202 protein-coding genes, 2 tRNA genes, 1 pseudogene and 2 riboswitches (1 of these 207 only partly in view) are annotated in these 230,686 nt (G+C 66.3%); of the genes and pseudogenes, 95 read left to right on the forward strand and 110 right to left on the reverse strand.

The features are described from left to right. Positions 1–709, reverse strand: a pseudogene (locus tag GV027_RS21660) (hypothetical protein); the annotation flags it as partial. A 126-nt stretch (positions 710–835) separates the two neighbouring features. Continuing rightward, on the reverse strand, positions 836–2,113 hold the full coding sequence (locus tag GV027_RS05135) for an EAL domain-containing protein (protein WP_159511174.1): 1,278 nt from the start codon (positions 2,111–2,113) through the stop codon (positions 836–838). Positions 2,114–2,665: 552 nt separating this feature from the next. Between GV027_RS05135 and rpoB the strand changes: the two genes are divergently transcribed. Both rpoB and rpoC read left to right on the forward strand, forming a co-directional pair. Next, positions 2,666–6,847: a DNA-directed RNA polymerase subunit beta gene (gene rpoB / locus GV027_RS05140; RefSeq protein WP_031393738.1), complete on the forward strand. Its 4,182-nt coding sequence runs from the start codon at positions 2,666–2,668 to the stop codon at positions 6,845–6,847. Positions 6,848–7,016: 169 nt separating this feature from the next. After that, the gene (gene rpoC / locus GV027_RS05145; RefSeq protein ID WP_031393739.1) at positions 7,017–11,303 is read left to right on the forward strand and encodes a DNA-directed RNA polymerase subunit beta'; all 4,287 of its coding nucleotides are present in this window, start codon (positions 7,017–7,019) and stop codon (positions 11,301–11,303) included. 112 nt (positions 11,304–11,415) lie between these two features. Here rpoC and GV027_RS05150 read toward each other — a convergent pair whose 3' ends face one another. Further along, on the reverse strand, positions 11,416–12,180 hold the full coding sequence (locus tag GV027_RS05150) for a metallophosphoesterase family protein (RefSeq protein WP_159511175.1): 765 nt from the start codon (positions 12,178–12,180) through the stop codon (positions 11,416–11,418). 1 nt (position 12,181) lies between these two features. Continuing rightward, entirely contained in the window at positions 12,182–13,273 is a 1,092-nt protein-coding gene (locus GV027_RS05155) for a catalase family protein (RefSeq protein ID WP_159511176.1), read from the reverse strand. A gap of 141 nt (positions 13,274–13,414) precedes the next feature. Between GV027_RS05155 and GV027_RS05160 the strand changes: the two genes are divergently transcribed. Beyond that, entirely contained in the window at positions 13,415–14,089 is a 675-nt protein-coding gene (locus tag GV027_RS05160) for a fumarylacetoacetate hydrolase family protein (protein WP_159511177.1), read from the forward strand. Between the two features lie 111 nt (positions 14,090–14,200). Then, positions 14,201–15,823 carry an OFA family MFS transporter gene (locus GV027_RS05165; protein ID WP_201302574.1) on the forward strand — a complete coding sequence of 541 codons (1,623 nt, stop codon included), beginning with the start codon at positions 14,201–14,203 and terminating at the stop codon, positions 15,821–15,823. Between the two features lie 95 nt (positions 15,824–15,918). Here GV027_RS05165 and GV027_RS05170 read toward each other — a convergent pair. Next, positions 15,919–15,992 (reverse strand) — tRNA-Gly (locus tag GV027_RS05170). A 278-nt stretch (positions 15,993–16,270) separates the two neighbouring features. Here GV027_RS05170 and GV027_RS05175 point away from each other — a divergent pair. The 5 genes from GV027_RS05175 (at position 16,271) to GV027_RS05195 (ending at position 21,630) form a co-directional block, all read left to right on the forward strand. After that, on the forward strand, positions 16,271–19,327 hold the full coding sequence (locus GV027_RS05175) for a TonB-dependent receptor (RefSeq protein WP_159511178.1): 3,057 nt from the start codon (positions 16,271–16,273) through the stop codon (positions 19,325–19,327). Further along, positions 19,327–20,346, forward strand: a complete 1,020-nt coding sequence (locus GV027_RS05180; RefSeq protein ID WP_201302575.1) for a phytase — start codon at positions 19,327–19,329, stop codon at positions 20,344–20,346. Before GV027_RS05175 ends, GV027_RS05180 begins: the two co-directional genes overlap by 1 nt. Positions 20,347–20,440: 94 nt before the next feature. Beyond that, positions 20,441–20,689 carry a glutaredoxin domain-containing protein gene (locus GV027_RS05185; RefSeq protein ID WP_159512743.1) on the forward strand — a complete coding sequence of 83 codons (249 nt, stop codon included), beginning with the start codon at positions 20,441–20,443 and terminating at the stop codon, positions 20,687–20,689. Between the two features lie 3 nt (positions 20,690–20,692). Then, complete coding sequence (locus GV027_RS05190) at positions 20,693–21,262, forward strand: TspO/MBR family protein (protein ID WP_159511179.1); 570 nt, start codon at positions 20,693–20,695, stop codon at positions 21,260–21,262. Next, positions 21,259–21,630 carry a thiol-disulfide oxidoreductase DCC family protein gene (locus GV027_RS05195; protein ID WP_159511180.1) on the forward strand — a complete coding sequence of 124 codons (372 nt, stop codon included), beginning with the start codon at positions 21,259–21,261 and terminating at the stop codon, positions 21,628–21,630. The genes GV027_RS05190 and GV027_RS05195 overlap by 4 nt, the downstream gene beginning before the upstream one ends. Here the strand turns inward: GV027_RS05195 and GV027_RS05200 are convergent. Then, a complete protein-coding gene (locus tag GV027_RS05200) occupies positions 21,627–22,490 on the reverse strand; it encodes an NAD(P)-dependent oxidoreductase (protein ID WP_159511181.1) in 864 nt (287 codons plus the stop codon). The genes GV027_RS05195 and GV027_RS05200 overlap by 4 nt on opposite strands. A 160-nt stretch (positions 22,491–22,650) precedes the next feature. On the opposite strand from GV027_RS05200, the gene GV027_RS05205 reads away from it, so the two are divergent. Then, positions 22,651–23,265, forward strand: coding sequence for a TetR/AcrR family transcriptional regulator (locus GV027_RS05205; RefSeq protein ID WP_031441750.1), 615 nt, complete (start codon positions 22,651–22,653; stop codon positions 23,263–23,265). A 66-nt stretch (positions 23,266–23,331) separates the two neighbouring features. On the opposite strand, the gene GV027_RS05210 is transcribed toward GV027_RS05205, so the two are convergent. Both GV027_RS05210 and GV027_RS05215 read right to left on the reverse strand, forming a co-directional pair. Then, positions 23,332–26,088 (reverse strand): response regulator, encoded by a 2,757-nt coding sequence (locus GV027_RS05210; protein WP_159511182.1) that lies wholly within the window; start codon positions 26,086–26,088, stop codon positions 23,332–23,334. Between the two features lie 325 nt (positions 26,089–26,413). Next, positions 26,414–27,172, reverse strand: coding sequence for a competence/damage-inducible protein A (locus GV027_RS05215; RefSeq protein ID WP_159511183.1), 759 nt, complete (start codon positions 27,170–27,172; stop codon positions 26,414–26,416). Positions 27,173–27,224: 52 nt separating this feature from the next. Between GV027_RS05215 and map the strand changes: the two genes are divergently transcribed. Continuing rightward, the gene (gene map, locus GV027_RS05220; RefSeq protein ID WP_159511184.1) at positions 27,225–28,052 is read left to right on the forward strand and encodes a type I methionyl aminopeptidase; all 828 of its coding nucleotides are present in this window, start codon (positions 27,225–27,227) and stop codon (positions 28,050–28,052) included. Between the two features lie 133 nt (positions 28,053–28,185). On the opposite strand, the gene GV027_RS05225 is transcribed toward map, so the two are convergent. Next, positions 28,186–28,608: a hypothetical protein gene (locus tag GV027_RS05225; RefSeq protein ID WP_159511185.1), complete on the reverse strand. Its 423-nt coding sequence runs from the start codon at positions 28,606–28,608 to the stop codon at positions 28,186–28,188. Positions 28,609–28,769: 161 nt separating this feature from the next. On the opposite strand from GV027_RS05225, the gene purL reads away from it, so the two are divergent. From purL to bfr, 3 genes are all read left to right on the forward strand, one after another. Then, on the forward strand, positions 28,770–30,989 hold the full coding sequence (purL, locus tag GV027_RS05230) for a phosphoribosylformylglycinamidine synthase subunit PurL (protein ID WP_159511186.1): 2,220 nt from the start codon (positions 28,770–28,772) through the stop codon (positions 30,987–30,989). Between the two features lie 93 nt (positions 30,990–31,082). After that, positions 31,083–31,253: a (2Fe-2S)-binding protein gene (locus GV027_RS21385; RefSeq protein WP_037527780.1), complete on the forward strand. Its 171-nt coding sequence runs from the start codon at positions 31,083–31,085 to the stop codon at positions 31,251–31,253. A 93-nt stretch (positions 31,254–31,346) separates the two neighbouring features. After that, the gene (gene bfr, locus GV027_RS05240) at positions 31,347–31,862 is read left to right on the forward strand and encodes a bacterioferritin (RefSeq protein WP_042467738.1); all 516 of its coding nucleotides are present in this window, start codon (positions 31,347–31,349) and stop codon (positions 31,860–31,862) included. Between the two features lie 54 nt (positions 31,863–31,916). Here bfr and GV027_RS05245 read toward each other — a convergent pair whose 3' ends face one another. The 8 genes from GV027_RS05245 to GV027_RS05280 form a co-directional block, all read right to left on the reverse strand. Further along, positions 31,917–32,354 carry an Hpt domain-containing protein gene (locus GV027_RS05245; RefSeq protein WP_031395627.1) on the reverse strand — a complete coding sequence of 146 codons (438 nt, stop codon included), beginning with the start codon at positions 32,352–32,354 and terminating at the stop codon, positions 31,917–31,919. A 55-nt stretch (positions 32,355–32,409) separates the two neighbouring features. Further along, on the reverse strand, positions 32,410–32,691 hold the full coding sequence (locus GV027_RS05250) for a sulfurtransferase TusA family protein (protein WP_159511187.1): 282 nt from the start codon (positions 32,689–32,691) through the stop codon (positions 32,410–32,412). 3 nt (positions 32,692–32,694) lie between these two features. Further along, on the reverse strand, positions 32,695–34,083 hold the full coding sequence (der, locus tag GV027_RS05255; protein ID WP_031395626.1) for a ribosome biogenesis GTPase Der: 1,389 nt from the start codon (positions 34,081–34,083) through the stop codon (positions 32,695–32,697). Positions 34,084–34,154: 71 nt separating this feature from the next. After that, the gene (locus tag GV027_RS05260; protein ID WP_159511188.1) at positions 34,155–35,477 is read right to left on the reverse strand and encodes a PQQ-binding-like beta-propeller repeat protein; all 1,323 of its coding nucleotides are present in this window, start codon (positions 35,475–35,477) and stop codon (positions 34,155–34,157) included. After that, positions 35,474–36,211, reverse strand: coding sequence for a tetratricopeptide repeat protein (locus GV027_RS05265; protein ID WP_159511189.1), 738 nt, complete (start codon positions 36,209–36,211; stop codon positions 35,474–35,476). Before GV027_RS05265 ends, GV027_RS05260 begins: the two co-directional genes overlap by 4 nt. A gap of 92 nt (positions 36,212–36,303) precedes the next feature. Beyond that, positions 36,304–37,176 carry a 3-methyl-2-oxobutanoate hydroxymethyltransferase gene (gene panB / locus GV027_RS05270; RefSeq protein ID WP_159511190.1) on the reverse strand — a complete coding sequence of 291 codons (873 nt, stop codon included), beginning with the start codon at positions 37,174–37,176 and terminating at the stop codon, positions 36,304–36,306. 80 nt (positions 37,177–37,256) lie between these two features. Continuing rightward, positions 37,257–37,538 (reverse strand): DUF427 domain-containing protein, encoded by a 282-nt coding sequence (locus GV027_RS05275; RefSeq protein WP_031441739.1) that lies wholly within the window; start codon positions 37,536–37,538, stop codon positions 37,257–37,259. 11 nt (positions 37,539–37,549) lie between these two features. Beyond that, positions 37,550–37,906, reverse strand: coding sequence for an ArsC family reductase (locus GV027_RS05280; RefSeq protein WP_159511191.1), 357 nt, complete (start codon positions 37,904–37,906; stop codon positions 37,550–37,552). A 254-nt stretch (positions 37,907–38,160) separates the two neighbouring features. Between GV027_RS05280 and GV027_RS05285 the strand changes: the two genes are divergently transcribed. From GV027_RS05285 to GV027_RS05305, 5 genes are all read left to right on the forward strand, one after another. Next, positions 38,161–38,391 (forward strand): hypothetical protein, encoded by a 231-nt coding sequence (locus tag GV027_RS05285; RefSeq protein WP_156363278.1) that lies wholly within the window; start codon positions 38,161–38,163, stop codon positions 38,389–38,391. Between the two features lie 70 nt (positions 38,392–38,461). Further along, on the forward strand, positions 38,462–40,537 hold the full coding sequence (locus GV027_RS05290) for an NAD(+) synthase (protein WP_159511192.1): 2,076 nt from the start codon (positions 38,462–38,464) through the stop codon (positions 40,535–40,537). Between the two features lie 120 nt (positions 40,538–40,657). Beyond that, positions 40,658–41,428, forward strand: coding sequence for a CDP-alcohol phosphatidyltransferase family protein (locus GV027_RS05295; protein WP_236559052.1), 771 nt, complete (start codon positions 40,658–40,660; stop codon positions 41,426–41,428). A 15-nt stretch (positions 41,429–41,443) separates the two neighbouring features. Continuing rightward, positions 41,444–42,535 carry an inositol-3-phosphate synthase gene (locus GV027_RS05300; protein ID WP_159511194.1) on the forward strand — a complete coding sequence of 364 codons (1,092 nt, stop codon included), beginning with the start codon at positions 41,444–41,446 and terminating at the stop codon, positions 42,533–42,535. A gap of 1 nt (position 42,536) precedes the next feature. Then, a complete protein-coding gene (locus GV027_RS05305; RefSeq protein ID WP_159511195.1) occupies positions 42,537–43,238 on the forward strand; it encodes a phosphocholine cytidylyltransferase family protein in 702 nt (233 codons plus the stop codon). Positions 43,239–43,253: 15 nt separating this feature from the next. On the opposite strand, the gene GV027_RS05310 is transcribed toward GV027_RS05305, so the two are convergent. After that, positions 43,254–44,522 (reverse strand): M24 family metallopeptidase, encoded by a 1,269-nt coding sequence (locus GV027_RS05310; RefSeq protein WP_159511196.1) that lies wholly within the window; start codon positions 44,520–44,522, stop codon positions 43,254–43,256. Positions 44,523–44,594: 72 nt separating this feature from the next. Between GV027_RS05310 and GV027_RS05315 the strand changes: the two genes are divergently transcribed. Further along, entirely contained in the window at positions 44,595–45,932 is a 1,338-nt protein-coding gene (locus tag GV027_RS05315) for a dicarboxylate/amino acid:cation symporter (RefSeq protein ID WP_031441733.1), read from the forward strand. 56 nt (positions 45,933–45,988) lie between these two features. Here the strand turns inward: GV027_RS05315 and GV027_RS05320 are convergent, their stop codons facing one another. From GV027_RS05320 to GV027_RS05345, 6 genes are all read right to left on the reverse strand, one after another. Beyond that, positions 45,989–46,624: a glutathione S-transferase family protein gene (locus GV027_RS05320; RefSeq protein ID WP_159511197.1), complete on the reverse strand. Its 636-nt coding sequence runs from the start codon at positions 46,622–46,624 to the stop codon at positions 45,989–45,991. Continuing rightward, positions 46,621–47,478: a class I SAM-dependent methyltransferase gene (locus tag GV027_RS05325; RefSeq protein ID WP_159511198.1), complete on the reverse strand. Its 858-nt coding sequence runs from the start codon at positions 47,476–47,478 to the stop codon at positions 46,621–46,623. Before GV027_RS05325 ends, GV027_RS05320 begins: the two co-directional genes overlap by 4 nt. Positions 47,479–47,737: 259 nt before the next feature. Further along, on the reverse strand, positions 47,738–48,811 hold the full coding sequence (gene recA, locus GV027_RS05330) for a recombinase RecA (RefSeq protein ID WP_031396669.1): 1,074 nt from the start codon (positions 48,809–48,811) through the stop codon (positions 47,738–47,740). Between the two features lie 313 nt (positions 48,812–49,124). Beyond that, on the reverse strand, positions 49,125–49,982 hold the full coding sequence (locus tag GV027_RS05335) for a 4-(cytidine 5'-diphospho)-2-C-methyl-D-erythritol kinase (protein ID WP_159511199.1): 858 nt from the start codon (positions 49,980–49,982) through the stop codon (positions 49,125–49,127). Positions 49,983–50,002: 20 nt separating this feature from the next. Beyond that, positions 50,003–51,460, reverse strand: a complete 1,458-nt coding sequence (locus tag GV027_RS05340; protein WP_236559053.1) for a tetratricopeptide repeat protein — start codon at positions 51,458–51,460, stop codon at positions 50,003–50,005. Then, entirely contained in the window at positions 51,432–53,093 is a 1,662-nt protein-coding gene (locus GV027_RS05345) for an electron transfer flavoprotein-ubiquinone oxidoreductase (protein ID WP_159511200.1), read from the reverse strand. Before GV027_RS05345 ends, GV027_RS05340 begins: the two co-directional genes overlap by 29 nt. A gap of 150 nt (positions 53,094–53,243) precedes the next feature. On the opposite strand from GV027_RS05345, the gene GV027_RS05350 reads away from it, so the two are divergent. From GV027_RS05350 to GV027_RS05365, 4 genes are all read left to right on the forward strand, one after another. Continuing rightward, positions 53,244–54,011, forward strand: coding sequence for a uracil-DNA glycosylase (locus GV027_RS05350; protein WP_159511201.1), 768 nt, complete (start codon positions 53,244–53,246; stop codon positions 54,009–54,011). Beyond that, positions 54,008–55,879, forward strand: a complete 1,872-nt coding sequence (locus GV027_RS05355; RefSeq protein ID WP_159511202.1) for a lytic transglycosylase domain-containing protein — start codon at positions 54,008–54,010, stop codon at positions 55,877–55,879. Before GV027_RS05350 ends, GV027_RS05355 begins: the two co-directional genes overlap by 4 nt. Before the next feature lie 6 nt (positions 55,880–55,885). After that, positions 55,886–56,413: a molybdenum cofactor biosynthesis protein B gene (gene moaB / locus GV027_RS05360; protein WP_031394583.1), complete on the forward strand. Its 528-nt coding sequence runs from the start codon at positions 55,886–55,888 to the stop codon at positions 56,411–56,413. Positions 56,414–56,635: 222 nt separating this feature from the next. Beyond that, a complete protein-coding gene (locus GV027_RS05365) occupies positions 56,636–56,920 on the forward strand; it encodes a hypothetical protein (RefSeq protein ID WP_159511203.1) in 285 nt (94 codons plus the stop codon). A 9-nt stretch (positions 56,921–56,929) separates the two neighbouring features. Here GV027_RS05365 and GV027_RS05370 read toward each other — a convergent pair whose 3' ends face one another. Then, positions 56,930–57,112 (reverse strand): hypothetical protein, encoded by a 183-nt coding sequence (locus GV027_RS05370; RefSeq protein WP_031394581.1) that lies wholly within the window; start codon positions 57,110–57,112, stop codon positions 56,930–56,932. 151 nt (positions 57,113–57,263) lie between these two features. Between GV027_RS05370 and GV027_RS05375 the strand changes: the two genes are divergently transcribed. After that, positions 57,264–57,986, forward strand: a complete 723-nt coding sequence (locus GV027_RS05375; RefSeq protein ID WP_159511204.1) for an outer membrane protein — start codon at positions 57,264–57,266, stop codon at positions 57,984–57,986. A gap of 82 nt (positions 57,987–58,068) precedes the next feature. Then, the gene (locus GV027_RS05380) at positions 58,069–59,139 is read left to right on the forward strand and encodes a PA0069 family radical SAM protein (RefSeq protein ID WP_159511205.1); all 1,071 of its coding nucleotides are present in this window, start codon (positions 58,069–58,071) and stop codon (positions 59,137–59,139) included. Between the two features lie 31 nt (positions 59,140–59,170). On the opposite strand, the gene GV027_RS05385 is transcribed toward GV027_RS05380, so the two are convergent. The 4 genes from GV027_RS05385 to thiS form a co-directional block, all read right to left on the reverse strand. Then, positions 59,171–59,326: a hypothetical protein gene (locus tag GV027_RS05385; protein WP_156360324.1), complete on the reverse strand. Its 156-nt coding sequence runs from the start codon at positions 59,324–59,326 to the stop codon at positions 59,171–59,173. 115 nt (positions 59,327–59,441) lie between these two features. Beyond that, positions 59,442–60,104: an HAD-IA family hydrolase gene (locus GV027_RS05390; RefSeq protein ID WP_159511206.1), complete on the reverse strand. Its 663-nt coding sequence runs from the start codon at positions 60,102–60,104 to the stop codon at positions 59,442–59,444. 141 nt (positions 60,105–60,245) lie between these two features. Beyond that, a complete protein-coding gene (locus tag GV027_RS05395; RefSeq protein WP_031394577.1) occupies positions 60,246–60,428 on the reverse strand; it encodes a CsbD family protein in 183 nt (60 codons plus the stop codon). A 105-nt stretch (positions 60,429–60,533) separates the two neighbouring features. After that, positions 60,534–61,541, reverse strand: a complete 1,008-nt coding sequence (gene thiS / locus GV027_RS05400; protein WP_159511207.1) for a sulfur carrier protein ThiS — start codon at positions 61,539–61,541, stop codon at positions 60,534–60,536. A gap of 142 nt (positions 61,542–61,683) precedes the next feature. Here thiS and aroQ point away from each other — a divergent pair, with 142 nt between their 5' ends. From aroQ to glnA, 6 genes are all read left to right on the forward strand, one after another. Continuing rightward, on the forward strand, positions 61,684–62,142 hold the full coding sequence (gene aroQ / locus GV027_RS05405) for a type II 3-dehydroquinate dehydratase (protein WP_159511208.1): 459 nt from the start codon (positions 61,684–61,686) through the stop codon (positions 62,140–62,142). A gap of 14 nt (positions 62,143–62,156) precedes the next feature. Then, positions 62,157–62,645: an acetyl-CoA carboxylase biotin carboxyl carrier protein gene (gene accB / locus GV027_RS05410; RefSeq protein ID WP_107929902.1), complete on the forward strand. Its 489-nt coding sequence runs from the start codon at positions 62,157–62,159 to the stop codon at positions 62,643–62,645. After that, complete coding sequence (gene accC, locus GV027_RS05415; RefSeq protein WP_159511209.1) at positions 62,645–63,997, forward strand: acetyl-CoA carboxylase biotin carboxylase subunit; 1,353 nt, start codon at positions 62,645–62,647, stop codon at positions 63,995–63,997. Before accB ends, accC begins: the two co-directional genes overlap by 1 nt. A gap of 76 nt (positions 63,998–64,073) precedes the next feature. Next, positions 64,074–64,409 carry an arsenate reductase family protein gene (locus GV027_RS05420; RefSeq protein WP_159512745.1) on the forward strand — a complete coding sequence of 112 codons (336 nt, stop codon included), beginning with the start codon at positions 64,074–64,076 and terminating at the stop codon, positions 64,407–64,409. A gap of 156 nt (positions 64,410–64,565) precedes the next feature. Then, positions 64,566–64,904 carry a P-II family nitrogen regulator gene (locus tag GV027_RS05425; RefSeq protein ID WP_031394505.1) on the forward strand — a complete coding sequence of 113 codons (339 nt, stop codon included), beginning with the start codon at positions 64,566–64,568 and terminating at the stop codon, positions 64,902–64,904. Positions 64,905–65,024: 120 nt separating this feature from the next. Next, positions 65,025–66,437, forward strand: a complete 1,413-nt coding sequence (gene glnA, locus GV027_RS05430) for a type I glutamate--ammonia ligase (RefSeq protein ID WP_056674602.1) — start codon at positions 65,025–65,027, stop codon at positions 66,435–66,437. Positions 66,438–66,692: 255 nt separating this feature from the next. On the opposite strand, the gene GV027_RS05435 is transcribed toward glnA, so the two are convergent. After that, positions 66,693–67,658 (reverse strand): quinone oxidoreductase family protein, encoded by a 966-nt coding sequence (locus GV027_RS05435; protein WP_159511210.1) that lies wholly within the window; start codon positions 67,656–67,658, stop codon positions 66,693–66,695. Positions 67,659–67,762: 104 nt separating this feature from the next. On the opposite strand from GV027_RS05435, the gene GV027_RS05440 reads away from it, so the two are divergent. Beyond that, on the forward strand, positions 67,763–69,187 hold the full coding sequence (locus GV027_RS05440; protein WP_159512746.1) for an aldehyde dehydrogenase family protein: 1,425 nt from the start codon (positions 67,763–67,765) through the stop codon (positions 69,185–69,187). 34 nt (positions 69,188–69,221) lie between these two features. Here the strand turns inward: GV027_RS05440 and GV027_RS05445 are convergent, their stop codons facing one another. The 3 genes from GV027_RS05445 to GV027_RS05455 all read right to left on the reverse strand — a co-directional run bounded on the left by GV027_RS05445 (position 69,222) and on the right by GV027_RS05455 (position 77,225). Further along, positions 69,222–70,997, reverse strand: a complete 1,776-nt coding sequence (locus GV027_RS05445) for an SLC13 family permease (RefSeq protein WP_159511211.1) — start codon at positions 70,995–70,997, stop codon at positions 69,222–69,224. 85 nt (positions 70,998–71,082) lie between these two features. Then, entirely contained in the window at positions 71,083–75,246 is a 4,164-nt protein-coding gene (locus GV027_RS05450) for a translocation/assembly module TamB domain-containing protein (RefSeq protein ID WP_201302576.1), read from the reverse strand. Continuing rightward, a complete protein-coding gene (locus GV027_RS05455) occupies positions 75,243–77,225 on the reverse strand; it encodes an autotransporter assembly complex protein TamA (protein ID WP_031438887.1) in 1,983 nt (660 codons plus the stop codon). The genes GV027_RS05450 and GV027_RS05455 overlap by 4 nt, the downstream gene beginning before the upstream one ends. A 173-nt stretch (positions 77,226–77,398) precedes the next feature. Here GV027_RS05455 and GV027_RS21180 point away from each other — a divergent pair, with 173 nt between their 5' ends. Beyond that, the gene (locus GV027_RS21180; RefSeq protein ID WP_167396669.1) at positions 77,399–77,566 is read left to right on the forward strand and encodes a hypothetical protein; all 168 of its coding nucleotides are present in this window, start codon (positions 77,399–77,401) and stop codon (positions 77,564–77,566) included. Here the strand turns inward: GV027_RS21180 and GV027_RS05460 are convergent. Beyond that, on the reverse strand, positions 77,563–78,195 hold the full coding sequence (locus GV027_RS05460; protein ID WP_159511212.1) for a S24 family peptidase: 633 nt from the start codon (positions 78,193–78,195) through the stop codon (positions 77,563–77,565). The two genes, GV027_RS21180 and GV027_RS05460, sit on opposite strands and share 4 nt — an antisense overlap. Before the next feature lie 90 nt (positions 78,196–78,285). Here GV027_RS05460 and GV027_RS05465 point away from each other — a divergent pair, with 90 nt between their 5' ends. From GV027_RS05465 to GV027_RS05480, 4 genes are all read left to right on the forward strand, one after another. Then, positions 78,286–78,474, forward strand: a complete 189-nt coding sequence (locus GV027_RS05465) for a hypothetical protein (protein ID WP_031438885.1) — start codon at positions 78,286–78,288, stop codon at positions 78,472–78,474. Continuing rightward, the gene (locus GV027_RS05470; RefSeq protein ID WP_146163614.1) at positions 78,471–78,797 is read left to right on the forward strand and encodes a hypothetical protein; all 327 of its coding nucleotides are present in this window, start codon (positions 78,471–78,473) and stop codon (positions 78,795–78,797) included. Before GV027_RS05465 ends, GV027_RS05470 begins: the two co-directional genes overlap by 4 nt. 66 nt (positions 78,798–78,863) lie before the next feature. Further along, positions 78,864–80,060 (forward strand): acyl-CoA dehydrogenase, encoded by a 1,197-nt coding sequence (locus GV027_RS05475; protein ID WP_236559054.1) that lies wholly within the window; start codon positions 78,864–78,866, stop codon positions 80,058–80,060. Between the two features lie 50 nt (positions 80,061–80,110). After that, positions 80,111–81,316: a CaiB/BaiF CoA transferase family protein gene (locus tag GV027_RS05480; protein ID WP_159511213.1), complete on the forward strand. Its 1,206-nt coding sequence runs from the start codon at positions 80,111–80,113 to the stop codon at positions 81,314–81,316. A gap of 79 nt (positions 81,317–81,395) precedes the next feature. Here the strand turns inward: GV027_RS05480 and GV027_RS05485 are convergent, their stop codons facing one another. Further along, entirely contained in the window at positions 81,396–82,703 is a 1,308-nt protein-coding gene (locus GV027_RS05485) for a sugar MFS transporter (RefSeq protein WP_056406129.1), read from the reverse strand. Between the two features lie 171 nt (positions 82,704–82,874). Here GV027_RS05485 and GV027_RS05490 point away from each other — a divergent pair, with 171 nt between their 5' ends. From GV027_RS05490 to GV027_RS05520, 7 genes are all read left to right on the forward strand, one after another. Further along, positions 82,875–83,636 carry a class II aldolase/adducin family protein gene (locus tag GV027_RS05490; RefSeq protein ID WP_159511214.1) on the forward strand — a complete coding sequence of 254 codons (762 nt, stop codon included), beginning with the start codon at positions 82,875–82,877 and terminating at the stop codon, positions 83,634–83,636. Positions 83,637–83,676: 40 nt separating this feature from the next. Continuing rightward, positions 83,677–84,222, forward strand: coding sequence for a (2Fe-2S)-binding protein (locus GV027_RS05495; RefSeq protein ID WP_159511215.1), 546 nt, complete (start codon positions 83,677–83,679; stop codon positions 84,220–84,222). 140 nt (positions 84,223–84,362) lie between these two features. Then, positions 84,363–85,250: an RcnB family protein gene (locus tag GV027_RS05500; protein ID WP_159511216.1), complete on the forward strand. Its 888-nt coding sequence runs from the start codon at positions 84,363–84,365 to the stop codon at positions 85,248–85,250. A 92-nt stretch (positions 85,251–85,342) separates the two neighbouring features. Further along, positions 85,343–86,026 carry a prolyl hydroxylase family protein gene (locus GV027_RS05505; RefSeq protein WP_159511217.1) on the forward strand — a complete coding sequence of 228 codons (684 nt, stop codon included), beginning with the start codon at positions 85,343–85,345 and terminating at the stop codon, positions 86,024–86,026. A gap of 84 nt (positions 86,027–86,110) precedes the next feature. Next, complete coding sequence (gene recJ, locus GV027_RS05510; RefSeq protein ID WP_159511218.1) at positions 86,111–87,862, forward strand: single-stranded-DNA-specific exonuclease RecJ; 1,752 nt, start codon at positions 86,111–86,113, stop codon at positions 87,860–87,862. A 47-nt stretch (positions 87,863–87,909) separates the two neighbouring features. Then, a tRNA-Glu gene (locus GV027_RS05515) sits at positions 87,910–87,984 on the forward strand. A 243-nt stretch (positions 87,985–88,227) separates the two neighbouring features. Further along, on the forward strand, positions 88,228–88,680 hold the full coding sequence (locus GV027_RS05520) for a hypothetical protein (protein WP_236559055.1): 453 nt from the start codon (positions 88,228–88,230) through the stop codon (positions 88,678–88,680). 230 nt (positions 88,681–88,910) lie between these two features. Here GV027_RS05520 and GV027_RS05525 read toward each other — a convergent pair whose 3' ends face one another. The 9 genes from GV027_RS05525 to xrtV form a co-directional block, all read right to left on the reverse strand. Beyond that, positions 88,911–90,899 carry a BCCT family transporter gene (locus GV027_RS05525; RefSeq protein ID WP_159511219.1) on the reverse strand — a complete coding sequence of 663 codons (1,989 nt, stop codon included), beginning with the start codon at positions 90,897–90,899 and terminating at the stop codon, positions 88,911–88,913. A 372-nt stretch (positions 90,900–91,271) separates the two neighbouring features. Continuing rightward, on the reverse strand, positions 91,272–91,595 hold the full coding sequence (locus GV027_RS05530; protein WP_031393058.1) for a glycoside hydrolase family 97 N-terminal domain-containing protein: 324 nt from the start codon (positions 91,593–91,595) through the stop codon (positions 91,272–91,274). A 171-nt stretch (positions 91,596–91,766) separates the two neighbouring features. Then, positions 91,767–92,789 (reverse strand): potassium channel family protein, encoded by a 1,023-nt coding sequence (locus GV027_RS05540; RefSeq protein ID WP_159512749.1) that lies wholly within the window; start codon positions 92,787–92,789, stop codon positions 91,767–91,769. Positions 92,790–93,001: 212 nt separating this feature from the next. Beyond that, positions 93,002–94,309, reverse strand: coding sequence for a mechanosensitive ion channel family protein (locus GV027_RS05545; RefSeq protein WP_159511221.1), 1,308 nt, complete (start codon positions 94,307–94,309; stop codon positions 93,002–93,004). An 88-nt stretch (positions 94,310–94,397) separates the two neighbouring features. Further along, positions 94,398–94,688, reverse strand: coding sequence for a hypothetical protein (locus GV027_RS21865; protein WP_443029520.1), 291 nt, complete (start codon positions 94,686–94,688; stop codon positions 94,398–94,400). A 119-nt stretch (positions 94,689–94,807) separates the two neighbouring features. Further along, on the reverse strand, positions 94,808–95,824 hold the full coding sequence (locus GV027_RS05555; protein ID WP_159511222.1) for an endonuclease/exonuclease/phosphatase family protein: 1,017 nt from the start codon (positions 95,822–95,824) through the stop codon (positions 94,808–94,810). A 1,402-nt stretch (positions 95,825–97,226) separates the two neighbouring features. Continuing rightward, on the reverse strand, positions 97,227–98,087 hold the full coding sequence (locus GV027_RS05560) for a hypothetical protein (protein ID WP_159511223.1): 861 nt from the start codon (positions 98,085–98,087) through the stop codon (positions 97,227–97,229). A gap of 257 nt (positions 98,088–98,344) precedes the next feature. Next, positions 98,345–99,034: an exosortase-associated protein EpsI, V-type gene (gene epsI / locus GV027_RS05565; protein WP_159511224.1), complete on the reverse strand. Its 690-nt coding sequence runs from the start codon at positions 99,032–99,034 to the stop codon at positions 98,345–98,347. Positions 99,035–99,038: 4 nt separating this feature from the next. After that, a complete protein-coding gene (gene xrtV, locus GV027_RS05570; protein WP_236559056.1) occupies positions 99,039–99,932 on the reverse strand; it encodes an exosortase V in 894 nt (297 codons plus the stop codon). 400 nt (positions 99,933–100,332) lie between these two features. Between xrtV and GV027_RS05575 the strand changes: the two genes are divergently transcribed. Both GV027_RS05575 and GV027_RS05580 read left to right on the forward strand, forming a co-directional pair. Continuing rightward, a complete protein-coding gene (locus GV027_RS05575) occupies positions 100,333–100,884 on the forward strand; it encodes an FxDxF family PEP-CTERM protein (RefSeq protein WP_159511226.1) in 552 nt (183 codons plus the stop codon). Positions 100,885–101,250: 366 nt separating this feature from the next. Then, on the forward strand, positions 101,251–101,676 hold the full coding sequence (locus GV027_RS05580) for a hypothetical protein (protein ID WP_128082073.1): 426 nt from the start codon (positions 101,251–101,253) through the stop codon (positions 101,674–101,676). A gap of 490 nt (positions 101,677–102,166) precedes the next feature. Here the strand turns inward: GV027_RS05580 and GV027_RS05585 are convergent, their stop codons facing one another. Together GV027_RS05585 and GV027_RS05590 are read right to left on the reverse strand one after the other, a co-directional pair. Next, the gene (locus GV027_RS05585) at positions 102,167–103,045 is read right to left on the reverse strand and encodes a hypothetical protein (protein ID WP_159511227.1); all 879 of its coding nucleotides are present in this window, start codon (positions 103,043–103,045) and stop codon (positions 102,167–102,169) included. Continuing rightward, a complete protein-coding gene (locus tag GV027_RS05590; RefSeq protein WP_159511228.1) occupies positions 103,042–104,313 on the reverse strand; it encodes a PQQ-dependent sugar dehydrogenase in 1,272 nt (423 codons plus the stop codon). The genes GV027_RS05585 and GV027_RS05590 overlap by 4 nt, the downstream gene beginning before the upstream one ends. A 247-nt stretch (positions 104,314–104,560) precedes the next feature. On the opposite strand from GV027_RS05590, the gene GV027_RS05595 reads away from it, so the two are divergent. The 3 genes from GV027_RS05595 (at position 104,561) to GV027_RS05605 (ending at position 108,080) form a co-directional block, all read left to right on the forward strand. Next, entirely contained in the window at positions 104,561–106,054 is a 1,494-nt protein-coding gene (locus GV027_RS05595; RefSeq protein WP_159511229.1) for an FAD/NAD(P)-binding protein, read from the forward strand. Beyond that, positions 106,051–106,980 (forward strand): AEC family transporter, encoded by a 930-nt coding sequence (locus tag GV027_RS05600; RefSeq protein ID WP_159511230.1) that lies wholly within the window; start codon positions 106,051–106,053, stop codon positions 106,978–106,980. Before GV027_RS05595 ends, GV027_RS05600 begins: the two co-directional genes overlap by 4 nt. A 107-nt stretch (positions 106,981–107,087) precedes the next feature. Next, positions 107,088–108,080 carry an SDR family oxidoreductase gene (locus GV027_RS05605; protein ID WP_159511231.1) on the forward strand — a complete coding sequence of 331 codons (993 nt, stop codon included), beginning with the start codon at positions 107,088–107,090 and terminating at the stop codon, positions 108,078–108,080. Positions 108,081–108,138: 58 nt separating this feature from the next. Here the strand turns inward: GV027_RS05605 and GV027_RS05610 are convergent, their stop codons facing one another. From GV027_RS05610 to GV027_RS05685, 16 genes are all read right to left on the reverse strand, one after another. After that, the gene (locus GV027_RS05610) at positions 108,139–110,187 is read right to left on the reverse strand and encodes a beta-galactosidase (protein ID WP_236559057.1); all 2,049 of its coding nucleotides are present in this window, start codon (positions 110,185–110,187) and stop codon (positions 108,139–108,141) included. A gap of 133 nt (positions 110,188–110,320) precedes the next feature. Beyond that, positions 110,321–111,877: an alpha-L-fucosidase gene (locus GV027_RS05615; RefSeq protein ID WP_159511233.1), complete on the reverse strand. Its 1,557-nt coding sequence runs from the start codon at positions 111,875–111,877 to the stop codon at positions 110,321–110,323. A 21-nt stretch (positions 111,878–111,898) separates the two neighbouring features. Next, on the reverse strand, positions 111,899–113,449 hold the full coding sequence (locus GV027_RS05620) for a GH39 family glycosyl hydrolase (RefSeq protein WP_328799385.1): 1,551 nt from the start codon (positions 113,447–113,449) through the stop codon (positions 111,899–111,901). 159 nt (positions 113,450–113,608) lie between these two features. Next, on the reverse strand, positions 113,609–115,144 hold the full coding sequence (locus GV027_RS05625; protein WP_236559058.1) for a tryptophan halogenase family protein: 1,536 nt from the start codon (positions 115,142–115,144) through the stop codon (positions 113,609–113,611). Further along, positions 115,141–116,691, reverse strand: a complete 1,551-nt coding sequence (locus GV027_RS05630) for a tryptophan halogenase family protein (protein ID WP_159511235.1) — start codon at positions 116,689–116,691, stop codon at positions 115,141–115,143. Before GV027_RS05630 ends, GV027_RS05625 begins: the two co-directional genes overlap by 4 nt. Positions 116,692–116,746: 55 nt before the next feature. Beyond that, positions 116,747–117,364 (reverse strand): TonB-dependent receptor domain-containing protein, encoded by a 618-nt coding sequence (locus GV027_RS21780; RefSeq protein WP_159511236.1) that lies wholly within the window; start codon positions 117,362–117,364, stop codon positions 116,747–116,749. A 54-nt stretch (positions 117,365–117,418) separates the two neighbouring features. Next, positions 117,419–119,905 carry a TonB-dependent receptor gene (locus GV027_RS05640; protein WP_159511237.1) on the reverse strand — a complete coding sequence of 829 codons (2,487 nt, stop codon included), beginning with the start codon at positions 119,903–119,905 and terminating at the stop codon, positions 117,419–117,421. Between the two features lie 406 nt (positions 119,906–120,311). Next, positions 120,312–122,357: a M13 family metallopeptidase gene (locus tag GV027_RS05645; RefSeq protein ID WP_201302578.1), complete on the reverse strand. Its 2,046-nt coding sequence runs from the start codon at positions 122,355–122,357 to the stop codon at positions 120,312–120,314. Between the two features lie 60 nt (positions 122,358–122,417). Continuing rightward, positions 122,418–123,917, reverse strand: a complete 1,500-nt coding sequence (locus GV027_RS05650) for an ABC transporter permease (protein ID WP_159511238.1) — start codon at positions 123,915–123,917, stop codon at positions 122,418–122,420. Further along, complete coding sequence (locus tag GV027_RS05655) at positions 123,914–124,861, reverse strand: ABC transporter ATP-binding protein (protein WP_159511239.1); 948 nt, start codon at positions 124,859–124,861, stop codon at positions 123,914–123,916. Before GV027_RS05655 ends, GV027_RS05650 begins: the two co-directional genes overlap by 4 nt. Before the next feature lie 17 nt (positions 124,862–124,878). Then, positions 124,879–125,109: a helix-turn-helix domain-containing protein gene (locus tag GV027_RS05660; RefSeq protein WP_159511240.1), complete on the reverse strand. Its 231-nt coding sequence runs from the start codon at positions 125,107–125,109 to the stop codon at positions 124,879–124,881. Continuing rightward, positions 125,109–125,582, reverse strand: a complete 474-nt coding sequence (locus tag GV027_RS05665; RefSeq protein WP_236559059.1) for a DUF2975 domain-containing protein — start codon at positions 125,580–125,582, stop codon at positions 125,109–125,111. Before GV027_RS05665 ends, GV027_RS05660 begins: the two co-directional genes overlap by 1 nt. A gap of 249 nt (positions 125,583–125,831) precedes the next feature. Beyond that, positions 125,832–127,226, reverse strand: a complete 1,395-nt coding sequence (gene lpdA / locus GV027_RS05670) for a dihydrolipoyl dehydrogenase (RefSeq protein ID WP_159511242.1) — start codon at positions 127,224–127,226, stop codon at positions 125,832–125,834. Positions 127,227–127,247: 21 nt separating this feature from the next. Then, the gene (locus GV027_RS05675; protein WP_042466532.1) at positions 127,248–127,589 is read right to left on the reverse strand and encodes an acyl-CoA thioesterase; all 342 of its coding nucleotides are present in this window, start codon (positions 127,587–127,589) and stop codon (positions 127,248–127,250) included. Positions 127,590–127,633: 44 nt separating this feature from the next. Continuing rightward, positions 127,634–127,846 carry a hypothetical protein gene (locus tag GV027_RS05680; RefSeq protein ID WP_159511243.1) on the reverse strand — a complete coding sequence of 71 codons (213 nt, stop codon included), beginning with the start codon at positions 127,844–127,846 and terminating at the stop codon, positions 127,634–127,636. 111 nt (positions 127,847–127,957) lie between these two features. Continuing rightward, positions 127,958–129,337: a pyruvate dehydrogenase complex dihydrolipoamide acetyltransferase gene (locus GV027_RS05685; RefSeq protein WP_159511244.1), complete on the reverse strand. Its 1,380-nt coding sequence runs from the start codon at positions 129,335–129,337 to the stop codon at positions 127,958–127,960. Positions 129,338–129,471: 134 nt separating this feature from the next. On the opposite strand from GV027_RS05685, the gene GV027_RS05690 reads away from it, so the two are divergent. Continuing rightward, on the forward strand, positions 129,472–129,927 hold the full coding sequence (locus GV027_RS05690; RefSeq protein ID WP_159512752.1) for a universal stress protein: 456 nt from the start codon (positions 129,472–129,474) through the stop codon (positions 129,925–129,927). A 202-nt stretch (positions 129,928–130,129) separates the two neighbouring features. Next, positions 130,130–131,413, forward strand: coding sequence for a M20/M25/M40 family metallo-hydrolase (locus GV027_RS05695; RefSeq protein WP_159512753.1), 1,284 nt, complete (start codon positions 130,130–130,132; stop codon positions 131,411–131,413). Positions 131,414–131,416: 3 nt separating this feature from the next. Here the strand turns inward: GV027_RS05695 and GV027_RS05700 are convergent, their stop codons facing one another. The 4 genes from GV027_RS05700 to GV027_RS05715 form a co-directional block, all read right to left on the reverse strand. Next, positions 131,417–132,274 (reverse strand): RcnB family protein, encoded by an 858-nt coding sequence (locus tag GV027_RS05700; protein ID WP_056406104.1) that lies wholly within the window; start codon positions 132,272–132,274, stop codon positions 131,417–131,419. Between the two features lie 130 nt (positions 132,275–132,404). Further along, on the reverse strand, positions 132,405–132,887 hold the full coding sequence (locus GV027_RS05705) for a GAF domain-containing protein (protein ID WP_159511245.1): 483 nt from the start codon (positions 132,885–132,887) through the stop codon (positions 132,405–132,407). Positions 132,888–132,906: 19 nt separating this feature from the next. Then, positions 132,907–133,320: an alternative ribosome rescue aminoacyl-tRNA hydrolase ArfB gene (gene arfB, locus GV027_RS05710; RefSeq protein ID WP_031394492.1), complete on the reverse strand. Its 414-nt coding sequence runs from the start codon at positions 133,318–133,320 to the stop codon at positions 132,907–132,909. After that, positions 133,313–134,038: an RluA family pseudouridine synthase gene (locus tag GV027_RS05715; protein ID WP_159511246.1), complete on the reverse strand. Its 726-nt coding sequence runs from the start codon at positions 134,036–134,038 to the stop codon at positions 133,313–133,315. Before GV027_RS05715 ends, arfB begins: the two co-directional genes overlap by 8 nt. A 46-nt stretch (positions 134,039–134,084) precedes the next feature. Here GV027_RS05715 and GV027_RS05720 point away from each other — a divergent pair, with 46 nt between their 5' ends. Beyond that, a complete protein-coding gene (locus GV027_RS05720; RefSeq protein WP_159511247.1) occupies positions 134,085–134,840 on the forward strand; it encodes a M15 family metallopeptidase in 756 nt (251 codons plus the stop codon). Between the two features lie 32 nt (positions 134,841–134,872). On the opposite strand, the gene wrbA is transcribed toward GV027_RS05720, so the two are convergent. Beyond that, positions 134,873–135,472: an NAD(P)H:quinone oxidoreductase gene (gene wrbA / locus GV027_RS05725; protein WP_107929982.1), complete on the reverse strand. Its 600-nt coding sequence runs from the start codon at positions 135,470–135,472 to the stop codon at positions 134,873–134,875. Positions 135,473–135,537: 65 nt separating this feature from the next. Continuing rightward, on the reverse strand, positions 135,538–136,257 hold the full coding sequence (locus GV027_RS05730) for a pirin family protein (RefSeq protein ID WP_159511248.1): 720 nt from the start codon (positions 136,255–136,257) through the stop codon (positions 135,538–135,540). A gap of 115 nt (positions 136,258–136,372) precedes the next feature. On the opposite strand from GV027_RS05730, the gene GV027_RS05735 reads away from it, so the two are divergent. The 4 genes from GV027_RS05735 (at position 136,373) to GV027_RS05750 (ending at position 140,252) form a co-directional block, all read left to right on the forward strand. Continuing rightward, on the forward strand, positions 136,373–137,266 hold the full coding sequence (locus GV027_RS05735; RefSeq protein WP_159512754.1) for a LysR family transcriptional regulator: 894 nt from the start codon (positions 136,373–136,375) through the stop codon (positions 137,264–137,266). A 148-nt stretch (positions 137,267–137,414) separates the two neighbouring features. After that, complete coding sequence (zwf, locus tag GV027_RS05740; RefSeq protein ID WP_159511249.1) at positions 137,415–138,908, forward strand: glucose-6-phosphate dehydrogenase; 1,494 nt, start codon at positions 137,415–137,417, stop codon at positions 138,906–138,908. Positions 138,909–139,093: 185 nt separating this feature from the next. Further along, positions 139,094–139,795 (forward strand): response regulator transcription factor CtrA, encoded by a 702-nt coding sequence (gene ctrA / locus GV027_RS05745; protein WP_159511250.1) that lies wholly within the window; start codon positions 139,094–139,096, stop codon positions 139,793–139,795. Positions 139,796–139,988: 193 nt separating this feature from the next. Next, positions 139,989–140,252 carry a hypothetical protein gene (locus GV027_RS05750; RefSeq protein WP_056406098.1) on the forward strand — a complete coding sequence of 88 codons (264 nt, stop codon included), beginning with the start codon at positions 139,989–139,991 and terminating at the stop codon, positions 140,250–140,252. A gap of 13 nt (positions 140,253–140,265) precedes the next feature. On the opposite strand, the gene GV027_RS05755 is transcribed toward GV027_RS05750, so the two are convergent. Next, positions 140,266–141,951, reverse strand: a complete 1,686-nt coding sequence (locus GV027_RS05755; RefSeq protein WP_159511251.1) for an amidohydrolase — start codon at positions 141,949–141,951, stop codon at positions 140,266–140,268. After that, positions 141,948–142,802, reverse strand: coding sequence for an NAD(P)-dependent oxidoreductase (locus tag GV027_RS05760; RefSeq protein ID WP_159511252.1), 855 nt, complete (start codon positions 142,800–142,802; stop codon positions 141,948–141,950). The genes GV027_RS05755 and GV027_RS05760 overlap by 4 nt, the downstream gene beginning before the upstream one ends. Positions 142,803–142,859: 57 nt before the next feature. Here GV027_RS05760 and GV027_RS05765 point away from each other — a divergent pair, with 57 nt between their 5' ends. Beyond that, on the forward strand, positions 142,860–144,116 hold the full coding sequence (locus GV027_RS05765) for a threonine ammonia-lyase (protein ID WP_056406096.1): 1,257 nt from the start codon (positions 142,860–142,862) through the stop codon (positions 144,114–144,116). 128 nt (positions 144,117–144,244) lie between these two features. Then, positions 144,245–145,030 (forward strand): arginyltransferase, encoded by a 786-nt coding sequence (locus tag GV027_RS05770; RefSeq protein WP_159511253.1) that lies wholly within the window; start codon positions 144,245–144,247, stop codon positions 145,028–145,030. Between the two features lie 10 nt (positions 145,031–145,040). Here GV027_RS05770 and GV027_RS05775 read toward each other — a convergent pair whose 3' ends face one another. The 4 genes from GV027_RS05775 to GV027_RS05790 all read right to left on the reverse strand — a co-directional run bounded on the left by GV027_RS05775 (position 145,041) and on the right by GV027_RS05790 (position 150,416). Continuing rightward, positions 145,041–145,853 (reverse strand): transglutaminase family protein, encoded by an 813-nt coding sequence (locus GV027_RS05775; protein WP_159511254.1) that lies wholly within the window; start codon positions 145,851–145,853, stop codon positions 145,041–145,043. After that, entirely contained in the window at positions 145,853–146,788 is a 936-nt protein-coding gene (locus GV027_RS05780; protein WP_031439469.1) for an alpha-E domain-containing protein, read from the reverse strand. The genes GV027_RS05775 and GV027_RS05780 overlap by 1 nt, the downstream gene beginning before the upstream one ends. Continuing rightward, on the reverse strand, positions 146,788–148,311 hold the full coding sequence (locus tag GV027_RS05785) for a circularly permuted type 2 ATP-grasp protein (protein ID WP_056406093.1): 1,524 nt from the start codon (positions 148,309–148,311) through the stop codon (positions 146,788–146,790). Before GV027_RS05785 ends, GV027_RS05780 begins: the two co-directional genes overlap by 1 nt. Positions 148,312–148,382: 71 nt before the next feature. Further along, a complete protein-coding gene (locus GV027_RS05790; protein WP_201302579.1) occupies positions 148,383–150,416 on the reverse strand; it encodes a protein-disulfide reductase DsbD family protein in 2,034 nt (677 codons plus the stop codon). A gap of 70 nt (positions 150,417–150,486) precedes the next feature. On the opposite strand from GV027_RS05790, the gene GV027_RS05795 reads away from it, so the two are divergent. After that, on the forward strand, positions 150,487–152,181 hold the full coding sequence (locus tag GV027_RS05795) for an alkaline phosphatase family protein (RefSeq protein WP_201302661.1): 1,695 nt from the start codon (positions 150,487–150,489) through the stop codon (positions 152,179–152,181). Positions 152,182–152,287: 106 nt separating this feature from the next. Here GV027_RS05795 and GV027_RS05800 read toward each other — a convergent pair whose 3' ends face one another. Beyond that, the gene (locus GV027_RS05800) at positions 152,288–153,220 is read right to left on the reverse strand and encodes a right-handed parallel beta-helix repeat-containing protein (protein WP_159511257.1); all 933 of its coding nucleotides are present in this window, start codon (positions 153,218–153,220) and stop codon (positions 152,288–152,290) included. Between the two features lie 237 nt (positions 153,221–153,457). Between GV027_RS05800 and GV027_RS05805 the strand changes: the two genes are divergently transcribed. Next, on the forward strand, positions 153,458–154,666 hold the full coding sequence (locus GV027_RS05805; protein ID WP_159511258.1) for a cation:proton antiporter: 1,209 nt from the start codon (positions 153,458–153,460) through the stop codon (positions 154,664–154,666). Between the two features lie 57 nt (positions 154,667–154,723). On the opposite strand, the gene metH is transcribed toward GV027_RS05805, so the two are convergent. From metH to GV027_RS05825, 4 genes are all read right to left on the reverse strand, one after another. Further along, a complete protein-coding gene (gene metH / locus GV027_RS05810; RefSeq protein WP_159511259.1) occupies positions 154,724–157,351 on the reverse strand; it encodes a methionine synthase in 2,628 nt (875 codons plus the stop codon). A gap of 134 nt (positions 157,352–157,485) precedes the next feature. Continuing rightward, positions 157,486–158,544, reverse strand: coding sequence for a homocysteine S-methyltransferase family protein (locus tag GV027_RS05815; RefSeq protein ID WP_031396518.1), 1,059 nt, complete (start codon positions 158,542–158,544; stop codon positions 157,486–157,488). Positions 158,545–158,673: 129 nt separating this feature from the next. Beyond that, entirely contained in the window at positions 158,674–159,618 is a 945-nt protein-coding gene (metF, locus tag GV027_RS05820; protein WP_056406088.1) for a methylenetetrahydrofolate reductase [NAD(P)H], read from the reverse strand. After that, entirely contained in the window at positions 159,615–160,568 is a 954-nt protein-coding gene (locus tag GV027_RS05825) for an ArsR/SmtB family transcription factor (RefSeq protein WP_031441608.1), read from the reverse strand. Before GV027_RS05825 ends, metF begins: the two co-directional genes overlap by 4 nt. A gap of 207 nt (positions 160,569–160,775) precedes the next feature. Between GV027_RS05825 and GV027_RS05830 the strand changes: the two genes are divergently transcribed. Both GV027_RS05830 and GV027_RS05835 read left to right on the forward strand, forming a co-directional pair. Continuing rightward, a complete protein-coding gene (locus GV027_RS05830) occupies positions 160,776–161,147 on the forward strand; it encodes a hypothetical protein (RefSeq protein WP_159511260.1) in 372 nt (123 codons plus the stop codon). Positions 161,148–161,481: 334 nt separating this feature from the next. Next, positions 161,482–162,429 (forward strand): aldo/keto reductase, encoded by a 948-nt coding sequence (locus GV027_RS05835; protein WP_159511261.1) that lies wholly within the window; start codon positions 161,482–161,484, stop codon positions 162,427–162,429. 38 nt (positions 162,430–162,467) lie between these two features. Here the strand turns inward: GV027_RS05835 and GV027_RS05840 are convergent, their stop codons facing one another. Together GV027_RS05840 and GV027_RS05845 are read right to left on the reverse strand one after the other, a co-directional pair. Beyond that, positions 162,468–162,854 (reverse strand): response regulator, encoded by a 387-nt coding sequence (locus tag GV027_RS05840; protein WP_159511262.1) that lies wholly within the window; start codon positions 162,852–162,854, stop codon positions 162,468–162,470. 172 nt (positions 162,855–163,026) lie between these two features. Further along, positions 163,027–164,412: a helix-turn-helix domain-containing protein gene (locus tag GV027_RS05845; protein WP_159511263.1), complete on the reverse strand. Its 1,386-nt coding sequence runs from the start codon at positions 164,410–164,412 to the stop codon at positions 163,027–163,029. 191 nt (positions 164,413–164,603) lie between these two features. On the opposite strand from GV027_RS05845, the gene GV027_RS21185 reads away from it, so the two are divergent. Both GV027_RS21185 and GV027_RS05850 read left to right on the forward strand, forming a co-directional pair. After that, a complete protein-coding gene (locus GV027_RS21185) occupies positions 164,604–164,762 on the forward strand; it encodes a hypothetical protein (RefSeq protein WP_166746134.1) in 159 nt (52 codons plus the stop codon). 146 nt (positions 164,763–164,908) lie between these two features. Beyond that, positions 164,909–165,871, forward strand: coding sequence for a cation diffusion facilitator family transporter (locus tag GV027_RS05850; protein WP_159511264.1), 963 nt, complete (start codon positions 164,909–164,911; stop codon positions 165,869–165,871). Here the strand turns inward: GV027_RS05850 and GV027_RS05855 are convergent. Next, positions 165,865–167,400: an aminoacyl--tRNA ligase-related protein gene (locus GV027_RS05855; RefSeq protein ID WP_056675348.1), complete on the reverse strand. Its 1,536-nt coding sequence runs from the start codon at positions 167,398–167,400 to the stop codon at positions 165,865–165,867. The two genes, GV027_RS05850 and GV027_RS05855, sit on opposite strands and share 7 nt — an antisense overlap. A gap of 185 nt (positions 167,401–167,585) precedes the next feature. On the opposite strand from GV027_RS05855, the gene GV027_RS05860 reads away from it, so the two are divergent. Next, positions 167,586–168,482, forward strand: coding sequence for a DMT family transporter (locus GV027_RS05860; RefSeq protein WP_159511265.1), 897 nt, complete (start codon positions 167,586–167,588; stop codon positions 168,480–168,482). Positions 168,483–168,661: 179 nt separating this feature from the next. On the opposite strand, the gene gcvPB is transcribed toward GV027_RS05860, so the two are convergent. The 5 genes from gcvPB to GV027_RS05885 all read right to left on the reverse strand — a co-directional run bounded on the left by gcvPB (position 168,662) and on the right by GV027_RS05885 (position 174,536). Continuing rightward, positions 168,662–170,242, reverse strand: coding sequence for an aminomethyl-transferring glycine dehydrogenase subunit GcvPB (gene gcvPB / locus GV027_RS05865; RefSeq protein WP_159511266.1), 1,581 nt, complete (start codon positions 170,240–170,242; stop codon positions 168,662–168,664). Then, positions 170,239–171,597, reverse strand: a complete 1,359-nt coding sequence (gene gcvPA / locus GV027_RS05870) for an aminomethyl-transferring glycine dehydrogenase subunit GcvPA (RefSeq protein ID WP_159511267.1) — start codon at positions 171,595–171,597, stop codon at positions 170,239–170,241. Before gcvPA ends, gcvPB begins: the two co-directional genes overlap by 4 nt. Positions 171,598–171,718: 121 nt before the next feature. Further along, complete coding sequence (gene gcvH / locus GV027_RS05875) at positions 171,719–172,090, reverse strand: glycine cleavage system protein GcvH (RefSeq protein ID WP_031395016.1); 372 nt, start codon at positions 172,088–172,090, stop codon at positions 171,719–171,721. Between the two features lies 1 nt (position 172,091). After that, a complete protein-coding gene (gene gcvT / locus GV027_RS05880) occupies positions 172,092–173,339 on the reverse strand; it encodes a glycine cleavage system aminomethyltransferase GcvT (RefSeq protein WP_084215198.1) in 1,248 nt (415 codons plus the stop codon). 46 nt (positions 173,340–173,385) lie between these two features. Further along, positions 173,386–173,490: riboswitch (glycine riboswitch) on the reverse strand. 1 nt (position 173,491) lies between these two features. After that, positions 173,492–173,610, reverse strand: a riboswitch (glycine riboswitch). Between the two features lie 287 nt (positions 173,611–173,897). After that, a complete protein-coding gene (locus GV027_RS05885; protein ID WP_236559060.1) occupies positions 173,898–174,536 on the reverse strand; it encodes a hypothetical protein in 639 nt (212 codons plus the stop codon). Positions 174,537–174,655: 119 nt separating this feature from the next. On the opposite strand from GV027_RS05885, the gene ispH reads away from it, so the two are divergent. The 3 genes from ispH to rnhA are packed head-to-tail and all read left to right on the forward strand — an operon-like array spanning position 174,656 to position 177,091. Next, on the forward strand, positions 174,656–175,666 hold the full coding sequence (ispH, locus tag GV027_RS05890; protein ID WP_056674472.1) for a 4-hydroxy-3-methylbut-2-enyl diphosphate reductase: 1,011 nt from the start codon (positions 174,656–174,658) through the stop codon (positions 175,664–175,666). A 1-nt stretch (position 175,667) separates the two neighbouring features. Beyond that, the gene (thrB, locus tag GV027_RS05895) at positions 175,668–176,618 is read left to right on the forward strand and encodes a homoserine kinase (RefSeq protein ID WP_159511268.1); all 951 of its coding nucleotides are present in this window, start codon (positions 175,668–175,670) and stop codon (positions 176,616–176,618) included. Then, positions 176,615–177,091: a ribonuclease HI gene (gene rnhA / locus GV027_RS05900; RefSeq protein WP_414711881.1), complete on the forward strand. Its 477-nt coding sequence runs from the start codon at positions 176,615–176,617 to the stop codon at positions 177,089–177,091. Before thrB ends, rnhA begins: the two co-directional genes overlap by 4 nt. On the opposite strand, the gene GV027_RS05905 is transcribed toward rnhA, so the two are convergent. Next, positions 177,088–178,179 (reverse strand): NAD(P)/FAD-dependent oxidoreductase, encoded by a 1,092-nt coding sequence (locus GV027_RS05905; RefSeq protein ID WP_159511269.1) that lies wholly within the window; start codon positions 178,177–178,179, stop codon positions 177,088–177,090. The two genes, rnhA and GV027_RS05905, sit on opposite strands and share 4 nt — an antisense overlap. Beyond that, positions 178,176–179,114, reverse strand: a complete 939-nt coding sequence (locus tag GV027_RS05910; protein WP_236559061.1) for an alpha/beta fold hydrolase — start codon at positions 179,112–179,114, stop codon at positions 178,176–178,178. The genes GV027_RS05905 and GV027_RS05910 overlap by 4 nt, the downstream gene beginning before the upstream one ends. A gap of 126 nt (positions 179,115–179,240) precedes the next feature. On the opposite strand from GV027_RS05910, the gene GV027_RS05915 reads away from it, so the two are divergent. From GV027_RS05915 to GV027_RS05950, 8 genes are read left to right on the forward strand one after another with little or no spacing between them, the layout of a single operon-like run. Continuing rightward, a complete protein-coding gene (locus GV027_RS05915; RefSeq protein ID WP_159511271.1) occupies positions 179,241–179,735 on the forward strand; it encodes an A24 family peptidase in 495 nt (164 codons plus the stop codon). Between the two features lie 49 nt (positions 179,736–179,784). After that, the gene (gene cpaB, locus GV027_RS05920; RefSeq protein WP_159511272.1) at positions 179,785–180,840 is read left to right on the forward strand and encodes a Flp pilus assembly protein CpaB; all 1,056 of its coding nucleotides are present in this window, start codon (positions 179,785–179,787) and stop codon (positions 180,838–180,840) included. A gap of 1 nt (position 180,841) precedes the next feature. Continuing rightward, positions 180,842–182,440: a type II and III secretion system protein family protein gene (locus GV027_RS05925; RefSeq protein WP_236559062.1), complete on the forward strand. Its 1,599-nt coding sequence runs from the start codon at positions 180,842–180,844 to the stop codon at positions 182,438–182,440. Between the two features lie 35 nt (positions 182,441–182,475). Then, entirely contained in the window at positions 182,476–183,111 is a 636-nt protein-coding gene (locus GV027_RS05930; RefSeq protein ID WP_236559063.1) for a CpaD family pilus assembly protein, read from the forward strand. Then, positions 183,111–184,403, forward strand: a complete 1,293-nt coding sequence (locus tag GV027_RS05935; RefSeq protein ID WP_107045336.1) for an AAA family ATPase — start codon at positions 183,111–183,113, stop codon at positions 184,401–184,403. The genes GV027_RS05930 and GV027_RS05935 overlap by 1 nt, the downstream gene beginning before the upstream one ends. 54 nt (positions 184,404–184,457) lie before the next feature. Next, positions 184,458–185,429: a type II secretion system F family protein gene (locus tag GV027_RS05940; protein WP_159511274.1), complete on the forward strand. Its 972-nt coding sequence runs from the start codon at positions 184,458–184,460 to the stop codon at positions 185,427–185,429. A gap of 7 nt (positions 185,430–185,436) precedes the next feature. Next, entirely contained in the window at positions 185,437–186,432 is a 996-nt protein-coding gene (locus tag GV027_RS05945; RefSeq protein WP_201302581.1) for a type II secretion system F family protein, read from the forward strand. A gap of 54 nt (positions 186,433–186,486) precedes the next feature. Continuing rightward, positions 186,487–186,888 carry a hypothetical protein gene (locus GV027_RS05950; RefSeq protein ID WP_201302582.1) on the forward strand — a complete coding sequence of 134 codons (402 nt, stop codon included), beginning with the start codon at positions 186,487–186,489 and terminating at the stop codon, positions 186,886–186,888. Positions 186,889–187,107: 219 nt separating this feature from the next. On the opposite strand, the gene ppdK is transcribed toward GV027_RS05950, so the two are convergent. The 3 genes from ppdK to GV027_RS05965 all read right to left on the reverse strand — a co-directional run bounded on the left by ppdK (position 187,108) and on the right by GV027_RS05965 (position 193,066). Next, a complete protein-coding gene (ppdK, locus tag GV027_RS05955) occupies positions 187,108–189,771 on the reverse strand; it encodes a pyruvate, phosphate dikinase (RefSeq protein WP_159511275.1) in 2,664 nt (887 codons plus the stop codon). A 63-nt stretch (positions 189,772–189,834) separates the two neighbouring features. Continuing rightward, entirely contained in the window at positions 189,835–192,000 is a 2,166-nt protein-coding gene (gene glyS, locus GV027_RS05960) for a glycine--tRNA ligase subunit beta (protein WP_159511276.1), read from the reverse strand. Positions 192,001–192,226: 226 nt separating this feature from the next. Further along, positions 192,227–193,066 (reverse strand): glycine--tRNA ligase subunit alpha, encoded by an 840-nt coding sequence (locus GV027_RS05965; protein WP_056406361.1) that lies wholly within the window; start codon positions 193,064–193,066, stop codon positions 192,227–192,229. Positions 193,067–193,254: 188 nt separating this feature from the next. On the opposite strand from GV027_RS05965, the gene GV027_RS05970 reads away from it, so the two are divergent. The 4 genes from GV027_RS05970 (at position 193,255) to GV027_RS05985 (ending at position 196,473) form a co-directional block, all read left to right on the forward strand. After that, positions 193,255–194,121 carry a TraB/GumN family protein gene (locus GV027_RS05970; RefSeq protein WP_159512758.1) on the forward strand — a complete coding sequence of 289 codons (867 nt, stop codon included), beginning with the start codon at positions 193,255–193,257 and terminating at the stop codon, positions 194,119–194,121. A gap of 256 nt (positions 194,122–194,377) precedes the next feature. Beyond that, positions 194,378–195,076: a 50S ribosomal protein L25/general stress protein Ctc gene (locus GV027_RS05975; protein WP_107930056.1), complete on the forward strand. Its 699-nt coding sequence runs from the start codon at positions 194,378–194,380 to the stop codon at positions 195,074–195,076. A gap of 225 nt (positions 195,077–195,301) precedes the next feature. Next, on the forward strand, positions 195,302–195,871 hold the full coding sequence (pth, locus tag GV027_RS05980; RefSeq protein WP_031441582.1) for an aminoacyl-tRNA hydrolase: 570 nt from the start codon (positions 195,302–195,304) through the stop codon (positions 195,869–195,871). Next, on the forward strand, positions 195,868–196,473 hold the full coding sequence (locus GV027_RS05985; RefSeq protein ID WP_159511277.1) for a TIGR02466 family protein: 606 nt from the start codon (positions 195,868–195,870) through the stop codon (positions 196,471–196,473). The genes pth and GV027_RS05985 overlap by 4 nt, the downstream gene beginning before the upstream one ends. A gap of 180 nt (positions 196,474–196,653) precedes the next feature. Here GV027_RS05985 and GV027_RS05990 read toward each other — a convergent pair whose 3' ends face one another. Further along, a complete protein-coding gene (locus GV027_RS05990) occupies positions 196,654–197,721 on the reverse strand; it encodes an NAD(P)-dependent alcohol dehydrogenase (RefSeq protein ID WP_159511278.1) in 1,068 nt (355 codons plus the stop codon). Between the two features lie 339 nt (positions 197,722–198,060). On the opposite strand from GV027_RS05990, the gene ychF reads away from it, so the two are divergent. From ychF to GV027_RS06005, 3 genes are all read left to right on the forward strand, one after another. Beyond that, positions 198,061–199,158 (forward strand): redox-regulated ATPase YchF, encoded by a 1,098-nt coding sequence (gene ychF, locus GV027_RS05995; RefSeq protein ID WP_056406069.1) that lies wholly within the window; start codon positions 198,061–198,063, stop codon positions 199,156–199,158. A 72-nt stretch (positions 199,159–199,230) separates the two neighbouring features. After that, on the forward strand, positions 199,231–200,535 hold the full coding sequence (locus GV027_RS06000) for an alkaline phosphatase family protein (RefSeq protein WP_159511279.1): 1,305 nt from the start codon (positions 199,231–199,233) through the stop codon (positions 200,533–200,535). A 14-nt stretch (positions 200,536–200,549) separates the two neighbouring features. Next, the gene (locus tag GV027_RS06005) at positions 200,550–201,011 is read left to right on the forward strand and encodes a MaoC family dehydratase (protein ID WP_159511280.1); all 462 of its coding nucleotides are present in this window, start codon (positions 200,550–200,552) and stop codon (positions 201,009–201,011) included. A 4-nt stretch (positions 201,012–201,015) separates the two neighbouring features. Here the strand turns inward: GV027_RS06005 and GV027_RS06010 are convergent, their stop codons facing one another. The 4 genes from GV027_RS06010 to petA all read right to left on the reverse strand — a co-directional run bounded on the left by GV027_RS06010 (position 201,016) and on the right by petA (position 204,653). Further along, the gene (locus GV027_RS06010; RefSeq protein WP_159511281.1) at positions 201,016–201,663 is read right to left on the reverse strand and encodes a hypothetical protein; all 648 of its coding nucleotides are present in this window, start codon (positions 201,661–201,663) and stop codon (positions 201,016–201,018) included. Positions 201,664–201,913: 250 nt separating this feature from the next. Then, on the reverse strand, positions 201,914–202,756 hold the full coding sequence (locus GV027_RS06015) for a cytochrome c1 (protein WP_031441575.1): 843 nt from the start codon (positions 202,754–202,756) through the stop codon (positions 201,914–201,916). A gap of 21 nt (positions 202,757–202,777) precedes the next feature. After that, positions 202,778–204,076, reverse strand: a complete 1,299-nt coding sequence (locus GV027_RS06020; protein ID WP_031393565.1) for a cytochrome b — start codon at positions 204,074–204,076, stop codon at positions 202,778–202,780. Positions 204,077–204,086: 10 nt separating this feature from the next. Continuing rightward, positions 204,087–204,653, reverse strand: a complete 567-nt coding sequence (gene petA, locus GV027_RS06025; protein WP_236559311.1) for a ubiquinol-cytochrome c reductase iron-sulfur subunit — start codon at positions 204,651–204,653, stop codon at positions 204,087–204,089. A gap of 195 nt (positions 204,654–204,848) precedes the next feature. Here petA and GV027_RS06030 point away from each other — a divergent pair, with 195 nt between their 5' ends. The 3 genes from GV027_RS06030 (at position 204,849) to GV027_RS06040 (ending at position 206,813) form a co-directional block, all read left to right on the forward strand. Then, the gene (locus GV027_RS06030) at positions 204,849–205,298 is read left to right on the forward strand and encodes a tRNA (cytidine(34)-2'-O)-methyltransferase (protein ID WP_159511283.1); all 450 of its coding nucleotides are present in this window, start codon (positions 204,849–204,851) and stop codon (positions 205,296–205,298) included. Between the two features lie 68 nt (positions 205,299–205,366). Further along, positions 205,367–206,209 (forward strand): oxygen-dependent coproporphyrinogen oxidase, encoded by an 843-nt coding sequence (gene hemF / locus GV027_RS06035; protein WP_159511284.1) that lies wholly within the window; start codon positions 205,367–205,369, stop codon positions 206,207–206,209. A 10-nt stretch (positions 206,210–206,219) separates the two neighbouring features. After that, a complete protein-coding gene (locus tag GV027_RS06040; protein WP_159511285.1) occupies positions 206,220–206,813 on the forward strand; it encodes a GNAT family N-acetyltransferase in 594 nt (197 codons plus the stop codon). A 33-nt stretch (positions 206,814–206,846) separates the two neighbouring features. On the opposite strand, the gene GV027_RS06045 is transcribed toward GV027_RS06040, so the two are convergent. After that, a complete protein-coding gene (locus GV027_RS06045; RefSeq protein WP_037529614.1) occupies positions 206,847–207,587 on the reverse strand; it encodes a hypothetical protein in 741 nt (246 codons plus the stop codon). Beyond that, the gene (locus tag GV027_RS06050) at positions 207,584–208,405 is read right to left on the reverse strand and encodes a hypothetical protein (RefSeq protein ID WP_159511286.1); all 822 of its coding nucleotides are present in this window, start codon (positions 208,403–208,405) and stop codon (positions 207,584–207,586) included. The genes GV027_RS06045 and GV027_RS06050 overlap by 4 nt, the downstream gene beginning before the upstream one ends. A 169-nt stretch (positions 208,406–208,574) precedes the next feature. On the opposite strand from GV027_RS06050, the gene lipB reads away from it, so the two are divergent. The 3 genes from lipB (at position 208,575) to GV027_RS06065 (ending at position 210,624) form a co-directional block, all read left to right on the forward strand. Beyond that, the gene (lipB, locus tag GV027_RS06055; RefSeq protein ID WP_268893544.1) at positions 208,575–209,297 is read left to right on the forward strand and encodes a lipoyl(octanoyl) transferase LipB; all 723 of its coding nucleotides are present in this window, start codon (positions 208,575–208,577) and stop codon (positions 209,295–209,297) included. Positions 209,298–209,388: 91 nt separating this feature from the next. Next, the gene (locus tag GV027_RS06060) at positions 209,389–209,637 is read left to right on the forward strand and encodes a hypothetical protein (RefSeq protein WP_031396007.1); all 249 of its coding nucleotides are present in this window, start codon (positions 209,389–209,391) and stop codon (positions 209,635–209,637) included. A 279-nt stretch (positions 209,638–209,916) separates the two neighbouring features. Continuing rightward, positions 209,917–210,624 carry a hypothetical protein gene (locus tag GV027_RS06065; protein ID WP_159511287.1) on the forward strand — a complete coding sequence of 236 codons (708 nt, stop codon included), beginning with the start codon at positions 209,917–209,919 and terminating at the stop codon, positions 210,622–210,624. Between the two features lie 57 nt (positions 210,625–210,681). On the opposite strand, the gene queE is transcribed toward GV027_RS06065, so the two are convergent. The 7 genes from queE to parE form a co-directional block, all read right to left on the reverse strand. After that, complete coding sequence (gene queE / locus GV027_RS06070; protein WP_159511288.1) at positions 210,682–211,314, reverse strand: 7-carboxy-7-deazaguanine synthase; 633 nt, start codon at positions 211,312–211,314, stop codon at positions 210,682–210,684. Between the two features lies 1 nt (position 211,315). Continuing rightward, positions 211,316–212,020 (reverse strand): 7-cyano-7-deazaguanine synthase QueC, encoded by a 705-nt coding sequence (queC, locus tag GV027_RS06075; protein ID WP_056406059.1) that lies wholly within the window; start codon positions 212,018–212,020, stop codon positions 211,316–211,318. Positions 212,021–212,216: 196 nt separating this feature from the next. Next, entirely contained in the window at positions 212,217–213,122 is a 906-nt protein-coding gene (gene hslO, locus GV027_RS06080; protein ID WP_201302662.1) for an Hsp33 family molecular chaperone HslO, read from the reverse strand. Positions 213,123–213,286: 164 nt separating this feature from the next. Continuing rightward, a complete protein-coding gene (gene argF, locus GV027_RS06085) occupies positions 213,287–214,210 on the reverse strand; it encodes an ornithine carbamoyltransferase (RefSeq protein ID WP_159511289.1) in 924 nt (307 codons plus the stop codon). 82 nt (positions 214,211–214,292) lie between these two features. Next, positions 214,293–215,483: an aspartate aminotransferase family protein gene (locus GV027_RS06090; RefSeq protein ID WP_159511290.1), complete on the reverse strand. Its 1,191-nt coding sequence runs from the start codon at positions 215,481–215,483 to the stop codon at positions 214,293–214,295. Between the two features lie 83 nt (positions 215,484–215,566). Next, a complete protein-coding gene (locus GV027_RS06095; RefSeq protein WP_159511291.1) occupies positions 215,567–216,733 on the reverse strand; it encodes a hypothetical protein in 1,167 nt (388 codons plus the stop codon). A 96-nt stretch (positions 216,734–216,829) separates the two neighbouring features. Continuing rightward, positions 216,830–218,833, reverse strand: coding sequence for a DNA topoisomerase IV subunit B (parE, locus tag GV027_RS06100; protein WP_043157211.1), 2,004 nt, complete (start codon positions 218,831–218,833; stop codon positions 216,830–216,832). 151 nt (positions 218,834–218,984) lie between these two features. On the opposite strand from parE, the gene GV027_RS06105 reads away from it, so the two are divergent. After that, positions 218,985–219,836 carry an outer membrane protein gene (locus GV027_RS06105; protein WP_031441557.1) on the forward strand — a complete coding sequence of 284 codons (852 nt, stop codon included), beginning with the start codon at positions 218,985–218,987 and terminating at the stop codon, positions 219,834–219,836. A gap of 483 nt (positions 219,837–220,319) precedes the next feature. Here the strand turns inward: GV027_RS06105 and GV027_RS06110 are convergent, their stop codons facing one another. Further along, the gene (locus tag GV027_RS06110; protein ID WP_159511292.1) at positions 220,320–221,102 is read right to left on the reverse strand and encodes a GcrA family cell cycle regulator; all 783 of its coding nucleotides are present in this window, start codon (positions 221,100–221,102) and stop codon (positions 220,320–220,322) included. 86 nt (positions 221,103–221,188) lie between these two features. On the opposite strand from GV027_RS06110, the gene GV027_RS06115 reads away from it, so the two are divergent. Together GV027_RS06115 and GV027_RS06120 are read left to right on the forward strand one after the other, a co-directional pair. Continuing rightward, the gene (locus GV027_RS06115) at positions 221,189–222,043 is read left to right on the forward strand and encodes an ABC transporter permease (RefSeq protein WP_159511293.1); all 855 of its coding nucleotides are present in this window, start codon (positions 221,189–221,191) and stop codon (positions 222,041–222,043) included. 4 nt (positions 222,044–222,047) lie between these two features. After that, on the forward strand, positions 222,048–223,727 hold the full coding sequence (locus GV027_RS06120) for a formate--tetrahydrofolate ligase (protein WP_159511294.1): 1,680 nt from the start codon (positions 222,048–222,050) through the stop codon (positions 223,725–223,727). Positions 223,728–223,758: 31 nt separating this feature from the next. Here the strand turns inward: GV027_RS06120 and GV027_RS06125 are convergent, their stop codons facing one another. Continuing rightward, positions 223,759–225,153, reverse strand: coding sequence for a phospholipase D-like domain-containing protein (locus tag GV027_RS06125; RefSeq protein WP_159512761.1), 1,395 nt, complete (start codon positions 225,151–225,153; stop codon positions 223,759–223,761). 147 nt (positions 225,154–225,300) lie between these two features. Between GV027_RS06125 and dinB the strand changes: the two genes are divergently transcribed. Further along, the gene (gene dinB / locus GV027_RS06130; protein WP_159511295.1) at positions 225,301–226,389 is read left to right on the forward strand and encodes a DNA polymerase IV; all 1,089 of its coding nucleotides are present in this window, start codon (positions 225,301–225,303) and stop codon (positions 226,387–226,389) included. A 27-nt stretch (positions 226,390–226,416) separates the two neighbouring features. Here the strand turns inward: dinB and GV027_RS06135 are convergent, their stop codons facing one another. Both GV027_RS06135 and GV027_RS06140 read right to left on the reverse strand, forming a co-directional pair. After that, the gene (locus GV027_RS06135; protein ID WP_159511296.1) at positions 226,417–228,252 is read right to left on the reverse strand and encodes a putative bifunctional diguanylate cyclase/phosphodiesterase; all 1,836 of its coding nucleotides are present in this window, start codon (positions 228,250–228,252) and stop codon (positions 226,417–226,419) included. Positions 228,253–228,340: 88 nt separating this feature from the next. Next, positions 228,341–229,267, reverse strand: coding sequence for an ROK family protein (locus GV027_RS06140; RefSeq protein ID WP_107045328.1), 927 nt, complete (start codon positions 229,265–229,267; stop codon positions 228,341–228,343). 147 nt (positions 229,268–229,414) lie between these two features. Between GV027_RS06140 and GV027_RS06145 the strand changes: the two genes are divergently transcribed. Beyond that, positions 229,415–230,686, forward strand: the 5' portion of a protein-coding gene (locus GV027_RS06145; protein ID WP_268893546.1) for an EAL domain-containing protein. Its footprint extends 402 nt past the window's final position; only the first 1,272 of its 1,674 coding nucleotides appear in the window; the start codon lies at positions 229,415–229,417; its stop codon lies beyond the right edge, outside the window.

Genomic DNA, 230,686 nt, shown 5'->3' on the forward strand with positions numbered 1-230,686 from the left:
GCGGGGGAAGCGGTCTTGCCGGCGGTGCCTCGGCGTCAATCAGCGGTTCGGGCTCGTGATAGTCCAGCCGATCATGCCGTTTACGCGGCCCCCTGCGCAGCAACCACAGCGCGATGACGACGATCGGAATGACCGCCAGCCACAGCCAGAACGGCATCGCCCTGCCCTGCTCGGGCGCAGCGATCGTGCGCTCGACGGGGGCGGAGGACGGCGCGACGGCGGGGGCGACTTCGGGGCTCGCGGTGGTTGCCGAAGGGGCTGGTGCCGGAGTCGTCGGCGCCGTGGTGGCGGTCGATGCGGGCGCCGGATCCGTCCGAACGTCCGCCGCGTCGCGCGGTGCGGCGGCCGGCAGGGACTCCGCTGCGCGCCTGGACGTCGTCGCGGCATCGACCCGCCCGGCTCGCGGCGTATCCGGCTCTGCACTGCGTGTCGCCGGCGCCCGCGCGGGGGTGCGGCTGCGCGGCGGTGCGTCCGCGGTCGTCGGAGCCGGCAGAACCAGTCGCGGCGTATCAGGTACGGGAACCGCTGCCGTCCCCGTGTCGCGGGCCTGTAGCGGCTCGAGCCCGCGAACCGTTCCGGCGGGCGCCGGTGGGGTCGACTGCTGCGACGCGGCGTCCGACGTCTGGCCCGCCTCCTGCGCGACCGCGGGCGGCGCAAGCGCCAGGCCGGCCGGCACGATCAGAAGCGCGCGGCGCCATTGTATGCTCATCGTCGAAAATTCCCTCCTGCAACGCTAGCGCGGGGAGGCCGAACGGGTCGCGGCGGCAAGCCGCCATGCGATGAGCCGCGCCGCGAGGGCGACCAGATGATCGTCCGCATCGCGAACTGCTGGCCTTCAGATCACGCGGACGTGCGCGAAGCTCCCCGCCGCCATCGGCCGGCCCCAGTAGAAGCCCTGTGCACAGCGAGCGCCCAGGTCACGGGCGATCGCGAGATGCTCTTCGGTCTCGACCCCCTCGACGACCGTGCTCAGCCCCCGCGCGTGGCAGGACCGGACGACCTCGCGCAGGATGCCGAGTTCGTGCACGTGCCGTGCGCAATGGCCGAAAAAGTCCTTGTCGATCTTCAGCTCGGCGATCGGCAACGTGAAGACGCGATCGAAATTCGTCGCCCCCTTGCCGAAATCGTCGAGCGAGAACACCACGCCCAGATCGCGCAACCCGTTCATGTCGCGGACCAGCCGCTGGGTATCGACCGGCCGGGCATCCTCGGTGATCTCGATGATCAGGACGCCCCGTCCCGGCCCGTTCGACGCGACGCCGCGTCGGCGCAGTTCATCGCCCAGCGCCGCCTGGAACAGCGGATCGGCCAGCACCGCCTGGCTGCAATTGATCGCAACCGGCGCGGACCGTTGCTCGACGCTCAGCGCAAGCCAGAGGTCGAGCGCGGCGGTGACCGCCTTCATCGTCGCTGCCGCCTCGATCCCCGCGTCGGTCATCGCGGCGAACAGCCATTCGGGGTTCACACCCGGGATGTTGCGCAGCCGGGCGAGCGCTTCATAGCCGGCAACCTGGTCGGTGGTCAGGTCGATCTTGGGCAGGAACTCGTAATGCAGGTTAGGCAGCAGCCGCGATTCCACAAGCAGCGCCGCGATCATGCGCCGGTCGCCCGCAGCGTCTTCCGACCGGCCCGTTCCGGTCGCGAGCGACGCGAGGATCGCGGTGAGTGCGCCGATCTTGTAGGTCCGCTCGAGCGACCCGACGAGCGGATGCTCGCCGATCATCGCCTCGCCGAGGACGGCGGACGGATATTCGCCCGGCGGCCGCAACTCGATCACCGGGCAGATCCGGCCGTCGTGCCCGATCTGATCGAGCACGGTGATCAGATCGTCGCCCCGCGATTGCGCGTCGGCAATCACGACGTCAGGCGCGAACGCCGTTCCCGCCGCGATCTCCGCCGCATGGCCGATCCAGGCGACGGAGTAGCCCCGCGACCGAAGTTCGGCATGCGCCTGGCACGATGCCGCGTCGGCGGCATGGACGAACAGCAGTCGCGGCAGAACCGCGCGCCCCTCCCCCGCCACAGGCAGACAGGCGGAGGCCGGGCTTCCCAGCCCCGGGGCGAAACCGGCCGTCGCACCCGTTGGGGGCGCCAGACTGGGATCGGCGCTCACGCGGACGGGTCCGACCGGGCGGCTATCGACATGGGCGTGAACTCGGCAATGAGGGTGGACGCTGACGAATGACGGCTGAACGACACCGACAAGGCCCCGCCGTGCGGCGGATTCAATCCCGGTAGCCAATTGGTATCTACTAATCCTGATCAGGACTGTCATCCCCGCGAACCGCGCCGCATCCGCACCAGGTCGCTCGTCGCCCAATAAGCCGTTGCGTGGCATTGTGATTTTATTACAAATATTTTTCCACGGGCCACTGCGCCGCGCTCGCCTGGCCGCGCGGGCATCCCGTCTTCGACATTTACCGCGCGAGACCGGACCGCTTTGACAAGCGCCGACCACCGTCCTATATGAGCCACTCACCACAGCATCCGGGAAATGACAGGCCGTCGCGCAGCATGTCGATCGTATTGGATGTCGGGGTTTCATTCGCCGAAAGCCGCCGCATGTGATTGCGCGCGGCCTTTTTGCGTTACTGCACGCCCCGTCCGGGGGTTCCCGGGCACGAAATTACGGCTGACCCGTCAGTTTATTGAGGGCAAATAACCTATGGCTTCCAAGGCGATCAACGAGGGCGCTGCCAAGCAGCGTCGCGACGGCGGCACCGCAAAGCGCCGCATCCGCAAGGTCTTCGGCAACATCCACGAAGTCGTGCAGATGCCGAACCTGATCGAGGTCCAGCGCGAGAGCTACGAGCAGTTCCTGCGCTCCGACAAGTCGATCGGCCATGTCTCGGGTCTCGAGAAGACGCTGCGCAGCGTATTCCCGATCCAGGATTTCGCCGGCACGGCCTATCTCGATTTCGACGATTACGTCCTTGAGCCGCCGAAGTTCGACGTCGAGGAATGCCGCCAGCGCGGGATCACCTATGCCGCGCCGATGCGCGTCACGCTGCGTCTGACCGCGTTCGAGGTCGATCCCGATACCGAGGCCAAGTCGGTCATCGATATCAAGGAGCAGGACGTGTACATGGGCGACATGCCGCTCATGACCGAGAACGGCACGTTCTTCATCAACGGCACCGAGCGCGTCATCGTCAGCCAGATGCACCGCTCGCCGGGCGTCCTGTTCGACCATGATCGCGGCAAGACGCACGCATCGGGCAAGTATCTGTTCGCTGCCCGCGTGATCCCGTATCGCGGCTCGTGGCTTGATTTCGAGTTCGACGCCAAGGACATCGTCAACGTCCGCATCGATCGCAAGCGCAAGCTGCCCGTCACGGCGCTGCTCTACGCGCTCGGCATGACGTCGGAAGAGATCCTCAACTACTTCTACAACCGCGTGACGTTCGTCCGCGGCCAAGGTGGCTGGATCGTTCCGTTCCAGGTCGAGAACTGGCGTGGCCAGAAGCCGATGTTCGACATCGTCGATGCGAAGACCGGCGAAGTCGTGTTCCCGAACGGCCAGAAGATCTCCCCGCGCGCCGCGAACAAGGCGTTCAAGGACGGTCTGACCGACCTGCTGATCCCGACCGAGGAAATCTTCGGCCGCTATTCGGCATACGACCTGATCGACGAGTCGACCGGCCGCATCTACATCGAAGCCGGTGACGAAGTGACCGCCGAGAACCTCGAACTGCTCGACCAGGCAGGCATCGAGCGTCTCGACCTGCTCGACATCGATCACGTCGCAACGGGTCCGTGGATCCGCAACACGCTCAAGGTCGACAAGGCCGAAGAGCGCGAGCAGGCGCTGTCCGACATCTACCGCGTGATGCGCCCCGGCGAGCCGCCGACGCTCGAGACGGCCGAGGCGCTGTTCTCGGGTCTGTTCTTCGATCCGGATCGCTACGACCTGTCGGCCGTCGGCCGCGTGAAGCTGAACATGCGTCTCGACCTCGACGTCGAGGACACGGTCACGACGCTGCGCACCGAGGACATTCTCGAGGTCATCAAGACGCTCGTGAACCTCAAGGACGGCAAGGGCGAGATCGACGATATCGACAACCTCGGTAACCGTCGTGTCCGTTCGGTCGGCGAGCTGCTCGAGAACCAGTATCGCGTCGGCCTGCTCCGCATGGAGCGCGCCGTGAAGGAGCGCATGTCGTCGGTCGACGTCTCGACCGTCATGCCGAACGACCTGATCAACGCGAAGCCTGCGGTTGCCGCGGTTCGCGAATTCTTCGGCTCGTCGCAGCTGTCGCAGTTCATGGATCAGACCAACCCGCTGTCGGAAGTCACCCACAAGCGTCGCGTGTCGGCACTTGGACCAGGTGGTCTGACGCGTGAGCGCGCCGGCTTCGAAGTCCGCGACGTTCACCCGACGCATTACGGCCGCATCTGCCCGATCGAGACGCCGGAAGGCCCGAACATCGGCCTGATCAACAGCCTCGCGTCGTTCAGCCGCGTCAACAAGTACGGCTTCATCGAGACCCCGTACCGCAAGGTCGTCGACCACAAGGTGACCGACGACGTCGTGTACCTGTCGGCGATGGAAGAGGCCAAGCACACGATCGCGCAGGCCAACGCCGATCTGACCGGCGACGGCGGCTTTACCGAGGAGCTCGTCTCGTCGCGTCAGGCGGGCGAATTCCTGATGGCGCTGCCCGACAACATCACGCTGATGGACGTCAGCCCCAAGCAGCTCGTCTCGGTCGCCGCATCGCTCATTCCGTTCCTGGAAAACGATGACGCCAACCGCGCACTGATGGGCTCGAACATGCAGCGTCAGGCCGTGCCGCTCGTCCAGGCCGAGGCGCCGTTCGTCGGCACCGGCATGGAAGAGACGGTCGCGCGTGACTCGGGCGCCGCCATCTCGGCAAAGCGTGCGGGCATCGTCGACCAGGTTGACGCGGCGCGTATCGTGATCCGTGCAACCGGCGAGATCGATGCCGGCAAGTCGGGCGTCGACATCTACACGCTGATGAAGTTCCAGCGTTCGAACCAGTCGACCTGCATCAACCAGCGTCCGCTGGTAAAGGTGGGCGACGTGGTCCGTGCCGGCGACGTGCTCGCCGACGGTCCGTCGACCGAGTTCGGCGAGCTGGCGCTGGGTCGCAACAGCCTCGTCGCGTTCATGCCGTGGAACGGCTACAACTACGAGGATTCGATCCTGATCTCCGAGCGGATCGTGAAGGACGACGTGTTCACGTCGATCCATATCGACGAGTTCGAGGTGATGGCCCGCGACACGAAGCTCGGGCCTGAGGACATCACGCGCGACATCCCGAACGTCGGCGAGGAAGCGCTTCGCAACCTCGACGAAGCGGGCATCGTGTACATTGGTGCAGAGGTCGAGCCGGGTGATATCCTCGCCGGCAAGATCACGCCGAAGGGTGAATCGCCGATGACGCCGGAGGAGAAGCTTCTCCGCGCGATCTTCGGCGAGAAGGCCAGCGACGTGCGCGACACCTCGCTTCGCCTGCCGCCAGGCGTGTCGGGTACGGTCGTCGACGTTCGCGTCTTCAACCGCCACGGCATCGACAAGGACGAGCGCGCGATGGCGATCGAGCGCGAGGAGATCGAGCGTCTGAAGAAGGATTCGGACGACGAGCGTTCGATCCTGAACCGTGCGACCTGGTCGCGTCTTCGCGAGATGCTGCTCGACCAGACGGCCACTTCGGCGCCCAAGGGCGTCAAGAAGGGCGTCGTGATCGACATGGATCTGCTCGACAGCGTCGACCGCCACGAGTGGTGGAAGTTCGCGGTCGCCGACGACAAGATCCAGAGCGATCTGGAAGCGGTCAAGATCCAGTATGACGATGCCGCCAAGCTGATCACGGACAAGTTCCACGATCGTCGCGAGAAGCTGGAGCGTGGTGACGAGCTGTCGCCGGGCGTGCTGAAGATGGTCAAGGTGTTCGTCGCGGTGAAGCGCAAGCTGCAGCCGGGCGACAAGATGGCTGGCCGTCACGGGAACAAGGGTGTCATCAGCCGCATCCTGCCGGCGGAGGACATGCCGTTCCTCGCCGACGGGACGCCGGTCGATATCGTGCTCAACCCGCTGGGCGTGCCGTCGCGCATGAACGTCGGGCAGATCTTCGAGACGCATCTGGGCTGGGCCGCACGCGGTCTGGGTCAGCAGATCACCCACGCGCTCGAAACCTGGCGCGAGGAGAATCCGGAGGCCAAGGCCGGTGCGATGCCGGAGGCGGTCCGCGATCGTCTCAAGACGGTCTATGGCGAGCAGTATCACGAAGAGATCGACGCCCGTTCGGGTGACGAGATCATCGAGCTGGCCAAGAACCTGAAGGGCGGCGTGCCGATGGCGACGCCGGTGTTCGATGGTGCGCGCGAGGCGGACGTGTCGGCGATGCTGGAACTGGCGGGTCTCGACCCGTCGGGCCAGTCGGACCTGTTCGACGGACGTACCGGCGACAAGTTCGATCGTAAGGTCACCGTCGGGTACATCTACATGCTCAAGCTTCACCATCTGGTCGACGACAAGATCCACGCACGGTCGATCGGGCCATACTCGCTCGTCACGCAGCAGCCGCTGGGTGGTAAGGCGCAGTTCGGTGGTCAGCGCTTCGGCGAGATGGAGGTCTGGGCGCTCCAGGCCTACGGGGCGGCGTACACCTTGCAGGAAATGCTCACGGTGAAGTCGGACGACGTGGTCGGCCGCACCAAGGTCTACGAGGCGATCGTCAAGGGTGACGACACGTTCGAGGCGGGCATTCCGGAGAGCTTCAACGTGCTCGTCAAGGAAATGCGCTCGCTGGGCCTGAATGTGGACCTGAAGCAGTCGGAGCCCGGCTTCGACAGCGACGGCATCCAGATCGCGGCGGAGTAACTCCTGTGCCCTCCCCTCCCGCTCGTGGGAGGGGACCGAGGGGTGGGCTCCCGGCCGGCAGCGAAACGCGATGCCGATGCCGGGCGCCCACCCCCTCCCAGCCTGAAGAGGCTGGGCCCCTCCCCCTCCCGCAAGCGGTAGGGGGGAAGATTTTTCCTAAGGACAGCTCATGAACGAGATGACCCCCTTCGCCAATCCGGTCGCCAAGGCCGAGACGTTCGACCAGATCCAGATCGGCATCGCATCGCCGGACAAGATCCGCAGCTGGTCGTTCGGCGAGATCAAGAAGCCCGAGACCATCAACTATCGCACGTTCAAGCCCGAGCGTGACGGCCTGTTCTGCGCGCGCATCTTCGGTCCGATCAAGGATTACGAGTGCCTGTGCGGCAAGTACAAGCGCATGAAGTACAAGGGCATCGTCTGCGAGAAGTGCGGCGTCGAGGTTACCGTCTCGAAGGTCCGCCGCGAGCGCATGGGCCATATCGAGCTCGCCGCCCCGGTCGCGCATATCTGGTTCCTGAAGTCGCTGCCGTCGCGCATCGGCCTGCTGCTCGACATGCAGCTCAAGCAGCTCGAGCGCGTGCTGTACTTCGAGGCGTACATCGTCATCGAGCCGGGCCTGACCCCGCTCGAGAAGTACCAGCTGATGACCGAGGACGAGCTCCTCGACGCGCAGGACCAGTATGGCGAGGACGCGTTCTCGGCCGGCATCGGTGCCGAGGCGGTCCGCATCATGCTGGAGTCGCTCGATCTCGAGGGTGAGCGTACCACGCTGCTCGAAGAGCTCGCGGTCACCAAGTCCGAGCTGAAGCCCAAGAAGATCATCAAGCGCCTGAAGGTCGTCGAGAGCTTCATCGATTCGGGCAACCGCCCCGAATGGATGATCCTCGAGGTCGTGCCGGTCATCCCGCCCGAGCTGCGCCCGCTGGTGCCGCTGGACGGTGGTCGTTTCGCGACGTCGGATCTGAACGATCTGTATCGCCGCGTGATCAACCGCAACAACCGCCTGAAGCGCCTGATGGAGCTTCGCGCGCCGGACATCATCGTCCGCAACGAGAAGCGCATGCTGCAGGAGGCCGTCGACGCATTGTTCGACAATGGTCGCCGCGGTCGCACGATCACGGGCGCCAACAAGCGTCCGCTCAAGTCGCTGTCCGACATGCTCAAGGGCAAGCAGGGCCGCTTCCGCCAGAACCTTCTCGGCAAGCGCGTCGACTATTCGGGTCGTTCGGTCATCGTGACCGGGCCTGAGCTCAAGCTGCACCAGTGCGGCCTGCCGAAGAAGATGGCGCTCGAGCTGTTCAAGCCGTTCATCTACGCGCGTCTCGATGCGAAGGGTCTGTCGATGACCCTGAAGCAGGCGAAGAAGTGGGTCGAGAAGGAGCGCAAGGAAGTCTGGGACATCCTGGACGAGGTGATCCGCGAGCATCCGGTCATGCTGAACCGTGCGCCGACGCTTCACCGTCTCGGCATCCAGGCGTTCGAGCCAGTGCTGATCGAGGGCAAGGCGATCCAGCTTCACCCGCTGGTCTGCTCCGCGTTCAACGCCGATTTCGACGGCGATCAGATGGCCGTCCACGTCCCGCTGTCGCTCGAAGCGCAGCTCGAAGCGCGCGTCCTGATGATGTCGACGAACAACATCCTGTCGCCCGCCAACGGCAAGCCGATCATCGTGCCGTCGCAGGACATGGTGCTGGGTCTCTATTATCTGTCGATGATGAAGGAGAACGAGCCGGGCCAGGGCATGCTGCTCGGCGACATGGCCGAAGTGCATCAGGCACTGAACGCCCAGGCCGTGACGCTGCACAGCAAGATCATCAGCCGCGTTCCGCAGACCGATGAGAACGGCAAGCAGTATCTCAAGCGCTACGAGACGACGCCGGGCCGCATGCTGCTCGGAGAGTGCCTGCCGCACAGCCACAAGGTGCCGTTCGACACCGTCAACCGCCTGCTCACCAAGAAGGACGTGGGCGACGTGATCGACGAGGTCTATCGTCACACCGGCCAGAAGGAGACCGTGCTGTTCGCCGATGCGATCATGACGCTCGGCTTCCGTCACGCGTTCCGCGCCGGCATTTCGTTCGGCAAGGACGACATGATCATTCCGGACGCCAAGGTCGGTCTGGTCGACGACACCAAGGCACTCGTGAAGGATTTCGAGCAGCAGTATCAGGACGGTCTGATCACGCAGCAGGAGAAGTACAACAAGGTGATCGACGCCTGGAGCCGTTGCGGTGACCAGGTCGCGAACGCCATGATGGACGAGATCCGTGCGGTGAAGGTCGATACGGAGACCGGCCGTGAAAAGCCGATCAACTCGATCTACATGATGGCCCATTCGGGTGCTCGTGGTTCGCAGGCGCAGATCAAGCAGCTTGCCGGTATGCGTGGCCTGATGGCCAAGCCGTCGGGCGAGATCATCGAGACGCCGATCATCTCGAACTTCAAGGAAGGTCTGACCGTCCTTGAGTACTTCAACTCGACCCACGGCGCTCGTAAGGGCCTCGCGGATACGGCGTTGAAGACGGCGAACTCGGGGTACCTCACGCGTCGTCTGGTCGACGTGTCGCAGGATTGCGTCATCATCGAACCCGATTGCGGCACGACGCGCGCACTCGAAATGAAGGCGATCCTTCAGGGCGGTTCGACGATCGCAAGCCTCGGCGAGCGCATCCTCGGTCGTACGACCGCGGAGGACATCACCGATCCGAAGACCGGCAAGGTCATCATCCCGTCGGGCACGCTGCTCGACGAGCCGATGATCACGACGATCGAAGGCCTCGGCACGCAGTCGTGCAAGATCCGCAGCCCGCTGGTCTGCGAATCCAAGATCGGCGTCTGCGGCAAGTGCTACGGGCGCGATCTCGCCCGCGGTACGCCGGTGAACATCGGTGAAGCTGTCGGCGTCATCGCCGCGCAGTCGATCGGTGAGCCGGGCACGCAGCTGACGATGCGTACGTTCCACATCGGTGGTGCAGCGCAGCTCAACGAGACGTCGAACCTCGAGGCGCATGCCGACGGTACGGTGCAGTTCCGCGATCTGCGTATCATCGTCGACCAGCGTGGCCGTCGCGTGGTGCTCAGCCGCTCTGGTGAAATCGCGATCGTCGACATGGACGGCCGCGAGCTCTCGGTCGATCGTATCCCCTACGGTGCGTATGTGCTGTTCGACGATGGCCACATCGTGTCGCGCGGCGACCGGATGGCCGAGTGGGATCCGTTCACCATGCCGGTGATCACGGAGAACCCGGGCACGATCAAGTATGTCGACCTGATCGAGGGCAAGACGCTCACCGAGCAGACCGACGAAGCCACAGGCATCGCCCAGCGCGTCGTGATCGAATATCGTGCGGCGACCAAGTCGAAGGAGGATCTGCGTCCGCGCATGACCCTGCTCGACGAGACGTCGGGCGAGACCGGCCGCTACATGCTGGCGATCGGTGCGACCCTGTCGGTCGAGGATGGCGCACAGGTGTTCGGCGGCGACGTCGTGGCCCGCGTCAGCCGCGAGAGCGCCAAGACGCGCGACATCACCGGTGGTCTGCCGCGCGTTGCCGAGCTGTTCGAGGCGCGTATCCCCAAGGACTCGGCGATCATCGCCAAGATCTCGGGCCGCGTCGTGTTCGGCAAGGATTACAAGGCGAAGCGCAAGATCGGCATCCAGCCCGAGGATGGCGGCGACGTCGTCGAGTATCTGGTGCCGAAGTCGAAGGTCATCGACGTGCAGGAAGGCGATTACGTCAAGCGCGGCGACAACCTGATCGGCGGCTCGCCCGATCCGCACGACATCCTCGAGACGATGGGTATCGAGCCCCTCGCCGAGTATCTCGTGTCGGAAATCCAGGAGGTCTATCGACTCCAGGGCGTGAAGATCAACGACAAGCACATCGAGACGATCGTTCGTCAGATGCTGCAGAAGGTCGAGATCACCGATGGCGGCGACACCACGCTGCTGAAGGGCGAGCAGGTCGATCGCGAGGAAATGGACGCGACGAACGAGAAGCTCGACAAGAAGCAGACCCGTGCACAGGGCAAGCCTATCCTGCTCGGTATCACCAAGGCGTCGCTGCAGACCCGCAGCTTCATCTCGGCGGCATCGTTCCAGGAGACCACCCGCGTTCTCACCGAGGCCGCGGTCCAGGGTAAGCAGGACATGCTGATGGGTCTGAAGGAGAACGTGATCGTCGGCCGGCTCATCCCGGCAGGCACCGGTGCAGGTCTCAACCGCCTGCGGGTCGTGGCGAACAGCCGCGACGCCTCGATGCGCGTTGCCCAGCGCAAGATGGCCGAAGCCTCGATCATCGCGCCGAAGTCGGCGAAGGAAGAGCATGACGCCGAACTCGCCCGCTCGCCGCGCGATTCCGGCGGCACGGGGGACGACGCGCTTGGCGAAGTCGTGACCTCGGGCACCGGCACCGATGCGGATGCCGGCGAGTATCTGAACAAGCCCGAGTAATCGGGCGCATCAGACGCCAATGAAAAGGCCGCCGTCCGGATATCCGGGCGGCGGCCTTTGTCGTTTCTGGCGACTGGCGGGGCGAACGGGTCGAACCGCGCGCCTTGGTGGGTCAGCCGGTGCCTTCGCCCATCGTTCGCGGGATCGTCCGGAGCTGCTGGCCGGTGACGCGCAGCTCGTTGAACGCGGGCGGACTGCCGCGCGTCCGCTTGGACAGGGTGCCGGCACCGATCATGCGGATCTCCCGGCCGCTGCGTTCGACGGGAATGTCGAAGGGATCGTGGACATGACCTGACAGCACGGCATGCGCTCCCGCATCGGCCAGTGCGGTCAATGCGCTGTCGCCATGGCGGGTCTTTGCTGTCCCGGTCGTGCCGCCTTCGATCAGCGGATGATGCGCCGCGACGAAGACCAGGTGATCCTTCGGTACATCCTCGATCATCGCCAGCGCGCGCGTCAGCGACCCCGGGCTGACCCTCCCCTTCGACCAGTTCCAGCGCCACTGCGCGCGGGCCGTCGTCTTGAGCGGGACGATCGTGATCCCGGGCAGTTCCAGGGGTTTCTCGATCATCGACTCGACCGCGGCATAACGCTGATAGGGCGAGAAGAACCGGCGGAACGGGTCCCAGTAATAGGGGATGTCGTGATTGCCGACCTCGAGCGTGACGGGCACGCCGAGGCTGCGCAGCCAGTCGCCGCCACGCTGGAACTCCTCCTTCGTGGCACGCATCGTCAGATCGCCGGTCATGATCACCGCGTCGGGCCGCTCCGCGTCGACACAGGCGGAGAACCAGGCGAGCGCCGCCGGATCCTCCGCGCCGAAATGAACGTCGCTGACGTGAAACAGCGTGTGCGAGCGTCCTAAAACATCTGCCATGTCAGGCAAGTTCGGCCAGCGTCTTGGGCTGGTGCATCGGACACCCGTTGAACGTCCCGCGGAATCCCGCCGAGAGCTCATAGGTCTCCTTGCGGACGCGATTGACGCCGCCCAGCGGCTGATGGTCGACCACGCCGTGCCACACGCTGTACGCCAGCGCATCGTCGGTATGATCGGTCACGCCATGTTCCCAGGAGATTTGCGGCGCCACCTCGAGCGTGGCGACCGTGACGAACGGGCTTGCCTGCTGATCCCATTCCACCGTCGCGTCTTCGATCGGCATCGCGTCGAGATCGGTGTTCAACTGGACGCGCAGCTCCCAGACGCCGCCATGCTCGATCAGCTCCTCGCGCACGACCTCGCGCAGCGCATCGGGGCGTGCGGTGATGTCTACCGTGTCGCCGGTCAGGCGCGTCAGCGCGGGTGATACCGGGAACAGCGCGACCTTGGCGATATAATCCCCGTAGCGCAGCGGCGTCTGCGAGAAATAGGTCTCGCCGAGCGGGTGGACGGGTTTTGCGCCGCCGAGTGTCTTCAGCGTCGCAGACTCCGCCCCGACCGCCTCCAGCGCGGATTCGACGACGCGGAAGGTCGCCGACATCGCCTTCTTCACACCGTCGAACCGGTCGGTCGTCTTCGCGAGCAGCTTGAGGTTCTTCGAAAAGGCCTTGGGATCGGGTGCCGCAAAGACCGGCGCGTTGACCATGATGAAGTCCTGCGTCGTCTCGCCTTCAGAGCCCGGCAGGCGATCGCCCTGCACGTCGAGGATCTTCAGCGCGACGCCCCGCGGCAGGCTGACGCTGTCATCGAGAATGTCGCCCGCGTTCGTCGAGATGCGCAGCACCGCCTCATGACGCCCCGGCTGTGCGAAAATGCCCTGCGCGAGTGTTTCAGGCAGGCCGTCAGCGATCGTGAGTGTGCCGCGCGCGATGCCATGTGCCTTGGCATGAACCGCGCGCACGGCATGCGCATAGTCCTGCGACGTGGTCTCTAGGATCTCGCGAAAGCTGTCCTTGAGCGACGCCAGCGTCTCGGCCTCGTCGTCGGCGATGGTTTCGACCGAGGGGGCGAATCGTACGGGCTGGGTGGACATGCGGATCTCCTGTCGTTTCCGATCCAAACCCGCCGAACTCCGCGACGTTCCCGCTGCACGGGCGATCGGTACGATCCCGCACGCTGTTGCAAAGCACCGCGCCCCGGTCCACGCGGTCGGCGCCCATCGAAGGAGAAACCGATGCAGATTCCCGTCGTCACCGCCCCCACGATCGCGATCGTCGGATCCGCGGCACGGTTTCCGGTCCGCAGGATCTTCTGCGTCGGGCAGAATTACGCCGACCACGCGCGCGAAATGGGGTCGGATCCCGATCGGCAGCAGCCCTTCTTCTTCACCAAGCCCGCCGATGCCGTCGTGCCCGGTGGCGGCACCCTGCCCTATCCGAGCATGACGCAGGATCTGCATCACGAGGTCGAGCTGGTCGTCGCGCTGGGCGCAGGCGGGCGGGACATCGATGCGGCGGAGGCGACGGCGAAGATCTTCGGTCATGCGGTCGGTATCGACCTGACGCGGCGCGACCTGCAGGCGGTGGCCAAGGCGGCCGGGCGGCCATGGGACATGGCCAAGGGGTTCGACCGGTCCGCCCCGATCGGCGCGCTCACGCCGGGCGCGCCGCCTGCGACAGGTGCGATCGGGCTGACGATCGACGGCGAACCGCGCCAGTCGGGCGACCTGTCGATGATGATCTGGTCCGTCGCCGAAGTGATCGCTGCGCTGTCGCGTCAGGTCGAACTCGCCCCCGGCGATCTGATCTTCACCGGCACCCCCGCGGGCGTCGGGCCGATCCTGCCCGGGGTACCGGTCCGCGCGACGATCACCGATCTCGAGCCGCTCGAGGTCCTGTTCGACGCCTGACCGGCGTGCAGGGGTGATGTTTTTGTATAAAACTCAGCGTCTGCGACCTTAGTCGGCTTCCCTTTGTCTCCATCCGCCCGCATGCATCCCCTTCATAAAAAGGGGATGATGATGGCGGATGGATCAACCGGCGGGCTGCTCGACCGGGCACGGACGGTAGCAGGGCCGGGCTTTGATCGTTGGCTGGTGCCGCCCTGCGCGCTCGCCATCCATCTGTGCATCGGCATGGCCTATGGCTTCAGCGTGTTCTGGCTGCCGCTGTCGCGCGCGATCGGGATCACCGATCCGGTGGTCTGCGAAAGCATGACGCTGGCCCAGGCGCTGACGACCACCAGCTGCGACTGGCGGGTCAGCGACCTCGTCTGGACCTACACCCTCTTCTTCGTCGTGCTCGGCGCCGCGGCCGCGATCTGGGGCGGCTGGCTCGAACGCGCCGGTCCGCGCAAGGCCGGCGTCGTCGCCGCCTTCTGCTGGTGCGGCGGGATGGGGATCGGCGCGATCGGCGTGTCGATGCACCAGTTGTGGCTGATCTGGCTCGGTTCGGGCGTGATCGGCGGCATCGGTCTGGGTCTCGGCTATATCTCGCCCGTCTCGACGCTGATCAAATGGTTTCCCGACCGGCGCGGCATGGCGACGGGCATGGCGATCATGGGCTTTGGCGGCGGCGCGATGATTGGCAGCCCCCTCGCCAACTCCTTGATGAAGCATTTCTCCGGCCCGACCGGCGTCGGCGTCTGGCAGACGTTCCTCGTCCTCGCAGTCATCTATTTCGTGTTCATGATGGCCGGCGCGCTCGGCTACCGCGTGCCTGCCGAGGGCTGGAAGCCCGCCGGCTGGACCCCGCCGACCGATGCCAAGGCAACGATCAGCCGGTTCAACGTCGATCTGAAGGATGCGCACAAGACGCCGCAATTCTGGCTCATCTGGATCGTCCTGCTGCTCAACGTGTCCGCGTCGATCGGCATCATCGGCGTCGCCTCGCCGATGCTCCAGGAGATTTTCGGCGGTCGCCTGATCGATGCGCCGGGCGTCCTCTTCACCGCGTTCAGCGACAGCCAGAAGGTCGCCGCGGCCGCGGTCGGCGCCGGGTTCGTCGGCGCGATCAGCCTGTTCAACATCGGTGGCCGCTTCTTCTGGGCGTGGTTCTCCGACCGGCTGGGGCGCAAGCCGCTCTACGCGGTGATCCTGGCGATCAGCGCCGTGCTCTATGGTATCGCCGCCCCCGCGCTTGCCGGCACCAGCCTCGGTCTCTTCATCCTCGTCTTCTGCATCCTCGCCTCGACCTATGGCGGCGGCTTCGCGACCGTGCCGGCCTATCTGGCGGACATATTCGGAACAAAGTTCGTCGGCGCGATCCACGGCCGGCTGCTGACCGCCTGGTCGACCGCGGGCGTCGTCGGGCCGCTGCTCGTCGCCAACATGCGCGACGGGCGGATCGCCGCGGGGATCCCGCGCGATCAGGTCTATCAGCCGATCTTCCTGATGCTCGCGGCGATGCTCGTGGTCGGCTTCGTCGCCAACCTGTTCGTGAAGCCGGTGGCAAGCCGCTTCCACATGCCGGTTACCCAAGGCGTGGCTTCGACGACTGCCGTCGACGCCGCGACGGCCACCACCAGCGCACAGCATGGCGGTGGATCGCGGTCGACCGTCGTACTCGCCTGGCTGGCGGTGGGCGTGCCGATCCTCTGGGGGATCTACATGACGCTGTCGAAGGCGGTCATCCTGATCAAGTGACCGAACGCGACACCGCGGTCGCATCGCCGGACAGGCGATCGCGACCCGGTGGTCGGCGTGGAAAAGAATTTGCGTTGGCACCGACGGTGTCGGCGTGGAGCGGGTGAAGGGAATCGAACCCTCGTCACTTGCTTGGGAAGCAAAAGCTCTACCATTGAGCTACACCCGCATATCGACTGAACGTCCGTGCGGCGAATGAGCGCCGGCGGTCGCGATGCGATGGCGAGCGTCTATCGGCTCGGCGTTGGCGACGCAAGATGCTTCTCGACGCGGAATGGCGCGCCGTGTCGAGGGACGTGGGGCACGACGTAACGAAACTGTCACCCCCGTGTCACCACGCTGCCATTGGTCTGCAATAGGCACCCCGGCAAGCCAGCCCATAGCTGGACCAATCGGGGGACCATCATGATCATCGGCCTGTCACACCGCGCACGCGGTCCAGCTGTCTTGCGCGCGCTTCTCATCGGCAGTGCGATGATCCCGCTCGCGATCGGGATCGCCCGTGCCGAACCGGTCGATGGCCCTGCCGCAGCCGCAGCCCCCGCCCCGCGTGGCAATGCCAGCATCACCGGGACGATCTCGCAGGCCGGCAGCGGCGACTATCTCGACGGCGCGTCGGTTTCGATTCCCGCTCTCGGCCTCGCCACCGCAGCGGATCGCGCGGGCCGGTTCACGCTGGCCGGGATCCCCGCCGGGACGCATGACGTCGTCGTCCGCTATGTCGGCTTTCCCGATGCCCGGCGCAGCGTCACGGTCACCGACGCGGCGGTCGTGCTCGATGTCGCGATGACGATCGAGACCAGTGCCGACGGCGACGAGATCGTCGTTTCGGGGTCGCGCCCGATCGCCGAGTCCGAAGCGGCAGCGCTGCAGATCCAGCGGACCAGCCCCTCGCTTGTCTCGGTGATCGCGTCGGATTCGATCGGGCGCCTGCCCGACCAGAATGTTGCGCAGGCGGTCAGCCGCCTGCCCGGCGTCGGCGTCCAGCGCGACCAGGGCCAGGCCCGCTACATCACGCTGCGCGGCAGCCCGATCAACTGGACGACGCTGTCGTTCGACGGGATCAACGTGGTCAGCCCGGAAGGTCGCGACGCACGGTTCGATTCGATCCCCTCGGCGATCGCATCGCAGATCATCGTGCGGAAAGCGGTGACCCCCGACATGACCGGCGAGACGATCGCGGGCAATGTCGACATCATCACCCGCTCGGCGTTCGACTATCCGGGACTGAAGGTTCAGGCCAAGGGCGGCCTCGGCCATGTCGAGCTCGGCAAAAAGACCGAATATGAAGGCTCACTCGTCGTGTCCGACCGGTTCGACACGGGGATCGGCGAATTCGGCATCGTCTCGTCCGCCAGCCTCTATCGCCGCGGCATGGTCACCGACAATTTCGAGACCGATTTCGAAGCGGTCGACCGCGACCTGCGCCCCGGGTACGAGACACGCAACTGGGCGCGCGAGACCGAAAACAAGCTCTACCGGCTGACGCGCAAGAACTATTCGCTGTCGAGCCGGCTCGACTGGCGCCCCGCCCCCGGCCACAAGCTGTTCGCCGAGACGATCTACTCCGCGTTCGAGGATGACGAGCAGCGCAACAATTACATCTTCGATCTCGACGACCAGCAGTCGCGCACCCCGAACGGCACCGCGGCCTGCGCGGTCAATGCGCGACCCGCCTCGGGCACCACGGGCTATGCCGATGTCTGCACCGGCAACACCCCCCTGCTCGGCACGGTGTACGGGATCGATCTCAATTCGAACTTCACGGTGCGCAAGTACAAGCAGTCGGTGTTCACCAACACGCTGGGCGGCGATCACGAACTCGGCGACTGGAAGGTCGCGTGGCGCGGCAACTACACCCGCTCGATCGACGACCGGTCGCAGCCTGCACAGCTCAACTATGACAGCCCCTCGTTCGGCACCAACGGCGCGAATGCCGCCAACCGCCTGACCGTCGGCTATGACCTGACCGACCCGCAGCTCGCCAAGGTGCAGCTGTACCGGACGATCCGCAACGCCGATGGCAGCTTTTCGCGCGGCGACCGGGTCACGGCGATCGAGGATTTCCCGCGCACCCTGTCGCGCCTGCGCTCGCTCAAGGCGCAGGACGTGACCGAGGCCTATACCGCCAAGCTCGACATCAGCCGCGAGGCGTCGGTGTTCGGCGCCTCGACGATCCTCGCCGCCGGCGTGCGCTATGACGACCGCACCAAGACGTCGAACGAATATCTGCTCGACCTGTCGACGCCCGCGCAGTTTGCCGCGGCGGGCATCGCGACGAACTATTCGGCGATCGCCAAGCCCGGCGGGTTCCAGGGCGAGATCCCGCTCGGCTACACCTTCCAGTATTTCGACCGCGACAAGGTTCTCGGACTGGTCGATCAGGCCAAGGCGGTCGGCAGCTATGTGCGCAGCGACGCCAATTTCTACGATGTCGGCGAGAAGGTCTATTCGGCCTATGCGATGGCGACGGCGACGACCGGCTGGGGCAGCATCATCGGCGGCGCCCGCGTCGAGCATATCCGCAACGACGCACGCGCCTTCTCGATCGGCACGGTCGGCACCGGCAGCGCGGCGACGACGGTCACAACACCGATCGACGTGAAGTCGAGCCAGACGCTGGTCTACCCCAGCCTCCACCTCAACTGGGACGTCGATGACCGGATGAAGGCACGGCTGTCGTTCAACACCGGCGCCGCGCGTCCGGATTATGATCAGCTGCGCCCCAATCTCAGCTATAACGATGCGAACGCCACCATCTCCGGCGGCAATCCCGATGCGAAGCCCGAAAAGGCGAAGGGCGTCGATCTCTACGTCGAATATTACACGATGCCGCGCGGCTTCCTGTCGATCGGTGCCTATTACAAGGACGTCACCGACGTCCTGTTCGATTCGACGCAGACGTTCGGGCGGACGACGCTGAACACCGGCGGCGTCGATCGCTCGGGCTATCTCTATTCGACGATCGTCAACGGCGGCAGCGGTTATATCATGGGCATCGAGGGTGCGATCCAGCAGCAGCTCGAGCCCTTCACTGCCGATCTCGGACTGCCCGAATGGATGGGTGGCTTCGGCGTCCAGCTCAACGCGACGATCAACAAGAGCCGCGCCGAGACGCCGGGGACGGCTGCCCTGCCCTCGCGCAAGGTGCCGCTGCCCGGTGCATCGGACGCGATCTACAATCTGATCGCCTATTACGAGAAATACGGTTTTTCGGCGCGGGTATCCTACCAGAACCGGTCGGCATGGCTCGATGCGATCGGCGGCACCGACACGATCGGCGGCGTCGTCCGCGGGATCGACGGCGGCGACTTCTACTGGGCGAAGGACAATGAGCTTGACGCCAGCGTGCGGTACGCGATCAACAATAATGTCGAGATTTATGGCGATTTCGCCAATCTGCTGAACGGCCCGGGCCGCCGCTATGCCGGCTCGTCCGCCTATACGATCGAGCATGAGACGTTCGGGCGGCGCTATACCGGCGGCGTGCGGGTGACCTTCTGATGCGCGGACTGCCGCTCGTCGCGCTGATCCTCGCCGGGTGCGCGACCACGAGCGTGCCCCAGACGGCCACCGCGCCGCTGGTCGCGGCGACCGCGGAAACCGATCCGGTCGATACCGCGGCGGATGCGGCGGACGATCCCGCGATCTGGCGCAACCCCGCCGACCCGGCGAAGAGCCTGGTCATCGGGACGGACAAGAAGGCGGGCATCCACGTCTACAGCCTGGCAGGCAAGCGGCTGAGCTTCACGCCCGCCGACCGGCTGAACAATGTCGACCTGCGCACGGTCGGCACGCGCGTGATCGCGGCGGCGAGCGACCGCGCCAATGTCGACGCCGCACACGTCTCGCTGTTCACGCTAGACACCGCGGCGGCGAGGCTCGCGCCGCTCGGCCGATTCCCGGTCGGCCCGGGCGAGGCTTACGGCATGTGCCTGTGGACGCGCGCGCGCGATCACGCGCTGTTCGGCTTTGTCGTGCTGAAGGACGGGCGGATCGATCAGGTCGCGATCGACGTCTCGGGCACGGTCCCCAAGGTTACGACCGTCCGATCGATGAAGCTGGCGAGCCAGGCCGAGGGCTGCGTCGTCGACGACCGGACCGGGCTGCTCTACGTCGCAGAAGAAGATGTCGGGCTCTGGCGGTTCGACGCGGATCCGGCGGCACCGGCGACCGCGACGCCGATCGCGCAGGTCGACGGCAAGACGCTCGTCGCCGATGCGGAAGGCCTCGCGCTCGCGCCCTCGGGTCGCCGCGGCGGCTATCTGGTCGTCTCGAGCCAGGGCGACAACGCCTACACGCTCTACCGCCTGCCCGGCGTCACCTATGCGGGACGGTTCCGGATCGGCGGCGGGGCGATCGACGGGACCAGCGATACCGACGGCATCGACCTGATGCTCGGCGATTTCGGCCCGGCCTATCCGGGCGGCCTGTTCGTCGCGCAGGACGGCGACAACGCCCCCGACACGCAGAACTTCAAGTTCGTCAGCTGGACCGCCGTGCGCCGCGCCCTGCGCCGCTAGCCCGCAACGTCCGCAGGGAACGTCTGGGGCCATCCCGCGCTATAGGATCTGGCATCGATCGGCGTATCGAGAGGCCGCAGATCCGAGGACGATGATGACCCAGACCCGTACCGCGACGCTGCACCGGATGGTGCTGCCCGATCACACCTGCCCGTTCGGCGTCCGCGCCAAGCAACTGCTTCAGGCCGAAGGCTATGACGTCGACGACCAGATCCTCCGCGATCGGGACACGGTCGAGGCGTTCAAGACCGAGCACGGCATCGCGACGACCCCGTTGATCGTCATCAACGGCGAGACGATCGGTGGCTGTGACGATCTCGAACGCTATCTGGCGGAGCGCTGACCGATGGCCCATCCTGATCACCATCCCGTCGCATTGCCCGTTCCGCCGCTTGCGCCACCGCCAGCACTGTCGCGGACCGCTGCCGCGCTGATCGTCGTGTCGGTCCTCGGCGTCAGCGCCGCGATCGGTCGCCGCAATGCGCCCGACCCCTCCCACCCGCGGACCCGCCGCTGGTACAAGCGGCTCGACAAGCCCAGCTATACCCCGCCCGATGCCGTGTTCGGCGCGGTGTGGCCGGTGCTCGAGACCGGGCTCGCCGTCGGTGGATATCGTCTGCTCCGCCAGCCCGCGGGGCCACGTCGCACGAGTGCGGTCGGGCTGTGGCTGCTCAACACGGCGATGGTCGGCGGCTGGACCGAGATCTTCTTCCGCAAGCGGGCGCTTCGATCCGGTGCAGTCGTCGCAGGCACGATGGTCGCAACCGGCGGCGCCTATGTCGCGGCGGCGGCGAAGGTCGATCGTCCCGCGGCGCTGCTTGGCGTGCCGTTCGTGGGCTGGCTCGGCTTTGCGACATTGCTCGCCACGCGCATCAGCGCACGCAATCCCGACTCCGACGCGGCGGACGCCCGGTGACCGATCTGGTCGTCTGGCATGACGGCGACTGCCCGTTATGCCGGCGCGAGATCGCGCTCATGCGGCGGCTCGACCGGCGCGGCGCGATCACGTTCGTCGATGCCACCGATCCCGATGCGAGTTGCCCGATCGACCGCCGAGACCTGCTCGCGCGGTTTCATGCGCGTGAAGACGGGACTATGCTGTCGGGCGCCGCGGCGTTCGCCGCGATGTGGCGCGCAATCCCGGTCCTGCGGCCACTCGGCCTGCTCGCGCGTAACGGCACGGCGCTCCGCCTGCTCGAGCGTGCCTATCTCGGCTTTCTCGTGGTGCGACCCCGCCTGCAGGCCGCACTGCGCGGCCGACAGGCGGGCGAACGGGGGCGTTAAAGCCCGGCGTTGCGCCGGACGGCGGCGCCCACCGCCGACCAGTCGACGTCCTCCCCCTCCTGCGCGATCGCGGCGCGCAGATGATCGCGCACCACGCCGAGCAGCGGCATCGGCGTACGCAGTCGTCCCGCTACGGCGTCGACGAGGTTCATGTCCTTCAGCCCCAGCGGCGCGGCAAAGCCCGCAGGCGTGAACCGCTGTTCGACCAGCATCTCGCCGTACGTCTTGTAGACCGGCGCATTGAACAGCGTGCCCGTCAGCACCTCGAGCAGCAGCGCCGGTTCGACCCCGCCCTTTTCCGCCAGCGTCATCGCCTCGGCCATCGCCTCGACCGCCGCCATGATCATGAAATTGCCGCTGAGCTTCACCAGATTGGCGGCGGACGGCGTCTCGCCGACACGGAACACCCGCTGGCTGATCGCGTCCAGTGCGGGCTCGCACCGGGCGATCAGATCGGCGCGTCCCGCCGCAACGACGAACAGCATCGCCGCCGCCGCCGCGGGCGGACGACCGAAGACGGGTGCCGCGACATAGCCACCGCCCCCGTCCTGGTCCGCCGTCAGCCGCTCCGCCAGCGCAACGCTGATCGTGCTGTGCGATACATGGACCGCCGGCGCACCGAGGATCCCGTCATCGCCATAGACCACCGCCTCCAGCGCGGCATCGTCCGCCAGCATCGTCAGCACCACGTCGCCCTGCGCCGCCTCGGCGGGCGTCGCGGCCCGAGCCGCGCCACGTTCGACCAGCGCATCGGCCTTGTCCGGCGAGCGGTTCCACACCGTCACCTCATGACCCCCTTCGACGAGATTGGCAGCCATGGCATGCCCCATCTGGCCCAGACCGATAAACCCGATTTTCATGGTCATAATTCCTTGTCCGACCGTAGCAGGATCCCCTGCCGGTCCTGCCCCGCCCAACGCGCGGACGGCGCGGATGTTCGACGTGCGCGATCCGGTCGCTCGGTCCCGGAACGTCCGGGATACTGGACGTTTTTCCACTTGTGCCTATATACCGACTGGTATGAATAGCTTGTGCACGCTCACCGCCCCCAAGGGCCGCCCCCGCGAGTTCGATCTCGAGGAGGCGCTTGCGGCCGCGCTGCGCGTTTTCTGGCGAAACGGGTATGAGGCGGCGTCGATGGCCGAGCTCACAGCCGAGATGAAGATCACCAAGCCGAGCCTCTATGCCGCGTTCGGCAACAAGGAAGCGTTGTTTCACAAGGCGCTCGACCTCTACGAACGCGAAAAGCTCGCTTATATGACGTCCGCGCTCGATGCGCCGACCGCCAAGGCGGTGGCCGAGCGGCTGCTGCGCGGGGCGCTCCAGATGCAGACGAGCACCTGCGATCCCAAGGGGTGCCTGAGCATCATCAGCAGCGTTGCCTGCGGCGTCGAGGCCGAACCGATCAAGGCCGAGGTCGCCAAACGCCGCGAGTCGTCACAGGCTGCGCTGATCCGCCGGTTCGACGAGGCCAAGGCTGCGGGCGAGTTCCCCGACGGTCTCGAGTCGCCTGCCCTCGCGCGCTATCTGTTCGCGGTCATGCAGGGGCTGGCGATCCAGGGCGGATCGGGCGCCACCTGTGGCGAGCTCAATCAGCTTGTCGACACCTGCATGATGGTCTGGCCGACGCGCTAGGCGCCGGGGCACGCACGCCTCGGTCGCGCGCTCCTCTCCCCCCGGCACGGTCGCTGCCGGTCAGGATTACCCTCTGGTCTGTCCGTCTGACGCGATCTGCATCAGCACAGGTCCTTCGGCCGCAGTATCAGCCGGCGCTGGCCTGTCGATCGCCGCCTTCGACGCCGCCCTGACGACAGCCGAGCGCAGTGCCTCGACGCCATAGGGCTTCGGCAGCAGGATCGCCTGGGGATCCCACGGCACGAGCGCGACCTCGCTATCGCCGGTTGCGAACACGACCCCGATTCCCGGCCGACGCATGCGGACCGCTTCGGCAAGCTCCGGGCCGGACAGCCCGGGCAGATTGACGTCGCTGACCAGCACATCGACCGGGCTCGCCTGCAGCGTCGTGAGCGCCGCTTCGGCGCTGGCCGCCTCGATCACCGCCATGCCCAGATCGCGCAGCATCTCGGCGGCACCCGCACGGATCGCCGCGTCATCCTCGACGAGCAGGACGCGGATCGGGACGTCTCCGTCCGACCGCGGCGCATCCTCGTGACCCTCCGCCGCACGCCGCCGCGCGCGCTGGCCGGCGAGAACCTGTTCGAACTTCCGCGCGAGCGCCTCGCGTGTATAGGGCTTGGACAACAGCTCGACGCCGACGTCGAGCCGGCCGCCATGCACGATCGAGTTCTCCGTATAGCCCGACGTGAACAGCACCGCGAGATCGGGGATCCGCTCGCGCGCACGACGGGCGAGTTCGGGGCTCTTCAGCGTCCCCGGCATCACCACGTCGGTGAACAGCATGTCGATCGGCACGCCGCTTTCGATGACGTTCAGCGCACTGCCCGCGTCGACCGCTTTCAGCACGCCATAGCCAAGGTCGCCGAGCATCTCGACGACGGTCGCACGGACCTCGTCATCATCCTCGACCACCAGCACGGTCTCGGTCCCGCCGATGATCGGCCCACCGCTGGTCGCGACCTCGACGTCTTCGGGGCCCATCGCGCGCGGCAGATAGAGCTTGATCGTCGTGCCTTCGCCGACCTCGCTGTAGATCTTCACATGGCCGCCCGATTGCTTGACGAAGCCATAGACCATCGACAGCCCGAGCCCGGATCCCTTGCCCTCGCTCTTGGTCGAGAAGAACGGCTCGAACACCTTGTCGATGATGTCGGGCGCCATGCCGCTGCCCGTGTCGGTGACCGCCAGCATGACATATTGCCCCGCCGCGACCTCCAAATGGCCGCGTGCATAGGCGTCGTCGAGGCTGGCATTGCCGAGCTCGATCGTCAGCTTGCCGCGCCCCTCCATCGCGTCGCGTGCATTGATCGCGAGGTTGAGCAACGCATTCTCGATCTGCGTCGGGTCGATGAACGTGTTCCACAGCCCGCCGCCGACGACCGTCTCGACCTCGATCGCCTCGCCGATCGCACGCCGCAGCATGTCGTCCATCCCGCGCACGAACCGCGTGACGTTGACCACCTTTGGTTCGAGCGCCTGGCGTCGGCCGAAGGCGAGCAGCTGTGCGGCGAGCTTGGCGCCGCGTTCGATCCCCGCCATCGCGTTGCTGACCCGACGCTCGGCACGCGCATTCCCTGCAATGTCCTTGCCGAGCAGCTGCAGATTGCCCGAGACGACCTGGAGCAGGTTGTTGAAGTCGTGCGCGACACCGCCGGTCAGCTTGCCGATCGTCTCCATCTTCTGCGCCTGGGCGAGCCCCGCTTCGGCAAGCCGACGCTCCTCGATCTCGCGGATGACGCGCGCCTCGAGCGTCTCGTTGAGAACGCGCAGCTGGCGTTCGGCGCGTTCGCGGTGGCTGATCTGTCGTTCGAGCTGCAGGGTACGATTGACGCGCTCCTCGACGTCGAAGACCAGCACGTAGAAGCCGTTGATCGCCCCATCGGGCTCGATCCGCGGGATGTAACGCAGCTCGGACGCGCGGTCGCCGCCGTCGCGGTGCGGCAGCCGCGCATCGGCGGTCACCGTCTCGCCGGCCAGGGCACGGTCCATCATCGGCTGGCGTACGGCAAAGGCGGGCTGACCGATGACGTCGCGGACATGCCGTCCGACGACCTGGGCGGGTGTCAGCCCGACCCAGTCCTCGTAAAAGCTGTTGGCGAAACGATAGACATAGTCACGATCGATATAGGAAATCAGCACGGGCAGCGCGTCGGTGACGATCCGCAGCTCCGATTCGCTCCGCGCCAGCTGCCGTTCCGCCGCCACCCGCTCGCTATTGTCGATCACCGTGCCCAGCACGCCGCCGACGCTGCCGTCGAAATCATGCACCGGGGTGTAGAAGAGGTCGAGCGTCACCGCGTGCGCTGCGCCGTCATGGTGGAGCGTCATCGGCTGGTCGCGAAAGAGCATGACCTCGCCGCGCATCACCTCGCCCAGCACGTGGCGGTTGAAGTCCGCGTGCTCGGGCCAGACGTCGACGGCGCGCGCACCGATCGCGGCCGGATGCTTGCCGCCCGCGATCCTGGCATAGCCGTCATTATATAGCATCAGGCCGTCAGCGCCCCACATCAGCACCTTGGCGACGGGCGAGTTGACCACCGTATTGACGGTCGAGCGAAGCTGCGGGGACCAGGTGTCGATCGCGCCGAGCGGCGTCGCGCTCCAGTCATGCGCTCGTATCGCTGCGCCACACGCCCCGCCGGCGATCGGCCAGGCCACCGGGGTGGCGGCGACGGATCGCCCCAGCCGGTCGCGCAGCAGCGTCAGGGTCTCAGCGGCAACCGCATCGGCGCTGGTGCCGGTGCCGGTACTTACCTGGGCATCGATGAAGCGGTCGAGTTCGGACGCGAGCACCGGGTTGCGGGTCTGTCGGGTAACCATGCCACCGGGGTAGCTTTCCGACCGCGGCTGTCAATCGCGCTTGGCATCGGCACCGGACTTGGCAGACGGAGCGAGCCGCGCGCACGACCGACGTGCACGCGGCGCAACGCCCCTCAGTCGAGGGGCTTGGTCACCGGCCGCCACATCACGAAGGCGAGTGCCACTAGTGGCAACACCGCCATACAGCCCACGATCATCAGCATCAGATTGCTTGCAGTCATCCAGCCTCTCCTTCGTATTTTTACGAAGGCTGACGGGTATTGCCGTGCTTTGCAAGCGGCTTGGCCCAGCGGGCCGTCCACCAACCTGGAGTACGCCCGCGGCGTCAGATGCCTTCGGGTGTCACCACGCGCCCGGTCGCCTCGAGCGCGCTGACCAGATCGGCGATGCAGCGATCGACCAGCGCGGCATCCGCACTGCGCACGACGAAATTCGCGCCCGTCCGGCCGTCGCGGAAAAACGGGTAGCTGCCGACCGCGACGCCTTCATGCGCCTTCTCGGCATCGCGCAGCAGGTCGGCGACTTCGCTCTCCGCCACCCAGCAGCCGATCGTCTTCGACACGACCGGGCGTCCGCCTTCCAGCGTGCCGGTGAGCGCGTCGAGCATGCCGGCGGTGATGTGCGGCACCCCCGCCATGATGAAGATGTTGCCGATCCGGATCCCCGGCGCGCCCGATACCTTGTTGTCGATCAGGTCGGCACCGACTGGCACGCGCGCCATCCGCGCACGCGCTTCGGTCAGCCCGCCGCGGGTCGCATAATAGGCCTCGAGCACCGCCATCGCCCGCGGATGATGCTCGACCGCGACACCCAGCGCCTCGGCGATCGAATCGACGGTGATGTCGTCATGCGTCGGGCCGATCCCGCCCGTGGTGAACAGATAGTCGTTGCGTGCGCGCAGGATGTTCACCGCCTCGACGATCGCCTCGGTCCGGTCGGCGACGACGCGCACTTCGGCCAGCCGGATGCCCTGCACATTGAGCCAGGCCGCGATCTGCGCGACGTTCTTGTCCTGTGTCCGGCCCGACAGGATCTCGTCGCCGATGATTGTCAGTGCGGCCGTCCAGATGCGTTCCTGTGTCATGGCCCTTCGCATAGCCTCGCAAAAGTTGCGCCGCCACGCTATATCGCTCGCCATGACCGAATATGTAACCGTCACGTCCGACGCGCCGGACGCGCGCACCGGCGCCATCAAGCTCCACGGCCCCGCCGCCTTTGAAGGCATGATGAAGGCCGGGCGGCTCGCTGCCGAAACGCTCGACATGATCGTGCCCCACATGGTGCCGGGCGTGACCACCGCCGAGATCGACCGGCTGATCTACGACTTCATCACCGCGGCGGGCGCAGTGCCGGCGACGCTCGGGTATCGTGGCTATACGCACAGCGTCTGCATCTCGATCAACCATGTCGTCTGCCACGGCATCCCGAGCGAGAAGGCGCTGAAGTCGGGCGATATCGTCAATGTCGACGTCACGCCCTTGCTCGACGGCTGGCACGGCGACACGAGCCGGATGTACCTGATCGGCGACGTGCCGATCAAGGCGCGGCGCCTCGTCGAGGTGACCTATGAATGCCTGATGCTCGGCATCGAACAGGCGAAGCCCGGCAACCGCATGGGCGACGTCGCGCATGCGATCCAGCGTCATGCCGAGAAGCATCGCTACGGCGTGGTCCGCGATTTCTGCGGGCACGGCGTCGGCCGCCTGTTCCATGACGCCCCCGAAGTCGTCCATGTCGGCAAGCCCGGCACCGGCCCCGAACTGCGCCCCGGCATGATCTTCACGATCGAACCGATGATCAACATCGGCCGTCCCGACGTTAAGCTGCTCGACGATGGCTGGACGGCGGTGACGCGCGACCGTTCGCTGTCGGCGCAGTTCGAGCACTCGATCGGCATCACCGAGACAGGCTGTGACATCTTCACGCTCAGCCCCAAGGGCTACACGCAGCCGCCGTACGGCTGATTAGACCGGGGGCGCGGGCAATCGCCCCCTCCCGTCATCCTGACGAAAGTCAGGATCCAGAGCCGCAAGGCGCGTACCTCGTTACCCTAGATCCTGACGTCCGTCAGGATGACGACGCAAAGTGGGATGACGACTACAGGTCGCGGCAGAGGATCGCAGCCTTCCGCAACTCCACCTCGGCGCTTTCACCGGCGGCCGCATCGCCCTTCGCTTCGCCACCCTTGGTCTGCACCGTCAGCTCGGCCGGCCCCTCAATCCGGCACAGGATACCCTTGGGCGACTGGCTGCAGGCCTTCGTCGCCTTGTCATAGGCCGCTTGGGTCTGCTCGCCCGACGGCCGGACTATGAACGACACCATCGACGACCCGCCGAACAGATGCGATCCGAGACCCATTGTATTGACGCGCCATTCGGTGGCCCGCGCGGGCTTCGATCCGGCCTGCTTCATGTTGAGTTTGGGAGCAAGCCGCTCACAGAAACTCGTCGGAGCCTGCGCGGGCAGTTGCGTCGCCGTGCTCCCCAGCGCCGCAATCGCCAGTATCGACGCGATCTTCATTTACACCCCCCCGAATGACGACCGCCCTCCCATATACCGGGCGGTATCGACGGGAAGTCTGACGCCGTTTCATGACATGGCAATTGCAAGTCGCCAATCCCTCGCGCTTCGAGCAGGATCGACGCTGGCAAGTCGCCCCCCACCCCGCTAAAGCCCGCCCCATGACCGAGATCACACCGCAGATCGTCGCCGACCACGGCCTGTCCCCCGAAGAATATGAGCGCGTGCTCCACGCGATCGGCCGCGAGCCCAATCTCGTCGAGCTCGGCATCTTCTCGGTGATGTGGTCCGAGCATTGCAGCTACAAGTCGAGCAAGATCCACCTGATGAAGCTGCCCACCAAGGGCGAACGCGTCATCTGCGGCCCGGGCGAGAATGCCGGCGTCGTCGATATCGGCGACAACCAGGCGGCGATCTTCAAGATGGAGAGCCACAACCACCCGTCCTACATCGAACCCTATCAGGGCGCGGCGACCGGCGTCGGCGGCATCCTGCGCGACGTCTTCACGATGGGCGCGCGACCGATCGCCAACATGAACGCGCTGCGCTTCGGCCGGCCCGATCACCCCAAGATGCGCCACCTGATCTCGGGCGTGGTTCACGGCATCGGCGGCTACGGCAATTGCGTCGGCGTGCCGACGGTCGGCGGCGAGGTGAACTTCCACGCGGCCTATGACGGCAACATCCTGGTCAACGCGATGACCGTCGGGATCGCCGATCAGGACAAGATCTTCTATTCGGCCGCCAGCGGCATCGGCAATCCGATCGTCTATGTCGGCTCCAAGACCGGTCGCGACGGCATCCACGGCGCAACGATGGCGAGCGCGGACTTCGGCGAGGACTCGGACGCCAAGCGCCCGACCGTCCAGGTCGGCGATCCCTTCACCGAAAAGCTGCTGATCGAGGCCTGCCTCGAACTGATGGCGACCGACGTCATCGTCGCGATCCAGGACATGGGCGCCGCCGGCCTCACCTCCTCGTCGGTCGAGATGGCGTCGAAGGGCGGGGTCGGTATCGAACTCGTCATGGACGACGTGCCGCAGCGCGAAACGGGCATGACGCCGTACGAGATGATGCTGAGCGAAAGCCAGGAGCGGATGCTCATGGTGCTGAAGCCCGGCCGCGAGGCCGAGGCCGAGGCGATCTTCAAGAAGTGGGAGCTCGATTTCGCGGTGATCGGCCGCGTCACCGACACCGGCCGCATGGTGCTGACGTTCAAGGGCGAGACGGTTTGCGACATTCCGCTCGGGCCGCTGGCCGACGAGGCACCGCTCTACGATCGCCCACACGTGCCGACACCCAAGCCCGCGCCGCTCGAAAACGTGCCGCACAGCAACGACATCGCCGCCGATCTGGTGACGCTAATGGGCTCGCCCGACATCGCCTCGCGCCGCTGGATCTGGGAGCAATATGACCACATGGTAGGCGCCGACACCGTCCAGCGCCCCGGTGGCGACGCGGCGGTCGTCCGCGTCCACGGCACGCAGAAGGCGCTGGCGATGACCACCGACTGCACGCCGCGCTATTGCTTTGCGGATCCTGTCGAGGGCGGCAAGCAGGCGGTCGCCGAGGCATGGCGCAACCTCACCGCGGTCGGCGCGCTGCCCCTCGCGGTGACGAACTGCCTCAACTTCGCCAACCCGCAGCGGCCCGAGATCATGGGCCAGATCGTCGGCTGCCTCGAGGGGATGAGCGACGCGTGCATCGCGCTCGACTTCCCGATCGTGTCGGGCAACGTCTCGCTCTACAATGAATCCAAGGCCACCGGCGGCGGCTCGGCGATCCTGCCGACGCCGGCGATCGGTGCGATCGGCCTGCTTGCCGACTGGCAGAAGAATGCGACGATCGCGTTCAAGGGCTCAGGCGACATCATCCTCGCGGTGGGCACGCGGCATGGCCATCTCGGCCAGTCGCTGTGGCTGCGCGAATGCCATGGCCGCGAGGAAGGCCCCCCGCCCGCGGTCGACCTGGCGGCGGAGCGTCGCGTCGGCGACCTCATCCGCAACGCGATCGCCGAGGGCCAGCTGTCGGCGGTCCACGACGTCTCGGACGGCGGCATCGCCGTGACCCTGGCCGAAATGGCGCTCGCAGGCGGCATCGGTGCAATGATCGACCGCAAGCAGCCCTTCGACTGTGCACGCGCATTCTTCGCGGAGGACCAGGGCGTCTATATCGTCACCGTCGAGGACCACGCGCTGCTCGACTTCCTCGGCGCCGCACATGCCGCCGATGTCGAGGCCGAACCGCTCGGCCGTACCGGCGGCAAGCGCCTGATCTTCGAACGCCCCGACCGCGACGACGTGATCGCGCTCGACACGCTGCGCGCCGCGCATGAGGGCTTCTTCCCGAATTTGATGGGGGAAGACGCCGCGCTGGCCTGAACGCCAACGCGGCATTAGTTGCGAATCAGACGCAAAAGCGCTTGCGACTGGTTCGCATTATCGCTAATTGGAAGCTCTCACGAGGGAGCTTCCATGGTCGTCTGCGTCTGCAATGCCATTCGAGAATCCGACGTCCGCAGCTGTGCGCGGGGCGGGTGCACGACGCCCTGCCAGGCGTTCCGTTCGCTGGGCCGTCAGCCGAAATGCGGTCAGTGCACGTCGGTCGCCCGGGCGATCATCAACGAGGAACGCGCCGCAGCCTGACCTGGCGCGGCGCCACATGGCGCGATCCCGTCGCCCTTGCCGCCACGAACGTAAAACCGCTACATGCCGCTCAGAGGTGACGGAGTTATGGCAATGCGCGGCGATCCCACGGTAATCGATTTCCTGAATGAGGCGCTCAAGAACGAGTTGACCGCGGTCAACCAATATTGGCTCCATTATCGGATGCTCGAGCATTGGGGCGTCTACAAGCTCGCCCAGTATGAGCGCATGGAGTCGATCGACGAGATGAAGCATGCTGACTGGTTGTCGGAGCGCATCCTGTTTCTCGATGGCCTGCCCAATTTCCAGCTGCTCGGCCGCCTGCGCATCGGCGAGACCGTCGAAGAGGTTCTGAAGTCGGATCTCGCGCTCGAGGTCGAGGCGACGATCCAGCTGAAGAGCGCGATCGCCTATTGCGAAGAAGTGAAGGACTATATCAGCCGCGACCTGTTCGCGCGCATCCTCGCCAGCGAGGAAGAGCATGTCGACACGATCGAACGCCAGTTCGAGATGATCGCCCGGATGGGCATCCACAACTACATCCAGCTCAACTCGATCTCCGAGCATGATTCGCCCAAGGCCGGTGCGGCACCCTATCTGAAGGGCTGAGCTCGTCTGCCGGTCGTCGTCCGCGGCGACCGGCAGCGCGCGCCGGCGGTGTGCTTATTCGGCGCCAAACCCCGATGGGACGGCACGCCGTCCGAACCCGCCCGCCGCGGGACGGCGAGGGACCAGCGGATTGGCCTCGCGCTCGAGAAGCGTCAGCGTCTCGCCGAACAGCGGCCGCAACCGCGCAACATGCTCGAGCGCGGCATCCGGGGTATCATGAAGCTCGACACAGTCGCGTGCGATCGTCTCGATCGTTTCCGCGAGATCGGCCAGCGGCTCGGCGCCGAACTGGCGCGCCTCGCCCTTTAGGGTATGGGCTGGAATGATCAGCGCCGCCGCGCTGCCGGCGCGCATCGCCGCTTCGATCGTGGCGACCGATTTCACGCCGTCTTCGCGGAAATAGCCGAGGATGCGGATGAACCCGCCGCCAAGCTCGCTGCGGGCCTGTTGAAACGCCGGCCAGTCGACCAGGGTGTTTCCTTCGAATGACACTGACGCCTACTCCCGTTTGGCCGGCCCGCCATGAACGTCGACGGTCAGCCTATCGCTATTCCGTAAAGACATTGTTGCTGTCGGACCCGCGTGTCACGACAAATATTGGCGCGACTGGATCGGAAATGATCGCCATGTCCGCGCCCGCCGCCGTGGCGACCGCCGCCAGCTCGGCAGGCGCACGCGGATCATCGGCGCGGACCTCGATCCGAACAGCGGCCGGCATCCCGTCCGAGCCTGATCCCTCGCCCGCCTGACGCAGCGTTCTGGCCAGCCGCATCGCGGGCCAAGGGCACCGCATGCCCCGCGCGTCGATCCGGACCACCCCGGACGCCACCGTCTAGTAGCCGCCGCCGCCGCCGCGATTATCGTCGTACGGGTTCTTCGGCGCGCGGAACATCAGCCGGACCGGCACCGCGCCGAAGCCCAGATCCTTGCGCATCGAATTGACCAGATAGCGCTCATAGCTCGCCGGCAGCTGGTCGACGCGCGTGCCGAAGATCACGAAGCTCGGCGGACGTGTCTTGACCTGGGTGACATAGCGCATCTTGATCCGCTTGCCGCCCGGGGCCGGTGGCGGCGTCGCCTCGATCGCGCGTTCGAACCAGCGGTTGAGCTCGCCGGTGCCGACGCGCTTCGACCAGGCGTCGCGCGTGTCGAAACACGCCTGGAGCAGCTGGTCGATACCCTTGCCGGTCGCGCCCGACACGGTCATCACGGTCACGCCCTTGACCTGGCTGAGGCCGTCCTCGAGCGCGCGCTTGACGCCATTGAACAGCGACGACGCGCTTTCCGCGATATCCCATTTGTTCAGCGCGATGACGAGCGCACGGCCCTCCTGCAGCACCTTGTCGGCAATCCGCAGATCCTGCGCCTCGAGCCCCAGCGTAGCGTCGAGCAGCAGCACGACGACCTCGGCGAAGTCGACCGCGTGGAGCGCGTCCTCGACCGACATCTTCTCGAGCTTGTCCTGGACCTTGGCACGCTTGCGCATGCCCGCCGTATCGATCAGCCGGACCTTGCGCGATTCGCCGCCGGTCGGATGCCAGTCGTAATCGACGCTGATCGAATCGCGCGTGATGCCGGCCTCGGGACCGGTGATCATCCGGTCCTCGCCGAGGATGCGGTTGACCAGCGTCGACTTGCCCGCATTCGGACGTCCGACGATCGCGAGCTTCAGCGGCCCCTCATATTCATTGTCGGGCTGTTCCTCAGGAACCTCGTCCTTGCCTTCGAGCAGCGGGAGCAACGCCTCGAACAGGTCGCCCATGCCCTCGCCATGCTCGGCGGACAGTTCGACCGGATCGCCGAAGCCGAGCGCCAGCGACTCAAGCACGCCGTCATTGCCCGCGCGGCCCTCGGCCTTGTTGGCGACGAGCACGACCGGCACGTCGGCGGTGCGAAGCCAGCGGGCGATCTCCTCGTCGAGCGGCACGATGCCGGCGCGTGCGTCGAACAGGAACAATGCGACATCGGCCTGGCCGACCGCAGCCTCGGTCTGCTGACGCATCCGCCCGGGCAGCGTCTGCGCGTCATGATCCTCGTATCCGGCGGTATCGATGATGCGGAAATCGAGCCCGATCAACGACGCATCGCCCTCGCGGCGATCGCGCGTGACGCCGGGCCGGTCGTCGACCAGCGCAAGCTTCTTGCCGACGAGGCGGTTGAACAGGGTCGACTTGCCGACATTGGGGCGGCCGACGATTGCGACCACAGGGAGTTTGGACATGCCGTGCCCTTAGCGCGGGAACGCTCCGTCGTCACCTGTTACCCCTCTCCCACCGGGAGAGGGGTGATGGCTCACCGATAGGCGGTGATCTTGCCCTTCTGGTCGAGCGTGTAGAGCGTCGAGTTCGCGACGATCGGCGGCAGGGTGAAGGGCGTCTTGGTCTCGATCGTGCTGCCGACCGCGCCATCGCCCGGATTAACCGAAACGATCTCACCGCGCGAATTGGTCAGGATCAGGCGACCGCCCGCCAGGATCGGGCCATACCAGGTCACCGGCCCCTTCTTCTTCTTCTCGTTATCGAACCGCTGCAGCTGCGCGATCCAGCGCGCCTTGCCGTTCGACCGCGAAAGGCAGACCAGCCGCGCATCGTCGGTCACCACGAACAGCCATTCGCCCGCAATCCAGGGGGTCGAGATGCCCGCGAAATTCTGTTCCCACAGACGCTGGCCGGTCGAGAGCTCGAGCGCGACCATGCGCCCGCCCTGCCCGACCGCATAGACACGGCCGCCATCGATGACCGGGGCGGCGTCGATATCCGACAGGCTCGACACCGATGTCGTGATCGACGTGCGCGACAGCGCGTCCTGCCACAGGATACGACCATTCTCGTAGCGATAGGCGCTGAGTTCGCCGCTCGAGAAGCCCGAGACGACGGTGCCCTGGCTGACCGCGGGTGCCGCGACGCCGAACACGCCTTGCGTCTCCAGCGTCCCCGACTGCACCCACTGGACCTTGCCGTCACCCTGGTTGAGCGAGAAGATCTGGTTGTCCTGCGTCAGGACATAGACCGCACCGTTCGACACGGTCGGTGAACCACGCAGCGGGCCGCCGGGCTTGGCGCGCCACAGGATCGCGCCATCCGACGCGTTCATCGCGACCACGTCGCCGACGCCGTCGGTCGCATAGACCTTGCCGTCGTCATAGCTCACGCCACCGCCGAAACGCGCGGACTGGTTGATCTTGCCCTCGGTGATCGGCGTGGTCCACAACGCCCCGCCGGTGTCAGACTTGAACGCATGCGCGACGCCGTGGACGTCCATCACGAACAGCTTGTTCTCACCGACGACGGGCGGCGCGGCCATGCGTTCGCGGTTGGAGCCACCGTCGATCGAGGCCTGCCATGCCCTGTTGGGCTGCGCGGCGAGCGCCAGCTGGCCCATCGACTTGGCAGGATTGCCGCCCGGCTGTGCCCAGGCGTCATTGACCGTGGGGGCCGGCAGGAGGACCTGGACATCGGCGATCGTCGCGTCGGTCTCGACCCCGTTTTCGGAGGTCAGGATCGATACCCGGTTTCCGACCGTCGGGGTCTTCTTGACGCTACCCTTGAAAATGCCGCAGCCGCTCAAGGCCATGAGCGCAGCCACCGCGACCGTCACCCGATAAGACTTCGTCATTGCGCGTTGGTATCCTCGTTTGATGCAGCAGCAGCGGCGGTCCCGGCCGTCCCGGTGCTGGCAACGGCGTCGACGCCCAGTACACCGGCCATCTGAACAGCGCGTTGACGAATCGTCTCGGGCACGCCGGGATCAGCCGCGATCTGGCCGAAAAGCGTCCCCGCCTGCTTGGTCTGGTTCATCCGGACATAGGCGACCGCGACCATCTCGCCTGCGCTGCCGAGCCAGGGATTGCCCGTGACCGCAAGCGGACGCAGCCGCTCGACCACGACCTGCGGCTTGAGCGTGTCATATTCCGCCGACGTCTGCCGGACCAGCGCAAGGTCGCGGAACGGCTTGGCGACCGACGTGTCGGCAGCGATCGCCGCCAGCTTGGCCGCGGCACCCTTCATATCCTCTTTCTGGAGAAGGATATCCGCCTCGGTGAACCGTGCGAGCGCGCTGTACCCGGCACGGTCGGACGCGGCGAGCTTGCTCAGCGTCGTGTTCGCCTCGGCGACCTTGTCCGCGGCGAGCGCGTCATAGGCGGCCTGGAGCTGCTCGCCCTCGACACCCGCCTGGGTTTCGGTGCGGTGCTGATAATAGAGAAATCCGGCCAGCGCGACGAGTGCTGCGACCACCCCGAGCGCTATCCATTTGCCCCAGGTCGTCCAGAAACCCGCGAGCTGATCGCGGCGCAGTTCTTCGTCGACCTCGCGGAGGAACGCTTCATCGGTTTTCGGCGGCAGGGCCAAGGGTGACTCCGGAGACAAAGGGAGGAAAGGATATCGGGGGATGGTGGAATGGCGCGGACCTTAGCCGCCACGCGTCCGAAACAAAAGCCGGATCAATCCACCGTGCCGGCGCGCGGCGCATAGCTCTGGTCGGGTCCCGGAAAGGCACGACTGCGAACCTCGTCGGCATAGGTCTCCGCAGCGCCCGAGATCTTGGCGGCGAGATCCTCGAACCGCTTCACGAACTTGGCGGTACGGTCGAACAGGCCGAGCATGTCCTCGGCAACAAGCACCTGGCCGTCGCACTCGACCGATGCGCCAATGCCGATCGTCGGACAGGCGACCGCGCGCGTGATCTCGATCGCGATCGGCTCGACCACGCCCTCGATCACCAGCGCGAATGCGCCCGCCTCGGCGACCGCCTTGGCATCCGCGACGATCTTCGCTGCCTCCTCGGGCGTACGGCCACGCGCGCCATAGCCGCCCAGCACGTTGACCGCCTGCGGGGTGAGGCCGACATGCCCCATCACCGGAATGCCGCGTTCGACGAGGAACCGTACGGTCGGCGCCATCGCGGTGCCACCCTCGAGCTTCACCGCCGCCGCGCCGGTCTGCTTCAGCAGCCACGCGGCGCTCTCGAACGCCTTTTCGGGTGACGCTTCATAGCTGCCGAACGGCATGTCGATGACGACCACCGCGTGATAGCTGCCGCGCACCACCGCCGCGCCGTGCGCCGCCATCATCTCGAGCGTGACGGGCACGGTCGAGGGCAGGCCGTAGATCACCTGCCCCAGGCTGTCGCCGACCAGCAGCATGTCGCAGTGTGGATCGAGCAGCTGCGCACTGCGCACCGTATAGGCGGTGAGCATGACGAGCGGCACCTGCCCCTTTTGCCGGCGGATCGCGGGGATCGTGAGGCGCTTGAGCGGGGCGGGCGTCGGGTTGGCGCGACTCGTCGCGGTGTCGAGCGTGTAGGTCGTGGACATGGGCGCGCGTTCTAGCGAAGCCGATGCCGCTCGCCCAGCCCGTCCCGTCGCGCCCGCCCGACACCGGCGACGGCCGCGGCTCAGCCGACCGTCACGCCCTTCCAGAAGGCATAGCGATCCTTGATCTCGGCCGCGGCGGATTTGGGATCGGGATAGTACCAGACCGCATCGACGTTGCGCTTGCCGTCGACGACCAGCGTCTTGTAGCGCGCGGTGCCCTTCCACGGACAGTTCGACTGCGTCGCGCTGTCTTCGAGCAGCGCGGGATCGACGCTGTCCGCGGGGAAATAGTGATTGCCCTCGACGACGACGGTATCGTCGGACCGGGCGATCTCTTGGCCGTTCCATGTAGCGACAGGCATGCTCGTCTCCTTCAGGCGTTCCCCAGCCCCGCCGCCTCATACCGCTCGGGCTTGAACCCGACCAGCAGTGTCGCGCCGGTATCGAGCACCGGGCGCTTGATCATCGACGGCTGCGCGAGCATCAGCGCGACCGCCTTGTCCGCGTCCAGGTCGACGCGGTCAAACTCGGGCAGTTTCCGGAACGTGGTGCCGGCGCGGTTGAGCAATGGCTCCCACCCGACCCGGTCGATCCAGTCGCGCAGCCGTGCGTCCTCGATCCCGGCGGTCTTGTAGTCATGAAACACATAGGCGACGTCATGCGCATCAAGCCACGCACGCGCCTTCTTCATCGTGTCGCAGTTCCTGATCCCGAACAGCGTGATCGTCAAAATCGCTTCCCCATAAAACACCCTGCCACGCACCCCGCGCGCGATCGCCTGTCAGTCCCGATAGCAGATCTGCCTGCCGATCGCGCAACAGCCGCAGTGCGGATTTTTGCCATGGACGGTGGAACCTCGGCGCCGCGAAATGGCTATACGATGTACGGAATGATCAAGACAAGTTGCGGACATAAAAGGTTTTTCGGCGGGATGCCGTGAAAGACCTGTCGGGTCCGATGACGCCAGGCGATGGGAGCGGGATGATGACGGACAAGGCTGCAGAAGCGCGACAACTGAACCTCATTACCCTCTTATTCGCGATCCTCGCATTTGGCGGTATACTCGCGCTGGGCAGTGTCGACGCGAAGACGAAGCAGCAGCGGTACCGGATTGCGAAGACCTACCAGATCTCCGAACGGCAGAAGCTCGAACGCCGGCGCGCCCGTGCCGTGCAGGGGGTCATTGCCTCCACCTCTGCGCAGAGCGCCCCCTGACAGCAGCCTGCACCTATCGGGCCGGTGAAGCCGGTAGCATGAACTGCCCCGCGCGTTTAACGATGGGGGCATGACGCATCCATTCTACGCGATCCACACGCACGGCCTGATCCGGGTTGCAGCAGCGACCCCGCGGGCATCGGTCGGGGATACCGCCGCCAATGCCGCGGCGACGATCGCGCTGGCGACACAGGCGGATGCGCAGCATGTCGACCTCGTCGTCTTTCCCGAATTCAACCTCACCTCCTATGCGCTCGACGACCTGCATCTGCAGACCGCGCAGCAGCGTGCGACGCTGGCGGCGATCGATAGCGTCGTCGCGGCGAGTGCGACGCTGCGGCCGGTGCTGCTGGTCGGCGCGGCGCTGGTGCGCGCGGGGCGGCTGTATAATTGCGCGGTGGCGATCGCGCGCGGTCGCGTGCTCGGGGTCGTGCCCAAGACCTTTTTGCCCAATTACCGCGAATTCTACGAAAAGCGCTGGTTCGCGAGCGGAGCGGGACTGACGGGGCTGTCGATCGAACTCGGCGGCGAGTCCGTGCCGTTCGGCACCGACCTGATCTTTGCGGCGCGCGACCTGCCCGGCTTCGTGGTCCATGCGGAGATCTGCGAGGATTACTGGGCCCCCACCCCGCCATCGACCGCGGGTGCGCTGGCCGGTGCTCTGATCTGCTGCAACCTGTCCGCGTCGAACATCGTCATCGGCAAGGCGCGCGAGCGCGAGATGCTGGCGGCGGCGCAGTCCGCGCGCGCGGTATGCGCCTATGTCTATTCCGCGGCGGGCCCGGGCGAGAGCACGACCGAGGTCGCATGGGACGGCCAGGGGCTGATCCACGAGCTCGGCGAACAGCTTGCCCAATCACGCCGCTTTGCGACCGAGCCGGATCTGGTCGTCGCGGACGTCGATTGCGAGCGGATCGCGCAGGAACGGCTGCGGACCGGCACGTTCAACGACGCGGCGGCGTTCGCGGGGCATCCCGAGACGCGCATCCGGCGGATCGCGTTCGATCACCTGGGCGATCCTGCCGTCGCGGACGTCGGGCTCGAACGCATCGTCCCCCGCTTCCCGTTCGTCCCCAATGATCCCGCCCGCCGCGACGAGGATTGTTACGAGGCGTTCAACATCCAGGTGGAAGCGCTGGCGAAGCGGCTCGAGGCCGCGCACGCCCGCACGCTGGTGATCGGCGTGTCGGGCGGGCTCGATTCGACGCATGCGCTGATCGTCGCGGCCAAGGCGATGGACCGGCTCGGCCGCCCGCGTGCCGACATTCTCGGCTTCACCATGCCCGGCTTCGCGACGGGCGAGGGCACGAAGGCGAATGCCTGGGCGCTGATGCGCGCGCTGGGCATCACCGCGGAGGAAATCGACATCCGCCCCGCGGCGCGGCGGATGCTCGAGGACATGCGGCATCCCTTTGCCGATGGCGCCCCGGCATATGACATCACCTTCGAGAACGTCCAGGCGGGGTTGCGGACCGATTATCTGTTCCGCCTCGCCAACCAGCGCGGCGGGATCGTGGTCGGCACGGGCGACCTGAGCGAGATGGCGCTGGGCTGGTGCACCTACGGCGTCGGCGACCAGATGAGCCATTATGCGGTCAACGCGGGCGTGCCCAAGACGCTGATCCAGTTCCTGATCCGCTGGTGCATCCGGACCGGCCAGTATGACGCGGCAACCGATGCGATCCTGTCGACGATCGTCGCGCAGGAAATTTCCCCCGAACTCGTTCCCGCGGGGGCGGACGGCGCGCTGCAGAGCACCGAATCGATGATCGGGCCCTATGCGCTGAACGATTTCTTCGCGCATTACGTGATCCGCTACGGCCTCGCGCCGTCGAAGATCGCGTTTCTCGCCTGGCATGCCTGGCGCGATGCGGAGCGCGGGGCATGGCCCGCGGACCTGCCGGCGACTGCGCGCGTCGCCTATGACCTCCCGACGATAACCGCGTGGCTCGAAAGGTTTCTTCAGCGCTTTTTCGCGACGAGCCAGTTCAAGCGATCGGCATTGCCGAACGGACCGAAGGTCTCGGCGGGCGGCGCATTGTCGCCGCGCGGTGACTGGCGCGCGCCCTCGGATGGAACCGCGCGGGTCTGGATCGACGAATTGCGCTCAGCCGTTCCGCGGGCCGAGCCGGGCGACCTTGCATAAATTGCGTGCCGCGCGCATTATGAAAATCCTATGACAGTGGCTCCACCGGATGGATCGCGCGATCGCCGGATCGAGATCCCATCTAACCTTTGGCTGATTCACCCGGCAGGCCGCGCGCTTTTGCCCCTCGCACTCGCGCGTCGCATCTCGGCGAACACGGTGTCGGTGGCGGGACTGGTCCTGGGGGGCGCTGCTGCGCTGGCCTATACGCATTGGGGCAATCCCGCTTTGGCACTGGTCGGCCTGGCCCTGTCGATCGGGTGGCTGATCGCCGATGGTCTGGACGGCATGGTCGCCCGCGCGACCAAGACCGCGAGCCCGCTCGGGCGGATGCTCGACGGTCTATGCGATCACGGCGTGTTCGCGCTGATCTATATCTCGCTGGCCCTCACCATCGACACGCCAGAGGCCTGGATCCTCGCGGTTGCGGCCGGTGGCGCGCACGCGGTGCAGTCGAACATGTACGAGGGTGAGCGCTCGCGCTTCCATCGCCGGATCCGCGGCGTCGCGCTCGATGCCCCACCCGTGCCGACCGGCAACGCGCTTGTCCGCTTCTATGACGGGGTGGCCAGCAGCATCGACCGGATCGCGATGCCGTTCGAACGCACGCTCGGTCAGGCCAGCGATCCTGTCGCGCTTGGCCAGAGCTATGCCGCGCGCGCCGTCGCGCCATTGCGCTTCATGGCCTTGCTAACCGCGAATGTCAGAGTATGGGCGATCTTCGTCGCCTGCTTTGCGGGCAACCCGCGCATCTTCTGGTGGTTCGAGATCGTCCCTCTGACGCTCGTCGCCATCGTCGGGCTCGTCTGGCACCGTCGTGTCGAACGGGCTTTCGTCCGTAATACCACACCGCCGCGATCGAAGACCGCGTCGCGCATGCATCTTTCGTAAGGAACAGGGTCAGTAATGAATAGCATTCGGATCGCCGTGGTCGGCATCGGCAACTGCGCGAGCTCGCTCGTCCAGGGCCTCGAGCATTATCGCGAGGGGGCAAACGACCAGGTCGGCCTGATGCATTTCGACATGGGTGGCTACAAGCCGAGCGACATCAAGGTCGTCGCGGCGTGGGACGTCGATCGGCGCAAGGTCGGCAAGGACGTCGCCGAGGCGATCTTCGCCAAGCCCAACTGCACCGCGGTGTTCGCCCCCAATGTCGGCAACACCGGCACCATCGTGAAGATGGGCAAGACGCTCGACGGCGTCGCCGATCACATGTCCGACTTCAAGGACGACCGCACCTTCCTCCTCGCCGACGCCGCAGAGCCGACGCGTGAGCAGGTCATCGCGGATCTGAAGGCGTCGGGCGCCGACGTGCTGATGAACTACCTGCCGGTCGGTTCGCAGGAAGCGACCGAATTCTATGCCGACTGCGCGATCGAAGCGGGCGTGGCGTTCGTCAACAACATCCCCGTCTTCATCGCATCGAACCCCGTCTGGGCGAAGAAGTTCGAAGACGCCGGCGTCGCGATCATCGGCGACGACATCAAGGCACAGCTCGGCGCGACGATCGTCCACCGCGTGCTGACCGACCTGTTCGCCAAGCGCGGCGTGAAGCTGGATCGCACTTACCAGCTCAACACCGGCGGCAACACCGACTTCCTCAACATGTCGAACCATCGCCGTCTCGAGTCGAAGAAGATCTCGAAGACCGAAGCCGTCCAGTCGGTCGCGGCCGAGCGGATGGACGACGACAACGTCCATATCGGTCCGTCGGACTATGTCCCCTGGCAGAACGACAACAAGGTCTGCTTCCTGCGCATGGAAGGCCAGCTGTTCGGCGGCGTGCCGATGAACCTCGAGCTGCGCCTTTCGGTCGAGGATTCGCCCAACTCGGCGGGTGTCGCGATCGACATGATCCGCTGCGCCATGATCGCCAAGGATCGCGGCATCGCCGGCGTGATCGACCCTGCATCGGCCTATTTCTGCAAGCACCCGCGCACGCAGATGACCGACGATCTCGCGCAGATCGAGGTCGAGCGGTTCATCAAGGCCGCCTGACATGATCGAGACGGCTGTCATCCTCGCCGCCGGGGAGGGCAGCCGTCTTCGCGCCTCGGCGCCCTATAAACCCCTCTGCCCGGTCGCCGGCCGCCCCCTCATCGCGCATGCGCTCGAGGGTCTTGCGGAGGCCGGCCTCAAGCGTGCGATCGTCACGCTGAGCTACGGCCGTGACGCGATCGAGGCCTATCTCGCCAGCCGCGCCTGGCCGCTTCATGTCGAAACCGTCCTTGCCGACCACCGCGAGCCCAATGGCGTATCGGTGCTTGCTGCTACCGAGGCGCTCGCCGGGCAGGACGCGGTTCTGGCGATGTGCGATCACCTCGTTCTCCCCGCGCTGTATCGCCGCATGGCCGCCGCCGGATCGGGCAACGGGCTTCGGCTCGGCATCGACCGCCGGCTCGGCCACCCTTGGGTCGACCCCGAGGACGTCACGTGTGTCGCGACCAGCGGGTCGGCGATCGTCGCGATCGGCAAGGGCCTCGAACCGTATGACGCCTATGACACCGGCGTTTTCGCAATCTCGCCGCGCCTCGGCGCCGCGCTCGCCACGCTGGCCAGTCCCTCGCTGACCGAAGGCGTCCGCATGCTCGCCGCGGAGAACCGTGCCGAGACCGTCGACTGCAGCGATATCGACTGGATCGACGTCGACGACGCAGCCGCCCTCGCGCATGCCGAACGCTGGATGAGCCGGGCCGCCTGAGCAGTCCCGGACTCGTCAGCCCAGCGGGCGGTCGAGCGACATGGGGGGCACGCTGAACCAGCTTGGCCCCGCTTCGGTCATGTGGAAGCAATCCTCGACCCGGATGCCATAGCGCCCGGGGATGTAGATGCCGGGCTCGTCGCTGAAACACATGCCCGCCGCGAGTTTCGTCGCCTCGCCCCGCACCAGATTGACCGGCTCGTGCCCGTCCATGCCGATCCCGTGCCCCGTCCGGTGCGACAGCCCGGGCAGCTTATAGCCCGGACCATAGCCCAGCGCCTGATAATGCTGGCGCACCGCATCGTCGACGCTGCCCGCGGTCGCGCCGATCCGCGCGGCGGCAAAGGCGATCTGCTGACCGCGTATCGCCTGGTCCCAGGTCTTGCGCTGGTCGGCGGTGGCGGATCCGTGAACCCAGGTGCGCGAGACGTCCGACTGATAGCCCTGCACGGTGCACCCGCAATCCATCAGCACGACCTGCCCGTCCGCGACGCGGTGGATCTCCCGGCTGCCATGCGGATAGGCCGAGGCTTCGCCGACCAGCGCCATCGAGAATTCGGGCGCCCCGCCGAGCTTGCGGGTCGCGGCCGTCATCAGCGCGCCGATCTCGGGACCGGTCATGCCCGTCTCGACCCGCGCATGTGTCCATCGATAGGCGGCGAGCGTGACGTCCGTCGCCGTCTGCATCAGTGCGATCTCGGCAGGCGTCTTGATCATCCGACAGCCGCGCACCACCGGATTGGCCGACACGATCAGCGCCTCCGGTACCAGCCGACGCAGCGCGTCGACGGCGAAGAAGCGCATCGTCTCCTCGATCGCGATCGGCCGCGCGATCAGCCGGCGATCGCGCAGGAAGCCCGCCACCACCGCGAGCGGGTTCTGATCCTCCTGCCAGACGCGGACCTCCGCCGGCACCGCAAGCGTCTCGCGCACCGACGGCTCCTCGAAAAACGGCGTGACGATACAGGGCTGCCCCTCGACCGGCAGGATCGCGGCGGTCAGCCGCTCGCTCCGGCTCCAGCGGACACCGGTGAAATAGAGCATCGACGATCCCGGCTCGATCAGGACCGCGCCGATCCCTGCCGCCTTCATCAGCGCCTGGGCGCGCACCAGTCGAGCGGCGCGCTCGTCCGCATCGATCGGCTTGGCACCCCCCGTGAGATCGGACAGCGCCGACAGGTCGGGCTCGGCCGCGCGCAGCACCGCGCCGATCGACAGCAGCGGGAGCGCGGCGGCGGCACCGAGGAGCGTGCGCCTGGTGGGTAATTCGGGAGAGATTGCCATGCCGGGACGATAGGGTCCTTGACCCGGGCGCCGCAATCCCCTTCCCTCCTGCGCGAGTTTCGGGAGCGTTTAATGGCCAAGCGGCTAACCTATTATATCCTGTTCGGGCTGGTCGCCGGCATGGCCGTCGGCTGGATCCTCAACGCGTCGATCGACGACGGCAGCGCGCAATCCGCCGCGCAGCTGAAGGACATTGCCGGCTATTTCTCGATCGTCACGTCGCTGTTCCTGCGGCTGATCAAGATGATCATCGCGCCATTGGTCTTCTCGACGCTGGTCGTCGGCATCGCGCATATGGGCGATACCGGCGCGCTCGGCCGCGTCGGCCTGCGCAGCCTCGGCTGGTTCATCTGTGCGAGCCTGTTGTCGCTGACGCTCGGCATGATCCTGGTGAACGTGCTGCAGCCCGGGGTCGGCCTCGCGCTCGCCATCCCGCCGGCGACCGCGTCGAGCGGCGTCGACCGAGCCGCCTTCGATCTCGCCAAGTTCATCACCCATATCGTTCCCGACTCGATGATCTCGGCGATGGCGAGCAACGAGATTCTTCAGATCGTCGTCTTCTCGGTGTTCGTCGGCGTCGCGATCACCGCGGTCGGCGAAAAGGCCGCCCCGCTCGTCAAGGCGATCGAGGCGCTCGTCGCGGTCATGCTGCAGATCACGAATTACGTGATGCGGTTCGCGCCGTTCGCGGTGTTCGCCGCGGTGACCGCGACGCTCGCCGAACGGGGCCCCAGCATCCTCGGCGATCTCGGCTATTTCATGCTGACCTTCTATCTCGGGCTGGCGCTGCTCTGGCTGATGCTGATCGGCATCGCCTTCCTGCTCATCGGCCCGCGGACGCGGCTGCTGGTGCGCTATATCCGCGACCCGCTGATCCTCGCCTTCTCGGCCGCGTCGTCGGAGGCGGCCTATCCGCGTACGCTCGAGGCGCTCGACCGGTTCGGCGTGCCGCCGCGGATCGCCAGCTTCGTCCTGCCGCTCGGCTATTCGTTCAATCTCGACGGCTCGATGATGTACATGACGTTCGCGTCGCTGTTCATCGCACAGGCCTACGGCATCGACATGCCGATCGGGCAGCAGATCGCCATGCTGCTGGTGCTGATGGTCACGTCGAAGGGCATTGCCGGTGTGCCGCGTGCGTCGCTCGTGGTGATCGCCGGGACGCTGTCGATGTTCAAGATCCCGGAAGCGGGCATCCTGCTGATCCTCGCCGTCGATCACTTCCTCGACATGGGTCGGTCGGCGACCAACGTCATCGGCAATGCGGTCGCCGCGACCGTGGTCGCGAAATGGGAAGGCGGGCTCGACGAGCGTGAACCCGCCGACCGCGACCCGCCGCACGCACCGACCGGCCATGGCCCGAAGGTGAATGTCGACAGCTATGAGAAGATCAAGCCCGGCCAGGCCTGAGCGGCACGGGACGTCAGGAGGCGGTCGGCCCGCCCGCCTCTTGGCGTGTGCTCGGGTCAGGCATAGGCATAGGGGCCGCCCTTTTGCAGGCCCGCCTGATAGGCCGGTCGCGCATGAACCTTGCCGAGCCAGGCGATCGTCGCGGGGCGTGATTCGTCGAGCCCTGCACGGCTGCGCGCTGCTTCGAGCGGAAAGCTCATCATGATGTCCGCCGCGGTCATCTGATCGCCGGCAAACCAGGGGCGTTGCGAGAGCTCTGCCTCGACGTAATCGAGATGGACATCGATCATCGGCTGGATGCGCTTCAGCGCGATCTTCCCCATCACCGGAATCTTCGCGAGCACCAGCTTGAGCAGCAGCGGCGGCATCATCGAGCCTTCGGCATAATGCAGCCAGAACCGATAGCGCAGCGCATCCGCGCGCTTGGCGGGGGCCCCGAGCCGCCCGTCCGCCTTGTCGACGAGATACTCGACGATAGCGCCGGTCTCCGCCACGACCCGGCCTCCCTCGACGTCGCGGTCCTCGATCACCGGCGACTTGCCGAGCGGATGGACCGCCTTCAGTTCCGGGGGTGCGAGCATCGTCTTTGGATCGCGCGCATAGCGCTTGATCTCATAGGACAACCCAAGTTCCTCGAGCATCCACAGGATCCGCTGCGACCGCGAGTTTTCGAGATGGTGGACGGTGATCATGGCAGGCTCCCTTGGCTGTCGCGCGCTGCGTGCGCCGTCCATATCCAGGCAGCGGCCGGAAATTCGACCGCATCCCCGGCCAGACGATCGACACAGGCGCTGGTCAGACGCGCCAGCGCCTGTTCGCGTTCCGCCCCGTGCGTGTCGCGGATCCGCGACGCTGCGGGGCCGATCCGGCTGAGATAGTCGACCGCGTCCGCCACCGGATCCGCGCCGCCCCCCGCGCGATAAGCGAATTCGACACGCTGTGGTGTCGTCGCGCGCCACCCGGCCTGCTTCAGCATCACCGCGACATAAGCCGGATCGGCAAAGGCAAAGGGCCCCGGCGCGGTCATGGCCCCCGTTGGTCCGGATGCGTCATCCGCACCCGCGACGGTTTCCACCGCCCAGCGATTGGCGGCACGCTCGGCAAAGCACGAGAAGACGAGCGCGGCGCCGGGCGCGGCGGCCGCAGCGAGCCGGGCAAAGGCGGCCACCGGATCGGCAAAAAACATGACCCCATGCCGCGAGACATAGAGATCGATCGGCGCATGCGTCTCGACGCCCGCCGCGACGTCGGCGCAGCGGAACGCGACATTCGTCAGGTGCCCCACGCGGTGGTTCGCCACTGCGATCAGCGTCGGGGAGAGGTCGATGCCCATCACCTGCCCGTCCGGCAGCGCCTCCGCGCTGGCCAGCGACGTGGCGCCGGCGCCGCAACCGATATCGACGATCGTGCGAGTCTGCGGTCCTGCCGCCGCAAGAATCGCGGCGTTCAGTACGGGTGCGAGCCCCTCGAAGCTGCGGTCGGTACGGCGCCATTCGGTGGCCCAGATGTCGCCGACGCGTCCGGTCCAGTCTCGATCACTGGTCATGATCCGCCGTATCGCATGGTCGAACTCCCGTCTGAGCGCACAAGATCAGCTCTTGTGGCGCGTTTGACGCAAGTCGTGAAGCATATGCCCGCTAGGGCTCACTGGATTTCCGGACGATCGCCCAACACGCGTCCCGCTGCGGCCCATCAGCTCAACCAGGCGAGACGAAACTCGCCCGACCCATCAGCCCTGGACGCTGCCTCGCCCTGTCACAGGACGCGGAGCCCTTCCCTGCGAGGAAAAGGGCTCCGCCCCTTACTCAGGCGTCGTCTTCGGCGTCGGGACCGACCATCATTTCCTCGGCAACCTTGTCGGTGCGCGCGCGGATCTGCTTTTCGAGACGATCGGCGGTCTCGGGATTGTCCTTGAGGAAGGTCTTCGAATTCTCGCGACCCTGACCGAGCCGTACGCTGTCATAGCTGAACCACGCACCCGATTTCTCGACGAGCCCGGCCTTCACGCCGAGATCGAGGATCTCGCCGAGCTTGGAGACGCCCTGCCCGTACATGATGTCGAATTCGACCTGCTTGAACGGCGGCGCAACCTTGTTCTTGACGACCTTCACGCGCGTCTGGTTGCCGGTGACCTCGTCGCCCGCCTTGACCGCACCGATGCGGCGAATGTCGAGACGGACCGAAGCGTAGAACTTCAGCGCGTTGCCACCCGTCGTCGTCTCCGGGTTGCCGTACATGACGCCGATCTTCATGCGGAGCTGGTTGATGAAGATCACCATGCAACGCGACCGGCTGATCGAACCGGTCAGCTTGCGAAGGCTCTGCGACATCAGGCGCGCCTGAAGCCCGACATGGCTGTCGCCCATCTCGCCCTCGATTTCAGCGCGCGGCACGAGGGCTGCGACCGAATCGACAACGAGCACGTCGATCGCGTTCGAGCGGACCAGCGTGTCGACGATCTCGAGCGCCTGCTCACCAGTGTCGGGCTGCGACACGATCAGCTCGTCGATGTTGACGCCGAGCTTCTTGGCATAGACCGGGTCGAGTGCGTGCTCGGCGTCGACGAATGCCGCGGTGCCGCCATTCTTCTGCGCTTCGGCAATGACGTGGAGCGCGAGTGTGGTCTTGCCCGAGCTTTCCGGGCCGTAGATCTCGATCACGCGGCCGCGCGGCAGGCCACCGACGCCGAGCGCGATGTCGAGCCCGAGCGAGCCGGTCGAGATTACCTCGACCTGCATCGTCTCCTTCGAGCCCAGACGCATCGCCGAGCCCTTGCCGAACGCGCGATCGATCTGCGCGAGTGCGGCATCGAGCGCCTTTTGCCGGTCGTTGGTTGCTGTTGCCATGCCGGTGTCGATCACTTTCAGATTAGCGGCCATCGAGAAGCTCCCATCGCTAAAGCAAGCGCGCGTGCCATTCAACGCGTCAAACGCCATGTATTGCTTTTGTTCTCACGGAACAAGTGCGGAACATCGGGGAATGTGAAAAAGGGCGGCCGCCTTTCGGTGACCGCCCTCCCATCATTGGTCCGCTTCGGCGTCTTGGGAGAAACCTTGGGCCGGTCGGCGAACCATGGCGCCGATCCGGTAGTGGACAGCCCGATTTGACGCCTCCGACCGGTGTGATGCAATCGATTTTACAGCGTCCGGCGTCCCAAAGCCGAACAGTTTCAACGTGGCATTGAACCCGCGTTCAGCGCAGCCTGCATGCCAGCGTCCACCAGCCTCGCGCAGCCGCATCCGCCGCCGCGGAATCGCGGGCCGCGATGCTGTCGAACAGCGCAAAGCAGGTCGCTCCCGATCCCGACATGCGCGCGAGCAGCACGCCCGGCGCCGCATCCAGCAACGCGCGGACGCGGGCAATCTCCGGCGCGATCGCGCAGGCCGGCGCCTCGAGGTCGTTCCGCCCGGCGATCGCGCGTTCGAGCAGCGGCCCCTCGCCGATCGGCCCGTGGTCGATCCCATCCCACGCGCCGAATACCGCCGCGGTCGACACCGCCACCCCCGGGTTGACGCACAGCAACGGCGTTCCCGCCAGCCCGTCGACCGCGACGAGCATGTCGCCGCGCCCGGTCCCGAACGTCGTCCGGTTGACGAGGCAGGCAGGCACGTCCGCACCCAGTCGGGCGGCAATGCCGTGGAGAGCCGGATCCTGCACCGCGACGCCGTGCAACCGCGCCAGCGCGCGCAGCGTCGCCGCGGCATCGGCGGAGCCGCCACCGATCCCCGATGCGATCGGCAGTCGCTTGTCGAGCGTGATCGCGTGGTGCGCGGCGATCCCGAACGTCGCGACGAACGCGTCCGCCGCGGCCGTCACGAGGTTCCCATCCCATGGCGCAGCGTCGGTGCCCCCCGCCGCCGGGCGCAATGCCGCGGCGAACGGCCCGATGATGGCAAAGCTGTCCACGTCCGCCGTGCGCACCGTGACGACGTCGCCATGCTCGGCAAAGGCAAACAGCGTCTCAAGCTCGTGATAGCCGTCCGCGCGGCGGTGACGCACATGCAGCGCGAGATTGATCTTGGCTGGTGCGGTTTCGGTCGTCGTCGGCATCGGGGTCTCGGGATCAGGGGTCAACGGCGCGCAGCGATCGGCAGGCCGGTGTCGATCTTCGCGGCGATGCGCGCGCGCTCCTCGGCATCGCCGGTGACGATCGCGGCCTGCCACGCATAGCGCGCCTCGTAGCGTCGGCCCATGCTCCAATAGGCATCACCGAGATGATCGCCGATTTCGGCATTGGTCGGCTCCGCCTGCGCGGCACGCTCGAGCAGTGGCAGCGCGCGCCGCGTATCGCCGGCGCGGTGATAGGCCCAACCAAGCGAGTCGGTGACGGACGGATTGGCGGGATCGAGCCGGCTTGCCCGCTCGAGCAGGCGGATCGAGCCCGCGATGTCGTCGCCATGCTCGACCTGCGCGAATCCCAGATAATTCAGCGCGAGCGGTTGCGTCGGGGCGAGGGCAACCGCCTTGCGGAGCGCGATGCGCGCCTCGGGCCAGCGCCCCGCCTGATCGAGCGCCCCGCCATATTGCAGCCACGCCCCCCATCTGCCGCGCGCGGCCCCTGGTGTACCATGATCCGCCGCCAGAACCCGTCCATACCACTGCGCCGCCGCCGCCGCATCGCCGGTCGTCAGCAACAGGTCGGCGTAACGCTGCCAGTCGCCGGCGATCGCCTCCTGCCGCTCGGCGCGCGTCCTCGCGATGGCCAGCGCCGCCTCGCCACGGCCGGCAACCGACAGGATTTCAAGACGCTTGGCGATCGCCGCCTCTGCGGACGGCGACGTGCCATCGACCCTGTCGAGCACCGCCAGCGCGCGGTCGACCCGGTCGTTATGCGCAAGCGCGTCGGCAAGGACGATTCGCGCGGGGGTATAATCGGGATCGGCCTCCACCGCAGCCTGGGCGAGCGCGATTGCCAGCGGCGACGGCGCCCCTGCGATAAGGCCCCCCGCCAAACCCGCGAGTGTCTGTGCGACGGCAAGGCCGAGTGGCTGGCGCGCGGGGGCGGCGGCGATGCGCTTACGCGTCTCGGCAGCGAAGCGGCGCGCGACCGGATCCTCGCCCGCGGTCGCCAGCGCCGCGCCCGGGTCACGATGCTCGGCACGCGCCACCCACGCGTTCAGCGATGGTGCGAGCACCACCAGCGGGCCCTTGCCGAGCGTGGCGATCGCCGTCCGGGTCGCCCGGGTGTCGCCCTTGCGCGCGGCGGCGGCGAGCGGGAACAGTGCGGCGTCCGCGGGCGCGACTCCGGCTCTCGCCAGCACCCCCGCCGCGCGCGCGACCAGCGGCATGTCACCCGCCTCGATTCCCTCCCGGTAGGCGCGGATCGCGATCACCGGATCGTCGGGCGCCGCCGCCAGTGCCAGGGCATACTGGTCCGCGGCAATCGTCACCCGCCCGTCCGCATCCGCGGCGCGCGCCTTGAGATAGGCAGAGAGACCGCCGGTGTCGGCCAGCGCCGCCGTCGGGGCGGTCAGCAGGCCGATCGCCAGCAGGACAGACTTACATGTTGGGATAGTTGGGGCCTCCACCGCCCTCGGGCACGACCCAGTTGATGTTCTGCGTCGGGTCCTTGATGTCGCAGGTCTTGCAGTGGACGCAGTTCTGCGCGTTGATCACGAACTTCGGATCGCCCGTCTCTTCGCCCACCACCTCGTAAACGCCGGCCGGGCAATAGCGTTGCGCGGGCTCGTCGTACATCGGCAGGTTGTAGGCGATCGGCACCGCCGGGTCCTTCAGCGTCAGGTGGACCGGCTGGTCCTCCTCGTGATTGGTGTTCGAGATGAACACCGACGACAGCCGGTCAAACGTCAGCACGCCGTCCGCCTTGGGATAGACGATCGGCTTGACCAGATCCTTGCGCCACAGGCTTTCGTGATCGGGATGATGGTGCAGCGTGAACGGCACCTTCAGACCCCAATGTTCGAGCCACATCGTCACACCGGCAAGCCCGGACCCGAGCATGTCGCCGAACTTCTTGACCAGCGGCACGACGTTGCGGACGACCGACAGTTCCTTCTTCACCCAGCTGCGCTCGAACGCCTCCGGATAGGCGGCGAGTTCGTCATGCCCGCGCTGCGACACGATCGCCTCGACCGCAGCCTCGGCCGCCATCATGCCCGACTTCATCGCGGTGTGCGTGCCCTTGATCCGCGGCACGTTCAGGAAGCCGGCGCTGTCGCCGATCAGCGCTGCGCCGGGCATGACCAGCTTTGGGATCGACTGGAGCCCGCCGTCGCTGATCGCGCGCGCGCCATAGCTGACACGCTTGGCGCCCTTCAGCAGCGCCGCGATCTCGGGATGCGTCTTCCAGCGCTGCATCTCGTGGAACGGCGAAAGATGCGGATTGGTGTAGTTCAGCCAGGTGACGAAGCCGATCGAGACCTGGCCATTGGCCTGGTGATAGATCCAGCCGCCGCCGTTCGACCCGTCGGTTTCGCTGAGCGGCCAGCCCTGCGTATGGATGACGCGGCCGGGCGAATGGAGCGCGGGATCGATGTCCCACAATTCCTTGATGCCGAGCCCATAGACCTGCGGGTCGCTGTCCTTGGCGAGATCGAACTTCGCGATCAGCTGCTTGGTCAGGTGACCGCGGCAGCCTTCGGAAAAGAAGGTGTATTTGGCGTGGAGTTCGAGCCCCGGGGTATAATCGCCCTTGTGCGTGCCGTCGCGCGCGACGCCCATGTCGCCGGTCGCGACGCCCTTCACCGATCCGTCGTCATTGAACAGGATCTCGGCGGCCGCGAAGCCGGGGAAGATCTCGACGCCGAGCTCCTCCGCTTTGCCCGCCATCCAGCGGCAGAGATTGCCGAGGCTGCCGGTATAGGTGCCCTTGTTGTGCATGAACGACGGCGTGACGAAGTGCGGCATCTCGCTCTTCTTCGTCTTGCTGAGGATCCAGTGATGATTCTCCGTCACCGGCACCTCGGCCAGCGGACAGCCATCCTCGCGCCAGTCGGGCAGCAGCTCGTCGAGGCTCTTGGGATCGATGACCGCGCCCGACAGGATGTGCGCGCCGACCTCGGATCCCTTTTCGAGCACGCAGACCGAGATGTCCGCGTCCTTCTCGGCCGCCAGCTGTTTCAGCCGGATCGCTGCCGAAAGCCCCGCCGGACCTGCGCCGACGATCACTACGTCGTAGGGCATCGATTCACGTGTCGTCATCATCGTCTCCCGGGGGATGGTCCCTGTCTGCCCGGCTTCCCGCCCCTCCCGTTCGTTCGGGCTCGGGCCGGCACCGTCTTGTCCGTGTTGCGTCTATTTAGGCGATTGCGCGAGTTGACCGCCACGTCAACCACGCAGCATAGGAGACATATGGGGGCGGATCAGACCATCGACTGGCGCAACGCCGCGGTCAGCGTGCTCGACTGGTGGCACGATGCCGGTGTCGACATGCTCGTCGACGACGCCCCGCGCGACTGGTTCGCGGCATCCGAACCGCTGGTTATCGCGCCGCCGGCGCCCACTGGCGTGCCCGTCGCACCGCCGGTGGCGGTCGCCACGATGCCGCTGTCGCTGACCGAATTCCTGGCCTGGCGCACCGGCGCGGATGTGCCCGAAGCGGGGTGGAACGGCATTTCGCTGGCGGCTGAAGGGCCTGCTGACGCTACGGTCATGGTGCTTGCCGACTGCCCCGATCGCGACGACGGCACGGACAATGGCGGCGCTGGACAATTACTGAGCGGCGCGTCGGGTCGCCTGCTCGACCGCATGCTCGCGGCGATCGGGCTGACCCGGTCGGCGGTCCATGTCGCCGCGGTCTGCGCCAAGCGCCCGACCGCGGGTCGCATCCAGCGCGAGGTCGAGGACCGGCTGGCGGAGATCGCCAAGCATCACATCGAACTTGTTGCGCCCAAGCGCTTGCTTCTGCTCGGCAATGCGGCGAGCCGTGCCATCCTCGGGATGGAATTGCAGGCCGCGCGGGGACGTTTACATGGAATTAGCCATAAGGTCGGAGAAGCAGGTGTGGTCGCCAGCTTTCACCCGCGCTTTCTGATCGAGAAGCCGGCGGCCAAGGCAGAAGCCTGGAAGGATTTGCAGATGTTGATGGGGGGCCAGATGTCTCAGGAGACGCGGGCATGACCCGCACGCTCGCAATCCTGCTCGGTTGTGCGGCATTGCCGCTGCCCGCTCTGGCGGCACCGATCGCCGATAGCGGTACGGGCGATGCCCGACTCGTCGCCGGTGCACCGACCGCCGAACAGATTCCCGATCAGCTCGATCCGGCGCAGCGTGACGCCTATCGCGCGGTCTTCGGGGCGATCCGCGACGGCAAATGGACCGATGCGCAGATCCAGCTTGATACCATGAAGCCCGGCCCGCTCCATGCGATCGCGCGCGCCGAGATGTACGTCGCCAAGGGATCGCCGAGGATCGAGATGGCGCCGCTCGTCGCGCTGCTGAACGAGGCCCCCGAGCTCCCCGAGGCGGAACAGATTGCACGCCTCGCCACGGTCCGCGGCGCGGTCGATCTGCCTCCCCTGCCCGTCGCGCAGCGTTTGATCTGGCAGGACGGCGCACCGCGTAGGGTGCGCGCGAAGAGCCTCAAAGGTGATATGATCGCCGCCGAACTCGCACTCAAGATGCAGCCTTACGTCAAGGCGGACATGGGCCGCGAGGCACAGTCGCTGCTCGACAGCACGCCCGGTCTCACGCCCGAGACGCTGACCGAATGGCAGCAGAAGATCGCGTGGATCTATTTCCTCCAGGGTGACGACGCCAATGCGCGCGTGATGGCCGCCAAGGGCCAGGACGGCGTCGGCGAATGGGCGGTGCAGGCGCGCTGGGTCGGCGCGCTGGCCGCCTGGCGGCAGAATGACTGTGCCAACGCCGGCACGGGGTTCGAAGGCGTCGCGGCACGCGCGGGCGATGTCGACCTGCGCGCGGCGGCGCTCTACTGGGCGTCGCGCGCCGACATGGTCTGCGCACGTCCCGACAAGATCCAGGGCCGGCTGAAGGCCGCGGCGCAGTTCGGCGAAAGCTTCTACGGCCAGCTCGCACGCCAGCAGCTCGCAATGGCCGATCCCGCGCGGGTCGGCGGCAGCGGTCCCGGCGGCGTGGTCGCGCGCGACTGGAAGGTCGTCGAGAAGCGCCCCAATGTCCGCGTCGCAGCCGCGCTCGTCGAGGTCGGCGAGACCGAACTGGCCGATACCGTCATCCGCCAGCAGGCGAAGATCGGCGATCCCCGCGAATTCCGCAATCTCGTCCGGGTCGCAGAGGCGCTCAGCCTGCCCGCGACGACCGTCTGGCTCGCGCACAACTGTCCGCAAGGGATCACGACCGCGGCCGAGGCGCGCTATCCGACGCCGAACTGGACGCCCGACAGCGGCTGGCACATCGACAAGGCGCTGGTCTACGCGCACACGCTCGAGGAATCGCGCTTCCGCAACACGGTGCGCAGCCCCGCGGGCGCTTACGGCCTGATGCAGATCATGCCCGCGGCGGCGACCGACTTTGCGCGCGAACGCGGCACGTCGATCGACCTCAAGGCGCTGACCAAGCCGTCGACAAACATGGACATCGGCCAGCGGCATCTCGAACGGCTGCGCGACATGGCCGGCGTCACCGGCGGGCTGCTGCCCAAGGTGATCGCAGCCTACAATGCGGGCCCGCGCCCGGTCGGCGACTGGAACGCGATCGTCCACGATAATGGCGATCCGCTGCTGTATATCGAGAGCATTCCCTATTGGGAGACGCGCGGCTACGTCACCACCGTGCTGCGCAACTACTGGATGTACGAGGCGCAGGGTGGCCGGAAGGCCTCGACCAGCCGCAACGCACTGGCGCAGGGCATGTGGCCGCGTTTCCCCGGCCTGCCCGGCGCGACCGCGATCCGCATGAACGCCCGGCCGAATGCGCGCGCGAGCGCGAGCCTCACCGCGCATCAGCCGATGATCGCGGTCAATGCGAGCGTCGGCGCGCAATCCTCCACCGTCACACGCGCGGACTGATCTTTTATGCCAATCGACGAAAGCCGGACCTTCCTGCCGGTCCGGATCGCCGTGCTGACGGTGTCCGATACGCGCGGGCTGGCCGAGGATCGCTCGGGCGATACGCTCGTCGCGCGGCTGGCAGAGGCAGGGCATGTGCTCGCCGATCGCCGGATCGAGAAGGATGACGTCGAGACGATCGTCGCCCGCCTCCACGCCTGGATCGATGATCCGGAAGTCGACTGCGTCATCACCACGGGCGGCACCGGCGTCACCGGCCGCGACGTGACGCCCGAGGCGGTCGAGCGCGTCGCCGAAAAGATGATCCCCGGGTTCGGCGAGCTGTTCCGTATGCTCAGCTACAAGACGATCGGCACGTCGACGGTGCAGTCGCGGGCCTGTGCCTGTGTCGCGCACGGCACCTATATCTTCGCGCTGCCGGGTTCGACCGGCGCGGTGAAGGACGGGTGGGACGGGATCCTGCGGGACCAGCTCGACAGCCGTCACCGGCCCTGCAACTTCGTCGAACTGATGCCGCGCCTGCTCGAGCGCTGACCGCGCACGTCGACGGGCCATGTTTCGGCATCGATTCCCAACTGATGGCGCGATTTCCGCTGGGCGTAGTTCGCGCTGATCGCCGCTGCGAACAAAAAAGACGAGGTTTTAGAGCACCGAAGCGAAGTGTCTTAGTGTAGTAGGTAACTGGCACGCCAGATGCATTGGTCTTCACGCTGCCCCCGGGCGGCTCGACCTCATCTTCTGGAAGGACACACCATCATGCCCGCTCTGCCAACCACGCGTACGCTCAACCGCACCGCCACCCTCATCACGATCGCTATTGCCACGGCCGTCAGCCCGACGATCGCGAACGCCGCTCCGCGGGGAAGCGCGACACAGGCCCAGATGACGACGCTGAAATATGATGCGAAGTCGCGCAAATATTGCCTGACCGAACCCGCGGTCACCGGCACTCGCATCGACCGGATCACCTGCCGCACCGCATCCGCCTGGGCCGCGTCGGGCCTCGACATGCCGAAGGAGGTGATCCTCGCCCAGAAATGATCGTGGCGTTCAGCCTCTCGCGGCGTGGATCAGATCGACGAGCTGCTTGTTGATCGCCGCGCCGTGGAGGTGGAGATGCACCGCGTCATACCCCTCGCGGCGCAGTCGCTGGCGCAGGCCGTTGACCGAATCGCACTCGCCGGACCGCGCAAGTTCGAAGGCCCGCTCCACCGTCGTCAGATTCTCTGCCATGCCCCGTTCTACGCGCAAAACCGCCGCGCGACCATCCGCGGCGCCTTACCCGGCCTGCCGCGCTTCCGGTTAACGTCCTGTCAGCATTCCCGCGCGATACCAGGCCCGTACCGCCCGTCGACGACGACGGCGGCAAGGGGGAAGTATCAGTATGCGTAACATCTACCTGCTCGCGCTCGTCGCAGCCGGGACCGCCGCCACGCCGGTCGTGGCGCAGTCCTCCGACGGCCGGACCTATGACGGTCGCGCCTATGACCGATTCGATCGCGATTCGCGCGGCAATCCGGCGAGCCAGGTGTCGGGCCTGCGGGTCGAACCCCGGATCGGCTATGAACGCGTCATTTCCGAGCTGAACATCGACACGGCGACCGACTCGGCAAGCGTCCGCGTCGGCAAGAGCGGCGTCACCTATGGCGGCGAGGTCGGCTATGACGCGCAGGTCAATGTCAGCGCGGTGCTCGGCGTCTATGCCGGTCTCGAAGGGTCGAGCGCAAAGGAGTGCGAGAACGACATCGTGAGCGTGGGCGATCGCACCTGCATCGCCGCGAACCGCAACATCACCGTCGGCGCCCGCGGCGGCTATCTCCTGTCCCCGGCGACGCTTCTGTATGTGAAGGGTGGCTTTTCGAGCGGCCGGTTGCGCCTGAGCAACCGCAACGCGACGGTTGAGGAAAACAACGTCGCAGGGTCCGACTCGCTCAGCGGCTTCCACGCGGGGGCCGGTATCCAGACCGCGTTCTCATCGCGCTTCTATGGCAAGCTCGAGTACGTCTACACCGATTATAACGGCTATGAGGTGAACGACGGCACGACCAAGACCAGCCTCGATTTCAGCCGCCACCAGGCGATCGCGGGGTTCGGCGTCAGGTTCTGAACGCGCATGACGACACCGGGCGGCGTCGGGGATGCCGCCCGTTTGTTCTTTATTCGTTCCTCGCCCGATGTTAGTATCGGGCATGACCAGACCCCGCCCGGTACGCGGCGCGACGCTGAACGGCGAAAGCACGCGCTTCAACCTTCCGCAGACCGAAGCGGACGGCGACTGGCTTGATGCGCGCGATGCGATTGACGGCGCGGCACCCCAGCTGCGGACGACCGTCACGGTCGAGCGGGCCAGGACGATCATCAGTCGCAATGCGTCACCCGACATCCCCTTCGACCGCTCGATCAATCCCTATCGCGGTTGCGAGCATGGCTGCATCTACTGCTTTGCCCGACCGAGCCACGCGTTTCACGATCTGTCGCCCGGCCTCGATTTCGAAAGCCGGCTGTTCGCCAAACCCGACGCCGCCGCGCTGCTCCGGGCCGAACTGGCGAAACCGGGGTACAGCGCGCGGCCGATGGCGCTGGGAACCAACACCGATCCCTATCAGCCGATCGAAGCCGACTGGCGGATCACTCGCGGCATCATCGAGGTGCTGGCCGAGACCAACCACCCGCTGACGATCACGACCAAGTCGGATCGCGTCATCCGCGATCTGGACCTGCTCGCCCCGATGGCGGCAAAGGGTCTGGCCGCGGTCGCGTTGTCGATCACGTCGCTCGATCCGAAGATCGCGGCAACGCTCGAACCCCGCGCACCACACCCCGAGCGACGCCTCGCGGCGGTCAGCGCGCTCGCGGCGGCGGGCGTGCCGGTCTATGTCTCGATCGCGCCGGTGATCCCCGCGATTACCGATCACGAGATCGAGCATCTGATTGCGCGCGCCGCACAGGCCGGTGCGCGTTTTGCGTTCTTCATCCCGGTCCGCTTGCCCTGGGAAGTCGCGCCGCTGTTCCGTGCGTGGCTGGACGCGCATTTTCCCGATCGCGCTGGCAAGGTCATGGCGGCGATCCAGTCGATCCGCGGCGGACGCGACAATGATCCGGGGTTCGGCAGCCGGATGAAGGGGCAAGGGCCCTGGGCGGACTTGCTGAAGACGAGGTTCGACATTGCCGTGCGCAAGCACGGACTGAACGCGGAACGGGTCGGACTGCGCTGCGACCTGTTCCGCGCACCACAGGGCCCGCAGGGTGAATTATTCTGATCCAGGCCGCGACTGGTTGCGGCCCCCGTGATCAGATCAGGCGCAGCGCCTGATCCAGCTGCTCGCGATAATATCGTTCAAGGTCGCGGTGCATTTGCGCGACCGCGGGGTTGGGTGCGATGCGCGCGAGTACGGCCTGGTCGTCCATGAAGCGTTCGAGCTTGGCTGGTCGCACCGGAAATTCCATCCGCCGATCCTGCGCTCAACTCATTACCAGTGTATATCCATAATGCGTCGAAAACAGATCAATCTCGGATAGTTACCCGTCATGCGGCCGGACCGACGATGTCATGATCCAGCCCTTATTCGCGGCCAAGCCGCCAGCGACCAAGACCGTCGGCCGTAAGCTCAACACCGTCATAATCCACAATCGCATGCCGCGCTGCGTCCACGCAGTGGTCGCGGCCATGCGTTGCCGTGATGACGACGACATCGGATCCCGCGGCATCGGCTGCCGCAATACCTGCCGGTGCATCCTCGAAGACAAGACAGTCGGATGCTGGTACACCCAGACGCTCGGCGGCCAGCAGGAAACAGTCGGGCGCGGGCTTGCCGTTCGCGACGTCCTCGGCCGCGATGAACTGCGCCGGGATCGCCAGACCCGCGGCAGCAAGACGCCGCTCGGCCAGCGCGCGCGGTGCCGAGGTCACGATCGTCCAGCGCCCAGCCGGCAGTGTCGCGAGGAAATCAGCCGCACCACGGATCGGGGTAATGTCCCCGACATCCTCCATCTCGGCGGCAGTGATCGCAGCCGCTTCGACGACCGGGTCGACGCCGGGCAGACCCAGCCGCCGAACCGTCTCGACCGATTGAACGCCGTGAATCGTCGGCAGGAAGGTCGCGACATCCAGGCCGTGCGCGATCGCCCATGCCGTCCAGGTCCGCTCGGCAGATGCGATCGACGTCAGGATCGTTCCGTCCATGTCGAACAGGAAGGCGGCGTAGCTGCGGGTCGGCAGGGTCATGGAGTATCTCGCTTGATCATTTGGCTGTCCTGATGTGCAGCGACACCATTACCAGGTCCCGCGCGGCGCGCGACGGCGACGCCAAAGAAAAGGCCGCCTCGGTTTCCCGAAGCGGCCATATTTCTGTCATCAAGCTTAAGCTTAGATGTCGTCGCCGAGTGCGCCCTTGACGCTGCCCTTGACGTTCTGCGCAGTACCCTTGGCCTGCTGTGCTTCGCCTTCTGCAACCATACGGTCGTTATCGGTTGCCTTGCCCACGGCTTCCTTGACGTTGCCTGCGACCTTGTTGCCTGCGGCTGCGACCTTATCGGTGAATTCGCCCATGAGAGCCTCCACTATGTTGTGCGATACGCCAATCGTACCGCTCTGAACTTGTGAGACTATAACGGCCGTCTTTATCGAGGGTTCCGTGACGTTTGCGTCATGCGCTCAGATCAGGCCGGCAAGCGGGCTCGAGGGATCGGCATAACGCCGCTGCCCCATCCGCCCTGCGCGATAGGCGAGACGCCCCGATTCGACCGCGGCCTTCATCGCCGCCGCCATCATCAGTGGATTCTTCGCCTCGGCGATCGCGGTGTTCATCAGCACGCCGTCGCAGCCAAGCTCCATCGCCACCGCCGCATCCGACGCCGTGCCGACGCCCGCATCGACGAGCACGGGCACCCCTGCCCCCTCGACGATCAGCCTGATCGTCACGCGGTTCTGGATACCCAGACCCGAGCCGATCGGCGCGCCCAGCGGCATGATTGCGACCGCGCCCGCATTCTCCAACCGCTTGGTGGCGATCGGATCGTCGACGCAATAGACCATCGGCTTGAAGCCCTCGTTCGCCAGGATCTCGGTCGCGCGCAGCGTTTCGACCATGTCGGGATAAAGCGTCTTCGCCTCGCCGAGCACCTCGAGCTTCACCAGGTCCCAGCCGCCCGCCTCGCGTGCCAGCCGCAGCGTCCGGATCGCCGATTCGGCATCGAAGCAGCCCGCGGTGTTGGGGAGGTAGGTGATCTTCTTCGGGTCGATGAAGTCGGTCAGCATCGGCGCATTGCGATCCGACACGTTGACGCGGCGCACGGCGACGGTGACGATCTCCGCCCCCGACGCCTCGACCGCGGCGGCGTTCTGCGCGAAATCCTTGTACTTGCCGGTGCCGACGATCAGCCGCGAGCGGAAGGTGCGGCCGGCGACCGTCCAGCTGTCGGTGTTGATCGCCGCGGCATGATCGCCGCCGCCGACGAAGTGCACGATCTCGAGGTCGTCGCCATCCTCGACCATCACGTCCGCCAGCGTCGAACGCGGCACCACCTCCATATTGCGTTCGACCGCGATCTTTTCGGGGATGAGGCCCAGCTCGGTCGCGAGCCCCGCAAGGCTGAGGCCGGTGGAGACACGCTTGTGCTCGCCGTTCACGGTGATCGAGACGGTGCCGTCGGAGTGGGGCATGCAGAGTTTTCCGTTCGTTTCGACCGAAGTCAGGAAACCACCCGTCCGCTGCCGGTCTCATGTCTCGACTTCGCTCGACACGAACGGGTAAGGGGGGTGCATATAGAGGGTGGTTTGCCGCCCCTGCAACCAGGAGCAGCCTTTGCCCGCGACAGTCCCTGCCACCGTCCCTGCGACAATCTTCGTCCTGAACGGCCCCAACCTCAACCTTCTGGGGACGCGAGAGCCGGAGATTTACGGCGACGAGACGCTCGACGACATCGCCGGCCAGCTTGAGGATCGCGCGCGCGAACTCGACCTGACGATCGACATGCGCCAGTCGAATCACGAAGGGCACCTCGTCGACTGGATCCAGGAGGCGCAGGCGCGCGGCGCGAAGGCGGTGATCCTCAACGCCGGCGCATTCACGCATACCTCGGTCGCGGTCCATGACGCGATCAAGGGCGTGAAGACACCGGTGATCGAGGTCCATCTTTCCAATCCCCACGCCCGCGAAACGTTCAGGCACGTCAGCCTGATCGGACAGGCGGCGAAGGGCACGATCGCGGGTTTCGGCGCGCTTTCGTATCTGCTCGCGCTTGAAGCCGTCGCACGGTTCTGACAGGAGGCCCCGCCATGACCGATACACCAGAAACAACAGGCGCAATGCAGGTCGATGTGACCCTGGTGCGCCAGCTCGCCGAACTGCTCGACACCACGCAGCTGACCGAGATCGAAGTCGAGGACGGCTCGCGCCGCATCCGCGTCGCACGCAAGGCGGCGCAGGCCGCGCCCGTCGCGCACTATGCCCCCGCCCCTGCGGCACCACCCGTCTCCGCACCGCTGGCGATCCCGCAGGCCGAGGTCGGCGCGTCCGCCCCGGCGATCAGCGCGAGCGCGGTCAAGTCGCCGATGGTCGGCACGGTTTATCTGGCCGCCAACCCCGAGGCGAAGCCGTTCTCGACCGTCGGCCAGAAGGTCAATGCGGGCGACACGCTGCTGATCATCGAGGCGATGAAGGTGATGAACACGATCGTCGCGCCCTCGGCCGGCACAGTCACTGCGATCCTCGTCGAGAACGGCCAGCCGGTCGAATTCGACCAGCCGCTGGTCGTGGTCGAATAATGAAGCAAATCAAGAAGCTGCTCATTGCGAACCGCGGCGAGATCGCGCTGCGGATCCACCGTGCCTGCCATGAGATGGGCATCAAGACGGTGGCGGTCCATTCGACCGCCGACGCCGATGCGATGCACGTACGGCTCGCTGACGAGGCGATCTGCATCGGACCGCCGTCGGCGACCGACAGCTATCTGAACATCCCCAACATCATCTCCGCCGCCGAGATCAGCGGCGCGGATGCGATCCATCCGGGCTACGGCTTTCTGAGCGAGAATGCGCAGTTCGCCGAGATCGTCGAGCTGCACAACATCCTGTTCGTCGGTCCGAAGCCCGAGCACATCCGCACGATGGGCGACAAGGTCCAGGCCAAGCGCACCGCAGGCGCGCTCGGGCTGCCGCTCGTCCCCGGCTCGGACGGCGCGATCAGCGACATCGCGGAGGCCAAGCGGATCGCCGACGAGATCGGCTATCCGGTGATCATCAAGGCGGCATCCGGCGGCGGCGGTCGCGGCATGAAGGTCGTCACCGACGCCGAAGACCTCGAAACGCAGATGCAGCAGGCCGGCAGCGAGGCGAAGGCCGCGTTCGGTGATGCCACCGTCTACATGGAAAAATACCTCGGCAATCCGCGGCATATCGAATTCCAGATCTTCGGTGACGGCGAGGGCAACGCGATCCATCTCGGCGAGCGCGACTGTTCGCTCCAGCGCCGCCACCAGAAGGTGCTCGAGGAAGCACCCTCACCGATCATCACCGCGGAAGAGCGTGAGCGGATGGGCGGCATCGTCGCCAAGGCGATGGCCGACATGGCCTATCGCGGCGCGGGGACGATCGAGTTCCTGTGGGAAGCGGGTGAATTCTACTTCATCGAGATGAACACCCGGCTTCAGGTCGAGCATCCGGTGACCGAGATGATCACCGGCCTTGACCTGGTGCGCGAACAGATCCGTATCGCCGAGGGGCATCCGCTGACGCTGCGCCAGGAAGATGTGCAGTTCCGCGGCCATGCGATCGAATGTCGCATCAATGCCGAGGATCCGCGCACCTTCGCGCCGTCGCCGGGGCTGGTGAAGCTCTATCATGCGCCCGGCGGGATGCATGTCCGTGTCGATAGCGGACTCTATGCCGGCTACCGTGTGCCGCCTTATTACGACTCGATGGTCGCCAAGCTGATCGTCTACGGCGCGACGCGTCAGGGCGCGCTGCGACGGTTGCGGCGTGCGCTCGAGGAGATGGTGATCGAGGGCGTCACGACGACGATTCCCCTGCACCGTGCATTGCTCGACGATCCTGAATTCCAGGAAGGCGCGTACACGATCAAGTGGCTGGAAGAGTGGCTCGCCAAGCAGGGGGCGTAAGCGCTCCTGCCCCCACCCACCCGTCATCCCTGCGAAAGCTGGGATGACGAGGGTCAACAATGACGACGGAGCATTCGTGAAGGCGACGATCTACCACAACCCGAAATGCTCCAAGTCGCGCGAGGCACTCGCGCTGTTGCAAGAGGCCGGTGCGGATGTCACGATCGTCGAATATCTGAAGACTCCCCCGTCGCGCGCCGAACTCGTCGGTCTCTACGACCGCGCGGGCATGACGCCGCGCCAGGGCCTGCGCATGGCGGAGGACGGCGCGAAGGCGGTCAAGCATGGCGACGCCGAAGCGATCCTCGACGCGATGATGATCGATCCGCTGCTGATCGAGCGTCCTCTAGTCGAGACCGACAAGGGCGTCCGCCTCGGACGGCCCATCGCGCGGCTGCACGAAATTCTGTGATCGCTGCCCCCGCATCGTGCACATCCGTTCCGGATGCTGTATTTTCGGGCAGGGTTTACGGGTGAATCGGCCGTTGCCCGAAGTGGCGACAACTGGCACGTTTGGTGCAAGGCGCCCTGTAGGGCGTTGGTTTCAACGACAATCGGGGGCGTACCTGTGAAAAAGATCGAAGCCATCATCAAGCCGTTCAAGCTTGATGAGGTGAAGGAAGCGCTGCACGAGATCGGCGTAAGCGGCATCACCGTGACCGAGGCCAAAGGCTTCGGCCGGCAGAAGGGCCATACCGAGCTGTATCGTGGCGCCGAATATGTCGTCGACTTCCTGCCCAAGGTGAAACTCGAGGTCGTCGTCGCGGATGGTCTGGCACAACGCGTCGTCGAGGCGATCGCCGCGGCCGCGCAGACCGGCCGGATCGGCGACGGCAAGATCTTCGTCATTCCCGTTGAAAGCGCGCTGCGTATCCGTACCGGCGAGCGCGACGACGACGCGATTTAACGGCTTTACTGACACCGACTTCATTTGACGCGGCGCAACAATCTGTGGAATTAGCGCGCTGCGCCGCACTATCATTTCCGGCATATCTGCCGACCTATCGAGCAAAGAGGGCTTAGCATCATGGCAAATTCGGCCAACGACGTCCTGAAGATGATCAAGGACCAGGAGATCGAGTGGGTCGATCTGCGCTTCACCGATCCCAAGGGCAAGTGGCAGCATCTCACGATGGTTGCCAGCCTGATCGGCGAAGACGAGCTGACCGACGGCCTGATGTTCGACGGCTCGTCGATCGAGGGCTGGAAGGCGATCAACGAGAGCGACATGACGCTCAAGCCCGATCTCGACGCGGTCTATGTCGATCCGTTCTCGGCGACGCCGATGATGATCCTGATCTGTGACATCGCTGATCCGTCGACCGGAGAGCTCTACGCCCGCGATCCGCGCTCGACCGCCAAGCGCGCCGAGGCGTATCTGCTGACGACCGGCGTCGGCGACACCGTCTATGTCGGCCCCGAGGCCGAATTCTTCATGTTCGACGACGTCCGGTTCGAGAACAGCTATTCGACCAGCTATTACAAGATCGACGACATCGAGTTGCCGGGCAATTCGGGCCGCGAATATGAGGGCGGCAATCTCGGCCACCGTCCGCGCGCCAAGGGTGGCTATTTCCCGGTCGCGCCGGTCGACAGCGCCGTCGACATCCGCGGCGAGATGGTCTCGACGATGATCGAGATGGGCCTGCCCTGCGACAAGCATCACCACGAGGTCGCGGCCGCACAGCACGAGTTGGGCCTGACCTTCGGCACGCTGACGCAGACCGCGGATCGCATGCAGATCTACAAGTACGTCGTCCACCAGGTCGCGCACGCATACGGCAAGACAGCGACGTTCATGCCCAAGCCGATCAAGGAGGACAACGGCTCGGGGATGCACACGCATTTCTCGATCTGGGAAGGCAAGACCCCGCTGTTCGCCGGTAACGGCTATGCGGGCCTGTCTGACATGTGCCTGTATTTCATCGGCGGCATCATCAAGCATGCCAAGGCGGTCAATGCGTTCACCAACCCGACGACCAACAGCTACAAGCGCCTCGTCCCCGGCTACGAAGCGCCCGTGCTGCTCGCCTATTCGGCGCGCAACCGCTCGGCCTCGTGCCGCATTCCGTACGGCACCGGCCCCAAGGCGAAGCGCGTCGAAGTGCGCTTCCCCGATGCGCTCGCCAACCCGTATCTCGCTTATGCGGCGCTGATGATGGCGGGCATGGACGGCATCCTGAACAAGATCCATCCGGGCGAAGCGATGGACAAGAACCTGTACGACCTGCCGCCCGCAGAACTCGCCCAGGTTCCGACCGTCGCGGGGTCTCTCCGCGAGGCGCTCGATTGCCTGCTCGCGGATCACGACTTCCTGCTCAAGGGTGACGTGTTCTCGAAGGATCAGATCGAGAGCTATGTCGAGATCAAGCGTGCCGAAGTTGCGCGTTGGGAGATGACGCCGAGCCCGGTCGAGTATGACATGTACTACAGCGGCTAATCTGCCGAGCCGGCAGCTTAGCCGCTGTCGGCCGGCGTCGCCCATGGCGACGACCGACGACGTGGCTTCGCCACGGCGCTGACGAAAAAAAAGGGCGCCCGGAGCAATCCGGGCGCCCTTTTTCTGTTGAGGTGCTCTGCAAGCTCCCCCGACTAGGGATACTCAGACTGCACGATACAACCAGACTGGGTCGCCACGCAGACGGGGACCCAGTCTGTTCTCCCGCCTTCGCGGGATAACAGGATTACAGCGCGCTCAGGCCACCAGCACGCTACTCCCGAACGTCTCCCCTGCCTCGAGCGCCCGGTGCGCATCTGCCGCATCCTCCAGCGCGAAGGTCTGGCCGATCTCCGGCTTGAACGCGCCCTGCTTGAGCATCGCGAACACCCGGTCGACCATCGCCTGCCGGTGCTCGGCATAATCGAACAGCGTCGGGCGCGTCACGAACAGCGACCCCTTGGCCGCCAGCACGCCGAGATTGACGCCATCGACCACGCCGCCTGCATTGCCGAAGCTCACGATAAGACCCCGCTTCGCCGCACTGTCGAGTGACGCCTGCCATGTCGCGCCACCGACGCCGTCGAGCACCACGGGCACGCCCTTCCCGCCGGTGATCTCGCGCACCCGCGCCGCGATGTCCTCGGACCGGTGGAGAATGACGTGATCGGCCCCCGCCTTGCGCGTCCGCTCGGCCTTCGCCTCGCTGCCGACGCTGGCGATCACGGTCGCGCCGATCGCCTTTAGCCAGCCGACCAGGATATGCCCGACCCCGCCCGCGGCGGCATGGACAAGCACCGTCTGCCCCGCCTCGACCCGTGCGCAGCGTTCGATCAGGAACTCCGCGGTGCAGCCCTTCAGCAGGATCGCCGCCGCAGTGCGGTCGTCGAGCGTGTCGGGCAAATGGAAGAGCTCAGCCGCGGGCACGTTGCGCTCGGTGGCATAGGCGCCGCGCGTCGGGCCGAAGGTGCCGACGCGGTCACCCGGGGCAAAGCCCGTGACCCCCTCGCCCACCGCCATCACCACGCCGACCGCCTCGCTGCCGAGCCCCGAGGGCAATGCTACCGGATAGACACCGCTGCGGTGATAGGTGTCGATATAATTCAGCCCGATCGCGGTGTTGCGCATCCACACCTCGCCCTTGCCCGGCGCGGGCAGGTCGACGTCGTCCCACTGGATCACCTCGGGGCCACCGGTCGTCCTGATTGTCGCTACGCGTGCCATGCCCGTCTCCTGTTGGTCATGACCCTAACTAGGCTCCGCGTTTCGGGTTGCAACCGATCCGCTCGACGCCCATTCCTCTGCAAAACACGATGCGGAGAGGCATGATGAAGAGCTATCTGAAGCAGTATATCGACGGCGCCTGGGTCGACAGCGACGGCGGCCGGATCCACCAGGTCATCGATCCCTCGACCGAACAGCCCTGCACCGAGATCACGCTCGGCACCGCGGCCGATGTCGACAAGGCGGTCGCCGCCGCCCGCGCCGCGTTCGAAAGCTGGAGCCAGACGAGCGTTCAGGAGCGGCTCGACGTGCTCGGCCGGATCATGACCGAGTACAAGGCGCGCATGCCCGATCTGGCCAAGGCGATGTCGCAGGAAATGGGCGCACCGATGGCGCTCGCATCGATGGCACAGGCGCCGACCGGCCTCGCGCATTTCTCCGCGACCGCCAAGGCGCTGGCGGCGTTCCAATTCTCCGAAGTCATCGGCAAGGCGACCGTCGTGCACGAACCGCTCGGCGTCGTCGCGATGATCACGCCCTGGAACTGGCCGCTCAACCAGATCTGCGCGAAGGTCGCGCCAGCGCTGGCGGCAGGCGACACGATGATCCTGAAGCCGTCCGAGGAGGCGCCCTCCTGCGCGATCATCCTCGCCGAGATCATGGACGCCGCGGGCGTCCCGGCGGGGGTGTTCAACCTCGTCAACGGCGATGGCCCCGGCGTCGGTGTCGCCCTGTCGAGCCACCGCGACATCGACATGGTCAGCTTCACCGGGTCGACCCGCGCGGGCATCGCGGTGGCGCAGGCAGCCGCTCCGACCGTCAAGCGCGTCCATCAGGAACTGGGCGGCAAGGCGGCCAACCTCGTGCTTGAAGGCGCGGACCTTTCCAAAGTCCTGCCGCCGACGGTGGCGGGCGTGCTCGCCAACTCGGGACAGAGCTGCATCGCGCCGACACGGCTGCTGGTCCACACCAGCCAGGTTGCTGAGGCTACCGCCATCGTGAAGTCGATGATGGAACAGACCAAGGTCGGCGACCCTGCCGAAATGGGCCAGCATATCGGCCCCGTCGTCAACAAGGCGCAGTTCGACAAGATCCAGGGGCTGATCCAGTCGGCGATCGACGAGGGTGCGACGCTGGTGACCGGCGGCCACGGCCGTCCCGACGGGCGCAACGCGGGCTATTACATCCAGCCGACCTTGTTCACCGATGTCCGCCCCGACATGCGGATCGCGCAGGAGGAGACGTTCGGCCCGGTCGCGACGATCACCGCCTATGCCGATCAGGAGGAGGGCATCCGCATCGCCAACGCGACCGAATACGGCCTGTCCGCAACGATCTCGGGCGACCCCGCCGCGGCCGCGAAGGTCGCGCCAAAGCTGCGTGCGGGGTTGGTCACGATCAATTCCTGGAGCCCCGACATCGCCGCGCCGTTCGGCGGCTACAAGCAATCGGGCAATGGCCGCGAGAATGGCCGTTACGGGCTGACGGACTTCATGGAGGTGAAGACCGTGGTAGGCCTGCCCGGCTGACGCCGCCGACGCCCCCTTCCCTGCGGGAGGGGGCTCAGTGCATCGGCCAGACCGCGACGATCAGCGGCGTGCCGACCAGCAGCACCAGCAGCGACAGCGGCGCGCCGAGCCGGGCATAATCGCTGAACTTGTAGCCGCCCGGCCCCATCACCAGTGTGTTGCACTGATGGCCGATCGGCGTGAGGAAGTCGCACCCCGCCCCGACCGCGGTCGCCATCAGAAACGCCTCGGGCCGATAGCCCAGGTCGCCTGCAAACGTCGCCGCGATCGGCGCCATCACCAGCACGGTCGCGGCATTGTTCAGGAACGGCGTGACCGCCATCGCCGCCGCCAGGATCAGCGCGACCGCCCCCCAGGGCGGCAGCGTCGATGCGGTCGCGGACAGCCAGGTCGCGATGACGTCCGACGCGCCGGTGGTGCGAAGCGAATCGCTGACCGGGATCAACGCGCCGAGCATGATCAGGATTGGCCATTCGACATGGTCATAGGCCTCGCGCACCGGCAGCACGCCGGTCGCCATGATCAGCCCCGCCGCCGCGAAGAACGCCACCGCCACGGGCACGAAGCCCATCGCCGTCGCGCCCATCGCGACGCCGAGGATCCCGATCGGCAGCCAGCTGCGCTTCGACACGCCGAGTCGCATCTCGCGCTGTGCCAGCGGCAGGCAGCCCAAGTCGCGCAGCTTGCCGGGTAGCTGTTCGAGCGGCCCCTGCAGCACCAGCACGTCGCCCGCGCGTAGCTCGATATTCGCCAGCCTGCGCGACAGATGCTCGCCCTGCCGCGAGATCGCGATCAGATTGACCCCGAACCGCGCCTGCAGCGCAAGCCGCGCCGCGGTCCGGCCCGCCAGCGGCGAACCGACATTGACGACCGCCTCGATCACGCCGACTTCATCGTCGTCCGCCTGATCCGCCTTTTCGCGGTCCTCGCCTTCAAGCTTCAGCCGGTCGCGCGCGATCACGCGTTCGAGCGCATCGGGTTCGCCGCCGAGGATCAGTACGTCGCCCGCCCTCAGGTGCGTATGCTCGTTCGGCGCGCTGCGCATGCCCGCACGCAGGATCCGGGTGATCGACACCTCGCCGTCGTGCCGTGCGAGAAAATCCTCGACCGACTCGTCGACCGCGGGGGACGTCTCGGGGATCGCGGCTTCGGTGATATACCCCTTGATGTCGAGCGCCTCGCCCATCGTCGGCGCAGCCCGCCGGTCGCGCGGCAGCAGGCGATAGGCGAAGCGCAGATAGATCAGCCCCATCACCGTCAGCCCGAGCCCGACCGGGGTATAATCGAACATCCCGAACGGCTGCCCGGTCATCTGCTCGCGGACGCGGCTGACGATGATGTTGGGCGAGGTACCGACAAGCGTGATGAGACCGCCGAGCAGCGACGCGGTCGCCATCGGCATCAGGAACACCGATGGCGAGGTGTTGTTCTTCTTCGCCATCTGGAACGCGGCGGGCATCAGCATCGCCAGCGCGCCGATATTCTTGACCAGCGCGGACGAGAACCCCACCGACGCCGTCAGCACGACGAGCTGCGATCGTACCCGCGTGACCCGCTTTGCAAGCTTCGCCAGCGCGAGTTCGATCACCCCCGAGCGCTGGACCGCCGCCGAGATGACGAGCGCCGAACCGACGATGATGACGATGTCGTCGGAAAAGCCCTTGAAGGCGTCCTTCGGACTGACGATCCCGAGCGCGATACTCGCTAACAGCGCCAGAATCGCTGTGACGTCGTAGCGAAACCGTCCCCAGATGAAGAGTATCATCATGCCGATGAGCGTGGCGATCGAAAGAGATTGGGGAAGGGTCATCTGGCCTCGATATGTGACTGCCGATCAACCATGGCCGAAAGCGCTGGTTCCCACGACAAGGGGTCCTCCGGCGTTTGCCGCCGGTTCAATAGTCCTTCGAAATGCGGACGTTCGCACTCTGCCTGCCAAGCGTGGAGATACTCGACAGCAGCGACAGCCAGCGGGTGACCTGGAACTCGACCTGCGTCGCGCTATAGCCCTGGCCGTCGGTGACGATTTCCGCATAGAGCCGCCGCGTCACATATTTGCCCGCGGCGATCGACGTGCCCTGCCCCGTCTGCGGATCGGCAGGCAGGATGCGCAACCGGTCGAGACCCGCTGCACGCCGCACTGCGTTGATTGGGTTGATCCCGTTGCCGCCGTCCTGCAACGCCGCCACCGCCGCCGCGAGCTGCAGGGCCTCGGGCGCGGACAGGTTGGTAATCGACGTCCCGAACAGCAGGCGCGACAGCAGTTCGTCCTGCGGCAGCGCGGGCGTGCTGGTGAACCCGATCTCGGGCTTGAGCGCATAGCCCGTGACGCGGATCGACGCGTTGAGCCCGGTCGAATCGGCGTTCGCTTCGATGTCGAGCGCGGGGTTCGCAGGCACGCCGCCGTCGAACCGGATGACGCCGCGCGCCAATTCGAATTCGCGCCCGGCAAATTCGTAATCGCCGCGGATCAGCGTCGCACGGCCCGTGATCGCGGGGTTCTGCGGCTCACCGGCGATCTGGAGATTGGCGGACCATTCGCTCGTCAGCCCCAGCCCGCTGACCATGACCTGGTTCGGCGCGCGGGCCTTGATCGCCAGCGTCCAGGGGCGTGTCGGCGCGGCCTTTTCCTCGCCGCCCTCGGGCAGGTTGATTTCCCGGATGTTGAGTTGGGGCACCGCACTCGCCGCGGTCGCCTGGCCAAGCCGGTAGCGGCTCTTGTTCATCACCACGTCGCCCGCGATCACGCCGCCTATCCCGTCCGACGTGAACGTCAGCGGCCCCGTCACGGTCGCGCCGATATCGTCGCGGTTGATCATCACCGCGTTTGCAGCCTGCAACCGCAGGTCGATGCCGAGCCCGTTCTTGCCTGCGAAATCAAACTGGCCGACCCCCGTCACCCGGCCGCCCTTGCCCGCGTCCGCGGCGAAACGGTCGATCACCAGGCGCGAGCCGCCGAAGCGGCCGCTGGCCTGGACGTTCGACAGGATCGTCCCCGTCGTGCCGCTTTCGATGCGGGCGTTGGTCGCACGGACGACGCCGCGGATTACCGGCGCTTCGAGCGTACCGACGACGTCCGCCCCGATCGCCACCGGTCCCGACAGGTCGAACAGCTCGACCCCCGTCAGCCGCCACAGCGTGTCCGCGGGCCCGCTGTAGCGCAGCTGTCCGAACAGCCGCGCGCGCGCGATCCGCGTGGCGAGGTCGCCTGCACCAAGCGGTGCGAGCTGCGCCTGTGCGCGCCCGATCGTCTTGCCGCCCGAGGCGATCACCGCACGCAGGCCGAGCTTGTCAGGCGACAGAAGCGCCGCGACCCCGACGTCGATCGGCCGCGACGACAGCACGAGCCCCGCACGACTGAGGCCACGGATCGTCACGTCCGCCTTGCCCGTCGGCGGGTTCCCGCCGCTCGTCGCGACGCTGAACGTACCCGATGCCAGACCGCCAAGACCGAGTCCCGGATAGCCGATATCGAGGATGGCCAGCGGCATCCGCGTCATGCTCGCGTCGATCGCGCTGGTCGATCCGGTGAAGCGTCCGCCGATCTGCGCCTCGCCCCCCGAAAAGCTCAGCCGCGTCGGTGCGAGGCGCCAGCCATCGCCATCGCGGGTCACGATCGCAGGGCTCAACAGCCGGAGCGGTCGCCGGTCGAGCGTGCCCTGCGCAGCGATGCGATAGCTGTCCGCGGTCACGTCGGTCACGCTCTCGATATCAAATGCGCGTCCGCGCGACCCGGCAATCGACGCCTTGATCTGCCCCACCCCGCCGCGCAGCGACGCGCTACCCGCCAGCCGCCCGATGCTGAGCGCACCGCGTTGCAAGCCTGCGCCGGTCGCGGTCGCCTCGATCGAGGTGCCAGCGGGGTCGAGAATCGTGACGAGGTCCATATGGCCACGCCGCAACGTCCAGCCGGCAAGCGTCCCCGCGCGCGCATCGAGGTGCGCCTCGACGCGCTGATTCTCGCCGACCGGCCGGAAAAGCAGTTCGCCCGCCAGACCGCCGCCCGCCACCGCGAGCCGCCCGTTGAAGCCGCCATCGACGATCGCGAGCGTCCCCGTCGCGCGGGTCCCGCTGACATCCAGCGCGGCGATCGCGATCGTGGCACCCGCGCCGCGCGGCAGGAGAAGCGTCCCGCCCGCGGTAAAGGGGCCAAGCCGCGAGCCACCCGCAGCGGCAAAGGCATAGCCCTGCGCGGTCGGATCGAGATGCGCCCGCACGTTGGTCAGCCCCAGGGCCGGACTGGGGCTGGCGAGGACGAGGTCGAGCGTCGGCCGCTCGATCCTGCCGTCCAGCGTCAGCGTGACCGGGCCGTAGTTTTGCTGACGGCCACCGCCCTCGAACCGGAAGCTGCCGTCGCGCCGTCGGTAGCCGTTACCGCTCAACCTGATCTGCGGCGCGACGAGGACGAGGTTGTTGAAATGCAGGAGTCCGTCTGTCGTCCGTTCGAGATTGGCGGTGAGCCGCGGCAGACCGCCTGCGAGACCACGGAAGAAGGCGTTGTCGAGCCGCAGCACCTGTGCCGCGCCCTGCCCGATCACCCGCGTCCCCTTGCCGTTCGGCCCCGGAACGACGCGCAGCGTCGACGTGACGTCGACGATTCCCAGCCCCGGGATCAGATAGCGACCGAGCCGGCCATTCACCCCGACGTCGAACCGCCCGGTGCGCAGGTCGACCCGGATGCCGATCCGCCCGTTGAGCTTGTCCGAACGCAGTACGAGGTCGTCACCGGTCAGCAGCTCAGGCGTGATCCGCAGCCGGCCATCGATCGACAGGTTGCGCAGGATCCCCCCGGCGACATCGCCGACCCCGGTCACGCGGGCGGCGGTGACGCGGATCGGGACGGTCACCGGCGCCGCCGACAGACGCCCCTTGCCGGCGATCCGCACTGAATCGAAGCCGGTCTTGTCGAAGGTCAGTCGTGCCGCATCGAGGCGGTAGTCGAGACTGGCGGTCGCGAAGGCACCGTCGAGGATGGCGCGCAGTTCGATGCCGCTGCCCCCCATCGTCCCGATCAGCGCCGTCGGCCGCAGCAGCCGCGCCTTCACGCGGAAATCGCGAAACGCGTTCACGCCCAGATCGACGATACCCGTCATGTCGAGCGACAGCGCCGGCGACCGCAGCGACAGCCGCCCATCGAGCCTGCGTTCGACGAACGTCGCGGCGCCATTGATCAGAACCCGCGGCGTGGTGAGCCGCGCGAGCCGTCCGCTGAGCAGCCCCGAGGGGGCGAGCGTTCCCGACAGTGTATAGCGTCCGCTTGCCTGTGAGAGCGCGAGATCGACCGCGCGCGACGCGCCGACATTTCCCTGCGCGCGGCCCGTCCAGCGTGCCCAGCGGCCGTCACCGGTGACGACGAGCGCGACGTCACTTCGGGCGCCGATCATCCGCGCGAGCACCCCGTTCGCCGCCCCGCGCGCCGCGACGTCCAGATCGAACCGGTCGCGTGCGGGCTCCGCGTCGATCCGCAGCTTGAGCCGGTCGCTGCCCGCGACCAGCGCGTTCACATCAACGAGCGCGCGCCCCGAGCGGATGTCGGCTCGACCATCGAGCCGCGCGACGCGCGCGGTGCCGAGTACGCGGGTGTCGAGCAGCAGACGTCCGACCGTGAGCCGCCCAATCCGGATGTCGAAATCCGGCAGGATCGGCGTGCGCCTCTTCGACGGTCGCGTGCGCGGGACGTGGAACAGCGTCGCGCGATCGATCGCGAGCCGGCGGATTTCGAGGCGGTTCGAAAACCAGCGGATGGGCGACCAGTCGAGCGCGACACGCGGTGCCTGGAACACGAGCCCGTCAAGATCATAGACGCGCAGATCGGTCAGCCGCGTGTCGCCATAGAGCGACCCGTCGATCCGCCCGATCGTGAAACGCAGCCCGTTGGCCGCGCGGATCGCGCCGACCCGATTGGCGACATAGCGGTGGCCGATATCGGTATCGACGATGAGCAGTGCAGCACCGAGGATCGCCACCAGGGCCAAGAATGCCGCCGCAAGCCAGCGCCACCAGCGGCGCCGTGGCACAGGCCGGCCCGGCTCCGTCGTCTCGGTCGCGGCGTCGGTCAAAACGCCTGTCCCAGCGATACATAGACCGCGATCCGGCTGTCGCCCGGTTGCGGGTTGATCGGCGTCCCGACATCAAATCGGATCGGGCCGAAGTTCGAATAATAGCGCACCCCGATCCCCGTGCCATATTGCAGGCCGGTGAATTTGGGCAGCGGCGACGTGTAGATGTTGCCCGCATCGAGGAACGGCACGACCCCGAAATTGCCGAACGCCTTGATCCGCGCCTCGATCGAGAATTCGGTCAAGCTGCGGCCGCCGATCGGATCGTTGTTCGGATCGCGCGGACCGATCGACTGATAGCCATAGCCGCGTATCGACGCGCCGCCGCCGGCATAGAAACGCCGCGACGGTGCCACCTGATCGCGCGGCGCGCCGACGATCGTGCCGAGCCGGGTCCGCCCCGCCAGCACGATTCCGTCGCTGACCGTCCTGTACACACTCGCGTCGATCTGCGTCCGGGCGTAGCCGAACACCGATCCCTGGAACGACGCCTCCGGGCTCAGCCGCCCGCCGAGCCGGAACCCGCGCGTCGGGTTGAGCAGATCGTCCGATCCGTCGTAATTCAGCGTGGTCGGCAGCGCGCCGATGAAGAAGGTGCGGCGTCGCGGGTCGCCGGTCGACACGATCACGTCGCGTTCGTCCGATGCGATCAGCTCCGCGCCGAGCGACCAGGTCCAGGTCTTCTGGAAGAAGATGTTCGTCTGGCGTTCGATGCTGCCGGCCAGCGTGAAGGTCTTGGCCTCATAGGCATCGCGGTTGATATGCACCGCGGAGACCTGCGCGGTCAGCACGCGGTCCCGCGCATGAAAGTTGTTCCGCCGATAGACGATCGCGCCAAGCTGCTCCTGCGTCCCGATGACGCTGCGCAGCGTGAGCGCGCCTTCGGGCGGGAACAGGTTGCGATGCGTCCAGCTGACCTCGGCGCGTGCGCCCTCGCCCGTGCCATACCCAAGCTCGCCCGCGACGGTGCGCGGCGGCGCGCGGTCGAGCTTTACGCCGATATCGACGCTGTCGGCGGTGCTGCCGGGGATCGGCCTGACCTCGACCGACGACACCAGGCTGGTCTGGACGAGCGCCCGGCGCAGATCGTCCAGCTCGCCCGCATCATAGGGCTGACCGGGCGTGAACCGCGCGATCTCCTGCACATGCTCCGCATCGAACACGCGGTTGCCGGGCAGCGCGACGATCCGGCCAAAGCGCTTCTGGCCGCCCGGGACGATCGAGAGGTCGAGCGTCGCGGTGCGCGTCGCATGGTCCACCACGATCGCCGGATCGCCGACCTTGGCGAACGGAAAGCCCTCGCGCCCGATCTGCGTCGTCAGCTTCGCCTCGCCCGCGACGATCGCGTCCGAATTGACCGGGTCGGCAGGCTTGATGCCGAAGGCCTGGGCCAGCGCGGGCGCCTTGTCCCCCGCCGCCGCCAGACCGTCGATCGTCACGCCCGTGAAGGTATAGCGCGTGCCCGGATCGGCCGAGACGATCACCAGCGGCTTCTGCCCGGGCTCGACCCGGGTGGTGACGCGCGCGTCGTAATAGCCCTCGGCGCGCAACAGGCTGTTGAGCAGGTCGCCGTCCTCGCGCGCACGACGATCGAGCTGCGCTGCGTTGGCGACCTCGCCGTCGTTCGCGTTGAGCGTCGAAAGCTGGTCGAACCGCTGTTTCAGCAGCGCGTTTCCAACCGAGTCGATCCCTTCCAGCCGCCACGAATAGCGCGTCTCGGTCGTCGCATCGGTGTTGGTCGCGACGGTGACCGGATCATCGGTGGCGGCGGCAAGATCGGGCCAGGCGACGCCGATATCGGGCAGCGGCGCGAGCGGCGACATGGGATCGAGCGACACCGGCGCGTCTGCGGCCGCAGCGCCCTCCTGCGGCGTGGACACGCGTGTCTGGGCGGCGGCGCGCGGGGGCGCCGTCAGCATCGGCACGACAAGGACGGCGGTGGCCGTACCGATCCCGACCCACCCGAAGCGGTACACCATGCTCGCCTCCTAGCCGGGCTTGGCCCCCCGCGACAGTCGTTCGTGACGCATTTTCGCCACGTTTCGTCATGACATCGAAATATCCTGCCGGACAATCAGCGCGTTGCACGGTGCATCGTCCGCGTCGACGTCCGGCACTGGCGTCCGCGCGCGCGACGTGGCAGGTGCGGGACATGGCTGACAAACGTCCGACCGCTGCTGGCGGCTTCCTGATCGCACTCGGCATCCTTGGCGGCGCGGGGGTCGGATTTGCGATCGGCCAGGCCACGCCCGGTCTCCTCATCGGCACCGCAATCGGCGTCGCCGCCGCGCTGCTCGTCTGGATCCGCGACCGCCGCTAGGCGGGTTCGCGCATCTGCCAGACGACGCGGCCGACAATGTCGACCGGGCCGTCGGGTACAGGCGGCGCGGCAGGATTGTCGCTCGACACGCTGAGCGTCCCGTCCCGCAGCGCGACACGCTTGACCATCGTCAGGCCGTCGACCCGGATGACGTGAAGCCGTCCGCGCGCGCCCGGCACCGTGGTCGCCATATCGACGATGATGTGATCGCCATCCTGCAGGCCGGGCTCCATCGATGTTCCCCGGACCCGGATGATCGCCGCCTGCCCGTCGCGCAGCCCGAGCCGCCGCGCCAGCGCCGGGTCGATCACGTCGGTGCCCAGCAACACCTCGCCATCGACCAGCGCGCCCGGCCCGGCCGACGCCTGGACCGCCAGGCGGGCGATCCGAAACCCGGTTCGCCTTTCGCTGCCCTTCGTTCCGCTCCCGCCGAGCACATGATCCTCGACGCCGAGATACTGCGCGAGCAGCCGGCGATCGTCCTCCGCCAACCGTCGTGGCGACCCGCGCTTCAGATACTGCTGCAGATAGGCCGCGTTGCGTCCCAGCATCGCCGACAGGGCCGCCATACTGTCCCCGCGCGCAGCCGCAAGCCGTGCCAGCGCTGCTCGGGGATCGGGATCGGACATGGCGAGACCATAGCGCAGGAAAAATCCTAGACAAGTTGGATTTCAAGGAACAGATCGTGAACGTACGCAGGGAATCACGAGGAGCAAGCGATGTCCGTACTGGTCAAGATCAACCGATATTTGCGGCAGACCGACATGGGGGCGGCGACCTTCGGACGGCGTGCAGTGAATGATTCCCGGCTTGTCGCGGATCTTAGACGCGGTCGCCAGCCACGCGCGGGACTGGTCGCGCGAATCGAGGCGTTCATCGCGAACACGTCCGGGCGCGGCCGGTCGTGAGGATGGACCCCCTGCGCGGCCCCGATGTCGCGACGCGGTTGCTCCGCGCACTTCACGCCGGTGCCGCCGCATCGGGCACGGCATTCGAGGTGACCGAGACGGTTTCGCGCCCATGGGCAAGCGCGACCTTCTCGGGCGAGCAACATCATCTGGTCATCCAGGCGGATCCCATACCCGGTTTTCGATCGTGGCTTGCCGCCCTGCCGGATGCCGAGCTGCCGCTGCGGGGGCACATCCTCGCCGATCTCGCGATCGACATGGTGGAGCAGGTCGGGTCGCGGCTGCGTGTCACCATCGCGGCGTTGACGCTGATCGACGCATAGCCGTGCCTTGGGGCTGGACTTTCGGCCCTGGAAACACGAAGTCGGCGGCCAATGAAGGAGATGACGATGGCAGGCACCGGCGCCGGAATGGGCAAGTTCGAATGGGCGGATCCGTTCCTGCTCGACGACCAGCTGAGCGAAGACGAACGCATGATCCGCGATACCGCGCGCGCCTATGCCGAGGACAAGCTCGCGCCGCGGATCATCGACGCGTTCCAGCACGAACATACCGATCCCGCGATTTTTCGCGAGATGGGTGATCTCGGCCTGCTCGGGCCGACTATCCCAGAGGAATATGGCGGCGTCGGCGCCTCCTATGTCGCGTACGGCCTGGTCGCGCGCGAGGTCGAGCGGATCGACTCGGGCTATCGCTCGATGATGTCGGTCCAGTCGAGCCTGGTGATGTACCCGATCAACGCGTTCGGCTCCGAAGCACAGAAGCGCAAGTTTCTGCCAAAGCTCGCGACGGGCGAGTTCATCGGCTGTTTCGGGCTGACCGAGCCCGATGCGGGATCGGATCCCGGCGGCATGACGACACGCGCGAAGAAGACCGCGAACGGCTATGTCATCTCGGGCGCCAAGACCTGGATCTCCAACTCGCCGATCGCCGACGTGTTCGTGGTCTGGGCCAAGTCCGACGAGCATGGCGGCGGCATCCGCGGCTTCATCCTGGAACGCGGGATGAAGGGGCTCGAGACGCCCAAGATCGAGGGCAAGCTGTCGCTGCGGGCGTCGATCACCGGCATGATCCTGATGGACGAGGTCGAGGTCGGCGAGGACGCGTTGCTCCCCGACGTCCAGGGGCTGAAGGGGCCGTTCGGCTGCCTCAACCGCGCGCGCTACGGGATTTCGTGGGGAGCACTCGGTGCGGCGGAGTTCTGCTTCCACGCCGCGCGGCAATATGGCCTCGATCGCAGCCAGTTCGGCACCCCGCTCGCCGGGCGGCAGCTCTATCAGAAGAAGCTCGCCGACATGGAGACCGAGATCGCGCTCGGGCTCCAGGCGTCACTCCGCGTCGGGCGGCTGATGGACGAGGGGCGGTTCGCGCCCGAGATGGTCTCGATCGTCAAGCGCAACAATGTCGGCAAGGCGCTCGACATCGCGCGGATGAGCCGGGACATGCACGGCGGCAACGGCATTTCGGGGGAATATCAGGTGATGCGTCACATGATGAACCTCGAGACGGTCAACACCTATGAGGGCGCACACGACGTCCACGCGCTGATCCTCGGCCGCGCGATCACGGGTATCGCGGCGTTTTGAGAGCGACAAGCCCCTCCCCTTCAGGGGAGGGGTTGGGGTGGGGGTTTTCCATGAACGCAGCCGAGGATTTTGGGGCGCTGCCCCACCCCGACCCCTCCCCTGAAGGGGAGGGGCTGAGAAGACCGCCGCCCCTTTCCGGCCTCAAGGTCGTCGAACTCGCCCGCATCCTCGCCGGCCCCTGGGCTGGCCAGGTGCTCGCCGATCTCGGCGCCGACGTGACCAAGGTCGAGAGCCCGGCGGGCGACGACACCCGGACATGGGGCCCGCCGTTCATCGACAACCCCGACGGCACCCGCGACGCGGCCTATTTCCACGCCGCCAACCGCGGCAAGCGCTCGGTCGTCGCGGACTTCACGACGCCCGAGGGGCAGGCCGCGGTTCGTGCGCTGATCGCCGACGCCGATGTCGTGATCGAGAATTTCAAGGTCGGCGGGCTCGCCAGATACGGGCTCGACTATCCGACGCTCGCCGCGATCAATCCGCGGCTCGTCTATTGCTCGATCACCGGCTTCGGACAGGACGGGCCCTACGCACCACGCGCGGGCTATGACTTCATCGTCCAGGGCATGAGCGGGATCATGGATCTTACCGGCGAGCCTGATGGCGCGCCGCAGAAGATCGGGGTCGCGTTCGCCGACATCATGACCGGGCTCTATGCGGTGATTGCGATCCAGGCGGCGCTGTCCATGCGCGAGCGCACCGGCCGGGGGCAGCAGATCGACATGGCGCTGCTCGACACGATGACCGGGGTGCTCGCGAACCAGGCGATGAACTGGTTCGCGAGCGGCGTCTCGCCGGCGCGGGTCGGTAACGCGCACATGAACGTGTGCCCCTATGCCGTCTTCCCGACCAGCGACGGGTGGTTCATCCTCGCGGTCGGCAATGACGGCCAGTTCCGACGGTTCTGCGAGGCAATGGGCTTGCCCGAAATGCGCGACGATCCGCGGTTCGCGACCAATGCCGGGCGGCTTGCCTTCAAGGATATCCTGTTCGCGGGGATCGAGGCGGCGACCTCGCTGGTGCCGAAGCTCGATCTGCTCGCGCGGCTGGAGGCGGTCAGCGTCCCCGCCGGGCCGATCAACACCGTCGCGCAGGCATTCGACGATCCGCAGGTGATCGCGCGCGGCATGGCGATCGACGTCGTGCGTCCGGATGGATCGAGCGTGCCGGGTTTGCGCACGCCGATCCGCTTCTCAGATGCCGATCTTGCGACCGGCCGGGCGGCACCGATGCTGCCAAGACACCCGTCATCCTGACGAAAGTCAGGATCCAGAGCCAGTTGCGCTAGCGTTCCTAGCTCTGGATCCTGGGTCGAGCCCAGGATGACGAAAGGGGTCAGGCGGCCGTCACCGCCGGCTTGCGTGCATAAAGTCCATAAGCGAGAATCAGCGCGTAGCAGATCGCCGGCAGCAGCAGCGCGAAGTGCAGGCTGCCCGAGGAATCCGCGAGCACGCCCGTGAAATAGGGTATGATCGCGCCGCCGACGATCGCCGTGGCGATCACGCCCGACCCCTCGGCCGCACGCTTGCCAAGGCCTTCGGATGCCAAGGCGAAGATCGTCGGGAACATCACCGAATTCATCAGCCCGATCGACAGCAAGGCCCAACCCGACACGGCACCCTCGGTATTCGCCGAGATCAGGATCAGCGCCAGCGTTCCGGTCGCGACACCGGCCAGGACCTTGCCCGGCGACACCTTGTTGAGGACATAGGCCCCGATGAACCGCCCGATCAGCGCGCCGCCCCAGTAGAAGGGCACATGCTGACCGGCAGCGACATCGCTCAGGCCCATCACGCTCGGCTGCATCAGGTAATTGACGATCAGCGAGCCGACCGCGACCTCGGCGCCGACATAGAGAAAGATGCACGCCGTCCCCATCGCGAAGCGCGGGCGCTTGAGCAGCGTGAAGGCGTGGAGGATGCTGCCCGTCTGCTCCTGCTCCTCATTCAGCCGGTTCCGCCGCGTCCAGACGACGGCGGCGACGATCAGCAGCGCGATGGCAAGGCCGATATAGGTGTGCACGACGGTCCGCGACGATTCGGTCCGGTAGGCGTCAAGCGCGGCGCCGGTCAGCGTCGAGGAATCCACCGTCGCGAGACCACCAAGGATGACCGCGGAACCGACATAAGGGAAGATCGTCGTGCCGAGCGAGTTGAACGCCTGCGCGAAGGTCAGCCGGCTCGATGCCGATTTCGGCGCGCCGAGCGCCGAGATCAGCGGGTTGGCGACGACCTGAACGACCGTGATGCCCGCGCCCAGCACGAACAGCGCGAACAGGAACATCTCGAAGCTGGCCTTGCCCGCCGCCGGGATGAACAACAGGCACCCGACGGTCATCGTCACCAGCCCGATCGAGGCGGTGCGCATATAACCGGCCTTGCGCACGATCGCCGCGGCGGGGATCGAGAACAGCGCATAGGCGAGGAAGAAGGCCGACTGGACCAGCATCGCGGTCGCATGGTCGAGCGTGAACAGCTCCTTCATCTTGGGGATGATGATGTCGTTCAGCGAGGTGATGCCGCCGAAGATGAAGAACAGGGCGAAGACGAAGACGCGCAGGTCGGGGGCGTCGTAACCGTGATTGGCATCGCCCTCTGCGGCGGCGCCTCCCGCGGCGGCGGTGTGATGGGTGTCGACATGCATGATAAATTGCGCCCTCTCGCGGTCTTGTTGGGCGGCGGCATAAGCCGGGGCGACCGCGCGTGGCAATGGTTAGAGGCGCGTTCGCGCCCGGCCGCGGCGTGCCACCCGTCGATTGCCGCGCTTTCGGGCTTCGGGTATGCCGTTTGCAAACGCGACAAGGGAGAGCATGAGATGGCGACCGCAGCGCTGCGCAATTCGACGGTTTCACCCGCGGAATGGGAGGCGCGCCAGCAGCTTGCCGCCTGCTACCGGGTCTTCGACATGCTCGGCTGGTCCGAGATGATCTACAACCACATCACGTTGAAGATCCCCGGCGAGGACGGCGCGTTCCTGATCAACCCGTTCGGGCTGCATTTCAGCGAGGTGACCGCGTCGAGCCTCGTCAAGATCGACATCGACGGCAACAAGCTCGACCAGAACCCCTATCCGGTCAATCTCGCGGGCTTCACGCAGCACGCGCTGTTCCACAAGCACCTGGCCGACGCGCACTGCATCATGCACACGCACACCACCGCGGGCATGGCGGTCAGCGCGGTCGAGGGCGGGCTGCAGCCGACCAATTTCTATGCGTGCAACTTCATCGGCCAGATCGCCTATCATGATTTCGAGGGCGTCACCGTCCGGTCGGAAGAGGGCGAACGGCTGATCGAGCATCTCGGCGACAAGCGCGTGATGCTGCTGCGCAATCACGGCATCCTGGTCATGGGCCGGACGCTGCCCGAGGCGTTCATCAAGCACTGGTCGCTGCAGCGCGCCTGCGAGATCCAGGTCGCGACCGCATCGATGGGCACGCCGATCCTGATCCCCGACGATGTGGTCAAGGTGCACCAGCGCGATCTCGGCAAGGTCTCGCTGCCCGGTGGCGCGGGCAAGGCGGATTTCGAGGCGATGGTCCGGCTGGTCGACAAGCGCGACACAAGCTGGCGGCAATAGCCCCCTCCCCTCCGCCCGGGGGATCGGCTAGCGCGCGGGGATGACCCGCTTCACCGTCAACAACCAGGCGATCGAATATCGGCTCGATCCCGCGACGCCGCTGCTCTGGGCGCTGCGCGACGCGTCGAACCTGACGGGGACCAAATATGGCTGCGGCACCGGCCATTGCGGCGCCTGCACGGTCGATATCGACGGTCGTGCGGTGCGCAGCTGCCGTGTGCCGATCGGGTCGATCGAGGGGCGCTATGTCACCACGATCGAGGGACTGTCGCACGAACGCAACCACCCGCTGCAGCTCGCCTTCATCGCTGAAGCGGTGCCGCAATGCGGCTTCTGCATCCCCGGCATGATCATGGCCGCCGCCGCACTGCTGAAACGCGATGCAGACCCGAGCGAGGCGCTGATCCGCGAACAGATCACTAATCTGTGCCGCTGCGGCGTCTATCCCCGCGTCGTCGAGGCGATCCAGCGTGCGGGCCGCGCGACCCGGGGCGAGGAGGTCCTGCCCGCTGGCCCGCGCCCCGGGATCGACCCGGCGGATTCCGCACGGCTCGTCCCCGCGCTCGTCCCGCCGCCCGCGCGCTAGACCGCCCGCGCGCTAGGGCGCCCGCGCACGAATCCTGTCGGATCGCTGACCAAGCCATTCAGCGTCGCCTCACGCCCGTAAGGCTAGACGGGGTGCACCATAGGAGCCGGCTCGTGCGCCGGCAGTCGAGGACGACGGCAATGACGCGGAGTTTCCTGAAGATCTTGCTCGTGGCATCCGCACTGGTGCCGGTTGCCGCACAGGCGCAGCGGTTCGGTGCCGAGGCGCCGGGGAATAGCGAGATGCGCGGTGATTGGAGCGATCGCGGCGATCGGCCGCAGCGTCCCGACCGGTGGGCGATCGTGCAGGGCACGGCACGCGGCGATACGCCCGATGCGCGCAACGGCCGACCGGACGGCCCCCGCCAGGACTGGAATGCGCGCGTGGCGTCGGACCGACAGGCCGACCAGGTTCGCGAGAACTGGGTCCGCGGCAATGCGCAGCGCGAAGCCGCCCGTCAGGACGTCCGAAACGACCGCCGCGGTCAGCCCGACCGCGCCCGCTTCGACGGCCGCCCCGGCGAGGACCGCGGCTATCGCGACGATCCACGCGGGCGCGCCGACTGGCGCGGCCGCCCGGACCCCCGCGGCCGCGACGACTGGCGCGGGCGCGACGGCGATCGGGATCGGGATCGGGGCGGCTATCGCAACGGCCAGCATTTCGGCGGCTACGGCACCGTCCAGGGCTATGGCCGCGGCGGATATGGCCAGCGCGGCGCATGGAACCGCGGCTGGCGCAGCGACACTCGCTATGGCTGGAGCGACTATCGCGCGAGCAACCGCGGCGCTTACCGCCTGCCGCGCTACTATGCGCCGAACGGATGGGGATCGGGCTATCGCCGCTTCGGCATCGGCTTTTCGCTGAACAGCATTCTGTACAACCAGAATTATTGGATCCAGGATCCCTACACCTATCGCCTGCCCGAGGCCTATGGGCCGTATCGCTGGGTCCGCTATTACAACGACGCGTTGCTCGTCGATCTCGACAGCGGGCGGGTGGTCGACACGGTCTACGATATCTTCTGGTAGGCGCATCGCGGCACGACGAGCGACCCCGCCCGTCGTGCCGTCCCAGTTGCGCGCCCCTTGCGTTTCGCGGACGGCTGCGCAAATTCGGATCCATGGGTTTATTCACCAAAGCCAAGCCGCAGGATCCGATGGCGCCGACACGGCAGGCGGCGGGCACCAGCGTCGCCGCGCGGCTCGACGCCAATCCGAAGGTCCAGCGGGTCGCCATCGACGGCGTGCAATTCTATCACCACGCCAACTTCCTCGACGCCGCGACCTGTCGTGCGCTCATCGCGCTGATCGATTCGAAGCGGCGGCCGTCGACGCTGCTGTCCGACCGCCCGAACAGCAGTTTCCGCACGTCGGAAAGCTGCGACATGGATCGCTGGTCCCCCGATGTGCAACCCACCGACGAGGCGATCGCCGCGCTGCTCGGCATCGACCTGCCGCATGGCGAGACGATGCAGGGTCAGCGTTACGCCCCCGGCCAGCAATTTCGCGCGCATCACGATTATTTCCATGCGAGCGAAAGCTATTGGGACAAGATGCAGGAACAGGGCGGCCAGCGCACCTGGACCGCGATGGTCTATCTGAACGACGTGCCCGAGGGTGGCGCCACGTGGTTCCCGCAGGCGGGCGTCAAGGTCGCGCCCAAGCGCGGGCTGCTGCTCGCGTGGAACAATATGAGCCCCGACGGCAGCCCCAATGGCCTGACGCTCCACGAAGGCATGCCGGTGGTCGAGGGCGTCAAATATATCGTCACGAAATGGTTTCGCGAACGCCCCTGGATCAAGTGACGCCCCTCCCCCGTCGGGGGAGGATCGCCTGCCCGCGTCGGTGAAGCCGCTCGACAATCCCCCCGCAGCCACTACCTCCGGCGCATGACAGTTCTCGGCGTAACCTCCTCGATCCTCGGCCAGCCCTGGCGCTGGCGCTCGCTCGCCGCCGACGCGCGCGACGGGTTCGGCGGCGACGATCTGGTGACCCAACTCCTTCTCGCACGCGGCTGCCCGCGCGAGGCGCTCGACGCGCACCGCACGCCGTCGATCCGCGCGTTCATGCCCGACCCGTCGATCTTCCGCGACATGGACCGCGCCGCCGACCGGCTCGCCGATGCGGTGCAGGCGGGCGAACAGGTCGCGATCTTCGGCGATTACGACGTCGACGGCGCGACCTCCGCCGCGCTGATGATCCTCGTGCTCCGCGATCTGGGGATCGAGGCGCGCGCCTATATCCCCGACCGCCTGCTCGAAGGCTATGGCCCGTCGGGCGAGGCCATGGTCCGGCTCGCAGGCGAAGGCGCCTCGCTGATCGTCACCGTCGACTGCGGCGCGCAGGCGTTCGACGCGCTCGATGCCGCGCGCGATGCGAAGGTCGATGTGATCGTGATCGATCACCACAAATGCGCGACTGCGCTCCCGCACGCGCTGGCGCTCGTCAATCCCAACCGGCTCGACGAGGATGAGGGCGCCGCGCACGGCCATCTCGCCGCGGTCGGCATGTGCTTCCTCGCTGCTGCCGCGCTCGTCCGCACCCTGCGCACGCGCGGCTTCTTTGAGAACCGCGCCGAGCCCAAGCTCATCGACCTGCTCGACATCGTCGCGCTGGGCACCGTCGCCGACGTCGCGCAGTTGCGCGGGCTCAACCGTGCGTTCGTCGCGCAGGGGCTGAAGGTCATGGGCGCGCGCCGCAACATCGGCGTCGCGGCGCTGATCGCGGCGTCGCGGCTGACGCGCAACCCGACCTGCACCGATCTCGGCTTCGCGCTCGGCCCGCGGATCAACGCCGGCGGGCGCGTCGGTCGCGCCGATCTCGGCGTCCGCCTGCTGACGACGCAGGACCCCGACGAGGCGCGCGGGATCGCCGAGGAGCTCGACCGTCTCAACGAGGAACGCCGCGCGATCGAGACCGCGGTGCAGGAGGCCGCCGACCTGCTCGCCAGTCGCGACCGCAGCGTCTCGGTCGTCGCCGGACAGGGCTGGCATCCCGGCGTCATCGGCATCGTCGCGGGCCGCCTGAAGGAAAAGCTTGGTCGGCCCGCGATCGTCATCGCGATCGACGAACACGGCATCGGGAAAGGATCGGGCCGGTCGATCCCGGGCGTCGACTTGGGCGCCGCGGTCATGGCGGCGCGCGAGCAGGGCCTGCTCGTGTCTGGGGGCGGCCACGCGATGGCGGCCGGGCTGACGATCGCCGAAGCGGCGATCCCGGCCTTTGCCGATTTCCTCGAGAACCGGCTCGCCGCGGCGGTGGCGCAGTCGAATGACGGCCGCGCGCTGCTGCTCGATGCGGTCCTTGCCGCGGGCGGGGTCAATCCGGCGCTCGTCGAATCGATGGACGCAGGCGGACCCTATGGCATGGGTTGGCCCGCACCGCGCGTCGCGATGGGGCCGGTCCGCGTGATCAAGGCGGATGTGGTGGGTAATGGCCATGTCCGCACGATCGTCGCGGGCGACGACGGCCGCAGCGTCAAGGCGATGGCGTTCCGCGCCGCCGAGACGCCGCTCGGCCAGGCGCTGCTCGGTGCGGCCCCGCACCGCAAGCTCTGGCTCGCCGGTCGCGCCAAGATCGACGACTGGGCATCGCGCCCCGCAGCAGAATTGCACGTCGAAGATGCCGCCTGGGCCGATTGAAGGGTTGACGGGCCAGCCACTTGGCCTTAGGCGCCTCCAACCACGCAGGCCCCTTCGTCTAGCGGTTAGGACGCGGCCCTTTCACGGCTGAAGCACGGGTTCGATTCCCGTAGGGGTCACCATCTCATCGCCAAGCGGTTGAGATTGGCGAAATTCAATAGAATCAACGCCTCGCGAGGCGCCCAGTGCTACAGATGGCGTCGCATACCCCATTCCATCGAGCGCGGCAGATCGCGTTTCTCGCAGTTTCGAATGATCGTTGCGGAGGGTGTCCGAGGGGTCATCGGCAATCCGGCGTGGACAGGGTGTCTGAGAACAACCGACCCGTTCCTGGCGCGTAGGAAGCGCGCCGTGCTGATTATCGCATGCTTGCCGAGATCAGGCAGCGCGAGACGGGATCACCGACTGACAAATGGTCGCTGAGCGCACCAAGGCCGTATTGCATTGAGACGGCTGTTCCGCGACTGCGGCGCATGCCTCACGCCAGCAACATCGTCTATTGCGACGGTCCAGACAGCCCCCACGCCTTTGACATCGTTCCGATCCAGCCCCGTAAGGGGAGCTTGGATGCACTGTGCCCATTCTGCAAAGGCCGGGGCCAATGGAATACCGAGATTGATCTCGTAAGCTTCCGCTGCAAGCGCACTGCCTGCGATCGGTGCCATGGCGCTGGATGGGTAGAAACCGGCTCGGACCCGGTCGGCCTGCCCGACATCGAGATTTCACCGGAAGGCTACCCCCGGTGGACGCTACGCTTCGAACCTGCGGACGAAGTCACGCCGATCGACCCGGAAAAACCAGGCCTATCGCAGACCTAGGAAGTTATTGGTTGGGTCAGGCGCACCGCGCTTGGCCGCGACCCACGCAACGTCCTCCTCACTTGACGCCTCCGGCAGGTCCTCGCCAGGCGAGAGCGCGTCATCGGGGAGGCCTGGCGCAGTAACGGCAATCGACTCGTCGATGGCGCGCTCGTTGGCACTGTCCGTGATCTTCTCTCTGTTCGGCATGTCATTCTCGGCGGCGGCTCCTGGTCGGCGAACAGTCCCGCTCAGGTCATCCGCCGGGCGTGGCGGAACCGCGCATACCGGTTGAGGAGATCGTTGATCAGCTGTTCGTCGCTCAGGCCGGTCACATCATGCGCCGGCTCTCCCTCCGAGGAATGCGCCACCGCCCGGTAGTGGAGACGCTCCTGCTCGTTCGCCTTGCGCGACGCCGCCCAGGCGAAGCTTGCCTGGCGGAAGCCGCGTGCCCGAACCCCGTAGCGGAACTCCCCACGCTCGCCGTGCGGGATGCGCAGCTCGACCTGGTTTTCATCCTGAACGAGGGTTGGGGAGAGGCCGCTGTCGCGCATCTGTGCCGCTACCGCGTCGAGCGCCGGGCTTGCCGTATCGGTGAGGAACGCCGCAACCTCACGCTTGTCGTGGAAGCGCGTGATGGTCGCGAGGCGCTGCTGCCAGCTCAACGGCCTTTCGGCGATCGGATCGGAACCCGCGGCGGACAGATCCAACGCTTCCTGGCCCTCGGTCTGCAAGGCGCGCAGCAGCCCATAGCAGATGAACACCATCACCACCGCGAATGGCAATGCACTGGCGATCGCGGCAGTCTGAAGGGCCTGGAGCCCACCGGCGACCAGCAGCACCGCACCGACGCCGCCCGCGGATACCGCCCAGAACACACGCTGCCACACCGGCGGGTTCTCCGCCGCGCCCGACGTGATCATGTCGATGACCAATGCCCCGGAATCCGCCGACGTGACGAAGAAGGTGATGATCAAGAGTGTCGCGATACCTGAGACAATCGTGGCAAGAGGCAGTTGCTCCAGTGTCTCGAACAACGCCACCGGCAGATTGTTGGCGACGGTGTCGGCGATGGCGGCCGTACCAGCCATGTCCAGCGCGATCGCGGTGTTGCCGAACACCGTCATCCAGAGGAAGGTGAATAGGGTCGGCACCAGCAGCACGCCGCCGATGAATTCGCGGATCGTGCGCCCACGCGAGATGCGGGCGATGAACATGCCGACGAAGGGCGACCAGGCGATCCACCAACCCCAATAGAACAAGGTCCAATTGCCCAGCCACGGGTTGGGTTCATAGGCGTAGAGGCGGAAGGTGCGCGGCACGACTTCGCCGAGATAGGTGCCGATGTTCTGCACAAAGGCCTGGAGCAGGAACACCGTCGACCCGGTGACGAGGACGAAGGCGAGCAGCAGTCCGGCCAGGATGATATTGAGTTCGGACAGGCGCTTCACGCCCTTGTCCAGTCCGGCGACGACCGAAAGCGTGGCCATGCCGGTGATGGCGGCGATCAAGACGAGCTGAACGGGGATGCTCGTCGGCAGGCCGAACAGGTGATTGAACCCGGCATTCACCTGCAGCACGCCGAGACCAAGCGACGTCGCAACACCGAACATCGTGCCCAGCACCGCGAAAATGTCGACGGCGTGGCCGATCGGGCCATAGATCCGCTTGCCGATCAGCGGGTAGAGTGCCGAGCGGATGGTGAGCGGTAGTCCGCGGCGAAACGCGAAATAGGCAAGCGCCAGTCCGACCACGATGTAGATCGCCCAGGCGTGCAGGCCCCAGTGGAAGAAGGTGAGGACCATCGCTTCGCGCGCGGCCGCGATCGTCTTGCCCTCGCCCACGGGCGGCGATGCGTAATGCTGGATCGGCTCGGCCACGCCGAAGAAGATCAGGCCGATCCCCATCCCCGCACTGAACAGCATCGCGAACCAGGACAGGTAGCTGTAATCCGGTTCGCTGTCGTCGGGCCCGAGCTTCACATCGCCATAACGACTGAACATCAGGAAGATGGCGAAGATCAGGAACCCCGCGACGGCGGCGATGTAGAACCAGCCGAAATCTGCGACGATCAGCGCCTGCACGGTCGTGAACACCCGGTTCGCGGTCTCCGGGGCGAGCGCGCCGAAGAGGGCGAAGGCCAGGATCAGGCCAGCCGAGACGAAGAATACCGGCGGATTGATCTCCGCCTTGCGTCCCGCGGCTGGCTGTCGCGAATCACTCGGTACCGGCTCGGTCAATGTACCCCCTATTCATGGTTAATGTCCTGTCCAGTGAATGGAACGACGCTGGGCCTTGTCAGTTGCGAACGAGTGTTACGATGCGGGAACGATTGACCTAGCCTCTCGCTTGCGGCCTCGCCCTGTCGGTGGTGCTGTCGTCGGCGGCAGCGCAGGACGCCAGGTTAAGCAAAGCGAGGAGCGTCCGACCGAGACGATGCTGCCGGCCGAGAAGAAGGCCAGTGTGCTTGCCGGAACATGAAACAGTATCCAGGGGTCGAAGCCCGGGCTCGGCCAGCCGAACGATGGCGCCCTGCCGGGCTGGTACGAAACCGACCTCTATGCCGGCGCGTCGATTGAGCTCGACAAGCGATGGACGGTGTCGGAAACTTGTTATCGATACGTCTCGCCCTCGGCATGCGTATCGCGCGGGAAGCGAAGCGCGGTCGTCTCGGACGAAAGCCGTATTTCTCCCTGTCTTGGCTCGGCAGGAATCTCGAGCCTGAACGCTGCGCCCTGATCATAGGCCCGCAGGCGCAGCAGAAGTGCCCGTTTACCGCCATTGAGTTCGCGCGCCCTGACCAGCAATTCCCCGTGTCGCGCGTTACCGTTGCTGGACGACACAACAGCCTCCGAGCCTTCGATGATCATGGGGCCGTACATCGCCCTCTGGCCGCAAGCCGACATCCGAGGGGGCGACGACATCGCGATCATCATGCCGGATCCGAACGGCCAATCCGCCATTTTTCAGCCGGCCGGCGACGATTTCGGTTCGGCCGTCAGGCGATCGAAACGAGGCCTCGCACTATCTTGATGAAGAACGCCATGGACCCGGTAGACGAGGTGCCCCCGCAAAAAAAAGGCGCTGGCCGGACACGTGGTGGTAATTTAGCGCCGGGGGACAACCTCAACGATAATATCGCCCGCTTCCAGACGGGCGGCCTCGGGTTCCCAGAAGCAGAAGTCCTGATGCCCACGATATATGCGGTGGCCGAGTCCGGTGGTGATGGCGGCAAGCGGTTTGCCGACCTCGTCGGCAGCGACCTCGCGTTCCCGCAGGACTACACGCCCGCCCGACGCGGCAAGATCGGCCATGTATTCGGCGGTGTGAGCGCCGTGCGTGGACCCGGCGAGCAGAAGGCCGGCAAAGCTGGCAGGATTGATGACGACGTTTGCGCCGGCCTGATGCGCAATCGCTTCATTGTCCTCCGACCGGATCACCACGCTGATCGGTAGATCGGGCGCGATCCGCCGCGCTGTCAGTACGATAAGGATCGAGGTATCGTCACGGCCGGCGGAGACGATGAGCGCGCGGGCCTTGGAGAGACGGGCTGCCTCCAGCGCGGCGTTGCGCGTGGCGTTTCCCTCCATCACCGTCGTGCCGCAACTCTCCGCTGTGCGTAACGCCGCGGCGCGCTCGTCGACGACGACGATCATGCCCGGATCGGCGCCGCGACGGATGAGTTCGCTGACGGCCTCAGACCCGCTCGTACCGAACCCGGCGACCACGACATGGTCTTCGAGACGTCGCTGGATCACCGACATGCGCCATTTCTCCCAGACGCCCTTGAGCAGAAAATCATATGCGGTACCTAAAAAGATGAGCCATACGAAGAGCCGGATCGGCGTCACGACGAAGGTATCGAACATCCGCGCCTGCTGGGTCACAGGCACGATGTCGCCGTAGCCGACTGTCGTCACGGTAATCATCGTGAAATACAGGATGTCGGCGAAGGTCACGGGCTCGCCCGAATTCTGCCGCAGCCCGCCGCGATCGAACCAGTGGACCGCGAGTGCGATGCCGATCAGCGCCAACGCGACCAGCGCCCGCCACGACAGGGCCAGCCACGCCGGGGTTCGGCTCTGGCGGCGCAGGCGATAGTGCACCGTGTCTGCATCGTCAGTGTGCATGCCGTCTCTTGCCCATCCGCAGTGCCGCTGTGAAGTCTTTCGGTGATCCGCTTGATTGGTTGGCATTTGGGGGAGTTACAGACTCTCGACAGCGCCTGTCTGCAATCGCTTACGGTGGATCGACATGAGGATCCCGAGCAGGATCCGGGCCGTACGCTGCGGAGCAGTGCCCCGCTTTATCGAACGGGCGCCCTGATCACTGCGGCGGTGGCCTAGGCCGGGGGCGTTTGCTCGCCCGATGGAGAATGAAAACGGAGATCGCGCTGAGGCACCGGGATGGTGACGCCATGTTCCTTGAACAGGTCCCAGATGCGAAAGAACACGTCGCTTGTGACGTTCCCAACCCCCGCCTCGGGGCTGTCGATCCAGATCCGCAGGTCGAATTCCACCCCATTGTCGCCGAATTCCTTGATCCAGCAGACGGGGGCGGGTTCGGTCAGCACACGGGGCGAGACGGACGCTGCCTCGACGGCAAGCCTCTGCGCCAGTCGCAGATCGCAGTCGAACGACACCCGAAACCCGACATGGACCCTGACGTCCCGGCTCGAGAAAGACCAGTTTTCCACTTCGTCGGTCATCAGCCGTTCGTTCGGGATCAGATGCTCCTTGCCATCGCGGGTCAGGACAGAGACCGCACGAACGCCGATCTTGTTGACCCAGCCGAAGGTATCGCCGACCGCGATGACGTCGCCGGGCTTGATCGATCGGTCGAGCAGCAGGATGAGGCCCGCGATCAGATTGCCGAGCGTTTTCTGCAAGCCGAAACCGATCGCGAGCCCGAACGCCCCGGAGAACACGGCCAGCGCCGTGAGATCGATGCCGAGGAGATCGATACCGACGAAGATCGCGACGGTGACGACCGCAATCTGAGCGAGTTTCTGGAACAGCACGCGTTGCGCCGCGTCGAGCAGCCGGGCCTGCCCGATCCAGCGCAGGATCAGCCCGAGCAGCGCGCGCGCGGCGAGGAACAGCAGGAGCGACAAGCCGACCGCGTTGACGATGTCGAGCAGCGAGATGCGGCGGCTGCCGACCCCCATGCTCGCGCGGTCCAGCCCCGCGATCAACGGGGTCAGGCCCCCCAGTCGACTTGCCAGCACGATGAGAAACAGGGTGGCGGCAATCAGCGACGCCGGTCGGCTCCGAAGACCGAGCGCACGGCCGAATTGATAGGCCAGCGCCGCGACCGCGATGCCGAGACCCGCCGCAAGCAGAAGATCGGCGCCGGGGTTAAGCCCCCGAACGCCAAGAAACGCCGTCAGGACCAGCGCCGTCACGCCGGCGCGGGTAATCGCCATCAGGCGCGGCGCGACCACGTCGGCGTGGCGCGGCGCCAAGGCCGGCAGGAGGTATCTACAGGCAAGACGCGCTGCAACGATACCCAGCAGAAGGGCCGTGCTCAGGATCGCGACAGCCGCGATCAGGTCATGAAACGGGAACGCCGTCCATTGATCCAGATAGGTCTGCCACCAGGCATCATGTTCCAACCGGTTCTCCAATGCCATCTCGTCGGCGTCGGTCACCCGACAATCCCAGCGTCATTCCCATCTGGTCGCCGGATCCCTGTTAAACGGACTTGGCACCCCGGTCAGCCCTTGTACGTCATGCGCGTTACCGCCGTGCCGTTTGCGCCATTCCGGGCAAGGGATCGCTGGTGAAGCAGCGCGAAGCACGGGCGAGTTGCCCGGCAATGCGCGTCATGTCGTCGACCAGAAGGTTGGTCGAGGTTCCGAGCAACGTGCAGCAACCGCCAAGGATCGCGATGTAGGATGGCGGCATCAGATAGCGCTTGGCCGATAGCTGCAAGCTCGCGGCGACATCCTTGACGACGGGGCGGTCAGCACGACGATCGGGGTGCTGCTCAACACGCTGGAGAATTGCCCGGCGATTGATCGGCACCATCTCTGTGCCCCCTGCCCTGTCATGCGACGCCAAAGCCGTTCGCCAGATACCAGTGTCTTGAGCTGGTCGTCGTGCAACGGCTCTGCCCCAATCACGTACGTCAAATCGGTGAGCTTGGCTTACCGTTCGCGCCGGTCCTCGTGATACTCCTCGAGGACCTCCTTTACGTCCTTGCGGTCTTCGTTCGACACTGCGTCAGGCGCCTTGTTGGCGCCTGACCGGCCGGTCAGGCAAAGACGCGAATGTATCGGAAGATGGTCTGAACCCACATCTTCCAGCACCTCCAGGCTATGCACCTTGAACTCGGGTGTGACGAACATGTGGTCGAGCGGCCAACCGAGCAGCGGCGTGCGCGCGGGGAAGGTCGCGAACGTGCCCCGGCCGATCCGAGCGTCGAGATAGCCTCCGACGCGTTTGAACAGCTGCGAGGTGTGCGACCATGCAACATCGTTGAAGTCGCCGATGGCCAATACTGGTAGCTTCGTACGGGCGGCGCGACTCGCCGCGATCGCGATCTCGGCGTCGCGTGCCTCGGTATCCTGTCCCGGAACGGGCGGGCGCGGGTGAAGCGCTATCACGCGAAATCGATCACCGGCCGTCAGCTCCGCATGGACCGACGGCGTATCCTTTTGTGCGATCGTTTCGATCCGCCCATCGCGCATCGGCAGCCGCGTGGCGAAGATCATGCCGTAGGTATTGCCGATCGGTTGTTCGAGCCGGTGTGGATAGCGCGCAAGCTGCTTGGCCAATGCGTCGGCCCAGCGCTGGTCGGTTTCCATCAATAGCAGGATATCGGGCCGAACCCGATCGATCAGCCGCGCCGTTCGCCCATAGTCTCGATTGGACTCCAACACGTTCAGCGAAAGGACGCCGAAACACCGGCTCTGCGCGGTTGAGGCATCATCCGCAAAGGCCAGCTCCGTCTTGGCAAGCGGTGTATACGGATAGATGCGATAGAGTTGCCACCCAGCTGCGACGGCGCACCCCAACGCGATCCATCGTCCTGCCTGCCGATCCAGCCACAGCGCCAGGCCTCCGCCCAACAGCAGGAGGCCGAGTATCTGAACCCGGGGAAAGTCCCAGATCCTGATCCACCATTCATTGGACTCGATGATGCTGAGCCCGGTTACGAGCATCAATACGCCTGTGAGGGCACGGATCGGAAATGTAGCTAGCCGCATTCCTGATGCCTAAGAGCGGCCTTGCCTTCGACCAAGCCCTATAACCTTCAGGCCGAGATATCGCCGGCGCTGCTGCCGAAGCCGGAGCCGTATCGCGGCCATGTTCGGTCGTTTGAGGAACGGGCGCGGCGGCGTCAGTCGCGACGATCGATGCCCGAAAGCCTTCCTCTCCGCAATCGACCTCGCCACCACGGGCCTGGTGTAACACTGATTAACGAGTCGTCACCCTAGTAACGGGAGTTCCACCGATTCGTCGGCCAAAACGCTCTGTTCAACGAATATTGGATCCCGACTCGGTTTTAGTAGATTGCCATATTAACCACGACCGGGCAGGACGGTCTTGCCGCGGGGCGGCAGCATAATCCATTTAACTCAAAGGAAATTTTATGCGTTATTGGCAGAACGGCAAGCCTTTCAAGGGTTAAGTCGAACATAAAGGACGACTCGCTATCTGATAGTGGGTCGTCCTTTGTTTTTGCATGCTATGGCATTGATAAAATTGTTACAGTTTTTTTACGTTATGATGAATCGACTGGAAAAGATTCATTCTTGCGACAAGCGACGGCTTCTGGTTTCTTATCCCGGATAACTTCTGGATCGGAATAGCCTGTCTGACGGTTTTCAGCCGCCTTAGGGTTGCTGTGATGATACCGAAGATGTTGGCGCCAGGTATGAGACATGCTCTGCCGACCATAATCTAAATCATCTTTACCTCCTGCTGCCCACATTGCGCGGTAACCGGTAATTTAGCGCCGAATGACGGCGCCGATGGCTCTTCAGGGCCCTTTCACCCAGCGCTAATTCGCGGATCTTATCAGGTGGCTGACGCTGCTCGACAGAGTGAACGCCGTACTTGAACTCACCTTGATACACACCGAGAATAAGTACTCGCTGCTTTCCAGCGCGTAGGCAGGATCGCACGCAAAGGCGGCGAGGCACTCTTGGTCCGCATCGGCGCGACCTTACCGAACCGCAAAGCGGTCAGTTCACCAGACTTCGGGCGATACAAGTTCATCATTTTACGTATCACGATCGCGCCGCGGGTCGGTGCGGCGGCGTGAACGACGGCCTGATCGCACCGGGACGTCCACCAGCAAACGGTGTGAACCGCGATACGTCCGCCGGTCCTATCCAAGCCGGCGACACTTGCCTGACATAGAGTCGACACGGCATCATCGCGGCCGCGCCCGCATGCGTCCGCGACGCTGCCGCCCTCAGACGAAACTTCACCCAGCGGCATGTCAGATCCGCAGAGTCCCCTCTGTCGCGGACGTCAGCGGCACGTCCTTGCCCGTTGTAGCGGAGGCTGACGCACTCCGCGCCAACGGGCGCCGATCGAAAGAGCCTTCAATAGGAATTACTGAGAAGCCTTCGCCTTGGGATCGAGGGGTTTGGCATACTCGATCTTCGCCGCGTTCCGCAGCGCCGCCTGATGCTGAACGATGCCTGCCTGGATGCGGTCACGTGCGATCCCCTGCTTGGCGAGTTCATTGATAGCAGCAGAGCTCGCTTCGGCTGGACGGACGCTTATGACATGATTGGCGATCGCCGTTGCACCTTCGAGAATAACTAGTGGCTCACCGTTCACCGTCGTCATCAATCGACCGAGTGCGTTACGATCCAGACTTGCGCTGTCGAGCTCCACCGTTGCCCGCTGATAGCTCACGCCCCGGCTATCCAGAACTGCTGTCAATTCCGCCAGTGTCTTTGCCGGCTTCATAGCCGCGATCAGGCTCGGATTATTTGGTGCTGGAAAACGAATCTGTTCCACCGACAGTGTCCGGCGCTCCCTACTCAGTTCGGGATGCTTCGCTAGATACGTCTCGACGTCGCGCGTCGTGACCGGTTGAGGCACACCTGCTGCGACCGATTGCAACGCAAGGTTCGCCATCACGATATTTTTGGCACGCTCCACGGCAAGAACAGCGTTCGGCTTCTTGTAAAGACCATCACGCTCGCCGGCCTGGATGACCAGCTTTCGATCGATAAGGGCCTGCAGGGCCTTTGGCTGAAGGTCTTTCGAGTTTTGCGCGTTGGCCCCGCTCAACCCCAGCTCGAAATTGAGTTCGCTTTGCGTGATGGCTTCGCCATCGACCGTAGCAACCGTCTGACCGCTCGGTCCGGCCTTATTACAGGCCGCTGCCGCCAGCGTGAGTGCGAGTGCTGCGGCAGACAGGGTTTGCCGCTTGGTGATGAAGAACCTGGAGGATGCTGACATAAGCAATTACCTTAGACATAATGCAGAAGGAAACGAGATGGGAACCGTATAGAACTGGCTAAGCGTCGTGATTTTTGCGGGGCTTGCGCGATTTATACCTGCGGCGATCGATGGATGAAAAGCCGATTGATACGGTGTGGTGCTATTTGCTGTCCGCGCTGAGCAAGTGACGTGAGAATGAGGGCGCTGCCGCTCCCGCCATATTATGGTCGCGGCGAGACTTGACGATATATTCAGTGCCTTGCGACCGCCATCGCCTATGCGTTGATCGGGCCAGCGAGAAGTGCGCGGCCGGAGGGGCCGCAGGACTCGAACAATGTTTTCGCAAAGCCCATCATGGTTGCCTCTGCAGCGTTGGCATCCGGATCGATGATCGAAAATCGTATCAACGCCCCATCTGGGACAAGGCCGGCCAGGTTCTGCATTGCGATGGACCGTCGCTGATCGTCCCACGACACCGGGAAACGATTCCCCAGTCGAGTCCAATAAAGAACCTGCTCTGTACGGGTATCGCGCACGGTCGTTAGGAAGCGCCCTGGTGCACTGATGCCTTTGCCCAGAGGAATATCCACGTCTCGTATATCGGTGATCGTAAAACCGGATCCGGGGTAGCAGGACTCAGGACGATGCACCATCAACATGCCGCTCTGCCGATACGCATAGGCGATCAAAAGCATGATGGGCGGAGCGCCATCGGCACCGTAACTGCGCATCAGCTGCTTCTCATAGACGGCTGCCGCTTTTGCTTCATCCTCGGGGGGTAGAACAAAGCTGACATCCGGCACCATCGCCCAAGGGGCTGCTTGCTTTGGAATGGCGTCGTTCAGGTTTCCGGAAGGAATGGCAACGACAAGCTCGGTAGGGCGTCGAGAATAGGTGACGCCTGCGGTTATGCCGAAGGCGAGACCCAGGGCAGCTTCTCGTCGAGTAAATCGAGCGATTGTCATGTCGTTACTTTCGGGCCCAACGTGAAACAATAGGATGCAGCACCGCATCCAGTCCCAGCAGCATAAGCAATGCCAGGATAAACATGCCCATGCCGACCAGCTCGTGCGCCAGACCCTGCGCGGCCTCTTCCGAGATGTAATAGGTCATTAGCACCAAGATGATGATACGCAGAAAGTTTGCCGCTATAGCCAATGGTATCATCAGCGATATCAGCAAGAGCGCGTAGCGAGGCGCATTGCCATGCCGCAGATAGACGTAGAAAACGCCCAACGCACAAATGCCGATCAGGGAATTTATCCCGGAACACGCCGTTGCGACCAGCAACTGATATCCGCCAATCTGGATGACCGTTCCGGTACTCCCGATGGGCAGACCGAATGCGGCCAGCAAGTTTACGGAAGCATCGGAGATCAAGTCCTTGATGGGACGCGTAGCGACGAAAACCCAGTTCTCCGGCGGCGTGATGATGAACAGCAGGTACACCAAAGGGAACCACAGCCTCTTGAGCGCCTCCTTACCGAGATAAGTCCATAATAATACTACGATCACGGTGTAGAGGGACAGAGCCTCGATCGCCAAGATGCTGGTAATTCGCCCTACGGAATAGAGGAGCAGCGCGGGGACCAGCAGCAAGCCGACAGGAAGGAAGGATTGGCGCTTGGCGACCTCCCACGGCCGCGCACGCCAGATCAGCCAGAGCGCGGAAATGAAGATAATGGGCCCGTGCGCGCCCTGTTCGGTGGACCAGCTGACGGTCGCCAGCCGGCTCACTGTCGGCAGGATGAGGCACGCCAATCCTATCAGAAGCGGCCACCACCGCGCTGTCCAGCGCGCCAGGCCGCTACCGACGTCAGTCCACGACCCGCTTGGCTGCGGCCGCGCCTCTACCCGTATCACGCATTTCTCCCGACGACTTATGAGCGGTAAGGCTAGCGTCTTTTACCCAATATTCAAAGCCATCGCCACGATCGCCGAGAATGCCATCGCCCGCACCATTGATAGGCCACCCGTATCGCCCCGGGACAAGGCGAGGCCATACCGCCCCTATCAAGCAGCGCGCGCCCATGCGCCGAAACCGCGCTTTCCGGCTGCCTGGGGGCCGGCCCCCAGGAGAGCATAAGGCCTAGCGGTGCTCGAAGCGGAACGTGCCTTCCGGCCCCGTCTGCGACGAAGGAAGGCCGATTGTCCCAAACTTGGACATTATTGAGATCATGGGGAAATCTCAGCGTTATATCGGTTTGCGAATCGCCATGCCCCCCGGTAACAGCTTGTTAAGTATCAAATAGAGGGAACCATCATGAAGCGTCTACTACTCTCGACCATGGCATTCGCATCGGCTTTCGCGATGGCCCCTGCAGCTCACGCAGCGGATTTCGTTCCGGGCAACCCCGAGTTCACCGTAAGCGGTGACATCACGGACGGTACTGTTTCGGCAGACTTCGGTCGTTCGGGCATTGCGTCGGGCATGTTCACGGATACCTTCAACTTCATCATCGATCAGACTGGTCTGGCCAGCGGCACGCTGAGCACGAACACCACGCGCCTGACGAGCTCGACCGATCTCGACATCCTGTCGGTGTTCATCAATGGCTTCGCAGCCACGAAGACCATCGTCGGCAACGCCGAGTTCTTCGAGATCAACAACGTTGCGATCACATCGGGTGCGACGAACAAGATCGTCGTCAACGGCATGTCGCGTGGCAACGGCTCCTATGCCGGCACCGCAACCTTCGAGCCGACGGCAGCAGTTCCCGAGGCTGGCACCTGGGCAATCATGCTGTTCGGTATCGGCGGCATCGGCGCATCGATGCGCGTTCGTCGTCGCCAGGCGAAGATCGCATTCGCCTAAGCGCATTTCACAGCTGGTCCCAGCGCCCATCTGTGTGAAGGCAGCCGTCAACCTTTCGAGGTTGGCGGCTGTTTTTGTTTAGTCTACGGCGCGGACGGGTCGACGAAAGGATCCATGCGGCGCGACCAGCGCCGTTGATCGATACTTGGGCAGGCGGGATGGTCCATGCTGCGCCCAAAGGCACAAACCCCGAGATCGCGAACGCGCCTGAATGGATGCCGCCAGTTACTAAGCACAAGGCCTGGTATCGGCACCGATCGGTCGACAACCGCTCCCAGCCAGGTAGGCGGCTGCGAGTGGCAATGAGCACCCTTGTGCGCCGTTCTGCGATCTTTAGATCCTCAAGTACAGGCGGAGAGCTGTAACATGAGTTTACGGTTGGAGCATGTTACCAAACTTGCACACAGCAAAGAAGGCCTGAGAGCTGCCTACGCCGCGGGTGTTGATCATCAGCAGAATGGCTGGCTGAGATATCCCCCATGCAAATGGGATCATCCCGCAATTCTGGCTTTTGACGAAAGCGGAACGTGCGTTGGCGGTATCAATTGGGGCGAGGACCATGATGATCGAACGCTCACAATTACGTTCGCGTGGGGTTCGCCTACCGCTCCCGCAGCCTTTGCTGCCGTGCTATCGCGATTTCGGAAAACTCATCTGAACGGTTGGTTCACCGAAATCCACTTCACGATATCGACGCATAACGAAGCCATGCAAAAGGCTGTAAAAGTACTTGGGCTTGTTCCCCGGGCATTCACCTTTGAGATGCCGGTAAAGGCTATGGCCAGGTCTTGATGGCAAAAAAATGCCCGGCTTGGTAAGCCGGGCATTTTCGAGTTTAGCCGTTATCGGGCTTCACGGTATTCCAATATCGCAAATTGGCTCATGATTTTATTCATGACAATATTTGCCAGTCATCACTCCTGTACGCCTTACTATTTCTCTAGTAACACATTGCATTATGCCGTGCAGGATGCGTTAATTAAAAGAATATAAGAACACAGGATGTGGACTGTTTAGCCCCGGATGGGCTTGCCGATTGGCCAGTAGCGCATGTGAATCCCCCTCATTGAAAAAGTGTCTGTCTTTCGACAAGGAGACATATGCAGCAAATTCATTTCGTAATTGCGACTGCAAGCGGTTTAAAGTGCATTAACCGCAAATTGTGAATTTCAATTTGCTGCGCGTATGATGATGCACTGACGCTCTCAGAGCCTTCACCCGTGAACAGGGCGCCCGAGCCTCGCCGCCAAAATGGGAGGCGGCAACCGCTTGCGCGCGGAAGTCACCAGGCCATGGTGATCGACAGGGTCGCCAACGGCACGACATCGGCGGTCGTGCCACCGGGAGCGTCGAGCCGGGCCAGCTGATGGTCACGGACCACGGCGAGGATTTCGCCCTGCAACGATGCCGTGGCGCCGGCGATCTTGACGGGCTGCGCGACCGCCACCCCGGCGCTGCCATATACCCTGTCGCCGCTGTCCGCTGCATAGAAGCCCCGCCAGCCGACACCGGCCGAGACCGGCACCGTGAGCGTCGGGCCATCCTTTCCCCGTGTCAGTGCAAAGGCGGGGGCGATGCCGGCGATCGTGTAAAAACCCCCCTCGCCTTTGGTCCGCTTCGTCGCGGCGAAACGCGGCGCGAGAAATCCCACTGCGTTATCGCCGGTGTAGAGGATCGTCAGGCTGGCCTCGTGGGTCGTGCTCGCCACCCCGTTGGGGCTGGCCTTGATGGCATAGGCCGCAGCGGTGGAGAGCCCATCGACAGGCCGCCATGCAAGAGCGACGATCGTGTTGCTTTCATACCAGCTGCGCGGGCGCGACCGCTCATCGGCGCGCGCCGCGTGAAAGCCGTTCGAGCTTTGCCCGACCAGGAACAGGGCGCCCTGCCCGTCCGCGCGGCGCGTCAGCACCGCGGCACCGCCGACCGAGAGATGGACCGGGACTCTGCCAAGGCCGGCATCATCTTCGTCATAGGCGCCGCGCGCATAATCGCCGTTGCGGACGTCGACCGTGACAATCGGATGGACCGTCCCATCGCCGACATCGACCTCCGACAGCGTCGCGTCTTCGGTATCGATGAACGGTACGGTCTGCGCCGACGCGTGGGACGCGTCGACACACGCACACATCGCCGCCAGACCGATCAGCGCCTTGGCGGTCACGCGGTGCGTCGCACCAGCCAGATGGTATCCCCGGCATCGTCGACGACGAAGATCGCGCCATCGTCGCGCGTCTGCACGCTCGCCGGTCGACCATAGACTTCGCCCGACTTTTCGTTCGCGACGAACCCCGTCAGGAATGGCTGCGGGGCGGCAGTCGGCCTGCCATTGGCAAAGGGGACCGCGAGGACATCATAGCCGATGAACGCGGACCGGTTCCACGATCCGTGCCGCGCAACATAGGCGACCTGTTGCGTAGCGGACGTTCCCTTGGCGAACGCCACGCCCAGCGCCGCGGCATGCGGCCCCACGGCAACGTCGGGAAGCAACGTCGTCGCCAGCAACTCGCGCTTGGTATTGGCGTGACGCGGATCCTGCTTGCCGTAATAGCTGTAAGGCCATCCATAGAACCCGCCGTCGCGAACGCCGACGAGATAGTCGGGTGCGATATCGTCGCCGAGCTGGTCGCGTTCGTTAACCGCCGCCCATAGAATGTTCGTGCCGGGTGCCCAGGCCATGCCGACCGGGTTGCGAAGCCCCGACGCGTAGAGACGCTCGCGCCCGCTACGCAGATCGATCGCGAGGATGGCCGCTCGTCGCTTCTCCTCGTCCATGCCATGCTCGCCGACATTCGAGGCGGAACCGACCGATACGTACAGCGTCCGCGCATCGGCGCTCAGCAACAGGTTGCGCGTCCAGTGATTGTTGTAGCCCCCCGCGGGCAGCGACACGAGCGGCTGCGGGGTTGCGGTCACGCGCGTCTGGCCGGGCGAAAACGGAACGCTGACGACGCCGTCGGTATTGGCGACGTACAGCCGCCCGTTCGCATATTGCATCCCGAACGGCTGGTTGAGCCCGTCGATCAGCACGAAACGCTGCTCCGCGACTCCGTCGCGGTTCGCGTCGCGCAACAGGGTGATACGGTTGGCGCTGAAACCCGTCGTCTTCGACAGCGCCTGGCCACGCTCGACGTCGGGCTCGGCATCCAGTTTGGGCTTCGTGCGCGCCTCCGCGACCAGCATGTCGCCATTGGGCAGCAGCAGCGCCTGACGCGGATAGTCCAGACCGCCCGCAAACTTGATGACCTCATACCCTCGCGGCGCCACGGGTTTGCGCCCGTCGGGCCAGCCGATCGTCTTCGGGTGGTTGACCACGGACGCAGTCGCATAGGGCTCGGCCTGCGTCTTCAGACCCAGCACCGGCGGTGGGGTCTGCGCCATCGCGCCAGCTGCCAAACCCGATGCGCTGACGGCGGCAAGGATCGTCCTCATAATGTCTCCCGGAACATGACAAGAGTGTAACCCTCTCACAATCAACGATATCCATGAGGCTACCAGCGCCGCGGATTAATTTGGCGATGTCGCGACCGCTTTCCTCGGCAACGCCCCCCGGTCACCACCGCGAAGCCACCGAACCGCCGCCGGAGCGAGCTGCCGCCGACATGACAAAATTTTCATCTCGGCCGTGGCACCATATAGCGCCCGCGCGTTGTCGCCGTTCGTCAGAGAATGGGATATCATGCCGAAAACATTGACTATTATCGGCATGGGCGCCTGCGGCGTTGCCGCCTTCGCCGAAGCCGTCACGCGATTATGCTATGATCCGGGCGACGGATGGATCCTCCATCTGGTCGAGCGGGACGACGAGCTTGCGCGCGGTCTGGCCTTCGGCACGGAACAGCCGGGGCATCGCCTGAACACCGAATCCCGTCTCATGGGGCTCTATGACCGCGAGCCGGGTCACTTCCGGACCTGGCTCGAGGCACGGCGCGCGGCAGCCGGGACGCCGCTCGATCCCGATGGCGTCGAATACCCCGAGCGCCGTGAATATCGCCTCTACATGCAGGAGGTCCTCGACCAGGCGCTCGACCAGGCCCGGCGCGCGAGGATCGACGTTCGTATCCACCATCAGGAAGCCGTCAGCATCGAGGGCGACCATGATGCGGCGACCATCACGTTCTCGGACGGATCGACGGTCGCGACGGACGTCGTTCTTCTGACGATCGGCACGCCCGATCCCGACCGGTTCGGCACCCTGAACGGCAAGCCCGGCTATTTCGACTCGCCCTACCCCGCCGATCGCATGATCAGGGGTATCGACAGCGATCAGTCCGTCGTCATCCTCGGCAGCCGCCTCAGCGCAATCGACGCGGTGATGACGCTGCTCGACGAAGGGCACCGCGGACATATCCACCTGATTTCGAAGGAAGGCCTACTGCCGCGTGTCGAAATTCCCGCACCCGAGACGGGGTATGACCGCCAGCATCTCACGCTTGAAAACGTCCACCGGCATATCCGCGAACGCGGCGCCGCCTTCTCGGTCGTGGACCTGTTCCGCCTCTTCCGCATCGAGGCCGAGACTGCCGCGGGACGGACGATCGACTGGCAGGCCGAGGATCGCGCCGACGGTGACGCCCAAGCCGCACTGCTACACGACATCGCCGCCGCGGAGGCCGGCGACGAGCCGTTCCAGCGCATCTTGACCGCCGCCCGCCATGATTCCACCGCGATCTGGAACCTGTTGCGACCTGCCGACCAGAAACGGTTCGGCCAATGGCTGGCGCCGCATTTCGCCGCAGCGCGGTTCGTCACGCCGATGGTGAACGCGCGGCGCCTCGCCGAGGCGATGACGCGCGGGCAGCTCAGCGTCCGCGGGCGGGTCGATGAAACCGTCGCCAACCCGACCGGCAGCGGCTTCGTCGTCCGGTTCACGGCGGGCGAGACGCTCGAGACGCCGGTCGTCGTCAACGCCACCGGCCAGGCGACCACCCTTGCCGAGATGAAGGAAACGCTCGTCAAGGATCTGCTCGCCAAGGACTGGCTGCAACCACACCCGGTCGGTGGTGCCATCGCACACCGCGCGACCTGCCGGATCATATCGGCCAGCCGAGACGCACCACGCATCTACGCACTCGGCCAGTTGCTCAACGGCGAGTTGCGCGACACCAACGCGGTCTGGTTCAATGTCGAGTGCGCGGGCCGCGCGATCGACGATATCCTGCGCCAGCAATGAGCGCGCTCGGCAACATCGCGGCGGCACTACTGCCGCTTTATGGCGTGATCCTGCTCGCCTGGGGCGTTGGCGCGCGCGTGCCCTGGGCGGCGAAGCTGTTCTCGACCATCCTCGTCTTCGGCCTCATCCCGTTGCTGGTCATCGACAAGGTGCTCGGCGCGGAAACGCACCAGTTGCTGGTGATCCCCCCGCTGATGTTCGGGGTCGCCGCGCTGATGAGCATCCCTGCCCACCGGTTGGCCAAGCGGCTCGGCGACGATTTCGATCCCAAATTGCTGTCGGCGTCCTTCTCGTTCTTCAACGTCGCGTTCTTCGGCGTGCCGGTCAGCCAGGCGCTGTTCGGCGAGGTCGGCGTCTCGACGGTGATCTGCGCCTATATCGGCAGCGCGCTGTACGGCGACACGATCGGCTATTTCCTGATCGCGCGGACCAAGGAGGGTACGCGCAAGGCCGCGACCAAGGCGCTGCGCGTGCCCGTCGTCTATGTGATCGTCGGCGCGATCATCGCGAAATCGGCGGGTGTCACGATGCCCGAGGCGGCGTCACCCATCCTGTCGGTTGCCGGTACGCTGGTGTCGGTTCTCGGCATGGCGGTCATCGGCCTCAACCTTGCAGAGACCGGCCGCGACGACTGGCGGCCCCGGATGATGACGCGGATCCTCGGCGTCAGGCAGGCCAGCGGACTCGTGCTGATCGCCACCGCACTTGCGCTCGAAGCCGCGTTCATCGGCATCCTCGCACCCCGCGACCGCGTCATCGTCGGGCTGATCGCGCTGTTCCCGATCGCGAGCAACGTCACGCTGTTCGCGACCCTTCTCGACACGAACCGCAAGGCCGCGGCCGTCCTCGTCGCACTGTCGAGCGTCGTCTCGCTGATGCTCGTCCTGCTGGTCGTCGGCGTGTCTCACTCGGCGATACCGAGTTAGGGATTGCGCAAAGCACTGCGGTGCGCCCCCTGAAACAATCTCGGTAGTATCCGGAACAGACACAGTCACTTGGCGCTTTGGATGTCACGCATCCCGGGAGCTGAACCATGACCGATCCAACACGCCGCACCTTCGTGTCGGGCGCCGCCGTCACTGCTGGCGCGCTTGCCGCGACTACCGTTGCCACTGCGGCGCAGGGTGGCGGCAAGCCCGCCGCCGCGCCGACGCCTGCCGCTGCCGCCTATCCCAAGCCGCCCTATCCCGTCCAGCGTCAGCCCTGGCCGGGTCTCGCGTCGAAGATGACGCCGCGGCCCGATCATGGCGAGACGAGCTACAAGGGGTCGGGCAAGCTGACCGGCAAGCGGGCGCTGATCACGGGCGGCGATAGCGGGATCGGGCGCGCTGCGGCGATCGCCTATGCGCGCGAGGGCGCGGACGTCGCGATCAACTACCTGCCGGCCGAAGAACCCGACGCGCGCGAAGTCGTCGCGCTGATCCGGGCGGAGGGACGCAAGGCCGTCGCGATTCCCGGCGACCTGCGCGACGAACGCTTCTGCCGCAAGCTGGTGCAGCAGGCCGCCGAACAGCTTGGCGGGCTCGACATCCTCGTCAACAATGCCGCGCGCCAGCAGACCCGCCCGGGCATCGCCGATATCTCGAGCCAGGATTTCGACGATACGATGAAGACCAACGTCTATGCGCCGTTCTGGCTGACCAAGGCCGCGCTCGAGCGGATGGGTGCAGGCGCGGTGATCGTGAACACCTCTTCGGAGCAGGCCGGCAACCCGTCGCCCGACATCGTCGATTATGCACTCACCCGCGCGGCGGTGCTGAACTTCACCAAGAGCATGGCAAAGCAGGTCGCCAGCCGCGGGATCCGCGTCAATGCGGTCGCGCCGGGCCCGTTCTGGACACCGTTGCAGGTCAGCGGCGGCGCTACGCCTGAAAAACTGCGCAGCTTCGGCGGCGATTCGCCCATGGCGCGTGCGGGCCAGCCGGCTGAAATCGCCGCGCTCTATGTCGCAGCGGCTGATCCGTCGCTCAGCTATTCGACCGGGCAGATCTTCGGGTCGACCGGCGGCAATGGCCAGCCCGCCTGACGAGTGTTGTCGCGCTGGGGCTCGAAGCATCAGCCTCGAGCCCCCAGCGCGACGCCCCTTACTCGACCAGGGCGACGCCATAGCCCGCGAGGTCGAGCGCGCCGGGCAGCTTGCGTCCCGTCAGAACGTCGCGGGCCGTACCCGACTTCGCGCCGGGCATCGCCACGCTCAGCGCACCGGACGTCGTATTGACGTAGAGCGTCCGTCCTTCGACCGTGCGCGCGACCACCCCGTCGGGAGTTGCCGGCCCCGTCCGGATCTTCAGCTGGGCGTAGAGCGACCGAATCAGCGGATCGATCAACCCCGGTTGCGCCGCGGTCGCGAGATAGATCGCCTGCCCCTTGCCGAATGTGTTGACGGTGATCGCCGGGCTCTTGTCGGGCGTGTTTTCGAACCGCGCGAGGACCTTTGCCGTGCTCGGCTCGAGCACCTCGTAATAGGGGTCCGTACCGCTGAGTTCGCGGCCCTCGAAGCGGACGCGGAGCGGCTGTTCGGATCGGTAGAAGGCGTTGGTCCGCAACCCGAGCACGTCGGTCATGCCGCCCGGCAAGGGCGTGCCGAACCATTTCCCGGTCGCATCCACCTTCGCCGAATAGCCCGTCATGACGACCGTGCCGCCGCGCTCGACGTAACCCCGTAGCGCCGCCGCGATCTTCGTATCGACCAGATACGCGCTCGACACGATGACGAGCTTGTAACTGTCGATCGGGTCGTGGCCGATATCGATCACCGCCGCATCGATATTGTCGCGGTAGAGCGGCGCAAACGCCGCCTTCACTGCCGTCGTGTAGTCGGTCTTGAAATATTCGGGCGTGGTGTTCGGCCCGGGCGGCGGGCTGGTCAGCCACATCGTGTCGAACGAATAATGCACCGCGACCTGCGGCGGGTCGTAGCGGGGGAAACCCATCGTCTGGAGCTGGCGGAACTCGCGCGCGATCTGCGCGAATTCGCCCACCTTCCACGACGGCCGGTCGTCATGGTCGACCAGCCCGAACAAGGCCTGCTCCTCACCGCCGAGATGAGAATTGAAGGTCCAGGCGAGAACCGTCTGCGCATAATGCAGCAGCCCGAAATACGCCCACATCCGCGACCGCCCGGGTGTACCGTAAAAGCCCCCGCCTCCGGCAGTGAACTCGTTGAACCAGACCGGCGTCTGGTGCCCTGCCCGGTTCATCATGACCTCGAACCCCGCACCCAGCGGGTCGCCGGGATAGAATCCCTGCGCGCCATAGGTCGAGACATCTTGCCAGGAGCGGAGATAATCGAACCCCTTGGTCCCTGCGGTCGGCCAGAAGTTCGACGCGACCGGCAGGTTCGGGGCAAAGCGCTTGCGGATCGATTCGAGGTCCTTCAGCGCGCCGATCGTGTCGTCCGACCAGAAGCGGCGCAGGTCGAGATAGCGCTCATTGGGCCCCGGACCCCGGCCATAGGGAAGGTCGACCTGATCCCAGTCGCCGATCCGGCGGGACCAGCGCTGCGTCGCCCATGCGGTGTTGAGCGCGTCGACCGTCCCGTATTTCTGCTTCAGCCAGACGACGAACCGATCCCGGTCCGCCGCCGAATAGGACATCTGGCCGTTGCCGATCTCATTGTCATAGCCCAGCGCGATCACCGCGGGATGCTTGGCATAACGCTGCATCATCCGCTCGGCGAGCCGACCGGCGAGGCGACGATAATCGGGATCGCTGATATTGTCCCAGTAGCGCGAGGCGGCGTTGACCCGCACCCCGTCCTGCGTGACGATGTCGACGCCCGGATAGCGCTTGTGCAGCCAGATCGGTGCCGGCTGGCCCGGAATGTCGACGATGACCCGGATGCCCGCCGCCTGCATCTGACGCAGCACATCGTCGAAGCGCTCGAAGGTGAACCGCCCCTCTTCGGGTTCGAAATAGTCCCAAGCCAGATCCCCCATCCGGACCATGTTGAACCCGGCCGTCTTCATCACCGCGATATCGCTGGTGATCTGCGCCGGGCTGCGGTCGACGGGCTGATAACAGGTGCCGACGAACAGCTGCCCCTTGCCGGGCCAGCCGGGATGGCCGGCGGCGCTCTGCGCGCCCGCAGGAGCCGTGAGCAGCGCCGGCGCGGCCGTTGCAAGGGTCAACATCAGGGCAATGGATTGCGCGCGGCGGCGTAACATGGAGATGGTCGTCCTTATCGAAGCGGTGCCCACCGTCGGGGGGCGCCGGTACTGGGCCAAGCTGGCGAATGGGTGGATTGGTGACGCGGGGACCTGACGCTCAGGCAAAGTCGATCCGGAACGCGCTGGCGTGGCGGGTCGGGAGTGTCGCGGGCACGTCGATCACCAGCGCCTGCCCGGTCTGACGAAAGCGGATCGGCCCGCGATGGCCGAGCAGGCGGACCGCCCGCACCGCGCGCGGCTCGTTCGGATTGCCGAGCGCCAGCGCGGCGATCGCCACGGTCCCCGCAGGCTCGCCGAGCGTGATCGCGAACAACTGGTCCTTCTTGGTCGTGAACCGGATATCGCGCGGCGTGTAATCCGCTTTTTCCGAGAACATGCCCGCGGCGGTTTCGGTCGGCCCCTCGCCAAAGATCTTCCAGGGCCGCGTGCCGTGGATCGCCGGCGCGTTGACCGCCATCCACGGCGCCAGTTCCGCCAGAAGCGTCTCGGACTCGGGTGGCAGGCTGCCATCGGGATACATCACGACGTTGAGCAGCATGTTGCCGTTCTTGCTCACGATATCGGCGAGCATCGTGACGATCTGGCTGGTCGTCTTGTAGGGGTGGCGGTCGTTGAAGAACCAGTCGCCATTGGAAGTATCGGTCTGCCACGGCAGCGCATTGATGCCCTTGAGCACCCCGCGCTCGACATCCTCGACCGACGCCTCGCGGTGGAATTCCCCAGACCCCGAATTCTTGCAGGTATAGACCGCTTCGAGCCGGCCGCGCCGCGCGATGCTGCCATTGTAGAGATGCGCGACGAGGGCGCGGCCTACGGCCCCGAACGGCAGCCCGCCATCCGAATAGAGCAGGTCGGGCTGATAGCTGTCGACCAGATCGACGATCCGGTCGAACCAGTGCCGCTGATAGGCGGCGTTCGTGGTGTACCAGGAGGCCGGCGTGTTGCGGTAGGGCTCGTCGCGATTGCCGTGATAGAGATCGGCGTTGGCGGGATCGGCACCGTCATAGTCCAGCCCGAGCTTCGGCCAGAACTGATCGTACATCTGGTTCGGATACCACCAGGTATAGCTCGCGGCGAGATGTTCGGACACGCCGAAGCGCAGCCCGCGCCGCGTGGCCGCGGCCTTCCATTCCCCCACCACGTCGCGCTTCGGCCCCATAGCCACCGCGTTCCAGCGCTGATGCTTGGAGCGCCACAGGTCGAAATTGTCGTGATGCACCGCCATCGAGACGAAATATTTGGCGCCCGCGGCGGCATATTTGTCCATCAGCGCGTCCGGATCGAACCGGTCCGCAGTCCATAACGGCAGCAGGTCCTTGTAGCCGTGCTCCGACGGATGGCCGTAGGTCTTGAGATGATGCTCGTAATGCGGGTGGCCGGGGACATACATGAAGCGGGCGTACCAGTCGCCTTGGCGGGGTACGGCCTGCGGGCCCCAATGCGCCCAGATCCCGAACTTCGCGTCACGAAACCAGTCGGGCGTCTGATAGGTCTTGAGCGAGGCGACCGACGCATCGAAGCGTCCCGCGGGGATTGCCGGGCCGCCGCGTGCTGCGCCTGCCGGAGCCGCCGCAGCCCCCAGCCGCGCTGCGCCGACCCCCAAGGCGCCGAGCAGCGGTGCGGCCAGCACGTCGCGCTTGCTAAATCCCGCCATGTCTTCTCCCCTTTTGCCCGATTATTGTTCGATGCCCGCGGTGCCTGCGGGTTCCAGCGTGACGAGCGCGATGTCGTTGCTCCGCATCGGCACCGTGACGCGCGTCGATCCGTTGCGACCGACCCGGACGGTCCGTTCCTGTTCGGGCAGATCCTGCGTGGCCTGCTCGAGCCCCTTGCGCTGCGCGGGATCGAGCGACGCGGGCATGCCCATGTCGATATAGAGCGAGAGCGGGTCGTTCCGGCGATAGCCGGTCCGGCGGATGGTCAGCCGGTACGTCCCCGCAGGCACGTGATCGAAGGTCAGCGCGACCGGCCGGGCCGCGACCGCGGGCACCTGCCGCGTGTAGAAGGGCTTGTTGCTCAGCGTCTGGACCGGCTGTTGCCAGTCCCAGACCACGGCCGCGATCCGCGCGCCATCGGCGGCGGCGAGCACCGTGTCATCCGCCACGGGTATCGCGCGGCCCTTCAACGCGTTCAGATATTTATACGCGAACCAGGCCGGCTTGCGGATACCCTCGCGGTTCATCAACCCAAACCCGCCATGAAAGGGCGTCGGCGGCGGGCCCGGCTCCTCGAACAGGTCGGTATAGGTCCAGTAGCTCATGCCCTGCGCATAGGCCCGCGACTGCTTCAGCTTGGTCAGGATGTACGGCGCGCTGATATAGCTGTCGTGGACGAAGTCGCGCGGCGTGTAGCTCGTGCTCCATTCGGTGAAGTAGAGCGGCAGCCCCGGATAGGCCGACGCCTCGATCTGCTCGCGAACGCGGCGCACGTCGCCGACCACCGCGTCGGGCGAGGCCGACAGCTTGGTGTCCTGCTTGCCCTCCTCATCGAGGAAACCACCCTCGACGCCATAGGTGTGCGTCGTCACGAAATCGATCGGCACGGCGTTCCGCTTCGTAAAGGCAAGGAGCTCGGGCACCCAGGCCGCGCCCGCGGTCGATGGCCCACCGACCCGCAACGCCGGATCGATCGCCTTGATCGTCCGCGCGGTGTCCGCATAGAGATCGAAATACGCCTTCTGATCGGCCTTTTCCCAGAAGCCGTCGAGATTGGGCTCGTTCCAGACCTCGAAATACCAGCGGCGAACCTCGTCGGCGCCATAACGCTGCCGAACATGGCGGACATAGGCATCGATCAGCCCGCGCCACAGCGCCGGATCGGGATGCGAGGTATTGCCCTTCCAGTAGAAGATCGTCTGCTCCGACGTCCGCATCGCATTGGGCGTGAAACCGAGCTCGACGAAGGGCCGGATTTTCTTGGCGAGCAGCGCATCATAGAGCTGGTCGATCTTCGTCCAGTCATAGACGATCCCCGCATCGGTCTTGCGCACCGTGCCGAGGACGTCGTGGAAGATGTCGTGGAAGCGGATGTAACGGAAACCGAGCTCGTCGACCGCGGTCTTTAGCTGCGCCTGGCTGTCGCTGCGGATCAGCGTGCCCGGGAAATCCGAACCGATCGACAGATCGAAGGATCGATCGACCGGGCCTGCCGCCTTGGCGGTATCGATGACGACGCGGCGTTCGCCCCCACGGGCAACGGGGGCCGCTGCGGCCGGCAGAGTGCCCAACGCTACGACTATTGACGCAGCCATTCCCGCGCTCGACGCCCACCGCATACCCGCTCCCATTCTTATACGAATTGCCATGATGGTAGCGCAATCAGGCGGAAGGGCAAGCTTTGTCCGACAAATAAGCTTTTTAGCGATCGCTGTGCCGTGCCGATCGTATCATGCCGCGGTCCGCAGCGGTGCCGCACAATGCCGGGCGATAAAGTCGGCGTGGCGCGGCATCGCCTCGGCGGTCTTGGCGACCATCTCTCGCACATGGTCGAGGAACATGGCGCTCTCCGCCACCGGCAGCCCCGCGGTCAGCGGATCGACCGACGCCGGCCGGATGCCCTGCCCGAGCAGGACCGCGATCCAGCTGTCGGGGGTGAACAATTCGCCCTGCTCGCGAAAGATTCGCGCCCGGCCCGCCCAGAGATCGAGCTTGGCCTGCAGCGACGGCGGCAGCGTCATGCTCTGGCAATGGCGCCAGAACGCCGAATCCGTCCGCGTCGTCGCATGGTAGTGAAGGATGATGAAGTCGCGAACCTGATCATACTCCCGGAGCATCTGCCGGTTATATTCGGCAATCTCGACCGCGCTGAACCCGGTATCGGGGAACAGGCTCATCAGCCGCGCGATACCCGACTGGATCAGATGGATGCTCGTCGATTCCAGCGGCTCGAGAAAGCCGCCGGCCAGCCCGATCGCGACGCAATTCCGGTCCCACAGCCGGTCGCGCCGCCCCGCGACGAACCGCAACTGGCGCGGATCGGCGAGCGGCGGGCCATCCAGTCCGGCCAGCAGCACGCGCAGCGCGGTGTCATCGTCGACATGGTCGCTCGCAAAGACATGGCCGTTGCCGACGCGGTGTTGCAGCGGGATCCGCCAGCGCCAGCCGGCCGCTTCCGCGGTCGCGCGTGTATGCGGCGCCGGCGCATCGCGGGGCGCACTCGGCACCGCCCAGGCACGATCGCATGGCAACCAGTGCTGCCAGCTCGTAAACTCGACGTCCATCGCATCGCCGAGCAGCAGCGATCGAAACCCGCTGCAATCGATGAACAGGTCCCCGTTTATCGCGCGCCCGTCCGCGAGCCGGACCGCCTCGATGAAGCCGGTCCCGGCATGCCGATCGACCGCGGCCACGCGCCCCTCGATCCGCACCACCCCCGCCGCCTCGGCACGGTCGCGCAGATATCTGGCATAGAGCGCGGCATCGAAATGGAAGGCATAGGACAGCGTCGACAGGACCGATTGCGGGTTCGCCGAAGGTCGCATGAAACGCCCGTTGCGCGCCGCGACCGTGGACAGGCAATAGTCGCCGATGGCCCCCGGGATGCCGGGTTGCGCGAGGCCTACCTGACGCAGCCAGAGCTGGTGGAAGGCCACCCCCTCGACATCGCGGCCATGCGTGCCGAACGGGTGGAAATACGCGTCGCCCAGCCGCCCCCAGTCGCGAAACTCGATCCCCAGCTTGAACGTCGCCCCCGTCGCGCGGACGAACTCGTCCTCGTCGATACCCAGCATCCGGTTATAGTCTAGCAGCGAGGGGATCGTCGCCTCGCCCACCCCGACCGTGCCGATCTCCTCGGATTCGACCAAAGTCACCGCGACGCCGCTCTCCACCAGCCGCGCCATCGCGGCGGCGGTCATCCACCCCGCCGTCCCCCCGCCGACGATGACGATCCGGGTGATGCGGGCCGGGCCGGGATCGATCACGCCGCCGCTCGCGCACCGAAATGATGGTGCTGCGCATAGGTGACCAGATCGCGGTTCGACGGCAGATTGCGGACCGCATAGTCGGCCTGACGCCGGACCTCGGCAAACGCACGCCGCGCATCCTCGGCATAGCGCAGCGCGCCGGCCTTTGCGCTTAGGTCGGTCTTCCAGCCCATGCCGTACAGGACATATTGCCAGCTGGCGTCGGTGAAGATGTCGACCTGCCCGTCGATGTCGAGCTCGTTGGGCGGCCGGAACCGCCACCGGTCGAGCAGCTCGAGCAGGCTGTCGGGGATCGAGGCGTCGGCAACATTGTCGCGCCAGAACGCCGTGTCGCGCCGTTCCGAGATGCAGTAGTGCAGCTTGATGAAATCGAGCGCACGCTCGTAGCGGCGCAGCATGTTGGCGTTGAACTGGCGCGCCGACGTCTCGTAATCGCCGCCCCAGGGGAACAGGTTCGCGATCATCCCCGCCGAGACTTCGGCAAACGCGATCCCCGTCGCCTCGAGCGGTTCGAAAAACCCGCTCGACAACCCCACCGCGACGCAGTTCTTGACCCAGTTGACCTCGCGGTACCCCGCATCGAACTTTAAATGACGCACCTCGGCCTCGTCGCCGCCGGCGCCCAGATAGCCGCGGAGCACGCGCTCGGCGGTCTCGTCGTCGCTATGGTCGGATGAATAGACGTGCCCGATGCCACGCCTGCGATCGAGCCCGATGTCCCAGATCCAGCCCGACTCCTGAGCGGTCGAAATCGTATAGGATGCGATCGGATCGCCGGGCTTTGCATAAGGCAGTTGCGCGGCGATCGCGCGGTTGCAGAACAGCACGTCGCGGCACGACCGGAACGGCACCTTCATCGCCTTGCCGATCAGTTCGGCACGAAAGCCTGTGCAATCGATATAGAGATCGGCGTCGAGCATCCCGTTCCGCTCGGTGCGCACCCCGCCGATTGCACCATCTTCCGCGAGCAGCACCTCGGACACGGTGTCGGTCAGATGCCGGACACCGTTCCTGACCGCATGCTCGCGCAACAGCCCGGCGAGCGCCACCGCATCGAAATGAAACGCGTAGTTGAGCGGCCCGACATAATCGGGGTTGGTCGCGAGCTTAGGCGCACGCATCGCATCCGCGGCCTTTTTTTGCGGATTGGAGACCTCGTCCCAATTCTCTGCGCCGCCATGCCCCAGCAGCCAATAGGGCAGCAGATCGAGGCCGTCGCTCGCATCGGCGACCTGGAACGGGTGCGAGTAATGATCGGTGCGGCCCTGCCCGGGCGCGTGGCGCCAGTGGACGAACTTCGCCCCCTGTTTGAACGTCGCGCCGCATCGCCGGATCAGCTCGGCCTCGTCGATGCCGATCGTCGCCAACGTCCGCCGGATCGTCGGGAAGGTCCCTTCCCCCACGCCGAGGATGCCGATGTCCTTGGATTCGACCAGCGTGATCGAGACCCCGCCCGCCAGATCGGCGCCGAGCCGTTTCGCGAGATAGCCCGCGGTCAGCCAGCCGGCGGTACCGCCGCCAACAATCAGGATCCTCTTCCGCATCACGCGCTCCGCTCCGTCCCCTGCCGACAGCGCGTCGACAGGGGACGCATCATCGTCAGAAGGCGAGGTTTATGCCAGTGCTGATACGGCGATCGGCCTGGAACCAGCTGCGTCCGACCAGCTTGCCGCCGGGATACCCACCCATCAGCGTCCGTTGCGTCGCGGCGGTCAGGTTGGTCCCCTGCACGCCAAACGAGAACTGGTCGTTCACCTTGAACCGCACACCGGCATCGACCGAGCCATAATTGCCGCCATAGATCGGCAACGCGATCTGTGTCGACGCATCTTGGCCGCCATCCTGGTTAGTCACGACGCCCGGCGCGCTATAATAGGTATAGGTGCCGTTCGTGCCGTTGCTGTTCGTCGACAACAGATAGCGCGAGCGCCAGGAATAAGCGACGCGCAACGAGATCGGGTTGCGCTCGTACAATAACGTCGCGTTCAGATTATGCTTCGACAGACCTACCAGCGGCGCGTCGTTGCGAGCGGCGCCGGTGATGTCGCGGTAGACATCGCCCGGATTGCTGCTCTTGATGAAGGTGTAATTACCCTCGAACCCGATCCCGGCAAGCGCGCCGGGCAGCATGTCGAGGAAGAACCGGCCACCGGCCTCGACGCCCTTGACGGTCGCCGCCTTGGTCGAGTTGACATAGTCGGTGGCCGATGCCGCCACATTCTCGGTCGTACCGTCCGTGAACTGGATCGTGACCTGCCGGCTGGTCAGCGCCTAGATCGGCAGGTTGGTCAGCCGCTTGTAGAACGGGGCGAGATGGAACGACGTGCCCGCCCGCCCGTAATACTCGAGCGAGAGGTCGACATTGTTCGACAGCGTCGGCTTCAGCAACGGGTTGCCCGTGTCCGCGGTGAAGTTGTTGAACGTGCCGATCCCGCCGGGCGTCTGGCTGGGGGTCGTTGCCACGCCGATCGAACCCGACGCACGCAGCGCGTTGAAGCTCGGCAGATCCATCGTGATGTTGTACCCGCCGCGGACCTTGATCCGGTCGGTCGGCGAATATTCGAGATTGATCGACGGCAGCACGCGCGTGAAGTCCGCCTTGCCGCCGCGGGCGAGGAACGTGTTCGCCAGCGTCACCTGCGCGCCGTCGCGGATGAAGACGGTCCCGCCATTCTGCTGGATGAACCCGCTGCCTTCATTCTCGATATGCACGACACGCACGCCGACGTTACCGGAAATGCCGCGTGCGCCTTCCTCGGGCCCGAAGCGGAGCAGTGCATAGCCCGCGATATTCTCGGTACGATTGTTGACCTGATCGCCCGGCAGGACGAACCCGACAGGGCGGATCGCCAGCGTGCCGTCGGGGTTAAACTGGCCGCCATAGCCGGTGACCGGGAGCTGCCCCTTGGACGAGCAATTGCTATAGAGAGGGCTGGCCACGTTCGGTGTCGCGGGGTTGTTGTCGTCGTCAACGGTCGCAGGGCCGCAGAAGCCGGCGGGCGGTGCAGTCACCAGCCCGGTGCGATTTTCGTTGAAGCGCGACGCCAGATCCTCCGACGCGAACATCAGGTTGCCCGGCAGCGTCGTGTTGCCGCGGAAGAAGTCCTTGAACGCATGGCTGGCGACGTCGCCCGGCGCGGCGTTGGCATAGGTCAGCTGCGGATCACCGTTCCAGCCGCGACCCAGCGCGGTCCAGTTATAGCCGTTCGACAGATCGCGCTCGGTCCGCTTGGCATAGCGGCCGCCGACCTTGACCGACCGGAAGAAGCTGTTGTCGAACGTATATTCGGCATCGAGCTGCCCTGAATCGAGCCGCCCCTTGTTCCGTTCGTTGTGCGGCATCGACGCCGTCCAGAAATAATTGGCCGGATCGGCGAACGACGCCTGCGTCGCAGGACTGACGGTGATCTGCGGCAGGTCGCCCGTGAGATCCATGCCGAAGCTCTGGCCGAAGCCGACGTCGCGGAAGATGTCGAGACGATCATAGACCTGCCGCGAATCGACGCGCTGCAGCGATCCCTTCAGCGACACATGGCTGTCTGTGGGCGCCCAGACGAACGACAGCGAATAATCGCGCGTCCGCGTGTTGCTCTCGACGAACCCCTTGTTGCCGCTGCTGTTGACCGACCCACCCGTTGGGGCAAACGTCGCCGTGTCGCGGTTGAACAGCGCGCTCGTCTTGGTGAGCAGGCCGTTGCTGTCGAACGAGCTGCTCGCCGGATCGACCGCCAGAGTCTGCGAATCCAGCTGCGTGCCGTAATCGCTCGACTGGCTCTTGTAGCGCGACTGGAAGAAGCTGCCGGTGAAGGTCAGCGATTCGGCCGGCTGCCACTGCGCCGCGCCATAGATGCCGTAGCGCTTGTACTGAAACGCCTCGTCGCCATAGGCGAAGCCGCTGGGGACGTACCGCTCGTTGCCATCGCTGAGCTTGGTCTTGAAATACGGGCTGACGCGGATGAACTGCGACAGCGAGCTGAACTGGCTGAACGCGACGTCGCCGAGCAGGCCGATCCGGCCGATCGGCGTATCGAACGAATCGGTGATCAGCACCGACCCCGACGGATCCGCCTTGTTCGCCATGTCGCCGAGCGCGAGTTCGCCGGTGCCAGCAATGTGGAACTTGCCGTTGAAGTCGAACGGCATCTTTGTGCGCAGGTCGATCTGGCCGCCGGTGCCGCCCTCGATCAGGTCGGCCGTCGATGCCTTGTAGACGTCGACCGCCGCCATCAGTTCGGGCGTGACGTCGCTCCACAGGATTGCGCGGCCGTTGTTCGCGCTGAAGATCTCGCGGCCGTTCAGGCGTGACGCGACGCCCGTCAGGCCACGGACCTGAACGCCCGACCCCTGCACCGAATAATGGTCGGGATCGCCGAGTGCGGCAAAACGGACGATCGAGACGCCCGAGACGCGCTGCAGGACTTCGGTGATCGAGTTGTCGGGCAGCTTGCCGGCATCATCGGCGACGACCGAGTCGACGATCGTCTCGCTGCGACGCTTGCGCTCGTCGGCAGCCTCGAGCGCGGCGCGACGGCCGGTGATGACGATATCACCGTCCCCGGCCGCATCGGCCGCGGGTTGACCGACCTCCTGTCCCGGCGTCGCGGCCTGGGTCGTGTCGGGCGACACGGTCTGCGTTTCCGCCTGCGCCCATGCAGCGCTGCCCGCGCCTGCTGCCAGCAGCGCCGCAAGCGACACACCGACCCGCATCGCGATCGCTACACGCCCACGTGGCCCCGAATTCAGAACGAACGCCTTCATAACCCCTCCCCATGCCGCAGCGCATCAGACGCACCACATCAGCAACGGCGCATCTGTAAACGAATGCTACCGCTACCGCCGTTAGGCTGATCTGATTTAGAAGACAATAGAGACAAAGCGAAGATGTGAGACTTAAACGAAAGCAATCAAATCATAAATTGATTTTGTTAAATTTAAGCAAACCGGTAGCTGCGAGCCGACTTTTGCGACGCGAGTGCTTACCTTTGTTGCTGAGCGCCCGCCGGCCCGTCAGGCATGCCCGGTCCCGTATCCACTGGCCTCGTCGGGCGCAACGGCCTTCGGGTCGCAGTCGGCCGCTATCTCGGATAGCGATATCACGGCCGGGTCGCGCGTGGTGCGCACAAGACAATCGGGGCGTGTGGCTGGCCACACGCCCCGCGAGATGTCACCAGATATGGACGCGGTCGCCGGGCGCTAGATACAGCGCGTCACCGGGCTTGACCCCGAACGCCATATACCAGGCATCGACGTTACGGACGATCCCGTTGACGCGGTAGAATGGCGGCGAGTGCGGATCGGTGAGCAGCCGCGCGCGCGCTGCGCCCTCACGCAGCTTCGCCTGCCACGCTTGCGCATAAGCGAGGAAGAAGCGCTGGTCGCCGGTCAGCCCGTCGATCACGGGCGCCTTGCCATGCTCCGCCTGGTACTTCTGATACGCGGCGTAGGCAGTCTCGACGCCGCCCAGATCGCCAATATTCTCGCCCAGCGTCAACGCACCCTTCACGCGGACACCCGGGATCGGCTCATAGGCATCAAACTGCTTCGACAGCGCAGCGGTGCGCTGCGTGAAGGCGGTGCGAGCCGCCGGCGTCCACCAGTTCTCGAACTTGCCCGTCGCGCTGAACTGGCTGCCCTGGTCGTCGAAACCATGCCCCATCTCATGCCCGATGATCGCGCCGATCGCGCCGTAATTGACCGCCGCATCCGCCTTGGGATCGAAATAGGGTGGCTGCAGGATCGCCGCGGGGAAGGTGATCTGGTTATTGAGCGGGTCGTAATAGGCGTTCACCGTCTGCGGCGTCATGCCCCAGAGCGTGCGATCGACGGGCTTGCCGAGCCGCGAGAGGTCGAGCTGATGCTGGAATTCGCCCGCACGCATCGCATTGCCGACCGGATCGCCGCGGACGACGTTGAGCGATGAATAGTCGATATATTTGACCGGATGGCCGATCCGCGGATCGAACGCGGCGAGCTTGGCCAGCGCCTGGGTCTTGGTCGCGCCATCCATCCAGCTGTTCGCGGTGATGCGCTCCTTGTACGCCGCGCGCAGGTTGGCGATCAGCTCGCCCATCTTCGCTTCGCTCTCGGGCGGGTAATGCCGCTTCACATAGACTTCGCCGACGGCCTCACCCATGGTGCCGTTGACCAGCGCGATGCCGCGCTTCCACCGCGCGCGTTGCTCCGGCTGATCGGCCAGCGTCTTGCCGTAGAAATCGAACGTCGCCTGATCGAACGCCTTGGGCAGCGCACCGGCGCTTGCCGAGGCGAGGCGGAATTTCATCCAGTCCTGCCACGTCGACACGGGTGTCGCCGCAAAGATCTTGCCGAGCTCGGTCAGCGCGGTCGAGTTGGTCATGTAGACGACCGGGAATTGCGCATAGCCCGCGGTCGACAGCAGCAGCGGCCAGTCGAAATCGGGCGCCAGCGCCTTGCGGCCCGCCGCGTCCATCGGCTTCAGCATCGCCTGCAGGTCGCGCGACTGGACCGGCGACCACTGGACCTTGGCCATCGCGGTTTCGAGCGCGACGATCCGGTCCGCCCTGGCCGACGCATCCGTCACGCCGGACAGCGTCAGCATCTTCTCGACATAGGCCCGATACGCCGTGCGGAAGGTGTCGTATTTGGCGCCCTGCTCGAGATAATAGTCGCGGCCGCCCATGCCCAGCGACCCCTGCCCCGCGGCCACCGCATAGCGCTTCGGATCGGCGGGATCGGGCAGCTGCCCGACCTCGACCGGCGACGCATAGCCGACCGTCGAGAACAAGGTCTGCAGCTTCTGCTTGTCGGTGGCGGCGTCGATCTTCGCGAAATAGGGCTTGAGCGGTGCGGCGCCGGCGCGCTCGATCGCGGCCTCGTCCATGAAGCTCGCATAGAGATCGCCGAACTGCTTGGCCCCGGCGCCGACCGCGGCGGGGTCGCGCGCGGCATCGTCGAGGATCGCGCGGACCTGCTGCTCGGCCTGATCCGCCAGGATCACGCTGCCGCCCGCGGACGTGCGATCCGGCGCAATGGTGGTGCGCTTGTCCCAGGCGCCATTGGCGTGCGTCCAGAAATCGTCACCAGGCTTCACGGCCTTGTCGGCAGCGGTCAGGTCGATCCCGAAGCTGCCATAGCGTGCGCCGGCCGGTGTGCCGGTCTGGGCCAGACCAGGTGCGGACAGGGCAAGCAGCGCCACCCCCAGCGACAGACGCGAAATACGATTGAACGGCATCATAGCTCCTCCAGAAAACCGGGGTTGGATCCCCGAAATGATATGAACGGTACGCATGCGTCAGGCGGGCGTACGCTGCATCAACCGGGCCAGTGCGGCGAGGTTGGGCTTCTGCCCCGCATTGAGCAGGCTGGCGCGAAATACGCGCGCGAGCAAGACGAACTCGATGCCGATGAACACCGCCAGCAGCGCGCCGCTGCCGACGATCTCCATGGTCGAAACCCCGCTGCCGAGCCGCGCCAGCATCGTGAACGGCGTGTAGATCGGGATCCAGGTCAGTATTTTGATCGCGGTCGCGCCGCTGTTCGACAGGACGCCTTGCGCGACGACCGTGAACGGCATCGCGATGACCAGCAGCACGGGCGTCAGATAGCTCTGCGCATCACGCATCGAATCGCTCATCGCGCCGATCGCCAGCAGGATCATCGACACCATCAGATAGCCTGCGAGGAAGAAATACAGCATCACCAGGATGATCCAGGGCGAGGCGAGCGGCGCGAGCGCCACGTGCAGGAACGCGCCGACCGCGCCCTGCGTCGCCACCGCGGCACCGGTCGCGCACAGCCCCCAGACCAGGACCATCGTCAGCCCGACCGCGACCGTCCCCGCGAGCTTGCCATAGAGCAGCTCGTCGGGGCTGATGCAGGCGAGCACCGTCTCGATCAGCTTGTTCGACCGCTCCTCGACCAGCCCCTGCAGGATCCAGTTGCCCGACAACAGCAGCGACATCAGCAGGATATAGGCGCTGAGCAACGGCACCACCGATCGCACCAGCATCCGTTCGCGCCCGCCCCCAGGCGCCGGGGTCGAGACCGCGATCGCCGGGACCAGACTGGTCGCGGTGCGCGCCTGATCGCGCGCGAGCCCGGTCGACTCGAGATAGGCGGTGCGCAGGTCTTGCGTGAGCACGGTCTGCAACGGTTGGACGAAATTCGCGCCAGGCTGCTCGCTCGACCATAGTCGCACATCGGCGGTCTGCACGCCGAAACCGCGTGGGACATAGACCGCATAGTCGAGCGGCTTGGCCGTCTTGTCGCCGAACTCGCCCGGCTGCAGCAGCGGCTTGAGCTGCGCATCGAGCGCGCCGGGCGCCGCGCGCGCAATTGCAGGCGGCGTCGGCAGGACCACGAAATCGGCCTCGGGCGCGTCGAACTTCGGCGTTTCCGAGGTCGTTGCCGGCCGCATCGCCGCCAGCGCGGCAGGCAGGCCGCCGGCCTTCACGAACGTCGCGACGTCGGCGTCGCCGAACAATCGGTCATGCTGCGCCCACAGCGCGCCCGGATCGGCACGATCGAGCCCGTAGCGCTGTGCGTAGCGCGACAGCGCGGTCAGGACCCGCCGCTGGTGATCGGTATCGAGCCGCGCGCGGATCGCCGCCGCGGCACGGCCATCGGCATCGATCAGCATGACGCGCTGGGTTTTTTCGGACTGAGTCAGGCGGCTCGCGATCGGCCCGACCGCCAGCGCCAGCGGCAGGATCAGCAGCGTCAGCCAGAAGCTGCGCATGCCCGTGATCTGTCGGAACTCGCGCATCGCGACGAGAAGGATATTGTGCGTCATGCTGCATGCTCCGCCATAGCCGGGTCGGCAGGCCCGGCTGGAGGGGTGCCGACAAGATGGAGAAAGACGTCGTGCAGGCTGACGCGGTGCTGGTCGAACCGCCGCAACGTCACGCCCTGCTCGGTCAGGCATTGCAGCACGTCGGCCGGATCGATCCCCTCGGCCAGCGTCACGTCATAGTCGCACCAGCCCTGCGCGTCGGCCGCACCGGGCTCCGCGCGCTCGACTCCGGGACACCGCATCGGCGTCTCGCGCGCGACGATCGTCAGGCGGGCCGGCAAGCGCCCGCGCGCCTCCGCCTGCGTACCCTCGAACACCTTGCGCCCTTGCGACAGCAGCAACAGCCGGTCGCACAGCCGCTCGGCATGCTGCATCACATGCGTCGAGAATACCACGGTCGCCCCGCCCCGCGCGGCCTCCAGGATCTCATGTTCCAACAGCCCCTGGTTCACCGGGTCGAGACCCGAAAAGGGTTCGTCGAGCAGCAGCAGCTTCGGGCCGTTGACCAGCGTCGCGGCGAGCTGGACCTTCTGCGCCATGCCCTTGGACAGCTTGTCGATCTGCATCTTGGCCGATGCCGCGAGGCCGAACCGGTCGAGCAGCGCATGGCCCTTCGCGCGCGCTGCAGCCGCCGACATGCCCTTCAGTCGCCCGAAATAGGTGACGGTGTCGATCGCGGTCATCCCGCGGTACAGTCCGCGCTCCTCGGGCATGAAGCCCAGATCGGCGGCATTCTCGCGCCCTGGCGGACAGCCGAGTACCGATATACGTCCCGCCGTCGGCCGCACGATGTCGAGCACCATGCGCAGCGACGTCGTCTTGCCCGCGCCATTGCCGCCGAGAAAGCCGAAGATCTCCCCCGGCCGTACCGCAAAACTCAGCGCGTCGACCGCGGTCCGCTCGCCGAACCGTTTCGTCACCCCGTCCAGAACCAGTGCGTCCATCGGACCATCCCCCCCGTTTAAATTTCGTCTTCGCCCCGTTCATCCTCGTCGACGACCCGCAGCAGATCCCCCGGCTGGCAGTCGAGCACGCGGCAGATCGCCTCCAGCGTCGTGAAGCGGATCGCCTTGGCCTTGCCCGTCTTCAGGATCGACAGATTGGCGAGCGTGATGCCGACCGCCTCCGACAACTCGGTCAGCGTCATCCGCCGCGCATGCAGCATGGCGTCCAGGCTGACCGCGACCGGCATCAGACCGTCATCGCCAGGTCGTCGCGCATCCGCGCACCGATCCGGAAGACGCGCGCAAGCACGAAGATCATCACGACCGCGATCCACCCGCCCAGCGACGGCGTCCATCCGGTCACGTCGAGCTTGAGCAGCGAGATCCAGCGGACGACCCCGCCAAAGGCGAGATCGAGGCATTGCAGCGCCAGAAGCGCCCAGCCAATCCGCGCGAGCCGCGTGGCATTGTCGTCGACGAACGGATCCCCCGCCTCGACCGTCGCGACGATGCGGAGCAGATTCGAGAAGATCGGATGCAGCGCGACGCCGCCGGCAATGCCGACGAACAGCATCATGCGGATCGCCAGCACCGCTTGGTCCAGATCGAGCAACGCGCCGTATTTATGCGTCAGCCGCGCGCTCAGCATGCCCTGCATCGGCCAGGACAGCAGCAACGCCAGCGCGAACACCGCGGCGCAGACGATATTAAGGACGAGCATCAGCCGAAGCAGCCCCGTCGCCCCCCAAAGAACCCGATCCCTCCTCATCGCCGCCCCCGCCTGCATATTGCAAAACGATATGGGGCCTATCGATAAACGGCAAGTCGATTCATTGGTCCATTTTGGTCGGGACGCTTATCGCCTCGTGGCGACGGCAAAACGGCGCACGATCGGTCTGATCGCGCGCCGCATCGTAAACGGTGCCGCCACCGGCCGCGCCGAAGCGCGGGTGACGTCACGCGGTCGGGCTCAGTAGTGGATCGAGCGGCCGTAGGCGCCGAGCACGCTCTCGTGCATCATCTCGCTGAGCGTCGGGTGCGCGAACACCGTCTCCATCAGCTCGGCCTCGGTCGTCTCGAGCTGGCGTGCGACGACATAGCCCTGGATCAGTTCGGTGACTTCCGCGCCGACCATGTGCGCGCCGAGCAGCTCGCCGGTCTTCGCGTCGAACACAGTCTTCACGAAGCCCTCGGCCTCGCCGAGCGCGATCGCCTTGCCGTTGCCGATGAACGGGAATTTGCCGACCTTCAGCTCGTACCCGGCTTCCTTGGCCTTCGCCTCGGTCATGCCGACGCTCGCGACCTGCGGGCGCGAATAGGTGCAGCCGGGGATGTTGGCCTTGTCCATCTGGTGCGGCGACCCGCCTGCGATCTTCTCGACCGCGATGATGCCCTCATGGCTGGCCTTGTGCGCGAGCCACGGCGCGCCGGTGACGTCGCCGATCGCCCAGATGCCGTCGACATTGGTGCGACCATAGCCGTCGGTCTTGATGTGCCCGCGGTCGGTTTCGACGCCGAGCGCTTCCAGCCCGATATTCTCGGTGTTGGGGACGATGCCGATCGCGACGATCGCGTGGCTGAACGACTCCTCGACGACCTTGCCGTCCTTGTGCTTGATCTTCGCGGTGACGCCGCTGCCCGATGGCGCCAGGCCTTCAAGGCCGGTGCCGGTCAGGAGCTTTATCCCCTGCTTGGTCAGCGCCTTGTCCATGAACGCGGAGACTTCCTCGTCCTCGACGGGCAGGATCCGCGGGAGCATCTCGACGATCGTCACGTCGGCGCCCATGTCGTTATAGAAGCTGGCGAACTCGACACCAATCGCGCCCGATCCGATGACCAGCAGCTTGGTCGGCATCTCGGTCGGCACCATCGCGTGACGATAGGTCCATATCGTCTTCCCGTCGGCCTTGGCGAACGGCAGGTCGCGCGCGCGCGCGCCGGTGGCAACGATGATGTTCTTGGCCTCGAGCTCGACGGTCTTGTCGCCCTGCTTGACGCTCAGCTTGCCTTTTGCCGTCACGGTGCCGACGCCTTCGACGACGGTCACCTTGTTCTTCTTCATCAGGCCCTTCACGCCCGCATTCAGCTGGCCTGCGACCTTGCGGCTGCGGTCGACGACCTTGGCGAGATCGAAGCCGACATTGTCCGCCTTGAGGCCATAGCTCTCGGCATTCTGCATGTAGTGATAGATTTCCGACGTGCGCAGCAGCGCCTTGGTCGGGATGCAGCCCCAGTTGAGGCAGATGCCGCCCAGGCGCTCGCGCTCGACGATCGCGACCTTGAGGCCGAGCTGGCTCGCGCGGATTGCCGCGACATAGCCGCCGGGGCCCGAACCAAGGATGACCAGATCATAGGTGTCAGCCACGTGGAGAGTCCTTCAAGTGAATCAGTTGGAAGCGGGCGGCACGGGCCGCGGTTTGCGGTCGTCGCCGACCGCGACGAAGATGAAGCGCGCCTGTGTCACCTTGCAGCTATCGTTGCTGTGCCGCGCGCGGCGCCATGCCTCGACCTCGATCGTCATCGACGTGCGGCCGACCGCGATCAGCTCTGCATAGACCGACACCTCGTCGCCGACGACGACGGGCATGTGGAACTTCATGGCGTCCGCCGCAATGGTCACCGCACGCCCGCCGCTGCGGCGCGAGGCGACCGAACCGGCGGCCAGATCCATCTGCCCCATCAGCCATCCGCCGAAGATGTCGCCGTAAGGGTTGGCGTCCGCGGGCATTGCGGTGACGCGGATCGTCGGCGCCTTGTCGGGGGGCAGGTCGGTCACGCTTGGCTCCTGCTGGTCTGTCGGTCGAGGATGCGGGCCTGCCGCAGCGGCCCGATCCCCATGATCACGGTCACGACCATCGCCGCCGCCCCGCACCACCAGATCACGTCCTGCCCGAGCGGATAGGACCAGGCCGCCGCCCAGGTGATCGCGACCGCGACGCCGAGCCCGACGAGGATATGCAGGATCTCGATGAGCGTCCTGGTCATGGCGCGACCCGGCCCGACCCCGTTCGTGCCGAGCGAAGTCGAGGCACATGGGACTCATGCCCTTCGACCTCGCTCAGGGCGAACGGGAGAGGGGCCACAGCGGTCACGGTCTTACGCCAGCATGCCCAGCGGGTTCTCGACCAGATGCTTGAACGCCTTCATGAACTGCGCACCGTCCGCGCCGTCGATCGCGCGGTGATCGAAGCTGCCGGTCGCCGACATAACGGTCGCGACGGTAAGCTCGTCGCCGATCACATAGGGACGCTTCTCGCCTGCACCGATCGCAAGGATCATCGCCTGGGGCGGGTTGATGACCGCGTCGAACTGCGTGATGCCGAACATGCCCATGTTGCTGATCGAGGCGGTGCCGCCCTGATATTCCTCGGGCTTCAGCTTGCCGTCGCGTGCGCGGGCGGCGAGGTCCTTCATCTGCGTCGAGATCGACGACAGCGAGGCGGTGTCCGCACCGACGATGATCGGCGTGATCAGACCCGACGGCGTGCTGACCGCAACCGAGATGTCGGCGCGCTGGAAGCTGATCAGCTGGTCGGGCGTGAACATCACGTTGCAGGTCGGGACCTGCATCAGCGCGACGGCCTGCGCCTTGATCAGCAGATCGTTGACCGACAGCTTCACGCCGCGCGCTTCGAGGCTCTTGTTCAGCTCGCCGCGCAGCTTGAGCAGCGCGTCGAGACGCACGTCCACGGTCAGGTAGATGTGCGGAACGGTCTGCTTCGATTCGGTCAGGCGGCGCGCGATCGTCTTGCGCACGTTGCTGAGCTTGGTCGACTCGTGCGGGATATCCGGCACGACCGCAGGCTTGGCCGCGGGTGCTGGCGCGGCAGCGGAGGGGGCCGGTGCAGCGGCTTCGGGCGCGGCGACAGGTGCGGCCCCGGGCTTCGCGCTGTCGACATCGGCCTTGACGATGCGACCCTTAGGACCCGAACCCGACACCGAACCAAGGTCGATCCCCTTGTCGGCGGCGAGGCGGCGGGCGAGCGGGCTCGCCTTCACACGGTCACCGCTGGCGGGCTTCGACTGAGGCTTCGATTCGGGCGTGGACGCGGACGCGGCGCCCGCATCGGCGGGACGACCATGATCCTCGGCCGACGTCTCGGTCCGGGCGACGGGCTTGGCCTCGCTGCCGGTGTCGTTGGGATCCTTGGGATCGGGCTTGGCCTCCGATTCCTTGGCCGCGGGGACGGGCGTCTCGCTCTTGGTCGGCGCGGACACCGAGGACGCATCCTCGCCTTCCTCGGCCAGGATCGCGATGACGGTGCCGACCTTCACATTGTCGGTTGCCTCGGCAACCAGGATCTTGGCGATCACGCCTTCGTCGACCGCTTCGAATTCCATCGTCGCCTTGTCGGTCTCGATCTCGGCCATGATGTCGCCGGACTTCACCGTATCGCCTTCCTTCACCAGCCATTTGGCGAGGGTGCCCTCCTCCATGGTCGGCGACAGGGCAGGCATTTTGATCTCGATCGACATGGAGGTCCCCAGGGCGTTACGTAACGGCATGCCTACTCGCGCCCCCGCCCGTCCGGGTCAACCCCGCGAAGCCGCCTTCCCCTTGCGCGAACCGCATCTGCACGGCACCTAAGCCCGATAAACAGGGGAATATGATGCGTGTCTATCTGGTGGTCATCGACGAGTCGCCCGAGGCGGGTATCGCGTTGCGCTTTGCGGCGCGGCGCGCGGTGAAGACCGGCGGCGGCGTCGAGATCCTCACGCTGATCCCGCCGCAGGAATTCATCGCGTTCGGCGGTGTCCAGGCGACGATCGAGGAGGAGGCGCGGCTGCATGCCGAGGGCCTCGTCGCGGCTGCGGCCGGCACGCTGATCGAGGAATCGGATCTGCGCCCGTCGATCACCGTGCGCGAAGGCGAAGGCCCCAAGATCATCCGCGAAATGATCGCCGCCAACCCCAATATTGCAGCGCTGGTGCTCGGCGCCGCGGCGAGCGGTGCGCCGGGCGATCTCATCACCCATTTCTCGGGCACCGACGCCGGAGCGCTGCCCGTGCCGGTCATGATCATCCCGGGGTCGCTGACCAGCGAGGCGATCGACCGGCTGAGCTGACGGCGGCCGTCTTGCCGCCCCCCGTCATCCTGACGAAAGTCAGGATCCAGAGCCACAGGCGCCGCCCTCGGAACCCTGGATCCTGACTTTCGTCAGGATGACGGAGGTGGGTGATGACGTCGGCTGGGAATGACGGGCTAAACCGAGCGAATCCAACACTCCCCGCTTGAGCTCCCCGGCCGAAGCCGCCACGGTGACGCCGATGCCGATCCTCGCCCTTCCGCTGCTCGCCGCAGCCGCCGCCGCGCTTCCCGCGCCCTCCGCCACCCGCCTCAAGGCCGATGTGACCGCGATGGTCGGGTTCGGCACGCGCCACACCGCATCGACCACCACCGATCCGAAGCGCGGCATCGGCGCCGCCCGCGACTGGGCCGCGGCGCGCTTCACCGAGATCGGCCGCGCCTGTGGCGGCTGCGTCACGGTCGAGCGGATCGGCCGCACCGTGTCGGGTCCGCGCGCACCGACCGGCGTCTATGTCGAGGACGTGCTGGGCATCCAGAAGGGGCGCGACCCGAATCGCGTCGTGATCGTCGGCGCGCATATCGACAGCCGTGTGACCGACGTCATGAACGTGACAAGCGACGCGCCCGGCGCGAACGACAATGCGTCGGGCGTCGCGCTGGTGCTCGAAGCCGCCCGCGCGCTGTCAAAGCGGCAGTTCGACGCGACCATCGTCTATGCGGTCTTTTCGGGTGAGGAACAGGGGCTGTGGGGCGCCGAGCTGCTCGCCGACACCGCCAAGGCGCGCGGCTGGACCGTCACCGCGATGCTCAACAACGACATTGTCGGCAACACGGTCGGCCAGGGCGGCGTCCGCATGGCGTCGAGCGTCCGCGTCTTTTCCGAAGGCATTCGCGCATCAGAAGACCTTGCCGCGCAGATCGGTCGTCGCGCGGAGGGTGGCGAGGACGATGGCCCCAGCCGCGCGCTCGCCAAGGCGATCGACGGCATCGCGGGGACGATCCCCGGCGGGCTCGACGTGATGCTCGACCGTCGCCCTGACCGGTTCGGCCGCGGCGGCGATCACGAACCCTTTCTGAAGCTCGGCTATCCCGCGGTCCGCTTCTCGGTCGCCGCGGAGAACTGGGATCGCCAGCACCAGGACCTGCGCACCGAAAACGGTGTCGACTATGGCGACACGATCGCCGGGATGGACTTCCCCTATCTGGCCAAGGTGACCGCGATCAACATCGCCACGCTCGCCCGCCTCGCCGCCGCGCCCGCGGCACCGGGTGACGTATCGATCGCCGGTGCCCTGTCGCGCGACACCCAGGTCAAATGGGCCGCGGTTCCGGGTGCGGCAGGCTACCGAGTCCGCTGGCGGCGCAACGACACGCAGGACTGGAAGGACGTGCGCGACGTCACCGGCACCGAGACGCTGCTCGCCCAGACCCCCGTCGACGACCATTTCGTCGGCGTGTCCGCACTCGGCGCGGATGGCAGCGAGAGCGTCGTCAGTTTCGCGGGCCGCGAACGCCGACGCTGAGCGCTATCGCGCCGACCCCAGGGTGCCGCCCCGCGTCCGGCCCGGTCCGCGACGCGGGGTCGTCCGCCGATAGGTCACGGGTTCGGTGATATATTCGGTCGTCGTCGTGGTCGTCGTGACCGGCACCGACTGGACGGTGACCGTCGTCGTCCCGTCGCCGGCATAGGCGTCGCTGCCGGGATAGCCGCCGCCGGTGGTCGTCACGGTGGTCATCCCGTCGGGCGACACCCATGTCCCGCCACGCTGCTGGACGGGCGGCAATGGCTGGTCGCGATAGGCGGCCCCCGCAAAGTCCGGCGCCGCTTCGACGCGGGTCGTCACATAGGTCCGCCGCGTTACCGGCCGCGGCTGGCGGCGGGCATAGACCCGGTCGTCCGCCCGCCCGTCAAAGCTTTGCACGTCATAGCGCGGGGCGGCATCGCCGCCGACGGCGCCGTTCCAGTCGATCCCGGCACGCGTATCGAAGATCGATCCCCGCGCATCGATCAGCACCGCGTCGTCGAAATAGCGCGTCCAGCGATAGCCCGGCGGCGGCGGCACGAGCCCATAGTCGCGCCAGTCGACGATCCCGAACCGCGGCGCGATCCAATAGGCCGGCAGCGCCCAGCCGCGGTACGGCCGACGATAGCCGCTCCAGCCGCCCGGCGCGTTCGCCCCTGCCGACCAGCGACCATCGACGCTGCTGCCCCGGCGCGCGTCGCGGGACGCGGCGGGCTCCGGGCTTACGCTGACCGCGCTGCGGGCAGGAACGGGATAAGTCGCACCGGGCCGCGATGCCCCGTCCGGACGCCGCTGCGCCTCGGCCGTCGTGCCCGCCACCGCCATGATCAGTGCGAGACCGACGATCACCTTCATGCGCATGACATCTTCTCCCCTGACGCACCGTACGCCTCAGGGCCGCGTCCTATGCTGACGCAGTGCGTACCAAAGCCGCCATGGCGCGGCCAGCCGCAACCCGGTCCCGATTCGGAGCAGGCGTCAGGTTGGGGCGTCAGCTGATCCGCGACGCCAGCAACGCGACCAGCGCTTCGCACCCGGCTGCATCCTCGGCATCGAACCGTGCAGGCTCGGGGCTGTCGAGATCGAGCACGCCGATCAACCGCCCGTCGCTGACGACCGGCACGACCAGCTCGGACCGGCTTGCCGCATCGCAGGCGATATGTCCGGGAAACGCATGGACGTCCTCGACCAGCTGGGTCGTCCGCTCCGCCGCCGCGGTGCCGCACACGCCCTTGCCCATCGCGATCCGGATACAGGCGACCTTGCCCTGGAACGGCCCCAGGACAAGCTCGCCCTCGACCGCACGGTAGAAGCCCGCCCAGTTGAGATCGGGCAGATATTCCCAGACCAGCGCAGCCGCATTCGCCATGTTCGCGATCGGATCGCGCTCGTCCACGGTCAGCGCGTCGAGCGCCGCGAGCAGGTCGCGGTACAGATCGGCCTTCGAACCGCCGGAAATATCGAACTGGTACATCATCGCCTCTTGTCTGCGGTTAGTCTTCGCGAACCCGCCCGCGCCCGGCCTTGACCGAACTGCGGACCTTCTTCGTATCCACCCGCCGTGCCTTGGCGGCGCGGGACGGCTTGGTCTTGACCCGGTGCGCGTCGCGGTGCTGCGCCTGCGCGATCAGTTCGAGCACGCGATCGCGCGCATCGGCGCGGTTGGCCTCCTGCGTGCGAAACCGGCGCGCGGTGATGACGAGCACCCCCGCCGCGGTCATCCGGCTGCCCGCGACCAGCTTCAGCCGGCGATAGGTTTCAGGGTGCAGGCCCAGCGCGAATATGTCGACTCGCAACTGGCACGCGGTCGCCACCTTGTTGACGTTCTGCCCGCCCGGCCCGGAAGCCGCGAGGAACTTCTCCTCGATCGCCCCCTCAAGCAGGGAGGCGTCGATCACGTCAGCCATTATCGGGTTCGGGACGCGGATCCGGCACGGACGCGTCCTGCGGGGACGGCGTCGCCTCGACGCCCGGTTCCTCGCCGAAGCCCGCGGTCGCGAACCGTTCTGGCAGCGGCGCGATACCGACGACATCGGCCTTGCCCGGCCGCGGCACGACCAGCCGCTGCGCGTGGAGCATCATGCCCAGGCGATCCTTCTGGCCATAAACCGGATCCCCGACGACCGCTGCGCCGAGGCCCAGCGCGGCATGGACACGAATCTGGTGCGTCCGCCCGGTCTGGGGGATGAATTCGACCAGCGAGCGTCCGTCACGCGTCGCGAGCACGCGCCAGCCGGTCCGCGCCGCCTTGCCCTTGGCGTCCTCTACCATCCGCCAGCCCTCTTCGGCGCTGCTGATCTTGCCGAGCGGCATGTCGATCGTCCCGGTCTCTTCGGCGGGGACGCCGTCGAGCACTGCGAGATAGCGCTTCGACACCAGGCCCTGCTCGAACGCCTGCTGCAACCGCGCATGCGCCTTGGGATTGCGCGACAGCAACAGGCAGCCGCTTGTGTCGCGATCGAGACGATGCACCGGCATCGGCCAGCGCTGGAATCCGAATTTGAGACTTTCGAGATGATTCTCGAGGCTCAGCGAGCCGTCACGAGGAGGATCGACCGGCAGCCCAGCGGGCTTGTCGATGATCAGGGCCTCGCCGTCGAGGAAAAGTACGCGTTCACCATGCATGTGCCGCCCTTGCCAGCATCTGCGCCCGCATGCCAGAGCCCGCACGATGTTGCGTAGCCCCCTAGTTCTTTCGTTTCTGCTGATCCCGGCCGCCGCCAATGCGCAACTCTGTGCCGGACAGAGCGCGGCGATCGCCGCCGATGGTCGCGCGTTCGGGCATCTGCCTTACGGCGACGCCGCCCCGTCCGAACTGGTCGCCGCTCCGTCCGACTTCGGCGTCCGCCAGACCTGCGTGGTCCGCCGCGACATGCTGCCCGACCTGCTCCGCCTGCTCGCCGCAGCCAAAGCGGACCCGGCGGTGATGGGCGAGTTGCGCGGCCTGTCGTGCCAGCGTTCGATCGCGCAGCAGCGCAGCGTGTTCTGCCGCGAGTCGGAAACATCGGCGGCCGAGCGCGCAATCTCGGTCGCGCCGCCGGGCTATAGCGAACATTCGACCGGCTATGTCGTAGACTTCGCCATCCGTCCCGCCAATGGCTGTCGCGATGCCGAGGCGTGCATGGCGGCGACCCCCGCCGCGCGCTGGCTGCGCGCGAACGCGACGCGGTTCGGATTCGAACAATCCTTCCCCGGCGGTAACAAGCAGAACGTCAAATGGGAGCCCTGGCACTGGCGCTGGGTCGGCGTGACCGCCGATGCGCCCGGCGCGGCAAAGGCGCGGTTCGTGTTCGCCAAGGCGCGGCGGCTCTATCCCGCCGACCCTTCGATCCTGCCGCCCGCGCCCCCGCCGGTCGTCGCACCCGCGGTGCCGGCCGCGCCCGTCCCGGCGCTTCCGTCCGAAAAGGGCAAACGCCGCAGGCGCTGATCCCCCCGGTCGCCCGGAGGGATCGTTCGCGCTTACTTCAGCTTTGCGGCCGTCTCGGCGATCCGCTTGCCCTGGTAGCGCGCACCGTCGAGTTCGACGCTGCTCGGCATCCGGCTGCCATCGCCATCGGAGATCGTCGTCGCGCCGTAGGGCGAGCCGCCCTTGACCGCGTCGACACCCATCTGCCCCTGGAAGCCATAGTCCAGACCGACGATCGTCATGCCGTGATGGAGCAGGTTGGTCAGGATCGAGAACAGCGTCGTCTCCTGCCCGCCATGCTGGCTCGCGGTCGAGGTGAACGCACCGCCGACCTTGCCGACCAGCGCGCCGGAGAACCACAGTCCGCCGGTCGTGTCCCAGAAGGACGCCATCTGCGCGGGCATCCGCCCAAACCGGGTCGGTGCACCGACGATGATCGCGTCATAGTCCTTCAGCGCATCGGGGCCCTCGATCTCGGCATGTGCGCTGTCGGTCTTGAAATGCGCCGACTCGACGACCGACTGCGGTGCGGTCTCGGCGACCCGGCGGATGTCTACTTCCGCGCCGCCCGCGCGCGCGCCTTCGGCGACGGCATCCGCCATCTGCTCGATATGGCCGTAGGACGAATAATAGAGAACCAGAACCTTGGTCATGTCAGTCTCCTCAAAGGCAGACCATCCCGGCACAGGCCGGAATGGTCACAGGATGATCGGTAAAATTACTCGGAGTCCACCAGAACGATCTCGGCCTCGTCGAGTGCCGTGATCCGCACCGTCCGGCCGCCCGAAAGTGCCGCACCGTCGCGGGTGTTGATGGTCTCGTCGTCGATCGTGATCGCGCCGGTCGCCGGGACAAGATAGGCGTGACGCCCCTCGCCGACCGCATAGTCGACACTGTCGCCCGCCTTCAGCGTCGCGGCCAGCACCCGCGCATTCGCCCGGATCGGCAGCGCGTCACCGTCGTTGGCAAAGCCGCTTGCCAGCGTCACGAACTGCCCCGAGCGCTCGCCCTTGGGGAACGGCTTCGCACCCCAGCTTGGCGAACCACCCTTGCGGCTGGGCTCGATCCAGATCTGGAAGATCGTCGTCGTCTCGGGCTCCAGATTATACTCGGCATGGCGCACGCCCGAACCGGCACTCATCACCTGGACGTCGCCAGCCTCGGTGCGGCCCTTGTTGCCGAGCGAGTCCTGATGCGTGATCGCACCGCTGCGGACATAGGTGATGATCTCCATGTCCTGGTGGGGATGCGGCGGGAAACCCGAATTAGCGGCGATCTGGTCGTCGTTCCAGACGCGGATCGCGCCCCAGCCCATCCGCGCAGGGTCATAATAGCTCGCGAACGAGAAATGATGCCGCGCATTCAGCCAGCCATGATCGGCATGGCCCAGGCTGTCGAAGGGGCGGCGGTCTACGGTGTTGAGAGTCGTGGTCGTCATCAGAGGTCTCCACTTGTTGCCACCAAGATAGACACTGGCATCGCACCGTAAATAGAAACGCTGGAAACCGATCGTTTCGATTGCTAGCAAACGTGACCGCTGCGGAGAGTGAATGATGCGCCTTCCCGACCTCGAAGCCTGGGCGATCTTTGCCAGCGTCGTCGAACATCGCTCGTTCAGCGCCGCCGCCGACGCGATCGGACTGAGCAAGGCGACCGTATCGAAGGCGATCACGCGGCTCGAGGCGCATCTCGGCCAGTCGCTGTTTCATCGCACCTCGCGCCGGCTCGCGCTGACCGAGGCGGGCAAACCGCTCGCCGAGCACGCCGCGCGGATCCTGGGCGAAGCGCGCCTCGCAGAGGAGTCGGCGAATGATGCCGCAAGCGCACCGACGGGGCGCGTACGGCTGGCGGCGCCGATGAGCTTCGGCATCACCAATGTCGCGCCGCTGCTGGCCGAGTTCCTGGCCGCGCATCCCGGCATCGAGATCGACCTGCATCTGTCCGACGCGCGGGTCGACATCGTCGCGGAAGGATTCGACGTGGCGTTGCGGATCGCCGAGCTGCCCGACAGCTCGCTGCGCGCGCGACGGCTGTGCAGCATCCAGGCGCACACCGTTGCCGCGCCTGCCTATCTGGCGGCGCACGGGACGCCGACTCATCCCGCGCAGCTCGGCGAGCACCGCCTGATCGGCTATTCGAACGTCGTCGGTCCCTGGCGGTTTCAGCGCCCCGGCGAAAGCGACGTTTCGGTACGGCTGCAGGGTCAGCTCACCGCCAATAGCGGCGAGGCGGTCGTCCCGGCGCTCGTCGCCGGTCTCGGCATCGCGCGGCTGCCGCACTTCATCATCGAGGCGCAGCTCGCGTCGGGTGCGCTGGTGACGCTGCTCGATGTCTGGGCGCCCGCACCGATCGGCCTCCACCTGCTGACCCCGCCCAGCCCGCTCCGCCCGGCCCGGGTCGAGGCGCTCATCGCGTTCCTCGGCGCGCGGCTTCGCGACCCCGGCTGAACCGCGCCGGCTGGACCCCGACGGAACCCCCTACGGAACCCCCTACGGAACCCCCACGGAACAATGCCCGTCGCCAGGCTATTGCTGTGCGTCACCACGGAAGGATGTCGATGCCCCCCTACCAGACCGCGCCCCGGACCCGCCGCGCATGACCGGCGCGATCCATCCCGCCCCGCCCACTACGCTCGTCATCTTCGGTGCGATGGGCGACCTGACCCGCCGGTTGCTGATGCCGGCGCTGACCAACATGACCCGGCTCGGCATGATCGGTGACGATTTCTCGGTTCTCGGGATCGGTATCGAACCCGGCGACGACGACACGCTGCGCACCGCGCTCGCCACCTTTCGCGCCAGCGCTTCCACGGCGCATGCCTCGCCCGAGCAGGAGGCCGCCTGGGACCGGTTGCAGGCGCGCGTCCAGTATCTGCAGGGCGATTTCACGCAGGACGACGTCTATGCACGGCTAAGCGACCGGCTATCGGGCAACGCCGCCTTCTATCTTGCCGTACCCGCGCGATTCTTCGGCGACATCGTCGATCGGCTCGCGGCCAACGGGCTGACGCATGAAAGCAAATCCGCGTTTCGCCGGATCGCGATCGAGAAGCCGTTCGGCCACGACCTCGCCTCCGCGCAGGCGCTGAACGCGCGCATCCTGTCGCACGTCGCCGAGACGCAGATCTACCGGATCGACCATTTCCTCGGCAAGGAAACTGTCCAGAACATCATGACCGCGCGCTTCGCGAACATGATGATCGAACGGGTCTGGAATGCCGACTGTATCGCGCATGTCCAGATCACCGCCGCCGAGACCGTCGACGTCGGCACGCGCGGTGCGTTCTACGACGCGACGGGTGCGTTGCGCGACATGGTCCCGAACCATCTGTTCCAGTTGCTGGCGATGGTCGCGATGGAGCCCCCTGCAAGTTTCGACGCGGAGGCCATCCGCAACGAAAAGGGCAAGGTGCTGAAAGCCGTTCGGGCTTATTCACCCGCCAAGGCGCGCCGCAACGGCGTCCGCGGCGCCTATGGTGCGGGGACGATCGGCGAACGCGCCGTCCCCGCCTTCACCGCATCCCCCGACATTGCCCCCGACAGCACCACCGAGACCTATGTCGCATTGAAGCTGATGGTCGACACGTGGCGCTGGGCGGGCGTGCCCTTCTACCTTCGCACCGGCAAGGCGATGGAGATTCGCGATACCGAGGTCGTGATCACCTTCAAGCCCGTGCCGTTCGCCCAGTTTCACGCGACCGCCGCCGAGAAACTGCCGCCGAACCGCCTGATCATCCAGATTCAGCCCGACGAGGGGCTCAGCATGGATATCAATATCAAGCGCCCCGGGCTTGAGGTCGACACCGCGCCGATTGCGCTGGATTTCCGCTACGCCGACTCGTTCGATATCGGCGCGATGACCGGGTATGAGTCGCTGATCCACGATCTGTTCGCGGGCGACCAGACGCTGTTCCAGCGCGCCGACGCGATCGAGGCGGGATGGGCGGCGGTCCAGCCGTTTCTCGACGCATGGGCAAGCGAAGGCGCACCCGACACTTACGCCGCGGGTACGACCGGACCGGCGGCGGCAGACGAACTGCTCGCGCGCGACGGGTTTGCCTGGCACACGCTCGACCCGGCAAAGACGTGAGCCCGCGCCGCGACTCGGTTGCCGGGGTCTCGACACGGAGTTTTGGTCGGTTCCGTACCAAGAGTTCGTATAACGCTCTCATTTAAGACGGAATTAACCTTTTGCTTTCAGATGTTCTTTGGTTAATGAATCAACGGCGGATCGCTTAGCAGGGGCTGGCGTTTTCGCTAAACGGGGGACAACCCATGCGCGTGCTGCTGATCGAGGATGAGCCTACCACCGCCAAGGCCCTTGAGCTTATGCTCACGACCGAGGGCTTCAACGTGTACATCACCGATCTGGGCGAAGAGGGCCTCGATCTTGGCAAGCTGTATGATTACGACATCATCCTGCTCGATCTGAACTTGCCCGACATGCACGGCTATGATGTCCTGAAGCGTCTTCGTGTTGCGCGTGTTGCGACGCCGGTGTTGATCCTGTCGGGCGTCAACGAAATGGACTCCAAGGTTCGCAGCTTCGGGTTCGGCGCGGACGATTACGTCACCAAGCCGTTCCACCGCGAGGAACTCGTCGCGCGGATCCATGCCGTTGTGCGCCGCTCGAAGGGCCATTCGCAGTCGGTCATCCGCACTGGCAAGCTCGCCGTGAACCTCGATGCCAAGACGGTCGAAGTCGATGGCAGCCGCGTTCACCTGACCGGCAAAGAATATGCGATGCTCGAGCTGCTCTCGCTGCGCAAGGGCACCACGCTGACCAAGGAAATGTTCCTCAACCACCTCTATGGCGGGATGGACGAACCTGAACTCAAGATCATCGACGTCTTCATCTGCAAGCTGCGGAAGAAGCTCAGCCTGGCGTGCGATGGCGAAAACTACATCGAGACCGTCTGGGGCCGCGGCTATGTCCTGCGCGAACCCGATGAGATGGTCGAAGCGCAAGTCGCCTGATCTGCTCGGCTGCGCGACCCAAAGTCCAAGGTCGCGCCGCTTCACTCCACAGGTTTAGGCTTGCAACCTTGCCTGATGGTGTCAGTTTAGTCTTCATCGGAGGTGTTCCATGAAAACTATCCTGCTCGCCGTCGGACTGATTGCCTGTTCTGCGGCCGCTTCTGCGCAACTTGGCGTCCCTGGCCCTAGCGGCTTGATAGGTACCAGCGCGCCGTTTCCCGGAAATCCCGGCTGGACGCCGCGCACGAACATTTCGCCCCCGTCGATCACGCCGACGATGCAACGCGAGCGCGAGGCGCGGTTGCGGCTCGTCCTGGCGACTTTCCCCGACCTGCCGACCACTCTCGCAGCCGCACCGCCCCGCCAACGGGCTGCGCTCTACGCGAAGGCCGAACACAAGGCGGTCTGGGCGCGGATCAACGCGCGCGCATCGAAGGATGCCAGCGGCGACCTTTGACGCTACCGGCCGGCTATTTCCGAACCCAGACCTTCTCGCCGCCGACCCAAGTCTCGGCAACCTTGATCGCGCGCAGTTCGGTCGGCGAAGCGATCATCGGATCGCGGTCGACGACGATGAAGTCGGCGCGCTGCCCGGCGGCGAGCGCACCGAACTTCGTTTCCGCAAACCCCGCATAGGCGGCGGCGCCCGTCATCGCCCACCACGCCTGTTCGCGCGAGATGAGCTCCTGCGGCTGCCACCCGCCCTGCGGCTGGTTGTTCGCATCCTGCCGCGTAAATGCGGCGGCCCAGGTGGCGAACGGATCGGGCTTCTCGACCGGGAAATCGGTACCAAAGGCGAGCTTCGATCCGTTCGCCAGCATCGACTTCCACGCATAGGCGCCGGTCAGCCGCCCCGGTCCGAGCCGCGCTTCCGCCATCGTCCGGTCGCTGGTCTGGTGGGTGGGCTGCATCGAGGCGATCGTGCCGAACTTGCCGAAGCGCGGCAGGTCGGCGGGATCGACGATCTGCGCATGCTCGACACGCCAGCGCCGGTCGCCCTTGTAGGTCTCGCTCTCGACCTGGATCGCGTCGAGCACCTGCTGGTCCGCGCGATCGCCGATTGCATGCACCGCGACCTGGAACCCGTCCATCGCCGCGCGGCTCATCTGGTTCTGGAGCTGCGCATCGGTCAGGAAGCCCAGCCCGGTCTGCCCCGGTGCATCGGCATAGGGTTTCAGCAACCACGCGCCGCGCGAGCCGAGCGCGCCATCGGCATAGAGCTTCACCCCGCCCATCCGCAGATGGTCGTCATACAGCCACGGCGTCGGCCCCTTGCCGCCGATCCGCCCAGCGGTCTCGACCCCCAGCGCATAGCTCATGATCCGGACGCGCAACCCGCCGATATCCGCCATCCGGCGATAGGTCAGCCAGTCGTCGAGCGTGGTGCCCATGTCGGCGACCGCGGTGACGCCGTACCCGAGCAGGATCCGCTGAGCAGTAAGGAAGGCCGCATCGCGCTCCTTGGGCAGCGGTTGCGGCACGACCTTCTCGACCAGAGATTGCGCGGCATCGACGAACACGCCCGACGGCGCGCCGCCGCTTTTTTCGATGCGCCCGCCCGCCGGGGCGACCGTGGCACCGGTGATCCCCGCCTCGCGCATCGCGACACTGTTCGCCCAGCCGGCATGGCCGTCCGCGCGCGACAGCCAGATCGGATGGCCGCCCGACACCGAGTCGAGATCCGCGGCGGTCGGGAACCGCCCGAGCCCCCAGGCTTCCTGGTTCCAGCCGCGGCCGAGCACCCATTTGCGATCGGGATTGGCCGCGACATAGGCGGCGATCCGCGACTTTGCGTCGTCGAGCGAGGTCGCTGCCGACAGATCGAGCGACAGCGCGCCGAAGCCGAGCTCGATCACATGGCCATGCGCATCGACGAAGCCGGGCAGCACGGTCTTGCCGCCCATGTCGGTGCGCCAGTCATAGAGCGGCTTGCCCGCGTTCTTCTTCAATTCCTTGCGGCTGAGCTTGGGGGGCTCCTCCCCCGGCGGCACCAGCCGGGTCACGCGGCCGTCCTTGTCGACCAGGATCGCCTTGAACCGGACGATCTTGCCGCCCTCGGTGATGGTCAGGCCGTTGACGTTGTCGACGATCCCGTCGGCCAGCGCCGGGGTGGCGAACAGCGACAGGGCGGCACTTGCGAACAGGACAGGCTTCACTTCGGCAATCTCCGCACCAACGCACTCGTATCCTGCCGCGCGCCGCCCATGGCCTGCACATCGGCATAGAATTGATCGACCAGCGCCGCGACCGGCAGGACCGCGCCGTTGCGCCGCGCCTCGTCGAGCGCGAGCCCCAGATCCTTGCGCATCCAGTCGACCGCAAAGCCGAAGTCGAAGTCTTCCTTCGCCATCGTCGGCCAGCGATTGACCATCTGCCAGCTCTGCGCCGCGCCGCCCGAAATCGCCTCGAACACCTTGTCGAGGTCGAGCCCGGCATTCTGCGCGAAGCGGATCGATTCGGACACGCCCTGGATCACCCCGGCGATCGCGATCTGGTTGCACATCTTGGTCGTCTGGCCCGCGCCCGCGTCACCGACATGGACGATCCGTGCGGCATAGGCCTGCATATACGGCTCGGCCTTCGCCATGGCGTCGGCGGAACAACCGCACATGATCGACAATGTGCCGTTCTCGGCACCCGCCTGCCCGCCCGACACCGGCGCATCGACGACGAGCGCGCGGGCGCCCGCCAGCCGCCGGGCGATCGCGGCGGAGACGGTGGTATGGTCGACGAACACCGCGTCGTCGCGCATCGCCGCGAACGCGCCGTCCTCACCCAATGTCACTGCCGCCAGATCATCGTCATTGCCGACGCAGGTGAACACCGCATCCGCCTCGCGCGCCGCCAGAGCCGGCGTGTCCGCGACCGATCCGCCATATTTATCGGCCCATGCCAAAGCCTTGGCCTGGGAGCGATTATAGACGGTGACGTCGTGCCCTGCCGCGACGAGATGCCCCGCCATCGGCGCGCCCATCACGCCAGTCCCGATGAATGCCAGTTTTGCCATGGATCAAGCGCATAAGCGGTGTTTCCCCTGCGCGCCAGATGGTCTAGCGCAACGCCTATGGCTACCCTCGCTGCCGTAGCGGCACCCACCCTTCCCGTGTCCATCGACGACGTTCGCGCCGCGCATGACCGGATCCGCGCCTCGATCGTCCGCACGCCGACGCTGATCAGCCGCACGCTGAGCCAGATGACCGGCGCGACGGTCTATCTGAAGTTCGAGAATCTTCAGTTCACCGCGGCCTACAAGGAACGCGGCGCGCTTAACACGCTGCTACAGCTATCGCCCGAAGCGTGCGCAAAGGGCGTGATCGCTGCGTCGGCGGGCAATCACGCACAGGGTCTTGCCTATCACGCCAACCGGCTCGGCATCCCCGCGACGATCGTGATGCCGACCAACACCCCGACCGTGAAGGTCACGCAGACCGAAGGGCACGGCGCCAAGGTCGTGCTGTTCGGCGACACCTTCGACGCCGCCTATGCGCATGCCCGCATCCTCGAGGGCGAATGCGGCTTCACCTTCGTCCATCCCTTCGATGACGCCCGCGTCATTGCCGGCCAGGGCACGACCGCGATCGAGATGCTCGAGGACGTGCCCGAGATTGACATGATGGTCGTCCCGATCGGCGGCGGCGGCCTGATCTCGGGCGTCGCGACCGTGACACGGGCCAACGCCGCGCAGGGCGGTCATGCGATCGAGGTGGTCGGCGTCGAGGCCGAGCTGTTCCCGTCGATGTACAACCGCATCAACGGGACGACGATGCCCTGCGCCGGCGACACGCTGGCCGAGGGGATCGCGGTCAAGGAGCCCGGCGGCATCACCTCCAAGATGGTCGCCGAACTCGTCGACGACATCGTCCTGGTCAGCGAGCGTAGTCTGGAGATGGCGGTCAGCCTGCTGCTCCAGATCGAGAAGACGGTCGTCGAGGGCGCCGGTGCCGCCGGCCTCGCCGCGCTGCTCCAGCATCCCGAGCGCTTCAAGGGGCGCACTGTCGGGATCATCCTGTGCGGCGGCAATATCGACACGCGGCTGCTCGCCAACGTCCTGCTGCGCGATCTTGCACGCTCGGGCCGCCTCGCAAGGCTGCGCATCCGCCTGCAGGATCAGCCCGGCGCGCTGTACAACGTCGCCCGGATCTTCGATCAGGAGCGGGTGAACATCATCGAGGTGTATCATCAGCGCGTCTTTACGACGCTGCCGGCAAAGGGGCTGATCACCGATATCGAATGCGAGGCCCGCGATCGCGCGCATCTCGATCGGCTGGTCACCGCGCTGAAGGCGGCGGGCTACGAGACGAGCACCGTCGAACTGGCCTGATCCCTGGCCAACGCCGCCGGGAATTTCTTTTACCACCGCGGGCCGCCCCACTTTCCAGCGGCCCGCACAGGAATCATATACCGCCCGCGCCTTGAGAGCGCATGAAGCCGAGAGAGGGGCACTTCGCGATGACTGCGCCTTTTCGGTTTCCCCGGTTCTTCGTCACTAGCCCCGGCCCCTGCCCCTATCTGCCCGATCGGGAGGAGCGGAAGGTCTTCACCGAGCTGAACGGCCCGCATGCGGTCGAGCTCAACGACGCGCTGAGCCGGATCGGGTTTCGACGGAGCCAGGGCGTCGCCTACCGGCCGAGCTGCACCGGCTGCAGCGCCTGCGTGTCGGTTCGCGTCGTGACGCCGGAATTCACGCCCAACGCGACGCAGCGCAAATTGCTCAAGCGCCACGGCGACATCACCGCGACCGTCTGTCGCGCATGGGCGACTGACGAACAGTTCCAGCTGTTGCGCCGCTATCTGTCGGCGCGTCACCCGGACGGCGGCATGGCCGGGATGGACGAGGACGATTATGCCGACATGGTTGAGCATTCGCCCGTCGACTCGCTGATCGTCGAATATCGCGAACCGGGCATCGGCAGTGCCCCGGGCCGGCTGGTCGGCGCCTGCCTCACCGATCGCCAGGCCGACGGGCTGTCGATGATCTACAGCTTCTTCGCAGCGGACGACGCATCGCGGCCGGGCTTCGGCAACTACATCATCATCGACCACATCCTGCGCGCACGCGGTGCGGGGCTACCCTATGTCTATCTGGGCTATTGGGTGAAGGGATCGGGCCGGATGGAATACAAGATCCGCTACCGCCCGATCGAGGCGCTCGGCCCGGGCGGATGGAGCCGCCTGAGCGAAGAGGACCTGCTGGCGGCCGCCTCCGGGCAGGGCCCCAGGCAGCGCAAGGACTAGCCGCCGACGGTCACTGGCCGTCCCGCGACACGACGACATCGACCTCCAGCCGCTCGCCGCCCTCGCCGAGCCGCGATCCTGCCACCGGCGCGGCCCCCGCGGCATCGAGGGCGACCGCAACCCGGACGTGATGCTCTTCTGGACAGTCGCCGGTGAACGGGTCGAAACCGATCCAGCCCAGCCCGTCGACATGCGCCTCCGCCCAGCCATGCGGCGTCGGACGGTGATCATCCTCGCGTTCGGTCAGAAGATAGCCCGACACATAGCGCGCCGGCGCCCCCAGCGAACGCGCGGCGACGATGAACATCTGTGCAAAGTCCCGCGAGGTGGCGCTGTCGAGCCGGAACGCTGCCGCCGCGCCGAGGTTTGGCTCGGGACGGCCGGGATTGGCGGCAAAGCGTTCGTGCAACGCCTCGTTCACTCGGTGCAGCGCCCCGATCCGGCCCTTGGCGGGGGTCGCGGCGCGTGCGGCGAAGTCGGCAATGGCCTTGTCCTGCGCGGTGGTCTCGGTCGGCCGGAGGAACAACGCCGGCGGCAGCACCTCATAGGCGCCGTGCACGACGCCGTCGGAATGGCTGGTCAGCACCTCGCCCGTGACGTCGATCTCGATCCCGTCGATCGGCCCGTCGATGTAGAGCATCGTGATGGCATTGCCGAACCCGTCGCGCCCCTGCCGCAGCCGGGCATCGCAGTCGATATCGATCCGCCACTGCGCGACCGTCTGGTCATGCGTGTTCTGCGGGGTCATGCGGAGCATCTGGACGAGGCGGCTCTGCGGCTCGGTGAAGCGATAGATCGTGCGGTGATCGACCGACAACCGCATCAAAGGAACTTGAACTGCCGGCCGATCGCGCCGTGAAGCAGCGCATTTTCCTGGATGAAGGCCTGCAGATACTGGTGCAGACCCGATGCGATCACCTCGCCGGATCGGGTTCGCCCCAGCCGCGAGGCACGGAGCCGCGCCATCCGGTCCGCCTCGCCATGCTGGCCGGTGCGTTTCGCAAGCAGATTGAGCACGTCCACCGTCTCCTCGACCGAGGCTGCGAGACTACGCGGCAGCTCCGCACGCGCCAGCAACAAATCGATGACGTCGGCCGGCCGAAGGCCGTCATTGTACATCCAGCGATAGGCGGTCACCGCCGACACGGTCTGCAGGATGGTCGTCCACTGGTCGCGATCGATCGCGCCGCCCAGCTTCTGTCCCTCCGGCAGGAGGATATGATATTTGACGTCGAGCAGCCGCGCGGTGTTGTCCGCGCGCTCGACCGCCTGGCCGAGCCGGATGAACCAGGTCGTCTGGTTGCGCAGCATACGGTGGATCGCACCCTCGAACCCGCGCGTCTCGGTCTTGACCGCCTCGACCAGGTTGAGCTGCGCGGTCGTACTGCCGGGGGTCGCGCGGTTTTCGAACAACAGCCACGCACGGTTGATCGCGGTCCATGATTCCCGCGTCAGCGCGGTCCGCACCGCCTTGGCATTGTTGCGCGCCATGTCGAGGCAGCGGACGATCGATCCCGGATGGCTGGCGTCGAGCGTCAGGAAGCGCACCACGTCGCGCTGCCCGACCGGCACCCCGGTCTTGGCAAAGGCCTCGTCGGTCTCGGTGACCGCCAGCGCCGATGCCCAGGCCGCCTCGCCCGCAGGCTGCGACGACAACACGTCGAGGCGCACCGTCGCCTCGACCAACCGCGCGATGAAATCGGCACGTTCGAAATAGCGTCCCAGCCAATAAAGGGACGAGGCGGTCCTCGACAGCATCAGGATTGCGCCTCCGGCCCGGGCATGCCTTCGCCGAGCGTCTGCGTCATCCCGCCCAGCGTCTGCGTCATGCCGCCCGCCCCCATCCGCTGCGATTGATCCGCCATCAGGACGAAGCTGTCCTTCGTACCGCCACCCTGGCTCGAATTCACGACCAGCGACCCCTGCTTCAGCGCAACGCGGGTCAGCCCGCCCGGCACGACCTGGACGCCCTTCGACCCGGTCAGCACGAACGGCCGGAAATCGACATGGCGCGGGCACAGCCCGGATTCGGCCATCGTCGGTACGGTCGACAGCGCGAGCGTCGGCTGCGCGATGTAGCGATGCGGCTCGGCGATCAGCGCGGCACGGAAATCCTCGATCTCCTGCTTCGTCGCGGTCGGGCCGACCAGCATGCCATAGCCGCCCGAACCGTCGACCAGCTTGACGACGACGTCCTCGAGATTGTCGAGAACATATTTCAGCGCCTGCGGCTCGCGGCACCGCCATGTCTCGACATTGGGCAGCTTGCACTCGCCGCCCGAATAGAATTTCACGATGTCGGGCATGTAGCTGTAGATCGCCTTGTCGTCGGCGATGCCGTTGCCCGGCGCGTTGATGATCGCGACATTGCCCGCGGCATAGGCGGCGATCAGCCCCGGCACGCCGAGCGCGCTGTCGGGACGGAAGACCAGCGGGTCGAGATAATCGTCGTCGATCCGGCGATAGATCACGTCGACCTTCACGCGCCCCGCGATCGTCCGCATCCATACGACATCATCGTCGACCACCAGATCGGCCGCCTCGACCAGCTCGACGCCCATCGTATCGGCGAGGAAGCTGTGCTCGTAATAGGCCGAGTTATAATGCCCCGGCGTCAGCACGACGCAGGTCGGTGCGCTGACGCCGTGCGGCGCGACCGACTTCATCGTCTCGAGCAGCCGATCGGGATAACTGTCGACCGCCGCGACGCGAAACTCGCGGAACAGCTCGGGGCAGAGCCGCAGCATCGCCTCGCGATTCTCGAGCATGTAGCTGACCCCCGAGGGCGTCCGCGCATTGTCCTCGAGCACGAAAAAGTCGTCGGGTCCGGTGCGTACCAGATCGATCCCGCAGATATGCGCCCAGACCCCATGCGGCGGGCGCATCCCGGCGATTTCGGGACGGAACTGCGCATTGCCCATGACGAGATCCTCGGGGAGGATCCCCTCCTTTAGGATGCGGCGTTCGCCATAGATATCCTCGAGGAACGCATTGATCGCCTCGACACGCTGGACGAGCCCTTCGGACAGCCGCGTCCATTCGTCATGCAGGAACACCCGCGGGACGATGTCGAACGGGATGATCCGTTCGGCCGCTTCGTTCTCGCCATAGACGGCAAAGGTAATGCCGAGCTGCCGAAACGTCGTTTCAGCCGCCTGCTGGCGACGCCGCAACTCGGCGTCGGGCGTCTCCTCGATCCAGCGGCCCAAGGCGGCAAGTTCGGGACGGACACGGGTATCGCCCGGTGCCCCCATGATTTCGTCGAACGCTTGTTTCCCCATCGAAATGGTAAATTCCCCATCAAGCGTTGCAGTTCCATGCTGCAACGCTTCACCGCGCTGCACAAGCCGGATTAGACGCCCAGCCCCGCCAGCAGCGCCGGGGTGAGGACCTGCGGCAGGACGGTCGGCTCGGCCGCTCCCGGCGCATAATAGAGATAGAGCGGCACGCCTGCACGGTTATGGGCCTCGATGAAGCGGCCCATGACCGGGTCGCCATCGGTCCAGTCGCCGATCAGCACCGCGACCTTGTTCTTGGCGAACGCGTCGCGGACCGTCGCGGTCTCGATCGCCGCCTTCTCGTTGACCTTGCATGTCAGGCACCAGTCGGCGGTGAAATAGACGAACACGCCGCGCTTCTTGGCGCGCAGCGCGGCAAGCTTCGCCTCGCTGAACGCCTCGTCGCCGGCGACCGCCGTCTTGGCCGCGGCCGGCGGCGCGCGGGCGATGACGACCGCGCTGCCGACGAACACGACCGCCAGCGCGGCAAGGGTCGCCGCGCCGAACGCCTTGCCCTTGCGCTGCCGGGTGCCGCCGATCCACAGCACCGCGCCGATCGCCAGAACCGCGACGAGCGCGAGCGTCAGGCTGTCGACGCCAGTCTGACGGCCCAGCACCCAGGCGAGTGCGATCGCGGTGAGGAACATCGGCACCGACAGGACATGCCGGAACGTCTCCATCCAGACGCCGGGCTTGGGCAGCCAGCGCCGCCACGCGGGTACGAAGCCGATTGCGAGAAACGGCAGCGACAGCCCGAGTCCCAGCCCGGCGAACACCGCCATCGCCGCGGGCCAGGGCAGCACGAGCGCCGCGCCCAGCGCTGCACCCATGAACGGCCCGGTGCACGGCGTCGCGATGAATGCGGCCAGCGCACCGGTCGCAAACGCACCGCTCGCACCGCTTTCGCCCGCGAACCGCGGCGTCGGCACCTCGAACAGCCCGGCCAGATTGAACGCGATCGCGGTGCTCAGCAGCAGCAGCACGATGATCGCCGCGGGATGCTGCAACTGGAACGCCCAGCCGACCGCAGACCCGCCCGCACGCAGCGCGAGGATCGCCGCGCCAAGGCCAAGGCACACCAGCACGACGCCCGCGGTATAGGCCAGGGCCTCGTGCCGCGCCTCGCGTTCGCTGGCGCCACCGCGCGCGAGGCTGAGCGCCTTCAGGCTCAGGATCGGGAAGACGCAGGGCATGATGTTGAGGATCAGCCCGCCGAGCACCGCGCCCGCAAACGCCGCCAGTGCGGTCGCCCACAGCCCGCCCGCATTATCCGATGGCCCCGCCGCAACGACCCCCGGCGCGGCGCTGACCGCGAGCCCCTGCGCGTCGCCGATCCGCAGCACACCTTCTATCGACGCATTGGCCTTGCCATTGGCCGCCAGTCGCGTCGCGATCGTCAGCGTATCGCCCGACCGCGTCACGGTCTGGCGCGCGCCATTGTCGATCACGCCGGTGGTGAGCGGGAAGAAATAGGCATCCTGCGCCCTGGCCCCGGCCGGGAACGGCACCGCGACGCGCAGCACGCCCTGGTCGACCGCATAGGTCGCGCCCGCATCGAGCGGCTTGGGGATCGCCCGCCGCCATCCGGCAAAGGCGCTGGCCTGCGACGGCGCGCCGTCACCGATCGTCAGGTCGAGCGAGAGCGCCTGCTCCTCGGGCACGCAGATCGTCGCCGAACAGACAAGATAAGACGTCTTCAGCCGGATCGGCAGCTTGGCGCCCGCCGCCAGCCCCGCCGGCACCTGGATCGTCACGAGTGGCGCATAGGGCGCCTCGTAAACATAGTTCATCAGCCCCGCGATCAGCAGCGTCGTCGGGACGGGCCATTCGGGCTGCCCCGCCGTCGCCCCGCGCGGCAGCGTCCAGTCGAACGTCGCGGGAAACCCCGCATCGCCCGGATTGGCCCAATAGCCATGCCAGCCCGTATCGGGAGTCGTTGCGATCGCGATGGTCAGCGGTGCGCCCGCTTTCGGATGGTCGCTTTCAGCAACGAGGCGCATGCTCAGATGCCGGCTCGAGCCGTCGAGCGGGTCAGCCAGCGCCGGCGTCGCCACGAGGCCATACAGCGCGAGCAGCATCGTCATCAGGACGCAACGTAAACTGCGCATGGCCATCCTTGTTTCGTTCATCGGCCACAGCCATAGCGAGGACGACACCGCATTACATCCGAAAGCAGTCATGCCGCTGCTCGTCAAAGGACTGTCCGTGAAAGCACTTATCGCCGCGTTGCTCCTGACCCCGGCCGCGTCCGTGACCGCGTCCGCGCAGACCGCTCCGGCCCCAGCCCCGGCCCCGGCCCCGGCCCCGGCGGTTGTGGCACCGACGCCCGCCACGCCGCCAAAGCTGATCGTGGCGATCTCGGTCGACCAGTTCGCCGCCGACCTGTTCCAGCAATATCGCAACCACTTCACCGGCGGCTTCACCCGCCTGCTGAACGGGGTGGTGTTTCCAAGCGGCTATCAGAGCCATGCCGCGACCGAGACCTGCCCCGGCCACTCGACCATCCTGACGGGCATGCGTCCCGCGCATACCGGGATCATCGCGAACAACTGGGTCGACCAGCGCGCCGGCCGTCCCGACAAGATCGTCTATTGCTCGGAGGACGAGCGCGTCGCGGGCAGCACGCATGACAGCTACACCGTGTCCGACATGCACCTGAAGGTGCCGACGCTCGGCGAGATGATGAAGGCGCGGGATCCGCGCACCCGCTCGGTCTCGGTCGCGGGCAAGGATCGCGCGGCGGTGATGATGGGCGGCCACAAGGTCGACGAGCTCTGGTGGTGGGACGGCAAGACCTATGTCTCCTATGCGGGCCGCGCGGTACCGCCGGCGGTGCAGCGCACGCGCACCGCGGTCGCCGGGCTGATCGCGCTGCCCCAGGCCGCGCTGCCGCTGCCCGGCTATTGCGCAGGCGTGAACCACCCGATCGTGATCGCGGGCAAGACGTACGGCCAGGGCCGCTTCGAGCGCGAGGCGGGCGACGCCAAGGGCTTCCGCGTGTCGCCGGCGTCCGATGCCGCGGTGTTCGCGATGGCAGCCGCGCTCGTGCAGGACATGAAGCTCGGTCAAGGGCCGCAGACCGACATCATCGACATCGGCGCATCGGCGACCGATTATATCGGCCACACCTACGGCACGCAGGGGTCGGAGATGTGCATCCAGATGGCCGAGCTCGACAAGACGCTCGGCGGCTTCTTCGCGGTGCTGGACGAGACCGGCGTGGATTACGAGGTCGTGCTGACCGCCGATCACGGTGCGCACGACGCGACCGAGCGCCAGCAGCAGCGCGCGATGCCGATGGAGGCGCATATGGACGAGAATGTGCTCGCCAAGCAGGTCGGCACCGCGATCGCCAAGGATCTGGGCCTGCCTGGCAGCGTCCTGCTCGGGACCGAGGGCGACGTCTATATCGACGATGCGCTACCTGCCAAGACGCGCGCCAGGGTGCTGACCGAGGCGCTGCGCCGCTACCGTGCGCTGCCGCAGGTCGCCGCCGCCTTCTCGGCTGCCGAGATCATGGCAACGCCGATGCCGACCACCCCGCCCGAGACCTGGACGCTGATCGAACGCGCGCGCGCCTCCTATGCCGAGGGCCGCTCGGGCCAGTTCGTCACGCTCCTGAAGCCACGCGTGACGACAATCGTGTCGCCCGCCGGCGGCTATGTCGAAACGCACGGCAGCCCGTGGGATTATGATCGCCGCGTGCCGATGCTGTTCTGGCGCAAGGGGATCGCCGGGTTCGAACAGCCGCTGTCGGTGGAAACCGTCGACATCGTCCCGACGCTCGCCGCAACGATCGGCCTGCCGGTATCGGGGCTCGACGGTCGCTGCCTCGACCTCGACGCCGGCGCGGCGAGCACCTGCCCGAATTGAGGGGGCTCGCCACCCCGCCCCTTCCATCATCCCAGCGAAAGCTGGGATGATGGGGGGTGTGGACGCGGTGCTACCGGCCCACTTTTCCCGACGGCTCTGCCAAAAACTACCGCGTCTCGAACGCCCGCAACCCCGGCCCCAGCCGGTTCGCCCCCAGCGCCAGCCGGTCATGGCTGTAATCCGCCAGGAATGCGGGGCTGGTCGCATCGCCCGGTGCCAGCCGCGCGTCATTGTCCTCGACGCGCAACCCGGTCGAGCGATAGGTCTTCGCCTCCGCCGCGACGACGATCAGACCGGTGTGGTTCTCCTTCTGCCGTCCCTGCACGAAGGTGTTGCGCGCGATCAGCCCGGTCGCGCCGTCGGGCAGGTCGATCATGTAGTTGGTCTTGCGCCCCGCGCTGTCGTCGAAGCTGTTGTCGGTGATCGAGACGGTCGGCACGCGCAGTTTGACGTAATGCCCGCCGGTCCCGCGTTCGAACCGCGACCGGGTGATCGTCACGCTGCCCTGGTTCGCCAGATACACGGCATGCGAACAGCTGGGCGACTGGTCGCACTGGCCTAGCCCCGAAAAGGTCGACCGGTCGATCGTGATCCGCTGCCCGCTCGGCTCGCCGCCGAGGATGCCCTCCTGGCTGTCGAGGAACATCGCGTTGACGACGCTGAGGTCCCCCATCTCGGTGCGGATCCCCGCGCCATTGCCGTCGGGGACGCTGTAGCCGCGAAAGACCAGGCCATCGACGACCGACCCCTGCCCGCGCAGCACCAGCGCCGCCTTCGCCTCGCAGGCCACGCCCTCGAAGATCGCGGTACCCGGCTCCGCCGCCTTGAAGGTGATCCGCCCGCCCGCCTGCACCGCGCATTGCCGGTAGGTGCCCGGCGCGATCAGGATCGTCGCGGTGCCGAGCCGGATCGACGAGACCGCCTCCTGCAGCGTCGCAAAGCCCTGCCCGTCGACGGTGAAGGGCGACGCGCGCCGCACCGGCGCTTGGGCCGAGGCGGACGCAGCAACCAGCACGAGCAATAAGAGCGATCGGTTCAAGCAGGGCACTCCCTCATCGGCCAGCCACGATTGCGCCGCCACGCCCCGTCCTTAGCGCGGATGCGTCCCGGCTGCCGATAGCGGGGGCCCGCCCCGCGTCCCGCAATGGCGCAGCCTGCAAACGGATCGACACCGGTTCGACCGTGCCGAAGCATATTGCCGCCGCCTGCCCGGCCGCATACGACCCGGCAGCATAAAGCCGGCGGGGGGCCCCCGACCGCGCGAGAGGGGGAATGCATGCACGCCATGACACCGACGGAGGTCTTCCTCCTTGCGATGCTCATCATCTTCAGCGTCCCCTATCTGGTCTGGCGGCTGGGCCGGACCGACTACTGGGCACCGCTGGTCGTCGTGCAGATCTTTGGCGGCATCCTGCTCGGACCGGGCGTGCTCGGCGCGCTCTTCCCCGATTATTATGCGACGATCTTCACCCCTGCGACAATCGGCTCGCTGAACGGCGTCGCCTGGTGGGCGGTGATGATGTTCGTGTGGGTCGCTGGCATCGAACTCGATCTTGGCGCGGCATGGCGACATCGCCGCGAGACCGCGGTCACCGCCGGCCTCGCGCTGGCGGTGCCGCTCGCGACCGGCAGCATCGCGGCCGCGCTGATGCTGCGCTATCCGGGCTGGGCAGGCGTGTCGGGTGCGCGGTGGCAGGTCATTCTGGGCATCGGCATGGCCTGCGCGGTTACCGCGCTGCCGATCCTCGTGCTGTTCCTCGAAAAGCTCGAGGTCCTGCGTGAGCCGATCGGCCAGCGCATCCTGCGCTATGCCAGCCTCGACGATATCGCGATCTGGGGCGTGCTCGCGCTGATCCTGCTCGATTGGGAGCGGGTTGGCCGGCAGGCGGGCTTCCTGGTCGGCTTCGCCGTCGCCACCCTGCTGATCCGCCGACTGATGGCGCGGATCCCGGAGCGCGATCGCTGGTATGTCAGCCTGATCTGGCTCGCCGGCTGCGGGTTCGCCGCGGACTGGGCGGGGCTGCATTTCATGGTCGGCGCGTTCCTGTCGGGCGCGGTGCTCGACGCGAAATGGTTCGACCAGATCCGAATGGACGATTTCCGCCGCTTCGTGCTGCTCGCGGTGATGCCGGTGTTCTTCCTGTCGACCGGCCTGAAGACGCAATGGGCGGTCGGTGGGATCGCGGTGTTCGCCGCCGCGGCCTTGCTGCTGCTCGCCTCGGTCGGCGGCAAGCTGGCGGGGGTCCACGCCGCCGGACGGATCCTCAAATGGCGCCCGGGCGAGGCGTCGGCGATCGGCTGGCTGCTTCAGACCAAGGCGCTGATCATGATCATCTTCGTCAACATCCTGCTCGACAAGGCGATCATCACCAACGAAACCTTCACCGCCCTGCTGCTGATGGCGCTGGCCAGCACGATGCTGAGCGTACCGATGGTGGCGCCGAAATTGAAGAAGCTGGCGGCCTTGGTCGGGCGTAGCGCCTGACAGCCATAAGCATGGCGCCACCCCGGCGAAGGCCGGGGTGACGTCACGGTTCGGGGTTCAGTCTAGGTTCGGCCGCAGCCAGCGCTCCGCGATCGGCAGGTCGACGCCGCGGCGCTCCGCATAGTCTTCCAGCTGGTCGCGGCCGACGCGGGCGACACCAAAATACTCCGCCTGCGGGTGGCCGAAATAGAAGCCCGAGACGGCCGCGGTCGGGAACATCGCGAAGCTCTCGGTCAGTTCGAGCCCGGTCGCGGTCTCGGCATCGAGCAGGTCGAACAGGATCGGCTTCAGGCTGTGATCGGGGCATGCGGGATAGCCCGGCGCAGGGCGGATGCCGCGATACTGTTCCTTGATCAGCGCATCGTTGGTCAGCTGTTCGTCGGGTGCATAGCCCCACAGCTCCTGACGGACATGCTTGTGCAGCCGTTCGGCGAACGCCTCGGCAAAGCGATCGGCGAGCGCCTTCAGCAGGATGTCGTTGTAATCGTCATGCCCGGCCTTGAAGCGCGCGATATGCTCGTCGATCCCGTGGATGCCGACTGCGAACCCACCGAACCAGTCACCCGCGGGATCGACGAAATCGGCGAGGCACATGTTCGCCCGCCCCTCACGCTTGGAAATCTGCTGGCGCAGCATCGGCAGGCGCACGTCCTCGTGCGGCATGTCGTGGCCGCGCGTGTGCGAGACGACCACATCGTCCCCCTCGCGCCGCGCCGGCCACAGCCCCACGACACCGCGCGGCGTCAGCCATTTCTCCGCGACGATCGTGTCAAGCATCGCCTGCGCATCCGCATAGAGCGAACTCGCGCTCTCGCCGACGACCTCGTCGGTCAGGATCGCCGGGAAGTTGCCCGCCAGCTCCCAGGCGCGGAAGAACGGCGTCCAGTCGATATAGTCGCGCAGGTCGGTCAGGTCCCAGTCCGCGAACACATGGACGCCGGGCTTCGCGGGCGCCCCGGGCTTCAACGCGAAGTCCGCGACGAACCCGCGCTCGCGCGCCGTCTCGATCGGGATAAGCTCGCTCTGGCCCTTGTTGGCACGCGCCACCCTCACCGCTTCATATTCGTCCGCGGTCTTCGTCACGAACTCGTCGCGGATCGTGTCGCTGACGAGCGTCGACGCGACACCCACCGCGCGGCTCGCATCGAGCACGTGCACGACCGGGCCGTCATAGGCGGGCGCGATGCGCAGCGCGGTGTGGACCTTGGAGGTGGTCGCCCCGCCGATCAGCAGCGGCATCGTCATGCCCGCGCGCTTCATCTCCTCGGCGACGGTCACCATCTCGTCGAGGCTCGGGGTGATGAGGCCCGACAGCCCGATCATGTCCGCGTCATTCTCGTTCGCGGCTTCGAGGATCTTCGACCACGGCACCATGACGCCCAGATCGACCACGTCGAAGCCGTTGCACTGGAGCACAACGCCGACGATGTTCTTGCCGATGTCATGCACGTCGCCCTTGACGGTCGCCATGATGATCTTGCCCTTGCCGCGCGCGCCGGGCTCCTTGGCTGCCTCGATGTAAGGCAGCAGATGCGCGACCGCCTTCTTCATCACGCGCGCCGACTTCACGACCTGCGGCAGGAACATCTTGCCGCTGCCGAACAGGTCGCCGACGACGTTCATCCCGTCCATCAGCGGGCCCTCGATCACCTCGATCGGGCGACCGCCATTGCCGTCGATGATCAGCCGCGCTTCCTCGGTATCCTCGACGACGTGCAGGTCGATGCCCTTGACCAGCGCATATTCGAGCCGCTTGTTGACTCCGAGCGACCGCCATTCGGCGGCCGCCTTCTCCGCGACGACATCAGTGCCGCGATAGCGCTCGGCGAGCTGGACGAGCCGCTCACCCGCTTCGGGATCCTTGTTGAGCACGACGTCCTCGACCGCCTGGCGCAGCTCGGGATCGATATCGTCGTAGATGTCGAGCTGCCCGGCGTTGACGATCGCCATGTCCATCCCCGCGGGGATCGCATAATACAGGAACACGCTGTGCATCGCGCGGCGCACGGGCTCATTGCCGCGGAACGAGAAGCTGAAGTTCGACAGTCCGCCCGAGATATGGACGTGCGGGCAGCGCGCCTTGATCTCGCGGCACGCCTCGATGAAGTCGACGCCGTAATTATCGTGCTCCTCGATCCCCGTCGCGACCGCGAAGACGTTGGGGTCGAAGATGATATCCTCGGGCGGAAAGCCGATGCCGACGAGCAGTTTGTAGGCGCGCTCGCAGATCTCGACCTTCCGGTCCTTGGTGTCCGCCTGCCCGACCTCGTCGAACGCCATCACGACGACCGCGGCGCCGTACGCCATGCACTTCCTGGCTTGGGCAAGGAATTGCTCCTCGCCCTCCTTCATGCTGATCGAGTTGACGATCGGCTTGCCGCTGACGCATTTCAGCCCCGCCTCGATCACGCTCCATTTCGAGCTGTCGACCATGAACGGGATGCGCGCGATGTCGGGTTCGGCGGCGATCAGCTTCAAGAACGTCGTCATCGCGTGGTGCGCGTCGAGCAGCCCCTCGTCCATGTTGACGTCGAGCACCTGTGCGCCGCTCTCGACCTGCTGGCGCGCGACCTCGACCGCGGCAGGATAGTCGCCCGCCATGATCAGCTTCTTGAAGCGGGCCGATCCGGTGACGTTGGTTCGCTCGCCGATGTTGACGAAGGACGTGGAGGAGGGAGTGGTCATCGGTTCATTTCTTCCCCCCCTCCCGCAAGCGGGAGGGGGTCGGGGGGTGGGCGCCCGGCATCCGCGGGCCTAGTCGTTGGGGGAGAGCGCGAGCCCACCCCCTGCCCCCTCCCGCTTGCGGGAGGGGAAGAAAGTCAGGCCGCCATCGTGAACGGTTCGAGCCCGGCAAGCTTGGTCCGCACCTCCGGCCGCGAGACCGCCCGCGGTTCCAGCCCGCGCACGCCGTCGGCCATCGCCTTGATATGCGCAGGGGTCGAGCCACAGCAGCCGCCGAGTACGTTGACCTGCTTGGCCACCGCCCATTCGCCGACCAGCCCGGCGGTCGTCGCCGGCATCTCGTCATATTCGCCGAGTTCGTTGGGCAGCCCGGCGTTCGGGTAGATCATGATCAGCGTGTCGGCGATGCCGGACAGGGTCTTCACATGCGGCCGCAGCTGCTCCGCACCGAACGAGCAGTTGAGCCCGATCGTGATCGGCTTAGCATGCCGCACCGCGTGCCAGAACGCCTCGACCGTGTGCCCCGACAGGTTGCGGCCCGACAGATCGGTCAGCGTCATCGACAGCATGATCGGCACGTCGCGCCCCAGGTCGTCGCCCGCCTCGATCGCGGCCATGATCCCGGCCTTGGCGTTGAGCGTATCGAACACCGTCTCGATCAGGATGAAGTCGACGCCGACCCCCTCGCCGCCCTCGAGCAGCGCGTCGATCTGTTCGCGGTAGACGCCCTTCAGGTAATCGAAATCGATCTCGCGATAGCCGGGATCGTTGACGTCGGGGCTCAGCGACAGCGTCTTGTTGGTCGGCCCGATCGCACCCGCCACAAACCGCGGCCGGCCATCCTTTGCCTCATATTCGGTCGCGAGCGCCCGTGCGATCTTCGCGCTTTCGACGTTGATCGCGCGGACCAGATGCTCGGCGCCGTAATCCGCCTGGCTGATGATGTTCGCGCTGAACGTGTTGGTCGAGACGATGTCCGACCCCGCGTCGAGATATTCGCGCGTGATCGTCTGGGGCACGTCCGGCCTGGTAATCGCCAGAATGTCGTTATTGCCCTTCTGGTCGTGGCTGAGCCCGAGGTCGCCCGCATAGGCCGCCTCGTCGAGCTTCCAGTTCTGGATCTCGGTGCCGAACGCGCCGTCGGTGATCAGGATGCGCTTGGCGGCTTCCGCGTTGAAACGTTCACGTGGTGTCATCGATTGGACTCCCCCCTCCCGCAAAGCGGGAGGGGTCGGGGGGTGGGCGCCCGCTATCCTCGGGCGGTATCGTTGGGGGCGAACGCGAGCCCACCCCCGGCCCCTCCCGCCTGCGGGAGGGGTGATGAATTATGCCGCGGCGACCTTTTCGCTCGGCTTCGCGCGGACGCCGAGCATGTGACAGATAGCATAGGCGAGTTCGGCGCGGTTGAGCGTGTAGAAGTGGAAATCCTTCACGCCCCCGGCATAGAGCCGCCGGCACATCTCGGCCGCGATCGTCGCCGCGACCAGCTGTCGGGCCGCAGGGTGATCGTCGAGCCCCTCGAACAGCCGGTCCATCCAGGCCGGGATCTCCGCCCCGCACGCGTTCGCGAACTTGCGCGTCTGCGCGACGTTCGAGACCGGCAGGATACCGGGCAGGATCTGCGCGGTGATTCCGGCTGCGGCCACCCGGTCGCGGAACCGGAAATAGGCTTCGGGCGAGAAGAAGAACTGCGTGATCGCCCGCGTCGCACCCGCGTCGAGCTTGCGCTTCAGGTTGTCGAGATCGACGTCATGCCCGCCGGATTCGGGGTGGCATTCGGGATAGGCCGCGACCGAAATCTCGAACGGATGCAACCGCGCCAGCCCGGCGACCAGCGCCGCTGCATTCTCATACCCGCCGGGATGCGCCTGATAGGGCTGACCCAGCGTCGGCATGTCGCCGCGCAGCGCGACGATGTGCCGTACGCCGGCCGCCCAATATTCCTCGGCAACCTGATCGATCTCGGCCTTGGTCGCCTCGACGCATGTCAGGTGCGCGGCGGCGTTCATCGACGTCTCGCGCTGGATCCGCGCAACGGTCGCGTGCGTCCGCTCGCGCGTCGACCCGCCCGCGCCATAGGTCACCGACACGAAATCGGGACCGAGCGGCTCGAGCGTGCGGATCGCATCCCACAACTGGGCGTCCATCTTGTCGCTCTTGGGCGGAAAGAACTCGAAGCTGATCCCCACATCGCCCGCGAGGTCGGCAAAGAGCGGTTCTTCGAGCGCACGACGCGCCTCGGCCAGTTGGGGAATAGTGATTGTCGTCATGCCGCCTTCACCTCACGCAAACTCAGGCCAATCCTGCGGCCGAGCCATAATTTCACCGTCAGCTCACCGCCCTCGAGCGTCTCGACGCGCGCGGTCTGCAAACCGGCCGCGTCGAACCAAGCCGTCATCTGATCGTCGGCAAAGCCGAGACGCGTATGCGCATCGCTCAACCGCAATTCCTCGCGGTCGTGGCTCGCGAAATCCGCGATCAGCAACCGCCCGCCCGGCGCCAGCACGCGTGCCGCCTCACGGACCGCGGCGCCCGGCTGCTGCGCGAAATGGAGCACGTGATGCAGGATCGCGACGTCCGCCGCCCCGTCGTCGAGCGGCAGAGCGTACAAATCCGCCTGCCGCAATTCGGCATGCGCCATGTCGTGGAGCTTGGCGCGCGCCAGACGCAGCATCTCCGAACTGCGATCGATCCCCAGCGCCAGTCGGGCATGGCCGCCGAACAGCTCGAGCATCCGACCCGTCCCCGTGCCGATGTCGATCAGCGTACCGACCCGCGCATCGCCGAGCATCGCCGCCATCGCCGCCTCGACCTCGCTTTCGGCGACGTGCAGCGAACGGATCGCATCCCATTCGTCGGCATGCCCCTCGAACCATGCCGCCGCGCTCGCCGCCCGATCGGCGCGTACTGCAGCAAGCCGCGCCGCGTCGGCAACCGCCCAGTGATCGGGTTCTGCCTTGGCCCAGCTATCGAGAGCGGCAGCGACCGGATCGACGACATCGCTGCGCCCCACGCCGACGAATACCCAGCTACCCTCCTTGCGACGCTCCGCCAGACCGGCATCGCACAGGATCTTCACATGGCGCGACACGCGCGGCTGGCTCTGCCCGAGCACCTGCGCGAGTTCGCCAACCGACAGCTCCATGCGACGCAGAAGCGCGAGAATACGCAATCGGGTCGCATCCGCCATCGCACGGAAGATTTCGAGCGCCATCGTCATGGGAAGTCATATAAAGAATTCTTTATATGAGGTCAACGCAGGCCGTAGCGTGTCGCTGGAGGAATGCTGGCCCCAGGGTCGTCCCAACGTCGACGGATCGGAAACGCTTGGTCCGCGTTCGAACACGCGATGAACTGGAAAGCATCCGGCTCACAAGCGCCAGGTCCGTCCGGATCGACGCCGAATTTGATGATGGGAGTGTTATTCATGAAGAAGTTTCTGATCCCCGCGCTGGTCCTGACGGCCGGCCTCGCAGCGTGCAGCAACAATGCGCAGAACGAGACCGCGGAAGCGGCTAACGCCATCGCTGCCGACGCAAGCGCGACGACCCAGAACGCGGTCGCCGATGTCGATGCCGCCAGCGATCGTGCGCTCGGCTCGGCTGAGGCGTCGCTCGACAATGCCGGTGCGCGCATGGACAACGCCGCTGACCGCCTTGACGCCAGCGCCGACCGCGCCGGCGAGCGCGCAGAGGCCAATGCAGACCGTGCGGGTGCCGCGATCAACAACAGCGCCGACCGCGCAGCAGACGCCACGGGTAACACACTGACCCGCGCCGGCAACGCGATCAAGGACTAATCCCCGTCACGGATCGCCCCGCACCGCGTCGTCCGACCGCGATCCGGTCGATGGTCCTGCGCTCCCGGCCTGTCTGGTCGGGACGCGGACTATCAACGGGATTCGCGTCTGGCGGCCGGCTCGGGGCGGTTCTGTCTCTGGTCCTGCTAGGCGCCTGTTCCCCGACTCCGGAACAACCCGGCGCGGTCACGCGGGACGAGGCAGCGCAACTTAACGATGCTGCGACTATGCTCGACGCGAACAGCATGCGCCCCGACGGCCTACCCCCTGTTGGCGACTCGACCGCTGACGGCACGACACCGTCCCCCTCCTCCTCGCAAAGCGACCAGCCCCAATGATGAATCGCCGCCTCGGCTCGACCGATCTCAAGATCGCCCCCCTCGTTCTCGGGGGGAATGTGTTCGGATGGACAGCGGACAAGACCGCCAGCTTTGCGGTCCTCGATGCGTTCGTCGCGGGTGGCGGGACGATGATCGATACCGCCGACATGTATTCGTCATGGGTGGACGGTCATGAGGGTGGCGAATCCGAAACGATGATCGGCGACTGGCTGCGGACGAGCGGCAGGCGCGATGACGTGCTGATCGCGACCAAGGTCGGCATGTTGCCGGGTGAAGGTGGCGAAAAGCTCCAGCCGGCGCGTATCGCGGCAGCGGCCGAAGCATCGCTCAAGCGTCTCGGCACGGATCGCATCGATCTCTATTATGCGCATCAGGATGATGACACGGTGCCGCAAGAGGCTGTTCTCGAGGCCTTCGGCAAGCTCGTCGATGCCGGAAAGGTGCGCGTCATCGGCGCGTCGAACTTCCACGCCGCACGCCTGAAATCCGCGGTGGACGCCGCAAAGGCCAGCGACCTGCCGCGCTATCATGTGCTCCAGCCCGAATATAATCTTGTCAGCCGCGAGAAGTTCGAAGGCGAACTGCAGGACTATTGCGTGACCGAGAATATCGGCGTTCTTCCCTATTATGGTCTCGCGTCGGGCTTCCTTACCGGCAAATACCGCACGCCCGACGATCTGGGCGCAAGCGTTCGCGGCGGTGGCATGCGCGATCTTCTCGAAGGACGAGGCAAGGCAGTCCTCGAGGCAATGGATGCGGTCGTCTCGGACACGGGTGCCAGCCATGCGCAGGTCGCGCTCGCATGGCTGCTGGCACAGCCCGGGATTACCGCACCGATCGCAAGTGCGACCAGCGCGCGTCAGATCGAGGATCTTCTGCCCGCCATGACACTTGAGCTATCTGACGAGCAGCTTTCGACGTTGACGCTGGCGGGCTCATGATCCGTCCCGCGCCCGGGTGACCGGGCGCGGTCTATGCCTCAGCGGAAATGGTTCACCAGGTTCGAATAGTCGTAGGGTTTCTGGAAGAAGGCAACGCCGTCGGGCAGGCCTGCGGCTTTGCTCGGCCGCTGGCCGGACGTGACGACGACCTGGATCTGCGGCCAGCGCCGACGGATGATCGCGGCGAGGGCCAGCCCGTCCATCGAGCCCGGCATGTCGATATCGGTAAAGACCGCCGCGACATCGTCACGCGACGTGAGGATCGCCATCGCCTCGTCCGCATCGTCGGCGACGAGCGTCGACATTCCGGCATCCTCGATCCGCGCCGTTGCGGTGATTTGAACAAGCAGATGATCTTCGACAATCAGAACGATCCCCGCAGCGGGGCGTCTGATCAATGGCGATGCGAACAATGGAAACCCCATACACAAATTCAGGGTCGGCTCACGATCGGTCCGCCTGAGGCAGGTCGGGACGCGTGAGGCGCGAACCCGCTATGAACGGTCGGCGGCGAATTCGGACGCATCGCCGACGCGGATTTTCGTCGCATCGCCTGCGTCCTGTCGCATTCCTGGCGCGTCCAGCCGTATCGGCCCCTCAGTCGCCGACGAACGTCAGTGCCGAGGTGCGACGCTCGCGTTCGTTGACGATCAACGCGCGGCCTGCGGGCGCTGCGGAACGCTGCGGGCAATCCGCGCGGAAGCATGCGCGACAGCCGATGCCGATCGGCATAGCCGCGCCCGTCAGATCGAGACCACTGGCAGCGACCAGCCCGCGCGCGAGTGCCGCCTCGACTCCCAGTCCGATTGCAAACTCGGCACGCACGGCACCGAAGCGGCGCCCCTGCGGACGCACCGTCCGCGCCATTGTCAGCCAGCGCGCTCCGTCCTCCATCTCGACCAGCTGCACCACCAGGTCCCCCGGACGATCGAACGCGTGATGGAGCTGCCACAGCGGGCACCGGCCTTCTGCCTCGACCAGTGCCGCGCCGCTCGCGCCGGGATAGCGCTTCGACGCCTGCCCGGCGCGGTCGATGCGGATCATGAAGAAGGGAAGCCCCCGCGCGCCCACCCGCTGCAACGTCGTCAGCCGGTGCGCGACCTGTTCGAACCCTGCGCCGAACCGTCGCTGCAGCAGCTCGATATCGTAGCCGGTCGCCTCGCAGCCGCGAAGGAACCGCGCATAGGGCATCATCACCGCCGCCGCGAAATAGCTCAGCAGATGGCGTCGATACAGCCGTTCGGCAGCCCGGTCGGTGAAGCCTGCGGCCTTGGCCAGCGCATCGATCTCGGCCTGCGCCTGGATCTGGCCAAGCTGGAACGCGACCGCGAACGTCCGTGAGGCGGGATCGAGCACCTCGCTCAGTTGCAGCTGCCGGGCATGGAGATCGAGCCGCCGCAACGTGTCGGGCAGCACGTCGGCAGGCAGGACGCGGATCGTGATGCCGTGTTTGGCGCGCAGACGCTCGGTGATCGCCCCGTAAAGGTCGCCGGCACCCAGCCGCAGCTCGTCCGCCAGCGCTTCGGCGGCGGCGTCGAGATCGGCAAAGTGATTCCGCCACCGCTCGATCTCGCGGCGCACCAGCGCGACCGGGTCGTCGGATGGCGCAATCGCACCATCCCCCTCTCCCATCCGGTCGAACACGCGCGCAAAGGCCTCGGCACCACCGGGCGCGCTGGCCAGCCATTCCTCGACCTCGTTGCGGTCGATCGCCAGGTCGGCGAACATGGGGTGCGCCAGACGACGGCGGATCGCCTCCGAACCGCCGCCCGGTTCGGCCGCCGCCAGGGTCCGCGGATCGAAGTCGAAGCTTTCCGCCAGTTTGATCAATAGCGTTGCGGAAATCGGCCGCTGGTTGCGCTCGACCAGATTAAGGTAGCTCGGGCTGATCGAAAGCATCTCCGCCATCGCGGCCTGGGTCAGTCCGGCACCGCGCCGCAACCGCCTGATCGCATGCCCTGCCAGTAATTTACGCTCGGCCATTCCGCCTCCCCGTCCTTGTCACGATAGTTACAGAGAGACAGGGTCCGCGCAACGCCCAACGACAGCACAACCCGGCCATTCGCCCGCTCCCGCTTCCAAACCCCGCAAACCTCAGGCTTTATGATGTCATCGCCGCCCCGGTTGCTCGAGTTTGTAAACGGGGAGACACATTCGCCATGAAGGAGATGGGCATGACGACCGAACCAATGCGCGCCCGCGCCGTTTTCTCGACCGCAGATTTCGAATTGCTCAAGGAAGCGATTGGCGAATTGATCACCAAGGTCTCGGTCGACGACGTCAAGCTGAGCCGCCTCAGCGCGCTGTATCACCGACTCGGCCGGCTCGGCTGACCGCCACCGTTCGACGGGCAGTTCGCTGAGAAGCGCGCGCGTCGGATCGATCGATTTCCTGGGGAGGAAAAGGGCCCATTGGTGCACAGGCATCGATGGGCTTTTCCGCGTCTGGCCGACGCCGCCGTCCTCGCCTAGGAGGCGGTATGGCCGATGGAATTCTCAACAAGATCAAGGACGATATCGTCCTTTACCGGGCGCTTGCCGCCAATCTCGGCATTGCCGTCGCAAAGTTCGTCGCCGCGGGGCTGACCGGGTCGTCGTCGATGCTGACCGAGGGTGTCCATTCGCTGGTCGACAGCGGCAATCAGATCCTGCTGCTGTACGGCCAATCGCGGGCGAAGCAGCCGGCGGATGCGGCCCACCCGTTCGGCTATGGCCGCGAGCTCTATTTCTGGGCGTTCGTCGTCGCGATCCTCATCTTCGCGGTGGGCGCGGGCGTGTCGATCTATGAAGGGTATCGGCACATGCTGCGGCCTGAGCCGCTGTCCGACCCTCTCATCGCCTATATCGTTCTGGGCGTCGCTGTCCTGCTCGAGGGTACGAGCTGGACGATCGCAGTTCGCGAATTCGCCAAGTCCAAGGGGGATTCGGGCTGGTGGACCGCGATCCACCGCTCGAAGGACCCGGCAGGCTTCATCGTCCTGTTCGAGGATTCGGCGGCGCTGGCGGGGCTGCTGATCGCCGGGCTCGGCATCTGGGCCAGCCACGCCTTTGCCGACCCCCGGATCGACGGCGTTGCGTCGATCCTGATCGGCCTGATCCTCGCGCTCGTCGCGGTGATCCTCGCCCGCGAGTCGAAGGGGCTGCTGATCGGCGAGCGCGCAGACTCTGCCGTGATCGCGACGATTCGCGGCATCGTCGCGGCGCACCCTGGAATCGCCGCGGTGAACCATGTCCGGACGATCCACACCGCGCCCGACAGCATCTTCGCCGCGATCAGCGCGGACTTCGTCGACACACTGACGATGGGCGAAGGCGAGACGATGATCGAGGCGATGGAAGGCGAGCTCCGCGCTGCGGTGCCCATGCTCGCCTCGATCTATATCCGTCCCGAAAAGCGCGAGAACGCCGTCGTGGTTCACGAGGGCGTCCCGGAGGATCAATAGGCGCGGGCGATCAGGATCCGCTCGACCGCAGGCTGACCGGTGAAGATGCAAGCGCCATCGTCGCATCCGGTCTGGCCGATCGGCGCGTTGCGGATCGTCAACTTGAGCGCCTTCAACCGCTCGACGACCGAGTCGAGCGCCGCGCCCGTCGGCTTCGCCCAGCGCACATCGACCCAGCCCGGGTTCTTCACGCCATCGGCAAAATGCGTCTCGAGAGCCGCAAAGTCGTCGATCGGCACGATGTTGGCGCGCAGCCGCTCCATCGACTCGACGTGCAACGCCCCCTGCACGTCCGCCAGCATGCCCGACACCGCTTCGACAAAGGCATCGCGCGGGGTCGCGACGCTGTCGAGCTTGCCGTCCTCGCGGTAGAGCCGGTCGCGGCGGATGACCGAGACGTTGCCGCCCGCCATGTCGCGGCCGCCGACCTCGATCACGATCGGTGCGCCCTTCTTGACCCAGCCCCAGCGCTTGGTCGCCGCCTTGGCGGGTTTCAGATCGAGCAGCGCACGGACCGGCTCGCCGAGCGCAGACTGCTTGGCGAGTTCGGCCTGAAGCGACTTGCAATAGTCGACGATCGCCGCGTCGTCGGGGTTGTCGCGCAGCATCGGCACGATCACCACCTGCCACGGCGCGATCATCGGCGGCACGCGCAGGCCGTCGTCGTCGCCGTGAACCATGATGACGCCGCCGATCATCCGCGTCGACACGCCCCAGCTGGTGGTGTTGGCCAGCTCGAACTCGCCGGCTGCGTTCTGGAAGCGGATGTTCTGCGCCGAGGCGAAATTGGTGCCGAGGAAATGCGACGTGCCCGCCTGGAGCGCCTTCCCGTCCTGCATCATCGCCTCGATCGAATAGGTCGCGACCGCGCCCGGGAAGCGCTCATTCTCGGGCTTCTCGCCCGCGATCACGTGGAGACCGAGGCATTCCTCGGCGAAGTCGCGATAGACTTCGAGCATCTTGAGCGTCTCGTCGCGCGCTTCGTCGACGGTCGCGTGCGCGGTATGCCCCTCCTGCCAGAGGAACTCGCTGGTGCGCAGGAACATGCGCGTACGCATTTCCCAGCGGACGACATTGGCCCACTGGTTGATCAGCACGGGCAGGTCGCGCCACGACTGGACCCAGCGCGCGAATGCGGCGCCGATGACCATCTCCGACGTGGGGCGCACGACGAGCGGCTCCTCGAGCTTGGCGTCCGGATCGGGCACGAGCCGGCCATAGCCGTCGGCCTTCAGCCGGTGATGCGTGACGACCGCCATTTCCTTGGCGAACCCGTCGACATGCTCGGCCTCCTTCTCGAAATAGGAGAGCGGGATGAAGAGCGGGAAATAGCAATTCTCATGCCCCGTCGCCTTGATCCGGTCGTCGAGCAGCCGCTGGATCCGCTCCCAGATGCCATAGCCCCAGGGGCGGATGACCATGCAGCCGCGGACGCCGGATTCCTCGGCGAGGTCGGCCTCGGTGATGACGGCCTGGTACCAGGCGGAGAAATCCGCCTCGCGGGTGACGGGGAGTGCGCGCTTTATCATGGCGTCGCGCTTATCGCGAACATGGCGCTTCGTCACCCCATCCCACCGCCCCTACCCCCGTCATCCTGACGAAAGTCAGAACCCGGAGCCAAGGCGCGCGCGCGTGGTACCCTGGATCCTGACTTTCGTAAGGATGACGGATGTTTCGGGTGGGATCGCGGGCCCGGTTTGCGTAGGTGCAGGCAATGCCTTCAGACCGCATCCTTCCCGCCATCGGTATGCGGTTGCTGTCGGTCGTGATCTTCGCGCTGATGAACACCGCGATCAAACTGGCCGAACGCCACGGCGCGAGCGTGTCGGAGATCCTGTTCTTCCGCCAGTTCGGCGCATGCCTGCTGGTGTCGGCCGTCATTGCTGCTGGACCCGGCCTACCCTCGATAGCAACCAAGCGCCTCCCCGCGCACATCATCCGCGCGGTCGTCGGGCTGTCGGCGATGGCGTTCACCTTCAATGGGATCGTCGCGCTGCCGCTGGCGGAAGCGACGACGATCGGCTTCACCGTGCCGATCTTCGCGACGATCCTCGGGGCGCTGGTGCTGCGCGAGCCGACCGGCTGGCATCGCTGGGCGGCGGTGGCGGCGGGGTTTGCCGGCGTGCTGATCGTCGCGCAGCCCGGCAGCGGCGATCATTTTCCGTTATGGGGCGCGGGCTGTGCGCTGGCGGGCGCGTTCGGGACGGCGAGCGTGTCGATCCTGCTGCGACAGATCGGCAAGACCGAGAGCGCGCTGACGACGGTGTTCTGGTTCTCCGCGCTGTCGCTGGTGCCGCTATCGGTCATCTACGCGCGGGCGGCGGAGTCGCATGATCTCGTGACCTGGGCCTGCCTTGCGAGCGTCGGGATCTTCGGGGGCCTCGCGCAGATCGCGATGACGACCTCGTTGCGGCTCGGGCCGGTGTCGGTGGTGGTGCCGATGGATTATTCGAGCCTGTTATGGGCGACATTGCTCGGCTGGCTGGTGTTCGACACGCTGCCCGCCGAGGCGACCTGGTTCGGCGCCCCCGTCATCGTCGCGAGCGGCCTCTACATCGTCTGGCGCGAACATGTCCGCCGGCAGGACGAAACCGACCGCGCGATCGCCTGACGGACCTCATCTCCGTCATCCTAACGAAAGTCAGGACCCGGACTCACAAACGGTAGCGCTCGGTTACCCTGGGTCCTGACTTTCGTCAGGATGACGGGAGCGGATGGGATGACGGAGCGCATGGACCGCGCTCCGTCTCCGCCATGTTTCGGGAAGCCGAGGTGTCGCTGGCTAGGGGCCTACTCCGCCGCCTGCGCGAGCGGCGCGGGATCCTTCCAGACCAGCACGGGCTTGCGTGCCGCAAGCGTCTCGTCGAGGCGCGCGCGGGGGGCGAAGTGCGGGGCGGTCTTGAGGCTTGGATCACCTGCCTTGGCGCGTTCGGCGACCGAGCGCAGCGCGGCGATGAAGTGGTCGAGCGCCGCCTTCGATTCGGTCTCGGTCGGCTCGACCAGCATCGCGCCGTGAACGACGAGCGGGAAGTACATCGTCATCGGGTGGAAGCCCTCGTCGATCAGCCCCTTGGCGACGTCGATCGTCGAGAAGCCCTCGGCGAGCCCCGAATCGGAGAACAGCGCCTCGTGCATGCACGGACCCGACGGGCCGAACGGCGCGTCGAGCGTGTCGTCGAGGCTGCGCAGGATGTAGTTCGCGTTAAGCACCGCATCCTCCGACACCTGGCGCAGGCCGTCCGCGCCGTGGCTGAGGATGTAGATCAGCGCGCGCGTGAACATGCCCATCTGGCCGTGGAACGCGACCATCCGGCCGAAGCTGCCGGCATGATGCTCGCCCGCGGTTTCTTCCTCGACGAGGACGAATTGCCCATCCTGCTTTTCGACGAACGGCAGCGGGGCGTAGGGCGTGAGCGCCGCCGAGAACACCACCGGACCCGAACCCGGGCCGCCGCCGCCATGCGGGGTCGAGAAGGTCTTGTGCAGGTTGATGTGCATCGCGTCGATGCCGAGATCGCCCGGGCGGACGCGGCCGACGATCGCGTTGAAGTTCGCGCCGTCACAATAGACGAAGCCGCCGGCCGCATGCACCGCGTCCGAAATCTCGCGCATGTCGCGCTCGAACAGCCCGCAGGTGTTGGGGTTGGTGATCATCACGCCCGCGACGTCGGGGCCAAGGCGTGCCTTCAGCGCTTCAGTGTCGACGCGGCCCTCTGCGGTGGCGGGGATGTCCTCGACGCCATAGCCCGCGAATGCCGCTGTGGCAGGATTGGTGCCGTGCGCGCTCTCGGGGACGAGGATGACCTTGCGGTGCCCCTCACCCTTGGCTTCGAGCGCGGCGCGGATCGCGAGGATCCCGCACAGCTCGCCATGTGCGCCCGCCTTCGGGCTCATCGCGACGCTGGTCATGCCGGTGAGCGTGACGAGCCAGTGCGCGAGCTGGTGGATGACCTCGAGCGCGCCCTGCACCGTGTCGACCGGCTGGAGCGGGTGGACGTCGGAAAACCCGGGCAACCGCGCCATCTTCTCGTTGAGGCGCGGATTGTGCTTCATCGTGCAACTGCCGAGCGGAAAAAAGCCGAGATCGATGCCGTAATTCTGGCGCGACAGGCGCGTGTAATGGCGGACGGTCTCGGGTTCCGAAAGACCGGGGAGGCCGATCGGGGCCTTGCGTGCCAGCGGGCCGAGCTTGCTGGTCGTCGCACGTGCGGGCGCGGTCGCGAAGTCGACGCCGGTAGTGTGGCTGTCGCCGATCTCGAAGATCAGCGCTTCCTCGAGCATCAGCGCCTTGTTGCCGGTGACGCTGGCGGGGACGTTGCCCTTGCCCTGCTCGGGCGCGGTCGGGCGCCAGCCGCTCTGGTTGATGCTCATGCCAGTATCTCCTGGAGTGCGGACGCAAGCGTTTCGACGTCCTCCGCGGTGGTCGTTTCGGTCACGGCGACGACGAGGCCGTTCGCGAGGTCGTCCTTGCCGGGATAAAGACGCCCGAGCGAGACGCCCGCGAGAATCCCGCGATCGGCGAGCGTGCGGACGACGGGGCGCGCCTCGACGGGCAGCCTCAGCGTGAATTCGTTGAAGAAGCTGTCGTTGATCAGTTCGACGCCGGGGATCTGCGAGAGGCGCTCGGCCGCGGCCACGGCGCCGGCATGGTTCACCTCGGCGAGCTGGCGAAGGCCCGCCTCGCCGAGCAGCGTCATGTGGATCGAGAAGGCCAGCGCGCAGAGCCCCGAGTTGGTGCAGATGTTCGACGTCGCCTTTTCGCGGCGGATATGCTGCTCGCGCGTCGACAGCGTCAGCACGAACCCGCGACGGCCATCGGCGTCGACGGTTTCACCACAAAGCCGGCCGGGCATCTGCCGGACATATTTGTCCTTGCACCCGAACAGGCCGACATAGGGTCCGCCGAACTGAAGGCCGACGCCGAGCGACTGCCCCTCGCCGACGACGATATCCGCGTCCATCTCGCCGGGCGAGGTGATCGCGCCGAGCGCGACGGGCTCCGTGACGACCGCGATCAACAACGCCTTCTTGGCATGGCAAGCATCCGCGAGCGGACGCAGATCGGCGATGCGGCCGAGGATGTCGGGATACTGGACGACCACGCACGACGTGTCGTCGTCGATCTTCGCGATCAGCCGGTCGAGGTCCATCTCGGGCACCAGCCGCGGGTCGGTCGTATCGAGCACGTCGCCGGTGAACCTGGCCATCGTGTTCGACACCGACACGTAATGCGGGTGAAGACCCGCCGACAGGATCGCCTTGCCGCGCTTGGTGATACGCCGCGCCATCACGATTGCTTCCCAGCACGCGGTCGAGCCGTCGTACATCGACGCATTGGCGACATCGGTGCCGAGCAGACGCGCGACCTGCGTCTGGAACTCGAACAGCATCTGCAGCGTGCCCTGCGCAATCTCGGGCTGATAGGGCGTGTAGGCAGTCAGGAACTCGCCGCGCTGGATCAGGTGATCGACGCTGGCAGGAACGTGATGCTTGTACGCGCCGCAGCCGAGGAAGAACGGCGCTTCGCCCGCGGTGAGGTTCTTCTTGGCGAGCGCCGACATATGGCGTTCGACCGCCATTTCGGAAGCATGCATCGGCAGGTCGCGGACGGGGCCGTCGAGGCGCGCGGCCTCGGGCACGTCGACGAACAGGTCGTCGATCGTCGCGGCACCGATGACGGCGAGCATCGCCTCGCGGTCGGGCTGGGTCAGGGGAAGGTAGCGCATGGAACTCTCCTTGCCCCTCCCCTTCAGGGGAGGGGTTGGGGGTGGGGCGTTTCCACAGGCGGCGCGTTTGGCGCACTGCCCCACCCCAACCCCTCCCCTGAAGGGGAGGGGCTTTGACGAATTAAAGCCCTTCGACGAACGCCGCGTAGGCAGCTTCGTCCATCAGGCTGTCGAGCTCGCTCGGATCGCTGAGCGTCAGCTTGAAGAACCAGCCGGCAGCTTCGGCGTCCGAATTCACCAGGCTCGAATCGTCGGCGAGCGCGGCGTTGCCCTCGATGACGGTGCCCGACACCGGCGAATAGACGTCCGACGCGGCCTTGACCGATTCGACGACCGCGGCATCGGCGCCCTTGGTCAGCTGCTTGCCGGCCTCGGGAACCTCGACGAACACGACGTCGCCAAGCTGGCTCTGCGCGTACTCGCTGATGCCGACCGTGCCGACGTCACCGTCGACATCGACCCACTCATGATCCTGCGTAAAATAACGGCTCATATCACTTGGCTCCTGCGCGGACGTAGCGGTGGGGAATGAAGGGCATTGCGGTGACGGTCGCGCTGTGGACCTTGCCGCGCTGTGCGATCTCGATGCGGGTGCCCGGCGTCGCCAGCGCGAGCGGCACATAGGCCATCGCGATCGGCTTCCCGAGCGTCGGCGCGAAGCCCCCGCTGGTGAGGCGGCCGATCGTCGCGCCGGTGTCGTCGATCACCTCGGACCCCTCGCGTGCGGGCTGGCGGCCCTCGACGATCAGGCCAACTCGCTTGGTGGCCGGGCCATTCTCGCGCTGGGAGAGGATACGCTGGGCGCCGGGGAAGTCGGCGGCCTCACGGCGGCGCTTCGACAACGCGAAACCGAGGTCCGCCATGACCGGCGTGGTCTCGGGATCGAGATCGTGGCCGTAGAGTGGCAAACCGGCTTCAAGACGCAGCGAATCGCGCGCGCCAAGGCCGATCGGCTTGATCTCGGGCAGTGCGAGCAGCGCGTCGGCGAACGCGACGGCATGCTCGGCGGGGATCGAGATCTCGACGCCGTCCTCACCGGTATAGCCCGATCGGCTGATCCAGAGCGGCACGTCGTTCCAGTGGAACGCGCCCGCGGTCATGAACACGAGGCCGTCGATGCCGGGGACGATCTGAGCAACCGCAGCGACCGCCTTGGGGCCCTGCACCGCGAGCAGCGCCTGATCCTCGAGGATGTTGATCGTGACGTCGTCGGGCAGATGCTCGATCAGATAGCTGACATCATCATACTTGGTCGCGCCGTTGACGACGACATAGAAGCTGCCGCTCGCGGTCGGCGACGGGTGGAGCGGGTCGTACGCCTCGGGCTCGACGTCCTGCGCCGAGAAGGGCGAGGGCTGATCGTCGGGCAGGCGCGTCGCCATCAGGTCGTCGAGGATGCCGCCATCCTGCGCGAGCAGCAGCGAATAGCGCATCTTGCCCTCGCCGAGCCCGGCGATGTCGCCCGGCAGCACGGTTTCGAGCGCGCTCGCGACGCCTTCGCCCGAGAAGACGAGCTGGCCCATGTGGCTGACGTCGAACAGGCCGGCCGACTCGCGCGTCCAGGCGTGTTCGGCCATGATGCCGTCATACTGAATCGGCATCTGATAGCCGGCGAACTCGACCATCCGTGCGCCGTTCGCGCGGTGCCACGCGTCGAGCGGCAATGGCAGCACCTCGGGCTCGACGTAATCGTCGGCCTCGTCGATGATGCTCGCATAGTCTCGAATGTCGGCGTCGCTCATGTCGGTCTCCGTCGAAGGGGCGCGCGGCACCCTGTGGTGCTGCGATCCGACCCCCTCTGTCACGGAACCTGAGAGCTTTCACCGCCTGATTGGCGGCTTACCCCTTCGGTGGCCCTCGGCGCGGACGCCAGGACGCTTTCCAGAGTGTCGATCAGCCCCGCGCGGTCTCTGGTGCCTGAGAGATTCCGGGGTGGTTGCTCCTTCGGCGGCCCCCTGCCCCTTTCAGGGCCGATCCTCAAAGGACCAGGAAACGCTCTCCCGCGCGGTGCCATGCCGGTTGCCCGGCATCGACGCGTCAAGCTGTGCCGCGCCGCACAATCTTAGTCAATCGGGCTTGGTCGATCGGGCCCCTGCGCGAGTGAAATTCGTGCCTGACGTCAAATTGCGAGTCGAACGACGCCCGTACCCGTCGTCATCCCCGCGGAGGCGGGGACCCATATCCTATACCGTCAACGCTCCATCATCGGCGGTCGCCAATATGGATCCCCGCCTGCGCGGGGATGACATGGAAGGTTGTCACCCCATCACCGGATGCCCGCCCCGGTTTAAGAAGGCGACTCAGCGGGTCGCGTTGTATTTCAGCTGCTCGGCGGTCAGCTGGAACCCGACCAGCGTCTCGAAACTGGCGCGCAGCACCGCCTGCCGCACCTCGGGCGTGCTCAGCGGATCGACCGCCGCATCCTCGTCGCCCGCCTTGCGCTTGCGCGTCAGCTTCTCGCGCACGTCCGCCGACAGCGTTGCCGCCGCGCGCGTGATCGTCGCGGTGCCCTGGGCATTCGCCTCCGCCCGCAGCTGGCCTGCATCGAAGTGCAGCGTCACACGGCCGACGCGCTTGGCGACGACCGCGCTGCCGCCGCGTACCACGGTCACGAAATAGGGCAGCACGACGTCGCGCGCCGCGTCGGCGCGCGCACGCCGCGCCTGAACGGTGAACGTCACGTTCGTCAGGATCGGGTCGTTCGCGTCGACGCAGGTCGAACGGACATTGGTCATCAGCGCGGTGACGTCGATCGCCGACTGGTCGCGGCTGGTGACGGGGTCGAACACGGTGATGTCGCCGGTCGCGGCCGGCACCGCCACGGTCGGGCACGCGGTGCGGATCGCGGAGATGCCGCCGGTCGCGTCGATCTCTCCCTTGGAAGCGCAACCGCTTAGGGCGAGCGCGAGGATCGAAACGGCAAGGATGGGGGCTTTCACGGGGACGCGTACCTTCTCGAACGAGCGAAAGGGCCTGCGCAACCGCACCGGCCCCTGTCACCGGGCACCATAGGAACCGGCTTTCGTCCAGGCAAGCAATCGCGTAGAGCCCGACGACTATGAGCATCCCCCCAGAGCCCATCGCAAACCCCGCAACCTCGCTCGCAGAGCCGGCCGTGCGCGGCGACAAACCCGCGCTCGAACTGCTGATCGCGGCGCCGCGCGGCTTCTGCGCCGGCGTCGACCGCGCGATCCGCATCGTCGAGCTGGCGATCGAGAAGCACGGCGCGCCGGTCTATGTCCGCCACGAGATCGTCCACAACAAGTTCGTCGTCGACACGCTGAAGGCGCAGGGCGCGGTGTTCGTCGAGGATCTGAGCGAGGTGCCCGACGATGCGCCGGTGGTGTTCTCCGCGCACGGCGTTCCCAAATCGGTGCCGCTCGACGCGCAGGCGCGCGGGCTCGAATATCTCGATGCGACCTGCCCGCTGGTCTCTAAGGTCCATCGCCAGGCCGAGCGGCTCGTTGCGCAGGGGCGACATATCGTGTTCATCGGCCATGCCGGCCATCCCGAGGTGATCGGCACCTTCGGCCAGGTGCCCGAGGGCGCGATGTCGCTGATCGAAACGGTCGAGGATGCGGAAGTCTTCGCGCCGATCGACCCCGCCAATCTCGCCTTCCTGACGCAGACCACGCTGTCGGTCGACGACACCGCGGCGGTCGTCTCGACGCTGCAGCGACGCTTCCCCGAGATGCTGCCGCCGCGTGGCGAGGACATCTGTTACGCGACCTCGAACCGCCAGGCCGCGGTCAAGGCGATCGCGCATGGGTGTGACGCGATGCTGGTGATCGGCGCGCCCAATTCGTCCAATTCGGTGCGGCTGGTCGAGGTCGCGCAGCGCGAGGGCACGCCCGCGATGCTGATCCAGCGCGCCAGCGAACTCGACTGGGATTTCCTCGCCGGAGTCGGCACGCTCGGCATCACCGCAGGTGCGTCCGCGCCCGAGCTGCTCGTCCGCGAACTCGTCACGCGGCTTGCCGAGCGGTTCGAGGTGTCCGAGCGCGAGGTCGAGACGACGCGCGAGACGATCGCCTTCAAGCTGCCCCGCGGGCTCGAAGCCGCCGCCTAGCATGGCGGTCTATACGCAGGTCTCGGCCGAGGCGCTTGGAACGTTCCTCGCGCGGTACGACCAGGGCGCGCTGGTCTCTGCCAAGGGGATCGCCGAGGGCGTGCAGAACAGCAACTACCTCGTCGAGACCACCGCGGACCGGTTCATCCTGACGCTGTACGAGGAATGGACGTCGACCGACGATCTGCCCTTCTTCCTCGCGATGCTCGATCATCTGGCCGCGGCGGGCAATCCCGTGCCGCGCGCGCTCCCCGATCGCGACGGTCTCGCGATCCAGCAGCTCGCCGGGCGCTCGGCCTGTCTGATCGAGTTCCTGACCGGCGTGTCGGTGTCGCACCCCACCCCCGCACAGGCACGGGCGGCCGGCGCAGCGATGGGCCAGCTCCATGCCGGGCTGGCGGACTTTGCACCGACCCGCGCCAACCCGCTGGGTGCCGACACCTGGCGCCCGCTGCTCGAGCGGTGCGGCGCGGGGATCGATACGATCGCACCGGGGCTGTTCGCGCGGATCGAGGCAGCGCTGGCGCGGGTGCTGGCCCAGTGGCCGCGCGACCTGCCGGTGGCGGCGATCCATACGGACCTGTTCCCCGACAATGTCCTGATGCTCGGCGACCGCGTGACCGGGGTGATCGACTTCTATTTCGCCTGTACTGACATCCGCGCCTATGACCTGGCAGTGATGCACAGCGCCTGGGCGTTCGACGCGACCGGCGAGCGTTACGATCCCGCAATCGGCGCGGCGCTGATCGCGGGCTATGAAAGCCGGTTCGCGCTGTCCGAGGCGGAGCGCGCCGCGCTGCCGATCCTCGCGCAGGGCGCCTGCCTGCGCTTCCTGCTGACGCGCGCCTGGGACTGGGTCAACACGCCGGCCGATGCGCTGGTGACGCGCAAGGATCCGCTCGCCTATTGGCGGCGGCTCGAAGCCTATCTCAAGGACGACCTGTTCGCATGACCGACGACGCTGCCGCGACAATGATGACCAAGGTCGAGATCTATACCGATGGCGCCTGCAAGGGGAATCCGGGACCGGGCGGATGGGGCGCGGTGATCCGGATGGGCGCGCACGAGAAGGAATTGTCGGGCGGCGAGCCGCAGACGACCAACAACCGGATGGAGATGACCGCGGCGATCGAGGCGCTCAACATCCTCACCCGGCCCTGCGCGGTAACGCTGTACACCGACAGCAAATATGTGATGGATGGCCTGACCAAATGGGTGAAGGGCTGGCAGCGCAACGGCTGGAGGACCGCGGACAAGAAGCCGGTGAAGAATGCCGAGCTGTGGCACGCGCTGCTCGCCGCGGTCGCGCGGCACAAGATCGAGTGGCAATGGGTCAAGGGCCATGCCGGCCACCCCGAGAACGAACGCGCCGATACGCTGGCGAGCAACGCCGCGATTGCGGCGATGACGCCCGGCCGCCGCTAGGCTGACACGAAACGGCGGGGCGAATAGCGGTGCGGATCGATCCCCGCCACCGCAGGATCAGGCGACGTCCCGAGCAACAGCGCGGCGGCAAGACGCGCCGCCGCCGGTGCGGTCTGGATGCCGAAACCGCCCTGCCCCGCGCACCAGAAGAAGCCGGGTTCGCTCGGGTCGAAGCCATAGACCGGCAGCCGGTCGGGCGCGAAGGTTCGCAGGCCCGCCCAGCGGCGTTCGACCTGCGTGACCTGCCAGTCGACCGCCTGTTCGAGCCGGTCGATCGCGATCGCGACGTCGATCTCCTCGGGCGCGGCATCACAGGGGTCGGTCGGCGTCTCATCATGCGGACTGAGCCACAGCCGCCCGCCGGGCTCGGGCTTGAAATAGAAGCCGCCTGAAATGTCGGCGACATGCGGCATGCCCCCCGCGGCTGGAGGATCGGTCCGCAACTGGACCATCGTCCGCCGGTAGGGCTGAAGTCCGATTGGTGCCACGCCCGCGCGCTGCGCGACGGTATCGGCCCAGGCCCCCGCCGCATTGACGAGTACGGCGGCCTGAAACGTCCCCGCCGCAGTCTCGATGCTCCAGTGCCCCGAGTCGCGGCGCGCCGCCTTCAGCGCGGCCCCGGTGACGAGATCGGCGCCGTCCCGCCGCGCGGTCGCCAGGTCGCGCGCGTGCAGTCCGGCGACGTCGATATAGGCGCAACTCGGCTCGTGCACGCCCAGCGTCCAGTCGGGGCGCAGCCCGGGGAGGAACGCCGCCGGATCGACCCGGTCGAGCTGCACGTCGCTGTCGGAGAACTCGGCAAGAAACCGGTCGATCGCGGGCGCGTCCTGCGCACGGCCGATATGCAGCGATCCCAGCGGCTGGAGATGCCCCCCGGCCCTGAGCACCGGCCCCGAGGCGGTCGTCAGCGGCTGGATGTCGGGGCCACCATAGGTTTCCGACCAGAAGGCCGCGGACCGGCCCGTCGCGTGGTAGCCGGGCATGTCCTCCGCCTCGAGCAGCAGCACGCGCGCATGCGGCGCGAGCATCGCGGCGAGGCTGACCCCGGCCATACCCGCACCGACGATCGCGACGTCGTAGACGCTCATCGGCGCGGCACCGTGTCGTCGAGGAACGCGTCGAGTGCGGCCAGCGCACGGTCACGTACGGCATCCGATTCGCGCAGGATCTCATGCGCCGATTCAGGACCGAACCGCACCAGCCGCGCGTCGCGCAGCCGCTCGACGATCCGGACCGCGGCATGCGGATCGACCAGCTTGTCGGCATCCGCGAGCAGCATCAGCACCGGCGTCGCGATCGTCTCGACGCGCGGATCGCAGGCGAGCGCGGCGGACCCGGCAAACGCTTCGGACAACCAGGTCCAGCTCGGCGGACCGAGCTGCAGGTCGGGCTGCGCCTCGTGCCACCAGCGTTCGTCGTGATAGCGGTCGGCGTCGTGGGTGAGCAGACGTTGGCGCGAGGCTACGGGGCCGGGCCGCTCGTTCTGGCGCCAAGCCGCGCGGATCGGCGCACGCCGCGCCATGTAGCGCGCGATCCGGCCGCTCAGCCGAGCGCCGAGTGGAGAGCGCAGTCCCAGCATCGGTGCGACGAGGATCGCCGCCGCGGGGTCGATCGTCCCCGCCGTCAGCGCGCGCATCACCATCAGCCCACCCATCGAATGGCCAAGGATCGCTGTCGGAATGCCGCTATCCCCTTCGCCGCGCCACTGCTGCCAGAAGCCGGCGAGATCGGCATCGTAGGTCGCGAAGTCGTCGACATGGCCCACATAGGGGTCGGGGGACAGCCGCCCCGACCCGCCCTGCCCGCGCCAGTCGAGCGAGGTCACCGACCAGCCGACGCTGCGCAGATGCGCGATCGTCTCGAGATATTTCTCGAAACTGTCACCGCGGCCGGCCTGGAAGAGAAAACGTCCGCGCGGATTCGGTGCCGGCCAGTCGAACCGCCTCAGGCTCCAGCCGTCGGCAGCGACCCAGCGACTGACGCGGGCATCGTCGGGAATCGCGCGCCGACTCGCGGCTGGCACGATCGGTGCAACGGTGGTGCGGGCATGCGGACGGGCCGGACCGGAGGCGGGCCCGGAGGTCGGATCAGAATCAAACATCGGCGACACAGTTACTTTTTCGAAAGCCATACCCGCTAAATGTAGTGCATGGGGTCGACGTTTACTCTTCCAATTCTACTTTTTCTGCTCGCCGGGCTGCTCGTCCTCGCCGCGATCGAGGACGCACGGACGCGGGAGATCGCCAATACGAAGACCGCCGCGATCGTGCTGCTCGCGCCCTTATGGTGGTGGGCCAACGGCCTGTCGCCCTGGCCCGACATGGCGATCCAGATCGGCATCGCGGCTGCGGTCTTCGCGCTGTTCTGCATCGCGTTTCATTTCGGGCTGATGGGCGGCGGCGACGTCAAGCTGATCGTCGCGCTGTCGCTGTGGCTGCCGTTCGGCGCGTTCATGGCGATGCTGATGGTGATGTCGATCGCGGGCGGTGTGCTGACCGCGGGGATGCTGATCGCAAGGAAGCTGGCCATGCGCCGCGCCGATTCGGGCGTCGAAAACGCCGCGATCGAGGTGCCCTACGGCATCGCGATCGCCTTTGCAGGGCTCGTCGCGGTCCACGAACCACTCCTTAACTCCCTGCGGTAGATACTTAATGTTCGATCAATCACACGGCGCCCGAAAGGCACGATGAGTCATGGATAGTCGCAAGCTCATATTGCTGGTCGGTGCGTTGATCGTGGCGGCGGTCACGGCCTTCTTCGCCCGCACGCTGATCGCAGGCAGCGCAGCCCCGCAGGCGACCGCGGTGGCGATGCAGCCCGTGGTGATCGACGGCCCGGAAGTGCTGGTCGCGACTCGCGCGCTGCCGGTCGGCACGATCCTCGACGCGACCGCATTGAAGTTCCAGCCCTGGCCCAAGGAACTGGTCGACAACGCTTATTACCTGAAGGACAAGACCGACCTGAAGGCGCTGCAGGGCACCGTGGTGCGCAACATGATCACTGCGGGCCAGCCGGTGACGCAGGGCGCACTGGTCAAGCCCGGCGACCGCGGCTTCCTCGCGGCCGCGCTCGGGCCCGGCATGCGCGCGGTGACCGTCCCCGTCTCGGAACAGGCATCGGTCGCAGGCTTCGTGTTCCCGGGCGATCGGATCGACCTGGTGCTGACCCAGGCGGTGGCGGGCGGCGGCGACGGCGATCCGCTGAAGGTGTCGGAGACGATCATGCGCAACGTGCGCGTGCTCGCGACCGACCAGCGGACCGACAACAAGGTCGGCGACGACGGCAAGACCGTCGTCAGCACCTTCTCGACGGTCACGGTCGAGACGACGCCCAAGATGGCCGAGGAGATCGCGGTCGCGCAGACGGTGGGCACGCTGTCGCTGTCGCTGCGTTCGATCGCGGACAATGCGGGCGAGCTCGAGGACGCGATCGCGTCGGGCAGCGTGAGCGTGTCCGCGGGGTCGGATCCCAGGGCGGAGCGCGCGATGCTGCTGCGTCTCGCGAGCCAGCCGTCGTCGGGTGCGAGCAGCTACGTCACCGGCGCGGACGTGTCGCGCTACCAGCGCAGCACCGTGCCGGGCAAGGCGGTCGCGTCGAGCGGTCCGGGCGGCTCGGCACAGATGATGATGCCGGCTGGCGTACCCGGCGGCGCGGCGGCGGGAGCCCCTTCGGGCGCGATCGCGTCGGGCCCGGTCGTCCGGGTCGCCCGCGGCAACAGCATGACCATCGTTCCGGTGGGGGGGAAGTAAGATGCGTACGAGCATGACAGGGATGCGGGCGTCGCTCGGCTGGTCGTTCGCCGCGGTGCTCGCCGCGGCAGGCACCGCGCCCTCCGCGCCGGCCATCGCGCAGGCGCAGGTCTCGGCCGCTCCCGCCGGGTTGGTTCAGGTCAATACCGGGCGTGGCCGGCTGGTGACGCTGTCGCGGCCGATGAGCGACCTGTTCGTCGCCGACGACACGATCGCCGACGTCCAGGTCCGCTCGCCGACCCAGCTCTACATCTTCGGCAAGAAGACCGGCGAGACGACGATCTCGGCGACGGCCAAGGGCGGCGCGATCGTCTACAGCTCGACCGTCCGAGTCGGCAACAATCTCGATTCGATCCAGCAGATGCTCGGGCTGGCGATGCCCGAGGCGCAGGTTGTCGCGACGCCGATGAACGGGCTGGTCCTGCTCACCGGCACGGTCGCCGCGCCCGAGGACGCAGCGGAGGCCGAACGGCTGGTCCAGGCCTTCGTCGGCGATGCGACCAAGGTCCTGTCGCGTCTCAAGACCGCGACGCCGCTGCAGGTCAATCTGCAGGTTCGCGTCGCCGAGGTTTCGCGCAGCTTCGTCAAGACGATCGGCGTCAACCTGACCAGCCGCGGATCGGGCAATTTCCTCTTCAACATCGCGCAGGGGCGGCAAGGCACGATCACCACGGTCCCCGGCGTCGTCGGGGTTCCCGGCGCGGCAGTCGACGTGAACGGTGCAGTGCCCGGCAACACGCTGTTCGGCTTCCCCGCCAAATCCACCACCGGCTCCACGATCGGGATGGCCGGGCGCCTGCTGGGGCTCGACCTGCTCGCGGCGATCGACCTTGGCGAACAGACCGGACAGGTCTCCACGCTCGCCAACCCGAACCTCACCGCGCTGTCGGGCGAGACCGGGACGTTCCTCGCGGGCGGCGAAGTGCCGATCCCGATCGCGCAGGCGCTGGGCACGGTGTCGGTCGAGTATAAGCAATATGGCGTCAGCCTCGCCTACACCCCGACCGTGCTGTCCGACGGTCGCATCTCGCTTCGCGTCCGCCCCGAAGTGTCGCAGCTCGATTACTCCAACGCGGTCACGCTGAACGGCACGCGGGTGCCGGGGCTGACGACGCGGCGGACCGAGACGACGGTCGAACTCGGCTCGGGCCAGAGCATGATGATCAGCGGGCTGCTGTCGAACAACCACAACAACACCTATGACAAGACGCCGGGGCTCGCGAGCCTGCCGATCATCGGCGCGCTGTTCCGGTCGAACAGCTTCCAGCGCAACGAGACCGAACTGGTGGTGATCATCACCCCCTATCTGGTCAAGCCGGTCAACAACCCGGCCGACATCGCGCTGCCCACCGACGGCTACAAGGCACCGACCGATGCCGGCCGGGTCCTGCTCGGCGATCTCGGCGGCGGAACGACGGGCGGGCGCCGGCCAGTGCCGAGCGTCGCGCCGATGGGCTATGCCAACCCCGCGATCGGCGCTGCCGCCCCGGTCGGCCCCGTCCCGACCCGCGACCCACAGCAGCCGGCCATCAAGACGGGCACCAAGCCGAACACGAAGACGAGCAAGGGCGCCACGCCGACGCCCGGCTTCTCCAACTGATACCGCGCCGCGCCATGTTTCAAGGACTTCGCACGATGACGAAACACCCGATCCTGCTGCTATCGCTTGGATCCGCGCTGCTGCTCGGCGGCTGTATGGGAACCGAGAATCGCGGTCTCGAATCGGTCCACCAGCCGGTCGTAAGCCGCGCCAATTATGCGCTCGACCTCGGCACCGCCGGCGGCACACTGGCGCAGGGCGAGGCGCGGCGGCTGGCGGGCTGGATGACGACGATGCGGGTCGGCTATGGCGACCGCGTCGCGATCGACGATCCTGCGGGCGAAGCACCGATGGCGCGCGCCGAGATCGCCGACGTCGTCGCGGGCTATGGCCTGTTGCTGTCCCCCGACACCCCGGTTACGCAGGCGACGGTCAGCCCCGGCGCGATCCGGATCGTCGTCACGCGGATGCGCGCCGATGTCCCCGGCTGCCCCGACTGGTCGCGCGACGCGAGCATCGACATCGCCAGCCATACGTCGTCCAACTATGGGTGCGCGATGAACCGCAACCTCGCGGCGATGGTCGCGCGGCCCGAGGATCTCGTCCGCGGCTCCGGCGACGCCGAGACCTATGACCCGGCCTCCTCGTTCAAGGCGATCGATGTGTATCGCCGCGCGATGCCGACCGGCGCAAACAACGCGCTGCGGTCCGAAACCGCAGGGGGCAAGTGATGAACGCACCTTGGAAGCCCGCAGGCATCGCGCACCGCGAACCCTTTGCCGCCTATGTCTGCGATGAACCGACCGCCGAGGCGCTGCGCCCGATCGCGGCCGAGCTCGGCTGGTCGGTCGACAAGGTCAGCAAGGGCGGTCTGCGCAACGCGATCCAGTCGCTGTCGGTGTCCGCCAGCCCGCAGATCCTGTTCGTCGACCTCGCCGAATCGGGCGATCCGCTCAACGACATCAACGCGCTGGCTGAAGTGTGCGAGCCCGGCACGGTGGTGATCGCGGCGGGCCAGGTGAACGATGTCCGGCTTTACCGCGATCTCGTCGCCAGCGGGATCCAGGATTATCTGCTCAAGCCGCTGCATCCCGATATGCTGCGCGAGGCGTTCGGCCATGCGCAGGCGATGCTCAGCGCGCCCAAGCATGTCGAACACGCCCCGGCGCGTCCGCAATGCTCGATCGCGATCATCGGCACGCGCGGCGGCGTCGGCGCATCGACGATCGCGACGTCGGTCGCCTGGCTGATCGCGGAGAAGGAACAGCGCGCGACCGCGCTGCTCGATCTCGACGTGCATTTCGGCACCGGCGCGCTGTCGCTCGATCTCGAGCCGGGCCGCGGACTGACCGATGCGATCGAGAATCCGAGCCGGATCGACGGGCTGTTCATCGAGCGCGCGATGGTCAAGGCGTCGGAAAAGCTGTCGGTGCTGAGCGCGGAGGCGCCGATCAACGCGCCGCTGATGACCGACGGCGCCGCCTTCTATCAGCTGCAGGAGGAGATGTGTGCGGCGTTCGACTGCACCATCGTCGACCTGCCGCGCGGCATGCTGGTCCAGCATCCGCATCTGATCAGCGAGGTCCACCTCGCGGTGCTCGTTACCGATCTGACGCTGGCGGCGGCGCGCGACACGATCCGCCTGCTGTCGTGGATGAAGTCCAACGCGCCGAAGACCCGGGTGCTCGTGCTCGCCAACCGGATGCATGCCGGCGGCCAGCTCGAGATCAGCCGCAAGGATTTCGAGGGCTCGATCGAGCGCCGGATCGATCATGTCGTGGTGTTCGACCAGAAGCTCGCGGCGCAGGCCGCCAAGCTCGGCAAGCCGATCGTCGAGGCCGGCAAGACGTCGAAGACGATCGCGCCGATCGTCGCGCTCGTCACCGAACTGATGGTCGCGGTCGATGCCACCGGTACGGAGGCTGCGAGCGCCAAGACGCCCCGCCGGTCGGGCGGCGTCTCGCTGCTCGGCAAGTTCAGCGACCTGAAGGGGCTGATGGCCAAGCGGGCGACCAAGTCGTGACGCCGCACGGGTCGCGGATGCACGCCGATCGGGCGCAGAGGGCCTAAGGCGGCGATGGACATCCTTCCCGTCATCATGGTCGCGCTGGGCGGTTGCACCGTGCTCGGCCTGCTGCTGTTCGCTTTCGCCGGTCCTTCCGCGGGACGCGCGCAGACGCGCCGGGTCGCGTCGCTGCGTCTGCGCCACGGCGACGGCGTCGCCATGCCCGAGGCGCAGATGCGCCGGATCGCGATGGCGGGCGACACACGAATGGATCTGGCGGTCGGGCGGTTCCTGCCCAACCGTGCCGAGCTTGCCAAGCGGCTGGCGATGACCGGCAAGGACTGGACCGTCGGCCAATATGGCATGGCGACCGCCGGGCTGACGCTGGTCGTCGCGTTCCTGATGCTGGTGCGTGGCATGCCGATCTTCCTCGCGCTGTTCGTCGGCCTGTTCGTCGGCATCGGCATCCCGCATCTGGTGGTCGGCAAGGTCCTCAAGCGCCGGGTCGCCAAGTTCACGCAGAAGTTTCCCGACGCGATCGAGCTGCTGGTGCGCGGCTTGCGCTCCGGTCTGCCGATCAGCGAGACGATCGGCGTCGTCGGCGCCGAGGTCGATGGTCCGGTCGGCGAGGAATTCCGATCGGTCAGCGACAAGATGAAGATCGGCCGGACGATGGACGTCGCGCTGCAGGAGACCGCGGACCGGCTCGGCACGCCCGAATTCCAGTTCTTCGTCATCACCATCGCGATCCAGCGCGAGACCGGCGGCAATCTGGCCGAGACGCTCGCCAATCTCGCCCACGTATTGCGGATGCGCGCGCAGATGAAGCTGAAGATCAAGGCGATGTCGTCCGAGTCCAAGGCGTCGGCCTATATCATCGGCGCGCTGCCGTTCATCGTGTTCGGGCTGATCTGGTTCATCAACGGGACGTACATGCAGAAGTTCTTCATCGACGAGCGGCTGATGGTGATCGGCATGGGCGGGCTGTGCTGGATGGCGATCGGGTCGTTCATCATGTCCAAGATGATCAGCTTCGAGATTTAGGAGCAGGATGATGGGTGAGACCGCCGGACCTATGCTGCTCGGATTCGACGTCCTGTGGGTCGCGACGATCCTGTCGGGAATCGCCGCCTTCGCGGTGATGGTGGCGATCTATGCCGCCACCACGGTCAGCGATCCGATGGCAAAGCGGGTCAAGGCGCTCAACGATCGTCGTGAACAGCTTAAAGCGGGCATCACCGCCTCGACCAAGCGCCGTGCCAAGCTCGTCCAGCGCCACGATGCCGCGGACCGTATGCGCGGCTGGCTGTCGTCGATGAAGGTCCTGCAGGACAGCCAGGTCAAGGCGGTCCAGATCAAGCTGGCGCAGGCGGGGATCCGGTCGAAGGAATGGGCGCCCGCGGTGATCTTCGGCCGGCTCGTCCTGCCGATCGTGATCGGCGGCGCGATGGTCATCTGGGTCTATGGCACGGACGGCTTCGCGACGTGGAGCCCGCTCAAGAAATACGGTCTCGTCGCGGTCAGCTTCATCCTCAGCTACAAAGCCCCCGACCTGTATCTCGACAACAAGATCACCAAGCGCACCGATGCGATCCGCAAGGGCCTGCCCGACGCGCTCGACCTGCTGGTGATCTGTGCGGAGGCGGGGCTGACGATCGATGCGGCGTTCCACCGCGTGGCGCGCGAACTTGGCCGCGCCTATCCCGAACTGGGCGAGGAATTCACGCTGACCGCGATCGAACTGGGCTTCCTGACCGACCGGCGCAGCGCGTTCGAGAATCTCGCTGGCCGGGTCAAGCTCGACGCGGTGAAGGGCGTCGTCACGACGATGGTCCAGACCGAGAAATACGGCACCCCCCTCGCCTCGGCACTCCGCGTGCTGTCGAACGAATTTCGCAACGAACGGATGATGCGCGCCGAGGAAAAGGCAGCGCGGCTGCCGGCGATCATGACCGTGCCGCTGATCCTGTTCATCCTGCCCGTGCTGTTCGTCGTCATCCTCGGGCCGGCGGCCTGCTCGATCTCGGATGCGTTGCTCAAGAGCTGAGGCAACCCCAGCCGCAGCGGTTCGTTGAGCCCCCGTAACAGGAGGGTTTTCACGATGCCGTTGTTTTCCACACCGACGCAGTTCGCCGCACTGGGGCTGGTCCTGATCGCGGGCTGGCTGCTGGGCCTCGCCAGCCATCCCGGCGGCAAGAAGTGGAAGGCGCGCTATCTTGCCGAGCGCGATGCGCATGGCGCGACCCGCAAGGAGACCGACCTGCGCGCGAGTGCCGCCGAACAGCGTGCGGTCGAGGCGGAGCACGAGAATGCGCGGCTGGTGAAGGCGGCAGCGGCAGCGCCGGTGGCGGCACCAGTGGCAGCGCCCGTCGCGCGGACGACGGCGACGCCCGTATCGCGGGACCGGGATGTGGCCTATTCGGACGGCTATGCAACGGGCCGGCCGGGCTATGCGACCGACGGCACCAAGCGCGGCTGGTTCGACTTCAACCAGCGTCGGTGAGGATTCGGGGGGCGCCGTCCCCCCAAACTTTGTTCTCCCGCGAAGGCGGGAGCCCATTCTGGATCTCCGCCTTCGCGGGGAAACACTCTTTTGCACTACCTTGGCGGAGGCCGGGGCCCAGTTGGGGACGTTTGGTAACTGTGGAGGGTCCCTAGTTACTCTGGACATTCCACCTGGGCCCCGGCCTCCGCCGGGGTGGTGTGACGTTTCGGGTCGGCGTTACTTCTTTTCGAGCGCCGCCTGCGCCGCCGCAAGCCGCGCGATCGGCACGCGGTACGGGCTGGCCGAGACGTAATCGAGCCCGACCTTCTCGCAGAACGCGATGCTTGCCGGGTCACCGCCATGCTCGCCGCAGATGCCGAGCTTGATGCCCGATCGCGTCTTGCGGCCACGCTCTGCGGCGATCTCGATCAGTTCGCCCACGCCCTCGACGTCGATGCTGACGAACGGGTCCTTCGCATAGATGCCCTGCTCGACATAGGCGCCCAGGAACCGCGCCGCGTCGTCGCGGCTGACACCCAGCGTCGTCTGCGTCAGGTCGTTGGTGCCGAACGAGAAGAATTCGCCGACTTCCGCGATCTCGCCAGCCCGCAATGCGGCGCGGGGCAGCTCGATCATCGTGCCGACCAGATATTCGATCGTCCGGCCCTTGTCGGCGAACACTGCCTGGGCCGCCTTGTCGACGACCGCCTTCATCAGCTCCAGCTCGCGGCGGGTCGCCACCAGCGGTATCATGACCTCGGGGATGGGTGCCGCGCCGGACTTCTCCGCGACGTCGACCGCCGCCTCGAAGATGGCGCGCGCCTGCATCTCGTAGATTTCGGGATAGGTCACGCCGAGACGACAGCCGCGATGGCCGAGCATCGGGTTGAACTCGTGCAGCTCGGCCGCGCGACGCTTGAGCGTGTCGACGTCGATCCCCGCCGCGGTCGCGACCTCGGCGAATTCGGACTCCTCGTGCGGCAGGAATTCGTGGAGCGGCGGATCGAGCAGGCGGATCGTTACCGGCAGCCCGGCCATCACCTCGAGGATCTCGGTGAAATCCTTGCGCTGTTCGGGCAGCAGCTTCTCGAGCGCGGCGCGGCGGCCCTTCTCGTCGCTCGCCAGGATCATTTGGCGGACGTTGGTGATGCGGCTGCTCTCGAAGAACATGTGCTCGGTGCGGCACAGCCCGACGCCTTCCGCGCCGAACTCGCGCGCGACCCGGCAATCCTCGGGCGTCTCGGCATTGGCGCGCACCTTGAGGCGACGAACCTCGTCCGCCCAGGTCATCAGCGTGCCGAAATCACCCGACAGCTCGGGCTGCACGGTCGCGACCGCGCCGATCATCACCTCGCCGGTGCTCCCGTCGATCGTGAGCAGGTCGCCCTCCTTCACCTCGCGGCCGCCGCAGCGCATGATCTTCGCCTTGGTATCGATCGACAGCGTGCCCGCGCCCGAGACGCACGGGCGCCCCATGCCGCGTGCGACGACCGCCGCATGGCTGGTCATCCCGCCGCGTGCGGTCAGGATGCCGCGCGCCGCGTGCATACCGTGAATGTCGTCGGGCGAGGTCTCGGTCCGGACAAGGATCACCGCGACGCCGTCGGCGGCCTTCTTCTCCGCCGCATCCGCATCGAACACCACCGCGCCCGAGGCCGCGCCCGGCGAGGCGGGAAGCCCCTTGGTCAGCACGTCGCGCTTGGCATTGGGATCGAGCGTCGGGTGGAGCAGCTGGTCGAGCGCCATCGGCTCAACGCGCAGGATCGCCTCCTCGCGCGTGATCAGCCCCTCATTCGCCATGTCGACCGCGATCTTGAGCGCGGCCTTGGCGGTGCGCTTGCCCGCGCGCGTCTGGAGCATCCAGAGCTTGGTCTTCTCGACCGTGAACTCGATGTCCTGCATGTCGCGGTAATGGTTTTCGAGCGTGTCGAACACGCCTGCGAGCTGGCCGTACACCTCGGGCATCGCCTCTTCCATCGAGGCGGCCTTGGCGCCGGCGTCCTCGCGCGCGACCTTGGTCAGATATTGCGGCGTGCGGATGCCGGCGACGACGTCCTCGCCCTGCGCATTGATCAGGAATTCGCCGTAATAAGCGCGGTCGCCCTTCGACGGATCGCGCGTGAACGCGACGCCGGTCGCCGAGGTGTCGCCCATGTTGCCAAACACCATCGCCTGGATGTTGACCGCAGTGCCCCAGCTGGCGGGGATGTCGTTGAGCCGGCGATAGACCTTCGCGCGCTCCGACTGCCACGAGCCGAACACCGCACCGACCGCGCCCCAGAGCTGGTCGTGGACGTCCTGCGGGAAGGGCTTGCCCCAGAGCTTCTCGACGAGGCCCTTATATTCGGTTACCAGCGCGCGCAGGTCGTCCGCGCTCAGCTCGGTGTCGAGCGTGAAGCCCTGGTCTTCCTTGGCGATCTCGAGCGCTTCCTCGAACGCGCCGTGATCGAGCTCTAGGACGACGTCGGCGTACATCTGGATGAAGCGGCGATAGCTGTCCCACGCAAAGCGCGCGTCCTCGGACTTGGCGGCGAGGCCCTCGACCGTCTGGTCGTTCAAACCGAGGTTGAGGACGGTGTCCATCATCCCCGGCATCGAGGCGCGGGCGCCCGAGCGGACCGAAACGAGCAGCGGGTCGGCAGCGTCGCCGAACACCTTGCCGGTCACGCCCTCGATATGCGCGAGGCCGGTGGCAACCTCGTCACGCAGGCCCTGCGGAAACTGGCCGCCCTCGTCATAATAGACCGCGCAGAAATCGGTCGAGATCGTGAAGCCCGGCGGCACCGGCAGGCCGATCGACGCCATCTCGGCGAGGTTCGCGCCTTTGCCACCGAGCAGGTTCTTGTCGCCCTTGCCGCCGTCCGAAACACCGCCGCCGAAACGGTACACATATTGGGTCATCGCAGGTCCTCTAGGTGTTGTTGCGCGCAAGGCGGCAGAGATTGTCTTTGCAAGCGGGGCGGGTCAGCCCTCGATCTTCGAAAAGTCCGCGACGTTGTGCACTGCGGCGCGAATACGCTCAAGTAGCGCGAGACGGGCGGAGCGCTTGGCGGGATCGGCATCGTTGACGATAACGCTATCAAAGAATGCATCGATCGGCGCCCGCAGCGACGCGAGTGCGGCCATCGCCGCTGCAAAATCCTCGCCCGCGATTGCTGCAGTTGCGCGGGGTTCGGCGGCGTCGAGTGCAGACTGGAGCGCGGCTTCTGCGGGTTCGGGCGCATACTGCTCCCTCTCCCCTGCGCGGAGAGGGGGAGTAGAAGGGGCTTCCTTCTTCAGAATATTGGCCGCGCGCTTGTAACCGGCGAGCAGGTTCTTTCCATCCTCGGTCGATATGAAATTCGCGAGCGCTTTGGCCCGCGCTTCGACCCGATCGATGCGGTCGTCGCTTCCAGTGCCCCAACCGGTGGAAGCTTGGACGTAATCATAGCGGATGCCGGCTTCACGCAGCTGAACGCCGAGACGATCATGCAGAAAGTCGGAAAGTACTATACCGAGCGCAGCATTCTCTTCCCCGGACCAGGCGCGAGCTGCCGCGTCGATCTTGAACTTGAGATTGGCCGTTTGAATCGTTCGCAAGACACCCAGAGCTGCCCTTCGCAAAGCGAACGGGTCCTTCGAGCCAGTTGGAAACAGCTCGACGGCAAAGAACGAGAATAGCGTATCCAGCTTGTCTGCCAAACTGACCGCCACCGTTACCGGATCGGTGGGGACATCATCGCCCTGCCCGACCGGCTTGTAATGGTCGCGGATCGCGGCGGCGACGGCGGGGTGCTCGCCTTGGGCTGCGGCGTAGTAGCCGCCCATCAGGCCCTGCAATTCGGGGAACTCGCCGACCATGCCGGTGACGAGATCCGCCTTGGCGAGACGCGCGGCGCGCTCGGCAAGATCTGCAAGCCCCTCCCCTTCAGGGGAGGGGTTGGGGTGGGGGCTGTCCGCGGACACGGACTTGGGCATTTGCGGAGACTCCCCACCCCCGGCCCCTCCCCTGAAGGAGAGGGGGGCAGAAGTGACGATACCCTCTTCGACCAGCCAGCGTGCGAGTTTCGCGACGCGGTCGACCTTGTCGGCCAGCGTGCCGAGCTTTTCGTGGAAGACGATCTTTTCGAGCTTGGCGACCTGCTCCTCGAGCGGAACCTTCAGGTCGGTGTCGTAGAAGAATTTCGCATCCGACAGGCGTGCGGCGAGGACCTTGCGGTTGCCCTCGACGATCTTCGCCCCGCCGTCGTGCGCAGCGATGTTAGCGGTACAGACGAACGCGTTCGCCAGCGTCCCGGCGGCGCTGCGGCAGACGAAATATTTCTGGTTCACGCGCGCGGTGAGCTGGATCACCTCGGGCGGCACGTCGAGAAACGCCGGATCGAACCGGCCGAGCAGCGGGATCGGCCATTCGGTGAGCCCGGCATTCTCGGCGACGAGGCCCTCGTCCTCGATCAGTTCGAGCCCGGCCTGCATCGCCGCCGCACGCGCGTGATCGCGGATCAGCGTTGCGCGCTCGTCCTGGTCGACGATGACGTGGCAGGCGCGCAGCTTCTCGACATAGTCGTGCGCGCCGCCGATCGTGATCTGGTACGGGTGGTGGAAGCGGTGGCCGAGCGTGGCAGCGCCGCTTGCGATGCCGGCGATCTCGAACGGCACGATCGTCTCGCCGAGCAGCGCGACGATGCCTTGCAACGGGCGGACCCAGCGCAGCGATTCGGTGCTGGCAGAGGCATCACCCCAGCGCATCGACTTGGGCCAGGGAAACGCGCGGACGATCGCGGGGATCGCCTCGGCAAGCACGTCCGCGGTGGCGCGGCCGGGCTTTTCGGTGACCGCGAACAGCGTCCCGCCGCGATCGACCAGTTGCTCGCGCGTGAGACCGGTCTTGCGCAGGAACCCTTCGAGCGCCTGCGGGGGCGCCGACGCCTTTGGCCCCTTCACCTCTTCGGACACCGGGGCAGTCTCGATCGGCAGGTCGCGCGCGATCAACGTCAGGCGGCGCGGCGTCGCGTAGGTGACGATGGCGCTGGTCGCGATCCCGGCCTTGGCGAGCTCGGCGCTGAACAGCCTGGCGAGATCATCCCGCGCCTTCGCCTGCATCCGTGCGGGAACTTCTTCGGAGCGGAGTTCTAGGAGAAAATCGGTCATTTGGATTCGCACGCGAAGAAGGGAGAATTTTGTTCACGCGGAGACGCGGAGACGCGGAGCAGAAGGGGAGAAGAAAGGTTTGGGGCGCTGCGCGCGGCTGTTCGACGCCGTAGGCGTCTCTCACCATGCTGGATCGTGGGCGCTAGACCGCAGAAGCGCGACACGTCGCCGACCCTCTTCTCCGCGGCTCCGCGTCTCCGCGTGAACCCATCTTCTACCACGCGTATCACGCCGCCCATCCGTGTTTGTCCATCCAGGCGGCGCAGGCGCCTTTCGCCAAGTCGCGGACGCGGCCCATATAGGCCTGGCGTTCGGCGACCGAGATCACCCCGCGCGCCTGCAGCAGGTTGAAGACGTGGCTGGCCTTGATCGCCTGCTCATAGGCCGGGATCGGCAGCTTGGCGGCGAGCGAGTTCTCGCATTCGGCGACGTGCTTGCGGAACTGGTCGAACAGCGAGTCCGTGTCGGCGACCTCGAAGTTCCACTTCGACATCTCCTGCTCGTTCTCCAGGAAGACCTCGCCATAGGTGACCCCGGCGTCGTTGAACGCGAGGTCGTAGACGCTGTCCTTGTCCTGGATATACATCGCCAGCCGCTCGAGCCCGTAGGTCAGCTCGCCCGCGACGGGCTTCATGTCGAAGCCGCCCATCTGCTGGAAATAGGTGAACTGCGTCACCTCCATGCCGTCGCACCAGACCTCCCAGCCAAGCCCCCAGGCACCGAGCGTCGGGCTTTCCCAATCGTCCTCGACGAAGCGGATGTCGTGCTTCAGCATGTCGATGCCGATCGCCGCGAGCGAGCCCAGATAGAGTTCCTGGAGGTTCGCCGGCGACGGCTTCAGGATCACCTGATACTGGTAATAATGCTGGAGCCGGTTCGGATTTTCGCCGTAGCGGCCATCCGTGGGACGGCGACAGGGCTGGACGAACGCGGCATTCCACGGTTTCGGCCCGAGCGCGCGCAGCGTCGTCGCGGTGTGGAACGTGCCCGCGCCCATTTCCATGTCATAGGGCTGCAGGATCAGGCACCCGTGATCGCTCCAATAGTCATGGAGCGTGAGGATCATGCGCTGGAAGCTAAGAGGCTTTTTCAGGGGCTGGGTCACGCGCGGGCTTTGGCGGATGGGGGTGCGCGAGGCAAGTGGTGCGTTTGGGTGGGGCGTCCTACATGGGGCCGACCAACGATGAGGATGCCCTGGCCTTGAAGCTGTTTTCGAAGATCGTCTCGTTCCGTTCGGCGCTGTCCGCGATCGCGATGGCGTTCGCGCTGCCCGCCTGCGCACAGGTCGCGCCAAAGCCCGTGGAGGCGGCGAACGATGCCGATCCCGCCCTGTGGGTGGTGAAGGACAAGGACACGACGATCTACCTGTTCGGGACGATCCATGTTCTGAAACCCGGCATGACGTGGTTCGACGAGGCGGTGAAGACCGCGTTCGACCGCTCGCAGCAGGTCGTGCTCGAGCTGGTGATGCCCGATCCCGCCAAGATGCAGACCCTGGTCATGGCAACCGGCGTCACGAAGGACGGGCCGACGCTGACCGAACAGCTGCCCGCGGAGAAGCGCGCGGCCTATGCCAAGGCGGTGACCGATCTGGGGCTGCCCGCGAACGCGTTCGACCGATTCCGCCCGTGGCTTGCGGCGACCAACCTGTCGATCGCGCCGCTGTCGAAGCTTGGCTATGATGCGGCGAACGGCCCCGAGCAGGTGATCACTGCCGCGGCCAAGGCGGCGGGCAAGCCCGTGACGGGCCTGGAGACCGCGGAGCAGCAGCTGGGCTATTTCGGGAGCCTGTCGCAACAGGCACAGCTGCAGTTCCTCGGCAGCACGATCGACGAACTCCCCAAGCTCGAGACGACGATGGCGACGATGGTCGACGAATGGGCGAAGGGCGATCCCGAGGCGCTCGCCAAGGAGATGAACGAGAGCCTGAAGGATTCGCCCGAGGTGGCGAAGGTCCTGCTGGTCGATCGCAATGCCCGATGGGCGGAGTGGGTCGCGAACCGGATGAAGTCGCCGGGGACGGTGTTCGTCGCGGTCGGCGCGGGGCATTTGGCGGGGCAGGACAGCGTTCAGGCGCAACTGGCGAAGCTCGGGGTGAAGGCGGAGCGGGTGCAGTATTGAGCGACCGAATCCCTCTCCCCTCGGGGGAGAGGGAGGGAGGAGCCGCAGGCGACGGAAGGGTGAGGGCACGCGTTTCGGGCACACCGTGCCCTCACCCTCCCACGTGCAAGAGCACGCGGGCCCCTCCCTCTCCCCCGGGGGGAGAGGGTGTAGTTGATTAAAACGTGCACTTCCGCTATGCGCCCGCGCTTCCGGTCCATGGTCATCCCTGGAGGCGTGGGCGGGAAGAACAACAAACGAGTTTCGGAGAATATCGATGAGCGACCAGTTGACGCTCGCAGCCGAGACGCGTGACCGGGTTGGCAAGGGAGCCTCCCGGGCGCTGCGTCGTGATGGCCGCGTGCCTGCCGTGATCTACGGCCTGAACAAGGAACCCACCTCGGTTCACCTCGAGGAAAAGGCGCTGATGAAGGCGCTGATGACCGGCCACTTCATGAATTCGGTCGTGATGGTCAACGGCGTGCGCACGCTGCCCAAGGACGTTGCGTTCCACCCGGTCACGGATCGCCCGATCCATGTCGATTTCCTGCGCATCGGCGAGCATTCGACCGTCACGGTCGCCGTGCCGATCGTGTTCACGGACGAAGACGATGCCCCCGGCATCAAGAAGGGCAAGGGCGTCCTCAACATCACGCGTCATGAGATCGAGCTGGTCGTCGACGCATCGGACATCCCGAGCGAGATCACGATTTCGCTCGCCGGCATGGAAATCGGCGATTCGATCCACATCAGCGACGTAACGCTGCCCAAGGGCGCGACGCCCGCGATCGACGACCGCGACTTCGCGATCGCCACGATCGTGCCGCCGACCGTCCCGACCGTCGAGGACGAAGAGCTCGAGGCTGAGGTCGCCGAGGCGCAGGCTGCCGAGGCTGCTTCGGACGAAGAGCCCGTGGTCGAGCCTAACGACGATCACAATGACGACGACAAGATCACGCCGCAGAAGAAGGACTAATCTCCTTCGTCTTCGGACGATCTGGCGGGCGGGAAAGCTAGGGCTTTCCCGCCCGTTTCGTTTTGTAAGCCATTCCGCCCACTCAAAAAACCGTCGTCCCCGCGCAGACGGGGACCCAGACCCTCGGACCTTCCTATGGAATCGAGAGGTTTGCCACTATGGGTTCCCGCCCCCGCGGGAATGACGGTTTGGCGCGCGGGCAACGATCGTTTTGGAGAATCACACGTGCAGATCTGGGCGGGACTCGGCAATCCGGGGGCGCAATATGCGATGCACCGGCACAATGTCGGGTTCATGGTCGCCGACGCGATCGCCGCGGTGCACGGCTTCGGCGCGGTCAAGAAGCAGTTCCAGGGCTGGACGCAGGAAGGCCGGATCGGATCGGAAAAGATCCTGCTGCTGAAGCCCGCGACCTTCATGAACGAGAGCGGCCGCGCGATCGGCGAGGCGCTGCGCTTCTACAAGCTGGACGTCGATGCGCTGACGGTGTTCCACGACGAGCTCGACATCGCCCCCTTCCGCGTCAAGGTGAAGACCGGCGGCGGGACCGCGGGGCATAACGGGCTGCGCTCGACCGACCAGCATCTCGGCCCCGATTTCCGCCGCGTACGCCTCGGCATCGGGCATCCGGGGCACAAGGACCGGGTCACCGGCTATGTGCTCGGCAATTACGCCAAGACCGAGATCGAGCCGCTGTCCGACATGCTCGGCGCGATCGCCGCGGAGGCGGCGTGGCTGGCGGCGGGCGACGACGTCCGCTTCATGAACGACGTCGCTGTGAGGATGCAACCATGACCACCCGCTCGCTGTTCGCCACGCGGTTCTACGAGGCCGATCTCGGCGATGACGATCTGGTCGAGGAGCTCGAGGACGCCGCGCTCGAACTGTCCAAGGCGGACCGCGCGGGCGTCGCCTGGTCGAAGGCGCATGGCTATCGCGGGTACACGTCCTACGCGTCGCTGAACGACCTGCCGCTGCGCGATCCGAGGTTCGGCGATCTGGTGCGGCTGCTCAACAAGCATGTCGCGCAATTCGCCAAGGACTGTGCGTTCGATCTGGGCGGGCGGAAGCTGAAGCTCGACAGCCTTTGGGTGAACGTCCTGAAGCCAGGCGGCGCGCATTCTGGGCATATCCATCCGCACAGCGTCGTGTCGGGGACGATGTACGTGACGATTCCGGAAGGGGCCGGCGCGCTGAAGCTGGAGGATCCGCGACTGCCGATGATGATGGCCGCGCCGCCGCGGCTCCAGGATGCACCGGAGGACCTGCGGACGTTCGTCTATGCGGTGCCAAAGCCGGGTAGCGTGTTTCTTTGGGAGAGCTGGCTGCGGCACGAAGTCGTGCCCAATGCCGCCAAGGGCGAGCGGATCAGCATCAGTTTCAATTATCGGTGGTGAGGTAGGGGAACCTCACCACCCCGTCATCCTGACTTTCGTCAGGATGACGGGAAAAGGGTGGCACCATCCCTCTCGTCATTCCCGCGGAAGCGGGAATCCAGACTGGCCGGCGTTGACGATTACTCGCGAAGGGCAGCCCGTATGGATCCCCGCCTGCGCGGGGATGACGAAAAGTGGCGATCAGGCCGCCGTCTTCATCGACGCCATGTCGATGACGAAGCGATACTTCACGTCGCTCTTGACCATGCGGTCATAGGCCGGCTCGATCTCGTCCATCTTGATCATCTCGATGTCCGAGACCAGACCATGTTCGTTGCAGAAATCGAGCATTTCCTGCGTCTCCGCGATCCCGCCGATCAGCGAGCCTGCCAGCTGGCGACGGCGGAAGATCAGGTTGCCGACCGACGGCGACGGATGTGGTTCGGCAGGCACGCCGACCAGAGTCATCGTGCCGTCGCGCTTGAGGAGCTCGAGGAACAGGTCGAGATTGTGTGGTGCGGCAACGGTGTTGAGGATGAAGTCGAAGCTGTTCGCATGCTCCGCCATCGCATCGGCATCCTTCGACACGATCAGGTCCTTGGCACCGAGACGCTTGGCATCCTCGCGCTTGTTCGGCGACGTCGAGAATACATAGACCTCGGCACCCATCGCGTTCGCGATCTTGACGCCCATGTGACCAAGACCGCCCAGACCGACGACGCCGACCTTCTGGCCGGGGCCGACCTTCCAGTGCTTCAGCGGTGAGTAGGTGGTGATCCCGGCGCAGAGCAGCGGTGCGACCGCGGCGAGATCGGCCTCGGGATGCGAGACCTTCAGCACGAAGCCCTCGTCGACGACGATATGGTCCGAATAGCCGCCGAACGTGTGACCGCCGAGCACGGGATCAGGGCCGTTATACGTGCCGACGAAACCGGTTGTCTCGCAATATTGCTCCTCGCCATCGGTGCACGACGGGCACTGGCCACAGCTGTCGACCATGCAGCCGACGCCGGCGATGTCGCCGACCTTGAACTTGGTGACGTCGTCACCGACCGCAGTGACGCGGCCGACGATCTCATGGCCCGGAACGCACGGATACAGTGTGCCTTCCCACTCGCCCTTGGCGGTGTGGAGGTCCGAATGGCAGACGCCGCAGAACGCGATGTCGATCGCGACGTCGGTCTTGCCCGGCGCGCGGCGTTCGAAGCTGAACGGTGCGAGCGGCGTCTCGGGCGACTGGGCGGCGTAGCCCTTGGCGGTGGTGGTCATGCTATTCCTAAATCTGACTGGCAGAGCGCGATATACGCACGGGACCCGCAATATCTACCGAGCGGTACGATAATTTTGCTGCATTGCGGCAATCGTTTAGGTCGATCAGTAGAACGTTGAAATCAGCAACCACCCCGGCGCAGGCCGGGGCCCAGTTGGAAAGGTCGCAGTAACGGCGTGCCGACCTTCATGAGCAACGTCCCCCACCTGGGCCCCGGCCTTCGCCGGGGTGGGAGAGATAAGAGGAATCGCGCCCGGTCGTGTGCGTAGGCGTCCTTGCTGGCGTTCCTCCTCGGCCTGCCCTAAAGCGCCCGCACAATCTTATACCAAGGGCATATCATGGGTTTTCGCTGCGGCATCGTGGGGCTGCCGAACGTCGGCAAGTCCACCCTCTTCAACGCGCTGACCGAGACGGCCGCGGCGCAGGCGGCGAACTATCCGTTCTGCACGATCGAGCCGAACGTCGGCAATGTCGGCGTGCCCGACAAGCGGCTCGACGCGCTGGCAAAGATCGCCGGCTCGCAGAAGATCATCGAGACCCAGCTCGGCTTCGTCGACATCGCCGGGCTCGTGCGCGGCGCATCGAAGGGCGAAGGGCTCGGCAACCAGTTCCTCGGCAACATCCGTGAGGTCGACGCGATCGTCCATGTGCTGCGCTGTTTCGAGAATGGCGACGTGACGCATGTCGACAACAAGGTCGATCCGATCGCCGATGCCGAGACGGTCGAAACGGAACTCATGCTGAGCGATCTCGAAAGCCTGGAGAAGCGCGTCCCCAACCTCGCCAAGAAGGGCATGCAGGGCGACAAGGAGGCCAAGATCGGCGCCGCCGTGCTCGGCCAGGCGCTCGAGCTGCTCCGCGAAGGCAAGCCCGCACGGCTGACGGTGCCCAAGGACGAGGACGAAGCGCGCGTGTTCGCACAGGCGCAGCTGCTGACCGCCAAGCCCGTCCTGTACGTCTGCAACGTCGACGAGGGTGATGCCGCGAACGGCAATGCGCTGTCGGCGCGCGTGTTCGAGAAGGCCGCGGCGGAGGGCGCCGAGGCGGTCGTCGTGTCGGCAGCGATCGAGGCCGAGATCGCGACGATGCCCGTCGAGGATCGTGGCGAATTCCTGGGCGAGCTGGGGCTGGAAGAGACCGGCCTCGCTCGCGTCATCACCGCAGGCTACAAGCTGCTCCACCTGCTGACCTTCTTCACGGTCGGCCCGAAGGAGGCACGCGCCTGGACCGTCCATGCGGGCGCGACCGCGCCGCAGGCGGCGGGCGAGATCCACGGCGATTTCGAGAAGGGCTTCATCCGCGCCGAGACGATCGCGTTCGACGACTTCATCGCGCTGGGCGGGGAATCGAAGGCGCGCGAGGCGGGCAAGCTGCGCGCCGAGGGCAAGGCCTATGTCGTCCATGACGGCGACGTGATGCACTTCCTGCACAGCTGATCCCAACAATGTCGCGGCCCCTGCGTGTGTAGTCACGCGCCGGGGGCGGGCGTAGCGAGCAGAACAGACGGCATGAGACACGCGACGTTTTCAGCTCTGACACTCGCGCTCGGGGGTTGTGCCTATCCGGCCACGCCCCCTGCCCTGGCGCCGGTGACCCAGGCTGCCCCCGCCACCGCCGCTCCCCAAGGCGCGCAGCCGCTGGCGGTCCGGGCACCGGTGACGATCCTCGTGTCGATCGATGGCTTCCGCCCCGATTATCTCGACCGGGGCGTCACGCCGAACCTGAACCGGTTGCGCGCCGGCGGCGTCTTTGCGGCGATGCGGCCGTCCTTCCCGAGCGTCACCTTCCCCAATCACTGGACCCTGGTGACCGGGCTCAGACCCGATCGCAGCAGCATCGTCGGCAACACGATGGAGGATCCCGCGCGGCCCGGTGAGAAATTCACCATGGCGAGCGACGATCCCTTCTGGTGGAGCCAAAGCTCGCCGATCTGGGTCGACGCCGAAAAGGCGGGGATCCGGACCGCGACGATGTTCTGGCCGGGTGCCAATGTCGCGGTCGGCGGCACGCCGAAGCCCAACAGCCACGGCGCGATCGACGGCGGCACCCGGCCGCAGGACTGGCAGCAGTTCAGCCAGCAGATCAGCGCCACGCAACGCGTCAACGCGGTGCTCGACTGGATGCGGCGACCGGCCACGATCCGGCCAAAGCTGGTGACGCTGTATTTCGATACCGTCGACGTGGCCGCGCACGACAATGGCCCCGACTCCCCCCTGACAACGCAGGCAGCCGCCGAGGTAGATGGCAGCATCGGCAGCCTCGTCGACGGGCTCGCGACGCTCGGCCAGCCGGCCAATCTGGTCATCGTGTCGGACCACGGCATGGCGGCGACCAGCAGCACACGCGTCGTCGCGATGGACCGGATTGCGGCACCGGCCGACTATCGCCTCGTCGAAACGGGCGCCTATGCGACATTGTTCGCGGTGCCCGGGCATGAGGACGCGCTCGAGGCCAGACTGCTGCGCAAGCACGACCACCTGCAATGCTGGCGCAAGGCGGAGATCCCGGCGCGCTTCCATTATGGCCGCAATCCGCGCGTCCCGAGCTATCTGTGCCTCGCCGATGTCGGCTGGCGCGTCGATCGGACGACGCCCACCAAGGTCTCGGCCGGCGGCTCGCACGGCTATGACAATGCCGCCCCCGAAATGCGCGCGCTGTTCATCGCCAACGGTCCTGCGTTCATCGGTGGCAAGACCATCGCGAGCTTCGACAATGTCGCGGTCGAGCCGCTGCTCCGCGACCTGATCGGGCTGCCCGCGGAACCGGGGCTGGACGGCAACGACGCGCCCTTCCAAAAGGTGCTGCGACGATAGGAGGAGCAGCGGGCGTGCAGTATTTCGAAGATATCGCAGTCGGGGCGACCGCGGCGTTCGGCCACTATCCGGTGACGCGCGACGAGGTGATCGCCTTTGCCGAGAAATACGACCCGCAGCCCTTTCATCTGTCCGACGAGGCCGCGGCGAAGACGCATTTCGGTCGGCTGTCGGCAAGCGGCTGGCATAGCTGCGCGATGACGATGGCGATGCTGGTCGAGCATATCGGTGAGCATCGTCAGGCGAGTCTCGGATCGCCCGGGATCGATGAGCTCAAATGGCTGAAGCCCGTCTATCCGGGCGACACGCTGCGCTGCGTGACCGAGGTGCTCGGCAAACGGGTTTCCGCCAGCCGCCCCGAAATGGGGATCGTGAAAAGCCGGATGCAGGTGTTCAATCAGAACAATGTCATGGTGATGACATTCGTGTCGAACGCGCTGATGCAGACGCGCCCGACCGGCGCGCCTGCATCCTGACCCGTCACTTCGGGACGGGAACGTTCATATAGGCGCCGCCCCGGCCGCCGCCGCCGCCGCCACGACCGCGGAACCCGCCGCCATTGCCGCGCTCCTGACGATATTCACGCCGGTCCTGACGTGCTTCGCCGCGATAGCTCTGCCGCGCCTCGCGCCGTTCGCCGCGATATTGCTCGCGCGTGATCTGACCGTCGCGCAGCTGGTTGCGGTCGTCACGCCGACCCTGACGGAAGTCACGGTTCGCGCCACGCCGGTCTTGGCGATAGTCGCGCGCGGCGGGGCTGTTGCCGCGGGCGAAATTGCCCCAGTTGCCGGCACCGCGATAATTGCCGCGACGCCCCTGCCAGTAGCGCTGCTGCGCGCCGTTCCAGCGGTGCGGACGACGGTTGCGATCATAGACGTATCCGCCGGTACCCGGATAATAATAGTCGCCATACCAGCCATAATAGGAGCCGAGGCCGACGCCAGCATAACCGGCCCCGTATCCGCCGCCATAGCCGTCATAATAGCCGTTGCCGTAGCCGCCGCCATAATAGGGATCGCTCGCATAGCCGATCCCGCCGCCGCCATAGCCATACCCATCGGTGCAACCGGCCACGCCGAGGCCGACACCAATGGCGAGACTGACCAGTCCTAGTCGCTTGAAAAACATCGAAAATCTCCCGTACCTGGAGAGCGGACCCAACGCGCCGCCATTGGTCGCACAACAATACCGACCTACCGCAGGTTCCATGAACGACGGCTGACGCGCGCCGGGACCGTAGGTGGGCCATGGGCGCGCGGCGCCGGGACACAGGCACGGACACGGGCAGCCAGCGGGTCGCCAAACGCGAAACGGCGGACCGGGTTGCCCCGATCCGCCGTCGTTCACGCCCTGATGCCGCGGTAGCCGGGGCGTGGGATCAATGCTTCACGTCACGCCAGACGTTCTGATAGGCGCCCCAGGCAAGGCCGCAGAAGACGAGGATGAAGAGGATCGACGCGACGCCGACGGCGTGGCGCGACTCCAGGTTAGGCTCAGCCGTCCAGGTCAAGAAGGCCGAGACGTCGGCCGACATCTGTTCCTTCGTCGCCTTGGTCCCGTCCGCATAGGCCACCTGATCGTCCGCAGTGATCGGCGGTGGCATCGCGATGTTGAGGTTCGCGAAATACGGGTTGTAGTAGAGACCCTCGGGCGTCTTGATGTCCGGGAACTGCTTGAGCAACGCCGCGGGCTGATCGGTGTAGCCCGTCAGCAGCGAGTGGACATAGGCCGTGCCCTCCTCGCGCGCCTTGGTGATCAGCGAGAGATCGGGTGGCAGTGCGTTGTTGTTGGCGGCACGGGCAGCGACCTCGTTGGCGAACGGCGACGGGAAGCGATCCGACGGGATGTTCTTGCGGGTCGCGGCTTCGCCGGTCTCCGGATTGATCGTCGGCTGCTCGATCACCCACTGGTTGGCGATCGCCTTAACCTCGGGCTCCGAATAGCCGATCTTCTGGAGATCGCGGAACGACACCAGCCGCAGCGAGTGGCAGGCCGAGCAGACTTCCTTGTAGACCTGGAACCCGCGCTGGAGCTGACGGCGGTCGAACTTGCCGAAGACGCCGTTCGAGGCGAGCTCGAGCTCCTTGGGATGCTTGTGCGCGACGCTCTCGGCGGACGGCGCGACGGGGTCGGTGATGACGCCCGACACGCTGCCGAAGAGCGCGATGCCGAGCACCAGCACGAAGGCGGCGCCGACCAGGGATGCGATGAGACGAACCATATATGTATCCTCTAGTCCGTATCAGTGCGCGGGCTTGGGGGAGAGCGCGGTGTGCGCCGGGCTCGTCCCGCCACGCTTGGCCAGCACCGCCTCGGTGATCGAATTGGGCAGCGGCCGGGGCCGTTCGGACCGCGAGATCAGCGGCAGGATGATCAGGAAATGCGCAAAATAATAGGCAGCGCAGATCTGGCTGAGGATCACATAGGTGGCCGTCGCCGGTGCACCGCCGCAATAGCCCAGGATCAGGATGTCGGCGACCAGCACCCAGAACGCGATCCGCGCCTTGGGACGGTAGTTCATCGAACGGACCGGCGAATTATCGAGCCACGGCAGGAAGAACAGCAGCAGGATCGAGCCGAACATTGCCAGCACGCCCCACAGCTTTGCGGGCAGGATGAAGTCCGCGGTGAAGGCGCGCAGGATCGCGTAGAACGGCCAGAAATACCATTCGGGGACGATGTGCGCGGGCGTCGAGAGCGGATTTGCCGGGATGTAATTGTCCGGATGGCCGAGATAGTTCGGGAAGAAGAACAGCAGGCCGGCGAACACCAGCAGGAAGATGCCGAGCCCGAAGCCGTCCTTCGCGGTGTAATAGGGGTGGAACGGCACGGTATCCTGCTTGCCCTTCACGTCGACGCCGGTCGGGTTGTTCGACCCCGGGATGTGCAGCGCCCAGATGTGCAGGATGATGACGCCCGCAATCACGAACGGCAGCAGATAGTGCAGCGAGAAGAAGCGGTTGAGCGCGGCGTTGTCCGGCGCGAATCCGCCGAGCAGCCAGATGCGGATGGTGTCGCCGACCAGCGGGATCGCCGAGAAGAAGCCGGTGATGACCTGCGCGCCCCAGAAGCTCATCTGCCCCCAGGGGAGGACATAGCCCATGAACGCGGTCGCCATCATCAGCAGGAAGATCGTCACGCCGAGCAGCCAGACCATCTCGCGCGGCGCCTTGTACGACCCGTAATAGAGCCCGCGGAAGATGTGCGTGTAGACGACGATGAAGAACATCGACGCGCCATTGGCGTGCGCATAGCGCAGGAACCAGCCCGCATTGACGTCGCGCATGATGTGTTCGACCGAGTCGAACGCGACCGCGCCGTTGGCGGCGTAGTGCATCGCCAGCGTGATGCCGGTGATGATCTGGATCGCCAGCGCGGCGCCGGCAAGGACGCCGAAGTTCCAGAAATAATTGAGGTTGCGCGGGACCGGGTAACCGGCGCCGACCGCGTTGTAGACGAGCCGGGGAACGGGAAGCCGTTCATCCAGCCACCGCGTCAGCGGCAGCTTCGGTTCGTATTGCTTGGCCCAGGGAAAGCTCATGGTTGTTTCCTCAGCCTACCGTTACGACGGTGTCGGAGTTGAAGGCATAGTCCGGCACCTGAAGGTTGGTCGGTGCGGGGCCCTTGCGGATGCGCGCGGCGGTGTCGTAGGCCGAACCGTGGCACGGGCAGAAATAGCCGCCGAACGGGCCCTTGTTCTCACCCTCGCCCGCGCCGAGCGGGACGCAACCGAGATGCGTGCAGACGCCCAGCGTGATCAGCCAGTTCTTCTTGCCCGCCTTGGTCCGCTCCTCGAGCGTCTGCGGGTCGCGCAGCGTCGATACGTCGACCGCGTCGGCCTCGCTGATTTCCTTCGGCGTCAGGTTGCGCACGAACAGCGGCTGCTTGCGGAAGCTGGTCTTGATCGCCTGGCCCGGCAGAATCTTCGACAGGTCGATTTCGGTGGTCGACTGCGCGAGCACGTCGGCCGATGGGTTCATCTGGTTGATCAGCGGCAGGACGATCGCGACGGCGCCGACCCCGGCGAAGGATACGGTGGCGATATTGATGAAATCGCGGCGGCGCGGGTCGTGCGCCTCTTCGTGAAACGGTTCAGGCGACTCGCCGGGTGGAACCATGTCGTCGACTATCGCCATTCATCTCGCCCTTGCAGTTTATCTTTATTCTCGTGGCCCGATGCGCATGCCGGTTCGCCGCACCGCACGCCCATCCTGCCCGACCGTCCCCACGGAGGCCCATAGGTGATAGACGGCGCAAGCCCGCTTTGCCAACAGCATTTTGACTGCAGCGCGTTCCGGATTAGAGGCAGCGGTATGCGTATCGCCCTCTACCAACCTGATATCGCCGGCAATGTCGGCGCCATTTTGCGGACCGCCGCCTGTCTCGGACTCGCGGTCGATCTGATCGAGCCGATGGGGTTCACCTGGAACGAAAAGGCGGTCGCGCGCTCCGGGATGGACTATGTCGGCGCGGTCGAGATCGTCCGGCATGTCGACTGGGCGGCGTTTCGCGACCAGGTCCGCGGGCGCATCGTCCTGTTGACGACGAAGGGCGCGGTCCGGCTCGACGCGGCGACGTTCCAGACCGACGACGTGCTGCTTATGGGCAGCGAGGGCGCGGGCGTGCCCGACGACGTCCATGCCCGCGCCGACCTGCGCGTGCTGATCCCGATGCGGCCCGGCCTGCGGTCGATGAACATCTCGGTCGCGACCGCGATCGTCGCGGCAGAGGCGTTGCGGCAGACGGACGGCTGGCCCGCCTGACCTACCAAGGGAAGTCTCGGGCGAACGCGCCCCTTCCCCGCCCCGACCAGGATTTGTAGGACGGTGCCATGACCGAGCTCGACCCCCAGCAAGCCGCCGCCCGCATTTGGTTCGAATCGCTGCGCGACCGGATCTGCGCGGAGTTCGAGACGATCGAGCGCGAAGCCGGGTCGGATGCCGTGTTCGACTATACCCCCTGGGACCGGATCGATCCGTCGGGTGAACCCGGCGGTGGCGGCGTGCGCGGCGTCATGAAGGGCAAGGTGTTCGAAAAGGTCGGCGTCAACGTCTCGACCGTGGGCGGCATTTTCGAGGGCGAGTTCGCCAAGTCGATCCACGGCGCGGGCGAGGATCCACGGTTCTTCGCGACCGGGATCAGCCTGGTCGCGCACATGGCCAACCCGCACGTCCCCGCGGTGCACATGAACTGCCGCTTCCTCAACACGACCAAGCGCTGGTTCGGCGGCGGCGGCGATCTCAACCCGCCGCTGCCGATCGCCGAGGACACCGCCGATTTCCATGCAACGATGAAGGCCGCCTGCGACGCGCACGACCCGGCCTATTACCCGCGCTTCCGCGACTGGGCGGAGGCCTATTTCCAGATTCCCCACCGCAAGGTGAACCGCGGCGTCGGCGGGATCTTCTTCGATCATCTCGACGGCGATTTCGACGCCAATTTCGCGTTCACGCGCGACGTCGGCGAAGCGTTTCTCGACGCCTATCCGCGGATCGTCCGGCGGCGGATGGACACGCCGTTCACACCGCAGGACGAGGCCGCGATGCTCGAATGGCGCGGTCGTTATGCCGAGTTCAACCTCGTCTATGACCGCGGCACGCTGTTCGGGCTGAAGACCGGGGGCAATATCGAGGCGATCCTGATGAGCCTGCCGCCCCGCGCGACCTGGTCGTGAGCGGGGCCCGGTGGCGCTGATCCCCGTCGCGGACGACGTGCTCGCCACGATCGTCACCATGCTCGAAATGCCGCGCAAGCCGCCGCTCAGGCCGATGCCGACGTCGCGGCTGCGGTTGCTGCGCTGGGAGCAGCCGACGCTGGAGGGCTATCGTGCGCTGTTCGCCCGGGTCGGATCGCGCTGGCTGTGGTTCTCGCGCCTGGCGATGGACGATGCCGCGCTTGCCGCGATCCTGGCCGATCCCGGCATTGCCGTCCATGCGGTGGTCGACCCGGCGGGGATCGAGGTGGGGATGCTCGAACTCGACCTGCGCCGGGCGGGGGCTTGCGAGATCTCCTATTTCGGGTTGATCCCCGAACTCGCCGGCCAGGGACATGGTCGGTGGTTGATGGCGGAGACGCTTGCCCGGGCCTGGACCAGGGGTGTCGAGCGGGTCTGGCTGCACACCTGCACGCTCGACCATCCACGCGCGCTCGGCTTCTACCGCGCGCAGGGCTTCGTCGCGACGCGGCGGACGATCGAGACCTTTCCCGATCCGCGCGCGACCGGGATGCTGCCCGCCGACGTCGCGCCGCAGATCCCGTTTTTGGGCGGACGCCGCTAGACTTCAGCGCAGGCCACGCCGGTCCGCGACCGCCTAGCGCGCCAGCCGCCGATAGACCGACACCGCGATCAGCGCCATCGCGACCCCCGAGGCGGTGGCAGCCGCCGCCGCGCCGGCATCGACGAGCGCGATCGCCACCGGATTGCCCTGCCCACCGTCGCGCATCGCGCCATCGAGCGCCATGAACGGCATGCCGAGCAGCCAGCCGCTCATATAGCCGAACGCGGCGAGCGACATGAGCGGCAGGCCGGCGCCGCGCGTCAGCGACAGGCTGCGCCGGATCGCGGCGAACGCGCCGATCGGTCCTTCGGCTACGAGCACCGGCCCGGTCATCATCGTCCGGCCGAGAATGTAGAGACCGGGGATCGCATAGAGAAGCAGCCCCGCCCCCGCTGGCAGCGAGACCAGGATCATCGCGAGCAGATAGCGCGGCAGGAGCGTGGCAGAACGCCTAAGCGCCGTGCCGATATCGACCCGGTCACGATCGAGATACAGCGTATAGACCGCCGCCATGCCGAAAAAGCTGAGCGCATAGGCCAGGCAGTACCAGCCGCCATTCGCCCCCGCCCAGTCGGTCACCGCCTGCGCCCAGACCAGCGCCTGCGCCTCGTCGCCCCGCGTCGCCGCATCGGGCAGCGGCGGGTCGGGCACGACGAGCGCGAGCGCGAAGGCGGGCAGGAACAGGAAGGGCCCGGCGATCCGGAGCAGCAGATCGCGGTCGCGCTTGAACAGGGCCCAGGCGTCTTTCAACACGCCCGTAAAGTCGATTTTCATTCGGTGATCGGTTTCTCTCGGGTGGCAACATAGAGCTGTGCCGTGAAGACATAGGCGAGTGCCATGAGCGCCGCACTGGCAAGCGCGCCGGCGATCCCGGCAAGGAACATCGCCGTCGGGATCTGGTCCCCGCCGAGGATCAGGCGAAAGACGAGCCCGACAACGGCCTGAGCGGCGAAGGTCGCGATCGCGAACACGATCGCGAACAGCAGAAGCACGCCGATCAGCTTCCAGGTCAGCCCGCGGGTCAGCGCGATCGACCGGCGGATCGCGCCAAGCCCGAGCCGTTCGTTGAGCACGACCGCGGTCAGCAGCATCAGCCGCGCACTGGCCCAGATGGCGAGCAGGATCAGTGCAAGGCTGTAGAGCACGACGAACATCGCCGTCGCACGCGGCAGCTGCGGCATTCGCGCGGGCGCGCTGGCGGCAGCGGACGCGGCAGCAAAGTCGAAATGCGACGCGATCAGCGCGATGAACACCGGCGCCATCAGGACGAGCGCAATCAGCCCGACGACGAGCGACACGCCGAGCGCGGGCAGCAGCCGCGCCCGCGCCTGACGGTAGGCCTCGGTGCGGTCGGTCGAGGGTTGCGTCGCCAGCGCGAGGATCGCGAGCGACCCCAGGATCGCGAGCAACGCGGACGCCACGGCGACGATGCCGGCGACGAGCTGCACCGCCGGCTGCGGCGGGACGAGCATGACGAGCGCGTTGTTGACGACCGGCGGGAGGACCAGGGTCGGCAACGCAACCGCCGCGATCTGGCCGCTACGCCCGGACAGCACCTCGGTGGTACGATCCCAGACCGTGCCGATTTTCACGCCTCTTCCCATCCGCCTGCTCCCCGTTCGCCGCCTGGCACGCATGCCCGATACCGCCGCGACGTAGCCCAAGCCCCAGGGCTTGACCACTCCCGCGACGGTTGGACCAGCCGCCGCGGCAAGCCCCCGCCCGCTTGCATCACCGGCGGCGAGTGCGCAGATGGGTCGCGTGACCGCTTCCCCCTTCCCGACCTCCGGCCGCCACGCGCCCGCCGATCCGCCGTCGCGCCTCGACGGGCTCGAATGGCGGACCGATACCGGCCTGACCCCCTATGCCGCCGCGCTCGCCGAAATGGAGGCGCGCGCCGCCGCGGTGACCGCAGGCGATGCGCGCGAGCTGATCTGGCTGCTCGAGCACCCGCCGGTCTATACCGCGGGGACGAGCGCGGATCCGGTTGACCTGGTCGATCCGCGCTTTCCCGTGTTCGATACCGGACGGGGCGGCAAATACACCTATCACGGGCCGGGGCAGCGGATCGGCTATCTGGTGCTCGACCTCGGACGGCGCGGGCGCGACGTCCGGCGGTTCGTCCACGCGGTCGAGGACTGGGTGATCGCGGCGCTCGGCGAGGTTGGCGTCGCCGCGTTTTCGGTCGAGGGCCGTGTCGGCATCTGGACGCGCGATCCCAATCTCGGCGGCCGCGAGGCGAAGATCGGTGCGATCGGCGTGCGCGTGAAGCGCTGGGTGACGCTGCACGGTTTTGCGGTCAATATTGATCCTGACCTGACGCATTTCGGCGGAATCGTGCCGTGCGGCCTTGCGGAATACCCCGTTACCAGCCTGAAATCGCTCGGCACGAAGGTCGACATGGCAACTTTTGACGCTGCCCTGACGTTGACGAGCGGCGTGTTCCTTGAAACACTTTCTTTGGCTCAAGAAAACGAGGCTTGAGGGCCAGGCCTTTACAGATTAATGTCCACTACGATTTGGGTATATACCTGGCCTCCAGGCCTACCAAATCCTCTATCTAGGGAGCTTCCAAATGCGTTCACTCATCTCCAAGGTTCTGACCGGTTCGCTGATCGCCAGCGCAGCGCTTGCCGTTTCGGCATGCGGTCCGAAGACCGAGACCACGACCGACAACACGATGGTCACCGACATGAATGCCACCGAAGGCATGGACACGATGACCGACAACATGACCGCCGTTGACGGCGCGATGAACGACGGCATGATGGCGAACGACACGATGATGTCGAACGACACCATGATGACCAACAACATGATGTAATTTTCCGGTTTCGGAAGATTATGTGATGCGGGGGGCCGTCCGGGAAACCGGGCGGCCCCTTGTCGTTGGGGCCAAGTCGACCGCTGGGCGGCGGGATGCGCGATGCCATCCCGAGCCTGGTCGATCGGCCGCGATGCGCGATCTCGTTTCGGCTGCGACGGAAATCTGCGGCCCGGATCGTACTCGAAGCCACGATCGGCTGCAGGGCCCCTCAAAACAGTTGGGAGTTGGCAAGAAACGCTTTAGAAATCTCGGCATGGAATGCCCGGGGAGTTGGGAATGAAGATGGTGCGTACTGCGCTGGCGCTCTGCGCGGCGAGCGGCTCGATGGCGTTGGCTCAGCCCGCCTCGGCCCAGTTTTTTCTGCAATCACGCGATTTCTCCGCGCCGGCGGTGACCGGGGACGAGGCCGATCTCGGCCAGGCGATGCCCGACGCCACCAGCGCGGAGAAGCGCGCGGCTATGGTCTGGCACATGCGCGCGGCGCTGAACGTCGCGGCGCTCCAGTGCCAGTTCGAACCGACGCTGCTGACGGTGTCGAACTACAATGCGATCCTCGCCGATCACGGTACCGAACTGCAGGGCGCCTTCGACACGCTCGGCAAATACTTCCTGCGCGTCAACAAGGCCAAGGGCGTCAAGGCCGGCCAGGCTGCGCTCGACCAGTTCGGCACGCGGACCTATTCGAACTTCGCGACCGTCGCCGCGCAATATGGCTTTTGCCAGACGACCGCGTCGATCGGCCGCGACGCGCTGTTCACGCCGCGCGGCCAGTTCGGCGATCTGACGCTGCAGCGCACGCGCGAGCTGCGCAACAGCCTGATCCCCTGGGGCGAACAGCGTTTCCCGCGCTATATCGGCCGCGACCGGGTGAAGATGCCGCGGCTCGACCCGATCTGCTGGAACAAGAAGGCCGAATGGGTCGTCAAGAAGTGCGGCGCGCTCGACTGGCCCCCCGCGGCGGGCGTTGGCATCGCCAACCGCTGAACGATTACCCCCTGGCCCTTGAGCCGGGGGCTTTCCCTGCCGGAGCGGGAAGACGGCCTAGCGCAGCCCCAGCATCTTGTGCGTCTGGAGCGACAGACGCCATTGCGGACGCTCCATCACCAGCGCGACACAGGCATCGCGATTGGCATCCGCCTGCGGGTCGTCGAGCGGCTGGAGCAGCAGGTTCGCGAAATCCCATGTCTCGATATCGGCGATGTCGGTACCGGGCTGCGGCCAGACCAGCTTCAGCTCGTCGCCATGACGCTGGACGACGACGCTGCCCGCCTTGGGGCTGATACATACCCAGTCGATGCCGGGATGGACCGGCAGGGTGCCGTTGCTCTCGATCGCGATCCGGAAGCCCGCGGCGTGAAGCGCATCGACGATCGCATCGTCGGTCTGGAGCATCGGCTCGCCCCCGGTCAGCACGACGAACCGGTCCTGCGTGCCCGTGCCCCAAAACCCCGCCACCGCATCCGCCAGCGCTCGCGCATCGGCGAACTTGCCGCCGCCCAGCCCGTCGGTGCCGACGAAATCGGTGTCGCAGAACCGGCAGACCGCGGTCGCGCGGTCCTGTTCGCGTCCCGACCACAGATTGCACCCGGCAAAGCGCACGAACACCGCCCGGCGGCCGGCATTCACGCCCTCACCCTGCAGCGTCAGGAACATTTCCTTGACCGCGTAACTCATGTCAGACCGGCTTGACCGCATAGACCGTGGGATCCGCGATCCCCGCCTCGTCGAAGCCGCGCGACCGGAGCCGGCAACTGTCACATTCGCCGCAATGTTTGCCGTCGGGCGTTGGATCGTAGCACGACCAGCTGAGCCCGAGGTCGAGCCCGAGCCGCGTGCCCTCGCGGACGATATCCGCCTTGGTCATGTGCTGGAGCGGCGCCTGGATGCGGAACGGATCGCCCTCGACCCCCGCCTTGGTCGCGAGCTCGGCCAGCCCCTCGAATGCGGCGATGAATTCGGGACGGCAATCGGGATAACCCGAATAATCGAGCGCGTTGACGCCGATATAGATATCGCGCGCGCCCGCCGCCTCGGCCCAGCCGAGCGCGAGGCTGAGGAAGATCGTGTTGCGGGCGGGGACATAGGTGACGGGGATGCCACCTGCATCGTCGGTGCCGACGCCGTCCTTGGGCACGTCGATATCCGCGGTGAGCGCCGAGCCGCCGAACGCGGACAGGTCCATCGGCAGGACGATATGGCGTTCGGCGCCGAGCGCGGTGGCGACGCGGCGCGCGGCGTCGAGCTCGACGCGGTGGCGCTGGTTATAATCGAACGACAGCGCGAGCAGGCGCCGGCCGGATTCCCGCAGCATGGCGGCGGAAACCATCGAGTCGAGGCCGCCCGAGACGAGGGCGACCGCTAAGGGAGCTGATGATGTCATGATGCGCGACGCGCTAGGCCAGACCGCGGCAAAAAGAAAGGGCCGCCCGAAGGCGGCCCTGAAAGGTTGGCGCTAATAGCAGCCTCAAGGGAGAAACGTGCTGAAATCTCTAAAGCACGAGGGAGGTATAGCCCGGCGCGGTAAACAGCGCATTAACGCCGCGCAATTTCCCACCGTCACGTGAATGAGAAACGCGTCATTCCTCGACCGGAACCGGAAATTTCTTTGCACAGAATGCGCAGTCGACGTGGATGAAGCCACTCTCGTCCGCCATGTCGCGGCGTTCGTCGATCGGGAATTTCGCAATCACGCCCCGGATATAGTCGGGATCGCACCGGCAGCCGCGCGTGATCGGAATATCGGCAAGGATGCGGACGTCGCTGTCCTCGTTGAACAACCGCCACACCAGCGTCTCGAGCGGCAGCGCCGCATCGGTCAGCTCGTCCGCGCCCATCGTGTTGCCGAGCGTCGCGACATGCTCCCATTCGGGATGGTCGAGCTTGGTATGCAGCCGCTCGCGGCCGTCCTCGCCCTCAGGCAGATGCTGGAGGAACAGGCCGCCCGCGACGCAGCGCCCGTCGGGGCCCTTCGCCATGCCGGTACGGACCATTGTCGGGATCTGCTCGGACTGGGTGAAATAGCTCTGCGCGGCCTCAGACAGCGTATCGCCGTCGAGCGGGACGATGCCCTGATACCGCTCGTTGCTGCTCGCCATGTCGAAGGTGATCGCGAGATAGCCTTGGCCGAACAAGGCGAACAGGGTCGGCTCGACGGGCGCCTGGGCAAGCTTGTCCGCATCGTATTCGATATAGCCGCGCACCTCGCCGCCGCGGTAATCGCAGACCAGCAACTGGACGACGCCATTGTCGGTCCGGGTCTGCATCGTCAGCTGGCCGCTCGCGTCCTTCAGCGTCGAGCCGATGAGCGCGGCGAGCGTCAGCGCCTCGGCGAGCAGCTTCTCGATCGCAGGCGGATAGGCGTGCGCGGCGAGCACCTCGTCGAGCGCGGTGCCGAGCCGGACGATTCGGCCACGAGCGCTGCGCGCGGGGATCGCAAACGCCAGCGCGCGGTCGAGATCGGTCATGTTGGGGTCGTTCACCATCGTTCCTTCGGCATCCCCCGTCGCGGCGTCATCCCCGCGCAGGCGGGGATGCAGAGCGACATACGCTGGTGGTCTGATCACCAGCTCGGAGTTTATGGATTCCCGCCTCCGCGGGAATGACGGAAATGGGGGCTGACCTGCGCCCGATCAACCAACCGGGCGCTTCAGCCGATCTGCCCGAAGCACCAGCGCAGCACCGATTTCTGCGCGTGGAGGCGGTTTTCCGCTTCGGCCCAAATCAGCGACTGCGGGCCGTCGATCACCTCGGGCGTGACCTCCTCGCCGCGATGCGCGGGGAGGCAGTGGAGGAACTTCGCATCGGGCCGCGCGAGCGCCATCAGCGCGGCGTCGACCTGATAGGGGGCAAGGGCCTTCAGCTTGCTCTCGGCATTGGCCTGCCCCATCGAGATCCAGGTGTCGGTGACGATGATGTCCGCACCGTCGACCGCCTCGCGCGGATCGGCGACGACGCGCGCGCGGCCCGAGGCGCGGACGATCGCCTCCTCCTCGGGCTGAAACCCCTGCGGGCAGGCGGCGACGACGTCGAACTGCATCAGCCCGGCGGCCTCGACGATCGAGGCGAGCACGTTGTTGCCATCGCCCAGCCACGCGACCTTGAGCCCGGGCAGCGCCTTGCCGCTCTCGATGATCGTCAGCAGGTCGGCCATGATCTGGCACGGATGCGACGCGTCGGTCAGGCCGTTGATGACGGGGACGCTGGCATGATGCGCCATCTCCTCGACCTTGGCATGATCATCGGTGCGGATCATGATCGCGTCGACATAGCCCGACAGCACGCGCGCGGTGTCGGCGATCGATTCGCCGCGCCCGAGCTGCATGCTGCCGGCATCGGCGACGATCGATGTCCCGCCGAGCTGGCGGATCGCCATGTCGAAGCTGAACCGCGTGCGCGTCGAGTTTTTTTCGAACACCATCGCCAGCGTGTGGCCGGCGAGCGGCGCATCGGCGTCGGCGCGGCCCTTGGTGAAGCCGGCGCGTGCCGCCTTGCGATCGAGCGCGTCGGCAAGCATCGCGGCGATACCGTCCGGGCCCGCATCGGTGAGGTTCAGAAAATGGCGGAGGGTCATGGCACCGGTCCTGTAAAATAGACCGTCCGTCCTCGCGCACGACGGCGCAGGACGGACGGGCGTTGGTCACCCAGAACGGGTGTCAGTCGTCGCTTGCCGGCACATAAACGCGCGCCGCGGTCGACAGCTTGTCGATGCATTCGGCGATATGGCTTTCGTCGATCACCAGCGGCGGCAGGATGCGGATGACGTTCTCGCCCGCGGCCACCAGCAGCAGATTGTGATGATCGCGCGCGAACGCGACGAACGCACGGCTGTCGCTTTTCAGCTTCAGCCCGAGCATCAGCCCGGTGCCGCGTACGCTGTCGAACAGATGATCGTGATTGGGAATCATCTGCTCGAGCCCCTGGCGCAACCGGTCGCCCATCGTGGCGACGTGGTCGAGGAAGCCGTCCTCGAGGATCACGTCGAGCACCGCTTCGCCCGCCGCCATCGCCAGCGGATTGCCGCCATAGGTCGATCCGTGCGTGCCCGCGACCATCCCCTTGGCCGCCTCCTCGGTCGCGAGGCACGCGCCGAGCGGGAAGCCGCCGCCGATCCCCTTGGCGACCGACATGATGTCGGGGGTGATGCCGTAGAGTTCGTGCGCAAAGAGCTTGCCGGTCCGGCCATAGCCGCACTGGACCTCGTCGAGCACCAGCAAGAGGCCATGCTCGTCGCACGCCTTGCGCAGACCCTGGAGGAATTCGGGGCTCGCCTGGCGGATACCGCCCTCGCCCTGGATCGGCTCGACCAGGAAGCCTGCGGTGTGGTCGTCGATCAGCGCGAGCGCACCCTCGAGATCGTTGAACTTGGCATAAGCGAATCCCGGCAGCAGCGGTTCGAACCCGTCGCGCATCTTGGCTTGGTTGGTCGCCGAGATCGTGCCGAGCGTGCGGCCGTGGAACGCGGTGTCGAACGTGATCAGCGTGTGACGCTCGGGATTGCCGTTCGCGAAATGATAGCGGCGCGCGGTCTTGATCGCGCACTCGACCGCTTCCGCACCCGAGTTGGTGAAGAACACGGTGTCGGCAAACGTATTGTCGACGAGCCGCTGCGCGAGATGTTCGCCCTGTGGCGACCCGTACAGGTTCGACACGTGCATCAACGTCGCGGCCTGGTCGGCGATCGCCTTGGTTAGATGCGGGTGGCCATGGCCGAGCGCATTGACCGCGATGCCGCTGGCGAAGTCGAGATATTGCTGGCCGTCCTCACCGAACAGATAGGCGCCCTCGCCTCGGACCGGACGCACGCCACACCGCGGGTAGACGGGCATGAGCGGGGTGATGGTCACAGGCGCTTCCTCTTCGAAACGAGAAGGGCGGCCCGTGATGGACCGCCCCGGAGGCGCCTAATACCGGTGACGGGGGATGGGCGTCAACCAGGCGGTACGTCGAGGGTAAGGTCGATGACCTCAAGACGCGGGCGGCTCGATCGGACCTGCATGCGCGAGCCCTTGGCGAATGTCATGTCGTTGATCAGCGAATAGCGTTCCACACGCGCCAAGCCGCGCGAATCCGCCGCAAGGGCCAGCGGACGGTAGACCCGCCCAGCGATCGACTGTTCGACCAGTTCCAGCCATCTGCCGCGCGCATTCGTGGACTGCCTGACGACGTCGACGTCCCGGACTGTGCCTTCCGCCGTGATACGGAAGGCAACGTCGATCCATTGCGGCTCGGCATCGCCCGTCAGCGCGACGGTGGTCGATTGACTCTGCGGTGCGCCATGAAGGTCGACGGGCGGTGCATAGACCAGGGTCGCAACCGTCGAACGCGTCCCCTTCGGCAGGGTCGCAACCCCAGCTTTTGCCGCCGCCAGCGCCTTTGGCCCCGGGGCGAGACGCTGTTGCAGCGTCGCCGCCGCCTCGCGAAACGGCGCCAATGCCGGATCGTCGGTCCGCGTGATCCGCGTGATCGCCGACCGCGCACGCTGTGCATAGCCGCGATCAACGCTGGCGAGCACGCCATAGACGACCGCGATTCGCAAGAGCGCATGCCCCTCGACTACCTTCTGGCCGGTCTCGGCGGCGTCCTTTGCAACGCGGTTGAAGATCTCGCGCGCGGCATCGAAGCGAAGCGCCTTGACCATCGCGTCGCCGATGAGCAGCCGCTGCATCAGTACGCGCTCATCCTTCGCCCCGAACCCGTCCCTTAATATGTCGAGCGTATCGATCGACGTGATCCGGGCTGTGTCGGGCCGTCCATTCAGGCTGGCGAGCCGGCCGCTTGCGCGAACCAGATTGGAGACCTCGACGGGCAGGGTTTTGGCGTATCGCGCATTGCGCGAGCGAGCCTTTGACAGGGTTCTTCGCGACGCGACATAGTCTCCGGCGAGAAACTGGCTTTCGGCATGGGCAAGAGACGCGGCGATCTCGTCCTTCGGCGAACAGCCGCGTGCGATGCAGTCCGCAAGCGCCCTTTCCGTCGTCGACGCCCGGGGTGCGATCACGACGATCGTCCTGTCGTCCGTCAGATCCGGCGTGGCCTCGGGCGACGGCGCGGCGATCGCGACGGATTGCAACAGCGCAATGGCCAGCATGGGCATCCGACACACTCCCGCCAGGAAAGACTGCGTACGATATTGGTATCGGTGGCCGCGTCAATTGGCGCCCGCCGGGCAGACCGATCCGTTATGAACTGGTCACGCGTCGATGGCTTCCTCGTCCAGCCGGCCGGCATTTTCCTGGATAAAGGCAAAGCGGTGCGCGGGGTTGTTGCCCATCAGGCGGTCGACCAGGTCCTTCACCCCTGCCCGCTCCTCATATTCCTGCGGCAGGGTGATGCGGAGCATGCCGCGGGTGGCGGGGTCCATCGTCGTCTCGCGGAGCTGGCCGGGGTTCATCTCGCCAAGGCCCTTGAAGCGGCCGACATCGACCTTCTTGCCCTTGAACACCGTGCGTTCGAGTTCGGCACGGTGCGCATCGTCGCGCGCATAGACGCTCTTGGTACCGACGGTCAGGCGGTAGAGCGGCGGCTGCGCGAGATAGAGGTGCCCGCGGCGGACGATGTCGGGCATCTCCTGGAAAAAGAAGGTCATCAGCAGCGTCGCGATATGTGCGCCGTCGACGTCGGCGTCGGTCATGATGACGACCCGTTCGTAGCGCAGATTGTCCGCCACGCAGTCCTTCCGCGTGCCGCAGCCAAGCGCCAGCGTCAGGTCCGCGATTTCCTGGTTCGCGAAGATCTTCGCACTGGTCGCGGACGCGACGTTGAGGATCTTGCCGCGGATCGGCAGGATCGCCTGCGTCTTGCGATCGCGCGCCTGCTTGGCCGAGCCGCCAGCGGAATCGCCCTCGACGATGAACAGCTCGGTGCCCTCGGGCGAGTTGGCGGAACAGTCGGTCAGCTTGCCGGGCAGCCGCAATTTGCGGGCCGACGTCGCGGTCTTGCGCTTGACGTCGCGTTCCTGCTTGCGGCGCAGGCGCTCGTCCATCCGCTCGAGCACATAGTTCAGCAGCGCCTTGCCGCGGTCCATATTGTGGCTGAGGAAATGGTCGAAATGGTCGCGCACCGCCTTCTCGACGAGGCCCGCGGCCTCGGGGCTGGTCAGGCGATCCTTGGTCTGGCTCTGGAATTGCGGTTCGCGGATGAACACCGACAGCATCAGCTCGCTGCCGATCATCACGTCGTCCGCACTGATATCCTTGGTCTTCTTGTTGCCGACCAGATCGCCGAACGCGCGCAGGCCGCGCACCAGCGCCTGCCGCAGGCCCTGTTCGTGCGTGCCGCCATCGGGGGTCGGGATGGTGTTACAATACCAGCTGTACGAGCCGTCGCTCCACAGCGGCCAGGCGATCGCCCATTCGACGCGCCCCTGCGTCTCGCCGTGCGCGCTCGGGAAATCCTGCGAGCCGGAGAAGAAGTCGGCGGTCGCGCATTCGCGGCCTGCGACCTGGTCGCGCAGATGGTCGGCGAGCCCGCCGGGGAACTGGAACACGGCCTGTGCGGGCGTATCGTCGCTGATCAGTTCGGGCGCGCAGTGCCAGCGAATCTCGACGCCCGCGAACAGATAGGCCTTGGACCGGACGAGCTTGTGCAGCCGCTGCGGCTTGAAGTGCAGCTCGTTGCCGAAGATCTCGGTGTCGGGGGTGAAGGCGACGCTGGTGCCGCGGCGGTTGGGGGTGGTGCCGAGCCGCTCGATCGGGCCGAGCGTCTGCCCCTTGGCGAAGCGCTGTCGATAGAGCTGACGGTCGCGTGCGACCTCGACGACGGTGTCGGACGACAGCGCGTTGACGACGCTGATGCCGACACCGTGCAGACCGCCCGAGGTCGCATAGGCCTTGCCCGCGAACTTGCCGCCCGAATGCAGCGTCGAAAGAATCACCTCGAGCGCGGACTTGTCAGGAAATTTGGGATGCGGGTCGACCGGGATGCCGCGGCCATTGTCGACGATCGTCAGGCGGTTGCCGGGCTCGAGCGTGACCTCGATCCGCGTCGCGTGACCGGCGACCGCCTCGTCCATCGCATTGTCGAGCACTTCGGCGGCGAGATGATGCAGCGCGCGCTCGTCGGTGCCGCCGACATACATGCCCGGGCGGCGGCGGACGGGTTCGAGCCCCTCGAGCACCTCGATGGAGGAGGCATCATAGGTCGGGGCGGTCTTGGACGGGGTCGTGAACAGGCCTTCGGGCAGGTCTTCTGGCATGACGTGGTATATGGCTTAGCCAGCGATCCGTGCAAGCGCGCAACCGCTGTTGCGGAAAAGCCACAACATGAACTTTCTGTCATGTTTGCGGATATATTGGCGGGACGCTCCGTTTCTTGGTTGTCTCAGATCAATGAAAACCGGAGCCTACATGCGCACATCCCTCTATGCCGGCCTCGCTGGCGCGGTCATTCTCGGTCTCACGGCATCGCCGGCATTCGCGCAGGAGACCACCGAGGACGCACCGTTCAACGGTCTCTATGTCGGCGCAGCGGGTGGTTATGACGTGCAGCCAAACGATGCAGGATCGTCGATCCTGTTCGATCGCAATCTTGACGGGCGGTTCGGGGATGCGGTGACGACGGCAGCCGGCGCCAACGCGTTCAGCAGCGGGTTCTGCAACGGCGCGACGACCGCGACGACGCTGACCGGTGGCCGCGGCTGCCGCAAGGACAAGGACGGCGCCGCGTATTATGGCCGCGTCGGCATGGACACGCAGCGCGGCAACATCGTCGTCGGCGTGGTCGGCGAATTCGGCAAGAGCGAGATCACCGACAGCGTCACCGCCTTCTCGACGACGCCTGCCAGCTACGTGATGACGCGCAGCGTCGACTGGGAAGCCTCGATCCGCGGCCGTGCAGGCTATGCGGTTAACACCACACTGTTCTACGGCACGTTCGGTGCGGGCTATGCCAAGATCGACCGGGATTTCTACAGCACCAACACCGGCAACGCCTATCAGCAGAGCGGCAAGCGCCAGCAGTTCGGCATCCTCGGCGGCGGCGGCATCGAGCAGAAGGTCACGCCGAACATCTCGGTCGGCATGGAATATATGTTCCATCAGTATCAGGACGACGATTTCCGCGTCCGCGTGACGCAGGGCACGCAGCCGGCGACGAACCCGTTCGTGCTGGCGCCGAACACGACCGGCACGGACTTCCGTCGCAGCGACGACAAGTTCCGCTGGCACAGCCTGCGCGCGACGGCGGCATTCCGGTTCTAAGCGCAGGGTGGTGTGACGCCGAACGGCGTCACACCACTCAAGCGCGGCCGGCGTTGCGCCAGCGACGTCCGACGACGCGGCTTCGCCGCGGCGCGGGTGAGGATAAAGGGCCGCTTCCCGACAAGGGAGGCGGCCCTTTTTTCGTGAATATGGTCTCCGCAAAACACCACCCCGGCGAAGGCCGGGGCCCAGTTGGGGGACCGAGGCAATTACGCGTTGCCTGCCGTTACCACGGCCTTCACAACTGGGCCCCGGCCGTCGCCGGGGTGGTGCTGGGGTGTTGGGCGGCGGAACCCGCAGATCTCGAGTTCAGCGCTTGGCAAATCCAAGAAAAGGGCCGCCTCCCAGCGAGAAGCGGCCCAACGTTCTGGTCAGTGGATACCCCAAAATCCACCCCGGCGAAGGCCGGGGTGGTGCTGGGATGGGCTCCCCGGCTGCCATAATATCCGAGTGCGAGAGAGGCGAGACCGCCCCCCCCCAATCTCAGCGCGCGCGCGGACCGCCAAAGGGGAGTGGCGGCGTCGGGCGGCGGTCGCGGCGGGGCAGCTGTGCCTGATAGGCGTGACCGCAATGCGCGACGCAATAGGGGAAGCCCGGGTTCACCTTGTCACCACAAAAGTGGAAATCGGGCTCGCCGGGATGGCCGAGCGGCCATTTGCAGATGCGGTCGTTGAGCTCGAGCAGGCTCGTCTTGCCCGCCATTTCGGGCGAAGGCTTGGCGGGAACCAGACGACGCGGCGGGGCCGGCGTGCTCGGCGGCTGCTGCTCGCCAGGCGCCTGGCGGAGAAAGCCGCCGGGTCCGATCGAGCGGAGGATCGGCTGTGGTGCGCGGACCGGTGCGGCGGCGGGTTCGACCGCGTCGTCGTCCTCATCCTCGTCCTCGTCGGCGTCCTCATCCGCATCGGCGGCGACGGGTGCCGTTCGCGGCGCCGGCTCAGGTGCAGCGGCAACGGGCGCGGGTTCAGGCGCCGGAGCCGGCGGTGCGGCGACAGGTTCGGCGGCGACCACGGGCGGCGTGTCGACGACGGGCGACTCGGCCGGCCTGGCCTCGGCCGCCCTCGCCTCCGCGACCTTCGCTTCTGCGTTCTTCGCGTCGGGATCGTTCGGCTTCACCGGCGACGGGCGCGCCTGAAGCTCAAGGCGGTGCGCCTTGCCGATCACGGCGTTGCGGCTGACGCCACCCAGCGCTTCGGCGATCTGGCTGGCGGTCTGGCCGGCTTCCCACATCGTCTTGAGCGTCTCGATACGCTCGTCGGTCCAGGACATGTTCGTTCCTCAGTCTTCGGGTCGGCCGGTATAGTCTTCGTCAACCGGGTTGCGGGCGACAGCGGCAGCGATTACCCGCAACCCCCATGAGCAGCCAGCCCCCAATCGGTGAAATCCAGTCGGCGGTGCAATCCGCCCCCGGCGTTCCCGTCATTCGCAACGTGAACTGGGAGGGACTTCGTACCCTCTATATCAAGGAGGTGCGCCGGTTCTTCAAGGTCCAGCTGCAGACGGTGTGGGCGCCGGCGATGACGACATTGCTGTTCCTGATCGTTTTCACCATCGCAACGGGCGCCAAACGCCCCGTGCTGGTTGGCGGCGAGACCGTGATGTTCGCCGATTTCATCGCCCCCGGGCTGATCATCAGCCAGGGCATGATGGGCCCGGCCTTCGCCAATGCGAGCTTCTCGCTGCTGGTCGGCAAGATGCAGGGCACGATCGTCGACTACCTTCAGCCACCACTGTCGACCGCCGAGCTGCTCGCAGCGCTCGTCGGCGGTGCGGTGACGCGTGCGGTGCTGGTCGGGTGCGTCGTCTGGGCGGCGATGGCGCTGTATCCGGGCGTGCACGTCACGCCGCATGCGCCGCTCGCGATCCTGTGGTTCGGCCTGCTCGGCGCGACCTTCCTCGCGCTGCTCGGCGTGCTGACGTCGATCTGGGCGGACAAGTTCGACCATGCCGCCGCGGTCACCAACTTCGTGGTCGCGCCGCTCTCGCTGCTGTCGGGGACCTTCTATTCGGTCGACACGCTGGCGCCCGCGTTCCGCGCGTTCAGCCACGTCAATCCGTTCTTCTACATCATCTCGGGCTTTCGCTACGGCTTTCTGGGCGTTGCCGATTCGCCGGTGATCGTCGGCGGCCTCGTCATCCTGGCGATCGACGTCGTGCTCGCCACCCTGTGCTACATGCTGCTGAAGAGCGGCTGGAAACTGAAGAACTAGCCCCATGACAACCGACATTGCCATCGCCCGCAGCGTCGCGCTGCGCCCCATCGCGCACGTCGCCGACGCGCTCGGCATCCCCGACGACGCAGTCGAGCCCTACGGCCGGTTCAAGGCCAAGATCGCACTCGACTGGCTCGAGGCGCATGGCCGCCGCGAGGGGGCGCGGCGCGGCCGGCTGGTGCTCGTCACCGCGATCAACCCGACGCCCGCGGGCGAGGGCAAGACGACGACCTCGGTCGGGCTGGCCGATGCGCTGAACCTGACCGGGCGCAAGACGGTGCTGGCGCTGCGCGAACCATCGCTGGGGCCGTGCTTCGGGACCAAGGGCGGCGCGACCGGCGGCGGGCGGGCACAGGTCGCGCCGATGGAGGATATCAACCTCCACTTCACCGGAGATTTCCACGCGATCACCGCGGCGCACAACCTGCTCGCGGCGATGATCGACAATCATATCCATTGGGGCAACGCGTTGCAGATCGACGTGCGGCGCGTGGTGTGGCGCCGCGTGCTCGACATGAACGACCGAGCGCTGCGCGACATCGTCCAGTCGATCGGCGGGGTCGCCAATGGCTATCCGCGCGAATCGGGGTTCGACATCACCGTTGCCTCCGAGGTGATGGCGATCCTGTGCCTCAGCGAGAATCTGGCCGACATGGAGCGGCGGCTGGGTGACATCGTCGTCGCCTATACGCGCGATCGCAGCCCCATCACCGCGCGCGACCTGAAGGCCGACGGCGCGATGGCGGTCTTGCTGGCAGAGGCGATCAAGCCGAACCTCGTCCAGACGCTCGAGGGCAACCCCGCCTTCCTGCACGGCGGGCCGTTCGCCAATATCGCGCATGGCTGCAACTCGGTGATCGCGACGCGCGCGGCGCTCGCGCTGGGCGACTATGTCGTGACCGAGGCGGGCTTCGGCGCAGATCTGGGCGCGGAGAAATTCTTCGACATCAAATGCCGCCAAGCAGGGTTGTCCCCCGATGCGGTGGTGATCGTCGCGACGGTCCGCGCGCTCAAAATGAACGGTGGGGTCGCCAAGGCCGATCTCGGCGCGGAGGACGTCGAGGCGGTCCGTCGCGGTGCGGTCAATCTCGTCCGCCATATCGAGAATATCCGCCAGTTCGGCGTTCCCGCGGTCGTCGCGATCAACCATTTTTACACCGACAGCGAGGCCGAGATCGCGGTCGTGCACGAGGCGGCGAGCGCGCACGGCGCCCGCGCGATCCTGTGCCGCCACTGGGCCGAGGGCGGCGCGGGGGCGACCAAGCTCGCCGACGCGGTGGCCGAGCTGTGCGACACGCATGCCGCGAATTTCGCGCCGCTTTATGGCGACGAGCTGTCGCTGTTCGACAAGATCGACACGGTTGCCCGGCGCATCTACCGCGCCGAACATGCGGTCGCCGAGCCCAGCGTGCTCGCGCAGCTCAAGCGCTGGGAGGATGCCGGCTATGGCCACCTGCCCGTCTGCCTTGCCAAGACGCAGTACAGCTTCTCAAGCGACCCTGCGCTGCTCGGCGCGCCGACCGGGCATATCGTGCCGGTTCGCGAGGTTCGGCTGGCGGCGGGCGCGGGCTTCGTCGTCGCGATCTGCGGCGAGATCATGACGATGCCGGGCCTCCCGCGCGTCCCGGCGGCCGAGGCGATCCGGCTCGATGCGGATGGGCTGATCGAAGGGCTGTTCTAATCTGATCCTCCCCCTGGCGGGGGAGGATCGCTCACTTCTTCTTCGGGCGGCGGTGGCGGAGGCGGCGGAACAGGCCGCGCTTCGCGAAGCTCTCGAACATCTCCTCGGGCCCCTCGGGATCGAGCACCTCATTGTCCGCCAGCCACTCCTCGACCGCGGTCAGATCGGGCGCCTCATAGGCACGCAGCGACTTGCCCTGCCCGCGCAGCCGCTCGATCGTCTCGATCAGTGACCCGGTCTCGGCGATCATCGTGGTCACCACCTCGACATCGACCGCAAGATGTTCGGCGATCAGGTCGTTGCGGATCGCGGTGATGCCCGTGCTCGTCGCCTCGTCATGCGCACGGATCGCGAGGTCGCATTCGGTGTCGAGCCGCAGCGAACGATTGTTCATGTTCGACGACCCGAGCCGGAAGATCTGGTCGTCCGCGATCAGGATCTTGGCATGGCAATAGATCGCCTCCCCGCCGCTGGTATAAGGATGATACATGCGCAGACGCTTGTGGACGTCGCGGTGCGCCAGCGCGGTCATGAGGCGCGCGCGCGCGGTGTCCATCGCGATCGGCTCGAGCCAGCCTTGCGCAGTCACCGGGTTGATGATCACGATCTCAGGCCCGTCCGCCTCGTCGAGCCGGCGCGCAACCGCCTCGGCGATCTTGCGCGACGCGAAATACTGGCTCTCGATATAGAGATGCCGTTTGGCGCCGGCGATCTGCGCGAGGAACAGCGCCTCGCTCTCATGCACCGGGACCTGATCGTCCATTTCGGGTTCGGTCCGCGCGATCGCGACGTCGACATCGCGGAAATGCACGCCGAGTTCGTCGGGCCAGCAGGCCGCGCCAGGGTTCGCCTCGGCGATCGGCACGCCGCCTGCCAGCACCCAGCGGTCGCGGAACAGCTGGCCCAGTGCAGTTGCGACGGGGCCTGCGACCGCGCTGATCGCGTCGTGCCACGGCTTGTAAGGACGACCCGAGGGACGCCGCCGCCGCGCGTCATCATGGCGATGTTCGCGTGTGTCCCACCGGTCCCCGGTCATGTCGATCCCGCCGCAAAAGGCGAGGCAGTCGTCGATGATGACGATCTTCTGATGATGCGACCCCGCGGTCGGATGATGCCCGTCGAGCTTGGTGTGAATGCGCGGATGCCGCATCCACTTCATCATCGTGAACAGGGTCGAGCCGCGGAACAGCGACTTGATCGCACCCGTGTCCCAGCGGAGCAGGAAGATCTCGAGCTCGGGCTCGCGTTCGACCAGCCACAGGATGAAGGCGCCGAGCGTCGGCGGTTCGCCGGGGCGGTCGACCCCGGGTTCGAGCTGGATCCGCGCATCGAAATCCCAGCCGATCAGCATGATCCGCCGCTTGGCGTTGAGCATGGCGACGCGCGCCTGACGGAAATATTCCTCCGCATCGACGATCACGGACATCTGGTCCGCGCGTTCGATACGCCAGCATTCGGTTCCGATCCGCACGTCCAGGTCCCCTTGTCGTCGCCGCTTGCGCCCGGCCGAATTCGTTCAACGCCGTAACGACGCTCTGTTTCCGCGCATCGTCAGAACCTATCTGCGGTGCAGATGGCCGCTTCTCCTACCCCGCCGCCGGTGCAGCGCAAGATCATCCATGTCGACATGGACGCCTTCTATGCCTCGGTCGAACAGCGCGACGACCCTACGCTGAAGGGACGGCCGGTCGCAGTGGGTGGTTCGCGTGCGCGCGGGGTGGTCGCCGCCGCGAGCTACGAGGCGCGGACCTTCGGGGTGCACAGCGCGATGCCATCGGTCACCGCGCTCAGGCGCTGCCCCGACCTCGTCTTCGTGCCGCCGCGCTTCGACGTGTACCGTGCGGTGTCCGACCAGATCCGCGCGATCTTCGCGCATTTTACCCCGCTCATCGAACCGCTGTCGCTCGACGAGGCGTATCTGGACGTCACCGCCGATATCCGCGGGGTCGGATCGGCGCAGGCGATCGCCGAGGAGATCCGTGCGCGGATCAAGGCCGATACCGGGCTGACAGCCTCTGCCGGGGTCAGCTACAACAAGTTCATCGCCAAGCTGGCGTCGGACCAGAACAAGCCCGACGGGATCTGCGTCATCACGCCGAAACGCGGGGCCGCGTTCGTCGCGTCATTGCCGGTCAAGCGGTTCCACGGCGTCGGCCCGGTCACTGCCAAGCGTATGGAACAGCTCGGCATCCTGACCGGTGCGGATTTGCTCGAACGCCCGCTGGCGTTCCTCCAGGCGCATTTCGGCAGCTATGCGGACTATCTCTACGGGGCAGCACGCGGGATCGATCACCGCCCGGTGCGCGTCAACCGCGCCGCCAAGTCGGTTGGTGCGGAGCGGACGTTCGAAACCAATCTGAGCGATCCGGCGGCGCTGCGCGAAGCGTTGCACCGCGTGGCCGATGCGGCGTGGGTGCGGATCGAACGGCACGACACGCGCGGACGGACAGTCACTCTCAAACTGCGCCATGCCGATTTCCGGACGATCACGCGCGCCCGCTCGTCGAGCGGCGCGGTGGTCGACAAGGCTGCGTTCGTCGCCGCCGGACTGGATCTGCTGATGGCGCAGCTTCCGGTCCCGCAGGGCGTCCGGCTGCTCGGCCTGACGCTGTCGGGGCTGGTCGGCGACGAGCCGGACGATGCACAGCCCGTCCTGCTCTGACCCGCCGCTCGCTTCGCTGGTGTAGGGTCAGACGCCCTGCGACGGTGCCATGACGCGGGGCGCCGCGGCGGGATCCCCGCCCAGACCGCGTGCTTCCGCCATGGTCCGGGCGATCGCAGCAGGCACCGGGTGCGAGAAGAAGAAGCCCTGGAGATGGCTGGCCCCCGCCAGGCGCAAGGCCTGAACCTGCGCCTCGGTCTCAACCCCTTCGGCGATGACCCCGATGCCGAGTGCGCGGCCCAGACTGATGATCGAATGAACGATCGCCGCGCTTTCGCGCTCGCGGCCCATCCCCTCAATGAAGCTGCGGTCGATCTTCAGGCAGTCGAGCGCGAAGGTGCGGATGTTGTGCAGGCTCGAATAGCCCGTCCCGAAATCGTCGAGCGCGATGCGGAACCCCATGCGGCGCAGCGCGCCCAGCGTCTCTGCCGCACGCTCGGCATCGTCGAAGATCGCGGTCTCGGTGATCTCGATCTGCAACCGGCTGGGATCGACCCCGGCACGGCGGACGCTCTCGCTGACATAGTCGACGAAATGGTGGCGCCGGAACTGTCGCGGGCTGAAATTGACCGAGACATACTGACCCGGCCACTGCGTCAGGACCGCGAGCGCGTTGCGCAGCACCCAGTCGCCTAGGTCGTGGATGAGGTTCGATTCCTCCGCGATCGGCATGAACAGGCCCGGGCTGATCGGGCCGTAAGCCATGGTGTTCCAGCGCAGCAGCGCCTCGAACCCGACCACTTCGATCGATTCGCGCGACACGATCGGCTGGAACACCAGGCTGAGCTCGTTGTTCGCGATCGCTTCGCCGAGCCCGCTTTCGACCCGCCGGCGGAAGCGAATATCCTCGTCCATGCTCTCGTCGAACACGCGCGCCATGCGCCGGCCGCTCCGTTTGGCGTCGTTGAGCGCGAGGTCGGCCCGCCGCATGACGTCGACCGGGTCGCTGCCCTGCCCGCCATGCGTCACGACCAGCCCGGCCGAGGCGCCGCCCTGGACGGAACTGCCAAAGACCTGGAGGCTGACCGAACAGGCCGCGATCATCCGTTCGCAGGCGAGCAAGGCGCTGGTCTCGTCCGCGGTACTGAACAACACGCCGAATTCGTCGCCGCCAAGTCGCGCGACCAGCGCACCCTCGGGCGAGGACCGGCCAAGGATCGCGCAGATCTCACGGATCAGCGCGTCGCCGGCAAGGTGCCCCAGCGTGTCGTTGACCAGCTTGAACCGGTCGAGATCGATCATCACCGTCGCGAACCACCCATCCGCGCGGGTGCGTTCGGCAAGCGCGCGGAGGAACGCCAGCCGGTTGGGCGCGTCGGTCAGCGAGTCGTGCGTCGCCAGATGGATCGCACGGCTTTCATTGGCCGCCAGCTCGGCGGCCCGGACCTCGAGCTGCGCCACCTGCCGCACGAGCGCTGCACGCACCGCGTTGCAGTCATGGTCGAACTGCCAGCGCTGCGTCAGTGCCAGCGCGGTCTGGCGCAGCTCGGCGCCGACGAACGGCTTGGCGATATGAAAGACCTTGTCGACCGGCCCGGCCACCTTGGCGATCCCGGCGAGCGAGGCACCGTCGAGCGCGGTGACGATCACGAAATTGATGTCGGGGTCCAGTTCACGGATCCGGCGCGCGGTCTCGCAGACGTCGAGCCCCGACGCCGTCTGCAGATCGAGGAAGGCGACCGCGAACGGCGCGGTCTCGGCGATTGCGGATTCGACCGCGGCGATCGCGGCGACGCCGGTCCCGACGGAGGTTATCGAAAACGCGTCAGCCTGCGGGTCAGCCGCCGCCGGTTCCGTCCCGAGTATCGCACGGGCGTAGTCGTCATGAACTCCGGGTTCGTCGTCGACAATCAGAATACGCATCGGACACCGTTCCTCGCGATACCTGACCCCGCCCGTGTAAGCGGTTTTCCAGGCCTTATCGCGCGGCCCGGTGGGTAGGCATCTGTAATTAATATGACATGAAGGCCGAGCTTCCCGACCCTCCGACCGAGTCACCAAGCGCTTGGCCACCAAGGATAATCGCGCCGAGCGGGCCGGCATTGCCGCCGAGTGCCGGCGGTACGACGAACGTATCGACCAGCGTCGGCTCGGGCAATGCGATATACCCCCCGAGACTGCGCGTCAGCGCGGCACGGACCCGCGGAAACAGATGGCCGGCGCCCATCACCCCGCCACCGATGACGATCCTGCGCGGAATGCCGGTAAGCACGAGCGTGTGGCACAACTGACCGAGCGCCTCCGCGACGCCCGTCCAGACCGGATGATCGGCGGGGGCCTCATCGGCGGGATGGCCGAGCCGCGCGGCGATCGCCGGCCCCGACACGAGCCCCTCGAGGCAGGCGCCGTGAAACGGGCAAGTGCCGATCCAGTCGTCGCCCGGCGTTCGGACCGGCCGGATATGCCCGAGTTCCGAATGCATCAGGCCGTCGACCGGTCGATGCCCCGCGATCAGCCCTGCGCCGACCCCGGTGCCGACCGTCACATAGGCGATATCCGCCAGGCCCTGCGCCGCACCCCAGCGCGCCTCGGCCAAAGCCGCGCCGACGACGTCGGTATGGAAGCCGGTCGGCACCGCATATCGACGCTGCAGGCGCCCGGCGACGTCGGTCCCCGCCCAACCGGGCTTGGGCGTCGAGGTGATATGGCCGTAATCACCGCCGCGCCGGTCAATCCCGACCGGGCCGAAGCTTGCGATCCCGATTGCGACGAAACCGGTCCAGCGGTCGAGCACGGCTTCGATCGCGGCAAGCGTCTCATCGGGGCGAGTTGTCGGAATTCGTACGATTTCCTCGATCGCATCGGGCCCTCGCGCCAGGATACAGATGCACTTGGTCCCGCCAAGTTCGATCCCGGCCACCAATGGTATTTCGCTCATCCCTGTCCCCAAACCAATGCTTTGGCTGCAGCAATTCGTCCGGCGGGGCAGATCCGTCAAGTTGCTGTAATTTACTCCATGTTAACAACATAAGTCTATCGCGCAAGTCGACTCGTTGCGCATAATGCTGGCGACTGGAGCATAGAAATGCGGGCGTATGAAGAGGCGGCACGGCTTGATGCATTGCGCCAATTGCGCCTGCTCGACACCAGCGCCAACGAAAGCTTCGATCGCATCACCCGGATGGCGGGCCAGATCTTCGGGCTGCCGATCGCCGCAATCTCGCTGACCGATACCGACCGGCAATGGTTCAAGTCGCGCGTCGGGATCACGCACGACCACATCGCGCGGGCCAAGGCCCCGTGCGCGGAGGTCGCCGAGACGACGCAGGGTCTGGTGATACCCGACCTGGCGGCCGACGGCTTCTATGCCAACAGCCCGCTCGCACAGTCCGGCATCCGTTTCTATGCGGGTGCGCCACTGATCACGCGGGAGGGCCATGGGCTCGGGTCGCTCTGCGTGCTGGGCGCCGAACCCCGAACCGCCTCTCCCGAGGAGCTTGCCGCGCTGACCGACCTTGCGGCGATGGTCATGGCGCAGATCGACCTCCAGCATGCGGTCGGGCGGGTCGATCCGGTCAGCGCACTGCCCAACCGCTTCCGGTTTCTGGAAGATCTCGACGACCTCGCGCGTGACACGCCCGGCGAGCAGCGTTTCGTCGTGCTGCTCGACCTCGCGCGCGCCGACCAGCTGAATGCGCTGATCCGGGTGATGGGCGCCGGCTATATCGAAACGCTCGTCAAGGAATCGGCGCGGACCCTGCGCGAGCAACTGGGATCCGCGCGAACGCTCTATCACGTGGCCGCGACCCAGTTTGCCTTCCTGTCCGCGCCGGGTGCGACCATGCCCGGCTATCTCGACGTGGTGAGCGCCGGGCTCGCGGTCAGTGCCGCGGGCTCGATCGCGCGGTTCGTGACGACGATGGCGGCCGGGATCGTCCCCGTGACGCTGGGCGCGATCCGGTCGCAGGAAATCCTGCGCGCCGCCCACAGTGCGGCACAGGATGCGCAGGCCAAGGACAGCCTGATCAGCGTCTACGCGACGTCGAACGATTCCGAATACCGGCGCAATATCGTGCTGCTCAGCGCGTTCGGCACCGCGCTGGAAGACGGCGCGTCGCTCCGCCTGGTCTATCAGCCGCGGATCGACCTTGGATCACGTCGCTGCGTCGGGGCGGAAGCGTTGCTGCGCTGGAACGACCCGACGCTGGGCGACGTATCGCCCGCGGAGTTCATCCCGATCGTCGAACGGACCACGCTGGCCAAGCCGACCACCGCATTCGTCCTCGACACCGCTCTGCGTCAGCTGGCGGCGTGGCAGGCATGTGGCGTCTCGCTGCCTCTGTCGATCAACATCTCG

This window comes from Sphingomonas sp. T1 (assembly GCF_902506585.1).
Classification (GTDB): domain Bacteria; phylum Pseudomonadota; class Alphaproteobacteria; order Sphingomonadales; family Sphingomonadaceae; genus Sphingomonas; species Sphingomonas aerolata.

What these genes read in the sequence shown, in the direction of transcription:
- rpoB (WP_031393738.1), top strand. Translation starts at nt 2,666, where the DNA reads ATGGCTTCCAAGGCGATCAACGAGGGCGCTGCCAAGCAGCGTCGCGAC.
- rpoC (WP_031393739.1), top strand. Translation starts at nt 7,017, where the DNA reads ATGAACGAGATGACCCCCTTCGCCAATCCGGTCGCCAAGGCCGAGACG.
- GV027_RS05150 (WP_159511175.1), bottom strand. Translation starts at nt 12,180, where the DNA reads ATGGCAGATGTTTTAGGACGCTCGCACACGCTGTTTCACGTCAGCGAC.
- GV027_RS05155 (WP_159511176.1), bottom strand. Translation starts at nt 13,273, where the DNA reads ATGTCCACCCAGCCCGTACGATTCGCCCCCTCGGTCGAAACCATCGCC.
- GV027_RS05160 (WP_159511177.1), top strand. Translation starts at nt 13,415, where the DNA reads ATGCAGATTCCCGTCGTCACCGCCCCCACGATCGCGATCGTCGGATCC.
- GV027_RS05165 (WP_201302574.1), top strand. Translation starts at nt 14,201, where the DNA reads ATGGCGGATGGATCAACCGGCGGGCTGCTCGACCGGGCACGGACGGTA.
- GV027_RS05180 (WP_201302575.1), top strand. Translation starts at nt 19,327, where the DNA reads ATGCGCGGACTGCCGCTCGTCGCGCTGATCCTCGCCGGGTGCGCGACC.
- GV027_RS05185 (WP_159512743.1), top strand. Translation starts at nt 20,441, where the DNA reads ATGACCCAGACCCGTACCGCGACGCTGCACCGGATGGTGCTGCCCGAT.
- GV027_RS05190 (WP_159511179.1), top strand. Translation starts at nt 20,693, where the DNA reads ATGGCCCATCCTGATCACCATCCCGTCGCATTGCCCGTTCCGCCGCTT.
- GV027_RS05200 (WP_159511181.1), bottom strand. Translation starts at nt 22,490, where the DNA reads ATGAAAATCGGGTTTATCGGTCTGGGCCAGATGGGGCATGCCATGGCT.
- GV027_RS05205 (WP_031441750.1), top strand. Translation starts at nt 22,651, where the DNA reads ATGAATAGCTTGTGCACGCTCACCGCCCCCAAGGGCCGCCCCCGCGAG.
- GV027_RS05210 (WP_159511182.1), bottom strand. Translation starts at nt 26,088, where the DNA reads ATGGTTACCCGACAGACCCGCAACCCGGTGCTCGCGTCCGAACTCGAC.
- GV027_RS05215 (WP_159511183.1), bottom strand. Translation starts at nt 27,172, where the DNA reads ATGACACAGGAACGCATCTGGACGGCCGCACTGACAATCATCGGCGAC.
- map (WP_159511184.1), top strand. Translation starts at nt 27,225, where the DNA reads ATGACCGAATATGTAACCGTCACGTCCGACGCGCCGGACGCGCGCACC.
- GV027_RS05225 (WP_159511185.1), bottom strand. Translation starts at nt 28,608, where the DNA reads ATGAAGATCGCGTCGATACTGGCGATTGCGGCGCTGGGGAGCACGGCG.
- purL (WP_159511186.1), top strand. Translation starts at nt 28,770, where the DNA reads ATGACCGAGATCACACCGCAGATCGTCGCCGACCACGGCCTGTCCCCC.
- GV027_RS21385 (WP_037527780.1), top strand. Translation starts at nt 31,083, where the DNA reads ATGGTCGTCTGCGTCTGCAATGCCATTCGAGAATCCGACGTCCGCAGC.
- bfr (WP_042467738.1), top strand. Translation starts at nt 31,347, where the DNA reads ATGCGCGGCGATCCCACGGTAATCGATTTCCTGAATGAGGCGCTCAAG.
- der (WP_031395626.1), bottom strand. Translation starts at nt 34,083, where the DNA reads ATGTCCAAACTCCCTGTGGTCGCAATCGTCGGCCGCCCCAATGTCGGC.
- GV027_RS05260 (WP_159511188.1), bottom strand. Translation starts at nt 35,477, where the DNA reads ATGACGAAGTCTTATCGGGTGACGGTCGCGGTGGCTGCGCTCATGGCC.
- panB (WP_159511190.1), bottom strand. Translation starts at nt 37,176, where the DNA reads ATGTCCACGACCTACACGCTCGACACCGCGACGAGTCGCGCCAACCCG.
- GV027_RS05275 (WP_031441739.1), bottom strand. Translation starts at nt 37,538, where the DNA reads ATGCCTGTCGCTACATGGAACGGCCAAGAGATCGCCCGGTCCGACGAT.
- GV027_RS05285 (WP_156363278.1), top strand. Translation starts at nt 38,161, where the DNA reads ATGACGGACAAGGCTGCAGAAGCGCGACAACTGAACCTCATTACCCTC.
- GV027_RS05290 (WP_159511192.1), top strand. Translation starts at nt 38,462, where the DNA reads ATGACGCATCCATTCTACGCGATCCACACGCACGGCCTGATCCGGGTT.
- GV027_RS05300 (WP_159511194.1), top strand. Translation starts at nt 41,444, where the DNA reads ATGAATAGCATTCGGATCGCCGTGGTCGGCATCGGCAACTGCGCGAGC.
- GV027_RS05305 (WP_159511195.1), top strand. Translation starts at nt 42,537, where the DNA reads ATGATCGAGACGGCTGTCATCCTCGCCGCCGGGGAGGGCAGCCGTCTT.
- GV027_RS05310 (WP_159511196.1), bottom strand. Translation starts at nt 44,522, where the DNA reads ATGGCAATCTCTCCCGAATTACCCACCAGGCGCACGCTCCTCGGTGCC.
- GV027_RS05315 (WP_031441733.1), top strand. Translation starts at nt 44,595, where the DNA reads ATGGCCAAGCGGCTAACCTATTATATCCTGTTCGGGCTGGTCGCCGGC.
- GV027_RS05320 (WP_159511197.1), bottom strand. Translation starts at nt 46,624, where the DNA reads ATGATCACCGTCCACCATCTCGAAAACTCGCGGTCGCAGCGGATCCTG.
- GV027_RS05325 (WP_159511198.1), bottom strand. Translation starts at nt 47,478, where the DNA reads ATGACCAGTGATCGAGACTGGACCGGACGCGTCGGCGACATCTGGGCC.
- recA (WP_031396669.1), bottom strand. Translation starts at nt 48,811, where the DNA reads ATGGCCGCTAATCTGAAAGTGATCGACACCGGCATGGCAACAGCAACC.
- GV027_RS05335 (WP_159511199.1), bottom strand. Translation starts at nt 49,982, where the DNA reads ATGCCGACGACGACCGAAACCGCACCAGCCAAGATCAATCTCGCGCTG.
- GV027_RS05345 (WP_159511200.1), bottom strand. Translation starts at nt 53,093, where the DNA reads ATGACGACACGTGAATCGATGCCCTACGACGTAGTGATCGTCGGCGCA.
- GV027_RS05350 (WP_159511201.1), top strand. Translation starts at nt 53,244, where the DNA reads ATGGGGGCGGATCAGACCATCGACTGGCGCAACGCCGCGGTCAGCGTG.
- GV027_RS05355 (WP_159511202.1), top strand. Translation starts at nt 54,008, where the DNA reads ATGACCCGCACGCTCGCAATCCTGCTCGGTTGTGCGGCATTGCCGCTG.
- moaB (WP_031394583.1), top strand. Translation starts at nt 55,886, where the DNA reads ATGCCAATCGACGAAAGCCGGACCTTCCTGCCGGTCCGGATCGCCGTG.
- GV027_RS05365 (WP_159511203.1), top strand. Translation starts at nt 56,636, where the DNA reads ATGCCCGCTCTGCCAACCACGCGTACGCTCAACCGCACCGCCACCCTC.
- GV027_RS05370 (WP_031394581.1), bottom strand. Translation starts at nt 57,112, where the DNA reads ATGGCAGAGAATCTGACGACGGTGGAGCGGGCCTTCGAACTTGCGCGG.
- GV027_RS05375 (WP_159511204.1), top strand. Translation starts at nt 57,264, where the DNA reads ATGCGTAACATCTACCTGCTCGCGCTCGTCGCAGCCGGGACCGCCGCC.
- GV027_RS05380 (WP_159511205.1), top strand. Translation starts at nt 58,069, where the DNA reads ATGACCAGACCCCGCCCGGTACGCGGCGCGACGCTGAACGGCGAAAGC.
- GV027_RS05385 (WP_156360324.1), bottom strand. Translation starts at nt 59,326, where the DNA reads ATGGAATTTCCGGTGCGACCAGCCAAGCTCGAACGCTTCATGGACGAC.
- GV027_RS05390 (WP_159511206.1), bottom strand. Translation starts at nt 60,104, where the DNA reads ATGACCCTGCCGACCCGCAGCTACGCCGCCTTCCTGTTCGACATGGAC.
- GV027_RS05395 (WP_031394577.1), bottom strand. Translation starts at nt 60,428, where the DNA reads ATGGGCGAATTCACCGATAAGGTCGCAGCCGCAGGCAACAAGGTCGCA.
- thiS (WP_159511207.1), bottom strand. Translation starts at nt 61,541, where the DNA reads ATGCCCCACTCCGACGGCACCGTCTCGATCACCGTGAACGGCGAGCAC.
- accB (WP_107929902.1), top strand. Translation starts at nt 62,157, where the DNA reads ATGACCGATACACCAGAAACAACAGGCGCAATGCAGGTCGATGTGACC.
- accC (WP_159511209.1), top strand. Translation starts at nt 62,645, where the DNA reads ATGAAGCAAATCAAGAAGCTGCTCATTGCGAACCGCGGCGAGATCGCG.
- glnA (WP_056674602.1), top strand. Translation starts at nt 65,025, where the DNA reads ATGGCAAATTCGGCCAACGACGTCCTGAAGATGATCAAGGACCAGGAG.
- GV027_RS05435 (WP_159511210.1), bottom strand. Translation starts at nt 67,658, where the DNA reads ATGGCACGCGTAGCGACAATCAGGACGACCGGTGGCCCCGAGGTGATC.
- GV027_RS05440 (WP_159512746.1), top strand. Translation starts at nt 67,763, where the DNA reads ATGAAGAGCTATCTGAAGCAGTATATCGACGGCGCCTGGGTCGACAGC.
- GV027_RS05445 (WP_159511211.1), bottom strand. Translation starts at nt 70,997, where the DNA reads ATGACCCTTCCCCAATCTCTTTCGATCGCCACGCTCATCGGCATGATG.
- GV027_RS05455 (WP_031438887.1), bottom strand. Translation starts at nt 77,225, where the DNA reads ATGGTGTACCGCTTCGGGTGGGTCGGGATCGGTACGGCCACCGCCGTC.
- GV027_RS21180 (WP_167396669.1), top strand. Translation starts at nt 77,399, where the DNA reads ATGGCTGACAAACGTCCGACCGCTGCTGGCGGCTTCCTGATCGCACTC.
- GV027_RS05460 (WP_159511212.1), bottom strand. Translation starts at nt 78,195, where the DNA reads ATGTCCGATCCCGATCCCCGAGCAGCGCTGGCACGGCTTGCGGCTGCG.
- GV027_RS05465 (WP_031438885.1), top strand. Translation starts at nt 78,286, where the DNA reads ATGTCCGTACTGGTCAAGATCAACCGATATTTGCGGCAGACCGACATG.
- GV027_RS05475 (WP_236559054.1), top strand. Translation starts at nt 78,864, where the DNA reads ATGGCAGGCACCGGCGCCGGAATGGGCAAGTTCGAATGGGCGGATCCG.
- GV027_RS05480 (WP_159511213.1), top strand. Translation starts at nt 80,111, where the DNA reads ATGAACGCAGCCGAGGATTTTGGGGCGCTGCCCCACCCCGACCCCTCC.
- GV027_RS05485 (WP_056406129.1), bottom strand. Translation starts at nt 82,703, where the DNA reads ATGCATGTCGACACCCATCACACCGCCGCCGCGGGAGGCGCCGCCGCA.
- GV027_RS05490 (WP_159511214.1), top strand. Translation starts at nt 82,875, where the DNA reads ATGGCGACCGCAGCGCTGCGCAATTCGACGGTTTCACCCGCGGAATGG.
- GV027_RS05495 (WP_159511215.1), top strand. Translation starts at nt 83,677, where the DNA reads ATGACCCGCTTCACCGTCAACAACCAGGCGATCGAATATCGGCTCGAT.
- GV027_RS05500 (WP_159511216.1), top strand. Translation starts at nt 84,363, where the DNA reads ATGACGCGGAGTTTCCTGAAGATCTTGCTCGTGGCATCCGCACTGGTG.
- GV027_RS05505 (WP_159511217.1), top strand. Translation starts at nt 85,343, where the DNA reads ATGGGTTTATTCACCAAAGCCAAGCCGCAGGATCCGATGGCGCCGACA.
- recJ (WP_159511218.1), top strand. Translation starts at nt 86,111, where the DNA reads ATGACAGTTCTCGGCGTAACCTCCTCGATCCTCGGCCAGCCCTGGCGC.
- GV027_RS05520 (WP_236559055.1), top strand. Translation starts at nt 88,228, where the DNA reads ATGCTTGCCGAGATCAGGCAGCGCGAGACGGGATCACCGACTGACAAA.
- GV027_RS05530 (WP_031393058.1), bottom strand. Translation starts at nt 91,595, where the DNA reads ATGATGATCGCGATGTCGTCGCCCCCTCGGATGTCGGCTTGCGGCCAG.
- GV027_RS05540 (WP_159512749.1), bottom strand. Translation starts at nt 92,789, where the DNA reads ATGCACACTGACGATGCAGACACGGTGCACTATCGCCTGCGCCGCCAG.
- GV027_RS21865 (WP_443029520.1), bottom strand. Translation starts at nt 94,688, where the DNA reads ATGGTGCCGATCAATCGCCGGGCAATTCTCCAGCGTGTTGAGCAGCAC.
- GV027_RS05555 (WP_159511222.1), bottom strand. Translation starts at nt 95,824, where the DNA reads ATGCTCGTAACCGGGCTCAGCATCATCGAGTCCAATGAATGGTGGATC.
- GV027_RS05560 (WP_159511223.1), bottom strand. Translation starts at nt 98,087, where the DNA reads ATGTCAGCATCCTCCAGGTTCTTCATCACCAAGCGGCAAACCCTGTCT.
- epsI (WP_159511224.1), bottom strand. Translation starts at nt 99,034, where the DNA reads ATGACAATCGCTCGATTTACTCGACGAGAAGCTGCCCTGGGTCTCGCC.
- GV027_RS05575 (WP_159511226.1), top strand. Translation starts at nt 100,333, where the DNA reads ATGAAGCGTCTACTACTCTCGACCATGGCATTCGCATCGGCTTTCGCG.
- GV027_RS05580 (WP_128082073.1), top strand. Translation starts at nt 101,251, where the DNA reads ATGAGTTTACGGTTGGAGCATGTTACCAAACTTGCACACAGCAAAGAA.
- GV027_RS05590 (WP_159511228.1), bottom strand. Translation starts at nt 104,313, where the DNA reads ATGAGGACGATCCTTGCCGCCGTCAGCGCATCGGGTTTGGCAGCTGGC.
- GV027_RS05595 (WP_159511229.1), top strand. Translation starts at nt 104,561, where the DNA reads ATGCCGAAAACATTGACTATTATCGGCATGGGCGCCTGCGGCGTTGCC.
- GV027_RS05600 (WP_159511230.1), top strand. Translation starts at nt 106,051, where the DNA reads ATGAGCGCGCTCGGCAACATCGCGGCGGCACTACTGCCGCTTTATGGC.
- GV027_RS05605 (WP_159511231.1), top strand. Translation starts at nt 107,088, where the DNA reads ATGACCGATCCAACACGCCGCACCTTCGTGTCGGGCGCCGCCGTCACT.
- GV027_RS05610 (WP_236559057.1), bottom strand. Translation starts at nt 110,187, where the DNA reads ATGTTGACCCTTGCAACGGCCGCGCCGGCGCTGCTCACGGCTCCTGCG.
- GV027_RS05615 (WP_159511233.1), bottom strand. Translation starts at nt 111,877, where the DNA reads ATGGCGGGATTTAGCAAGCGCGACGTGCTGGCCGCACCGCTGCTCGGC.
- GV027_RS05630 (WP_159511235.1), bottom strand. Translation starts at nt 116,691, where the DNA reads ATGCGGAAGAGGATCCTGATTGTTGGCGGCGGTACCGCCGGCTGGCTG.
- GV027_RS05640 (WP_159511237.1), bottom strand. Translation starts at nt 119,905, where the DNA reads ATGAAGGCGTTCGTTCTGAATTCGGGGCCACGTGGGCGTGTAGCGATC.
- GV027_RS05645 (WP_201302578.1), bottom strand. Translation starts at nt 122,357, where the DNA reads ATGCCGTTCAATCGTATTTCGCGTCTGTCGCTGGGGGTGGCGCTGCTT.
- GV027_RS05650 (WP_159511238.1), bottom strand. Translation starts at nt 123,917, where the DNA reads ATGACGCACAATATCCTTCTCGTCGCGATGCGCGAGTTCCGACAGATC.
- GV027_RS05655 (WP_159511239.1), bottom strand. Translation starts at nt 124,861, where the DNA reads ATGGACGCACTGGTTCTGGACGGGGTGACGAAACGGTTCGGCGAGCGG.
- GV027_RS05660 (WP_159511240.1), bottom strand. Translation starts at nt 125,109, where the DNA reads ATGCCGGTCGCGGTCAGCCTGGACGCCATGCTGCATGCGCGGCGGATG.
- GV027_RS05665 (WP_236559059.1), bottom strand. Translation starts at nt 125,582, where the DNA reads ATGCTCGTCCTTAATATCGTCTGCGCCGCGGTGTTCGCGCTGGCGTTG.
- GV027_RS05675 (WP_042466532.1), bottom strand. Translation starts at nt 127,589, where the DNA reads ATGCCCGCGGACGCCAACCCTTACGGCGACATCTTCGGCGGATGGCTG.
- GV027_RS05680 (WP_159511243.1), bottom strand. Translation starts at nt 127,846, where the DNA reads ATGACCAGGACGCTCATCGAGATCCTGCATATCCTCGTCGGGCTCGGC.
- GV027_RS05685 (WP_159511244.1), bottom strand. Translation starts at nt 129,337, where the DNA reads ATGTCGATCGAGATCAAAATGCCTGCCCTGTCGCCGACCATGGAGGAG.
- GV027_RS05690 (WP_159512752.1), top strand. Translation starts at nt 129,472, where the DNA reads ATGCGTGTCTATCTGGTGGTCATCGACGAGTCGCCCGAGGCGGGTATC.
- GV027_RS05695 (WP_159512753.1), top strand. Translation starts at nt 130,130, where the DNA reads ATGCCGATCCTCGCCCTTCCGCTGCTCGCCGCAGCCGCCGCCGCGCTT.
- GV027_RS05700 (WP_056406104.1), bottom strand. Translation starts at nt 132,274, where the DNA reads ATGCGCATGAAGGTGATCGTCGGTCTCGCACTGATCATGGCGGTGGCG.
- GV027_RS05705 (WP_159511245.1), bottom strand. Translation starts at nt 132,887, where the DNA reads ATGTACCAGTTCGATATTTCCGGCGGTTCGAAGGCCGATCTGTACCGC.
- arfB (WP_031394492.1), bottom strand. Translation starts at nt 133,320, where the DNA reads ATGGCTGACGTGATCGACGCCTCCCTGCTTGAGGGGGCGATCGAGGAG.
- GV027_RS05715 (WP_159511246.1), bottom strand. Translation starts at nt 134,038, where the DNA reads ATGCATGGTGAACGCGTACTTTTCCTCGACGGCGAGGCCCTGATCATC.
- GV027_RS05720 (WP_159511247.1), top strand. Translation starts at nt 134,085, where the DNA reads ATGTTGCGTAGCCCCCTAGTTCTTTCGTTTCTGCTGATCCCGGCCGCC.
- wrbA (WP_107929982.1), bottom strand. Translation starts at nt 135,472, where the DNA reads ATGACCAAGGTTCTGGTTCTCTATTATTCGTCCTACGGCCATATCGAG.
- GV027_RS05730 (WP_159511248.1), bottom strand. Translation starts at nt 136,257, where the DNA reads ATGACGACCACGACTCTCAACACCGTAGACCGCCGCCCCTTCGACAGC.
- GV027_RS05735 (WP_159512754.1), top strand. Translation starts at nt 136,373, where the DNA reads ATGCGCCTTCCCGACCTCGAAGCCTGGGCGATCTTTGCCAGCGTCGTC.
- zwf (WP_159511249.1), top strand. Translation starts at nt 137,415, where the DNA reads ATGACCGGCGCGATCCATCCCGCCCCGCCCACTACGCTCGTCATCTTC.
- ctrA (WP_159511250.1), top strand. Translation starts at nt 139,094, where the DNA reads ATGCGCGTGCTGCTGATCGAGGATGAGCCTACCACCGCCAAGGCCCTT.
- GV027_RS05760 (WP_159511252.1), bottom strand. Translation starts at nt 142,802, where the DNA reads ATGGCAAAACTGGCATTCATCGGGACTGGCGTGATGGGCGCGCCGATG.
- GV027_RS05765 (WP_056406096.1), top strand. Translation starts at nt 142,860, where the DNA reads ATGGCTACCCTCGCTGCCGTAGCGGCACCCACCCTTCCCGTGTCCATC.
- GV027_RS05770 (WP_159511253.1), top strand. Translation starts at nt 144,245, where the DNA reads ATGACTGCGCCTTTTCGGTTTCCCCGGTTCTTCGTCACTAGCCCCGGC.
- GV027_RS05775 (WP_159511254.1), bottom strand. Translation starts at nt 145,853, where the DNA reads ATGCGGTTGTCGGTCGATCACCGCACGATCTATCGCTTCACCGAGCCG.
- GV027_RS05780 (WP_031439469.1), bottom strand. Translation starts at nt 146,788, where the DNA reads ATGCTGTCGAGGACCGCCTCGTCCCTTTATTGGCTGGGACGCTATTTC.
- GV027_RS05785 (WP_056406093.1), bottom strand. Translation starts at nt 148,311, where the DNA reads ATGGGGAAACAAGCGTTCGACGAAATCATGGGGGCACCGGGCGATACC.
- GV027_RS05790 (WP_201302579.1), bottom strand. Translation starts at nt 150,416, where the DNA reads ATGCGCAGTTTACGTTGCGTCCTGATGACGATGCTGCTCGCGCTGTAT.
- GV027_RS05795 (WP_201302661.1), top strand. Translation starts at nt 150,487, where the DNA reads ATGCCGCTGCTCGTCAAAGGACTGTCCGTGAAAGCACTTATCGCCGCG.
- GV027_RS05805 (WP_159511258.1), top strand. Translation starts at nt 153,458, where the DNA reads ATGCACGCCATGACACCGACGGAGGTCTTCCTCCTTGCGATGCTCATC.
- metH (WP_159511259.1), bottom strand. Translation starts at nt 157,351, where the DNA reads ATGACCACTCCCTCCTCCACGTCCTTCGTCAACATCGGCGAGCGAACC.
- GV027_RS05815 (WP_031396518.1), bottom strand. Translation starts at nt 158,544, where the DNA reads ATGACACCACGTGAACGTTTCAACGCGGAAGCCGCCAAGCGCATCCTG.
- metF (WP_056406088.1), bottom strand. Translation starts at nt 159,618, where the DNA reads ATGACGACAATCACTATTCCCCAACTGGCCGAGGCGCGTCGTGCGCTC.
- GV027_RS05825 (WP_031441608.1), bottom strand. Translation starts at nt 160,568, where the DNA reads ATGACGATGGCGCTCGAAATCTTCCGTGCGATGGCGGATGCGACCCGA.
- GV027_RS05830 (WP_159511260.1), top strand. Translation starts at nt 160,776, where the DNA reads ATGAAGAAGTTTCTGATCCCCGCGCTGGTCCTGACGGCCGGCCTCGCA.
- GV027_RS05835 (WP_159511261.1), top strand. Translation starts at nt 161,482, where the DNA reads ATGATGAATCGCCGCCTCGGCTCGACCGATCTCAAGATCGCCCCCCTC.
- GV027_RS05840 (WP_159511262.1), bottom strand. Translation starts at nt 162,854, where the DNA reads ATGGGGTTTCCATTGTTCGCATCGCCATTGATCAGACGCCCCGCTGCG.
- GV027_RS05845 (WP_159511263.1), bottom strand. Translation starts at nt 164,412, where the DNA reads ATGGCCGAGCGTAAATTACTGGCAGGGCATGCGATCAGGCGGTTGCGG.
- GV027_RS21185 (WP_166746134.1), top strand. Translation starts at nt 164,604, where the DNA reads ATGACGACCGAACCAATGCGCGCCCGCGCCGTTTTCTCGACCGCAGAT.
- GV027_RS05850 (WP_159511264.1), top strand. Translation starts at nt 164,909, where the DNA reads ATGGCCGATGGAATTCTCAACAAGATCAAGGACGATATCGTCCTTTAC.
- GV027_RS05855 (WP_056675348.1), bottom strand. Translation starts at nt 167,400, where the DNA reads ATGATAAAGCGCGCACTCCCCGTCACCCGCGAGGCGGATTTCTCCGCC.
- GV027_RS05860 (WP_159511265.1), top strand. Translation starts at nt 167,586, where the DNA reads ATGCCTTCAGACCGCATCCTTCCCGCCATCGGTATGCGGTTGCTGTCG.
- gcvPB (WP_159511266.1), bottom strand. Translation starts at nt 170,242, where the DNA reads ATGAGCATCAACCAGAGCGGCTGGCGCCCGACCGCGCCCGAGCAGGGC.
- gcvPA (WP_159511267.1), bottom strand. Translation starts at nt 171,597, where the DNA reads ATGCGCTACCTTCCCCTGACCCAGCCCGACCGCGAGGCGATGCTCGCC.
- gcvH (WP_031395016.1), bottom strand. Translation starts at nt 172,090, where the DNA reads ATGAGCCGTTATTTTACGCAGGATCATGAGTGGGTCGATGTCGACGGT.
- gcvT (WP_084215198.1), bottom strand. Translation starts at nt 173,339, where the DNA reads ATGAGCGACGCCGACATTCGAGACTATGCGAGCATCATCGACGAGGCC.
- ispH (WP_056674472.1), top strand. Translation starts at nt 174,656, where the DNA reads ATGAGCATCCCCCCAGAGCCCATCGCAAACCCCGCAACCTCGCTCGCA.
- thrB (WP_159511268.1), top strand. Translation starts at nt 175,668, where the DNA reads ATGGCGGTCTATACGCAGGTCTCGGCCGAGGCGCTTGGAACGTTCCTC.
- rnhA (WP_414711881.1), top strand. Translation starts at nt 176,615, where the DNA reads ATGACCGACGACGCTGCCGCGACAATGATGACCAAGGTCGAGATCTAT.
- GV027_RS05905 (WP_159511269.1), bottom strand. Translation starts at nt 178,179, where the DNA reads ATGAGCGTCTACGACGTCGCGATCGTCGGTGCGGGTATGGCCGGGGTC.
- GV027_RS05915 (WP_159511271.1), top strand. Translation starts at nt 179,241, where the DNA reads ATGGGGTCGACGTTTACTCTTCCAATTCTACTTTTTCTGCTCGCCGGG.
- cpaB (WP_159511272.1), top strand. Translation starts at nt 179,785, where the DNA reads ATGGATAGTCGCAAGCTCATATTGCTGGTCGGTGCGTTGATCGTGGCG.
- GV027_RS05925 (WP_236559062.1), top strand. Translation starts at nt 180,842, where the DNA reads ATGCGTACGAGCATGACAGGGATGCGGGCGTCGCTCGGCTGGTCGTTC.
- GV027_RS05930 (WP_236559063.1), top strand. Translation starts at nt 182,476, where the DNA reads ATGACGAAACACCCGATCCTGCTGCTATCGCTTGGATCCGCGCTGCTG.
- GV027_RS05935 (WP_107045336.1), top strand. Translation starts at nt 183,111, where the DNA reads ATGAACGCACCTTGGAAGCCCGCAGGCATCGCGCACCGCGAACCCTTT.
- GV027_RS05940 (WP_159511274.1), top strand. Translation starts at nt 184,458, where the DNA reads ATGGACATCCTTCCCGTCATCATGGTCGCGCTGGGCGGTTGCACCGTG.
- GV027_RS05945 (WP_201302581.1), top strand. Translation starts at nt 185,437, where the DNA reads ATGATGGGTGAGACCGCCGGACCTATGCTGCTCGGATTCGACGTCCTG.
- GV027_RS05950 (WP_201302582.1), top strand. Translation starts at nt 186,487, where the DNA reads ATGCCGTTGTTTTCCACACCGACGCAGTTCGCCGCACTGGGGCTGGTC.
- ppdK (WP_159511275.1), bottom strand. Translation starts at nt 189,771, where the DNA reads ATGACCCAATATGTGTACCGTTTCGGCGGCGGTGTTTCGGACGGCGGC.
- glyS (WP_159511276.1), bottom strand. Translation starts at nt 192,000, where the DNA reads ATGACCGATTTTCTCCTAGAACTCCGCTCCGAAGAAGTTCCCGCACGG.
- GV027_RS05965 (WP_056406361.1), bottom strand. Translation starts at nt 193,066, where the DNA reads ATGATCCTCACGCTCCATGACTATTGGAGCGATCACGGGTGCCTGATC.
- GV027_RS05970 (WP_159512758.1), top strand. Translation starts at nt 193,255, where the DNA reads ATGGCGTTCGCGCTGCCCGCCTGCGCACAGGTCGCGCCAAAGCCCGTG.
- GV027_RS05975 (WP_107930056.1), top strand. Translation starts at nt 194,378, where the DNA reads ATGAGCGACCAGTTGACGCTCGCAGCCGAGACGCGTGACCGGGTTGGC.
- GV027_RS05985 (WP_159511277.1), top strand. Translation starts at nt 195,868, where the DNA reads ATGACCACCCGCTCGCTGTTCGCCACGCGGTTCTACGAGGCCGATCTC.
- GV027_RS05990 (WP_159511278.1), bottom strand. Translation starts at nt 197,721, where the DNA reads ATGACCACCACCGCCAAGGGCTACGCCGCCCAGTCGCCCGAGACGCCG.
- ychF (WP_056406069.1), top strand. Translation starts at nt 198,061, where the DNA reads ATGGGTTTTCGCTGCGGCATCGTGGGGCTGCCGAACGTCGGCAAGTCC.
- GV027_RS06000 (WP_159511279.1), top strand. Translation starts at nt 199,231, where the DNA reads ATGAGACACGCGACGTTTTCAGCTCTGACACTCGCGCTCGGGGGTTGT.
- GV027_RS06010 (WP_159511281.1), bottom strand. Translation starts at nt 201,663, where the DNA reads ATGTTTTTCAAGCGACTAGGACTGGTCAGTCTCGCCATTGGTGTCGGC.
- GV027_RS06015 (WP_031441575.1), bottom strand. Translation starts at nt 202,756, where the DNA reads ATGGTTCGTCTCATCGCATCCCTGGTCGGCGCCGCCTTCGTGCTGGTG.
- GV027_RS06020 (WP_031393565.1), bottom strand. Translation starts at nt 204,076, where the DNA reads ATGAGCTTTCCCTGGGCCAAGCAATACGAACCGAAGCTGCCGCTGACG.
- petA (WP_236559311.1), bottom strand. Translation starts at nt 204,653, where the DNA reads ATGGTTCCACCCGGCGAGTCGCCTGAACCGTTTCACGAAGAGGCGCAC.
- GV027_RS06030 (WP_159511283.1), top strand. Translation starts at nt 204,849, where the DNA reads ATGCGTATCGCCCTCTACCAACCTGATATCGCCGGCAATGTCGGCGCC.
- hemF (WP_159511284.1), top strand. Translation starts at nt 205,367, where the DNA reads ATGACCGAGCTCGACCCCCAGCAAGCCGCCGCCCGCATTTGGTTCGAA.
- GV027_RS06045 (WP_037529614.1), bottom strand. Translation starts at nt 207,587, where the DNA reads ATGAAAATCGACTTTACGGGCGTGTTGAAAGACGCCTGGGCCCTGTTC.
- GV027_RS06060 (WP_031396007.1), top strand. Translation starts at nt 209,389, where the DNA reads ATGCGTTCACTCATCTCCAAGGTTCTGACCGGTTCGCTGATCGCCAGC.
- GV027_RS06065 (WP_159511287.1), top strand. Translation starts at nt 209,917, where the DNA reads ATGAAGATGGTGCGTACTGCGCTGGCGCTCTGCGCGGCGAGCGGCTCG.
- queE (WP_159511288.1), bottom strand. Translation starts at nt 211,314, where the DNA reads ATGAGTTACGCGGTCAAGGAAATGTTCCTGACGCTGCAGGGTGAGGGC.
- queC (WP_056406059.1), bottom strand. Translation starts at nt 212,020, where the DNA reads ATGACATCATCAGCTCCCTTAGCGGTCGCCCTCGTCTCGGGCGGCCTC.
- hslO (WP_201302662.1), bottom strand. Translation starts at nt 213,122, where the DNA reads ATGGTGAACGACCCCAACATGACCGATCTCGACCGCGCGCTGGCGTTT.
- argF (WP_159511289.1), bottom strand. Translation starts at nt 214,210, where the DNA reads ATGACCCTCCGCCATTTTCTGAACCTCACCGATGCGGGCCCGGACGGT.
- GV027_RS06095 (WP_159511291.1), bottom strand. Translation starts at nt 216,733, where the DNA reads ATGCCCATGCTGGCCATTGCGCTGTTGCAATCCGTCGCGATCGCCGCG.
- parE (WP_043157211.1), bottom strand. Translation starts at nt 218,833, where the DNA reads ATGCCAGAAGACCTGCCCGAAGGCCTGTTCACGACCCCGTCCAAGACC.
- GV027_RS06105 (WP_031441557.1), top strand. Translation starts at nt 218,985, where the DNA reads ATGCGCACATCCCTCTATGCCGGCCTCGCTGGCGCGGTCATTCTCGGT.
- GV027_RS06110 (WP_159511292.1), bottom strand. Translation starts at nt 221,102, where the DNA reads ATGTCCTGGACCGACGAGCGTATCGAGACGCTCAAGACGATGTGGGAA.
- GV027_RS06115 (WP_159511293.1), top strand. Translation starts at nt 221,189, where the DNA reads ATGAGCAGCCAGCCCCCAATCGGTGAAATCCAGTCGGCGGTGCAATCC.
- GV027_RS06120 (WP_159511294.1), top strand. Translation starts at nt 222,048, where the DNA reads ATGACAACCGACATTGCCATCGCCCGCAGCGTCGCGCTGCGCCCCATC.
- GV027_RS06125 (WP_159512761.1), bottom strand. Translation starts at nt 225,153, where the DNA reads ATGTCCGTGATCGTCGATGCGGAGGAATATTTCCGTCAGGCGCGCGTC.
- dinB (WP_159511295.1), top strand. Translation starts at nt 225,301, where the DNA reads ATGGCCGCTTCTCCTACCCCGCCGCCGGTGCAGCGCAAGATCATCCAT.
- GV027_RS06135 (WP_159511296.1), bottom strand. Translation starts at nt 228,252, where the DNA reads ATGCGTATTCTGATTGTCGACGACGAACCCGGAGTTCATGACGACTAC.
- GV027_RS06140 (WP_107045328.1), bottom strand. Translation starts at nt 229,267, where the DNA reads ATGAGCGAAATACCATTGGTGGCCGGGATCGAACTTGGCGGGACCAAG.